193 protein-coding genes, 3 tRNA genes and 2 riboswitches (2 of these 198 only partly in view) are annotated in these 230,686 nt (G+C 70.6%); of the genes, 84 read left to right on the top strand and 112 right to left on the bottom strand.

Annotation, left to right across the window (positions count from 1 at the left end; all coding sequences use genetic code 11):
- On the top strand, nt 1-94 hold the 3' portion of the coding sequence (locus ACWA15_RS01245) for an NADP-dependent oxidoreductase (protein ID WP_464057492.1). 812 nt of this gene lie to the left of the window's left edge; only the last 94 of its 906 coding nucleotides appear in the window; its start codon lies beyond the left edge, outside the window; it ends in the stop codon at nt 92-94.
- A 67-nt stretch (nt 95-161) separates the two neighbouring features.
- Here the strand turns inward: ACWA15_RS01245 and ACWA15_RS01240 are convergent, their stop codons facing one another.
- A complete protein-coding gene (locus ACWA15_RS01240; RefSeq protein WP_464057490.1) occupies nt 162-701 on the bottom strand; it encodes an HdeD family acid-resistance protein in 540 nt (179 codons plus the stop codon).
- Nucleotides 702-791: 90 nt separating this feature from the next.
- On the opposite strand from ACWA15_RS01240, the gene ACWA15_RS01235 reads away from it, so the two are divergent.
- Nucleotides 792-1,124 (top strand): alpha/beta fold hydrolase, encoded by a 333-nt coding sequence (locus ACWA15_RS01235; protein WP_464057488.1) that lies wholly within the window; start codon nt 792-794, stop codon nt 1,122-1,124.
- Between the two features lie 9 nt (nt 1,125-1,133).
- On the opposite strand, the gene ACWA15_RS01230 is transcribed toward ACWA15_RS01235, so the two are convergent.
- Nucleotides 1,134-1,664, bottom strand: a complete 531-nt coding sequence (locus ACWA15_RS01230) for a hypothetical protein (RefSeq protein WP_464057487.1) — start codon at nt 1,662-1,664, stop codon at nt 1,134-1,136.
- Nucleotides 1,665-1,815: 151 nt separating this feature from the next.
- On the opposite strand from ACWA15_RS01230, the gene ACWA15_RS01225 reads away from it, so the two are divergent.
- Nucleotides 1,816-2,025, top strand: a complete 210-nt coding sequence (locus ACWA15_RS01225; protein WP_464057485.1) for a hypothetical protein — start codon at nt 1,816-1,818, stop codon at nt 2,023-2,025.
- A gap of 34 nt (nt 2,026-2,059) precedes the next feature.
- Here ACWA15_RS01225 and ACWA15_RS01220 read toward each other — a convergent pair whose 3' ends face one another.
- Nucleotides 2,060-2,425, bottom strand: coding sequence for a hypothetical protein (locus ACWA15_RS01220; RefSeq protein ID WP_464057483.1), 366 nt, complete (start codon nt 2,423-2,425; stop codon nt 2,060-2,062).
- Nucleotides 2,426-2,512: 87 nt separating this feature from the next.
- Entirely contained in the window at nt 2,513-3,970 is a 1,458-nt protein-coding gene (locus ACWA15_RS01215) for a serine hydrolase domain-containing protein (RefSeq protein ID WP_464057481.1), read from the bottom strand.
- A gap of 120 nt (nt 3,971-4,090) precedes the next feature.
- Here ACWA15_RS01215 and ACWA15_RS01210 point away from each other — a divergent pair, with 120 nt between their 5' ends.
- Nucleotides 4,091-5,023 (top strand): nuclease-related domain-containing protein, encoded by a 933-nt coding sequence (locus ACWA15_RS01210; RefSeq protein ID WP_464057479.1) that lies wholly within the window; start codon nt 4,091-4,093, stop codon nt 5,021-5,023.
- Between the two features lie 73 nt (nt 5,024-5,096).
- On the opposite strand, the gene ACWA15_RS01205 is transcribed toward ACWA15_RS01210, so the two are convergent.
- The 7 genes from ACWA15_RS01205 to ACWA15_RS01175 all read right to left on the bottom strand — a co-directional run bounded on the left by ACWA15_RS01205 (nt 5,097) and on the right by ACWA15_RS01175 (nt 10,124).
- On the bottom strand, nt 5,097-5,672 hold the full coding sequence (locus ACWA15_RS01205) for a helix-turn-helix domain-containing protein (protein WP_464057477.1): 576 nt from the start codon (nt 5,670-5,672) through the stop codon (nt 5,097-5,099).
- A 90-nt stretch (nt 5,673-5,762) separates the two neighbouring features.
- Nucleotides 5,763-6,365, bottom strand: a complete 603-nt coding sequence (locus tag ACWA15_RS01200) for a DUF6308 family protein (protein WP_464057475.1) — start codon at nt 6,363-6,365, stop codon at nt 5,763-5,765.
- Nucleotides 6,366-6,547: 182 nt separating this feature from the next.
- Nucleotides 6,548-7,099: a PIN domain-containing protein gene (locus ACWA15_RS01195; protein WP_464057473.1), complete on the bottom strand. Its 552-nt coding sequence runs from the start codon at nt 7,097-7,099 to the stop codon at nt 6,548-6,550.
- 27 nt (nt 7,100-7,126) lie between these two features.
- Nucleotides 7,127-7,624, bottom strand: a complete 498-nt coding sequence (locus tag ACWA15_RS01190) for a helix-turn-helix domain-containing protein (RefSeq protein WP_464057471.1) — start codon at nt 7,622-7,624, stop codon at nt 7,127-7,129.
- Between the two features lie 49 nt (nt 7,625-7,673).
- A complete protein-coding gene (locus ACWA15_RS01185) occupies nt 7,674-8,549 on the bottom strand; it encodes a universal stress protein (RefSeq protein WP_464057469.1) in 876 nt (291 codons plus the stop codon).
- Between the two features lie 227 nt (nt 8,550-8,776).
- Entirely contained in the window at nt 8,777-9,631 is an 855-nt protein-coding gene (locus ACWA15_RS01180; RefSeq protein ID WP_464057467.1) for a PDDEXK nuclease domain-containing protein, read from the bottom strand.
- A 91-nt stretch (nt 9,632-9,722) separates the two neighbouring features.
- Entirely contained in the window at nt 9,723-10,124 is a 402-nt protein-coding gene (locus tag ACWA15_RS01175; protein ID WP_464057465.1) for a RidA family protein, read from the bottom strand.
- 186 nt (nt 10,125-10,310) lie between these two features.
- Here ACWA15_RS01175 and ACWA15_RS01170 point away from each other — a divergent pair, with 186 nt between their 5' ends.
- Complete coding sequence (locus ACWA15_RS01170) at nt 10,311-11,120, top strand: class I SAM-dependent methyltransferase (protein ID WP_464057463.1); 810 nt, start codon at nt 10,311-10,313, stop codon at nt 11,118-11,120.
- Here ACWA15_RS01170 and ACWA15_RS01165 read toward each other — a convergent pair.
- Both ACWA15_RS01165 and ACWA15_RS01160 read right to left on the bottom strand, forming a co-directional pair.
- On the bottom strand, nt 11,098-11,439 hold the full coding sequence (locus ACWA15_RS01165; RefSeq protein ID WP_464057461.1) for a YciI family protein: 342 nt from the start codon (nt 11,437-11,439) through the stop codon (nt 11,098-11,100). The genes ACWA15_RS01170 and ACWA15_RS01165 overlap by 23 nt on opposite strands.
- A gap of 31 nt (nt 11,440-11,470) precedes the next feature.
- Nucleotides 11,471-12,436: a helix-turn-helix transcriptional regulator gene (locus ACWA15_RS01160; RefSeq protein ID WP_464057459.1), complete on the bottom strand. Its 966-nt coding sequence runs from the start codon at nt 12,434-12,436 to the stop codon at nt 11,471-11,473.
- A 63-nt stretch (nt 12,437-12,499) separates the two neighbouring features.
- Between ACWA15_RS01160 and ACWA15_RS01155 the strand changes: the two genes are divergently transcribed.
- The 3 genes from ACWA15_RS01155 to ACWA15_RS01145 all read left to right on the top strand — a co-directional run bounded on the left by ACWA15_RS01155 (nt 12,500) and on the right by ACWA15_RS01145 (nt 15,251).
- The gene (locus tag ACWA15_RS01155; protein WP_464057457.1) at nt 12,500-13,459 is read left to right on the top strand and encodes an alpha/beta fold hydrolase; all 960 of its coding nucleotides are present in this window, start codon (nt 12,500-12,502) and stop codon (nt 13,457-13,459) included.
- 237 nt (nt 13,460-13,696) lie between these two features.
- Entirely contained in the window at nt 13,697-14,335 is a 639-nt protein-coding gene (locus ACWA15_RS01150) for a hypothetical protein (RefSeq protein ID WP_464057455.1), read from the top strand.
- A gap of 226 nt (nt 14,336-14,561) precedes the next feature.
- A complete protein-coding gene (locus tag ACWA15_RS01145; protein ID WP_464057453.1) occupies nt 14,562-15,251 on the top strand; it encodes a PDDEXK family nuclease in 690 nt (229 codons plus the stop codon).
- Here the strand turns inward: ACWA15_RS01145 and ACWA15_RS01140 are convergent.
- The 4 genes from ACWA15_RS01140 to uvrA all read right to left on the bottom strand — a co-directional run bounded on the left by ACWA15_RS01140 (nt 15,209) and on the right by uvrA (nt 22,132).
- Entirely contained in the window at nt 15,209-16,189 is a 981-nt protein-coding gene (locus ACWA15_RS01140) for a DNA cytosine methyltransferase (RefSeq protein WP_464057451.1), read from the bottom strand. The two genes, ACWA15_RS01145 and ACWA15_RS01140, sit on opposite strands and share 43 nt — an antisense overlap.
- Before the next feature lie 1,083 nt (nt 16,190-17,272).
- The gene (locus ACWA15_RS01135; RefSeq protein WP_464057449.1) at nt 17,273-17,866 is read right to left on the bottom strand and encodes a hypothetical protein; all 594 of its coding nucleotides are present in this window, start codon (nt 17,864-17,866) and stop codon (nt 17,273-17,275) included.
- A gap of 31 nt (nt 17,867-17,897) precedes the next feature.
- A complete protein-coding gene (locus tag ACWA15_RS01130; protein WP_464057447.1) occupies nt 17,898-19,118 on the bottom strand; it encodes a GmrSD restriction endonuclease domain-containing protein in 1,221 nt (406 codons plus the stop codon).
- A gap of 533 nt (nt 19,119-19,651) precedes the next feature.
- Nucleotides 19,652-22,132 carry an excinuclease ABC subunit UvrA gene (gene uvrA / locus ACWA15_RS01125; RefSeq protein ID WP_464057445.1) on the bottom strand — a complete coding sequence of 827 codons (2,481 nt, stop codon included), beginning with the start codon at nt 22,130-22,132 and terminating at the stop codon, nt 19,652-19,654.
- Nucleotides 22,133-22,265: 133 nt separating this feature from the next.
- Between uvrA and ACWA15_RS01120 the strand changes: the two genes are divergently transcribed.
- Nucleotides 22,266-23,597, top strand: a complete 1,332-nt coding sequence (locus ACWA15_RS01120; protein WP_464057443.1) for an APC family permease — start codon at nt 22,266-22,268, stop codon at nt 23,595-23,597.
- 48 nt (nt 23,598-23,645) lie between these two features.
- Complete coding sequence (gene thpR, locus ACWA15_RS01115) at nt 23,646-24,263, top strand: RNA 2',3'-cyclic phosphodiesterase (RefSeq protein ID WP_464057441.1); 618 nt, start codon at nt 23,646-23,648, stop codon at nt 24,261-24,263.
- A gap of 27 nt (nt 24,264-24,290) precedes the next feature.
- Here the strand turns inward: thpR and ACWA15_RS01110 are convergent, their stop codons facing one another.
- Nucleotides 24,291-25,430 (bottom strand): Fic family protein, encoded by a 1,140-nt coding sequence (locus tag ACWA15_RS01110; protein WP_464057439.1) that lies wholly within the window; start codon nt 25,428-25,430, stop codon nt 24,291-24,293.
- Nucleotides 25,431-25,630: 200 nt separating this feature from the next.
- Here ACWA15_RS01110 and ACWA15_RS01105 point away from each other — a divergent pair, with 200 nt between their 5' ends.
- From ACWA15_RS01105 to ACWA15_RS01085, 5 genes are all read left to right on the top strand, one after another.
- The gene (locus ACWA15_RS01105) at nt 25,631-26,350 is read left to right on the top strand and encodes a hypothetical protein (protein WP_464057437.1); all 720 of its coding nucleotides are present in this window, start codon (nt 25,631-25,633) and stop codon (nt 26,348-26,350) included.
- Nucleotides 26,351-26,456: 106 nt separating this feature from the next.
- Nucleotides 26,457-27,221, top strand: coding sequence for a succinate dehydrogenase cytochrome b subunit (locus tag ACWA15_RS01100; protein WP_464057435.1), 765 nt, complete (start codon nt 26,457-26,459; stop codon nt 27,219-27,221).
- Nucleotides 27,218-29,224 carry a fumarate reductase/succinate dehydrogenase flavoprotein subunit gene (locus ACWA15_RS01095; RefSeq protein ID WP_464057433.1) on the top strand — a complete coding sequence of 669 codons (2,007 nt, stop codon included), beginning with the start codon at nt 27,218-27,220 and terminating at the stop codon, nt 29,222-29,224. The genes ACWA15_RS01100 and ACWA15_RS01095 overlap by 4 nt, the downstream gene beginning before the upstream one ends.
- Entirely contained in the window at nt 29,221-29,970 is a 750-nt protein-coding gene (locus ACWA15_RS01090; RefSeq protein WP_464057431.1) for a succinate dehydrogenase/fumarate reductase iron-sulfur subunit, read from the top strand. Before ACWA15_RS01095 ends, ACWA15_RS01090 begins: the two co-directional genes overlap by 4 nt.
- A gap of 305 nt (nt 29,971-30,275) precedes the next feature.
- Nucleotides 30,276-31,124 (top strand): alpha/beta fold hydrolase, encoded by an 849-nt coding sequence (locus tag ACWA15_RS01085; protein ID WP_464057429.1) that lies wholly within the window; start codon nt 30,276-30,278, stop codon nt 31,122-31,124.
- Between the two features lie 124 nt (nt 31,125-31,248).
- On the opposite strand, the gene ACWA15_RS01080 is transcribed toward ACWA15_RS01085, so the two are convergent.
- From ACWA15_RS01080 to ACWA15_RS01040, 9 genes are all read right to left on the bottom strand, one after another.
- Nucleotides 31,249-31,467 (bottom strand): hypothetical protein, encoded by a 219-nt coding sequence (locus tag ACWA15_RS01080; protein ID WP_464057427.1) that lies wholly within the window; start codon nt 31,465-31,467, stop codon nt 31,249-31,251.
- A 68-nt stretch (nt 31,468-31,535) separates the two neighbouring features.
- Complete coding sequence (locus tag ACWA15_RS01075; RefSeq protein WP_464057425.1) at nt 31,536-33,596, bottom strand: glycoside hydrolase family 31 protein; 2,061 nt, start codon at nt 33,594-33,596, stop codon at nt 31,536-31,538.
- Nucleotides 33,589-34,329: a YesL family protein gene (locus ACWA15_RS01070; RefSeq protein ID WP_464057423.1), complete on the bottom strand. Its 741-nt coding sequence runs from the start codon at nt 34,327-34,329 to the stop codon at nt 33,589-33,591. The genes ACWA15_RS01075 and ACWA15_RS01070 overlap by 8 nt, the downstream gene beginning before the upstream one ends.
- On the bottom strand, nt 34,326-35,234 hold the full coding sequence (locus ACWA15_RS01065; RefSeq protein WP_464057421.1) for a carbohydrate ABC transporter permease: 909 nt from the start codon (nt 35,232-35,234) through the stop codon (nt 34,326-34,328). The genes ACWA15_RS01070 and ACWA15_RS01065 overlap by 4 nt, the downstream gene beginning before the upstream one ends.
- A gap of 5 nt (nt 35,235-35,239) precedes the next feature.
- Nucleotides 35,240-36,223: an ABC transporter permease gene (locus ACWA15_RS01060; protein ID WP_464057419.1), complete on the bottom strand. Its 984-nt coding sequence runs from the start codon at nt 36,221-36,223 to the stop codon at nt 35,240-35,242.
- 130 nt (nt 36,224-36,353) lie between these two features.
- Nucleotides 36,354-37,922 carry an extracellular solute-binding protein gene (locus ACWA15_RS01055; protein ID WP_464057417.1) on the bottom strand — a complete coding sequence of 523 codons (1,569 nt, stop codon included), beginning with the start codon at nt 37,920-37,922 and terminating at the stop codon, nt 36,354-36,356.
- Between the two features lie 168 nt (nt 37,923-38,090).
- Nucleotides 38,091-40,022: a glycoside hydrolase family 127 protein gene (locus ACWA15_RS01050; RefSeq protein WP_464057415.1), complete on the bottom strand. Its 1,932-nt coding sequence runs from the start codon at nt 40,020-40,022 to the stop codon at nt 38,091-38,093.
- A 153-nt stretch (nt 40,023-40,175) separates the two neighbouring features.
- Nucleotides 40,176-41,177 (bottom strand): LacI family DNA-binding transcriptional regulator, encoded by a 1,002-nt coding sequence (locus ACWA15_RS01045; RefSeq protein ID WP_464057413.1) that lies wholly within the window; start codon nt 41,175-41,177, stop codon nt 40,176-40,178.
- Nucleotides 41,174-42,160, bottom strand: a complete 987-nt coding sequence (locus tag ACWA15_RS01040) for a LacI family DNA-binding transcriptional regulator (RefSeq protein WP_464057412.1) — start codon at nt 42,158-42,160, stop codon at nt 41,174-41,176. Before ACWA15_RS01040 ends, ACWA15_RS01045 begins: the two co-directional genes overlap by 4 nt.
- 100 nt (nt 42,161-42,260) lie before the next feature.
- Between ACWA15_RS01040 and ACWA15_RS01035 the strand changes: the two genes are divergently transcribed.
- A complete protein-coding gene (locus ACWA15_RS01035; protein ID WP_464057410.1) occupies nt 42,261-43,574 on the top strand; it encodes a glycoside hydrolase family 27 protein in 1,314 nt (437 codons plus the stop codon).
- A gap of 324 nt (nt 43,575-43,898) precedes the next feature.
- On the opposite strand, the gene ACWA15_RS01030 is transcribed toward ACWA15_RS01035, so the two are convergent.
- Nucleotides 43,899-44,933, bottom strand: coding sequence for an LLM class flavin-dependent oxidoreductase (locus tag ACWA15_RS01030; protein ID WP_464057408.1), 1,035 nt, complete (start codon nt 44,931-44,933; stop codon nt 43,899-43,901).
- A gap of 191 nt (nt 44,934-45,124) precedes the next feature.
- Between ACWA15_RS01030 and ACWA15_RS01025 the strand changes: the two genes are divergently transcribed.
- Nucleotides 45,125-46,453, top strand: a complete 1,329-nt coding sequence (locus tag ACWA15_RS01025) for a GmrSD restriction endonuclease domain-containing protein (RefSeq protein WP_464057406.1) — start codon at nt 45,125-45,127, stop codon at nt 46,451-46,453.
- Between the two features lie 254 nt (nt 46,454-46,707).
- Here the strand turns inward: ACWA15_RS01025 and ACWA15_RS01020 are convergent, their stop codons facing one another.
- Nucleotides 46,708-47,388: a DUF2231 domain-containing protein gene (locus ACWA15_RS01020; protein ID WP_464057404.1), complete on the bottom strand. Its 681-nt coding sequence runs from the start codon at nt 47,386-47,388 to the stop codon at nt 46,708-46,710.
- Nucleotides 47,389-47,589: 201 nt separating this feature from the next.
- Between ACWA15_RS01020 and ACWA15_RS01015 the strand changes: the two genes are divergently transcribed.
- Entirely contained in the window at nt 47,590-48,582 is a 993-nt protein-coding gene (locus ACWA15_RS01015) for an NAD-dependent epimerase/dehydratase family protein (RefSeq protein ID WP_464057402.1), read from the top strand.
- Between the two features lie 211 nt (nt 48,583-48,793).
- On the opposite strand, the gene ACWA15_RS01010 is transcribed toward ACWA15_RS01015, so the two are convergent.
- Nucleotides 48,794-49,780, bottom strand: coding sequence for a hypothetical protein (locus ACWA15_RS01010; RefSeq protein WP_464057400.1), 987 nt, complete (start codon nt 49,778-49,780; stop codon nt 48,794-48,796).
- Nucleotides 49,780-50,838 (bottom strand): ATP-binding cassette domain-containing protein, encoded by a 1,059-nt coding sequence (locus tag ACWA15_RS01005; RefSeq protein WP_464057398.1) that lies wholly within the window; start codon nt 50,836-50,838, stop codon nt 49,780-49,782. Before ACWA15_RS01005 ends, ACWA15_RS01010 begins: the two co-directional genes overlap by 1 nt.
- Before the next feature lie 222 nt (nt 50,839-51,060).
- Between ACWA15_RS01005 and ACWA15_RS01000 the strand changes: the two genes are divergently transcribed.
- Together ACWA15_RS01000 and ACWA15_RS00995 are read left to right on the top strand one after the other, a co-directional pair.
- The gene (locus ACWA15_RS01000; RefSeq protein ID WP_464057396.1) at nt 51,061-52,113 is read left to right on the top strand and encodes a glycoside hydrolase family 43 protein; all 1,053 of its coding nucleotides are present in this window, start codon (nt 51,061-51,063) and stop codon (nt 52,111-52,113) included.
- 63 nt (nt 52,114-52,176) lie between these two features.
- Nucleotides 52,177-53,964, top strand: coding sequence for a PP2C family protein-serine/threonine phosphatase (locus ACWA15_RS00995; RefSeq protein ID WP_464057394.1), 1,788 nt, complete (start codon nt 52,177-52,179; stop codon nt 53,962-53,964).
- Here the strand turns inward: ACWA15_RS00995 and ACWA15_RS00990 are convergent.
- The 3 genes from ACWA15_RS00990 to ACWA15_RS00980 all read right to left on the bottom strand — a co-directional run bounded on the left by ACWA15_RS00990 (nt 53,944) and on the right by ACWA15_RS00980 (nt 57,335).
- Nucleotides 53,944-54,864: a metal ABC transporter substrate-binding protein gene (locus ACWA15_RS00990; protein WP_464057392.1), complete on the bottom strand. Its 921-nt coding sequence runs from the start codon at nt 54,862-54,864 to the stop codon at nt 53,944-53,946. The two genes, ACWA15_RS00995 and ACWA15_RS00990, sit on opposite strands and share 21 nt — an antisense overlap.
- Nucleotides 54,865-54,867: 3 nt before the next feature.
- The gene (gene aztD, locus ACWA15_RS00985) at nt 54,868-56,238 is read right to left on the bottom strand and encodes a zinc metallochaperone AztD (protein ID WP_464057390.1); all 1,371 of its coding nucleotides are present in this window, start codon (nt 56,236-56,238) and stop codon (nt 54,868-54,870) included.
- Between the two features lie 254 nt (nt 56,239-56,492).
- Nucleotides 56,493-57,335 (bottom strand): aldo/keto reductase, encoded by an 843-nt coding sequence (locus ACWA15_RS00980; RefSeq protein WP_464057388.1) that lies wholly within the window; start codon nt 57,333-57,335, stop codon nt 56,493-56,495.
- A 23-nt stretch (nt 57,336-57,358) separates the two neighbouring features.
- Here ACWA15_RS00980 and ACWA15_RS00975 point away from each other — a divergent pair, with 23 nt between their 5' ends.
- The 7 genes from ACWA15_RS00975 (at nt 57,359) to ACWA15_RS00945 (ending at nt 66,732) form a co-directional block, all read left to right on the top strand.
- A complete protein-coding gene (locus ACWA15_RS00975) occupies nt 57,359-58,060 on the top strand; it encodes a GNAT family N-acetyltransferase (protein ID WP_464057386.1) in 702 nt (233 codons plus the stop codon).
- Nucleotides 58,061-58,087: 27 nt separating this feature from the next.
- A complete protein-coding gene (locus ACWA15_RS00970; RefSeq protein WP_464057384.1) occupies nt 58,088-61,828 on the top strand; it encodes a TM0106 family RecB-like putative nuclease in 3,741 nt (1,246 codons plus the stop codon).
- A 186-nt stretch (nt 61,829-62,014) separates the two neighbouring features.
- On the top strand, nt 62,015-62,218 hold the full coding sequence (locus ACWA15_RS00965; RefSeq protein ID WP_042437666.1) for a cold-shock protein: 204 nt from the start codon (nt 62,015-62,017) through the stop codon (nt 62,216-62,218).
- A gap of 224 nt (nt 62,219-62,442) precedes the next feature.
- Nucleotides 62,443-63,531 carry a fatty acid desaturase family protein gene (locus ACWA15_RS00960; RefSeq protein WP_464057381.1) on the top strand — a complete coding sequence of 363 codons (1,089 nt, stop codon included), beginning with the start codon at nt 62,443-62,445 and terminating at the stop codon, nt 63,529-63,531.
- Nucleotides 63,532-63,622: 91 nt separating this feature from the next.
- A complete protein-coding gene (locus tag ACWA15_RS00955) occupies nt 63,623-65,206 on the top strand; it encodes a carboxylesterase/lipase family protein (RefSeq protein ID WP_464057379.1) in 1,584 nt (527 codons plus the stop codon).
- 522 nt (nt 65,207-65,728) lie between these two features.
- Entirely contained in the window at nt 65,729-65,932 is a 204-nt protein-coding gene (locus tag ACWA15_RS00950) for a cold-shock protein (protein ID WP_093180593.1), read from the top strand.
- Between the two features lie 194 nt (nt 65,933-66,126).
- Complete coding sequence (locus ACWA15_RS00945) at nt 66,127-66,732, top strand: M15 family metallopeptidase (protein ID WP_464057377.1); 606 nt, start codon at nt 66,127-66,129, stop codon at nt 66,730-66,732.
- 380 nt (nt 66,733-67,112) lie between these two features.
- Here ACWA15_RS00945 and ACWA15_RS00940 read toward each other — a convergent pair whose 3' ends face one another.
- The gene (locus ACWA15_RS00940; protein ID WP_464057375.1) at nt 67,113-67,832 is read right to left on the bottom strand and encodes a DUF4386 domain-containing protein; all 720 of its coding nucleotides are present in this window, start codon (nt 67,830-67,832) and stop codon (nt 67,113-67,115) included.
- 172 nt (nt 67,833-68,004) lie between these two features.
- Between ACWA15_RS00940 and ACWA15_RS00935 the strand changes: the two genes are divergently transcribed.
- From ACWA15_RS00935 to ACWA15_RS00920, 4 genes are all read left to right on the top strand, one after another.
- Nucleotides 68,005-70,188 (top strand): thioredoxin domain-containing protein, encoded by a 2,184-nt coding sequence (locus tag ACWA15_RS00935; protein ID WP_464057373.1) that lies wholly within the window; start codon nt 68,005-68,007, stop codon nt 70,186-70,188.
- A 13-nt stretch (nt 70,189-70,201) separates the two neighbouring features.
- A complete protein-coding gene (locus ACWA15_RS00930) occupies nt 70,202-71,866 on the top strand; it encodes an ABC-F family ATP-binding cassette domain-containing protein (RefSeq protein ID WP_464057371.1) in 1,665 nt (554 codons plus the stop codon).
- A gap of 35 nt (nt 71,867-71,901) precedes the next feature.
- Nucleotides 71,902-74,268: a beta strand repeat-containing protein gene (locus tag ACWA15_RS00925; protein WP_464057369.1), complete on the top strand. Its 2,367-nt coding sequence runs from the start codon at nt 71,902-71,904 to the stop codon at nt 74,266-74,268.
- A gap of 165 nt (nt 74,269-74,433) precedes the next feature.
- Nucleotides 74,434-75,705 carry an Nramp family divalent metal transporter gene (locus ACWA15_RS00920; RefSeq protein ID WP_464057367.1) on the top strand — a complete coding sequence of 424 codons (1,272 nt, stop codon included), beginning with the start codon at nt 74,434-74,436 and terminating at the stop codon, nt 75,703-75,705.
- A 158-nt stretch (nt 75,706-75,863) separates the two neighbouring features.
- Here the strand turns inward: ACWA15_RS00920 and ACWA15_RS00915 are convergent, their stop codons facing one another.
- The 7 genes from ACWA15_RS00915 to ACWA15_RS00885 all read right to left on the bottom strand — a co-directional run bounded on the left by ACWA15_RS00915 (nt 75,864) and on the right by ACWA15_RS00885 (nt 84,860).
- Nucleotides 75,864-76,241 carry an SHOCT domain-containing protein gene (locus ACWA15_RS00915; protein ID WP_464057366.1) on the bottom strand — a complete coding sequence of 126 codons (378 nt, stop codon included), beginning with the start codon at nt 76,239-76,241 and terminating at the stop codon, nt 75,864-75,866.
- A gap of 125 nt (nt 76,242-76,366) precedes the next feature.
- Nucleotides 76,367-77,941: a glycoside hydrolase family 43 protein gene (locus tag ACWA15_RS00910; RefSeq protein WP_464057364.1), complete on the bottom strand. Its 1,575-nt coding sequence runs from the start codon at nt 77,939-77,941 to the stop codon at nt 76,367-76,369.
- Nucleotides 77,934-78,614 (bottom strand): DUF624 domain-containing protein, encoded by a 681-nt coding sequence (locus ACWA15_RS00905; protein WP_464057362.1) that lies wholly within the window; start codon nt 78,612-78,614, stop codon nt 77,934-77,936. Before ACWA15_RS00905 ends, ACWA15_RS00910 begins: the two co-directional genes overlap by 8 nt.
- Nucleotides 78,611-80,974, bottom strand: a complete 2,364-nt coding sequence (locus ACWA15_RS00900; protein ID WP_464059359.1) for a beta-xylosidase/alpha-l-arabinosidase — start codon at nt 80,972-80,974, stop codon at nt 78,611-78,613. The genes ACWA15_RS00905 and ACWA15_RS00900 overlap by 4 nt, the downstream gene beginning before the upstream one ends.
- Nucleotides 80,975-81,118: 144 nt before the next feature.
- Nucleotides 81,119-82,054, bottom strand: coding sequence for a carbohydrate ABC transporter permease (locus ACWA15_RS00895; RefSeq protein ID WP_464057360.1), 936 nt, complete (start codon nt 82,052-82,054; stop codon nt 81,119-81,121).
- Complete coding sequence (locus ACWA15_RS00890) at nt 82,051-83,118, bottom strand: ABC transporter permease (RefSeq protein WP_464057358.1); 1,068 nt, start codon at nt 83,116-83,118, stop codon at nt 82,051-82,053. The genes ACWA15_RS00895 and ACWA15_RS00890 overlap by 4 nt, the downstream gene beginning before the upstream one ends.
- A gap of 65 nt (nt 83,119-83,183) precedes the next feature.
- Nucleotides 83,184-84,860, bottom strand: coding sequence for an ABC transporter substrate-binding protein (locus ACWA15_RS00885; protein ID WP_464057356.1), 1,677 nt, complete (start codon nt 84,858-84,860; stop codon nt 83,184-83,186).
- 332 nt (nt 84,861-85,192) lie between these two features.
- Here ACWA15_RS00885 and ACWA15_RS00880 point away from each other — a divergent pair, with 332 nt between their 5' ends.
- Nucleotides 85,193-86,209 carry a LacI family DNA-binding transcriptional regulator gene (locus tag ACWA15_RS00880; RefSeq protein WP_464057354.1) on the top strand — a complete coding sequence of 339 codons (1,017 nt, stop codon included), beginning with the start codon at nt 85,193-85,195 and terminating at the stop codon, nt 86,207-86,209.
- A 56-nt stretch (nt 86,210-86,265) separates the two neighbouring features.
- On the opposite strand, the gene ACWA15_RS00875 is transcribed toward ACWA15_RS00880, so the two are convergent.
- The 4 genes from ACWA15_RS00875 to ACWA15_RS00860 form a co-directional block, all read right to left on the bottom strand.
- Nucleotides 86,266-87,486, bottom strand: a complete 1,221-nt coding sequence (locus ACWA15_RS00875; RefSeq protein WP_464057352.1) for an endo-1,4-beta-xylanase — start codon at nt 87,484-87,486, stop codon at nt 86,266-86,268.
- Entirely contained in the window at nt 87,483-88,619 is a 1,137-nt protein-coding gene (locus ACWA15_RS00870; RefSeq protein WP_464057350.1) for a Gfo/Idh/MocA family protein, read from the bottom strand. Before ACWA15_RS00870 ends, ACWA15_RS00875 begins: the two co-directional genes overlap by 4 nt.
- Nucleotides 88,601-89,293: a ThuA domain-containing protein gene (locus ACWA15_RS00865; protein WP_464057349.1), complete on the bottom strand. Its 693-nt coding sequence runs from the start codon at nt 89,291-89,293 to the stop codon at nt 88,601-88,603. Before ACWA15_RS00865 ends, ACWA15_RS00870 begins: the two co-directional genes overlap by 19 nt.
- A 75-nt stretch (nt 89,294-89,368) precedes the next feature.
- A complete protein-coding gene (locus ACWA15_RS00860) occupies nt 89,369-90,319 on the bottom strand; it encodes a glycoside hydrolase family 43 protein (protein ID WP_464057347.1) in 951 nt (316 codons plus the stop codon).
- Between the two features lie 106 nt (nt 90,320-90,425).
- Here ACWA15_RS00860 and ACWA15_RS00855 point away from each other — a divergent pair, with 106 nt between their 5' ends.
- Nucleotides 90,426-91,421 (top strand): LacI family DNA-binding transcriptional regulator, encoded by a 996-nt coding sequence (locus tag ACWA15_RS00855; protein ID WP_464057345.1) that lies wholly within the window; start codon nt 90,426-90,428, stop codon nt 91,419-91,421.
- Nucleotides 91,422-91,502: 81 nt separating this feature from the next.
- Here ACWA15_RS00855 and ACWA15_RS00850 read toward each other — a convergent pair.
- From ACWA15_RS00850 to ACWA15_RS00805, 10 genes are all read right to left on the bottom strand, one after another.
- Nucleotides 91,503-91,578 (bottom strand) — tRNA-Arg (locus tag ACWA15_RS00850).
- A gap of 117 nt (nt 91,579-91,695) precedes the next feature.
- On the bottom strand, nt 91,696-92,835 hold the full coding sequence (locus tag ACWA15_RS00845; RefSeq protein ID WP_464057343.1) for a uroporphyrinogen-III synthase: 1,140 nt from the start codon (nt 92,833-92,835) through the stop codon (nt 91,696-91,698).
- A gap of 240 nt (nt 92,836-93,075) precedes the next feature.
- A tRNA-Ser gene (locus ACWA15_RS00840) sits at nt 93,076-93,164 on the bottom strand.
- A 114-nt stretch (nt 93,165-93,278) separates the two neighbouring features.
- Entirely contained in the window at nt 93,279-94,553 is a 1,275-nt protein-coding gene (locus tag ACWA15_RS00835) for a threonine/serine exporter family protein (RefSeq protein WP_464057341.1), read from the bottom strand.
- Between the two features lie 56 nt (nt 94,554-94,609).
- Nucleotides 94,610-95,428, bottom strand: a complete 819-nt coding sequence (locus ACWA15_RS00830) for a CAP domain-containing protein (RefSeq protein ID WP_464057339.1) — start codon at nt 95,426-95,428, stop codon at nt 94,610-94,612.
- 108 nt (nt 95,429-95,536) lie between these two features.
- A tRNA-Ser gene (locus ACWA15_RS00825) sits at nt 95,537-95,623 on the bottom strand.
- Between the two features lie 107 nt (nt 95,624-95,730).
- A complete protein-coding gene (locus tag ACWA15_RS00820) occupies nt 95,731-96,348 on the bottom strand; it encodes a GTP-binding protein (RefSeq protein WP_464057337.1) in 618 nt (205 codons plus the stop codon).
- Entirely contained in the window at nt 96,329-96,739 is a 411-nt protein-coding gene (locus ACWA15_RS00815) for a DUF742 domain-containing protein (protein ID WP_464057335.1), read from the bottom strand. The genes ACWA15_RS00820 and ACWA15_RS00815 overlap by 20 nt, the downstream gene beginning before the upstream one ends.
- Before the next feature lie 11 nt (nt 96,740-96,750).
- Nucleotides 96,751-97,200, bottom strand: a complete 450-nt coding sequence (locus ACWA15_RS00810; RefSeq protein ID WP_464057333.1) for a roadblock/LC7 domain-containing protein — start codon at nt 97,198-97,200, stop codon at nt 96,751-96,753.
- Nucleotides 97,201-97,240: 40 nt separating this feature from the next.
- Entirely contained in the window at nt 97,241-101,335 is a 4,095-nt protein-coding gene (locus tag ACWA15_RS00805) for a sensor histidine kinase (protein WP_464057331.1), read from the bottom strand.
- A gap of 201 nt (nt 101,336-101,536) precedes the next feature.
- Here ACWA15_RS00805 and ACWA15_RS00800 point away from each other — a divergent pair, with 201 nt between their 5' ends.
- Nucleotides 101,537-102,535, top strand: a complete 999-nt coding sequence (locus tag ACWA15_RS00800; RefSeq protein ID WP_464057329.1) for an NAD(P)H-quinone oxidoreductase — start codon at nt 101,537-101,539, stop codon at nt 102,533-102,535.
- Between the two features lie 215 nt (nt 102,536-102,750).
- Nucleotides 102,751-103,200, top strand: a complete 450-nt coding sequence (locus ACWA15_RS00795; RefSeq protein WP_464059357.1) for a proteasome activator — start codon at nt 102,751-102,753, stop codon at nt 103,198-103,200.
- A gap of 25 nt (nt 103,201-103,225) precedes the next feature.
- Here ACWA15_RS00795 and ACWA15_RS00790 read toward each other — a convergent pair whose 3' ends face one another.
- The 8 genes from ACWA15_RS00790 to ACWA15_RS00755 all read right to left on the bottom strand — a co-directional run bounded on the left by ACWA15_RS00790 (nt 103,226) and on the right by ACWA15_RS00755 (nt 112,196).
- On the bottom strand, nt 103,226-104,176 hold the full coding sequence (locus ACWA15_RS00790) for a carbohydrate ABC transporter permease (protein ID WP_464057326.1): 951 nt from the start codon (nt 104,174-104,176) through the stop codon (nt 103,226-103,228).
- Nucleotides 104,173-105,162: a carbohydrate ABC transporter permease gene (locus ACWA15_RS00785; protein WP_464057324.1), complete on the bottom strand. Its 990-nt coding sequence runs from the start codon at nt 105,160-105,162 to the stop codon at nt 104,173-104,175. Before ACWA15_RS00785 ends, ACWA15_RS00790 begins: the two co-directional genes overlap by 4 nt.
- Before the next feature lie 134 nt (nt 105,163-105,296).
- Complete coding sequence (locus tag ACWA15_RS00780; protein WP_464057322.1) at nt 105,297-106,673, bottom strand: ABC transporter substrate-binding protein; 1,377 nt, start codon at nt 106,671-106,673, stop codon at nt 105,297-105,299.
- Nucleotides 106,674-106,796: 123 nt separating this feature from the next.
- Nucleotides 106,797-107,819, bottom strand: coding sequence for a LacI family DNA-binding transcriptional regulator (locus ACWA15_RS00775; RefSeq protein ID WP_464057320.1), 1,023 nt, complete (start codon nt 107,817-107,819; stop codon nt 106,797-106,799).
- Nucleotides 107,816-108,760, bottom strand: coding sequence for an HAD family hydrolase (locus ACWA15_RS00770; RefSeq protein ID WP_464057318.1), 945 nt, complete (start codon nt 108,758-108,760; stop codon nt 107,816-107,818). The genes ACWA15_RS00775 and ACWA15_RS00770 overlap by 4 nt, the downstream gene beginning before the upstream one ends.
- Entirely contained in the window at nt 108,757-110,040 is a 1,284-nt protein-coding gene (serS, locus tag ACWA15_RS00765) for a serine--tRNA ligase (protein ID WP_464057316.1), read from the bottom strand. Before serS ends, ACWA15_RS00770 begins: the two co-directional genes overlap by 4 nt.
- A gap of 48 nt (nt 110,041-110,088) precedes the next feature.
- Nucleotides 110,089-111,546: a sensor histidine kinase gene (locus ACWA15_RS00760; RefSeq protein ID WP_464057314.1), complete on the bottom strand. Its 1,458-nt coding sequence runs from the start codon at nt 111,544-111,546 to the stop codon at nt 110,089-110,091.
- Entirely contained in the window at nt 111,543-112,196 is a 654-nt protein-coding gene (locus ACWA15_RS00755) for a response regulator transcription factor (RefSeq protein WP_464057312.1), read from the bottom strand. The genes ACWA15_RS00760 and ACWA15_RS00755 overlap by 4 nt, the downstream gene beginning before the upstream one ends.
- A 99-nt stretch (nt 112,197-112,295) precedes the next feature.
- Between ACWA15_RS00755 and ACWA15_RS00750 the strand changes: the two genes are divergently transcribed.
- From ACWA15_RS00750 to ACWA15_RS00730, 5 genes are all read left to right on the top strand, one after another.
- Nucleotides 112,296-113,555 carry a LolA family protein gene (locus ACWA15_RS00750; RefSeq protein ID WP_464057310.1) on the top strand — a complete coding sequence of 420 codons (1,260 nt, stop codon included), beginning with the start codon at nt 112,296-112,298 and terminating at the stop codon, nt 113,553-113,555.
- A complete protein-coding gene (locus ACWA15_RS00745) occupies nt 113,552-114,574 on the top strand; it encodes an ABC transporter ATP-binding protein (RefSeq protein ID WP_464057309.1) in 1,023 nt (340 codons plus the stop codon). Before ACWA15_RS00750 ends, ACWA15_RS00745 begins: the two co-directional genes overlap by 4 nt.
- A complete protein-coding gene (locus ACWA15_RS00740; RefSeq protein WP_464057307.1) occupies nt 114,561-115,442 on the top strand; it encodes an ABC transporter permease in 882 nt (293 codons plus the stop codon). The genes ACWA15_RS00745 and ACWA15_RS00740 overlap by 14 nt, the downstream gene beginning before the upstream one ends.
- Before the next feature lie 50 nt (nt 115,443-115,492).
- Nucleotides 115,493-116,647, top strand: coding sequence for a diacylglycerol/lipid kinase family protein (locus ACWA15_RS00735; RefSeq protein WP_464057305.1), 1,155 nt, complete (start codon nt 115,493-115,495; stop codon nt 116,645-116,647).
- Between the two features lie 93 nt (nt 116,648-116,740).
- Nucleotides 116,741-119,200, top strand: coding sequence for a hypothetical protein (locus ACWA15_RS00730; protein WP_464057304.1), 2,460 nt, complete (start codon nt 116,741-116,743; stop codon nt 119,198-119,200).
- 77 nt (nt 119,201-119,277) lie between these two features.
- On the opposite strand, the gene ACWA15_RS00725 is transcribed toward ACWA15_RS00730, so the two are convergent.
- Together ACWA15_RS00725 and ACWA15_RS00720 are read right to left on the bottom strand one after the other, a co-directional pair.
- On the bottom strand, nt 119,278-120,069 hold the full coding sequence (locus ACWA15_RS00725) for a glycosyltransferase family 2 protein (protein ID WP_464059356.1): 792 nt from the start codon (nt 120,067-120,069) through the stop codon (nt 119,278-119,280).
- A 274-nt stretch (nt 120,070-120,343) separates the two neighbouring features.
- Nucleotides 120,344-121,171 carry a DUF5926 family protein gene (locus ACWA15_RS00720; RefSeq protein ID WP_464057303.1) on the bottom strand — a complete coding sequence of 276 codons (828 nt, stop codon included), beginning with the start codon at nt 121,169-121,171 and terminating at the stop codon, nt 120,344-120,346.
- Between the two features lie 126 nt (nt 121,172-121,297).
- Here ACWA15_RS00720 and pgm point away from each other — a divergent pair, with 126 nt between their 5' ends.
- The 3 genes from pgm to ACWA15_RS00705 all read left to right on the top strand — a co-directional run bounded on the left by pgm (nt 121,298) and on the right by ACWA15_RS00705 (nt 125,993).
- A complete protein-coding gene (gene pgm, locus ACWA15_RS00715; RefSeq protein WP_464057302.1) occupies nt 121,298-122,968 on the top strand; it encodes a phosphoglucomutase (alpha-D-glucose-1,6-bisphosphate-dependent) in 1,671 nt (556 codons plus the stop codon).
- A gap of 261 nt (nt 122,969-123,229) precedes the next feature.
- Nucleotides 123,230-123,970 (top strand): hypothetical protein, encoded by a 741-nt coding sequence (locus tag ACWA15_RS00710; RefSeq protein WP_464057301.1) that lies wholly within the window; start codon nt 123,230-123,232, stop codon nt 123,968-123,970.
- Nucleotides 123,971-124,088: 118 nt separating this feature from the next.
- Nucleotides 124,089-125,993 (top strand): glycoside hydrolase family 3 protein, encoded by a 1,905-nt coding sequence (locus ACWA15_RS00705; protein ID WP_464057300.1) that lies wholly within the window; start codon nt 124,089-124,091, stop codon nt 125,991-125,993.
- 41 nt (nt 125,994-126,034) lie between these two features.
- On the opposite strand, the gene ACWA15_RS00700 is transcribed toward ACWA15_RS00705, so the two are convergent.
- The gene (locus ACWA15_RS00700) at nt 126,035-126,367 is read right to left on the bottom strand and encodes a GNAT family N-acetyltransferase (protein WP_464057299.1); all 333 of its coding nucleotides are present in this window, start codon (nt 126,365-126,367) and stop codon (nt 126,035-126,037) included.
- An 84-nt stretch (nt 126,368-126,451) separates the two neighbouring features.
- Here ACWA15_RS00700 and ACWA15_RS00695 point away from each other — a divergent pair, with 84 nt between their 5' ends.
- On the top strand, nt 126,452-127,714 hold the full coding sequence (locus tag ACWA15_RS00695) for an MFS transporter (RefSeq protein WP_464057298.1): 1,263 nt from the start codon (nt 126,452-126,454) through the stop codon (nt 127,712-127,714).
- Here the strand turns inward: ACWA15_RS00695 and ACWA15_RS00690 are convergent.
- From ACWA15_RS00690 to ACWA15_RS00680, 3 genes are read right to left on the bottom strand one after another with little or no spacing between them, the layout of a single operon-like run.
- Entirely contained in the window at nt 127,702-128,085 is a 384-nt protein-coding gene (locus tag ACWA15_RS00690; RefSeq protein WP_464057297.1) for a hypothetical protein, read from the bottom strand. The two genes, ACWA15_RS00695 and ACWA15_RS00690, sit on opposite strands and share 13 nt — an antisense overlap.
- Complete coding sequence (locus ACWA15_RS00685; protein ID WP_464057296.1) at nt 128,082-128,798, bottom strand: hypothetical protein; 717 nt, start codon at nt 128,796-128,798, stop codon at nt 128,082-128,084. The genes ACWA15_RS00690 and ACWA15_RS00685 overlap by 4 nt, the downstream gene beginning before the upstream one ends.
- Nucleotides 128,795-129,106, bottom strand: a complete 312-nt coding sequence (locus tag ACWA15_RS00680; protein ID WP_464057294.1) for a type VII secretion target — start codon at nt 129,104-129,106, stop codon at nt 128,795-128,797. Before ACWA15_RS00680 ends, ACWA15_RS00685 begins: the two co-directional genes overlap by 4 nt.
- A gap of 105 nt (nt 129,107-129,211) precedes the next feature.
- On the opposite strand from ACWA15_RS00680, the gene ACWA15_RS00675 reads away from it, so the two are divergent.
- From ACWA15_RS00675 to ACWA15_RS00660, 4 genes are all read left to right on the top strand, one after another.
- Entirely contained in the window at nt 129,212-129,826 is a 615-nt protein-coding gene (locus ACWA15_RS00675) for a hypothetical protein (RefSeq protein ID WP_464057293.1), read from the top strand.
- A gap of 147 nt (nt 129,827-129,973) precedes the next feature.
- On the top strand, nt 129,974-131,749 hold the full coding sequence (locus tag ACWA15_RS00670; protein ID WP_464057292.1) for a pyruvate dehydrogenase: 1,776 nt from the start codon (nt 129,974-129,976) through the stop codon (nt 131,747-131,749).
- Between the two features lie 118 nt (nt 131,750-131,867).
- On the top strand, nt 131,868-132,368 hold the full coding sequence (locus ACWA15_RS00665) for an NfeD family protein (protein ID WP_464057291.1): 501 nt from the start codon (nt 131,868-131,870) through the stop codon (nt 132,366-132,368).
- 69 nt (nt 132,369-132,437) lie between these two features.
- Nucleotides 132,438-133,892, top strand: a complete 1,455-nt coding sequence (locus ACWA15_RS00660) for a flotillin family protein (protein WP_464057289.1) — start codon at nt 132,438-132,440, stop codon at nt 133,890-133,892.
- 98 nt (nt 133,893-133,990) lie between these two features.
- Here the strand turns inward: ACWA15_RS00660 and ACWA15_RS00655 are convergent, their stop codons facing one another.
- Entirely contained in the window at nt 133,991-134,809 is an 819-nt protein-coding gene (locus tag ACWA15_RS00655) for a choice-of-anchor L domain-containing protein (protein WP_464057288.1), read from the bottom strand.
- A gap of 357 nt (nt 134,810-135,166) precedes the next feature.
- Between ACWA15_RS00655 and ACWA15_RS00650 the strand changes: the two genes are divergently transcribed.
- The 4 genes from ACWA15_RS00650 to ACWA15_RS00635 all read left to right on the top strand — a co-directional run bounded on the left by ACWA15_RS00650 (nt 135,167) and on the right by ACWA15_RS00635 (nt 140,333).
- Nucleotides 135,167-137,026: a glycoside hydrolase family 68 protein gene (locus ACWA15_RS00650; protein ID WP_464057287.1), complete on the top strand. Its 1,860-nt coding sequence runs from the start codon at nt 135,167-135,169 to the stop codon at nt 137,024-137,026.
- A gap of 88 nt (nt 137,027-137,114) precedes the next feature.
- Entirely contained in the window at nt 137,115-138,716 is a 1,602-nt protein-coding gene (locus tag ACWA15_RS00645) for a glycoside hydrolase family 32 protein (protein WP_464057286.1), read from the top strand.
- Between the two features lie 30 nt (nt 138,717-138,746).
- Complete coding sequence (locus ACWA15_RS00640; protein WP_464057284.1) at nt 138,747-139,766, top strand: phosphotransferase family protein; 1,020 nt, start codon at nt 138,747-138,749, stop codon at nt 139,764-139,766.
- 30 nt (nt 139,767-139,796) lie between these two features.
- On the top strand, nt 139,797-140,333 hold the full coding sequence (locus ACWA15_RS00635) for a gluconokinase (protein ID WP_464057283.1): 537 nt from the start codon (nt 139,797-139,799) through the stop codon (nt 140,331-140,333).
- Nucleotides 140,334-140,372: 39 nt separating this feature from the next.
- Here ACWA15_RS00635 and ACWA15_RS00630 read toward each other — a convergent pair whose 3' ends face one another.
- Together ACWA15_RS00630 and ACWA15_RS00625 are read right to left on the bottom strand one after the other, a co-directional pair.
- The gene (locus tag ACWA15_RS00630) at nt 140,373-141,395 is read right to left on the bottom strand and encodes a diguanylate cyclase domain-containing protein (RefSeq protein WP_464057282.1); all 1,023 of its coding nucleotides are present in this window, start codon (nt 141,393-141,395) and stop codon (nt 140,373-140,375) included.
- An 86-nt stretch (nt 141,396-141,481) separates the two neighbouring features.
- Nucleotides 141,482-142,579 (bottom strand): VIT1/CCC1 transporter family protein, encoded by a 1,098-nt coding sequence (locus ACWA15_RS00625; protein ID WP_464057281.1) that lies wholly within the window; start codon nt 142,577-142,579, stop codon nt 141,482-141,484.
- Between the two features lie 145 nt (nt 142,580-142,724).
- Between ACWA15_RS00625 and ACWA15_RS00620 the strand changes: the two genes are divergently transcribed.
- From ACWA15_RS00620 to ACWA15_RS00605, 4 genes are all read left to right on the top strand, one after another.
- Entirely contained in the window at nt 142,725-143,675 is a 951-nt protein-coding gene (locus ACWA15_RS00620; protein WP_464057280.1) for a M15 family metallopeptidase, read from the top strand.
- Between the two features lie 84 nt (nt 143,676-143,759).
- Nucleotides 143,760-144,362 (top strand): class I SAM-dependent methyltransferase, encoded by a 603-nt coding sequence (locus ACWA15_RS00615; protein WP_464057279.1) that lies wholly within the window; start codon nt 143,760-143,762, stop codon nt 144,360-144,362.
- Nucleotides 144,363-144,399: 37 nt separating this feature from the next.
- Nucleotides 144,400-144,756, top strand: coding sequence for a nucleotide pyrophosphohydrolase (locus ACWA15_RS00610; protein WP_464057278.1), 357 nt, complete (start codon nt 144,400-144,402; stop codon nt 144,754-144,756).
- Nucleotides 144,756-145,793, top strand: a complete 1,038-nt coding sequence (locus tag ACWA15_RS00605) for a DUF2804 domain-containing protein (RefSeq protein ID WP_464057277.1) — start codon at nt 144,756-144,758, stop codon at nt 145,791-145,793. Before ACWA15_RS00610 ends, ACWA15_RS00605 begins: the two co-directional genes overlap by 1 nt.
- 42 nt (nt 145,794-145,835) lie before the next feature.
- On the opposite strand, the gene ACWA15_RS00600 is transcribed toward ACWA15_RS00605, so the two are convergent.
- On the bottom strand, nt 145,836-146,819 hold the full coding sequence (locus ACWA15_RS00600) for a glutathione S-transferase family protein (RefSeq protein WP_464057276.1): 984 nt from the start codon (nt 146,817-146,819) through the stop codon (nt 145,836-145,838).
- 156 nt (nt 146,820-146,975) lie between these two features.
- Between ACWA15_RS00600 and ACWA15_RS00595 the strand changes: the two genes are divergently transcribed.
- Together ACWA15_RS00595 and ACWA15_RS00590 are read left to right on the top strand one after the other, a co-directional pair.
- Nucleotides 146,976-147,467 carry a DUF4234 domain-containing protein gene (locus tag ACWA15_RS00595; protein ID WP_464057275.1) on the top strand — a complete coding sequence of 164 codons (492 nt, stop codon included), beginning with the start codon at nt 146,976-146,978 and terminating at the stop codon, nt 147,465-147,467.
- Between the two features lie 157 nt (nt 147,468-147,624).
- A complete protein-coding gene (locus ACWA15_RS00590; protein WP_464057274.1) occupies nt 147,625-149,010 on the top strand; it encodes a multidrug effflux MFS transporter in 1,386 nt (461 codons plus the stop codon).
- On the opposite strand, the gene ACWA15_RS00585 is transcribed toward ACWA15_RS00590, so the two are convergent.
- The 3 genes from ACWA15_RS00585 to ACWA15_RS00575 are packed head-to-tail and all read right to left on the bottom strand — an operon-like array spanning nt 148,915 to nt 153,599.
- Nucleotides 148,915-151,992 (bottom strand): AAA family ATPase, encoded by a 3,078-nt coding sequence (locus ACWA15_RS00585; protein WP_464057273.1) that lies wholly within the window; start codon nt 151,990-151,992, stop codon nt 148,915-148,917. The genes ACWA15_RS00590 and ACWA15_RS00585 overlap by 96 nt on opposite strands.
- A gap of 14 nt (nt 151,993-152,006) precedes the next feature.
- Complete coding sequence (locus ACWA15_RS00580; protein ID WP_464057272.1) at nt 152,007-153,197, bottom strand: exonuclease SbcCD subunit D; 1,191 nt, start codon at nt 153,195-153,197, stop codon at nt 152,007-152,009.
- 30 nt (nt 153,198-153,227) lie between these two features.
- Nucleotides 153,228-153,599 (bottom strand): STAS domain-containing protein, encoded by a 372-nt coding sequence (locus tag ACWA15_RS00575; RefSeq protein ID WP_464057271.1) that lies wholly within the window; start codon nt 153,597-153,599, stop codon nt 153,228-153,230.
- A gap of 405 nt (nt 153,600-154,004) precedes the next feature.
- Between ACWA15_RS00575 and ACWA15_RS00570 the strand changes: the two genes are divergently transcribed.
- Nucleotides 154,005-154,469, top strand: a complete 465-nt coding sequence (locus ACWA15_RS00570) for a hypothetical protein (protein ID WP_464057270.1) — start codon at nt 154,005-154,007, stop codon at nt 154,467-154,469.
- Between the two features lie 150 nt (nt 154,470-154,619).
- Here ACWA15_RS00570 and ACWA15_RS00565 read toward each other — a convergent pair whose 3' ends face one another.
- Nucleotides 154,620-156,302 carry an ABC-F family ATP-binding cassette domain-containing protein gene (locus tag ACWA15_RS00565; RefSeq protein WP_464057269.1) on the bottom strand — a complete coding sequence of 561 codons (1,683 nt, stop codon included), beginning with the start codon at nt 156,300-156,302 and terminating at the stop codon, nt 154,620-154,622.
- A gap of 112 nt (nt 156,303-156,414) precedes the next feature.
- Here ACWA15_RS00565 and ACWA15_RS00560 point away from each other — a divergent pair, with 112 nt between their 5' ends.
- Nucleotides 156,415-156,924 (top strand): hypothetical protein, encoded by a 510-nt coding sequence (locus tag ACWA15_RS00560; RefSeq protein ID WP_464057268.1) that lies wholly within the window; start codon nt 156,415-156,417, stop codon nt 156,922-156,924.
- A gap of 21 nt (nt 156,925-156,945) precedes the next feature.
- Here ACWA15_RS00560 and ACWA15_RS00555 read toward each other — a convergent pair whose 3' ends face one another.
- Nucleotides 156,946-157,413 (bottom strand): aminoacyl-tRNA deacylase, encoded by a 468-nt coding sequence (locus ACWA15_RS00555; RefSeq protein WP_464057267.1) that lies wholly within the window; start codon nt 157,411-157,413, stop codon nt 156,946-156,948.
- Between the two features lie 58 nt (nt 157,414-157,471).
- Between ACWA15_RS00555 and ACWA15_RS00550 the strand changes: the two genes are divergently transcribed.
- The 6 genes from ACWA15_RS00550 to ACWA15_RS00525 all read left to right on the top strand — a co-directional run bounded on the left by ACWA15_RS00550 (nt 157,472) and on the right by ACWA15_RS00525 (nt 165,057).
- Nucleotides 157,472-157,846, top strand: a complete 375-nt coding sequence (locus ACWA15_RS00550; protein WP_464057266.1) for a DUF1304 domain-containing protein — start codon at nt 157,472-157,474, stop codon at nt 157,844-157,846.
- A gap of 46 nt (nt 157,847-157,892) precedes the next feature.
- Nucleotides 157,893-158,057: a hypothetical protein gene (locus tag ACWA15_RS00545; protein WP_464057265.1), complete on the top strand. Its 165-nt coding sequence runs from the start codon at nt 157,893-157,895 to the stop codon at nt 158,055-158,057.
- A 64-nt stretch (nt 158,058-158,121) separates the two neighbouring features.
- On the top strand, nt 158,122-162,738 hold the full coding sequence (hrpA, locus tag ACWA15_RS00540; protein ID WP_464057264.1) for an ATP-dependent RNA helicase HrpA: 4,617 nt from the start codon (nt 158,122-158,124) through the stop codon (nt 162,736-162,738).
- 163 nt (nt 162,739-162,901) lie between these two features.
- Nucleotides 162,902-163,615 carry a TetR/AcrR family transcriptional regulator gene (locus ACWA15_RS00535; protein ID WP_464057263.1) on the top strand — a complete coding sequence of 238 codons (714 nt, stop codon included), beginning with the start codon at nt 162,902-162,904 and terminating at the stop codon, nt 163,613-163,615.
- On the top strand, nt 163,612-164,070 hold the full coding sequence (locus ACWA15_RS00530; protein ID WP_464057262.1) for a hypothetical protein: 459 nt from the start codon (nt 163,612-163,614) through the stop codon (nt 164,068-164,070). The genes ACWA15_RS00535 and ACWA15_RS00530 overlap by 4 nt, the downstream gene beginning before the upstream one ends.
- A 36-nt stretch (nt 164,071-164,106) precedes the next feature.
- Entirely contained in the window at nt 164,107-165,057 is a 951-nt protein-coding gene (locus ACWA15_RS00525; RefSeq protein ID WP_464057261.1) for an NAD-dependent epimerase/dehydratase family protein, read from the top strand.
- A 142-nt stretch (nt 165,058-165,199) separates the two neighbouring features.
- Here the strand turns inward: ACWA15_RS00525 and ACWA15_RS00520 are convergent, their stop codons facing one another.
- The 3 genes from ACWA15_RS00520 to ACWA15_RS00510 all read right to left on the bottom strand — a co-directional run bounded on the left by ACWA15_RS00520 (nt 165,200) and on the right by ACWA15_RS00510 (nt 168,858).
- Complete coding sequence (locus ACWA15_RS00520; protein WP_464057260.1) at nt 165,200-166,717, bottom strand: amino acid permease; 1,518 nt, start codon at nt 166,715-166,717, stop codon at nt 165,200-165,202.
- A 117-nt stretch (nt 166,718-166,834) separates the two neighbouring features.
- Nucleotides 166,835-167,662, bottom strand: coding sequence for an aldo/keto reductase (locus tag ACWA15_RS00515; RefSeq protein WP_464057259.1), 828 nt, complete (start codon nt 167,660-167,662; stop codon nt 166,835-166,837).
- The gene (locus ACWA15_RS00510) at nt 167,659-168,858 is read right to left on the bottom strand and encodes an MFS transporter (protein ID WP_464057258.1); all 1,200 of its coding nucleotides are present in this window, start codon (nt 168,856-168,858) and stop codon (nt 167,659-167,661) included. The genes ACWA15_RS00515 and ACWA15_RS00510 overlap by 4 nt, the downstream gene beginning before the upstream one ends.
- Before the next feature lie 131 nt (nt 168,859-168,989).
- Here ACWA15_RS00510 and ACWA15_RS00505 point away from each other — a divergent pair, with 131 nt between their 5' ends.
- A complete protein-coding gene (locus tag ACWA15_RS00505) occupies nt 168,990-169,475 on the top strand; it encodes a MarR family winged helix-turn-helix transcriptional regulator (protein WP_464057257.1) in 486 nt (161 codons plus the stop codon).
- Nucleotides 169,476-169,483: 8 nt separating this feature from the next.
- Here the strand turns inward: ACWA15_RS00505 and ACWA15_RS00500 are convergent, their stop codons facing one another.
- From ACWA15_RS00500 to ACWA15_RS00485, 4 genes are all read right to left on the bottom strand, one after another.
- On the bottom strand, nt 169,484-170,281 hold the full coding sequence (locus ACWA15_RS00500; protein ID WP_464057256.1) for an AAC(3) family N-acetyltransferase: 798 nt from the start codon (nt 170,279-170,281) through the stop codon (nt 169,484-169,486).
- 69 nt (nt 170,282-170,350) lie between these two features.
- On the bottom strand, nt 170,351-171,280 hold the full coding sequence (locus ACWA15_RS00495; protein ID WP_464057255.1) for an ROK family protein: 930 nt from the start codon (nt 171,278-171,280) through the stop codon (nt 170,351-170,353).
- A complete protein-coding gene (nagB, locus tag ACWA15_RS00490) occupies nt 171,277-172,059 on the bottom strand; it encodes a glucosamine-6-phosphate deaminase (RefSeq protein ID WP_464057254.1) in 783 nt (260 codons plus the stop codon). Before nagB ends, ACWA15_RS00495 begins: the two co-directional genes overlap by 4 nt.
- A gap of 133 nt (nt 172,060-172,192) precedes the next feature.
- On the bottom strand, nt 172,193-173,350 hold the full coding sequence (locus tag ACWA15_RS00485; protein ID WP_464057253.1) for an ROK family protein: 1,158 nt from the start codon (nt 173,348-173,350) through the stop codon (nt 172,193-172,195).
- 87 nt (nt 173,351-173,437) lie between these two features.
- On the opposite strand from ACWA15_RS00485, the gene ACWA15_RS00480 reads away from it, so the two are divergent.
- On the top strand, nt 173,438-174,874 hold the full coding sequence (locus ACWA15_RS00480; RefSeq protein ID WP_464057252.1) for a family 20 glycosylhydrolase: 1,437 nt from the start codon (nt 173,438-173,440) through the stop codon (nt 174,872-174,874).
- Between the two features lie 80 nt (nt 174,875-174,954).
- On the opposite strand, the gene nagA is transcribed toward ACWA15_RS00480, so the two are convergent.
- Nucleotides 174,955-176,115 carry an N-acetylglucosamine-6-phosphate deacetylase gene (gene nagA / locus ACWA15_RS00475; protein WP_464057251.1) on the bottom strand — a complete coding sequence of 387 codons (1,161 nt, stop codon included), beginning with the start codon at nt 176,113-176,115 and terminating at the stop codon, nt 174,955-174,957.
- 319 nt (nt 176,116-176,434) lie between these two features.
- Between nagA and ACWA15_RS00470 the strand changes: the two genes are divergently transcribed.
- From ACWA15_RS00470 to ACWA15_RS00430, 9 genes are all read left to right on the top strand, one after another.
- Nucleotides 176,435-176,683 (top strand): hypothetical protein, encoded by a 249-nt coding sequence (locus ACWA15_RS00470; protein WP_464057250.1) that lies wholly within the window; start codon nt 176,435-176,437, stop codon nt 176,681-176,683.
- 34 nt (nt 176,684-176,717) lie between these two features.
- Entirely contained in the window at nt 176,718-177,614 is an 897-nt protein-coding gene (locus ACWA15_RS00465) for a hypothetical protein (protein WP_464057249.1), read from the top strand.
- Complete coding sequence (locus ACWA15_RS00460; protein WP_464057248.1) at nt 177,598-177,870, top strand: hypothetical protein; 273 nt, start codon at nt 177,598-177,600, stop codon at nt 177,868-177,870. The genes ACWA15_RS00465 and ACWA15_RS00460 overlap by 17 nt, the downstream gene beginning before the upstream one ends.
- Nucleotides 177,871-177,952: 82 nt before the next feature.
- Nucleotides 177,953-179,005 (top strand): helix-turn-helix transcriptional regulator, encoded by a 1,053-nt coding sequence (locus ACWA15_RS00455; protein WP_464057247.1) that lies wholly within the window; start codon nt 177,953-177,955, stop codon nt 179,003-179,005.
- Nucleotides 179,006-179,035: 30 nt separating this feature from the next.
- The gene (locus ACWA15_RS00450; protein WP_464057246.1) at nt 179,036-179,569 is read left to right on the top strand and encodes a PH domain-containing protein; all 534 of its coding nucleotides are present in this window, start codon (nt 179,036-179,038) and stop codon (nt 179,567-179,569) included.
- A gap of 69 nt (nt 179,570-179,638) precedes the next feature.
- Nucleotides 179,639-179,743, top strand: a riboswitch (SAM riboswitch).
- A gap of 5 nt (nt 179,744-179,748) precedes the next feature.
- On the top strand, nt 179,749-180,828 hold the full coding sequence (locus tag ACWA15_RS00445; RefSeq protein ID WP_464057245.1) for a methylenetetrahydrofolate reductase: 1,080 nt from the start codon (nt 179,749-179,751) through the stop codon (nt 180,826-180,828).
- 9 nt (nt 180,829-180,837) lie between these two features.
- Nucleotides 180,838-183,207, top strand: a complete 2,370-nt coding sequence (gene metE / locus ACWA15_RS00440) for a 5-methyltetrahydropteroyltriglutamate--homocysteine S-methyltransferase (RefSeq protein WP_464057244.1) — start codon at nt 180,838-180,840, stop codon at nt 183,205-183,207.
- A gap of 114 nt (nt 183,208-183,321) precedes the next feature.
- Nucleotides 183,322-184,212 carry a sugar phosphate isomerase/epimerase family protein gene (locus tag ACWA15_RS00435; protein WP_464057243.1) on the top strand — a complete coding sequence of 297 codons (891 nt, stop codon included), beginning with the start codon at nt 183,322-183,324 and terminating at the stop codon, nt 184,210-184,212.
- Nucleotides 184,213-184,333: 121 nt separating this feature from the next.
- On the top strand, nt 184,334-185,782 hold the full coding sequence (locus ACWA15_RS00430) for an SDR family NAD(P)-dependent oxidoreductase (protein ID WP_464057242.1): 1,449 nt from the start codon (nt 184,334-184,336) through the stop codon (nt 185,780-185,782).
- 44 nt (nt 185,783-185,826) lie between these two features.
- Here the strand turns inward: ACWA15_RS00430 and ACWA15_RS00425 are convergent, their stop codons facing one another.
- The 5 genes from ACWA15_RS00425 to gcvP all read right to left on the bottom strand — a co-directional run bounded on the left by ACWA15_RS00425 (nt 185,827) and on the right by gcvP (nt 191,378).
- The gene (locus ACWA15_RS00425) at nt 185,827-186,246 is read right to left on the bottom strand and encodes a (deoxy)nucleoside triphosphate pyrophosphohydrolase (RefSeq protein WP_464057241.1); all 420 of its coding nucleotides are present in this window, start codon (nt 186,244-186,246) and stop codon (nt 185,827-185,829) included.
- 53 nt (nt 186,247-186,299) lie between these two features.
- Nucleotides 186,300-186,545 (bottom strand): LuxR C-terminal-related transcriptional regulator, encoded by a 246-nt coding sequence (locus ACWA15_RS00420; protein ID WP_464057240.1) that lies wholly within the window; start codon nt 186,543-186,545, stop codon nt 186,300-186,302.
- Nucleotides 186,546-186,928: 383 nt separating this feature from the next.
- The gene (gene gcvH / locus ACWA15_RS00415; protein WP_464057239.1) at nt 186,929-187,300 is read right to left on the bottom strand and encodes a glycine cleavage system protein GcvH; all 372 of its coding nucleotides are present in this window, start codon (nt 187,298-187,300) and stop codon (nt 186,929-186,931) included.
- A 116-nt stretch (nt 187,301-187,416) separates the two neighbouring features.
- Nucleotides 187,417-188,562: a glycine cleavage system aminomethyltransferase GcvT gene (gene gcvT / locus ACWA15_RS00410; protein WP_464057238.1), complete on the bottom strand. Its 1,146-nt coding sequence runs from the start codon at nt 188,560-188,562 to the stop codon at nt 187,417-187,419.
- Nucleotides 188,559-191,378, bottom strand: a complete 2,820-nt coding sequence (gcvP, locus tag ACWA15_RS00405) for an aminomethyl-transferring glycine dehydrogenase (RefSeq protein WP_464059354.1) — start codon at nt 191,376-191,378, stop codon at nt 188,559-188,561. Before gcvP ends, gcvT begins: the two co-directional genes overlap by 4 nt.
- Before the next feature lie 104 nt (nt 191,379-191,482).
- On the opposite strand from gcvP, the gene ACWA15_RS00400 reads away from it, so the two are divergent.
- Nucleotides 191,483-191,677, top strand: coding sequence for a hypothetical protein (locus ACWA15_RS00400; RefSeq protein WP_464059559.1), 195 nt, complete (start codon nt 191,483-191,485; stop codon nt 191,675-191,677).
- A 148-nt stretch (nt 191,678-191,825) separates the two neighbouring features.
- Nucleotides 191,826-191,937: riboswitch (glycine riboswitch) on the bottom strand.
- A 48-nt stretch (nt 191,938-191,985) separates the two neighbouring features.
- Here ACWA15_RS00400 and ACWA15_RS00395 read toward each other — a convergent pair.
- Nucleotides 191,986-192,558: a hypothetical protein gene (locus tag ACWA15_RS00395; RefSeq protein WP_464057237.1), complete on the bottom strand. Its 573-nt coding sequence runs from the start codon at nt 192,556-192,558 to the stop codon at nt 191,986-191,988.
- Nucleotides 192,559-192,892: 334 nt separating this feature from the next.
- Here ACWA15_RS00395 and ACWA15_RS00390 point away from each other — a divergent pair, with 334 nt between their 5' ends.
- Nucleotides 192,893-193,588 (top strand): DUF4190 domain-containing protein, encoded by a 696-nt coding sequence (locus tag ACWA15_RS00390; RefSeq protein WP_464057236.1) that lies wholly within the window; start codon nt 192,893-192,895, stop codon nt 193,586-193,588.
- Between the two features lie 13 nt (nt 193,589-193,601).
- Here the strand turns inward: ACWA15_RS00390 and ACWA15_RS00385 are convergent, their stop codons facing one another.
- The 7 genes from ACWA15_RS00385 to ACWA15_RS00355 form a co-directional block, all read right to left on the bottom strand.
- Complete coding sequence (locus tag ACWA15_RS00385; RefSeq protein WP_464057235.1) at nt 193,602-194,792, bottom strand: aminotransferase class I/II-fold pyridoxal phosphate-dependent enzyme; 1,191 nt, start codon at nt 194,790-194,792, stop codon at nt 193,602-193,604.
- A gap of 143 nt (nt 194,793-194,935) precedes the next feature.
- The gene (locus ACWA15_RS00380) at nt 194,936-195,979 is read right to left on the bottom strand and encodes an App1 family protein (RefSeq protein WP_464057234.1); all 1,044 of its coding nucleotides are present in this window, start codon (nt 195,977-195,979) and stop codon (nt 194,936-194,938) included.
- A gap of 149 nt (nt 195,980-196,128) precedes the next feature.
- Nucleotides 196,129-197,364 (bottom strand): ROK family protein, encoded by a 1,236-nt coding sequence (locus ACWA15_RS00375; RefSeq protein WP_464057233.1) that lies wholly within the window; start codon nt 197,362-197,364, stop codon nt 196,129-196,131.
- Between the two features lie 2 nt (nt 197,365-197,366).
- Entirely contained in the window at nt 197,367-199,928 is a 2,562-nt protein-coding gene (locus ACWA15_RS00370; RefSeq protein WP_464057231.1) for a beta-galactosidase, read from the bottom strand.
- Nucleotides 199,929-199,948: 20 nt separating this feature from the next.
- Nucleotides 199,949-200,878 carry a carbohydrate ABC transporter permease gene (locus tag ACWA15_RS00365; RefSeq protein ID WP_464057229.1) on the bottom strand — a complete coding sequence of 310 codons (930 nt, stop codon included), beginning with the start codon at nt 200,876-200,878 and terminating at the stop codon, nt 199,949-199,951.
- Nucleotides 200,878-201,852 (bottom strand): carbohydrate ABC transporter permease, encoded by a 975-nt coding sequence (locus ACWA15_RS00360; protein WP_464057227.1) that lies wholly within the window; start codon nt 201,850-201,852, stop codon nt 200,878-200,880. Before ACWA15_RS00360 ends, ACWA15_RS00365 begins: the two co-directional genes overlap by 1 nt.
- The gene (locus ACWA15_RS00355; RefSeq protein ID WP_464057224.1) at nt 201,852-203,144 is read right to left on the bottom strand and encodes an ABC transporter substrate-binding protein; all 1,293 of its coding nucleotides are present in this window, start codon (nt 203,142-203,144) and stop codon (nt 201,852-201,854) included. Before ACWA15_RS00355 ends, ACWA15_RS00360 begins: the two co-directional genes overlap by 1 nt.
- 276 nt (nt 203,145-203,420) lie before the next feature.
- Between ACWA15_RS00355 and ACWA15_RS00350 the strand changes: the two genes are divergently transcribed.
- Nucleotides 203,421-205,202 carry an ABC transporter ATP-binding protein gene (locus ACWA15_RS00350; RefSeq protein ID WP_464057222.1) on the top strand — a complete coding sequence of 594 codons (1,782 nt, stop codon included), beginning with the start codon at nt 203,421-203,423 and terminating at the stop codon, nt 205,200-205,202.
- Nucleotides 205,203-205,256: 54 nt separating this feature from the next.
- On the opposite strand, the gene ACWA15_RS00345 is transcribed toward ACWA15_RS00350, so the two are convergent.
- Entirely contained in the window at nt 205,257-208,232 is a 2,976-nt protein-coding gene (locus ACWA15_RS00345) for a glycoside hydrolase family 2 TIM barrel-domain containing protein (RefSeq protein ID WP_464057221.1), read from the bottom strand.
- Nucleotides 208,233-208,419: 187 nt separating this feature from the next.
- Here ACWA15_RS00345 and ACWA15_RS00340 point away from each other — a divergent pair, with 187 nt between their 5' ends.
- The 3 genes from ACWA15_RS00340 to ACWA15_RS00330 all read left to right on the top strand — a co-directional run bounded on the left by ACWA15_RS00340 (nt 208,420) and on the right by ACWA15_RS00330 (nt 212,748).
- Complete coding sequence (locus tag ACWA15_RS00340) at nt 208,420-210,201, top strand: beta-galactosidase (RefSeq protein ID WP_464057220.1); 1,782 nt, start codon at nt 208,420-208,422, stop codon at nt 210,199-210,201.
- A gap of 57 nt (nt 210,202-210,258) precedes the next feature.
- Entirely contained in the window at nt 210,259-211,140 is an 882-nt protein-coding gene (locus tag ACWA15_RS00335) for a family 43 glycosylhydrolase (RefSeq protein ID WP_464057218.1), read from the top strand.
- Nucleotides 211,141-211,317: 177 nt separating this feature from the next.
- Nucleotides 211,318-212,748 (top strand): outer membrane protein assembly factor BamB family protein, encoded by a 1,431-nt coding sequence (locus tag ACWA15_RS00330; protein WP_464057216.1) that lies wholly within the window; start codon nt 211,318-211,320, stop codon nt 212,746-212,748.
- An 18-nt stretch (nt 212,749-212,766) separates the two neighbouring features.
- Here the strand turns inward: ACWA15_RS00330 and ACWA15_RS00325 are convergent, their stop codons facing one another.
- The 11 genes from ACWA15_RS00325 to ACWA15_RS00275 form a co-directional block, all read right to left on the bottom strand.
- Entirely contained in the window at nt 212,767-213,312 is a 546-nt protein-coding gene (locus ACWA15_RS00325; protein ID WP_464057215.1) for a low molecular weight protein-tyrosine-phosphatase, read from the bottom strand.
- Between the two features lie 251 nt (nt 213,313-213,563).
- Nucleotides 213,564-214,634, bottom strand: coding sequence for a LacI family DNA-binding transcriptional regulator (locus ACWA15_RS00320; protein WP_464057213.1), 1,071 nt, complete (start codon nt 214,632-214,634; stop codon nt 213,564-213,566).
- A 104-nt stretch (nt 214,635-214,738) separates the two neighbouring features.
- A complete protein-coding gene (locus ACWA15_RS00315; protein WP_464057211.1) occupies nt 214,739-218,080 on the bottom strand; it encodes a glycoside hydrolase family 9 protein in 3,342 nt (1,113 codons plus the stop codon).
- A gap of 310 nt (nt 218,081-218,390) precedes the next feature.
- Nucleotides 218,391-219,413, bottom strand: coding sequence for a hydroxyacid dehydrogenase (locus ACWA15_RS00310; protein WP_464057209.1), 1,023 nt, complete (start codon nt 219,411-219,413; stop codon nt 218,391-218,393).
- Entirely contained in the window at nt 219,406-221,652 is a 2,247-nt protein-coding gene (locus ACWA15_RS00305) for an FAD-dependent oxidoreductase (RefSeq protein ID WP_464057208.1), read from the bottom strand. The genes ACWA15_RS00310 and ACWA15_RS00305 overlap by 8 nt, the downstream gene beginning before the upstream one ends.
- Nucleotides 221,653-221,693: 41 nt before the next feature.
- Nucleotides 221,694-222,896 carry a glycoside hydrolase family 27 protein gene (locus ACWA15_RS00300; protein ID WP_464057205.1) on the bottom strand — a complete coding sequence of 401 codons (1,203 nt, stop codon included), beginning with the start codon at nt 222,894-222,896 and terminating at the stop codon, nt 221,694-221,696.
- A 107-nt stretch (nt 222,897-223,003) separates the two neighbouring features.
- Nucleotides 223,004-225,250: a hypothetical protein gene (locus tag ACWA15_RS00295; protein WP_464057204.1), complete on the bottom strand. Its 2,247-nt coding sequence runs from the start codon at nt 225,248-225,250 to the stop codon at nt 223,004-223,006.
- 59 nt (nt 225,251-225,309) lie between these two features.
- Nucleotides 225,310-226,239 (bottom strand): carbohydrate ABC transporter permease, encoded by a 930-nt coding sequence (locus ACWA15_RS00290; protein WP_464057203.1) that lies wholly within the window; start codon nt 226,237-226,239, stop codon nt 225,310-225,312.
- Complete coding sequence (locus tag ACWA15_RS00285; RefSeq protein ID WP_464057201.1) at nt 226,229-227,194, bottom strand: carbohydrate ABC transporter permease; 966 nt, start codon at nt 227,192-227,194, stop codon at nt 226,229-226,231. The genes ACWA15_RS00290 and ACWA15_RS00285 overlap by 11 nt, the downstream gene beginning before the upstream one ends.
- Nucleotides 227,195-227,196: 2 nt before the next feature.
- A complete protein-coding gene (locus ACWA15_RS00280; protein ID WP_464057199.1) occupies nt 227,197-228,504 on the bottom strand; it encodes an ABC transporter substrate-binding protein in 1,308 nt (435 codons plus the stop codon).
- Between the two features lie 308 nt (nt 228,505-228,812).
- On the bottom strand, nt 228,813-229,832 hold the full coding sequence (locus tag ACWA15_RS00275; RefSeq protein WP_464057198.1) for a LacI family DNA-binding transcriptional regulator: 1,020 nt from the start codon (nt 229,830-229,832) through the stop codon (nt 228,813-228,815).
- A 166-nt stretch (nt 229,833-229,998) separates the two neighbouring features.
- On the opposite strand from ACWA15_RS00275, the gene ACWA15_RS00270 reads away from it, so the two are divergent.
- On the top strand, nt 229,999-230,686 hold the beginning of the coding sequence (locus ACWA15_RS00270) for an FAD-dependent oxidoreductase (RefSeq protein WP_464057196.1). The gene runs 923 nt beyond the window's last position; the window shows 688 of its 1,611 coding nt (coding positions 1-688); its start codon is at nt 229,999-230,001; its stop codon lies beyond the right edge, outside the window.

The following is a 230,686-nucleotide window of genomic DNA, read 5'->3' as shown; positions in this document are numbered from 1 at the left end:
CGAGCAGACCTTCCCGCTCGAGCACGGGTCGAAGGCGCACGCCCACAGCGAGGGCGGGCACGTGCGCGGCAAGATCGTCGTCACGGTCGACTGAGGGACCGACTACCTGACCGCGCGCGGCAGCGGGTCGACAAGACCCGCTGCCGCGCGCGTAGCGCAGGTCATTCCGTCAGCACCTCGCCCATGCGCAGGCGGCCGAGCGTGATGAGGGTGAGGCCCTCGACGAGGATCTGCACCCCGAGCAGGATGCCGAGCAGCGACAGCGTCGCGGTGACCGGGTTGATGAGCACGAAGACGCCGAGCCCGATCGAGACCACGCCGCTGAGCGCGAGGATGACCTTGTGCCTCTCGGACTGGAAGGCGGTCACCACGCGCACGAGGCCGCCGGTGAGGAACAGCGCGCCGGCGAGCACCGTGAGCAGCGCCGCACCGACCACCAGGTTGCGCAGCATGAACAGGCCGAGCACGGTGAGCACCGCCCCGCCGAGGGCGACGGACCACGCGCCGCCGGACTTGATCCGGAACAGCGCACTGACGAGCATGACCACCCCCGAGATGAGGCTGATCCACCCGATGAGCATGACCGACACCACGGTCGCGAGCAGCACGTCGCCGAAGACCACGAAGGACCCGACGACGAGCAGGATTCCCAGGATGACGTCCCATCCGGTACGACGCCGTTCAATCACCGCAGTTGCCATCGCAGGTCACATCCATCCCACTGGTGCCGCGGTCGCGGTCGCGTCCGTCGGCTGTGCCGGTCCGCGGCAGGCACCGTAGACAGAACCAGCATGGCGCACTCGCAGGTGGGCCGCTATATCTGGGCGCCGCCCGGCACCCCCGCCAGCACCCCCGACACCACCGCCGCGACCACCGGCCGCAGCTCGACCTCCGGGTCCACCGTCATCCGGTGCAGCACCCCCACCCTGCTGCTCTTCGGCACCGGGGACCCGGCCTTTGACCGGAGCCTCGCCGAAGATCTGCTCGCCGACCGCCACCGCTACGCCGACGACGCGTGGCTCGACTTCATCGACGGCGCCGGGCACTACGTCCCCGACGAGCAGCCCGGGCGGGTGCTCGAGCAGGCGCTGAGGCACTTCTCCAGTCCGGGGTCTGCGACCTGAGGACTCCGCCTAGCTTCCCGCCCGGCGTGCCTTCCGCTCGCGCTTCACCTCGCGTTCCTCGAGGTTCACGGCCTTCTGGTCGACTGTCACCCACGGCCCGACCTCCACGAGGTGACCGGACGCGGCGAAGCCCGCCACCACTTTCTCCAGGTCGTCGGCAAGCACGATGGACACCCCGACGTCGGACATCCACCCCGGGCGCAGCCACACGACGCTGTGCGCGGGGTCGGCGCCGGGCTCGGCCACCACATCGACCCGTTCCCACATGACACCAAGATGCCCCACCGGCAGCCGGAACTTCTGCTGCGCGTAGCCGGCGAGGTCGCCGAAATCACCGAGCAGGGCGGCGACCGGGCTGCCGACGGCCAGGTGCGCCCGCGGTCCGTCGATGCTCTTGAGCCGGAAGTGTCGGCGGCTCACGAGCCCCGCGGCCATCTGCTGGCACGCCATGTCCGGGGGCAGCCGGAGCGTGACGGCGATCTGCCTCTCACCGCGGAAGAGCTTGTGCTTCTCGCGGGGGACACGCCGCTGGCTGGTCATGGGGGTGATTGAACCAAACAGCACCCCGCGCTCGCTACTCCCGACGGCGGCGGCGCTGAGCCGACGCCTGAGGCGCTCAACCTTGGCAGACGCTGGAGTTCCTCTCACGGCCGGACTCCAGTCCCCTGACATAGATGCCGATATCGACCATATGAGCATTCCGCCGCCCGGCTGGTCCAGCACGTACCTCGACGAGGAGGCCGCCCGGCGGGAGGCGCGCCTGGAGTCCTCCCGGGTCCGGAGATTCTTGGCCCGGGTGTTCCGGGTCGTGCTGATCGCCACGGCCGTCGCGATCCCGATCGGGTTCGCCGTCGGCGCGTTTCTGGGCTACACGACCCACCTGATCAACGGGCCGGAGTGAAGGTGTCCCCTTCCCACACCGTCTCCAGGAAGACCTAACCGCCAAGGTTGAGCTCGTCCTCGAACTCACGCGCCGATTCCATGAGTTCCGCTTCCGTGACGAAGTCGTCCCAGTCCCGCAGATATGGCCGCTGGGAGTCCGTGCCGTTCGTGCACAGGACGTCGTCGTGCCAGTCGTCATTGAGAGTCACGTCGTAACTGCACGACCACATGGCGACGGGGTCGGGGACAGCACTGTCGTCCGGCGCCACAGCAGGCGGGACCTCCGGCACCTCCGTCACCGGGACAGGGCTTTCGTCGCCGATCGCGTCACTGTAGCCCGAGGTGATCGCGCTGCACCCGCCGGCCAGCACCACGACGCCAGCAGCCACAACCGTTGCAAGAAGTCGAGAATTCACCATGATCGAGATCATATCCGGACTTGGCACTGCTTCGAGACACTATGTGCTGAAATGCCAGCCCCCACACCTGTTCACCTCGACCTACCGCTAAGCGACGTCGGGCCGGGTCATCAGCGGCGACCGCAGGTGCAGTGCCAGGTCGGGGCCGGTCAGGGGCACCGTGACCCACGTCGCGACCGCCGTGCCCGCGCCGGCGTCGACGACGAGGCGGACCCGGTGCGGGGTGGTGATGACGTAGAGGTCGGCGACGAAGGTGTCGGCCTGCCAGGCGCCGCTCGCCACGACCGGGCGACCGAGCGGGGAGCTCTCCCGCCACCCGCCGTGCCCGACCTCCACGGTGAGGGACCGCCCGAGCTGCAGGAGCCATCCGTCCGCGATGGGGTCGACGGTCACGCTAGTGCCGCCGGGCAGCGCCGAGTCCTGGGCGGATGCGTCGAGCCGTGCCGTGACGGAACGCTCCGGGACGGCTGTCCCTGGTACCGGTGCCAGGGAGAGTGTGCGCAGCCGCTTGGCGAGGACGTCGTCGTGGGCGTCGTCGTCGTGCGCGGTGCCGGCGCCGGCCCTCCCGGGGAGCAGGCACTCCCAGATCGCGTCGAGCACCGCCTGCGACTGGTGGTGGGCGCCGGTCACGACGACCACCAGGTCGTGCGACGGGACGACGACGCACTGCTGGCCGAAGGAGCCGTGGCCGTGGAACCCGTGGCGCGACACCCAGAACTGGTAACCGTAGCCGCAGAGGAAGTCGGCGTCCCCCGGCTGGTCTTCGAGCCGCTGGGTCTCGAACGGCTGGGTCGCGATGTGGCGGCTGGTCACGAGCTCGACCCAGGAACGCGGGACGAGCTGCCGGTCACCCCAGAGGCCGCCGCGCAGCAGCAGCTCACCGAAGGCGGCAACGGCCTCGGTCGTGAGGTGCAGCCCGTGGAACCCGAAGGTGGCACCGCTGGCCACCCGGTCCCACTCGGCACGGTCGACGCCCATCGGGGCGAAGAGGCGGTCGTCGAGCAGGTCGGGCAGGCTGCGGCCGGTGACCCGTTCCACCATCCGGGCCAGGACGAAGGTGGTCGAGTTGTCGTAGGCGTGCCGCGCCCCCTCGGAGTCGGGGAACGGCACGCGGAGGAATCCCTTGACGAGGTCGTCCGGTTCCAGCTGCCAGGCCTCGGCGAGGCTGTCCGTGGAGTGGCCGGTCGTCATGGACAGCAGGTGGTGGACGGTGAGGCGGCGTCCCTGCTCGGAGACGTCGGGCGGGACGTGGTCGGGCAGCACGTCCACCACGCGGTCGTCCAGCGAGAGGAGCCCGTCGGCGACCGCGAGCCCCACCGCGATCGCGGTGAACGACTTGGTCAGCGAGTAGAGAAGGTGCGGGCGCTGGGCCGAGTAGGGCGCCCACCAGCCTTCAGCGACGACCTGCCCGCGGTGCACGACCATGAGGGAGTGGCACTCAATGGATCCCGCCTCGAGCCGGTCCAGCAGAGCGGTCACCGCCCGGGACGACACGCCTGCGGAGGCCGGTGTCGCACGTGGCAGGAGCGCGGGTCGTGAAAGCACGCGCGCATCCTAACAACCTGGACATCGCCGGCCAGCTGTTAGCGCACGAAACGGGAGCAGGCGCCGCGACATCGGACATTCACCCTCCAGTTGCGTCACCGGCAGGCCGATACCCCTGGCGTGACCACTCCCCCTCCCGGCCAGCCCGGATTCGGCGCGGAAGAAATCGCCTCACGCGCATCCCGGCGGCTGGCGAAGCTCCGCCGCGAGCAAGAGCTCGCCACCGTGGCCGACGACGCCGTGCAGAAGCAGATCGACCGCGCCGCCCGCAGGCAGCGCACATACTCCCAAGGAGCCGAGGGCGAGCGGTTGGTCGCCCAGACCTTGGGCTTCGTCGAGCGATATGGCTGGACCGCGCTACATGACGTCCACTGGCCGGGGCGCCCGCAGGCGAACATCGACCACATCGCGATCGGACCCGGCGGGGTGGTCGTCATCGACGCCAAGAACTGGACCGGTGATGTCAAGATCACCGGGGGCACCCTCCGCCAGAACGGGTACTCCCGCGCGAAGGAGACCTCGGCCGCCTCCGACGCGGCCGCAGCGGTTGCCGCGCGACTGGCCCCCCAGCATCGGATGGCCACCCGGAGCGTCCTGTGCCTGGTCGCCCAGGACTTTGAGACGACCCGGATCGAGGCGACTGACGTCGTCGGGCGGGCGGCGTTGACGGACTACCTCGTGCACCTGCCGCAACGGCTCACCGCGTACGACGTCGCAGACGTCGCCCGCCACCTGCACGCCGAGCTCGCCGGGGCGAAGAGCCCCGAGACGATCACGAGCGCGTACCTGCATCGGACTGCCACGGTCGCGCGCACAGCAGGCGCGCGCGCACCGCGCCAGCGGGCAACGCAGCCAAGTCGCAACGCGCAGGAATGGCGCGGACCCTCCGGTTCCGCCGGAGAGCCGGCGGCGAGCACAGCAGCATTTGTCCGGAGGCTCTTCTCCTTCACGCTCCGCCTGCTGCTGATCGTCATGGTCACCGGGACAGCGATCGCAGGCATCTATGCGGCGGGCGAGGCCTTCGTGACTCACTTCTCTACCCTGGGGCCCTGACCGCCTCCGGCGATCGACGCGACCCAGGAGGTCCGCTGCCTGCTGCGTCGCGAACTGTTCGCTGACCATGCAATTAGACGCTCGCCAACGTCCCACGCTCGACAAGCAGGTTCCGTCGAGCAAACTGCTCAGGCACCTCCTCGATCCGCGGCGGCAGGTCGTACACACTCACCGCAAGAATCTGTTGAACGGGAAGCGCCCTCGCGGGATCGTCCAACCAGTCGGGCTTGGGGAGAGACCCCTCATCGAGCCAGTACTCGGCGACCGCGGCGAGCGCGGTGTCCCACACGGGCGACCCGCACGGATACGGTTCAGCCGCGGTCAGCAGGACACGCTCCACACCCAAGGTCGCCGCGAGTCCGTCGGAGTACTCGAGGAACCGGCGAAAGGCGGCCTGGACGTCGCTGGCTAGGAGGTCACGCGCGATCTGGGCGCAGATCTCCACTGCGTCCCGACGGCTCGTCTTCACGGCGATGAGCTTGTGCCCGGTGGCGTTGAGCAGCCTCTCGAAGGTGTCGACCGTATGACTCCGTCGCCCTTGCTCCACGTGCGAGACGTCGAGCTGGCTGATGCCCGCTCGGTCGGCAACCTCACGCTGGGCAACGCCGCTGCTCCGGCGCGCGGCGCGAAGCAATGCTGATGCACTCATCGGACCGCTCTCCTCGCCCAGGACATATCGCAATCGATATACCCGGCCCTCTCCTTCCGGCGCCTGACGAAGGCCACCGCGATCAGGCGCTCAACCCTTCCCTGACGCCCACGTCCACAACGCGGCATCCAGCAGCCGAAGGGGGTCTGTGTCCATCACGACATCCCGCGAGCCGCTCATTTCCGCTGCTTGTTCCACCACGAGGTCGATCGCATGCGTGATTCGGTCATCACGCATGAGCGCACGGAAGACCTGCCAATCGACCTGGTAGAACCCGGGCTTCTTGGGCCCAAGCAGCCCGAGAAATGTGCACACCAGGTTGTCCCGGACCGGGAACAGGGCTGGGCGCTTGCGGGCGCACAGTTTGCCGGCGGTCACCCATGCATTCGGATTCTTAACACGTGTCCCCGACAGCGATGACCGCACAGCGAGGTAGAAACGTTCCATCGCCACGAGGCCGTCAGCCGTCACCGAACTCAGGTCGCCAGAAGGCAGATTTCCTAGTGCGTCGAGCACCGCGTCGCGAGGTTCCGACGGGCCCAAGAGTCGGCGCATTGCGGAGGGGTTGATGGTGACCGACAGCAGGGTCGTGGCATGCAGGTCCGCGACCGTGATGTCGGCCGGCTCACGCGGATCCAGCGAAACGAACGATGCACCGGCGAAGCCGCTCTCGCGGTCATAGAAGTTCAACAATCGCGCACTTGCTGGTCTCGAGGAGTCTAGAGCCAGCGCCACGAGTGCTGCTTGGACAGCACCTTCCACCAACTCCTCTGACGCCGCCCTCCACGTCTCCGGCACAGGGAGCTCCAACTTCATTTGCGTGTTCACCTGTGCACTGTCCCACGCCGAGCCCGTCAACTCGCAAGGAACCCGCGCTATCTGGCGAGCCTTGACCTTGCCTTCTCAGCAAATCCAGGCGCTCCCGCCGCGGCGAGAGAATCCAGCACGTGGTTCGCGGTGACCGGCGGGCGGCGTTGGTCGGCAGCCTGCTCTGCGATGAGGGCGGCTGTCCCAGCGGGGTCCAGGTCGAACTGATCCAAGAGGAACTCATCGGGCGACAGGGCGTGCAGCCCCAATGGCTCCAGAACTTCATCGGGGAAGTCCTTGAGGTTCGCAGTGACGATCAGTTCGGCGCCACCGCGGAGCGCTGCGGCGACTACGTGCCTGTCATCCGGGTCGGGCAGAACTAGACCGGCCACCAGTGGTTCCCACCCTGTGACGCAGGAGTCGTCGAATGCCGCGTTCATCGAGCGGAGCCGGGCATCGATGCGAACAGGATCCATATCGGCATGCACGCGCAGAAGCGCCCGGCGCGCTTCCTCCAGGATTCTCTCGCTCCAGAGCGGTCGGTAGAAGTCACGCTCGGCGAGGCGGAGCAGGGTGTCGCTTAACGCGATCGGCACCATCACGCACGCGTCGAGCACCACCGCGAACCGGGCCACCGTGGTCGCCCGTCAGTTCTCGTGCCGGGCAGCCGCCAACGCTTCCGCGTACTGCTCGGCCGTGGCCTCGTACAGACCGTCCTCAGCCGCCTGTCGAGTCATGTCGGCCAACCGACTCCGGCGATCAACGCGACGACGCTCTCGGTACTCGAGCACATCCTCGAGCCGGAGCCGGCGGTGACGACCACCGGCTGGCCTCTCGAAGGAGATCTCGTGCTGGTCAAGAAGCTTGATCAACGTCGGACGGCTGATTCCCAGGAGGTCCGCTGCCTGCTGCGTCGTGAGCTGCTGGCTCAACGGTGCGACGGTGATCGCCTTGCCCTGCTCCATCGCATCAGCGACCTGCACCAGCACCTGATAGACCTCCATCGGCAGTGGAACCTGCTCGCCGTCCGGCCCGAGGAGAACCGCTGGGGCCGCGTGGCTGTTGAGGAACCGTGACAGCTGGAGCATCTCGGTCGGGTCGGCCGGAGGCAGGACTGGCTGGGCGTCGAGGGCCTTGCTGCTCATGTAGCCAGCGTCTCACAGAAACGCAATATTCGAAACACCCTGAGTCGATCTACGCCTCCCCCGCAGGCACCACGGCCACCGGATGCCCCGCATGCCGCAGCACCGCCTGGGACACCGACCCGAGCACCGGCCCGGCCACAGTCCCGTGCCCGCGCGAGCCCACCACGGTCAGCTGCGCTCCGCGCCCGGTGAGGGTGATCGCCCCGGCCGGGTCCTCCCCGACCACCAGGGTGTCGATCTGCAGGGACGCGTGCCGCTCCTCCCGCACGCGGGCCAGCAGCGCCGCGACGGACGACGCGGTGACGGCATGGCTGATCGGGTCGTAGGGCCCGTACACCGACGGGTCGCGCCGGATCGCCTGGGAGAAAGGGATCGAGTACGCCGCGACCAGCGTCAGCCGGCACTGCCTCCGCAGCGCCTCGTCGAGCGCAAACTTCAGCACCTGCGACGCGCCCGCCACCTCGGGCGCGATCCCGGCGACGACGTGCGCCGAGGTCGCCTCTGAGCTCACCGGGACGATGACCACCGGGCAGTGGGCGTGCACGGCCACGCGCAGGCTGACCGAGCCGAGGAAGATCGTCCCCAGCGTCCCGTGCCCGCTGCGCCCGACGACGACGAGCGCGGCCTCCTCGGCCGCCGCCAGCAGCGTCGTGGCCACCTGCCCGACGACGCCTTGCACGTCGATGTCGATGTCCGGCGCCTCGGACCGGGCGATCCGTGCGGCCTCCTCGAGCAGCTGGGCGGAGTAGCGCGCGGCGTCGTCGGCCTCCAGGAGCGGCCCGTCACCGAAGGGGATCCGGGACCGGCCGGGGGCGCGCACGTGGACGATCCACAGCGAGTCCTCCCGCACGCCCGCCTCGCGCGCCGCCCATCGCAGCGCGGCCGCGCTCACCACTGACCCGTCCACCCCGACCACGATCGACATCGCACTCACCCCGCATGTCTGGCCTCGAACGGCCCACCCGGACCGCCTCCCACCAGCATGCACTCGTGCAGGCCCGGGCGCTGTGTCAGCGAGGCGGGGGGCTGTCAGCCCGCACGGGACGCCCGGGCAACTGGTCCGGTCAGTGCTGCAGCACGGCGGCGATGGTCGCTGGCCGCGGCGAGCGCGGTCGTGACATTCTCGCCAACACTCGCGCGGCTCCCCATGCCTCAGTCGTCGTCAGGCAGCGGGTGACCCTGAAGCTCGGCATCGACGATGGCGTTCAGCTCGTCACTCGAGGGCAGAGCCGCCTGGGCGTCGGCCGGCAGCCCTGAGTAGTCGGCAACGGCGATCGGCGCGGACGTGGAGGGGAGCGAGTAGCGCACGGTGGACCCGTTCTTGCCCGTGCAGAGCAGTATGCCGACGATAGGGGCATAGATTCCAGCGCGGCGGAACTGGTCGTCGACGATCGCCACGTAGGTGCCGAGCTGACCCAGATGCGCGGGCTCGAAGCGGCCGACCTTGAGCTCAAGTAGGGCGTCCTGCAGACGGTCCATCAGGGCCTGCTCGATGTCCCGTTCGCTCTGCTGTTCCACGAGCCCCAGGTGTCCAAACACGTAGGGATCCTTGACCAGCTGCTGGGCCAGCTCGGAGTCGGGCGAGTCCAGTGCGGTGGCGAATTTCGTCGGGGCCGCGCCCAGGCTTGTCCGCAGCCCAGCCTTGATGTGGTGCTCAAGAACATTCCGGGTCCAGCCGCCCTCAGCGGCACGTTCGGCATACCAGTCCCGCTCGGCACGGGTGTCGAGACGGTTGAGCAAGATGGTCACGTGCCCCCACGGCAATCGTCCAACAGCCTGTTGGACGAACTCCGACTCCGTCGGCCACACCTCAGCGGCCTTGCGCATGTAGAGCAGGTTGGTGCGTGACCAACCGCGTTGATCAGGGAACTCATGACCCAGGTCCGCTGCCAGGCGGGTGACGACCTTGCTCCCCCAGCCAGCCGTCTCCTGCCGATCGAGGATGTCGCGGCCGACCGACCAGTAGAGCCGCAGCACTTCAGTGTTCGCCGCCCGCGCGGCGCGCACCTGCGTCGTCCGGACACGGGCTTTGAGGGAAGCCAGGAGAGCCGGATCGCATCACGAGCATGCCCTGCTGCACGGGGAGGAGCGGAGGTGGCTACACCAGCACGGCGGCGATCACGCTGATCTCGACGAGTGTGCCGGGCACGGCCAGCCCCGCGACCCGCGCCGCGGTGACGAGGCCCGGCTCGTCGGACGCGAGGTCTGCGGCGATCGCCCCGTATCCCGCCGCGAGGTCGGCTCCGTCGACGAAGAGCACCGTCCAGTGCACGACGTCGCCGATGGTCGCCCCGGCCGCGGCGAGCGCGGTCTTGACGTTCTCCAGCGCGCGGGCGGACTGCACGGCGACGTCGCCCGCGCCGACGAGCGATCCGTCGGCGTCGACGGAGTTCTGCCCGCCGACGTAGATGGTCGTCGCGCCGGGCGGCACGACGGCGACGTGGCTGAAGGCCGGGCTCGAGACGAGCCCGGGGGGACGGATGCGCTGGATCGAGGTCATTCCCCCATCGTCACACCGACCGCCAATGCCCGCCCGGCACCCCCGACACCGATCGCCTGTGGGGCTTCACTGTGGCGATCTTGAGCCGATGCCGTGTCGCCTCTGTCAAAGGACCGGGGATCACCCACCCCTGGTGGACGGCCTCGCTACTGTCGCTGACCTGGGAATTCTGACGAGGGGGACGCAATGAGTGCTGATGACTATGACCAGTTCGCGGACGACTACGAAGCAGAGAACGCAGGGAGTCTACTGAACGCCTACTACGAGCGGCCGGCGGTGCTGAGCCTGGCCGGCGACGTGAACGGTCGGCGGATCCTCGACGCCGGCTGCGGGTCCGGGCCCCTGGCGGCCGAGCTGGTCGCCCGGGGCGCTGACGTCACGGGCTTCGACGGCAGCCCCGCGATGATCGACCTCGCGCGCCGCCGGTTGGGCGTGGCGGTCCCGCTGAGCGTGCACGACCTGGCCGAGCCACTGCCGTACGACGACGGGACCTTCGACGACGTCGTCACCTCACTCGTGCTGCACTACCTCGAGGACTGGGATGCGCCGCTGGCCGAGATCCGCCGCGTCCTCAAGCCCGGCGGACGGCTCATCGCCTCCGTCAACCACCCGTTCGCGCGTCAGATCAACGCGCCCACGGAGGACTACTTCGCGACGCGGCAGTACTCCGAAGACGTCGAGCTCAACGGCCGAGCCACCGTCTTGACGTTCTGGCACCGGCCGCTGCGCGAGATGGTCAGGGCGGTCACCGACGCGGGCCTCGGCCTGCGCGTGCTCGACGAGCCGGCCCCCTCACCAGACACCCCGCCCGAGCTCATGCCGCCGCGGATTGCGAGCGGTGAGCGCAGCGCGTTCTTCTGCTTCGTGTTCCTGGTCGCCGAGAAGCCAGCGCGACCGGCGCCTGCCAGCGGCGCGACCGACGTGATGGGGACTGCTGCACGAACTGCCGCAGCGAGAACCAGCCCGACTCCCGTCAGCTGGCCGGGTCGTACATGAACTGCCGGACCTCCTGGGAGCAGCGGCAGGCGGCCGCGATCTTCGCCGCCCACTCGAGGGCTGCCTCCCGCGAGGGCACCTCAAGAACCGTGTAGCCGCCGTTGGGCACCGTGTGGCCCGGGTACGTGCCCTCGGTGACTGTGCCGTCACCGGCCACGAGCACCGGGGCGACGTCCTCGTCGATCCCACCACCGAAGACGTACACACCCGCGGCCTTCGCCTCCTCGATGACGGCGTGCGAGGCGTCGACCACCGCCTCGAAGTCCTCCTCGGGGACCACCATGGCCTCAGCGGGGAACGAGATCAGGTACTTCGTCATTCGAGCCCTCCTCACCTCCGGCGGCGTCTTGTCACCTCTTCATCGTTCCACCGTATCGCTGCGTGAGGGCGGTGCCGATGGCGGCGAGGTGGTCTCGCACACCTGGGGGGCTGGTGATGTCGAGCCATTCGACGAGTCCGGCGAGATGGCCGGCGAGCCCGTACTCGCTGGGGCCGCGGATCACGACGGCGATGCGTCCGTCGGCGGTGGCACCTGTGGTCTCGAGGTTGTCGCCGAGCGCGACTCGGAGCAGCCCGATCCCGTCGGGTGCGCAGGTCCCGTGGATCTCGACGGGTGGTGTGCGCTTGCGGTCGACGTCGTCGGCGATCTCCTGCCAGCTTTCGGCGAGGTCGAAGTCCTTGGGGACGTGGACGGGGTGCTCGGTCGGGGCGACGGACGAGACCCGGTCGATCCGGAAGGTTCGCCGCCCGCTCTCCGTGTGGGCGACGAGATACCAGGACGGACCTTTGGCGACGATGCCCAGCGGGTGGACCGTCCGCTCGGACTCGGTGCCTGAGCTGTCGACGTAGCCGAGCTGCACCTGGACGCCGCGGATCACGGCGTCCTGCAGGGCGTCGAGGAAGCGCGGGGGTGGCTGTGCGATGCGCGTCGAGTCCCAGTGTCGCGGGTCCACGACCAGCGAGGATGCCGCGGCCTCGGCTTGCGCTCGGAAGGGCTCGGGCAGGGCGCGCACGAGCTTGCGCAGCGCGGATCGCACGGCCGGGGTTGCGGTCGAGGCAGGGCCGGCGACGAGGAACAGGGCGCGGGCCTCGCTCGCGGTCAGCCCGGACAGGTCGGTCCGGGCGCCCCCGAGGAGCCGCCAGCCGCCTCGTCGCCCCTGGATTGAATAGACGGGGATGCCGCTCATGGCCAGTGCGTCGAGGTCGCGACGCGCGGTGCGCTCGGAGACCTCGAGCTCCTTGGCGACCTCGGCAGCCGTGACCTGCTCGCGCCGCTGCAGCATGAGGAGGATGGCCACCAGCCGGTCGGTTCGCATGCCGACAACACTCCCAGAAAAACCGGTCATGAGGTGACCGGTATAGGTCCTTAGGTTGGTGGCATGAACTCACTGACGAACCCCACCGACTTCCCCGAACCCACCCTGATCGCCGTCAACGGCGTGGAGCTGGAGGTCTTCGAAGCAGGCCGACAGAACGCCGGGAAGCCCCTCGTGCTCTGCCACGGCTGGCCAGATCTCGCCTTCACCTGGCGCCATCAGGTACCCGCCCTCGTCGCCGCGGGCTACCACGTCATCGCCCCCAACCAGCGCGGCTACGGCAACTCCTCCCGCCCGGTGGAGGTGACCTCTTACGACGTCGCGCACCTGGCCGGCGATCTCGTCGCGCTGCTCGACCACTATGGCTACGCGGACGCGACGTTCATCGGCCACGACTGGGGGGCGATGGTCGTGTGGAGCCTCACCTTGTTGCATCCGGCGCGCGTGAACAAGCTGATCTGCCTGAGCATGCCGTACCCCGTGCGCGGAGAGGTCCCCTGGCTGGAGTTCATGGAAGCGGTGCTCGGCAGCGACTACTACTTCGTCCATTTCAACCGCCAGCCCGGCGTCGCCGACGCTGTCTTCGACGAGAACCCGGCACAGTTCCTCGGCAACCTGTACCGCAAGAACGAGCCTCGCCAGGAGCCGCAGCCAGGGATGGCGATGATCGAACTCGCCCGAGCCGAGACTCCCGTGGGCGAGCCCCTGATGAGCGAGAGCGACCTGGCCGTCTACGTCTCCGCCTTCGAGAAGTCCGGGTTCACCGGCGGCATCAACTGGTACCGGAACCTCGACCGCGACTGGCACCTGCTCGCCGACGTCAACCCGATCATCGGCCAGCCCGCCCTCATGATCTACGGCGACCGCGACGCCGTGGCCCCGGCCGAGAACCTCGCCAAGTTCGTGCCCAACGTCGAGGAGGTCCGCCTCGACAGCGGCCACTGGATCCAGCAGGAGAAGCCCGACGAGGCGACCCGCACGATCCTGACATGGCTGGCGCGACACGACGCCACCCCGGACTGAGGTCCGGTGATCGGGTCCTACGCGCTTGCCCCCTCCAGAACTTCCTCTCCAGAAGCCCCCGCCCCACCCGACGCCCCGGCCGCGCCGGCAACCCGACCCCGAGCTCGGCGGTCATATCAGCTCAGGAAGCACCGAACTCCCCAATCCCGGTCAAGATGGGCCGGAAATGCCCCTTCGGCCGTTTTTTCACCCGCTCGCGGCTGGCCAATCGCAGCCTTCTGGCACGAAACTTGTCGCATGACATCCGGCTATGCACGATTCGTGCGCTCCACGACAACAGAGAGGGAGAGAACCGAGCTGGCGTCAGTTGACATACTCGCAGATCGACTCCAAGTATTTATTTCTGATAATTCACAGGATATCGACAGAGTCCACGTTCTCCACGCCTCGAGCTCTGGGGTCGAACACGTGATTGGAACATTCCTCGATGAGATCGATTTCTCACGCCAAGTCGTGCTAACCCCGCAAGACGGTTTTGTAACAAAGGCACGTCCAGACTTCTTTCACAGGCTTGGTCCCGAACGGGGAATCATTGCAGAGGTAGAAAGAGGAGGAACAACAGCGAACAACCATGACCTCAAGGATCTCTGGAAGGCTCACATAGCGATCGATGTTCAACATCTGTTTCTCATCGTACCCAGAGCAAACCTCAACCGAATTGGACAGGTTCGCGAAAGGCCGTACAATCGCGTACTGCATCGAGTAGCCGCCTTCTACGGAGACCGACGTCGAGAGATAGATGTGCTGAGCACCCATGTATTCGGCTACGGTTCGCCGGATGCAGGATTCACGATGCGCGTGACGAGCGACGCGAGTACCTTCGGCAGCCCCGCGGTCATAACGCCCTATGCAAGCAATCCCGTCGACGCGCAGTAGACGACTCTCATACACGCCCGAAGGGGACGGGAATCCTCTGGAAGTTCACTGTCCCGGTCGCTCGCACAGGTCCCCGTGGCGTTAGGCGCTCAGTTGAGGCACCGCTTCGACGAACCTTGACATCGTCCAGTCACTGCGGAAGCAGGATGGAGTCCTGGGCACAAGTTCACCCGATGACGAAGACTTCAGCGCAACCAGGACCCTGTCGATCTGACATACTCGGCGCATGCCAGTTCAAGACGACGCGCGCGAGCTAGAGATGATCCAGATCTTCAATCTCACAGTCCCGGGAGATCGAAGCCGCTCTGACATCGATGCCCATCTCAACATCGATGGACACATCATCAACTTTGAGTTGAAGTCGAGCACAAGCAATTCAGTTTCGACGGTTCGCGATTTCGGCCCAGAACACATCAGGAAATGGCGCGACAATCTCCACTGGATATTTGCCTTTTACAACAAAGCAGGCACCAAATTGGAGTATTGCATCTATGCGTCTCCCGCTGACATGGAGCCCTGGATTGCTGAGCGGGAAGAGTACATTTGGCCGGACCTCTTGTTGGCCAACTCGCTCCCCGCAAGTGCATCCAAGGAAATACTCACGTCAATGCTTGGCGACAAGGATACATACACAAGAGATGATGCCAGATGGATTATGAAGAAGCAGTGGAACTCACAGCAGTATGCTGAGCAAGAGGATGCCCCGGACGGCTACTCACAACTGCGCATGGTGGAGATTCTTCAACTTCGGGCCAAATATGTGATCCTCCGAGGCGCAACGCTCAACAATCCACACATTAGCAAGGCTTTCTTCGAAGGGTTCGAGCAGATCAGGATAGAACACGCCGCACAGCTAAGGGAGTCCGTGCGAGGCTACTTGACGAACGCTGTCGCTACCGAAGTCGCTACCGCGTAGCCTACTGGTGGAGAAACCGAGTTCCCAATCTGTCCTAGCTGCATATATTTCGCGCCCGAAAACTTCCAGGACTCAGGGAACCCCTGAAGAAGAGCAACGTCCGCGACGGAGAGCCTGAAGTGGCCGTTTTTGGCGACAAAGGCACGAGCCGCTTCTCTCGTATCGGCTACTCCATTGGGCCAGACTTCTAGAGCTTCAAACTTCTTCTGAGCAGAGACGCTACTGAGGATAGATGTTGTATGCCTCGGCCCTGTTAGTGCACTCCGAATCGTCGGCGAAACGTCGTCGAATCCGATATCCGATAGGCCCAATGCGGCTCGAACTCCGGGCGTTTCAAGCAAGCTCTCGCCTCCAGGGCGTCCTGTGCGTCGGTGCGACGGCTGAGGACGTGTCCAGTTTTTTTCGAGATTCTTGTTCCTAAATCCGAAGAACACGACACGTCGACGCACCTGGGGTACGCCGTACTCAAACGCTTGCATTGTGACTCGATGCATTCTGTAGCTCCCGGCAAGCGGAGCAAGTATTGTGGAAGCGACATACTCAGAGAAAGTTGCCGATGCCAGGGCAGCGACGTTCTCCGCAACGAAAACTTCTGGACGAGCCTGCAATACAGCGCGCACAAATTCCGGCCACATGTCGCGAGGATCTTTTGCCCCGCGCTGCTTCCCGGCATTACTGAAAGGCTGGCAAGGGGGACCGCCGTGCATTACAGCCAGGTTTCCCTTGTATGTCCGCCAGTCCACGCCTCGAACGTCGCCGTCAGCCCCTCCATGTACGCTCCATGCTGGCCGCGCCAATGTCAGCGTCTTGGCTGCTTCTTCCATAATTTCCCACGAGCCACCGTGTTCGAACCCTGCGAGATCGAAGCCTAGGTCGAGCCCTCCACCGCCGCTAAATAGCGATAGCGTGGAAAGGCCATTTGGCTCGATTGCTGGCATAAGGCTCAGCGGATCGAAAGTGGGTATGTTTATTTCATGGAGCGGGGGCGCCCCCAGTCCTGCCAACGAGGCCTGACGGGCCTCGCGTGACTCGCGCGAACGGGTACGGAAGACCTCTCTTTGGGCTTCTGTGAGGTTGCGAGGCTCGTGAAGCGGGTCTGATGACGAGATTCTGCTGGGTACGGTACGGGCGGCTTGGCTCACGCGCTTACGTTACCCGCTGCGGCTGACATTGTCAGCTGGCAGCGTAAACTGTGGAAAACCCGACAAGGCACGCAAGGTGTGGCGTCGGTGCGCTCTCCGGCCATCGCAGATCGCGACGGCCTCCGGGAGTTGATCCCCGCCTGTCGCCCAAACACCCGTGACCCGCCCGGCCGCCATCAACTTGCCGGCACGGGTGGTGCGTCAAACCCGACAGAGTCCCGCTCAGATCGCCCTGCTGCACCTGTGCAGCGACCACCGCACCATAGAGAACATGCAAGGCACGCCTGCGGGCAGGCGAGAAGGCCAAGCGGGACGTCCTGCGACGCATCGACGCGCGACAGCCCGCACGCCTCCAAACCTCCAAACCCTACCCACCCGCCCTCGTCGCAACCCGCCGAACTGCGAGGCCGCTGCCACCAGCGAGGAACCATGCTCGCGTAGGCCGCGGCGATCCTGGGCGCCGAACCCAGCCAGTTCGGTAAGCTCGAATGCGGAACATGCATGGACATCTACCCCCACCGCCTACTGGCTAACCGCCGGCTGACACGCTGTGGTGGATCGTTCACCGGGTCGAAATAGCTCGTAGCGCTTCCCGCTGGTGAACATGAATCGAACCACGTTCTCACAATCGACACACACGGACACGTCACTTCAAGACATGGTCCGCGCCCGCAATTTGGCTACAGGGCAGCACGCACCGGCAACGAAGAGTCTCCGATATAGAACTCTCGCCGCCTTGTCTTAGAGGCTCCCAGGTCGCGCGCTCGTCGCCGAGTTCGATCTGATTTGGCGATCAAGGATCAGCAACCTGCGCCCACGTCACCTCGTCCCATGCGTGCGGACCGGGCACCCATCCGACTAGCGCAGATTGACATCAGTCTACGGAAGACCGCTTATGTTGACGTCAAGCTCCTTAAATCCGACTAAGAGATTCTTGACCTTCGCATACTCGCGAGCGGGATCCAATTTTAACTGCACCTTACCAGATGATTGATGGGCAAGATCTCCGCGTTCGCTAGCCCAGGCATCGAGTTCCGCCAACCAAATTGTGTCAATTGTACTGGCACTCATTCCGATGGGAAGGACTAGACTCAGGACATTTGTTTCCCGAACTCCGTGGTTAAACACTCGAACTCTCTGATTGAACCGGGCGGCAGCGTCGGCAAGCCGATCATCGAAGAGGCGCGCCTGTTTCTGTGGCGGACGCAGTAGAGATGTCGGAGGTTTTCCGCTCACTTCGTCATAGGCAAGCAATGCCGCAATCGTGATCGAAGGCCGGCCGTTTGAGGTCCAGTCGTCGACCTTCGAATCGAGATGGGCAGAAACTGCATCCTCTAGGTAAGACTCGAACTCAGCATGCACAAGAAGGCGAAATGCTGCGGTTCGCTGATGTGCGCGGTCGGGATAGAGGCCGGTCGCGGAGAACTTCGCAGGCAGCATGAACCTGCGTAGCGTCGTCACACGCTTCTGCATGTACGTATAGCGCACTGTTGTCATCGTGCAACTACCGCAACCTCAAGACGCGGCCTGCGTCAAGGACGGGCACTGCTATGTCAAGGCCAGTGACATCTCTCAGCCCCTCTCCCCATACGGAAAGCCGAGCATGCAGCGCCTCGATAGTCTTTGTCGACGTTTGCATGGCTTCCACGAACGTTGGATGGCCATCTGAGAGCTTCCGGAAGAGCGCCTCCACCTCTGCTGCGCGTTCCAGTGCGAGGAATCTAGTTTCACGGTCGCTGAAGTAGAATACCATAATGTCGAATACCGCACGATTAAAGCGTCGTTCATAAATGGACCTGTCCGGGTTCCACCTACAGAACGCATTCTTCTGAAATATCGTGAGCGCCGCCGCCACTGCCTCATCAAACTCCGAAGCCAAGCCTCTGATCCGATCTTCCTCCGCGTCCCATTGTGCATTGAGTTTGTCGCTGGCGTCGTCGAGGAACTTCTTCAGGCTTCCTCGATATGTCTCAAGCGACGTTTTCAGCGCAAAGAATCGTAGAAGAATCTCCACATCCCGCATCCGAAAGTCCGGTCGGTCAATGTTTAGCGCATGCTGGAGCTCAGTGCTTTCCGAAGCGTGATCGTCGAGGAAATCTGTAAACGGCCCTGGATGGAGTGCCTGCCTCAGTTCTTGCGGCGACAAAGCGACGCTCCCGGTGTTAAGTCGCAGGAATACAAGATTCAGAAATCCCTCGTCAGGCCAGTTCCTAACTACGACAGTACGGATAGTCTGGTTGAGAAAACTGTTCAAGTCATCCTGAAGCCCAAGTTGATTTTCGAAATCCTGCAAACTGAACCGTTGAAGATCTGGTCGAACTTCGAGCGCGCCCAATCGGAGAGGCATCAGACTACCTTCAGGATCACTGTCGAGCGATGAACCTTTGGCAAATTGTGACAAGGTAAGCAGGCGTTGCTTGCCGTCGAGGACTATAAAGGAGCCCTTGCGTCGCTTATCTTCGGCGAGGACTATTTGCGGGATGGGCAACCCGAGGATCAAGCTCTCGATGAATCTGCTTTTTCGCGCACGATCCCATGCGTCGCGTCGCTGAAATCGCGGATTTAGTTGGATGTTGCCCCTGCGCATCTGACTAAGAATCGTCTCGCTAGTCCAGTCCGTGTCTGTCACGAACGCAGACGTTACGTCCCGTAGTTCAACCGGCTCTTCATCGTCGTCGTCATCTACGAGGTCGACCTCTGACGGTTTCGAAAGTTCATTGTCCATGCCTGCAATAGTTCCACAGAGTGCGTCGTTTGGTGCTCAACCTGGCCCAGCCGATCGGATTTCGGCGGTTCTCTGCGTCAGTTCTTCGTCAGGCTCGATCCTCCATCTGGGTACTGGCGCGAGGCGTACCAACCTGGGCGCACCTGCTGACAGCATGCTGCCATGTGCACCTCTCAGGTTCAACGCAAAGCTTCAGGCGCCAAGGTGTGGCGACAACGTCCGGGCCCGCACCTTTGGCAAGCTGGTACTCCTCCCACCGTCGAGTGCACCCAGAGCACCGGGTTGCAGTGCAGCTTGACCAGCAACGTGCCGCCCTCGGCGTTCTCCATCCGGAAGGTGTGCACCCGGATCCATCGACGGTCCGGAAGGACGCCGGGATGACGTTGGCGACCAGGTCGTAGGTGGCTTCCTCAGTGGAGAACTCCATCGGGAAGTCCCGCACATCCGGCAGGACGCCCATCTCGTCGTCGAGGGATGTGCTGCCGCAGATCCTCCGTGCCCTAGCCCCCCACCACCGGTTCCGCGACCCGCCCCTACCGTTCCTTCCTATGCGCCACCAACCGCGTCGCCAAATACGGCGCCGTAGCACTCCCCTCCACCCGAGCGATCTCCTCCGGCGTCCCCGTAGCCACCACGCGCCCCCCGTGGTCCCCACCCCCAGGCCCCAAGTCGATGACCCAGTCCGCACTCACAATCGTGTCGAGGTCATGCTCAACCAGCACCACCGTGTTCCCAGCGTCCACCAACCGGTGTAGCTGCCTGAGCAGCAGCGCGATGTCCGCCGGGTGCAGCCCCGCCGTCGGCTCGTCGAGCAGGTACAGTGCGTGCCCGCGGCGGGCGCGCTGCAGCTCGGTCGCCAGCTTGATCCGCTGGGCCTCCCCGCCGCTGAGCTCGGTGGCGGGCTGGCCCAGGCGCAGGTACCCCAGTCCCACCTCGCGCAGCGTCGTCAGGCTGCGCGCGGCGGCGGGCAGGTCGGCGAGGAAGTCGGCGGCCTCGTCGACGGAGAGTCCGAGCACGTCGGCGATGGTCTTGCCGCGGTAGACGATCTCGAGGGTCTCGGCGTTGTAGCGGGCTCCGTGGCAGCTGGGGCACGGGGCGTACGTGCCGGGCAGGAAGAGCAGCTCGACCGAGACCGAGCCCTCCCCCTGGCAGGTCTCGCAGCGTCCGTCGGCGACGTTGAAGGAGAACCGGCCGGCGCCGTAGCCCCGCTCGCGGGCCTCGGGGGTCGCGGCGTAGAGCTTGCGCACCGCGTCGAAGAGGCCCGTGTAGGTCGCGAGATTGGAGCGCGGCGTGCGGCCGATCGGGCGCTGGTCGACGCGCACGAGCCGGTCGAAGGCCTCCAGGCCGGTCGCGTCGTCGACGTCGATCTCGAGCTCGGCGCTGTCCTCGTCGTCGGGCGCCTGGCCGAGGTGGCGGCGCACCAGCTCGGCGAGGACCTGGGTGACCAGCGTCGACTTGCCCGACCCGGACACTCCGGTGACCGCGGTCAGCACGCCCAGCGGCACCTCGACCGAGACACCGGAGAGGTTGTGCCGGCTGATCCCGTGCAGGTGCAGCCACCCGTGAGGGGTGCGCTGGTGTCGCTCGAGCGGTTCCGCGCGGCCGAAGAGGTACTTGCCGGTGACCGACGCCTCGACGTCGGCAAGACCGGCGACCGGCCCGGAGTAGAGCACCTGTCCCCCGTGCTCACCGGCTCCGGGGCCGATGTCGACGACCCAGTCGGCCCGGCGCACGATGTCCAGGTCGTGCTCGACGACGAACAGCGAGTTGCCCGCGCCCTTGAGCGAGTCGAGCACGTCGAGCAGCGGCTTGGCGTCGGCCGGGTGCAGCCCCGCGGACGGCTCGTCGAGCACGTAGACGACCCCGAAGAGCCCCGAGCGCAGCTGGGTGGCGATCCGCAGGCGCTGGGCCTCCCCGGGCGAGAGGCTCGTGGAGGTGCGCCCCAACGAGAGGTACCCCAGCCCCAGGTCGAGCAGCACCTGGATCCGCTCCACGAGGTCGGCGCACAGGCGCACCGCCACCTCTGTCCCCTCCCCGGAGTCGGCCGACGACGTCGCCGCACCCGCCCCGGTGAGCTCGGCCACCGGACGCAGCAGCGCCACCAGCTCGACGAAGGAGAGCGCGTTCGTCTCGGCGATGTTCAGCCCCCGGAAGGTGACCAGCAGGGCGCCGGACTGCAGCCCGGTGCCGTGGCAGAGGGTGCACGCGGCGCTGCGGACGAAGCGCATCGCCTTGTCTCGCATCATCTGGCTCTTGGAGGTGGCCAGGACGTGGTGGACGTGCGCGCGGGCGCTCCAGAACAGCCCGTAGTACCCGTGGTCGATGCGGTCCCGCTCGGGCTTGATGAGCACCTTGGGCTGCTCCTCGGTGAACAGCAGCCAGTCCCGGTCCTTCGCCGTCAGCGCCCGCCACGGGAGGTCGACGTCGATCCCCAGCCCGGACACGATGCTCCGCAGGTTGGCGCCCTGCCAGGCCCCCGGCCACGCGGCGATCGCGCCCTCGCGGATGCTCAGCGACGTGTCCGGCACGAGGAGCTCCTCGCTGACGTCGTGCTCCTCGCCGAGCCCCTGGCAGCGCGGGCAGGCCCCGGCCGCGGTGTTCGGGGAGAACGCCTCCGCCCCGAGCCGCGACGCACCGGGCGGGTAGGTGCCGGCGCGGGAGTAGAGCATCCGGACAAGGTTGGACAGGGTGGTCAGGGTGCCCACGGTCGAGCGGGAGGTCGCGGCGCCGCGGCGTTGCTGCAGCGCCACCGCCGGCGGCAGCCCGGTGATCTCCTGCACGTGGGGAGCGCCGACTTGCTGCAGCAGCCGGCGGGCGTAGGGGGCCACCGACTCGAAGTAGCGGCGCTGCGCCTCGGCGTAGAGCGTCCCGAAGGCCAGCGAGGACTTGCCCGATCCGGAGACTCCGGTGAAGGCGACCATCGCGTCCCGGGGCAGGTCGACGTCGATGTTCTTGAGGTTGTGCTCGCTGGCTCCGCGGACATGGACGAAGGAGTCGTTCGGATCGTGGGGCACGCCTTCCAACCTAGGCGCCGCCCGTCGGCTCCGCAGCGTGGGGAGCGCTCGAGCACCACCGGGTCCCTGACCAGCCACGACCCTGAACGGGGCTCACCAGGCGAAGCCGGGGAACTCCTGGCACGGTATTCCTATGACCACCCCCCAACCCACCCTTTCTCGCGCCATCAGCGGCCGCCTGCTCTACGTCTTCATCCTCGGCGACGTGCTCGGCGCGGGCGTGTACGCCCTGGTCGGCATCATGGCCGGGGAGGTCGGGGGTGCGGTGTGGCTCCCCCTCCTCGTCGCGCTCGGGCTCGCACTGCTCACCGCCGGGTCCTACGCCGAGCTGGTGACCAAGTACCCCAAGGCCGGCGGTGCGGCGGTGTTCGCCGAGCGGGCGTTCAAGAAGCCCGCCCTGTCCTTCCTCGTCGGGTTCTCCATGCTGGCCGCCGGGGTGACGAGCGCGGCGGGGCTGTCCATCGCCTTCGCCGGGGAGTACTTCACCACCTTCATCGACGCGCCCACCAAGCTCGTCGCCGTGGTCTTCCTTATCCTCGTCGCGCTGCTCAACGCGCGCGGGATCCGGGAGTCGCTGCGGGCCAACGTCGTCATGACCGCGATCGAGCTCTCCGGCCTGCTGCTCATCATCATCCTGGCCGCGATCGTGCTGGGACGCGGCGACGGCGACCTGTCCCGCGCCCTGGACTTCAAGGAGGACACCACCCCGGCCCTCGCGGTGCTCGGGGCGTCGCTGCTCGCCTTCTACTCCTACGTCGGCTTCGAGACCTCCGCCAACCTCGCCGAGGAGGTCAAGGACGTCCGCCGGGTGTACCCGCGGGCGCTCTTCGCCTCGCTGCTCACCGCCGGCGTCGTCTACGTCGGCGTCGGCGTCGCGGCGGTCGCCGTCGTCTCCCCCGACACCCTCGCCGGCTCGACCGGACCGCTCCTGGAGGTGGTGAGCGTGGCCGACGTCGTGCCCGAGCGGGTGTTCGCCGCGATCGCGTTGGTCGCCGTCGCCAACGGGGCGCTGCTGACGATGATCATGGCCAGCCGCCTCACCTACGGCATGGCGGCCCAGGGCCTGCTGCCCCCCGTGCTCGCCCGCGTCCTGCCAGGCCGGCGCACCCCGTGGGTGGCCATCGTCGTCACGACCCTCGCCGCGATCATCCTCGTCTTCACCGGCGGCCTCCAGGTGCTCGCCGAGACCGTCGTGCTGCTCCTGCTCATCGTCTTCATCAGCACGAACGTCTCCGTGCTCGTGCTGCGCAAGGACCACGTCGAGGAGGACCACTTCCGGGTGGCGACCATCGTGCCGGTCCTCGGCGTGGCGAGCTGCCTGGGCCTGCTCACCCAGCAGAGCGCCGGAACCTGGCTGCGTGCCGGGATCCTGCTGGCGGTGGGGGCGGTCCTGCACCTGCTGACCCGGTCGGCGTCCGCCGCGGGCAAGCCTGTTGAGCCGACCGAGCCCGCTGAGGCCCACTGAGACCCGCTGAGCCCACCGGCGCCGCGGACCGCGCCATAGAGTGAGGGCGTGCGACTCTTCGCGGCGATCACCCCGCCGGCCGAGGTGCTCGACCATCTCGAGACCGCCCTGAGCATGCTCGGCCCGCTCCCTCCCCCGGCCGTCCGCGCCGGGCGGGCCCCGCGCGGCCACCGCCGCCACGTCGCGGCGAGATCCCCGTGGACCCCGCGTTCCACCTGGCACCTCACCTTGGCCTTCTTCGGCGACCTGCCCGACGGCGCAGCGCCGGACCTGGCGGCCGCCGTCGGGCAGGTCGCCGGGGAGATCGAGCCGTTCACGATCTACCTGGCCGGCGCCGGGGCGTTCCGCAGCACCGTCATGTGGGTGGGAGTCGGCGGCGAGACGGACCCGCTCGGGGCGGCCATGCGCGAGCTGGCCGGCGTCCGCGACGACCACACCACGACGCGCGACGCCCGCGAGCGCAACCGCGCGCACCTGACGATCTCCCGCGCGGGGTCGATGGTCGACTCCGCGCACGTGGCCCACGCGCTGGCGGTCTACCGCGGCCCGGAGTGGACCGTCGAGGCGCTCGAGCTCATCGAGTCACGCCCCGGCCAGGGAGCCCTGGGCCGCCCGGTGCACACGGTCCTGGCGTCGTTTCCGCTGGGGGGTGGGGGGTCGTTCTGACGCGGCGGTCGCGCGATACCCGGTGGCCTACGCGTACAGCGCGCTGCGGAACCCCGGGTAGGGCTCCACCAGATCGTCGCCCTCGCGACGCACCGCGACGATCTCGTCCAGCCCCTCGCCCGCCACGTAGTACCTGCCCTTGGTCTCCCCCACCGCCCGGAGCAGCCCGGCGTCGGCTAGGCGTTTGAAGTCCCGCGTCGCGGACCGCTCGTCGATCTGGGCCGTGCGCACGTACGTCGACCTGCGCACGCGGAACCCGACGACCGCGGAGAACAGCAGGTCCAGGGTTCGCTCGGGGAGCCCGTGGAGGCGGGCGGCGTCGTCGAGCATGTCCCACACGACGGCCGCGCGCGCCATGCGGACCTGGACGGTCTGCGCCTGGAAATGGTGGGCGCGCAAGCAGAACTTGAGCCAGAGGTGCGCGTCCTGCTCGGGGCTCCACACCCCCGCGCTGGACTTCGCCAGCACCTGGTAGTAGTCGTCGGTGTTGCGTCCGAGCCATTCCTCGATGCTCGACAGCTCGGGGGCGCTCAGCCCGGCGCGGGTGAGGACCAAGGTGTGCAGCGCGCGGGCCATCCGGCCGTTGCCGTCGCGGAAGGGGTGGATCATCACGAGGTTGAGGTGGGCCATCGCGGCCTGGACGAACGGGTCCTCCCCGGTCCGGTCCGCGAGCGCCGAGATGAGTTCCTCGACCAGCGCGGGGACATCCTCGGCCGCCGGCCCCTCGTAGACGTTGCGGTTCACCTTGTCATCGTGGACAAAGATCTCTCCGCGTCGGTACTGCCCCGGGCTCTTGTCGGGTGCGTGAGAGAGCAGCATGAAGTGCATGCTGCGCAGCACCGAGGAGTCCAGGGTGAAGTGCTCGTCGGCCGCGGTGGCCAAGACAAATCCGAGCGCCTGCCGGTAGCCCCGGATCTCGGCGAAGGTGCGCGCGTCGGCGCTGATCGGCTCCTCGCCGTCGATCGCGGCGTCGGCCTCGTCGAGCTCGACGTCGTATCCCTCGATGCTGTTGGATCCGCGGATGGCGCGGGCGACGGCGGTCCGGCGCAGGCGGCCGACCCAGCGCCGGGGCGTGCGGAGGGAGTCGGACAACGTGGTCCGCATCGCCTCGAGCTCGGTGAGGACGCGGGTGTCGTCGAGGTCGAGGACTGGGGTCGCGTAGATCATCGGTGTCTCAATGTCTCTATTCTTAGGACAGGAACCCGATCGTACGCCCCCTGTCTCAAGAATAGAGACATTGACACAGGGCCGCTGGCTTGTGCGACGACGAACGGGCCCCCGGCCCCGCCCGGGCACCTCTCCCCATGGCGCCCCACCTCCTGAAGGACCAAGATCAGGGCAGTCCCCCACCAGTTCGGAGCCCCATCATGTCCACGTCCGCCCGTCTCCCCCTCGCGTCCGCACGACGCCGCGCCACCGCAGCCGCGGCGCTCGCCCTCGCCGCCCTCCTCACGGTGACCGCCTGCTCGAGCAGTGCATCCGACGAGACGACGGCCCCGGACAGCACGAAGAGCACCGAGGAGTCGAGCACCGACAACGAGTCGCAGGACTCCGAGTCCTCAACCACCGGCATCCCCGCGTCCTGGGCGGCGTCCATCGACGACGGCAAGGAGCGCTACCCGGGAATCGGCTCGACCGGCCAGGGTGACTTCGAGTGGGCGTGCCCGCTCATGGACACCGTCGAGGTGGACGGCGAGACGATCGACGGCTCGATGACGACCTTCTGGAAGCTCGACGAGGGGGTCTACGAGGTCGAGTGCAGCTTCTACGAGGACACCCCCGCGGGCGTCGGCTTCGCCCAGGCCGAGGACGAGGCCGCGTACGCGGCTCTGGAGGAGGCCACGGACGCCTTCACGCAGGACGGCAACGAGCAGGTCCAGGAGGCCGTCACCATCGGCGAGCGCGACTACGTCCTCGTCACCTGGACCTTCCCCACCAACCCGGACGCCGGCCCCAAGGCCGTCGCCTGCTACCTCGACGAGGCCACACTCTCGCGAGCCTGCCTCACGGTGGACAACTCCGACGCGCGCAGCAAGGACTACGACGTCCACCAGGCCGCCGAGGAGCTCTCGGCGATCCTCGGCTGATCTGACACCACCCGGGATGGAAGTCCTACTCCATCCCGGTTCAGCGCCCCTACGCTCCGAGTGACGCGCAACACACCGCGTCACCAGCAGCTACCCAGGGACGCCCATGCCTTCCCCCACCACCCTCCCCGGAGCCGAGCCCGCGGCCCTGGCCACCGGCCGGATCACCGACGCCCGTGTCCGCAAGGCCCCGCTCATCCCGTCCTGGGTACTCAAGCTGGTCATGGCCGTCTCCGGCTCGATCTTCGCGCTGTTCCTGCTCGTGCACATGTTCGGCAACCTCAAGGTGTTCACCGGCGCCGAGCACTTCAACGAGTACGCGCACTGGCTGCACACGATCCTCGAGCCGTTCCTGCCGTGGAACGGGGTGCTGTGGATCCTGCGGATCGTGCTCATGGTTGGGCTCATCGGCCACGTCGCCGGTGCCTTCATGCTCAAGTCGCGCGCCCGCAAGTCCCGCGGCAAGGTCGTCCGCAAGCGCCTGCCGCTGAAGACCTTCGCCGGGCGGAACATGCTCGTCACCGGCATCGTGCTCTTCGCCTTCATCGTCTTCCACATCATGGACCTCACCCTGGGCACCACCGGCGTCGCCCCGGAGAGCTACACGGCGGGCACCACCGAGGCGTCCTTCGCCTACCAGAACCTCGTCGCCAGCTTCGAGCGCCCGGCCGCGTCGGCGTTCTACATCCTCGCGCTGCTCACGCTGTTCCTGCACCTGGGTCACGGGCTATACACCGTGGTCCACGACCTGGGTATGACCGGCAAGCGCACCCGCGCGATCGCGTTCGCGATCGGCGGCCTGATCACCCTGGCGATCCTGCTCGGCAACATCCTCATCCCCATCGCGGTGCTCACCGGAGTCGTGAAATGACCACCACCGAGATCCCGGCCGAGATCCCCACAGAGCTCCCCACCCAGCTCCCGACCACCCCCGAGTCCAAGGTCCCCGGCGTCACCCGCGGCGAGGCCCTCGACGGCCACGTCCCTGACGGCCCGCCGGCCACCGCCTGGGCCCGGCGCAAGCTCGCCTACAAGCTCGTCAACCCCGCCAACCGTCCGAAGTTCAAGGTCATCGTCGTCGGCACCGGCCTGGCCGGGGCGGGCGCGGCGTCGGCCCTGGGTGAGCTCGGCTACGACGTCCACTCCTTCACCTATCACGACGCCCCGCGGCGGGCGCACTCGGTCGCCGCGCAGGGTGGCATCAACGCCGCCCGGGCCCGCAAGGTCGACAACGACTCGATCGAGCGGTTCGTCACCGACACCGTCAAGGGCGGGGACTTCCGCGGCCGCGAGGCCGACGCCTTCCGCCTCGGTGAGGAGTCCGTCCGCGTCATCGACCACCTCAACGCGATCGGGGCGCCCTTCGCCCGCGAGTACGGCGGCGCCCTGGCCACCCGCTCCTTCGGCGGCGTGCAGGTCTCCCGCACGTACTACACCCGCGGCCAGACCGGCCAGCAGCTCCAGGTCGCCAGCGCCCAGGCCCTGCTGCGCCAGGTCGACGCCGGCTCCGTCACCCTGCGCACCCGCCACGAGATGCTCGACCTCGTCGTCGAGGACGGCCGCGCCCGCGGCGTCATCATGCGCAACCTGCTCACCGGCGAGATCACCGCCCACACGGCCGACGCCGTCGTGCTCGCCACCGGCGGGTACGGGAACGTCTTCTACTTCTCCACCCTGGCCAAGAACTCCAACGCCTCCGCCGCCTGGCGCGCGGCCCAGCGCGGCGCGCACTTCGCCTCGCCGTCCTTCATCCAGTTCCACCCCACCGCCCTGCCGGTGAGCTCGCGGTGGCAGTCCAAGACCATCCTCATGAGCGAGTCGCTGCGCAACGACGGGCGGATCTGGGTGCCGGTCACCCCCGGCGACATGCGCGCCCCGGGCGACATCCCCGACGCCGAGCGCGACTACTACCTCGAGCGCCGCTACCCGACGTTCGGCAACCTCACCCCGCGCGACGTCGCCTCGCGCAACGCCTTCGAACAGATCACGGCGGGCCGCGGCGTCGGGCCCTTGAACAACAGCGTGTACCTCGACTTCCGCGACGCGATCGCCCGCCTGGGCCAGGCGAAGATCGCCGAGCGCTACGGGAACCTCTTCGAGATGTACACCCACGCGACGGGTGAGGACCCGTACACGGTGCCGATGCGCATCGCGCCCGGGGCGCACTTCACGATGGGCGGGCTGTGGTCCGACTACGACCAGATGACCTCCATCCCGGGGCTGTTCGTGGGCGGGGAGGCCGGCTGGGGCTACCACGGCGCCAACCGCCTCGGCGCGAACTCGCTGCTCTCGGCGTGCGTGGACGGCTGGTTCACCCTGCCCTACTCCATCCCCAACTACCTCGCCCCGCTGCTCGGCACACCCCGCCTGCCCGACGACGCGCCAGCCGTCCGTGAGGCGCTCGAGCGCGCACAGACCCGCGTCGATGCGCTGCTCGGTGCCGACGGTGCGCACGGGCCCACGTACTTCCACCGCCTGCTCGGGGACATCCTCTACGCCGGCTGCGGGGTGCACCGCACGGCCGAGACGCTCACGACGGCGATCGCGGAGATCCGGGAGCTGCGCGGGCGGTTCTGGGCCGAGCTGCGTGTCGCCGGGACCGGGGACCACCTCAACCAGGAGCTCGAGAAGGCCGGTCGGGTGGCCGACTACCTCGAGCTCGCCGAGCTCATGTGCGTCGACGCCCTCGACCGGGAAGAGTCCTGCGGGGCGCACTTCCGCGGCGAGCACTCCGTCGACGGGGAGGCGGCGCGCGACGACGACCTGTGGGCCTTCGTCTCCGCGTGGGAGGTGCCCGGCAACGGGGCCTTCGTGCGCCACCACGAGCCGCTGACCTTCGACGCCGTCCCGCTGCAGAAGAGGAACTACAAGTGAAGCTCACCCTGGATGTGTGGCGGCAGGACACCCCGGCCGGGCCGGGGCGGTTCGAGACGTACGTCGTGGACGACGCGACCCCGGAGATGAGCGTCGTCGAGCTGCTCGACCGGCTCAACGAGCAGCTCGTGGAGACCGGCGGCTCTCCGGTGGCCTTCGAGTCCGACTGCCGCGAGGGCATCTGCGGGGCGTGCGGGGTCACGGTCGACGACCGCCCGCACGGGGCGCAGCCCAACACTCCCTCCTGCCACCAGCGGTTGGCTCGGTACGCCAACGGGGACCGGGTGCGGATCGAGCCGTTGCGGTCGGGGGCCTACCCGGTGATCCGGGACCTCGTCGTGGACCGCTCCGCCCTGGACCGCGTGATCACCGCCGGCGGGCACGTCGCCATCAACGCCGGCACCGCGCCCGACGCCGACTCCGTCGCCCTGGACTTCGCGGCGGCGGAGATGGCCCTCGACTTCGCGGCCTGCATCGGCTGCGGCGCCTGCGTGGCGGCCTGCCCCAACGGCGCCGCGCACCTGTTCGTCGGCTCCAAGCTCGCCCACCTCGCCGCGCTGCCCACGACCAAGGCCGAACGCGGCAAGCGCGCCCGGGCGATGATCGCGGAGATGGAGCTCGACTTCGGGCCGTGCTCGTCCTACGGGGAGTGCGCGTCGGTGTGCCCCGCCGGGATCCCGCTGAGCGCGATCGCGGTGGTGAACAAGGAGAGGTTGAGGGCTGTGCTGCGCGGGCGGAACACCTGAGCGGTCCCGGCAGCCGACATCTGACCGCGGAGTCGTCTATTCCGCGTCAGGTCGTCTATCTGGATAGACGACTCAGCGCGAAACAGACGACCCCGCAGACGGGTCCGTGCTGGGCGATGTTTCACGTGCAACACGGGTCGGCGACGCGGCCCCTCGCTGCGCGCGAGGCGACGGGATCTCCCAGAATCACCGGTCTCAACTCCTGGTACGAATCGACGAGCGGTTGCGGCGGGCCCGATCGGCCTCTTGGGTAGGTCTAGCCGGGAAGACGTCCGTCCTCCCCGTCGACTGGACAGGAGACCACCATGCCGTTCGTCACCGCCGGGACCGAGAACTCCGCGAGCATCGAGATCTACTACGAGGACCACGGCCCCGCCGACGCCGCCCCCGTCGTCCTCATCCACGGCTACCCCCTCGACGGGAGGTCCTGGGAGCGCCAGACCCGCGTGCTGCTCGATGCCGGCAACCGCGTCATCGCCTACGACCGCCGCGGCTTCGGCCGCTCCAGCCACCCCGCGACCGGGTACGACTACGACACCTACGCCGCCGACCTGAACGCCCTGATGGAAGCCCTCGACCTGCGCGACGTCGCGCTCGTCGGCTTCTCCATGGGCACCGGCGAGGTGGCACGGTACCTCGCCACCTTTGGCACCGACCGGCTCAGCCGCCTCGGCTTCCTCGCATCCCTCGAACCCTTCCTCCTGGAGACCGACGACAACCCGACCGGGGTCCCGCAGTCCGTCTTCGACGGCATCGCCAAGATCTCCCGCGCCGACCGCTTCGCATGGTTCACCAAGTCTTTCGACGACTTCTACAACCTCGACGAAAACCTCGGCTCCCGGATCAGCGAGGATGCCGTCCACGCGAGCTGGGCCACCGCAGCCGCGAGCGCGCCCGACGCCGCATACTCCGTCGTCCCGACCTGGCTCACCGACTTCCGGGCCGACGTCGCAGCGGTCCGGGCTGCCGGCCTGCCGACGCTCATCCTGCACGGCTCCGCCGACCGGATCCTGCCGATCGACTCGACCGGACGCGTCTTCCACGAGACCTTCCCCGAGGCCACCTACGTCGAGATCGAGGGCGCCCCGCACGGCCTCCTGTGGACCCACGCCGACGAGGTCAACGCCGCCCTGGCGGACCTCCTCGCCCGCTGACCCGCTGACCGGCCGGGCCCGCCGGGCCCGCAGCGACGGGGTCGTCCATTTCGCGCGGAGTCGTCTGTCTGGACAGACGACCTGGAGCGAAACAGACGACCCCGTCGGGTGTGGTCAGCTGGCGTCAGTCCTGCGTCCCGCGCAGGTGCCTGATCGCCTCGTCGACCTCAGGATCGGAGAGGTGGGCGACCACCTCCGCCTCCTCCTCGATCTCCTCGTGCGAGGCCTCCTCGGCCGACCCGTCCTCGGCCCGCTCCCCGTCCACCCGGTCGTCGTCCCCGATGCCCGGGACGAAGGTCGGGACCACCACGGGTCCTTCTCCGGCAAATCCACCTGTCGTCATGATGAGCTCCTTCAGCGTCGTTGCTGGGTGTCGTTGGATCACCCCATCCTTGCCCAGCCGCAGGGAAATCACCCCCCGAGGTTCCCGGCGAGCTTCCCCACCAGCTCCCCCAACGCACCGTCGCGCGCGAAGACCGGGATGACGCCCAGGGGCGCCGCCTCCTCGACCCACGCACCGCCGTCGTGCACGGTGCCGGTGGACAGCGAGGTCCAGGACGACCCGGCCGGCAGGTACACCTGACGCGAGCGCACCCCGGCAGCCAGCACCGGGGCCACGAGCAGCGAAGGGCCGTAGAGGAACTGGTCGGCCACGTCCCACGCGCCCGGGTCGCCGGGGAAGTCGTGGAAGAGCCCGCGCATGATCGGCTGGCCGTCGGTGTGCGCAGAGGCCATGAGGGCCCGGGTGTACTCGCGCAGGTCTTCGCGGAGGAAGGCGTAGCGGGACAGGATCTCGTAGACCTCCTCGCCGTAGCTCCACAGCTCGTTGTCGGCGCCGGTCGCGCAGCGCCGGGAGCCGTCGGCCGCGCGCACCTCACGCGCCGGGCCGCGGTCCCCGTGCAGACGCATGACCGGCATGAACGTGCCCATCTGGAACCAACGCACGAGCAGCTCGTGGAAGGCCGGGTCCTCGACGTGACCGCCGCCGAACCCGCCGATGTCGGTCGTGAACCACGGGATGCCGGCCACGCCCATGTGGATGCCGGCGGTGACCTGGCGGCGCATGGAGGCGAAGGAGGAATGGATGTCACCGCTCCACACGAGCGCGCCGTAGCGCTGGGACCCGGCCCACGCGCACCGCACGAGGTTGACCGAGTCGACCTGGCCGCTCGCCACCTGGCCGTCGTAGACGGCCCGGGAGAACAGCTGGGGGTAGATGTTGCCGACCTCGAGCGCCTGGCCCGCGAAGTAGCTGTACGCGCCGAACTCGAAGAAGGCGTACTCCGGCTCCGCCTCGTCCAGCCAGAAGAGCTTGACCCCGGGGTAGTTCGCGGACAGCTTCGCCCACAGCCACTCCCGTGCGGCGGGGTTGGTCACGTCGAGGAACCGGCTGGGCCCTTCGAAGGACATCTGGATGTCGACCCCGCGGTTGGACCGCACGAGGTAGCCGAGACGGTCCAGCTCGGCGAAGTTCTCCGACGCGAGGGAGACCTGCGGCCACACCGAGACCATGAGCTCGATGCCCAGCTCGGTGAGCTCGGCGACCATGGCGGCCGGGTCCGGCCAGAACTCCTCCTCGAAGCGGAAGTCGCCCATCTTCGGCCAGTGGAAGAAGTCCGCGACGATGACGTCGATCGGCAGGCCGCGGCGGGTGTGCTCGCGCGCGACGGCCAGCAGCTCCTCCTGGGAGGTGTAGCGCAGCTTGCACTGCCAGAACCCCAGCCCGTGCTCGGGCATCATCGGCACGTGCCCGGTCGCCTCGGCGTAGCTGCGCGCGATGTCCGACGGCGTCGCGCCGACCGTAACCCAGTAGTCGAGCTGGGCGGTGGACTCCGCGAACCACTCGGTGCGGTTGGTCGCGAACGTCGCCCGCCCCACGGCCGGGTTGTGCCAGAGGAAGCCGTAGCCCACGCTCGACATCACGAAGGGCACGCTGACCTGGGAGTTGCGGTGCGCGAGCTCGACCGTGGTGCCCTTGAGGTCGAGGATGTCCTGCTGGTACTGGCCCATCCCGTAGAGCTTCTCGTCGCGGGCGGCGACGAAGCTCGTGCGGGCGCGGTAGGTGCCCCCGGGCAGCGCGTCGAAGTCGCGGGCGCGCAGCTTGAGCGCCCCGCCGTGCTCTTCCTCGGCGAACAGGAGTGTGCCGGCCGCGTCGAAGAACTCCAGCCGGCAGCGCGAGCGGGTGTAGCCGGCCTGCCAGTCCAAGAACTCCTCCGCGGTCGCCACGACCCGGATCGCCCCGTTGGTCAGCGTCGCGACCTCGGTGTTCCCGGTCTCACCGGCTCCGATGACGACGACGCTCGTCGCGGCAGCCGGGTCCGGGGGCAGCAGCGCCCAGTCGGTGTCGAGGATCGGTCCGCCGAGCACGGCGCGCACGCGCACCGAGTCAGCTCCCCAGGGTTCGACGACGAGGGTCTCGCCGCTGCCGCGCCAGAGCAGGCGGTGGCCGTCAAGCAGGAAGGCGTCAGACACGGGAGGGCTCCTTGGTGAGATGAGGTGCGGTGGGACTCGGTGCGGCAGAGCTCAGTGCAGTAGAACTCGGTGCGGTGGGATGGACAACAGGGACAGCCGACGCCGCGGACGCCCGGGGCAGCACCCCGGACTGCCACACGTACGCCATGATCGCGTAGGCCGGGGCTCCCACGCCGAACACCACGGCCAGGCCGGGCAGCACGTAGTACAGCCCGAGGGCGACCGCGAGGATCCCGGCGCTCATGAGTGCCAGGACCGGGCGCGCGATCGTCAGCACGGCGCTGCGCCGCAGGATCCGCGCGGGGCTCTCCGCGAAGTGCGCGTGCAGCACGAACACCGTGGCGCTCACCACGAGCAGCGCCACCGTGAGGATCCACAGCAGCCCGGTGAGGGCGGGCCCGGCCGCCATGTCGACGGCCCGCAGCAGGCGGTGGTCGTAGACGACCACCGCCCACCCCGCCGTGAGCACCAGCCCGATGACGTTGGCGCTGACCAGCTCGCTGCGCCAGACGTCGTGGAACTCGCGCCACAGCGAGGGACGGTGGCGCCCGCCCTCCCAGTCGGCGGCCTCCATGTGGTCGCGGCGCAGCACCGCGAAGACGGCCGCGGTGGCCGGGTAGACCCCGAGCACGACGCCGCCCAGCAGGACGTGCGCGATCCACAGCAGCTGCAGGTGTGCGAGCCGGAACCCGGCGTCGCCGATCCGGGTGTGCCAGCCCACGACGCGGTTCATCCCTTCACCGACCCGATCATGACGCCCTTCTCGAAGTACTTCTGCAGGAAGGGGTACAAGATGATGACCGGGAGGGTGGAGACCACGATGACGCCGTACTTGATCTGGTCGGCGAACTGCTGGCCGTAGCCGCCCCCGGTGCCACCCGCCCCGCCCGCCCCGCCGGCGAAGGCGGAGTTGGAGATGAGGATGTCACGCAGGACGATCTGCAGCGGCTGCTTGTCGTAGTCGCGGACGAAGATGAGGCCGGTGAAGAAGTCGTTCCAGTGCTGGACGATGTAGTACAGCATGATGACCGACAAGATGGCCTTGGACAGCGGGATGGCCATCTTGAAGAAGAACTGGAAGTCGTTGGCGCCGTCGAGCGTGGCCGCCTCGTGAAGCTCCTGGGGCAGGGAGTGCTCGTAGAAGGCCCGCGCGATGATGAGGTTGTAGACGTTGAGGGCCCCGGGCAGGATGAACACCCACATGTTGTTGAGCAGCCCGATGTCGCGGTAGAGCATGTACGTAGGGATGAGCCCGCCGCTGAAGAACATCGTGAAGGCGAAGAACAGCATGAGAGGGCGACGCGGGGCGAAGTCGCGGCGCGAGAGCGCGTAGGCGGCCGGGATGGTGACGACCATGTTCACGGCCGTCCCCAGGACCGTGTAGACGACCGTGTTCCGGTACCCGTTCCAGATCCGCTCGTCGGCGAAGATCTGCTCGTACCCGAACCAGTTCACCCCTCGGGGGATGAACGAGACGTCCCCGGCCTGCACCAGCTGTGGTGAGCTGATCGAGGCGATCATGACGAAGTAGATCGGGTAGAGCGTCACGAAGACGATGACGACGAGCGCGACGGACACCATGAAGGTGAAGAGGATGTCGCCCGGCGTGGCGTGCTTGAGCTTCTTGAACATGGTCATTCCCTTCACCACAAGCTCGTGTTGGAGACGCGTTTCGCGATCTGGTTGGTGATGACGAGGAAGGTGAAGTTGATCGCGGTGTTGAACAGCCCGATCGCCGTCGAGTAGCTGAACTGGGAGCCGAGGATGCCGATCTTGTAGACGTAGGTCGAGATGACCTCCGAGACCGGCAGGTTCAGCGTGTTCTGCATGAGGAAGATCTTCTCGAAGCCGGCGTTGAGCACCCCACCCATGTTGAGGATGAGCAGGATGACCATGGTCGGGATGAGGGCCGGGAAGTCGATGTGGCGGATCACCTGGAAACGGTTGGCGCCGTCGATCTTCGCCGCCTCGTAGAGCTGGGTGTCCACGCTGGCCAGGGCCGCGAGGTAGATGATCGAGTTCCACCCGCAGTGCTGCCACACCTCGGAGATGACGTACACCGGCACGAAGGTGCTCGTGTCACCGAGGAAGTTGACCCCGGTGATCCCGAAGTTCTCCAGGAAGCGGGTGATCAGGCCGGTGCTCGGGGACAGGAACACCTGGAGCATGCCGACGATCACGACGATCGAGATGAAGTGCGGCAGGTAGGTCGCCGTCTGGGTGAACCGCTTGCGACGGCGGCTGAGCACCTGGTTGATGAGGATCGCCAGCCCGATGGGGGCGAAGAACCCGAAGACCAGGGTGGCCAGGCTGATGGTCAGCGTGTTGCCCATGAGGGTCCAGAACTGGGGGGACTCGAAGAACTTGACGAAGTACTTCAGGCCCACCCATTCACCCCCGGTGAGGCCCTTGGCGAAGTCGAACTCGCGGAAGGCGAGCTGGATGCCGTACATCGGGCCGTAGGCGAAGACCGCGGTGAAGCCGATGGCCGGCAGCAGCATGATCCACAGCTGCCACTGCCGGGCGAAGTGACGCATGAGGCGCGGTCCGGGCTTGGTCGGCCGGCCGGCGATGGTGGTGGGAGTCTTCTTGGCCTTGGGTGGCTGTCGGTCGATCGCTACTGCCATGACGCGCCCCTCTGCTCGTGCGGTGGCTGGCCGCAGGATGAACGATCGGCGTCAGTGCCGATCGACTCGGTGTCCGGGCCGCCCGCTGGCGGGCGGCCCGGACGGTGGTCGCAGGTGCGACCGCGGAGCGCTACTTCGAGGCGATGTACTCGTCGTAGTACTTCTGGTGGATCTCGTCGTTCTGGGTGACTCCGAGGGTCCCGAGCTGGGAGACGTACTCGTCCCACTCCTCCTCGACGCCGCCCGCGGTGACCCACTGGGCGAACTTCGGCATGGCCACGCCCATGATCGCGGTGTTGTTCAGCGCGACCGTGGACAGGTCCTCGGCCGAGAACTTGACGAAGGGTCCAGGCCAGACGTTCTTGTCGACGTCGAGAGCGTCGAAGGCCCCCTGGAGCGGAACCGCGTCCTCGACGGCCTCGGCGAGGTCGCTCGGGAGCTCGACGGTGAGGTCCTCACGGATGAAGAACGCGCCGTTGTCCGCGAGCGAGGACGTCCACTTCCACGTCGAGGGGTCGAGGTTGGCGTCCGCGGGCGCGAGCACCTTGAAGTCCGTCTCGGAGACCTTCTCCACGTTCGTGGGGATGTCACCGAAGAGCACCTGCAGGGAGGTCTCGGGGCTGTAGAACTCGTTGATGACCCGCAGCGCGGCGTCCTTGTTCTTCGCAGTGGCGGACATGGTCACGTGGTTGCGGGTGAGGTTCTCGTAGTCGTAGGACCACGACGCGGGAGCGCTCTGACCGGCCTCGGCGAGCAGCGGGGCCATCGGTGCGTACTGCTCGTAGACGCCGGGACCGAAGCGGTCCGAGCCGGACCAGCCCCAGGAGAAGCCGACCCGGGCCTCGTCGCCGGTGCCGCGGGCCACCGACTGGTAGGTGGAGTAGTCCTGGGTGAAGGCCTCTTCGCTGATCAACCCGGCCTCCCAGCACCGGTTGAGGAAGGACACCATGTCCTTGTACCGCTCGTCGGCGAAGAGGTTCTTGACGGTTCCGTCCTCGACGATGATGCCGGAGCCACCACCACCGGAGGTGGTCATGCCCGTGCTGCCCAGCAGTGCGGAGGGGTTGAAGTAGCCGAAGCCACCGGTCCCCACGGGGGCGAAGTCGAAGGGGATCTCGTCCGCCTGGCCGTTGCCGTTGGGGTCGCCGTCCTTGAAGGCGACCATGACGTCGAAGAGCTCGTCCCAGGTGGTCGGGGTGGCCAGACCCAGGGTGTCGAGCCACTGCTGGTTGATGTACTGGTGGGTGATCGCCTGCGGCCAGAACTTCTTGTACGAGGGGATCGAGTTGATCTTGCCCTCGAGGGAGGTGGCCATGAGCTCGGCCCCGTCGACGTCCGTGAACATCTCCTGGACGTTGGGGAGCGCCTCGAGGTCGTCGCTGAGGTCTTCGAAGAGGGAGCCGAAGGTCGCCAGGTCGGAGTCGGTGATCGCGTTCGGGCCGATGATGAGGTCGGGCACGTCACCGGCCGCGAGCATCGGGTTCTTCTTCTGGTCCCAGTCGGCCGAGACCTCTTCCCACTTGATGGTGACGTCGGCGTTCTTCTCGAGCTCGGCGACCCATGCCATGTCGGTCATCTTCTTGGTCAGCGGGTGCTTGAGGACGAGGATCGAGACCGTCCGCCCGTCGCCGGGCTCCGCCTCGGATCCGCCGCCGCAGGCGGTGAGCACCAGGGACGTGCTGAGAACGAAGGCAACCACGCCGGCGCTCTTCGTCAAGCGACCGCTTCGGGTGTGCTGGGTCATCTGTCTCCTCCTTGAGACGTGCGCCAAGGGCGCGGGGGGTGTGGGACTTTTGGGTACAGCTCAGGCAGCCGTCGCGGTCGGGGCCGCGGCAGCGAGAGGTGGGGGGGACGAGTCAGGGTCGGTTCAGCGACGGACGGGGATCCACACGCGCATCGCCCCGGGGCCGGCGTTGCCCCAGGTCGAGAACGGGATGGCGGGGACGGTGAAGGACGGGACGTCGTCGGCGGCCGTGCCCGACGGCGGGTAGAGGCCTCCCGAGGCAACCGCGCCCGGGGTGGCGGGCAGGGGGGCAACCGAGGACACGGTCACGGCCAGCTCGCGCGGGCCCACCTCGTGGGGGGCGCCGGGGACGAGGACGAGGTCGTCGATGATCGCGCCGTCGGGCATGCTCGCCTGCTCGATGCAGAACACGACCGGGCCGCGCTCGAGGGCGAGGCAGCCGCGGACCGCGTCGACGCGGTGGTGGCCGGTCGTCCAGCGCGGGGTGAGGTCCAGGTCGAGGCGGTAGGTGGCGCCGTCGACGAGGTCGATGTGGGCGTAGCCGTCGTCGCCGGCCGTGGCTGCGGCGTCGGGCCCGCCGGGAACGGCCAGCGCGCTGGCCGACGACCAGCTGGGGATGCGGACCGCGAGGCGCGCCCCGGGCGCGACGCGCCCGTGCACGGTGATCTCGACGGCGCCGTCGGCCGGGTAGGTCGTCGCCACCCGGAGCGTACCCTCGCCCAGGTGGGCGGGCAGGTCGATCTCGGCGGCGGCGAACTGGTGCAGCCAGAGCGTGTCGTCGGTCGAGGTGGCCACGTAGGCCGACATCTGCGCGACGGTCCGGGCGATGTTCGGGGGGCAGCACGCGCAGGCGTACCAGGAGGTGCGCTCGCGCGGGGCGTTCTCCTCGGAGTACCGGTCCGGGCGCTGCTGGAGGGGGTTGGAGTAGAAGAACTTGGTGCCGCTGGCGTCGATCGAGGCGGCGAGGGCGTTGTGCACCTCGCGCTCGATCGTCTCGGCGTAGCGGGCGGCGCCGGCCGTGCCGCCGGCGAGCAGCATCCGCCAGGTCCAGTGCAGGTCGGCGATCGTGGCGCAGGTCTCGGCGTAGGCGCGCTCGCTGGGGAGCTCGTAGTCGTCGCCGAAGGCCTCGTCGCGGTGCCGCGAGCCGAACGCCCCGGACAGGTACATCTTGCGCTCGTGGGCGCTGGCCCACTGGCTGTCCATCGCGGACAGCAGCGTCGGGTCGCCGTTCTCGAGGTAGGCGTCGGTCACCCCGGCGTTGAGGTAGAGCTGGCGGACCGCGTGCCCGACGGCGTCGCGCGCCTCGCGCACCGGCGCCTGGTCCTGGAAGTAGCGGGCTCCCAGGCCCCCCACCTTGAGCAGCCCGGTGCCGCGCAGGTCGATCATCCGCTCGGCGAGGGTGAGGTAGCGGTGCTCGCCGGTGTGGCGGTAGAGCTCGACGAGGGCGGTCTCGATCTCGGGGTGACCGCAGATGCCGGCGTCGCGGCCGGGGCCGAAGCGCCGGTCGAGGAGGTCGGCGAACGCGCGGGCGATGGTGAGCAGGTCCGAGCGGCCGGCGCGGTCCAGGGCGACGGCGGCCTGGATGAGGTGGCCCAGCACGTACATCTCGTGGGTCCAGTCGAGCTCGGCGAACTTCTTCTCCGGGTGCACGCCCTGGATCCAGCTCATGACGTAGCCGGAGGGTTCCTGGACGCGGGCGACGAGGGCGATGACGGCGTCGAGCCAGGCGTCGAACTCGGTCGTGGCGGTCCGGGCGATCTCCCAGGCGACGGCCTCGATGACCTTGTAGAGGTCGGAGTCGGCGAAGTAGAAGCCGCGGTAGTCGGCCCCGGACTCCCCGATCACGCGGCGGAAGTTGTCGATCACGCCGGAGGCCTCGAGCTGGTCGATGCAGTGCGGGATGGTCGCGGAGGCGTTGAGCCCCTGCCAGTCGGCGAGCGTGCCGGTGGTGAGGCGGATGGACCGCAGGTCGAACGGGCGGTGGGCGGCGGTGTCGCCGACCGGCAGAGCCGGGGTGGCGCACACGCTGCGGGCTTCCAGAGCTGTCACGGTCATGTCCCTCGTCGTTGAAGTGGCTGAATGGAGTCTGGACCCGTGATTCAGCGTTGTCAATAGCGAGACAAGTCGGAGGTCGCACCGTGATGTGAGCGTTATCAAGATGGAAGCGTGGCCAGGGGGTGGTGACCTGGGGAGCGGTGCCGGCGGGCGTCAGCCCGCGGAGGAGGCGCGGACGATGAGGTCCGCTCCCGTGCGCACGTGGCGCCCCTCGCCCGTGTACCCGCCGAGGCGCTCGACGAGCATCGCGACGGCACGCTCGACCATCTCGGGCTTGCGGGGGCTCACCGAGGTGAGCTGCGGGGTCGTGTACTCCCCCTCGTCCGTGGCGTCGAAGCCCGTCACGGCGACGTCACCGGGGACGCTGCGGCCGTGGCTGCGCAGTGCACGCAGCGCACCGACCGCGATCGCGTCGTTGACGCACAGCGCGGCGTCGAACCGCGCCCCCGAGCGCAGCAGTCCGACCATCGCCTCGTAGCCCGAGACCCGCCGGTCCCAGTCCGACCCGGACGCAAACAGCGCCGGGTCCACCTCGATCCCGAACTCGCTGATGGCCTGGCGGTACCCGGCGTAGCGGTCCCCGGAGGGCTCCACGCCGTCGGGGGAGTTCCACACCAGCGCGATGCGGCGCCGGCCCGTCTCCAGCAGGTGCCGGGCGGTCGCGTAGGCACCCTCGTGCTCCCCCATCACCACGCAGTCGAGCCCGGCGATCGGGGCGCCGCCGAGCACCACGACCGGACGCGTGAGCTCGAATCCGGCGATCATCGAGGACAGGGACGAGTGGGGGCAGATGATCACGCCGTCCACGTCGGGGGTGGTCACCCCGAGCACCGCGTCCCGCTCGGCGGCCGGGTCCGGGGCGATCCGCAGAGTCGTGGTCAGCCCCTCCGCCTCGAGGGCGAGGATCATGCGCTCGGCCATCTCGGCGAAGTAGGGCTGATAGAGCATCGGGACGACGATGGCGATCCGCCCGGTCCGCCCCGAGACGAGCCCGCGGCCCGCGGGGTTGACGGCGTAGCCGACCTGCGCGACGGCGGCGAGCACCCGCTCCCGGGTGGCCGCGGACACCCCCGGGCGCTCGAGCAGCACGTTGGAGACGCTCTTGGCCGAGACCCCGGCGACGGCCGCGACGTCGGCGAGGGTGGGACGCCTCATCGGAGCCCCGACCCGAGCGTCGACTCGCGCCGCACGAGCTCGACCGGGGAGAGGATCCGCCGTGCCGTGCCGCCGCCGGTCCCGGCGAGACGGTCGGCCAGCAGGTCGACAGCTGACCGGGCCAGGCGTGGCGCACCCGGGTCGACCGTGGTCAAGGACGGTGTCGAGAAGGACGCGTCGTCGAGGTTGTCCGCGCCGACGATCGCGACGGCGTCGGGCACGGCGACGCCGGAGCGCACGAGCTCCGCGAGCGCGCCCAGGGCGAGCTCGTCGCTGCCGAAGAGCAGGGCGTCGGTGTCCGGGGCCTGGGCGAGGATCTCGCGGGCCGCGCGCGCGCCGTCGGCCCGGCCGGCGACGTGGTCGATGCGCGGGACGGCGGGGGCGATGCCCGCGGCGGCAAGGGCGGCCGTCATGGCGTGGTTGCCGTGCGGGGTGCGGTCCATCCCGATCAACGCGGGTCGCGAGCGGCCCATGACGACGAGGTGGCGCGCCACGAGCGAGGCCGCCTCGACGGCGTCGGAGTCCACGGAGTCGGCGTGGTCGGTCGGGGGGTGCAGGAGCAGCACCACGGCGTCGGTCGGGCGCAGCGCGTCGATGAGGTGGTCGGGGGCGTCGCCGATGAGAACCACCCCGTCGAAGAGCCGGCCGCGGGCGCCGAGCAGCGCGCCGATGCGTTCCTCGCGGTGGTGGGTGGGCTCGACGGCGGCCTGGAACCCGCGGCGGTAGAGCTCGGAGACGACGGCCTCGACGAGCATGGACAGGTACGGGCGGCGCAGCTCGGGGACCCCCACGCCGACCACCCCGGTGCGACCGGTGCGCAGGGTCCGCGCGCTCCCGTTGGGGACCCAGTCCAGCTCAGCGATCGCCGAGCGGACGCGTCGGACCACCTCGGGACGGGTGTGCGGCTCATGGTTCACCACGCGGGAGACGGTCTTGAGGGACACCCCTGCCAGCGCAGCGACATCGCGCATCGTGGCTGCCATGGGTCCATGGTAGAGCCGCTGGCCAGGGTGGACGGCGTGACAGAAGGCTCGTGCGTTGTTAACGTTCACAGACCGCACCCATTCTCAAGGAGCTCATCGCATGGCAAAGACGCCGTCACCCCGGCCACCCCTCGGCTGGAACAGCTGGGACTGCTACGGCACCACCGTGACCGAGGCCGAGGTGCTCGCCAACGCCGAGTTCATGGCCGCCCACCTGCTGCCCTTCGGCTGGGACACCGTGGTCGTCGACATCGACTGGTCGGACCCGACCGCGCGGTCCCACGGCTACAACGAGGGCGCGCCGCTGAACATGGACGACGCCGGGCGGCTGCAGCCCGACCCGGAACGCTTCCCCAGCTCGGCCGGCGGCGCGGGGTTCGCCCCGCTCGCGGCCGCCGTCCACCGCCTCGGCCTGAAGTTCGGCATCCACATCATGCGCGGGATCCCGCGGCTGGCCACCGCCGCGGCGGCGCCGATCCTCGGCACCGCGTACACCGCAGCCGACGTCGCCGACACGACGAACCGCTGCGAGTGGAACCCGCACATGGACGGGGTGACACCCACCCACCCGGGCGCGCAGGCGTACTACGACTCGATCGTGGCCCTGTACGCGGGGTGGGGCGTCGACTTCATCAAGGCCGACGACCTGCTCTGGCCCTACCAGGGGGCCGACATCGAGGCGTTGTCCTTGGCCATCGAGCGGTCCGGGCGCCCGATCGGACTGTCCCTGTCCCCCGGGCGGGACCTGTCCCTGACCCGCCTGGACCACCTGCGCGAGCACGCCACGATGTGGCGCATCTGCGACGACCTCTGGGACACGTGGCCCGACGTCGAGGCGAACTTCGCCCGCTTCGCCCGCTGGGCGCCGGTCGCCTCCGAGCACGGCTGGCCCGACGGCGACATGCTCCCCCTGGGCCACATCGGCATCCGCGCCGAGCGCGGCGAACCGCGCGACTCCCGCCTCACCCCGGCCGAGCGGATCACCCTCATGACGCTCTGGGTGATCGCCCGGTCGCCGCTGATGATCGGCGGGGACCTGCCGACGTCGACCCCGGAGACGATCGCGCTGTTCACGAACGCCGACGTTCTCGCGGCGCTCGACTCCCGCGGGTCCCGCGAGGTGTTCCGGGAGGGCAACCTCGTGCTGTGGACCGCGGACGTCTCCGAGCGCGAGGGGTACGTCGCGGCGTTCAACCTGGGAACCGCGCCGCTGACGGTGGTGCTGGACTCGGCGAACGTCGGGATGCCCGGGGTGTTCGCCGGGACAGTCCGCGAGCTGTGGACCGGGGAGTCCGTGACGACGTGGCCGGTCACGGTCCAGAACGACGACGCCCGCGGGGTCGCCCCGGGCAGCACCGCGGTCCCCGTGACCCTCAAGGGCCACGGCACCCAGCTCCTCCGCTGGGAAAGCTGACCGCGGGGCCGGCGCCGAGCGCCGCCGCCGGCCGCGCCGGTCCGCCGGTCGCGCCGGTCCGCCGGTCGCGCCGGTCCGCCGGTCGCGCCGGTCCGCCGAACTCGTGAATGCGCTGACGAACTCGTGAGCGACGGCGGTTTCGCCGTCTGGAATCCCGCTCGCTCACGAGCTCGGCGCGGGGCTCACGAGTTCGGCGCCCGGCGTCGGCCCCTCCCGCCGAACTCGTGAATGCGCTGCCGAACTCGTGAGCGACGGGGCGTGGCTCCGGAGAGACCGGCCTGATTCACGAGTTCGGCGGGCGGTTCACGAGTTCGGCGACGGCGGTCAGTCGGCGAGCATCTCGCGGACCAGCGGGACGACCTTCGTCCCGTACAGCTCGATGCTCGACATGAGCTTGGAGTGCGCCATCGGGCCGTTCGCGTACTTGAAGTCGAAGCGGTCCAGCTCGAGGGACTTGACCACCCGAACGATCTTTTTCGCCACGGTCTCCGGCGAGCCGATGAAGTACGCGCCCTCCGGCCCGACCTGCGCCCGGAACTGCCCCTCGCCCATCGCCCGACCGCCTCGCTCGAGGGCGATCTTGGAGAAGTATTTGCCGATCAGCGGCCAGGAGTCGGCCATGGCCTGCTCGTCGGTCTCGGCGACGTAGCCGGGCGCGTGCACCCCGACGGGCTGGGCGGGCTTGCCGAACTCGGTCAGCGCACGCCGGTACAGGTCGGTGAACTGCTTGAAGGCGACCGGGTCGCCGCCGATGATCGCGAGCATGAGCGGGAGCCCATAGCCGGCCGCGCGGATGACGCTCTCCGGGCTGCCGCCCACCGCGATCCACGTCGTGAGCAGCCCGGACTCCAGGTGCGGGTAGACGTCCAGGCCCTTCAGCGGCGCCCGGACGGTCCCCGACCAGGAGACGGGCTGCTGCTCGCGGATCTTCATGAAGAGGTCAAGCTTCTCCTCGAAGAGCTCGTTGTACTGGTCAAGGTCGTACCCGAACAGCGGGAAGGACTCGATGAACGAGCCCCGCCCGAGGATCACCTCGGCGCGCCCGCTGGAGATCGCGTCGATCGTGGAGAAGCGCTGGAACACCCGGATCGGGTCGTCCGAGCTGAGCACGGTCACGGCCGACCCGACGTGGATCCGCTCGGTCTGCGCGGCGATCGCGGTGAGCACGACGTCGGGCGTGGAGATCGCGTAGTCGGGGCGGTGGTGCTCCCCGATCCCGATGAAGTCGAGCCCGACCTGGTCGGCGAGCACGCCCTCGGCGACGACGTTGCGGATCACCTGGGCGTGGGAGTGCGGGGTCCCGTCGTCGGCCAGCGTGACGTCGCCGAAGGTGTCGATGCCGAACTCGAGTGCGCTCATCAGGGTCTCCTGTTCATCCAGCCATTTAATTGATGCTTCAACTAACACTACCGTAGCGGGATGTGTTCCGGACCGCACCTCACCCCCGGACCCGCTCGAGATTCGTCCCAGGACAGCCGACACCTACAGTGGACCCGCTCCGCCCGACCCGACAAGGCCGTTCGCCGCCGTCGCCACTCACGAAGGACACCATGACGCAGTCACGCCCCCGCACCGGCCGAGGCCCCGTCTTCTGGATCGGCGTCGGCGGGCTCGCCCTAGTGACGATCGCCGGTGCGATCACGGGCTCCGTCGGCGGCGCCCTCCTGTGCGCCGCGCTCTACCTGCTTCTCACCTTCTCCGTCGCGGCCATCCGCGGGCACTCCTGGCTCGGGCGGACCACCCGCCGCGCCTCGAGCATGGCGATCGCCGCGTGCACGGTCGTCGCCCTCGCCGGGGCGAGCACGGCCGCCCCGGCCGACCCCGCGCCGTCGGCCAGCCCGACGACGTCGGTCTCCGCGAGCGCCACCCCCGAGCCGACGCCGGACGCGGAGGTCCTCGAGGTGGCCGACGGCGACCAGCCGGTCACCGGGGTCGAGGACCTCCCCGCCCCCGAGCTGCCCGACGCTGTCGACGTCGCAGCTGCCGCGCAGCAGGCCACCCCCCAGACGGCGCTGGCCACCTCGCTGCTGCTCACGGTCAAGGGACGCGCACCCAAGACCGGCTACGACCGGGCCAACTTCGGTGCGCGCTGGGCCGACACCGACCACAACGGCTGCGACACCCGCAACGACATCCTCACCCGGGACCTGACGGCCATCACCTACAAGTCGGGGACCCGGGACTGCGTCGTGCTCACCGGGACCTTCGCGGACCCGTACTCGGGCACGACGATCGCCTTCGAGCGCGGGGAGACGACGTCGAGCGCGGTGCAGATCGACCACGTCATCGCGTTGTCCGACGCCTGGCAGAAGGGCGCTCAGCAGTGGGACGCCGCCACCCGGGAGAAGTTCGCGAACGACCCGCTCAACCTGCTCGCCTCCGACGGCCCGCTCAACTCCCAGAAGGGCGACGGCGACACCGCCACCTGGCTTCCGCCGAACAAGGCGTACCGGTGCGCGTACGTCGCCCGCCAGGTCGGGGTGAAGTTCACCTACGGCCTGTGGGTCACCGAGGCCGAGCAGAACGCGATGGTCGCGGTGCTCTCCACCTGCCCGGCCGAGCCGCTGCCTGCCGGATCGACCGTTCCCGAGGCCCCGGTTGTCGTCCCGGAGCCGGCCCCGGTCGTCACGACGCCCGCACCTGCGCCTGCGCCGGTCGCACCGGCTCCGGCTCCTGCACCCGTCGTCCCGGCACCAGCGCCGGAGCCGGCCCCCGTCGTCGAGGCGCCTCCCGCTCCGGCGCCAGCAGCGCCGTCCGACGTCTACTACAAGAACTGCACCGCCGCTCGCGAGGCCGGAGCCGCGCCGGTCCGCCGCGGCGACCCCGGCTACGCCAAGCACCTCGACGGCGACGGAGACGGCGTCGGCTGCGAGAACTGAGCACCTCGCGAGACCCTTCGAGCTCGCAAACGGCCCCCGAACTCGTGAGCGATCCGTCGAGCTCGTGACTGGCTCGCCGAACTCGTGAGCGATCCGCCGAGCTCGTGAGCGAGGGCCGTTTCCCGGTTGGGACAGCCGGTGACTCACGAGCTCGGCGAACGGTTCACGAGTTCGGCGAGGGGGCGAGGGGCGAGGGGGGCGCCCCTCGGGGCGCCGGGCAACTTGGCCGGCGCCGGGTCGCCCCTGCTGTGGCCCTACTCTCCGGGCTTCGCCATGTGTCCGCCGAGGAACGCGCCCACACCCAGCGCAGTGGCCGCGACGAGACCGAGGGCGACGCCCGACGCCCGCCTCCCCCGACTCCGCTGGAGGAGGGACACCGCGTAGAGCGAGACGGCCCCGCCGTTGACGACAGCATGGACCACGCCCACCCGCTGGGTCCGCCGGGGTGCGGCGCCCCAGTCCGCCCATCCGGCGAGCGCGGTCGGGACCGCCGACAGGACACCGAGCGCAATGAGCGTGTCCGCTGACTCCGCCGACCTCTTGCCACGCAGGACGTCGAGCACCGTAGCGGAGGCCAAGAAGCCGATGGGCAGATCGGAGAGCACCGGGTGGAGTCTGTGGCCCAACCACGCACCTTGCAGCACCCCGCGCCGGAACGGCTCATCCGTGAGCCACTGCGACCACGGCCGGACGGCGTCGGCCACGCCGTCGAGCGCCTGCGCATCCTCGAGCCGGAGGGCCCCATGCGCGAGCAGCGAGGGGTCGTCGTCGTGGTGGTGATTGGCGTGGTGATCATGACCGTGGTCGCTGTGGTCGCTGTGGTCGCTGTGGTCGCCGTGATCGCCGTGATTGCGGCCACTGTGGTCGCTGTGATCGGAACGGTCACCATGACCGTCGTCGTGGCCGTCGTGCTCCTGCATCCGCTTGTCAGTCATGAGGGCTCCACTAGGTCAGGGCGAGCCCACAGGGGCACGTCGTCGTGACTCGTCGGGCCGCGCACTCGACCCGTCTTCGAGCATTGCACCAAGTTCCCGACCTGGCGCGAGCATCAGCAGTGAAAGCAGGACCAAGGCCCCATGGTCAACGATCTCGACCCGCGACCATTGACCCATCAGTTCGACCACTCGGAGGACACCATGACCAGGGCACTTGTCGTCGGGGGCACCGGGCTGCTCGGCTACCACACCACTCTCGAGCTGCTGTCGCGGGGCTACGAGGTGACGTCGCTGTCGCTGCCACCCCTGCCTGTGGACGACCTCTTCCCGCCCGAGGTGGAGAGCATCCTCGCTGACGTCACGGCACTCACCGACGACGAGCTCGGAGCGATCCTCACTGGCAAGCACGCGATCATCTACGCTGCCGGCGTCGACGAGCGGATCACCCCGCCGGCCCCGGCCGCGCGCTACTTCTACGACCAGAACGTCCGGCCGGTCCAGCGGATCGTGCGCCTGGCCCGCGCGGCCGGCGTCAAGAAGTTCGTCCTCTTCAACAGCTACACCGCGGAGTTCGCCGAGCTGTGGCCCGACCTCGGCTACCGCACCCGCAACGGCTACCCTCGCACCCGCCTGGCCCAGGAGGAGATCGCCTACCTCGAGGGCGACGGCGCCATGGACGTCACGTCGCTTCGCCTGCCCTACATCTTCGGCACCATGCCCGGACGCACCCCGCTGTGGCAGATGTTCGTCGACATGGTCCGAGGTCAGCGCGACATGGTCGCGGTGCAGCAGGGCGCGACGTCGTCGGTCACGGTCCGGCAGGTGGCCCAGGCCGCGGTCGGCGCGATGGAGCAGGGCGAGCACGGGGGGCGCTACCCGATCAACGGATACGACCTCAGCTATGCGGAGTTCTTTCGTCTGGTCTGCGAAGCCCTGGGCCGCGACCCTGGCGCGGTGACCTGCGTGCCCTTCGAGGCTCTCGCCACGTCCATGAAGAAGATGGACGCCGACACCGCGGCCGCCGGCCTCGAGCACGGCATCCACCTGTTCGACATCGCCCGCTTCAGCGAGCGCCAGGCCGTCTCCGACCCGGCCCCCACCATGGCCGCCCTCGGCTACCTGCCCGACGACGTCCCGGCCGCCATCCGCGCGACCCTCGCCTACTGCCTCGCCCGCGAGGCAACCACCAGCTGACAGGGAGTCCGCCATCGACCGGCAGGGCCGCTCCGGTCCGACGGGTCTGCTCCGACCGGCCCGATACGACCGGCCAACTCGTACGGTGCGTGCTTTCGTCGACGGTGCGCGTGCTTGAACACGCGCACCGTCGACGAATGCACGCACCGTATGTCAGCCACCCGCCGGAGGGGTCCGGCGGGTGGCTGATGGAGCAGCGTCGCGTGAGCGGCTAGCTGACGTCCCGCCGGCGGAAGACGAGCGCGGCGACGACGACCGTCACGACCAGAACCAGGCCGATCGTGGTCACCCCGTGGCTGAGCGACAAGGTCCTCTGGACCCACTCGCAGTTCTGGCCGGATGGACCGGCCTCGCAGACGGTGACCCCGTAGGTCGTCCCGTTGTCGAAGATCGCCTGCAGGTTGAGCTGGAGCAGCCACGGGCGCAGTCCCTCGAAGATGCTCCCCATGATCCCTTCGACGACGATGACGTAGCCGACGAGGATCCCGATGGCGGCGGCGGTGTGGCGGACGATCGTCCCGACCGCGACGCCGAGCATCGCGAAGCCGACTGTGAGAGCCAGCAGCCGAAGTCCGCCCTCCCCGACGTCCCCCCAGATCGTGCTGGTCATCGTCCCGAGGTTGTCGTTCAGGGAGTAGGCCAACCACGTCCCGCCGACCACGAGCGCGCTCGTGACCAGGGAGATCGGGATCACCGCGATGCCTGACGCACCAACCTTGGTCCCGTAGACCCGACCGCGGCGCGGCTCGAAGGTCAACCAGTTGCCGATCGCGCCGCTGGAGAACTCCGCGGCGATGAAGCTCACCCCCATCGCGAACGCCGCGAAGACGATCAGGAGTCCGAAGTCCGGGAGCACCCGATCCACGCTCTGAGCGAAGGACGGGGGACCGTACGTCCAGCTCTCGAGGTCGCCAGGGCCACCCTCCTCACACCCGTAGTCGGCACCAGGGTTGGCCTCCTGATCCGCCGCCTGCATCTCCAGGCACTCCGCGATTCTCTCGTCCTTGTGCTCTTCCCAGTCCAGGACGGCACTGTCGTAGTCCGCCTGGATCTGGGCCGTCTCGGCCTCGGACAACGGCACCGAGGTGCGCCAGGAAGCGTAGAGCATCACGAGGATGATTCCGAGGATCCCCAGCACCGCCAGCTGGTTGATCCGGCGGCTTCGGAACCGGGTCAGCTCGACCCTCAGCAGGCGCATCACTTTGTCTCTCCCTTGCGCGAGCGGCGGCTGGACGGCCCAGCGCCGGCGAGGACGGCGTCGTCCCCGGTGACGCCGGTGGTGGTGCCGTCTCCCAGGTCGATGTGCGTCCCGGGCCCCTGACCTGCGGTGAGCTCGAGGAACACCGACTCCAGGCCAGCGCGCACCGGCACCAGCTCGTTGACGTAGAGCTCGTGGTGGGCGAGGCGCCGGGTGATGTCGGCGGGGTCCACCGCGCCGTCGACCAGGAGCTGGCCGCCCTCGGTGCGGACGGCGAGGCCAGCTTCGAGGAGGACGAGCCGGGCGGTGGCCGGGTCGGCGACGCCGACCCGGACGGTCGTCGTCGCGCCGCCGATGAGGTCGGCGACGCGGCCGCTCGCCAGGAGCGTGCCGCGGCCGATGATCGAGACGGTGTCGGCCACCTGTTCCACCTCGGCGAGGATGTGGCTGCTGACCAGGACCGTCTTGCCACGCTCGGCGAGGGAGCGCATGGTCGTGCGGATCTCCCGGATGCCCGCGGGGTCCAGGCCGTTGGTCGGCTCGTCGAAGATCAGCAGGTCCGGGTCTTTGAGCAGGGTGCCGGCGATCGCCAGGCGCTGCTTCATGCCGAGGGAGTACGTGCGGAACTTGTCCTTCGCGCGGTCGGTCAGGCCGACCTCCTCGAGCACCTTGGAGACGTCGGCCGCGGAGACGCCGATCGCGCCGGCGAGCAGGTCGAGGTTCTTGCGGGCGGAGAAGTTCGGGAAGAACTTGGGCTGCTCGACGATCGCGCCGATCCGGGCGACGATGCCCGGCAGCGCCTGCGGGACCTCCTGACCGAAGATCGTCATGGTCCCGGAGTCGGCGCGGATGAGGCCGAGCAGCATCCGGATGGACGTCGTCTTGCCCGAGCCGTTGGGGCCGAGGAAGCCGTGCACGCCACCGAGCGGCACGTCGAGATCAAGGCCCTGGACGGCGACCTGGCGACCGTGCCGGGTGCGGTAGGTCTTGCGGAGCCCACGGGTGCAGACGGCCAGCGAGGCCGGGTCGACGTCGGGCGGAGCGAGTGCTGTAGTCATGCATATCCCCTGATCACGCGTGCGGTTGAAGCGTGCGCACGTCGCATCGACGCGCCGCGGTGAGCCTATCGGGAGGGTTCGGCCGTGTCTGTAGTTCTGTGGGTTGATTCTCCGGGTAGTCCCGACGAAGGAGGTCACCACCCAGGCGCGTCACCCAGGCGCCGCCCCGGGCGCATCCCCAGGGCACTCCATCACGCGTCGATTCTTGTTAACGTTCACACTGTGACTGACTCCCCGCCCCAGAGCACCCCCGCCTACGCCGGCTACCTCATGGTCGGCCACTCCGACGAGACGCACCAGATCCACGCGATGCTCTCCGAGGGCGCGGACCCGACCCGGTGGACGGCGCTCAACGGCGGCGCCGGGATCGTCACCTCGACGATGGGCGAGCAGGGGATCCGCGACCCGCACCTGACCCGCTCCCCCGAGGGCACGTTCTACCTGCTGGGGACGGACCTCGACATCCGCCGGACCGAGCGCCCCGGGGTGCAGGGCAACTTCTGGGACTGGGTGGGCCGCCACGGCAGCCGCAAGATCAACGTGTGGGAGTCGGTGGACCTCCTCACCTGGAGCCCGCAGCGCCAGGTCGAGATCTCCCCGCCCACGGCCGGCATGGCCTGGGCCCCCAAGACCGTGTGGGACGCAGCCGCCGACGCGTTCCTGCTCATCTGGTCCGCGCGGATCTACGCCTCCGACGACGTAGACCACGAGCGCGAGGGCACCCACCGCCTGCTCGCCTGCCACACCCGCGACTTCGTCACCTTCACCGAGCCGGTCGACTGGGGACACCCCACCCTCTCCACGATCGACGCCCTCGTGGTCGCGGTCGACGACGCCGGCGACGCCATCTCCCCCGGCACCGTCTCCCCCAGCGCCGTCTCCCCCGACGCACCCGCCGCACCCGCCGCACCTCCCGCCCACAGCCAGGCCCACTACGTCCGATTCATCAAGGACGAGGCCGCTGGAATCGTTTTCGCCGAGCGCTCGAGCGACCTGCACGCCACCGACTGGGAGCAGGTCTCGGCGTCGGTGACGGCAGGCACCGAGACCGGGATCGTCGAGGGTCCGCTGGCCTTCCAATCCTTCACCGACGGCGAGTGGTACCTCTGGGTCGACGAGTACACCGGAGCCGACCGCGGCTACGTGCCCTTCCACGCGTCCTCCCTCGAGGCCGAGCGTTGGACGCCGGTCGACGGACACTCCTTCCCGGGCAAGGTCAAGCACGGGACGGTCCTGGCCGTCACCGCGGAGGAGTACGCGCGGCTGCGCGGCTGACCAGCACCAGCCCCGGCGCAGCACCCGCGCAGACCCACCCGTCCCGACCAGTACTGTGAGCCCGTGGATTCCCGGTGGTTCGCTGCGGCGACGAAGAGCAGCGTCATGGGCACCGCTGTCATCCAGTTCCCCTGGGAGTCGACCCCGCTGGGTCCCATGAGCACCTGGCCTGCGTCGCTGCGCCAGGCCGTCAAGCTCTGCTACAGCACCCGCTTCCCGGTGATGATCGCCTGGGGACCGGAGCTGACGATGATCTACAACGACGCCTACCGCGACATGCTCGGCACCGAGAAGCGGCTCACCGCCCTCGGCGCGTCGGTCCGGCGGGTCCGAGAAGACGTCTGGGACGACCTCGAGCCGCACTTCGACTCCGTCCTCACCCACGGTCAGGCGACCTGGTCGGTCGACCAACCGCTGATCATGAACCGCTCCTCCTTCGAGGAGGAGACGACGTTCACGTTCTCCTACAGCCCGCTCTTCGACGACGCCGGCGACGTCGCGGGCGTGCTCGACATCGCCACCGAGACCACCCAGCACGTGCTCGACCGGCGCCGGCTCACGACGATCGACGCCCTGCACATGGCCATGGCGGACCACCGCGGCGACGCACGGTCGCTGGCTGCCCTCGTCGTCGACGTGCTGGACGAGAGCCCGGACATCACCCGGTGCGCCTTCTACCTCTCGACCGACTCCGGCCTGGTGCTCGCGGCGGTCAGCGACCCGACCCTCGTCGACGACGTCGACCCCGAGATGGTCTCCCGGGTGCAGTCCTCGCGGGAACCCCACGTGGTGAGCCCGATCCTCGTCGCCCCCCTCGCCCGCCCGCACGACGACTCCACCGCCGGGGTGCTGGTGCTCGAGGGCAACCTGCGCCGCCCCTTCGACGCCGCTCAGCGATCCTTCCTCATGGTGACCTCCTCGGCCGTGGGCGCCGCGCTCAGCGCGACCCTGACCCAGCAGTCCCGCGTCGACTACCTCCGCGCCCGCGCCGAGCTCTCCGACCTGCGCGCCCAGCGCGCGCGCGAGTCCTCGATCGCGCTGCAGAGCTCGATGCTCACCCCGCCGGTGGACCCCGCCAACCTCGAGGTCACCGTCCGGTACCAGCCGGCGGCCGAGGACCTGGAGATCGGCGGGGACTGGTACGACGCCTTCGAGACGCCCGACGGCGCGACGGTGCTCGTCATCGGCGACGTGACCGGCCACGACCTCCACGCCGCCGCGGCGATGGGTCAGCTGCGCGGGCTGATCCGCGCCATCGCCTTCGACTCCGGGCTGAGCCCGGCCCGCGTGCTGGAGCGCACCGACCGGGCGATCCACGGGCTCGGGCTGGGCCCGAGGGCGACGGCCACGGTGGTGGCCGTCCGCATCGCCCCCGCCACCGAGGACGGCAAGCACGCGGTCCAGTGGGCCAACGCCGGCCACCCCCCGCCCGTCGTGGTCCGCGGCGACGGACGGGTCGAGCCGCTCAAGACCGCCAACGACCTGCTCTTGGGTCTGTCCACCCCGGCCCGCGTCGACCACACCACCACCCTCGGCGTGGGAGACACCCTCTTCCTCTACACCGACGGCCTCATCGAACGGCGGGGGCAGTCGATGCCCGCGAGCTTCGACCGTCTCCTCGACGCCTTGGCCGGCGGGCACCGCCGCACCCTGGACGACCTCAGCGGGCATGTGCTGGCCCAGCTCGCACCGGGCGCCGCCGACGACGACGTCGCCCTCGTGCTGCTGCGCCCCACCCCGGTCGCCGCCGAGGCGGCCACCCCGGTCGCGGAGGAGCCCAGCTCCGCCGAGCAGTCTGCGGCTGAGCCGCACCCCGCCGAGCTGGTCCTGTCAGCCGCAGGCCAGGCCTGAGACCAGCGCCGCGAGGTTCGCCCGCATGACCGTGAAGTAGTCGGCCGATGTGTCCGCGTGGCCTTCGAGCGGGTCGAGCACCGCGGCTTGGACCCCCAGGTCCTCGGCGAGCACGGTGGTCACCTTGGGACTGACGAGCACCTCGAAGTACAGCGTGCGCACCCCGTCCTGCTCGACGACGGCGCGCACCTCGCGCAGCCGCGCGGGCGCCGGCTCGGCGTCGGGATTGATGCCCGAGATGCCGACCTGGACCAGGTCGTAGCGCTGCGCGAGGTAGCCGAAGGCCTCGTGCGAGGTGACCAGGGTGGCGCCCGCGCACTGCGCGAGCCCCTCGGCGAACTCGCCGTCCAGCACCCCGAGCCGGCGCTCGAGGTCATCAGCACGGCGTGCGTACTCCGCGGCGTTCGCTGGGTCGATGGCCCCCAGCTCGTCGGCGATCTCGTGACCGAGCGCCGCCAGCCGGGCGGGGTCGAGCCAGAAGTGCGGGTCGAGCCCGGTCTCCTCGAGGCCCCCGCCGTCGAGCTGGCCGACGGCGTCGACCACGTGCTCGGGCTGGATCTGGGCCACCGCGTCGTCGGTCGCGGCCTGCATGCCGGACAGGACCACGACGAGGTCGGCCTCCCCGATCGTGCGCACCGTCGCCGGTGAGAGCTCGAGGTCGTGCGGCTCGGCTCCGGGCGGGGTGAGGTTGGTGACCGCGACCCGGTCACCGCCGATCTCCTGCGCGGCGAACTGCAGCGGGTAGAACGAGGCGAGGACCTCGATCCGGTCGCCGTCCGGGGACGGCGACGCACCCGAGCAGGCGGTGAGGCCCGCGGTGAGCAGGGCGAGCGCTCCGGCGAGGGCGGCTGCCGGCCGGGATCGTCGGTGGGCGGTGAACGGGGCGCGGTGGTCGGACACGGGTCAGTCCGTGTGCGTCTCGTCGTCGGCGTGCTCGTCCGCGTGCTCGTCGTCGTGCTCGTCGTCGGCGTGGTCGTGGCCCTCGTGCGAGGCCTCGGCCTGCCCGGACACCCCGGTGAGCTCGTTGGGCGTGACGGTCAGCACGACGCTGTTCCACACCTCGCCGGACTCGATGTCCACGGCGTAGAGGGTGTTGGTGGACGGGTCGGTGATGTACGCCGAGCCGTCGAGGACGGTGAGCGTGGGCCGGGCGACCTGCCACTCCTCGGGCTCCTCCCACGCGGCCATGACCGGGATGGACCGGGTCAGCGTGCCGGTCTCGGGGTCGATGACGTGCAGCTGGCCGTCGGTGCCCAGGACGAGCGCCTCGCCGGCGTCGCCGCGCCCGAGGGAGCGGAAGGTGTAGCTCGAGGGCAGGTCGACGAGGGTGAGCCCGGCGGTGCGGGTGTCGATGAGCGAGATCCGGGTGGGACGCTCGAGGACGGCGTCGGCGTCGGTCTTGTAGTCGCCGAGCACGATCGGGGAGGCCTCGCTGCCGGCCTGGTTGCCGATCCGCCCGTAGGCGTCCGGGCTGGTCACCTTGGAGATGACGCCACCGGCGTAGACGAGCGCGCCGTCCTGGCAGCCGATGACCACGGCCTCGTCGGCGGCGACCGCTTCGCCGTGCACGCCGGGGCACTGGTCGCTGCTGGCGATCTCGGCGTCGTCGGAGTCGAGCACCCGGATGCCGGTGCGGGCGTCCTCGGTGCCCTCGGAGACGAGCAGGCTCCCGTCGGAGAGCTCGACGGCCACCCCGTGGTGCGCGGACGGCGTCGTGTACTCGCGCGCCTCGCGGTCGGTGTGGGCCACGTCGCCGGAGTCGACGACGACGACGTCGCCGGTCCCGTCGTCGAACAGGGCCGTGCGGCCCTCGTGCACGACGACGTGCCCCGGCTTCTCCGCGGCGAAGGTCACCTCGGTGAGGCTCGGGTCCGCCGTGTAGTAGTGGGCGTGGTCGCCGTGCGGCTCGGCCCACGTGCCGGCGTCGAGCACCTGGAAGCCGCCGGCGGTCGAGACCATGACGTTGCGGCCGTCGCCGGCGGCGTTGATCCGGTTGAAGCCGGCGAGGTCGATCGAGGACACGGTCTCGAGCGTGGTGGCGTCGAGGACCTGGAGGCCGCCGTCGTAGGTGAGGACCAGGCGCGGGGTGACGGTGGCGGCCTCGGTCGAGGTCGCGTCCGTCTCGCTCTCGGTGTCGTCGGGGGCGGTCGTGGCCGACGCCGGCGCCGCGGGGTCGGCGGAGGCCGAGCAGCCGGCGAGCAGGGCGAGCGGGAGGGCGAGGCCGAGCGCGACGGAGCGCAGCCCGGCAGGGCGGGTGAAGGTGGTGAGAGTCATTTCGAGGGACGGGTGACCGTGCGTGGGCGCAGCGGTCCCCTCTCCTTCCATCTAGGTCGACTGGGAGCTCAAGAGCTGTCGTCACCCTAACAGAGAGTGGTAACCATTCTCATTAAGTGGGATCGGAGGTCCCCCGGCGCTGCGATCCCTGGTCACAGGGGTTCCCCAGACACAGCCGTGCCCGGCCGAGGCATCACCTCGACCGGGCACGGAACCACCGATCAGCTCAGCGGCATCAGCTCAGCACCATCAGCTCAGCGGAACTGCGCGAACTCCGCAGTCGCCGGGTCGGCGCCCTGACGGTTCCCCGTCTCCAGGCCGTCGATCTGGGCGATCTCGTCCGCCGTCAGCTCGAAGCCGAAGACGTCGAGGTTCGCCGCGATCCGCTCGGGGTTGTTCGACTTCGGGATGACGATCGTGCCCTGCTGCAGGTGCCAGCGCAGGATCACCTGGGCGGGGGTCGCCCCGTGGGCGGCCGCGACGGTCGCCACGACGTCGGACTCGAGGTCGGCGCCCCGGCCCAGCGGGCTGTAGGCCTCGATGGCCAGGCCCGCAGCGCGCGAGGCGGCGGCGGTCGCGGAGTTCTGGAAGGTCGGGTGCACCTCGATCTGGTTGACCGCGGGGACCACCTCGGCGACCTCCAGCAGCTTCGCCAGGTGCTCCGGCAGGAAGTTCGAGACGCCGATGGCCCGCACGGCGCCGTCGGACAGGAGCTTCTCGAAGGCGCGCCACGTCTCCAGGTAGAGCCCCCGGGCCGGGGACGGCCAGTGGATGAGGTACATGTCGACGACGTCGAGGTCGAGGGCCGCGCGGCTCGCCTCGAAGGCGGCGAGCGTGGGCTCGAAGCCCTGGTCGCCGTTGCGGAGCTTGGTCGTGACGAACACGTCCTCGCGGGCCAGCCCGGAGGCCTTGATCGCCGCGCCGACGCCTGCTTCGTTGTAGTAGCCGGCCGCTGTGTCGATGTGGCGGTAGCCCGCCGCGAACGCCGACTCGACGACCCGCTGGGTCTCGTCCTCGGCGACCTGGAAGGTGCCGAACCCGAGCTGCGGGATCGACACGGCGTTGTTGAGGTTGATGAAGGGGATCTGGTGAGTCATGCATCCACAGTAGATTGCACTGTGTGACCACACCCCTTTCCGGCGTCGACCAGGCCGTCGACCAGGCCGCTGTCCAGACCCCCGTCCAGGCGCCGGCGCCGTTCACCATCCGCCCCGCGCGCACCGACGACGCCGCCGAGGTCGCCCGCCTCTACGAGATCTGCCTGCTCACCGGCAGCGACGGCGGTGACGCCTCGGCCCTGACCGCCGAGCCGCGCCTGCTCGGGGAGATCTACCTGGGCGCGTACCTGCGCTTCGCCCCCGAGCTTGCCTTCGTGCTGGTCGACCCGGACGTCCCGGCTACCGACCCCGCGAGCGTCGTCGGCTACGTCATCGGCACCGCCGACACCGCGGCCTTCGAGGCCACCCTCGACACCGAGTGGTGGCCCGCGCTCCGCGAGCGCTACCCGCTCGCCGCCTTCCCGGCCGGGTCCTACGACGCGGGCCTCGCCGCCACCGTGCACGGCGAGCACCACTCCGACCCCGAGGTCCTCGCGCGCTTCCCCGCGCACCTGCACATCGACCTGCTGCCCCGCGGTCAGGGCGGCGGCAACGGGCGCCGGATGCTCACGACCCTCTTCGACGCGCTGCGCGCTGCCGGCGCACCGGGCGTCCACCTGGGTGTGTCCCCCACGAACACCCAAGCCACCGGCTTCTACGCGCACATCGGGTTCCAGACCCTGACCGAGGACGGCTCCCTGCTCGGCCTCGTCCTGTCGGCCTGACCCACACCTGCTGGCCTGGGAGGCCCCGTGTTCCTGCTCGACGACGTCCTCATCTCCAGCGCGAGCGACCTCACCCTCGCCTCGACGTGCGAGTTCGCGCTGCTGCGCGCCCTCGACCGCCGGCTCGGCCGGGCGACCGGCGGCCCGGAGGGCGCCGAGTCCCCCGACGCCATGCTCGAGCGCACGTCCGCGCTCGGCCTGGCCCACGAGGCCCGGGTCCTCGCCGGCTACGTCGCCGAGTTCGGCCAGCACGTCCCGGACCTGTCCGACGACGGCGCGCCCGTCCCCGGCCCGGCCGGCGGCGTCGTGCACCTCGCCAGCTCCTGGGAGACGGCCGACGACCTGCGGGCCGCCCACGCCCGGACCATCGGCTACCTCCAGGCCGGGGTGGACGTCGTCGCGCAGGGCACGCTCTTCGACGGGCGTTTCCTCGGCCGCCCGGACTTCCTCGTCCGCACCGCGGCGGGCGGCTCCCCCACTGCCGAGACGGCACCCGCCCTCGTCACCGTCGTCGACGCCAAGCTCGCCCGCCGCGCCAAGGTCACCGCGCTGCTCCAGCTCGCCGCCTACGCCGACCAGCTGCTCGCCGCCGGGGTGCCTGTGGCCCCCCAGCTGCGCCTGGTCCTGGGGGACACGTCCTTCTCCGAGCACGCCCTGAGCGACATCCTCCCGGTCTACCGCGAGCGCCGCGCCCGCCTGGAGACGCTCCTGGACACCCACCGTGCCGGTGACGAGCCCGTGACCTGGGACGACGAGAGCTACCTGGCCTGCGGGTCCTGCGCGGACTGCCGGCACGAGGTCGCCGTCCGCCGCGACCCGCTGCTCGTCGCCGGTCTCACCGTCGCCCAGCGCACCCGCCTGCGCGACGCCGGTCTCACCACGATCGACGCCCTCGCCGCGAGCGCAGGTCCGGTTCCGGGGATCAACGCCCGCACCCTGGCGGTGCTGCGCGAGCAGGCCGCGCTGCAGGTCGCCCAGGACGCCCGGCCGCCGCTGCCCGACGGCCGACCGGACGTCAGCGCCGTCGTCTTCGCGACCGAGGCGCTGGCCGCGCTGCCCGTCCCGAGCCCCGGCGACCTGTTCTTCGACTTCGAGGGTGACCCGCTGTGGGCCGAGCCCGGCTCGCCCGACTGGGGCCTGGAGTATCTTTTCGGCCTGCACGACGCCGACTCCCCCGACGGCACCCCGGGCGCCTTCCGCGCGCTGTGGGCGCACGACCGCGCGGCCGAGCGCCAGGCCCTGCTGGACTTCTTCGCCCTGGTGGCACAGCGGCGTCGGGCACACCCCGGGATGCACGTCTTCCACTACGCCCCCTACGAGACGACGGCGCTGCGCCGGCTGGTGGGCCGCCACGGCGTCGGCGAGGAACAGCTCGACGACCTGCTGCGCGAGGGTGTGCTCGTCGACCTGTACGCGACCGTCCGCCAGAGTGTGCGGGTCTCCCAGCCGTCCTACTCGATCAAGAAGCTCGAGCCGCTGTACATGGACGCCCAGCGCGACGAGGCGCTGGACAACGCGGCGGACTCGATCACCGAGTACGCGCGGGCGAGCGCGCTGCGCGAGGCCGGCGACCCGGAGGCCGAGAAGGTCCTCGACCTCATCGCCGACTACAACCGCTACGACTGCCTGTCCACCCTGCGCCTGCGGGACTGGCTGCTGGCCCGCGGCGCCGAGCACGGCGTCGCGCCTCGCGCGGCCGGTGAGGTGGACCCCGAGGTCGAGGACGACCTCGACGCGGACGACCCGCTCCTCGACGCTCTTCTGACGCTCGCCGGGCCGGCCGCGACCGACGCCCCCGCCGACCGCTCCGACGACGACCAGGCGCTGCTCATGCTCGGCGCGGCGCTGGGCTACCACCGTCGCGAGGACAAGCCGTTCTGGTGGGAGCACTTCGACCGGCTGACCGCCCCGGCCGACGAGTGGGCCGCGACCCGCGACGTGCTCGTCGGGGACGAGGTGCGCCTCAAGCGCGACTGGTACAAGGAAGGGTCCCAGCGGTCGCTGCGCCGCGAGGTCGCCCTCATCGGGACGCTCGCGACCGGCAGCGCACTGACCGCCGGGTCGAGCGTGTGGTGCATCTACGACGCGCCGCTGCCGGCCGGTCTCGAGGCACCCGCCGGCGCGATCCGCCAGGTCAGCGGCAGCTCGACCGTGCTGTCGGTGGGTCTGGACGGCCAGGGCCGGGACCTCGTCGTCGTCGAGGAGGTCCTCAAGAAGGACCTCGAGCCCTACTCCGCGCTGCCGATGGCGGTGGGCCCGGGCCGCCCGGTGCCGACCGGCCTTGTCGAGGGCGCGGTCCGCGAGCTCACCCAGGTGGCGCTGCGGACCCTGCAGTCCCCGTCGGGCTCCTTCCCGGCCCAGTCCGCCCTCGACCTGCTCCGCCGGCTGCCCCCGCAGCTGCGCGCGCCGGAGGAGGTCCCGGTGGGCGACGCCGACGCCGGCTCGGACGCCGAGCACGCCACCGGCCCCGCCGGGCTGCCGCTCGTGGGGACCGGCAAGGGCGCCTACATCAGCGCGATCACCGAGGCCGTGCGCTCCCTCGACCGCTCCTACCTCGCCGTCCAGGGACCCCCCGGGACCGGCAAGACCTTCGTCGGCGCACGGGTCATCGAGCGCCTCGTGCGCAGCGGCTGGCACGTCGGCGTCGTCGCGCCCTCCCACGCCGTCGTGGAGCACCTGCTCGACACGATCGTCGAGGCCGGGGTGCCCGGCTACCGGGTGGGCAAGAAGCCGGTGGACGACCGCCCGCACGCATGGACGTCGATCCCGGACAAGAAGCAGGCCAAGTTCCTCGGTGAGCACCGCGAGCACGGCTGCGTCATCGGCGGGACGGCGTGGGACTTCACCAACGGCTCCAAGATCGGGCGGCGCTCCCTCGACCTCCTCGTCATCGACGAGGCCGGGCAGTTCTCCCTCGCCAACACCCTCGCGGTGTCCCTGGCCGCGCAGAGCCTGCTGCTGCTCGGCGACCCGCAGCAGCTCCCCCAGGTGACCCAGGGCACCCACCCCGAGCCGGTCGACACCTCCGCGCTCGGCTGGATCGCCCGCGGCCAGGACACCCTCCCGGCCGACCGCGGCTACTTCCTCGAGCGCAGCTGGCGGATGCACCCCGCGCTGTGCGCCCCGGTCTCCCGACTCGCCTACGAGGGCCGCCTGACCAGCGAGGAGACGACGTCGGCGCGGCACCTGGAGGGCCTCGCCCCCGGAGTGCACGTCGTCGAGGTCGACCACCGGGGCCGCTCGGTCGCCTCCCCGGAGGAGGCCGCCGAGGTGGTCCGCCAGGTCGGGTCGCTGCTCGGACGCGCCTGGACCCCCGCCGACGACGCCGCTCCCCGCCCGCTCGTGGCGAGCGACCTGCTCGTGGTCGCCGGGTACAACGCCCAGCGCGCGCTGATCACCGCCGAGCTGCGCGCAGCCGGCCTCGACGGCGTGCGGGTGGGGACGGTGGACAAGTTCCAGGGCCAGGAAGCCGCGGTCGTCATCGTCTCGATGGCTGCGTCCTCGGCCGGTGACGTTCCCCGCGGGATGGGCTTCCTGCTCTCGCGCAACCGGGTCAACGTCGCGGTCTCGCGGGGGCAGTGGGCCGCGATCGTGGTCCGGTCCCCGGCACTGACCGACTTCCTGCCGACCACCCCGGCCTCCCTCGCCGAGCTGGGCGCGTTCATCGGGCTGTGCGTCGGGGCAGATCCGTCTGGCGGGCAGGGTCCTGATCTGACCGCTCACCTGGGCCGCGACCTGCGCGCAGACCAGGCCGCGACACACCCCTGAGATCTGCCTCTGGTCAGGACGGCCAGAAGCCTGTACTGTGTTCCTTGAAGTTGCTGTGCATCTCATGTCTTTGCCGCTCAGGGTTCATCCCCGCGGATCTTGTTCTTTCAAGAGTTGACGACGGAACACCGTGACGAACGGCTTCGAATCGCGAAGTCGTCCGACGACTCTTGAAGGAGTATCGAAATGACTGTTGGAACTGTGAAGTGGTTCAACGCTGAAAAGGGCTTCGGCTTCATTGCACCCGAGGACGGCTCGGCTGACGTGTTCGCGCACTACTCCGCGATCGCCTCCTCCGGCTACCGCTCGCTCGACGAGAACCAGAAGGTTGAGTTCGACGTCACCCAGGGCCCCAAGGGTCCCCAGGCTGAGAACATCCGCCCCCTCTGATCTCTCTCCTCTCGATCACGGCCTTGAGCTGCTGATCAAGGATTGATGTCTTTCACGAATGCCCCGGGTCTTGTGCCCGGGGCATTCGTATATCTTCACCACGTCACCACCGGCCGCGTTCCTCTTCGCTGAGCACCGTCGCCTAGCCTGAAGCACGAGCGCAACTCATCTGGTGACGAAGCATCATGTGCGACCCTCGCTCACCACACTTCTTCGGAGGACCGATGAGCGCAACGCTCACCGCTGACAACTCGCGCCTGCCCGGCGACTCCCCCCGGCAGCGGCAGGTGACCGACTTCGCCGAGATCTCCAGCCAGATCCAGGCCGCCGGCCTCATGCGTCGCCGCTACGGGTACTACTGGGCCAAGCTCGTGGGCATGGTCGCGGTGTTCGCCGCCTTCGTCACCGCCTTCCTGTGGATCGGCGACTCCTGGTGGCAGATGCCCATGGCCGCGCTGCTCGCGGTCATCCTCACCCAGACCGCCTTCCTCGGCCACGACGCCGCCCACCGCCAGATGTTCCGCTCGGGACGCTGGAACGAGTGGATGAGCCTCATCGTCGCGAACCTCTTCGTCGGGCTCAGCTACGGCTGGTGGCAGAACAAGCACACCCGCCACCACGGCAACCCCAACAAGGACACCGTCGACCCGGACATCGACCTCCCGGTCCTCGCCTTCACCCCCGACCAGGCCGCAGCGCGCACCTCGCGGCTGGGACGCTGGTTCGCCACCCGCCAGGGCTGGTTCTTCTTCCCGCTGCTCCTGCTGGAAGGCATCGACCTGCACTACCAGGGCCTCAAGCGGGTCTTCGGCCGCGAGCGCATCGCCCGCCGCTGGGCGGAGATCACCTTCCTCAGCGTCCGACTCATCGGGTACTTCACCCTCGTGCTGCTCGTGCTCTCACCGGGCAAGGCCGCCGTCTTCCTCGCGATCCAGATGGGCCTGTTCGGCCTGTACATGGGCGGGTCCTTCGCCCCGAACCACAAGGGCATGCCGATCGTCCCCAAGGACGTGAAGATCGACTTCCTGCGCCGTCAGGTCCTCATGAGCCGCAACGTCACCAGCGGCCGGTTCATGGACACCGCGCTCGGCGGGCTCAACTACCAGATCGAGCACCACCTGTTCCCCAGCATGCCGCGCCCCCACCTGCGCCTGGCCCAGCCGATCATCGAGAAGTTCTGCGCGGAGAAGGGTGTCGCGTACACCCAGACCGGGCTGTTCGAGTCCTACGGGATCGTCATCCGCTACCTCAACCGGGTGGGCCTCGGCGACCGCGACAACTTCACCTGCCCGCTCGTGCGGTCCTACCGCTGATCAACTGGCGACGAACGGCTAGCCTCGTAGTGGGAGGACGCCTGCTGGCGGTCCTCAGCAGATTCCACGAGACAACAGCGGGAGCCGCAAAGTGACCAATGTCGTGAGCACCCAGGTCAAGACCGCGCAGGGAACCCTGCGCGGTGCGCTCACCCCGTCCGGCCTGCGCGCCTTCCGCGCCGTCCCGTACGCCGCCCCGCCCGTGGGCAACCTCCGCTTCCGCGCCCCCCAACCACCCGAGCACTGGTCCGGTATCCGCAACGCGATGCACCACGGACCCGTGGCCCCCCAGCGGATCAGCCAGTACTACTCCGGCGCCGGCGCCGAGACCGACCAGTCCGAGGACTGCCTCACGCTCAGCGTGCTCACCCCCGCGGCCGCGGCGCCGCCGGCGCCCGCCGCCGGATCGCAGCCCGCGCCCGACGCCGCCGCGCAGCCGGGAGCCGACGCCGGACCCTCCGCACCCCACCCGGTCATCGTGTGGTTCCACGGCGGTGCCTTCGTCCGCGGCGCCGGCTCGGCCCCCGCCTACGCCGGCGACGCCCTCGTCGAGCGCGGCGACGCGATCCTCGTCACGGTCAACTACCGGCTCGGTGCGCTCGGCTTCCTCGACTTCTCCCAGTACTCCACGCCGCAGCGGGCCTTCGAGTCCAACCTCGGCCTGCGGGACATGGTGGCTGCACTGGAGTGGGTGCAGCAGAACATCGGCGCCTTCGGCGGCGACCCGTCCAACGTGACGATCGCCGGGCAGTCGGCCGGCGCCACCGCGGTGACCACCCTCATGTGCGTGCCCTCCGCGGCAGGGCTGTTCCACCGCGCGATCGCGCAGAGCCCCGCCGTCGCCGCCGTCTACTCCGCCGACCGCGCGGCCGGATGGGCGCGGGACTTCATCAACTGGCTGCACACCACCGAGAGCCTCGCGGTCGACGCGCTGCTCAGCGCCCCGCCCACCGAGCTCGTCGCGGCGGCCACCCGCCTGATGAAGCTCACCCTCGTGGAGACCCCGGGCGCGATGTGCATGAGCCCGGTCGTCGACGGGGACTTCCTGCCCGAGCACCCGATCGACGTGCTCACCGCGGGCCGCGCGCACCCGGTCCCGCTGCTCATCGGCTCGACCAAGCACGAGGGTGCGCTCTTCGCCACGGCGCGGCCCGGTCTGCTGCCGGTCAGCGCCGAGTCGATCAACCTCATGTTCGAGATCACCGACCCGGGAGCCCAGCTCAAGGTCCTCTCTGCCTACCCGGGGTACCCGAGCCGGCGGGCGCGTGCCCAGCTGGTCGGCGACGCGGCCTTCTGGGTACCTGGCCTGCAGGCGGCCCAGGGCCACACGACCGTCGCCCCGACCTTCGTCTACCGCTACGACTTCACCATGCCGGCCCTCAACGTCAAGGGGCACGGCGCCTCCCACGGGACCGACCTGCTGCCGGTCTTCGGCAACCTCGACTCCTCCCGCGGCAAGGCGGCCACGATGCTCGGCGGCGCCGAGGCGCTGGCCGGGGTGAGCGAGCGGATGCAGGGCCACTGGCTGACCTTCGCCCGCACCGGCGAGGTCAGCTGGCCGGTCTACGACGACATCGACCGCCCGACGAAGATCTTCGCCACGACCGACCGCCTGATCAGCGACCCCGGCCGAGAGCGCCGCCGAGCCTGGGAAACCGTAGCCTCCTACCGCTGACCCACCCCTCCCACCTCGTCTCCCTCCGTCTCCCCATCTCCCCCCGCCCCTCCGTCTCCCCCCGTCCCCCCGTCTCCCCCCGCCCCTCCGTCTCCCCTGTCTCCCCTGCCTCCCCTCCTCCGCCCGCCTCCAGCCGTACGGGGCGTGCTGTTGACGACGAAACGTGCTGTTGAAGGCACGCCCTGTCGTCGAGAGCACGCCCCGTACGAGCAACGGGAGGGCTGAGGCCGGCGTCGGCGCAGGGTCTCGGCGGGGTGGGCGGTGCGGCCTCGGGGTGAGCCCGGGGTGAGTGAGGGGTGGTGTTGTGCGGAGGGGGCGTTCGGGATCTGAGATGTCAGGCTTATCCCTAGCGCGTATCCCCCAGACGTGATTAAAGTAGGCCGCGAAGTTGCTGTGCTTGCACGTCTTACCTGCACTGACGCGAGTCGGGGTAGTTCTTGGTCTTCAGGAGTGGACGACGAACACCGTGACGGGCGACCTCCACAAGGGAAGTCGTTTCACACCTCTTGAAGGAGTATCACGATGGCTGTTGGAACCGTGAAGTGGTTCAACGCAGAAAAGGGCTTCGGCTTCATCGCACCTGAGGACGGCAGCGCTGACGTGTTTGCCCACTACTCGGCGATCCAGAGCTCCGGCTACCGCTCGCTCGACGAGAACCAGAAGGTCGAGTTCGACATCACCCAGGGCCCCAAGGGCCCGCAGGCGGAGAACATCCGCCCGGTCTGATCGGGCCCCGGCCAGATCCTGCACCACCAGCTGGCCCCGGACGGCGACGTCCGGGGCCAGCTGCGTCGCCGAACTCCTCATGACCGCCGTCAGACCGCCGATGGGTGGTCGTGAGTGGAATCGAGGCAATCTCATCGCGCATCCTAGAGATCCAGACGACTGTCTCTTCTCTCGCCCGACGAGCCCAACCGGCCATGGGGGCCCTGCTCACCCAGGCCGCCTCCTCGTCGACGTCAGCACAGGCCTCAGCCAGGTCGATGCCGGCCACGGGATCCACTGCCACTGCCTTTGACCTCCTGCTCGCCCAGGCTCAAGCCGCGACCACACGCACGGTCACCACCGCGACGTCGGGAACACCGGGCACGTCGGGTACGTCGGGAACGTTCACCCTCAACGCCCAGGGGATCCCCACCGATCTGGCCGCCTACGGCAACGGACAGGTCCCCCCGGCCGCGCTCGCCTCGGTGGGCAGCACCGGGCACAAGCTGTGGACCCCCGCCGCGAGCGCCCTCGAGTCGCTCCTCGCCGCAGCGAAGGCCGACGGCGTCGACATCGGGATCACCGACTCCTACCGGACCTACGACAGTCAGGTCGACCTCGCCGAGCGCAAGGGCCTGTACTCCGAGGGCGGCCTGGCGGCCAAACCGGGCACGAGCGACCACGGGTGGGGGCTGAGCACCGACCTCAAGCTCGACACCACCGCACTGAGCTGGATGCGGGCCAACGGTGCGACCTACGGCTTCGTCGAGGACGTCCCTCGAGAGCCGTGGCACTGGACTTTCCAGCGCGCTACTGTGTAGCGCTGCAGCCACCCCGACAAAGGTCCCTGGTGGGAGCGTGGGCTTGAGCCGTAGGAGAAACTTCAGCCATGGGGAGTTCTCCCCATGCGATTCACCCCATCTGGCCTTGAACGGTTGGGACGGCCGGTCTTAGTGTCGCTAGGTGATCAGTCGAAAGCTCCAGACCTCAGCGGCGGCTCCCGCCACGCTCGTCTCCCTGGCGCGCGTCGGCATCGCTGGACTGTCCATGGCATGTCTCACCAGCACCGACGCTGTCGAGACCGCCCCTGCGCCACTCCTGGCGGCCACCGACGCACCGCTGCGAACCTCCACGCCTACCGCCACCCGGGTCAGCGCCTCAGCCTGGGCATGAACCGCCTCGTTTCAGCACTGCGCCGCACCTACGCGGCCGCGGTGACGAGGGGGCGGCCTGCAGGAGCCCTGAGGATGCTCACCGGGCGGAAGCCTCTGATGATGAGCCACCCCGCAAGAGCCAGCTCCCACGCGAACACCGGGAGCGCGACGACCAGGCCCGGAGTGGACATCTGCTCATAGGCGCCGAACATCACTGCGACCGCGGAGATGACGATCAGCGCCCCGCCGACCAGCCCGAGCACGGCGATGGCGCGGGGCACCAGGCCGGATGAGTACATCAGGTAGGCCAGGAGCAGCGAGGCGGCCCCGAGGGCGACGTTCGGCCCGACCAGGAACGCCCAGTCGTGCAGCGCCAGCAGCGAGGAGCCGACGACGGAAAGCGTCGCCTCGTCCACGTCCGCGGTTCCGGCGTACTGCCGGCGGAGCGTGACGATCGACACGACGCTGAGAATGCCCACGAGGATGGCCACCGCCTCGAGCACACGGGCCGCGACGAACGCCAGCGCGACCCCCGCGTGCTGCCGCTTCACGATCGGGTACAACGTCACGGCGGTGCCGACGGCGGCAACGACCAGGAGCAGCTCGAAGAGTGCGCCCAGAAGGATCCTGTCGTCCGCCCCGGCGCCGGTGATGTAGTCGGTGCCGTTCAGGAGCGGGCTGTAGAGGGCCGCTCCTGCGATCGCGCCCACCTCGGTGAGCAGGAAGAACACTCCGGCAGTGACAGCTGTTCGTCGAGACAGGCTCATGGCAGTTCCCTCGAAAAGGTGTACGGCGTACACTGGATTCCGAACGCTAAGGTGTACGCCGTATTCCTGTCAAGAGGGGGCAGAGATCAGGGGCGGCTCTGCGTCGTCCGTCACTCTCGTGTATCACTTGTTCCACACCGATCCGCGTGTCACTCGTGAGGAGCCCTCGGACATGTCCAACCGCCTCGCCTCGGCGTTGAGTCCCTATCTCCTTCAGCACGCAGAGAATCCGGTGGAGTGGTGGGAATGGGGCCCCGACGCCTTCGCCGACGCCAAGCGCCGCGACGCACCGATCCTGCTGTCGATCGGGTACGCGGCCTGCCACTGGTGCCACGTCATGGCCCACGAGTCCTTCGAGGACCCGGCCACGGCCGCCCTGATGAACGCGTCCTACGTGTGCATCAAGGTCGACCGCGAGGAACGCCCCGACATCGACTCCGTCTACATGGCCGCGCTCATGGCGATGACCGGGCAGGGCGGCTGGCCCATGACGGTGTTCCTCACCCCCGACGGCGCCCCGTTCTACGCCGGCACGTACTTCCCGCCCGTCCCCGCGCACGGCCTGGCATCCTTCCCCCAGGTGCTGCACGCCGTCACGGACGCCTGGCGCGACCGGCGCGCAGGGCTCGAGGACCAGGCCGCCGGGCTCGTCGCGCGCCTCCGCGAGCAGCCCGCTGCGCTCACCACCCTCACCACCGCCCCCACGGACCAGGACCTGGCCGACGCCGCGCAGCTGCTGGCCCGCCAGCACGACCGGGCCAACGGCGGCTTCGGCACCGCCCCGAAGTTCCCGCCGAGCATGAACCTCGAGCAGCTGCTGCGCCACCACGGGCGGACCGGTGACCCGACGGCGCTGCGGGTCGCGGCGCGCACCTGCGAGGCGATGGCCCGCGGCGGGATCTACGACCAGCTCGGCGGCGGCTTCGCCCGGTACTCCGTCGACGCGGAGTGGGTAGTCCCCCACTTCGAGAAGATGCTCTACGACAACGCCCAGCTGCTCGGGGTCTACGCCCACCTCTGGCGCGCCGCGACATCCCTGCCCGACGCCGCCCCGCCCGCCAGCGGCGAGCCTCCCGCCCCCGCCGTCGCCGGGACCGCCGTTCTCGCCGACCCCGCCGCCGTCGCCGCCCTCGCCCACCGCGTCACGACCGAGACCGCGGAGTTCCTGCTCACCGAGCTGCGCACGGCCGAGGGGGCCTTCGCCTGCTCCCTCGACGCGGACACCGACGGCCACGAGGGCACGTTCTACGTGTGGACCCCCGCGCAGCTGGTCGCCGCCCTCGGGCCCGACGACGGCGCGTGGGCGACCGAGCTGCTCGGCGTCACCACGAGCGGCACCTTCGAGGCCGGCACGAGCGTGCTGCAGGTGGCCCGACCGGACCTGCTCACCGCCCCCGGCGCGGGCCAGCGCTGGGCCACGGCCCGGGCCACCCTCGCCCAGGTCCGCGCCACCCGCACCCGACCCGGCCGCGACGACAAGGTCGTCGCAGGGTGGAACGGCCTGGCCATCGCCACCCTCACCGAGGCCGGCATGATCCTCGACCGTCCCGACTGGGTCGCCGCGGCCGAGCGGGCCGCCGAGCACGTCGTCGCCCAGCACTGGACCGGCGGACCCACCCCCACCGCGCCGGCCGCCGGACCCGAGCTGCTCCGGGTGTCCCTCGGCCCGGCCCGCTCGAAGGCGGCCGGGACCCTCGAGGACTACGCCCTGCTCGCCGACGGGCTGCTCGTGCTGTTCTCCGCGACCGGGACCACCCGCTGGTTCGACGTCGCCGGGGCGCTGCTCGACGTCGTGCTGGAGCGGTTCACCGAGCCCTCCGGTGACGCCGTCACGTTCTTCGACACCCCCGCCGAGCAGCCAGCCCAGCCAGCGCAGACCGAGCCCCCGCTCATCATCCGCCCCGCCGACCCCGGCGACAACGCGAGCCCGTCGGGCCGGTCGGCCGCCGCGGGGGCGCTGCTGCGCTACGCGGCACTGTCCGGGTCGCACCGGCACCGCGCCGCCGCCGAGGCCGCGCTGAGCGTCTACCCGGTGCTCGCCGCCCAGGCTCCCCGGTTCGCCGGGCACGCCCTCGCGGTGGCCGAGGCCCTGGTCGACGGCCCCCGGGAGGTCGCGATCGTGCTGCCCCGGGCCGCCGGCGCGCAGCCCGAGTCCGCAGCGTCAGCCCTGATCAGCGCCGCGTGGCGAGCCACCGCCCCGGGTGCGGTGATCGCCGTCGGGCAGGAGGGGGACGAGCATCCGCTGCTGGCGCACCGGCCCGCCCCGGTGCCCACGGCGTACGTCTGCCGGGGGTTCGTGTGCGAGCACCCGGTCACCGGCGCCGCCGAGCTCGCCCGGCTGCTGCGCGCCGACTGAGACAATGGGCGGCATGACCGCCACTCTCGTCGCCCGCGGCCTCGGCGCCGCACACGCCGACCGCACCGTCTTCTCCGGCCTCGACCTCGTGGTCGGCCCGGGCGACGTCGTCGGGCTGGTGGGCGCGAACGGCGCCGGCAAGTCCACCCTGCTCGCCCTCCTCGCCGCCGCCCACCTGCCCGACGCCGGCACCGTCACCCTGGCGCCGTCCGGCGCCCTGGTCGGATGGCTGCCCCAGGAGGTGGAGCGGGTGGCCGGGGAGAGCGTCCGGGAGCACCTGGCCCGCCGCACCGGCGTCGCCGCCGCGCAGGAGGCGTTCGACGCGAGCACCACAGCCCTGGGCGCGGGAGCCCCCGGCGCCGACGACGCCTACGCGCTGGCCTTCGACCGGTGGATGGCGATCGGGGCGGCGGACCTGGACGAGCGCCTCGGGGCGGTCCTGGCCGACCTCCGCCTCGACGTGGACCCCGAGCACCCCATGACGGGCCTGTCCGGCGGACAGGCCGCCCGGGTCGGGCTGGCCGCGCTGCTGCTCTCCCGCTTCGACCTGCTGCTGCTCGACGAGCCGACGAACGACCTCGACCTGGACGGCCTGTCCCGGCTGGAGACCTTCGTCACCGACCAGCGGGCCGGGATCGTCGTGGTCAGCCACGACCGGGAGTTCCTCGCCCGGTGCGTCACCCGGGTCGTCGAGCTCGACCTCGCCCAGCAGCAGGTGGCCGTGTACAACGGCGGCTACGAGGCGTACCTCGAGGAGCGGTCCACCGCCCGCCGGCACGCCCGCGAGTCCTACGACGAGTTCGCCGACAAGAAGTCCGGGCTCGAGGCCCGCGCCCGGATGCAGCGCGGCTGGATGGCCAAGGGCGTGCGGGACTCGGTCCGCAAGGGCGACCCCGACAAGCACATCCGGGCCGCCCACCGCGAGGGGTCGGAGAAGCAGGCGGCCAAGGCCCGCCAGACCGAGCGGATGATCGAGCGCCTCGACGAGGTCGTCGAGCCGCGCAAGGAGTGGGCGCTGCGCTACGAGATCGCCGCCGCCCCGCGCGGCTCGGCGGTCGTCGCGGTCCTGCGCGACGCCGTCGTCCAGCACGGCGGGTCGGCGGGCGGCTTCACCCTGGGCCCGGTCTCGCTGCAGGTGGACGCCGGCGACCGGGTGGCCATCACGGGGGCGAACGGGTCCGGCAAGACGACCCTGCTGGGGGCCCTGCTCGGGCGGATCCCGCTCACCTCCGGCACGTCCACGCTGGGGACCTCGGTGGCGATCGGGGAGGTGGACCAGGCCCGCAGCCAACTCGGGGGCACCCCCGGGACGGTCGCGGCACCGCTCTTCGAAGCGTTCTCGCGACAGGTCCCGGACTGGCCCGAGGCAGAGGTGCGGACCCTGCTCGCCAAGTTCGGGCTGAAGGCCGACCACGTGCTGCGCCCGGTCACCTCGCTGTCCCCGGGCGAGCGCACCCGCGCCGCCCTCGCGCTGCTGCAGGCCCGTGGAGTGAACCTGCTCGTCCTCGACGAGCCCACCAACCACCTCGACCTGCCGGCGATCGAACAGCTCGAGGAGGCGCTGGAGTCCTACACCGGGACGCTGCTGCTGGTCACCCACGACCGGAGGATGCTCGACGCGGTCCAGGTGAACCGGCGGTGGGTCGTGGCCGGCGGGCAGGTCGAGAGCCAGTCGTAGGCATAGTCAAAGTGCAAGGCGATCAGAGGTGACGAATGCATATCGATGCTGGTCACCGCTTCGGGTCGTGGGCGACGGCCCGTAATCTTCTTGTCGTGAACATGAAGATGCTCTGGAGCACACTTGCCGTCACCACTCTCATCACGGCGGGGTTGGCTGCGCCGGCCACTGCCGCGCCCCTCCCGCTGAACGACTGGCCGTCGCTGAGCGAGGAGGTGTCCGCAACCGGGACCTTGGAACCGGTGACCATCGAGGGTGACATCCTCGAACCTGCTGAGATTCTCGAGGTGGCGCGCACCCTCACCCTCGACCTCAACGGCCACGCGCTCACCGTCCAGAGCGTGAAGATCGCCTCCGGGAGCACCCTGACGGTCATGGACTCCAGCGCGGGAGAGGTCGGTCAGCTGACCGCCGACGCCTCGGCGGTCCCGCCACAGGCACCGCCGTTCACGTACCCACCGGGGATCGAGGTTCCCTCCGGCGCCGGTCTGGTCATCACCTCCGGGCGGATCACCGCCAGCGGTTCGACCATGACTCCGGGCATCGGTGGCGGTGATCTCCAGGTCTCGGGGCCGATCACCATCAACGGTGGCACCGTGGTGGCGAACGGAGGCGGGTTCGCCGCAGGCATCGGGGGCGGCAACGGGGGGAGCGCCAGTCTCGTGACGATCACCGGCGGCCGGGTCACAGCCTCCGGCACACGGAACGGCGCCGGGATCGGCGGCGGCTTCACCGGCAGCGGAGGCCGCATCGTCATCAGCGGTGGCGTCGTGTCGGCAACCGGGGGACCCAACGCCGCCGGGATCGGCGACGGCGGTAGCCTCAAGTCCAGCGATCACATCTCCACGATCGTCGGCGCCCAGGTCTCCATCTCCGGCGGCGAGGTCGAAGCGATCGGTGGCGACTACGCGGCCGGGATCGGCGGCGGGATCAACGGCCTCCACGTAGACGTCACCATCTCTGGCGGCACGACCAGCGCGACCGGCGGGCTGTACGGTCCAGGCATCGGTAGCGGGGTCACCAACCCCGCCGGGGCGACCCCGACGCCCTCCAGCACGATCACCTTCACCGGCGGAGACACCGACGCCACGCCCGGCACGTTCGCTGCCGCCGTGGGTGGTGGGCTCTACAGCCCCGGCGGACAGGTCGTCGTCGGCACCGGCGCCGTCGTGACCACGCACAGCGACGACAGCAGAGGCTCGACCGCCTTCGGCGCCGGGTACAGCTCGCCGCTGCTCCCCTTCGGCACCCTGAGTGTCGCGGGCACGGTGGAGATCGCCTCGGGCGGCGTCATCATGCCCAACTCCGTGGACGGCACCCCGGAGATCTCCGTGACGTCCACCGGCGTGATCCGTGGCGCGGGAGGTGCACCGACCGCGACGATCTGGTTCTCCGGTGGGGGCGACATCCACAACGACGGAGTCATCTCAGCAGTCATCGTGCCCAGGCCCTGCCTCGGTGCGCCGTGCACACCTGAGTCCGACGTCGTCGTGTCCTCAGGCTACGACGCCACCGTGACCTTCGATCCGGGCCAGGGCGCCACCGTCGTCACTGTCCGTCTTCTCGCACCGTCCTTCGCCGCAGCGGGCTGGGCCCTTCCGGGCGCGCCCTCGCTCACGCGGTGGACCTCAACCGTCGGGGACGTCGTGACCCCGTTCGACGCTGCGACGCTTGTGACGGGCGACCTCACGTTGCGACCGGTTGCGTCGGGAACGGCCACGATCGGCTCGGCCACCCTCTCGTCGATCGCGGGTCAGCCCACGAGCTTCGACGTCGTTGTCCACGACGCCGACGGTGTCGTCGTCGTCCCGGGCACCACCACGCTCACGAGCAGCGTGGCCTCTGATCTGATCGACGGGCTGACGGTGACCCCGACCACTGCCGGCACACGGACGATCACCGCGTCGGTCAACGACGGCCTGCTCTTCGCAACGACCAGCCTGCTAGTTGTCCCCGCACCTGCGGCAACGTTGACGATCACCCCGAGCGCAGTGACGGTCGCCCAAGGAGGGAGTCTGAACTTCACCATAGGAGCACAGGACGCCTTCGGCAACACAGCAGACTCGAGCGGCGTCGTCTTGACCAGCTCAGTGGCCACCGACGTCATCTCCGGTCAGACGGTCACGTTCCCGCACGCCAGCCCGCACACGATCACGGCCGCGCTGGGTGGAACGTCTGTCAGCGTCACGGTCGAGGTCACCCCGTCGGCGGTCGTTGCGCCATCCCCGCTGCCGTCCCTCCCGGCCGCACCGAACCGACCGGTGGTCACGTCGGTCACCCTCGCGACCACCGGCTCCGACACCCTCGCCCCTCTCGCGGGCGCCGGGCTCACGCTGTCTCTGGTGGGCGCCGCTCTCGTGCTGGCCCGGCGCCGCTTTGCGGGTGGCCGAGCCGCCGCCTGAGGACGCAGACTCTCGCCGGTCGGTCACCGCACCCACGGCCCGGCCTGGACGCGGTGCCGCAGGAGGACGGACAGGCCGGACGTCGGAGCGCCCCTCCACTCACCTTGCTCAAGTTCATATGGCCGGGCAGAATAAGTTCGTGCACCCGAACTTTATGGTTTGGCGATGACTCCTTCGCCCAGGTCAACGTCCATCGCCCCGATCCCGCAGGCCGAGGCCCGACCGCGGCGACGCACGCTGCTGCGCCTGCTCGGCCCGGCCTTCGTCGCGGCGATCGCCTACGTCGACCCGGGGAACGTCGCCGCGAACATCTCCGCCGGCGCGCAGTTCGGGTATCTGCTCGTGTGGGTGCTGGTCCTGGCCAACCTCATGGCCGTGATCGTCCAGTACCTCTCGGCCAAGCTCGGCCTGGTGACCGGGAAGTCCCTGCCGGAGGCCCAGGCCGAGCGCATGGGGCGACGCGCCCGGCTGGCGTACTGGGGGCAGGCCGAGATCGTGGCGGCGGCGACCGACCTGGCCGAGGTGATCGGGGGGGCCATCGCGCTCAACCTGCTCTTCGGCCTGCCGCTGGTGCTCGGCGGGGTGATCACCGGGGTCATCTCGGTGCTCATCCTCTCCATCCAGCAGCGCCGGGGCCAACGGACGTTCGAGACCGTCATCACCTCGATGCTGGCGATCCTCGCGGTCGGGTTCTGCGCCGGGCTGCTCGTGTCACCGCCGTCGGCCGCGGACACGCTCTCCGGGCTGGTGCCGCGGTTCGAGGGCACGCCGTCGGTGCTCATCGCCGCGTCGATGCTCGGTGCGACGGTCATGCCGCACGCGATCTACCTGCACTCCTCCCTGGCCCGTGACCGCCACGGCCGCACCCACACGCCGTCGGGCCTGCGCCGGCTGCTCGTGGCGACCCGGTGGGACGTGGGGCTGGCGCTGCTGCTGGCCGGCACGGTGAACATCGCGATGCTGCTGCTCGCGGCCTCGACGCTGCAGGGCCGCACCGGCGTGGACACGATCGAGGGGGCGCAGGCCGCGATCAGCGACGCCCTCGGGCCCCTCGTCGGTGCCGCGTTCGCGATCGCCCTGCTCGCCTCGGGCCTGGCCTCGACGTCCGTGGGCTCCTACGCCGGGTCCGAGATCATGCAGGGCCTGCTCCGGATCCGGGTCCCGCTGCTCACCCGGCGCCTGGTCACCCTCATCCCGGCGCTGCTGCTGCTCATGACCGGGGTGTCCCCGACGTGGCTGCTCGTGCTGAGCCAGGTGGTCCTGAGCTTCGGCATCCCCTTCGCTCTCATCCCGCTCGTGCGGATCACCAGCGACAGGGCCGTCATGGGCGAGCACCGGAACGGCCTGGCGATGAGAGTCGCAGCGTGGACGGTGGCGGGGGCCATCGTCGCCCTCAACGTCACGCTCATCACGCTGACGGTGGGCGGGGCGGGATAGCACGGCGGAGTCTTCTCGGCAGACCCGTGCGGCCGAGCCCGAACGGCAGCCCCCCGCGCGCCCGCCCCGCCCCACCGGCCCGGGTGGGCAGTGGGACGGGGCAGTGGGACGGGGCGGTGAGGGACTGCGGCGCCGGGGACCGGCGCCTCAGGTGACGGTCAGGCGAGCGCCTTCGCCTTGAGGGTCTGGAACTCCTCCGTCGAGATGGCCCCCGAGTCCAGGAGCGTCTTGGCGGTGCTGATCTGGTCGGCCGGGGACTGGGCGCCCGCGACCTCCCGGATGTAGGTGTCGGCCTGCGACTTGGCCTCGGACGCGGCGGCGACCTGGCGCTCGGCCATGCTGCGGCCGCGGGCGATGATGTAGACGAGCGCGGTGAGGAACGGGAGGACGATGAGTCCGACCACCCAGAGCGCCTTGCCCCAGCCGCCCAGCTCCCGGTCGCGGAACAAGTCACCGAGGATCTGGAAGAGCACCATGAGGTAGGCGATGAAGAAGAACCAGTACACGAGGAGCCAGAAGTAATCCCAGAAGTCCATGATTCGTCCGTTCGCTAGAACAGTGCGCGCGCGGTCCGCGGAGCGCTGAAACCAGCATATTCACCATGATCACGGACCGCGCGGGCAGGACCGGGCAGGCCAGGGCAGGCCCGGGCAACGTGGACCTACCGGGTCTCGAGCCCCCGAGCACGCACGACCCCCTCACCCTCGGCGACAACTCCGCAGACAATGCCCACAAAGCCCCCCGAGCGGACGGCGCCCATCGCGTCCAGCGGCAGGTCCGCGACCGTCACGACGCCTCCGCCGGCGGGCTCCCAGACCGCGGTCGCCGTCAGGCCGGCGATCGTGAACGATGCGCGTCCCCGGGGTGGTCCGGGGACGACGGACTCGGCCAGCACGCGCTCACCGCCCGCGTCGCACAGCCGGGCCTGCACGAGCGTGTCGCCGCCCTGCCCGGTGGCGGTGACCGCCACCCACGCCGCACTGCTGTAGCGCAGCGCCAGGCCGGCCGCGCTCCCCTGCGGGACCTCGTCGAGGGTCACCGACATGGTGGCCGGGACGGTCGTCAGGCGGCGGCCCACGAAGGCGGGGGTCGGAGAGGTCAGCCCGTCGCCTGCAGCCACCGTGAGCCGCCCGTCCGGTCCCTCGACGGCGATCTCGTGCGGGTGGCGCCGTACCGCAAGCAGCTGTCCAGGCAGGGTGGCCCGTGGAGACGGGGCGGCCGGGATGTCGGGGCGCGGCGGCTCGGCGACGAGCGATCCGACGGCGGGGGCGAAGACGGGCCACTCGCCCTGCCACTCCACGGGGACGAGGAAGGTCTCGCGCCCGAGGACGTCCACCCCCCCCACCGGTCGCGTCGCCAGGGCGACCGCCCAGGTCGTGCCGTCAGGGGCGGTCACCAGGTCGGCGTGCCCGACGTTGATGACGTCGGAGCCGTGGCCGAGATGGCGGTGAGTCAGCACGGGGTTGGCGGGGTTCCCCACGAAGGGACCCGTCGGTGAGTCGGAGCGTGCCACGGACACTGCGTGGTGGAAGGCGGTGCCGCCCTCGGACGCGAGGAGGTAGATCGCGCCGCCGCGGCGGTAGAGGTGCGGCCCCTCGGCCCACACCGCTCCGCGCACGGCCCCGCTCCACACGACGTGCTCGTCACCGACCAGCTTGAGGGTTGCCGGATCGAGCTCCCTGACCCAGACCTCGGTCTGCTGGTCCCACTCCGGGACACGGGCGAGCCGCGTCCCGTGAGCCCAGATCCGTCCCTCGTCGAGGAACACCGAGGGGTCCATCCCGTCGTTGCCCCACCAGACGGGCTCGGACCACGGTCCAGCCGGGTCGTCGGCGGTGATGATGAAGTTCCCGCTCTGCCCCACCGGGCCACCGACCTGGGTGCACACCAGGAGAAAGCGACGACCGTCGTGCCTGATGGTGGGCGCGAACATGCCGCCCGAGTCGCCCACGCCGGAGAGGTCGAAGTCCCCCGGACGGTGGATCGCGGAGCCGACGAGCTCCCAGGTGACCAGGTCCCGCGAGCGGTGCACCGGGATCCCCGGGAGGTACTCGAAGGTCGAGGTCACGAGGTAGAACCAGGTCCCGTCGGCGCCGTCCACGCGGCACACCGAGGGGTCGGGGTTGAAGCCGGGGAGGATGGGGTTCGTCGCTCCGCTCCACGGCAGGGTCGGCTGCGCGACCCGTTGGGTGGCGTGGGTGGCATGGGTGGCCTCGATGGCCTGGGTGTCAGTCATGGGCGATGAACCTCTCGGTGATGTCGTGGACGAGCGGTCGCGTCACGAGCTCGAGCATGACGACGAAGGCCCAGACCAGCAGGAGCAGGGCGAGCTCGGATCCGAGATAGACGACGGCGGCGGCGACGATGAGCAGCGAGACGAACGCGAGCGTCACCCGCCACTGGGAGACGAGCTCGATCGCTCCGAGCCGTGCGGCGTCCCGGGTCCGGAAGGAGAAGAAGGCGCTGACCACCAGGACGTGCCCGCACCACAGCAGGAGCACCGCGGCGAGGACGAGGCTCACGCTCCGTGCGTTCACGACCCCGGCGATCGTGGCCGAGTGCGTGATGTTGACGGCGAGGACTCCCCCGACCAGGAGCGCCGGGGTCCACCACGTCAGCACGTCCCGGAGGTTGACCCGGTAGCCCTTCCAGAACGGCGCGAAGGCACCCGCGTCGGGATCGCGTGGCCAGGTCCGCACCGTGTACAGACCTGCGGCCAGCGCCGGCGCGACCGGGAGCTGGGCCAGGACGAACCAGGCCGCAGAGCCGGCGTCCTGGGGGATCAGCGTGACCGCGATGAGCGTCGGCGAGCACGCCAAGGCCAGGCACAGCCCGAGCGCGAGGTGGCGGTAGACCGCCTCGGTGAACCGGGTGAGCGGCCCCTCCCGCAGGGTCGCGGGTCCGGTCATGACGCCGGCACCGCCGCGACGGCGTCGGCGACGACCATCTCGGAGGAGGCGAGCAGATGCCGCTCGATGCCGACCGTCCGCAGGTCCCCGACGAGCCTCGCCGGGACGACCGCGTGCACCAGCGCACTCGAGTGCGCGACGCGGAGCTCGACGTCCCCGGGCTCCACGACGCGCGCGCCGGCGAGCCCCGCGAAGGAGCACAGGTCCGCGTGCAGCGAGAAGGAGACCGACGCCCTCGTTCCCGGGGCAAGAGCGACCCGCTGGAAGGCCACCAGACGTTGGTCGGGACGCGTCACCTGGGCGACCGGGTCGTGCAGGTAGATCTGGACGACGTCGGAGACGTCCCGCTCGCTCGTGTTCTCCAGCTCGACGCTGATCACGAGCTCCCCGTCGGTGTCCCACTCCGCCGCGCTGGACGACACCTCTCCCCAGGTCAGGTCGGCGTAGGAGAGTCCGTGGCCGAAGGGGTACAGCGCCGTGGGGTCGATGTTGGAGACTCCGTTGCGCTGCCCGAGCTTCGGTGCGAGGTAGGTCGAGGGCTGTGAGCCTGCGTCGCGGGGCACTCCGACCGGCAGGTGCCCGGAGGGGTTGACCTGCCCGGTGAGGACCTCGGCGATCGCGAGCCCGCCCTGCTGGCCGGGGAAGAACGTCTGCACGATCGCCCCCGCACCGTCCGCGACCTGCCCGAGCGCATAGGGGCGCCCCGCGAGCAGCAGCACGACGGTCGGGGTCCCGGTCGCCTGCACGGCGCGGATGAGCGCCTCCTGCTCCCCCGGCAGCTGGAGGTCGGCCGCGTCGCACCCCTCGCCCGAGGTCCCACGCCCGAACAGGCCGGCCTGGTCACCGACGACGACGACGGCGACGTCCGCAGACGCGGCTGCCGCCACCGCCTCCGCGAAGCCCTCCTGGCCGGGGGCCGACACGGCGCAGCCGACCGCGTGGGTGACCGCTCCGTCGTGCAGCGCCGTGAGCTGGTCGAGCACCGACGGGATCGTGATGCCCATCCCGCGCTCGGGATGGTGGACGCCGACGTGCGCGGGGAAGGAGTAGCAGCCGAGCATGGCATGGGGTTCGGCGGCGAGCGGACCCACCACCGCGACCCTCGCGCCGGCGCGCAGCGGGAGCGTCCCGCCGTCATTGGCCACGAGGACGACGGCCTCGCGGGCGATCTCCAGGGCGAGGTCGCGCTGCTCGGCCGTGTCGAGCGCAGGGACTCCGGGCATCTCCGGCGCGTAGCCGACGTCCAGGAGCCCCAGGTCGACCTTCTGCGCGAGGACCCGGAGGACTGCCCGGTCGACGACGTGCTCACCGACCCCGCCGGACCGCACCGCCTCGAGCAGCGGCTCCCCGAAGGCGTGGACGGAGGGCAGCTCGACGTCGATGCCGGCCGTCAGGGCCAGGGCCGCGGCCTCACCATCTGTCCCGGCGACCCCCTGCAGCGAGCGCAGGAAGGCGACGGCGAAGTAGTCCGCGACCACCACGCCGTCGAATCCCCACTCCTCGCGCAGGAGACCCGTGAGCAGGCGCTCGTCCGCCGCTGCGGGAACGCCGTCGACCTCCGCGTAGGAGTTCATCACCGAGCGCGCGCCCCCGTGGCGCAGCGCCGTCTCGAACGGCGGGTAGAACACGTCGGTCATCTCGCGCGGTCCGGCCGAGACCGGGGCGTGGTTGCGCGCTGCGCGCGACCCGGAGTAGCCCGCGAAGTGCTTCAGGGTCGCCACGAGACCGGTGCTCTCCAACCCCCTGACGTAGGAGGCCGCGAGGGAGGAGACGAGGTAGGGATCCTCACCGATGGTCTCCTCGACGCGTCCCCACCGGTAGTCGCGGACGACGTCGAGCACCGGGGCCAGGCCCTGGTGGACGCCGACGGCGCGCATCGACACCCCGATCTGGCTCGCCATCTCCTCGACGAGCTCGGGGTGGAAGGTGGCGCCCCACGAGAGCGGCACCGGGTAGGCGGTGGCCCCCCAGGCGGCGAAGCCCGCCAAGCACTCCTCGTGCACCTGGGCGGGGATCCCGAAGCGGTTGGCCGCCATGACGGCCCGCTGTGCGCGAGCCAGGGAGCGTGCACCCAGCTCGGGGTCGACGGGGGCTGTGCCGAACGGCCTGGTCAGCTGACCCAGCCCGTTGACGATGACGGCGTCGAAGGACGGGGCGTCCCGGCTCATGTCGCTCTGGTAGGGAGCCACGTCCCCTCCGGAGGCGTCTGCTCCGACCCACAGGCCGACCAGCTGGCTGACCTTCTCCTCCAGCGTCATCTCCGCAAGCAGTGCCGCTGCACGCTGCGCGGATGACCGCGAGGGATCCTGCCACGGCTCGAGGGGGGTCGAGTCTTCGTCGAACGAGGTGTACATGGTCATGAGCTCCATTGCCTTGACTGTGTCGCCGCGCCCCCGTGGGGCGCGGCGAGAAGAACGCCGCAGTGCGATCGATGCGATCGATGCGATCGATGCCGTGCGGTACGGGCTCGTGCTGACCAGAGCGGCCAGCACGAGCCCGGGGTGTCAGCCCTTGACCGAGCCGAGCATCACACCCGAGACGAAGTACCGCTGGACGAACGGGTAGACGCACACGATCGGGATGATCGTGAGGATCATGGTCACCGACTGGATGTTTGCCGAGATCGCCAGGGTGGTCGAGCCCGTCGCAGCGGCCCCCTCCGACGCCGACGCCGAGGCCCCGGCGATGAGGTTCCGCAGGAACAGCGTCACGGGGAACAGCTCCTGCTTGTCGAGGTAGAGGAAGGCTGAGAACCAGTCGTTCCAGAACCCCACCGAGTAGAAGAGCGTCATCGTGGCGAGCACCGCCTTGGACAGCGGCAGGGTGATCCGGGTGAAGATGCCCCACCATCCGAGCCCGTCGATCTGCGCGGCCTCCTCGAGCTCGCGGGGCATGTTCTCGAAGAACGACTTCATGACGAGGAGGTTGAACACCGAGATGGCACCCGGGATGACGACCGCCCACATGGTGTTCTTCATGCCCAGCGTGGAGATGAGGATGTAGTTCGGGATGATGCCACCGTTGAAGAACATCGTGAAGATGGCGATCCCGATCAGCGCGCCCCGCCCACGCAGGTGAGTCTTGGAGACCACGAACGCGAACATCGTCGTCAGGGTCATCGCGATGACGGTCCCGACGACGGTGTAGACCACCGTGTTGCGGTAGTTGATCCAGAACATCTCGTTCTGGGCGACCGCCTTGTACGTGTCGAGGTTGAATCCGACCGGCACCACGTTGACGAGCCCGGCCTTGATCGCCCCCGAGCTGGAGAACGACTGGGCCAGCACCGTCACGAAGGGGTAGAGCGTCACGATGCAGACCACGAACAGCAGGCTCGCGTTCACGATGGAGAAGGCGCGGTACCCCTTGGTGTCACGCGGCCCCACGGACTTGGGGGCACGCTCGACCACGAGTGGGATGTCAGCACGGGTCTCGGTCACCACAGGGAAGCTCCTAGCGCTCGCCGCGAGATGAAGTTCGCGGACATGACCATCGCGAAGCCGATGCAGGCCTGGAAGAGGCCGATCGCCGCCGCATAACTGAGGTTGTTCGACACCAGACCGACTCGGTACAGGTACGTCGAGATGACATCGGCCGTGGAGTAGGTCAGCGGGTTGTAGAGGAGGAGGACCTTCTCGAAACCGACGTTGAGGAAGGAGCCGATGTTGAGGATGAGGAGCGTGACCATCGTGGGCCGGATGCCCGGGAGCGTCACGTGCCACGTCTGCCGCAAGCGGCTGGCGCCGTCGATCCTGGCCGCCTCGTAGAGCGAGCTGTCGACGGTCGTGAGGGCCGCGAGATAGAGGATCGTGCCCCATCCGACGGTCTGCCAGACCTCGGAGCCGACGTAGACCACCCTGAACCACTCAGGACGCTGGAGGAACGGGATGGCCTCACCTCCGAAGGCCGTGATGAGCTGGTTGGCCGTCCCCTGGAGCGAGAGGAGCTGCATCACCATGCCCGCCACGATCACGATCGACAGGAAGTGCGGCAGGTACGAGATCGACTGGACGGCGCGCTTGAAGGTTCGCTTGCGCACCTCGTTGAGCATCAGCGCGAGCAGGATGGGCAACGGGAAGCAGACGAGCAGCGTGAGCCCGCCGATGATCACGGTGTTCGAGAACACGTGCCAGAACGTCGGGTCGTTGATGAACATCTCGACGTACCGGAGGCCCACCCACTCCTCCCCGAACATGCTTCCGCCGGGCCGGAACTTCCGGAAGGCGATGACGTTCCCGATCATCGGCAGGTAGCGGAAGACCAGCAGGAAGATCAGCGGCAGCACCGCCATGAGGTAGAGCACCCAGTCGCGGCGCAGCGACGCACGCCACGAGGTCTTGGGGGCTTTCCTTCCCCGACCCGTGCCCTGCTTCGTGCCCCCACTGCGGTCAGGGGGTGTCCTGACCGGGCCGTCGAGGTCCGTCGTGCGGTCGGCTTCTGCGACGCCTACCGGGGAGTCCCCTCCCCGCTGCGGCGTGACCAGCCGCTTCGGTGTGACTGACATGTCTCACTCCTTCGTGAGGTGAGGTGGGCCGGCTGCCCGCGGGCAGCCGGCCCACCTGGTCGAGTTCAGCCGGCGTTGTTCTCTTCGAAGCGCGTGCGGGCTCCGTTGACGAGGTCGGTGTACCCCGAGAGGTTCTGACCTTCGAGGTCGGCCACGAAGGCGTCCCACTCGCTGAGGTCACGCTCACCGAGGATGAACCTCAGGGTGTTCGTGTCCACCGTGTCCTTCAACGGCGTCGCCATCAGTGCGGCTCGCTCGAGCTCGTCCTCGCTGAGAGGAGCGGGCGGGAACGGGTCGCGCGGGGTCCGCGAGGAGAGCACCGTGTCGAGGTACTCGACGAACTGCGGGCTGTTGTACGACTCCTTGAGCTGACGGGACTCCGTCGAGTCGGCGAGCACGCTGTTGGAGAACCCGAGGTCCTTCTGGATGTCCGTCGGTGCACCCGGGTTGACGTTGTACGCCGCGAGAGAGTACTCGGGGTTCAGGGTGATCGTGCCGTCAGCGGCCTTGGTGTAGGTCTCTCCCTCAACGCCCCACCGCAGCATCTCGCGTGCTTCCGGGCTGTAGTAGAGCCAGTCGAGGAACTGAAGGATGGCGAGGAAGTTCGGGTCGTCCTTCGCCTCCGTCGTGAGCATGAAGCCGTTCCAGAAGTTGCGCGGCTCGACGATCTGGCCCGCCTCCCCGCCCGGCGGGGCGATCTGGACGAGCTCGTAGTTGCCCGCTCCGACGGTCACGTCGAGCGCGGTGGCGAACTCCTGGACGGTGCCCGCCGCGCCAGAGGCTGCGACGACCTTCCCGGAGGCGAACTTCTCCACCACGGTTCCGCCGCCGTCGTTCGCTGCGGTGAACGACTCGGTGTCGAGCAGACCGTCCTCGGCGAGGCCGTGGAAGTACTCGACCATGGCCTTGTACCCCTCGGTCGTGGGCGCGTACTCGAACTCACCCGTGGCCTCGTCGGGGAACATGCCGTTGCCGAAGCCCCAGCCGCCCACCGTGCCGAAAGAGTGCGCGGCGTAGTTGATCATCGACTGCCCCTCGAACCCGTCCGCGAGCGGCAGGCTCTCCGGGTACTTCTCCTTGACCTTCTCCAGTCCCTCGCGCAGCTCCTCCCACGTCTCGGGGATCGGGGCGCCCACCTCGTCGAAGATGTCCTTGCGCAGGATGAGGGTGAAGACCGGGACCGAGACCTCCTGCAGGCCCGGCATCATGTAGTACTTACCGTCCTCCTGGCGCAGGTTGTCGAGCATGCCTCCCAGGTCCCACTCCTCCACGTACTTCTGGAAGTTGGGCATGTACTGCTCGTAGTCGCTCATCGGGAGCACCGCGCCAGAGGCGGCGTACTGCACCTCGTCGCCCTGGTAGACCAGGGGGATCACGTAGGGCGCGTCGCCGGCGCTGATGAGGAGGCTGCGCTTCTCGAGCGCATCGCTGAAGGGGATGTTCGTGAGCTCGAGCGAGACGTTCGTGCGCTCCTTGATCTCGTCGAAGACCATCCAGGAGTCCTTGATGCCCATCTCCGGCCAGTCGGTCCAGAGCAGCGAGACGTCCAGGGGTTCGGTCGCGGTGAACTGCTGGTCGGCGGCGTAGTTCTCCATCGCGCCGGCAGAGTTGATGTCGTCAGAGCCGTCGGACCCCGAGCTGTCGCCGCCACCGCAGGCCGTCATGCCCAGCACCGCGAATGTGACCGCGACGGCCGTCGCACGGGTCCTGCGACGCGTGAATGATGCTCCAGTGTGTGCCATGTCCTACGTTCCTCCCCATTGAGTCGGCGGGCCGAGTGCGGTGCGCATCGCCCGTCCGGTAGTCAAGCGCTCGTCCGCGTGTCAGCGGACCCCGATCGATCCCCGAGCTCCTTCGCTCCAGGTCCCACCAGATCGTGCTCTCGATCTGTATCGCTGCAGTTTCGATACTTTCAGGAGGCTAGGCTGCCGCGCGTGCCCTCGTCAAGTGGTCAAGGTCACTTTTGTCTAACGATCGACTAGCGAGTTGCGGGTGAACGATTCCGCACTCGGTGACCCGGCCTGCCATACTGGGTTCCGACACTTTCGACGCCACCACTCAAAAGGACTGCGCCATGACCACCCCCCGTGCGACCATCGCGGACATCGCGCTCGAGGTGGGGGTCTCCGTCCCCACCGTGAGCAAGGTTCTCAACGGTCGGACCGACGTCGCGGCGGCCACTCGCACGCGGGTCGAAGCGGCGCTCGCCAGCCACAACTACCGCAAGCCGACGTCAGGGCTGAACCGGACCGCACGCCTCCTGGAGCTCGTGATCCACCAGGCGGACAACGCCTGGGCCCAGGAGATCATCAAGGGGGTCGAACGCGTCTGCGGTCCGGCGCGGGTGGGGGTGGTCCTGTCAGAGCTGGGGGGGTCGCACCGCCCGACTCAGGAGTGGATCGACGATGTCATGGCGCGCCGGCCGATCGGGGTCCTGCTCGTCCTCTCGGGCCTCGACGAGATGCAGCAGCACCAGCTGAACTCCCGGTCGATCCCCTACGTCGTCGTCGACACCCAGGGCGAGCCCCCGCCCGGTGTCCCCACGGTCGGCTCGAACAACTGGAACGGTGGCCTCGCCGCGACGCGTCACCTCATCTCGCTGGGGCACACGAGGATCGCAGTCATCTCCGGTCCCAGCAACGTGCTGTGCAGCCGTGCGCGGGTCGACGGCTACCGCAGCGCCCACGACGAGGCCGGGCTCGTGCGAGACGTGACGCTCGTGAAGTGGGGCACCTTCGATGCCGAGGCCGGCTATGAGCACGGACTGACGCTCCTGGGCAGAACTGACCGCCCGACCGCCATCTTCGCCGGGTCCGACTACCAGGCGCTCGGCGTCCTGCGCGCCGCCCGTGAGCTCGGCCTCCGAGTCCCCCAGGACCTCTCCATCGTCGGCTACGACAACCTCCCCCTCACCCAGTGGATCGACCCGCCCATCACCACCGTGAACCAGCCGCTCGCCGAGATGGCCAGCCTGGCCGCCCGCATGCTCATCACCCTCGCCGACGGTGAGGAGCTCACGTCCTCCCGGGTGGAGCTCGTCACGGAGCTCGTGGTCAGGCAGTCGACCGCTCCGCCCCCGGCGAACCCCTAGGCACGAGACGGCGACGGCGCCCCCGGAGGGAGCGCCGTCGTCGCGGCTGGGCGCCGTCACCTCGCAATGGTGGCCACCTTCTGCGCCGGGCCCCGTGGCAGGTCCACGACCACGGTCCTCTCGCCCGACCGCAGCTCGTAGGCGCCCGCGAAGCCGGTGATCGGCAGGTGTCCGTCCCGGTCGGTGCGGAGCTGCGTCTCGGGCAGCCACCACTCGCCCCGGACGAGGTCTCGGAGCGCGTGGTAGCTCGGCTTCGCCGACCCGTCGGCGCGGACCAGTCCCGCTGGAGCGCCCAGCCAGGCACCTGCGTCGCCCATGCCCCAGTAGGTCACCGACTCCACAGCCGGATGCTCCACGAGCGTGCGGTAGTGCCGCACGATCTCGTCCGCCTGTCGCACCTCACCCTCGGGCGTCGACGGCCAGTGGGCGGGTTGGAAGTCGTTGAGGTCCTCGACATGCGCCGGCATGAGGTCGCCCGACACGAGCGTCGTCTCGGTCCAGTGCAGCGGCAGTCCGAACCGCGCGAAACGATCGCAGATCTCATGGATCTGCTCCTCCCCCCGGTATCCCTGGTGCATGTGCGACTGCAACCCGATCGCGTCGATGGCGATACCCGCGTCGAGGACCTGGGAGATCAGCGTCTCGTACTCGGGGCCGAGGTCGAAGTCGTTGAGGACCAGCGTCGGGCGGGTCCGCTGGCTCCGCGCCTCCTCCACAGCGAGCCGCACCATCTCGACGCGCCCCTTGTCCGCGCAGATCCGCGAGATGGCGTTGGGCACGCCGTCGGGGTCGTTGGTGAAGCGGGGCATGATGACGACCTCGTTGATGACGTCCCACGTGTCGACCAGGCCCGCGAAGTCCGCCACCTCACGGCGCACGCGATGGCGGAGGTGCTGCTCGGCGACCTCCACCGGGAGCCGGTCGACCCAGGGAGCGCTGACGGTGTGCCAGACCAGGGGATGCCCCTTGACCCGCACCCCACGACCCGCGTGCCAGCGCGCCTCGCGCTCGAGGCGCTCCCGAGCGGTGTGGCCCTGCTCGGGCTCGTACCGTCCCCAGTAGAAGGCCAGGGTCGCGGTGTCGAAGAGGTCCAGCCACAGACGCTTCACGTCCTCGGGCTCGCGCTCGAGGTCCATGCTCGCGCATCCGAACTCGAAGGCGTGCGCCACCTGGCGCACGGTGACGTCCACCTCCCGCAACGGCTCACCCTGGTCGTCGACGAGCTGGACCCGTGCATCCGTGCGCCTGTGCCCGTAGGGGTCGACGACCGCGCTCACGCGACTCCCCTCCACACCTTCGAGGCGGTGAGCGGCACGAGCGGCGGGATCACCGGGCGTGAGGCGACCGGGAGGCGGGTCCCGGCCTCGGCGGACTCGAGGAGCCTGGTCATGACCTCGAGCACGTGCAGGGCGACCGCCCCGCTCGCCCGGTTGGTGGCCTCCGGGAGTGCGGCACCCACCATGTCCAGCAGACCGACCCCGCGGGCGGCGTCGACATAGCCGGCCGTGGGGTCCAGGACACGCCACTCGGTGCTGCCGGTCCCCCAGTGCTCGACGTCACCGCTGAAGGCGTTGGGATCGGGGACGATCAGCGATCCCTCCTCGCCGTGGACCTCGATCGGGCGGGCGGCGGTCCGCATCCCGTCGAAGCTCACCGTGACCGTCGACAGCGCTCCGCTCTCGTGCTCGAGCACGCCGGCGACATGGGTGGCGACCTCGACCGGCACCGTCTCCCCGGACCGCGGGCCGGATCCGATGACCCGGGAGTCCCGTGAGCGGCTGGCCGCACCCGAGACCGCCACGACAGGTCCGAGGAGCTGGACCAGCGACGTGAGGTAGTAGGGCCCCATGTCCAGGAGGGGGCCGCCGCCGTCCCGGTAGTAGAAGTCCGGGTGGGGGTGCCAGCCTTCGTGGCCTGGTGAGATCCAGGTGGCGACGGCAGAGGTCGGTCGACCGATCATCCCCGCGTCCACCGCGGCGCGAGCCGTCTGGATCCCTGTGCCCAGCGCGGTGTCGGGGGCACACCCGAGCAGCACACCGGCCGAGCGAGCCGCGTCGAGCAGCCCCTGAGCCCCCGGGAGGGTCGCGGTCAGCGGCTTCTCCCCGTAGACGTTCTTGCCCTGGGCGACGGCCGCCATCGCGACCTCCTCGTGCGCCAGCGGCACCGTGAGGTTGAGGACGGTCTCGACTCCCTCGTGCGCCATGAGGGCGTCGACGTCGAGGACCGACGTCCCCGGGTGCGCGTCCGCGACGGCGCGGGCCCGGTCACGGTCGAGGTCCGCGACTCCGACCAGGTTGATCCGGGGGTGTCGTGCCAGCGTCTCCAGGTAGATCCCGGAGATCACCCCGACGCCGACGATGCCGATCCCGTGCCGGCCTTCCGAGGCCGAGCTCACGCGCGTGTCGCCCATAGCATTCCCCTCTCCACAACGGTTCGTACGTCATCGTGCTCGAGAACCTCCACGGAGTGGCCGGGTGTCACCACGACGATGCGGCCCCCTCCCCAGAGTCGGGTCCAGATCGCCGGCGACGTCACCGGCCGGTGCCAGGGGTGCCAGGGCTGCATGGGATGGGTGGTCGTGGCGAGCACGTCGATGAGGTCGTCGTGCAGCACCCAGTACTGCTCGGACTCGAGCTGGAAGTCCTCGATGCCGGCCGTGATCGGGTGCTCACGCCCCAGCTCGGTGATCTCCACCGTGTACGGGAGATAGTTGTCGGTCTCCTCGCCGTGGCGCAGGGACGGCTCCTTGCCGGGATGCGTGGCGAACTGACCTCCCACCAGCTGGAGGTAGTCCGAGCTGGCTCGATAGGAGTCGGCGATGCCGCCGTGCCATCCGACGAGCCCGGTCCCGGCCTCGACCGCGGCGCGCAGTCCGAGGAATGCCTCGTGGCTGATCTCCGACATCGTCACGGACTGGACGATCAGGTCGACCTGGGCCATGCGCTCGGGGTCGGCATAGACGTCGTTGGACTCGCTGATCTGGACGTCGTATCCCTGGTCACGCAGGTAGGGGATGAAGAGTTCGGTCGCTTCGACGGGATGGTGTCCTTCCCACCCACCGCGAACGACCAGTGCGTGCTTCATGGCTGCTCCTTCTCACTCTGTCTGGTTCGGGCCCGCGGTCGCGGGAGAGACGTGCGGTGCGGTACACAGTCGGGCTCAGAGCGCGTTCAGCCGCTCCCACTCGTCGCCCTGCAGGGGCAGCACGACGCCGTGCTTGGTGTTCTCCGGCATCTGGAAGTCGCTGTCCGGAACGGGTGCCCAGCTGCCCGAGGACAAGCTGGTCGTGGTCAGCGCGTGGTAGCCCTGAGGCATCTCACCGTACTGATCAACCCAGAGGTACCACCGTTCGCCGTCGTTGCTGGGGAAGACGAGCGGACCTTCGAGGCTGGCGCCGAAGTGCTGGCCGATCGTGCCGGCGAGCGTCACGAAGTCGTCGGCGAAGAACGACGAGCCCACCTGGTGGAAGACCTGCTGGGAGCCCGGAGCCGCGTCGTCCTGCTTGGCGAACCGGTGCACCCTGCCGTCCTCGGACGCCGTTCTCATGTCGATGACGCCCCCCGGCAGCTCGAGGTAGGTCTCCGCCGCACCGAACGTCCTGAAGTCCCGGGTCCTCGCAACCAGGAGGCGCGCCAGGACGTCCCCCTCGTGGAGCGGATCGTCGTGGTCGTAGAGGGCCGAGGCGAAGTGCACCAGGTAGTCACCGGAGTCCTCGTCGTAGACCGCCTCCGGCGCCCAGGCCATCCCGGCGTTCTCCGGGGCCACCGGCACCAGGCGCGGGGCCGACCAGGTCACGAGGTCCGGGGAGTCCCAGACCACGAGGGACCGGCTGCCGCGGCGCCGGAACTCCTCCCAGTCAGGCCCGTCGGCCCGCCACACCCGCAGATCGGTCGCGGTGAGGTGGAATCCCCCGTCATGGCGACGGACGAGGTGCGGATCTCTGACGCCGGTCGTGCCCAGGCGCGAGGACAGGATCGGCTCCCCCTGGTTGAGCCGGCGCCACCGCAGGGCATCGTCGCCGCGGCTCAGCGAGAAGAAGATCTGCTCTCCGTGCCCGACGTGGTCTTCCACGAAGTGCACCAGCAGGTAGCCAAATGGGGCGGCTCGCATCGGTGTGACTCCCTTGTCTAACGATAGACTGCATCTTGTCAGCAGTCCCATCCCGCGTCAAGGCGATCGCACCCACGGGTCTGCCACACTATGGACGGAGGTGGTCATGGTCACGATGACCGATGTCGCCCGCGCTGCGGGTGTCACCACGATGACGGTGTCGCACATCCTCAACGGGCGACCCCGCGCGTCGGCGGAGACCCAGGCTCGGGTGCACGCGGCCGTCGCCGAGCTCGGCTACGAGATCAACCTCCGCGCACGGCACCTACGCGCCGGCCGCACCGACACCGTGGCCCTGATCGTGCCGTCCTTCCACGACTACTACGGCGCCGTCGCCGACCGCATCGCCGTGCTGCTCGAGACGACAGGACGCCACCTCGTCCTCGAGCGCACCGGGGCCAGCATCGAGACCGAGCAGGCTGCACTCTCCCTGGCGCGCCTCCAGCTGTACGACGGCGTCCTGCTGTCTCCCCTCGACCTCACCCCGGCCGACCTCCTGCAGATCCAGCCGCGCGTCCCGCTCGTCCTGCTCGGTGAGCGCGAGATGCCCGCCGCGCTCGATCACATCAGCCTCGCCAACGAAGAAGGTGCACGGCTCGCGACCGCGCACATGATCGCGCGCGGCGCGCGGCAGGTGGCTGTGATCGGCGGGTCGCACGACTCCGAGCGGGAGATGGCCACGGCACGACGCCGAGGGTGGGAGACGGCGCACCGCGAGGCCGGCCTCTCCGCTGATCCCCGCCTGGTCGTCCCGCTCCAGACGTACAGCATGAGCGAAGCCCGAGCCGCCACGCACCTGCTCCTGGAGCACGGGCCTGACATCGACGCCATCTTCGCCGTGACCGACGCCGCAGCGCTGGGCGCGATGTCCGCGCTGCACGACGCCAACCTCCGCATCCCGGAGGACGTGCGGGTGGCGGGCTTCGACAACCTCGACGTGTCCAACTTCGTCTGTCCCGGCCTCACGACGGTGGACCCCAACCACGACGCGGTGGCCACGCATGCCGTCCGGCTCCTCGAGCGGCGCATGTCCGGAGAGAGCACCGAGGCCGAGCACATCGTCGTCCCCGTGACGCTCGTCGAGCGCGGGTCAACCCGCTGAGGGTCCCGGGCAGCCGGGTGCCCACGCATCCGCGAACGACGAACGGCTCCACCCCCATGGGGTGAAGCCGTCAGTCAAACATGGTGCGCCCGAAGGGATTCGAACCCCTAACCTTCTGATCCGTAGTCAGATGCTCTATCCGTTGAGCTACGGGCGCTTGTCGTGCTGTGAACCGTTCAGAACTCTACAGTGCACTTTCCGAGATCCCAAACCGGCGGTCCCGTGATCCGTGCCACGCCGCCCCGGCGGGCCCTGGGCGCCGCGCCGGCGCCGCTCACACGTCCAGCCGGTACCCCCGCTTGACGACCGTGGCGACCAGACCCGGGACGCCCAGGGCCTGGCGCAGCCGGCTGAGCGAGACCTCCATCGCGTGGTCGTCCTGCGGGCCGGCGAAGGACCGGCTGGTCAGCGCCCGGGTGAGCTCCTCCCGGGTGACGACCGCGCCCTTGGCCGCCACGAGGCAGCGCAGGATCGTCAGGGCGGATGGCGGCAGCTGGCGCCGCTCCCCGCCCACCTCCACGACCGACCCGCGCAGGGCGAGGGGCCCGTGCCGGGTCTCGATCCTCTCGACGCCGGCATCCTCGAGGTGCTCGCACACGAGCCGGATGAGCGCCCCCATCCGGAAGCGCTCCGGCTGGATCGGCTCGATGCCCACCGCGAGCAGCGGCGCGGCGGTCACCGGGCCCACGGCCGCCGCGCGGACGCCGGTCCGCAGGGCCGTCACGACCTGGGAGTAGAACCCCATGCCCTCGGCAGCGACGAAGAGCGCGTCGACGGCCGGGGCGCTGGTGAAGGTCACGCAGTCGAGCTGCTGCGTGCAGATGGCCTCGACGAGGCGCTGGACGCGCTCGTCGGTGTCGTCGATCGCGGTCCACCGGTAGGGAGCAACCGTGATCACCCGACGATGCACCGCCCGCATGCGGTCGAGCTGCGTCTCGTCGGTGTAGCCGTGCACCTGGATGCCGACGGTCAGCCCTGGCGGGTAGTCGGCGAGCAGCTTGTCGACGAGCGACGCGGTCGTCTCGGAGTCGCTCATGCCGCTGTCGTTGAGTCCGGCCGCCCGGATTCCCCCGCGGGCCTTGGGCCCGCGCACGAGGACGTCGGTGCTCGCGAGCGCATCGAGGAGGCCGGGGCCCAGCCCGGCGGCGTCGGCCACCTCGAACCAGCGACGGATCCCGTAGCCGGTCGTGGCGAGCAGCACGTCGGGGACCGCGGCGATCATCGCGCGGGTGTCCTCCAGCAGGGGCCCCTCCTGCTGGGCGTGGGAGATGCGCAAGGTCGGCGCGTGCATGACCTTCGCCCCGCGCCGCTCGAAGGCGTCGATCAGGTCGCTCGACCGGCGGTCGCTCGTGACCCCGATGCGGAAGCCTTCGAGCTGGTCGCCGCGGAACCCCGGCCCTGCGGTGTCCGTCATGGAAGTACTCCTGATGCTGGTGGGTCGGATGCGTGAACGATGCGCGCACCACCTCCAGGGGCAGCGTCCCTGCGAGCGTAGCGCCCACCGGTTGCTGCCGGATTTCTGCTGTGTGTCACAGGCAAGACAAGGATCTCACAGCCCTCCGGAGGCACCGTGAGGGGACGGAGCGCAGACCAGCCCGGGACGTCGCCGGGAATGACAGAAGGCCCCGGTCGCGGACCAGGGCCTTCTGTGAAGCGGAGACGGAGGGATTCGAACCCTCGGACAGGTTTCCCCGTCACCACCTTAGCAGGGTGGCGCACTAGACCGGGCTATGCGACGTCTCCTCACCGGGACGAACCCGGCGCTGCTCCCCGCGTCAGAAGTCATCGTCTGCGGGCTGTGCAAGGGTACCTGCAAGGCGCGGCGTGGAGCAAAACGTTCCGCCCGGCGGCGTGGCGTCAGCGCCCCACCGCCTTCCAGGTTCCGTCGGTCACCGTCCGGGCGATGGTCAGTCCGATCGCCAGGGCGATGACGACGAACGCCGCCTGGACGCCGTAGGCGAGCGCGTCCACGGTCTGGCCGTCGTTGAGGTAGTACACCGCCCGGTAGGCGGCCGCTCCCGGCACCATGATGACTACGGCCGGCACCGACAGCGTGATCCGCGGGGCCTTCATCCGCGGGGCGACGAGGTTGGCGAGGATGCCGACGACGAGGCCGGCTGCGCAGGCCGCGGCCTGCACCACGACCCCGGCGTCGATCATCTCGAGCCGGATGACGTTGGCGATCATCCCGATGCCCGCGGCGGCGAGGGCGACCCGCCAGCGGCTGTTGAACATGAGCGCAAAGCCCAGCACCCCGAAGGCGCTCGCCACGAGCCGCAGCACGAAGGCCAGGGCGGGCGAGAGGGCGAGCGGATCCGCCGGGTCCGGGGTGAGGCCCATGACGGCGGAGACCGCCCAGACGCTCATCGCCGCGGAGGTCATGATCATCAGGGCGTAGGTCAGCCGGGACACCCCGGCCGAGAAGTCGAGACGGGACAGGTCGAGCGCCGCGGTGAGCAGCGGGAACCCCGGTACCAGGAAGAGCACGGCCGAGATGTAGCCGCTCTCGTGAATGGAGTCGACCACGCCGACCTCGAAGAGGAGGTTGACGATCCCGAGGTAGACGACGCTCGCCACGGCCGCGGAGACCATGGTCACGCCGAGCTGGTTGAAGCCGCGGTGCATCATCACCCGGCGGCTCGCCTGGCCGAGGCCGGCGCCGAAGAACACGACGAGGACCTCGATCGGCCCGCCGTTGTTGAGGAAGGCGAAGGCTGCACACGCGACCGCGGCGAACACCGCGTTGGCCCAGGTCCGGTAGAGCAGCGGTTGGCGTTCGATCGCGTCGAGGCGTTCCCCGACCTCGCGCTGAGACACCCCGGGGGCGAGGGACCCGCACAGCGCCTCCAGGACGGCGATGCGGTGCGCGTTGACCCCGATGCTCCGGCTCTGCGCCACCTCGGTGCGGAAGGTCTCCCCGCGGCGCGCCGTCGCGGTGATCTCGTTGACCGTCACCTGCGCGTCGACCGAGTCGACCCCCAGCGCGTGCGCAACCTGCTCCATGGCGATCTTGACCCGATAGCTCCCGCTCCCGGCGCCGAGCAGCAGGATGCCCACCCGCAGGATGATGCCGGACTCCCGGACCAGGGTGACCGGTTCCAGGTCGTCGGGTCGGGACAAAGGTCGTGTCATCTGTTCATCATGGCCTCTGGATCGTCACGGGTGCAGGACAAGGGTCCCATCTCGGGTCAGTACCCGGCGAACACCTGGGTGGCCCAGGCGGTGCCGGCCCCGTCGACGACGTAGCCGATGCCGACCTGGGTGAAGCTCGACCGCAGGATGTTGTCTCGGTGGAGCGGACTGTTCATCCAGCTGGTGTGGATGGTCGCGGCGTTGTCCGGGTGACCGCCCGCGTAGGCGACATTCTCACCCCAGGTCGTCCAGCCGCCCGGGATCTGGCCCTCGACGCCCGGGTTGTGCGCCATGACGCCGGTGGCCGACATCGAGGCGCTCCAGGTCGTCGCGGTCGCCTCGAGGGCGGAGCTGTAGGCCAACGGGGTGAGTCCGGCCGAGGCGCGCGCGGAGTTGAGCGACGCAAACAGGGCCTGCGCTCCGCCGGTCGCCGGAGACGCCGACCCCTGGGCGGCAGGTGCGGCGGGAGCGGCGACGACGGGCTGGGGTGCGGGGATGGGAGGCGCTGCGGGCTGGGCCGGCGCCACCGCCTGAGGCGGGGCTGCCACGGGCTGGGCGACGGGGGCGGGCGCAGCCGCCGGCTCCAGCTCCGGCTCCGGAGCGGCTTCCGTCGCCTCGGGGCTGGGCGCGAGCGTCGCGGGCGGGGCAGCTTCTGAGCTGGGTACCGCCGTCGGGCTGGGCGAGGGGCGGGGGGACGCCGTGGAGGTGGCAGCCGCGTCAGGAGCCGCGTCGCCCTCCCCCGCGCAACCGGTCACCAGGAACAGGCCCACGGCCAGCAGCGCACCGACGGCGAGCGGACGCAACGCCGTCACCCGCACTGCCCTGCGCGGACCCGTGTGCTGCGATCTCGGTGCGGACGGTCGCTGCACGGTCATGGTGGTCCTCACTGCAGTCCTCTCGGTGGCCCTCGGGCGTGTCCGCAGGTTCCGAGCACAGAGATGGCCTGCGAACGGACCTCTTGCGTTCACAGGCCATTCTTGGAGCGGAGGCGGAGGGATTTGAACCCACGGTTGGCTCTCACCAACTCCAGTTTTCAAGACTGGTGCAATCGGCCGCTCTGCCACGCCTCCCCAGCAGATCACCGCGCCGCAACGTGATGATCGCCGTGCCTATCATTCCACGACCCCACACAGGACCGAACCACCCGGTTCCCCGGGTGGTCCGGTCCGCCCGGCGATCAGGCCGCGCGGAGCTGCTGCATGGCGTGCTGCACGAGCGCGATGAGCGACTGCTTCGTCGCAGCGCGGGACCGTGCGTCTGTGTAGAGCATCGGCACGTGAGCGGGGATCTGCAGTGCCTCACGCACGTCTTCGAGGCGGTGCTTGGCGACGCCGTCGAAGCAGTTGACACCCACGACGAAGGGGATGCCTCGAGACTCGAAGTAGTCGACCGCGGGGAAGCACTGCTCGAGGCGGTCGGTGTCCACGAGCACGACCGCGCCGATCGCGCCGCGCACGAGGTCGTCCCACATGAAGAGGAAGCGGTCCTGACCGGGGGTGCCGAACAGGTAGAGCCACAACGATCCGGGGAGCTCGATGCGACCGAAGTCCATCGCGACGGTCGTCGTCGTCTTGCGATCGGTCACGCCGCCGGCGTCGTCGACCCCGAGCGAGTGCTCGGTCATCGCGGCCTCGGTGTTCAGCGGCTCGATGTCGGAGATCGAGCCGATGAAGGTGGTCTTGCCGACGGCAAAGCCACCCGCGACGACGATCTTGACGACGGTAGGTGCCCCAGCGGGCTTGGTGGGGGCGGGGGCGGCAGCGGCTGCCGTTCCGCTAGAGGGCGGAAATACCATTGAGAACACTCTCCAACACACTCAGGGACAGGGCCGGGTTCTGGCCGTGGCCGGTGTGGACATTGACGGGCGTCGACGTGTGGATGGTGAGGTAGCCATCATCCGCGAGGTCGGCAATGAGGATGCGCACGACGCCGAGCGGCATCCGCAGGAGCGCGGAGACCTCGGCGATCGATACATAGTTCACGGCGGCGTGGGTGAGGATCGCCCGCTTCTCAGGTGGCAGACCGCGACTGTCCACAGCTCCGGGCATCCCCTCGATGAGGGTCTCCAACGGCAGGTTGGAGGTCGCCGAGCGGACACGACCACCGGTCACCGCATAGGGCCGCACCGTCGCGGCCTCGAAGTTCTCGCCATCCGCGGAATGCGAGGTGGACCTGGAGTTCATCATTGTGACCTACCTCATCCGATCGGCGTGCGGGTGGCCCCGTCAACTGGGAGCTGACCGCGCATCTCGGTGATGAGCTGGGGAGTCAACGTCGCCTCGGTGCGCGAGACGAGCATGGCCATCTCATAACCGATCAGGCCGACGTCGCAGGTGGAATCTGCGACCGCCGCGAGCACCGAACCGTTGGAGACGTTCATGAGGAAGAGGAACCCGTTGTCCATCTCGATGATGGCCTGGCGGACCGCACCCCCGTTGAGCTGGCGCGAAGCACCACGGGTCAGGCTGGACATGCCGGCCACGATCGCTGCGAGCTGGTCACCGCTCGTCCGGTCCAGCTGGTCGGACATGGCCATGAGCAGGCCGTCCGCAGACACGACGAGCGTGTGACGGGTGCCAGGGACTGTCCTGACGAAGTTGTCCAGCAACCAACCGAAGTTCGTCGCCTCAGTGCTGAGAGCGCTCACGCTTCCTCCTCTTTCCGGTGCCTCAGTGGCGATAGATCAATCAACGCGGCTGGGGCGCCGAGCCTGGAACGTTGTCGGCGAAGGTAGCCGAAGCCTCAGGGGCCTCGGTTCCTTCACCGGTCTGCCCGGTCCCGGGTACCTGGCGACCACGCGCGGTGGCCGACTGGAACGCCGAGAGACGGGACCGAAGCTCGGCCGCGTCGCGGCTGATCTTCTGTGAAGCGAGGTCGTCCGTGGATGCGGCGACCTCTCCCCTGGTGCGGCGGGTCAGCCCGCTGGCCTGGGACGTCTGGACCGCTGCTGGGCGGTAGGAGGAGAGCTGGCTGAGCTCGGCGAGCGCCTGCTCCTGGATGTTCGACCGCATGGCCAGCATCGAGGAGACGTCGCCATCGATCTGGCTCGGTGGCGACCAGCTGTCGCCGGCGTCGAGGCTCCTCGAGGCCGGGTTCGTCAGCGACGGCTCCGGATCGGGCGTCTCGGCCGCGGGTGACCACCCTCGGAAGCCCCCGAAGGCGCCGCCGTCGCCCGACTCGGTGACCGCGGCCACCGGCGTCCAGGACGACGCGGCCGGAGCGGTCGCCTCCCTGGGCTCGAAGGACTGCACCGGAGCGAACTGCTGCACCGGAGCAGGGTCCACCACGTCCGCCGGACGGTTCGCTGGGGGGACGAACTCGTCCCGGACCGGGACCAGGACCGTCGGCGCGATCCCCGCGGGCTCCGACCCGACCGGGGCGGTCGGGTTGAAGGTCGGGAATGCCGGCGGCGCGACGTTCGCCCCGGCGCGTCCGCGCTCGGCGTCGTCACGGTTCTTGCGCCGCAACCATCCGAACGCTCCGCGCTTGGCCGGCACTGCGCTCTCTCGGGACGACCGACGAGTCGGTGCGTCCGAGACCACGTCGGCGAAGGTCGGCATCGTCGGCTCGAACTGCGGCGTCGCCGCCACAGCGAGCGGGGCCACGGCGTCGGGGAACCGAGCCGCCGCGACGTCGGGCACGTGTGCGTCGGTGACCTCGTCCGGCTCGAGGCCGATCGGGGCGAAGGCCCCGCTCGGCTCCTCGGTCACCTGGTCGTCGCGGTGGGGCAACCCACCGGACCGCAACGGCTCGAAGGCCTGCACAGGCTCGAAGGCCTGCGCCGGCTCGAAGGTCAGCCCCTCGTAGGACTGCTCGACCGGGAGCATGTGGGACAGGTGCGCCCCGTGCGAGGCGCCCGGATCGACCTCGTCGTAGGTGTCCGACGGCCCGAACTGGTCGGCGTCGGCCAGGTGCGCGGGTGGGGCAGCGAGCTCGTCGAGCCCGTCGAAACGCGGTGCCCAGGTGTTCGGTGCGGTCTCCGGCTCGAAGGACGCAACCGGCCGGAAGTCCTCCTCCGGCTGGAAGGCCTCGACCGCGAAGTCCTGGACGGGCGCGAACGGCTCGTACGACTCGAGCGGCTGGAAGGCCTCGACGGGCTGGAACGACTCGACCGGCTCGACGGGCGGGGACCACTCAGGCTGGAAGGCCTCGACAGGCTGGAACGACTCAACCGGGTGGAACGCCTCCACCGGCTGGAACGACTCGGCCGGCTCGAAGGCGTAGGGCGACTCGAAGCTCTGCGCGGAGTCGTCGAAGGGGCCCGCACCGTAGGTTCCCTGCTCGACCTCGAGCACCGGGGCCTGCCACTGGGCATCCTCGTCCGGTTCCAGGCCGGGGATGACCAGCGGCGCGACGGTGCTGGCGTCCTCCTGTTCAGCGGCGTCGTGCTGTTCGACGGCGCTCTCGTCCCCGATCCGGTGGACGTTCAGACCGGCGGCGCTGCCCGTGGTCTCGAGGCTGTTCGCGGCCTCGGCCGAGGCACGGGTGCGGAAGTTCGAGAACATCACCCCGCGCCGTTCGCCATCGAGGGCAGGGGTGTCGTTGACCGGTTCGAAGAGGCTCGACGGGGTGAGTGTGGGCTCGGTGCGGGACCTGCTGGGCAGGCCGACCGGCAGCGTCTCGGCGAGCGTCTGGGCGGGCGCCCAGTCCTGGTCGGTCGGGCTCGCCAGGTTGACCGCGGGGTTCGCCGACTCGAGCGGCGGCAGGATCATGTCGGTGACCTCGGACGCCTCCGCGGCCGCTGCGGACGGTCCGGAGAGCGAAGCGCGCCGTCGCGGCATCCCGATGCTCGTCGCGCCGTCGGTCAGTGCGGCGATGTCGACCGGGATCGCATCCGGCTCGGGCGCGATCCAGTCCTGGGTGGCCTGCCGGGACGAGGCGCTCAGCGGGTCGGTCGGCTCCTCGAGCGGGACGTCCACCTCGTCGACGAACAACGCGTACGGGAACGAGACGGTGGCCGTTGTCCCCGCGCTGCCGTCCGCGGCCCGACTGAACACCACGTGGGCTCCCAGCCGGTCGGCCAGCCGGCCGACCACGAACAGGCCGAGGCGCTGCACGCCGATGACGTCAGTGGCGGAGCGGGAGGCGACCTTGAGGTTGGCCTCCGCGATGTCGCTGTCGCTCATGCCGAGGCCGTGGTCGCGCACCTCGACGGTCATGTACCGCGAGGACTGTCTCGTGGTCACCTCGACCGGGGTGTGCGGCTCCGAGAAGGTCGTCGCGTTCTCCAGGAGCTCGGCCAGCATGTGCGCGGCGTTGAGCGCGTTGTGGCCGAGCATGAACGGGTCGGCCTCGAGGTTGAGCCGGACCCGGTCGTAGAGCTCGATCTCGGAGGAGGCCGTCCGGACCACGTCGGACATCGGCATGGGCTGACGCACCCGACGACCGGAGTCGATGCCGGCGAGCACGAGCAGCGACTCGGAGTTGCGGCGCATGCGGGTGGCGAGGTGGTCGAGGCGGAAGAGGTTGGCGAGGGTGTTCGCGTCCTCCTCGGACCGCTCGAGCTCGTCGAGGAAGGCGAGCTGACGGTTGAGCAGCACGTGGTCACGACGGGCCACGTTGACGAACGTCTCGGCGATCGACCCACGCAGGGCGGCCTGCTCCTTGGCGACCTCGACGGTCGTGGTGTTCACCGCGTTGAACACCGCGGCGAGCTGACCCACCTCGTCGGTGGACTCCACCTTGATGGTGGTGAGGGTGATCTCGGGCCCCTGGCCCGGGACGGACACCTGCTCGACGAGCTTGGGCAGCTGCTCACGGACCTCCGCGGCGGCCTCGGTGAGGTGGCGCAGCGGGACGGTGATCCGTCGCGAGATGCTCAGTGCGACGACGACCGAGGCGAGGAGCGTCAGGACCACGGCGAGGACCGTGTAGATCGCTGTCAGGCGCGCACGGGAGGTCTCGTCGCTCGCAGCCGCCTCCGTCTGGGCCACGACCTGGGCCCGGAGCGGGGTGAGCCGCTCGAGCTCGCCGACCGCGTTATCGTTCCAGTTGTTCGCGAGCACCAGGTTGATGCCGTCGACCTGCCCGGACCCGAGGAGACGCCGGATGGAGGTGTACCCGTTGGACGGGGACGAGATGCTCAGATCACTGTCGAGCGCGACGAGGGCGTCGTTCGCGTCGGCGCGGGCGACGTTCGTCTCACCGAAGACGGACGAGAGCTCACGGACGCGGTCGGTGGTGTCCACTCCGGTGGCGGCACCGTCGAGCACGAACTGGACCAGGGGCACCTCGACGGAGGCCTTGTTGATGACGTCGTTGGCCGCCACGTAGGCGTCGAGCTTCACGGCGAGCTGACGGTCGTTGAGCGTCGCAGCCAGGGTCGCGGGAACGTTGAGGAGCCGGTCGATCATGGTGGAGTAGTTCGTCGAGGCCTGTGACGGCGTCCGGGCACCGCGGTCCACGTTGTCCCGGGCGATCGCGAGGTCGGTGACGTTCTGGCTCGCGGCAGTCGCCACGGCCCGGGCGACCAAGGGGTCGAGCCGGGAGATGTCGAGCTCGGTGTAGGCGGTCCGGAGCGTGGCGAGGACCTTGTCCGAGGCTGCCCGCGCAGCGGCGTACTCGTCCACCGCGCCGGGGACCTTGTAGAGCAGTCGCACCGATGCCACACGCTCGGCCTGCAGGGCGGCCACCACGTCCTGGCCCGCGGGGAGGACCGCGACGATCGCCTCGGCCTGGCGTGCCACGAGCGCGCTCTGGACGGCCTGGATCGAGAACACCGACGCAGCGATGCACAGCACAAGCACCGGCACGGCCAGAGCCGCGAGGATCTTGCCTCGCACACTCAGTCTCCGGAGCATGTGGACCCCTTCCAATCACTGTCTCACTGACGCATCGCACTCGGTCACGGCATTGTGCGAGCACCATCGTCCGCAAGGGTCCATCGGCCGATAATCTGCGATTCATTAGCCTGAACGAGGACTTTAACCCGCTGACTTCCGCTGACCCTGTCGCTGACCCCGGCGAGTCGTAGGCTCAAGGGCATGCGAGCAGTGATGATCGACCAGTTCGGCGGCCCGGAGGTTCTGACATACTCCCAGGTCACAGATGTGACGCCGGGGGCGGGCGAGGTGGTGGTCGCGGTCCGGGCGGCTGGTGTGAACCGCGCAGACATCCTCCAGCGGCAGGGGCTGTATCCGCCCCCTCCCGGCGCGCCGCCGGGGCCCGGGCTGGAGGTCTCCGGGGTGATCACCGCGCTCGGCGCCGGCGTCGCGGGCTGGCGGGTGGGTGAGCGCGTGGCCGCGCTCGTCGACGGCGGCGGCTACGCCGACCACGCCGCGGTGCCCGCCACCCAGCTGCTCCGGGTGCCCGACGCCGTGGCCCTGGTCGACGCGGCCGGCCTGCCCGAGGCGGTGTGCACCGTCTGGAGCAACCTCGTGGACACGGCCCACCTGCAGGTGGGTGAATGGGTTCTCGTGCACGGCGGCTCCGGTGGGGTGGGCACCGTGGCGATCCAGATCGCCGTGGCGCTCGGGGCGCGGGTCGCGGTGACCGCCGGCAGCCAGGAGCGGGTGGACCGCTGCCTCGCGCTGGGTGCCGAGGTGGGGTTCGTGCACCGCAGGAGCGACGGTTCCGACTTCGCCGCGGACCTGCCTGGACTGGTCCGCGAGGCGACCGGGGGGCGCGGCGCGGACGTCATCCTCGACGTCGTGGGCGCGTCGTACCTGGACGCGAACCTCCGTGCCCTCGCGACCGGTGGCCGCCTCGTGGTGATCGGCATGCAGGGCGGACGCCGGGCCGAGCTTGATCTGGGCCGGCTGCTGGCGCTGCGGGCGAGCGTCAGCGGGACGACCCTGCGGGCCCGCCCGGCTCACGAGAAGGCACACATCGTGGCGGCTGTCCGCTCGCACGTCTGGCCGATGCTCGACGACGGGCGGCTGCGTCCGGTGATCGACTCGGTCCTGCCCATGTCCCAGGCGGGCCAGGCCCATGCGCTGCTCGACTCCGGGGCGGTGTTCGGGAAGGTGCTGCTCGTACCCTGACCGTCATCGCCGACCAGCTCCGCCCATCTCCGCCGCGAGAAGGCATCGTGGGCGAGACTGGGACCATGGCACACGACCTCGATCCAGCCTCCCCGCCCTCCGCCCGGTCCGCTGCGCTCTCGCGCCAGGTGAACCAGCGCGAGGCCGAGCGTCAGCTCCGCGCCGCGCGTGAGATCGGCACCGTCTCCGCCGGCCCGCCCGTCGGCGACCCGGCCATGACCGTGATCGAGGAACCAGCCAAGATCATGCGGATCGGGGAGATGATCAAGCGGCTGCTCGACGAGGTGCGCAGCGCTCCCCTCGACGAGGCCGCCCGGGTGCGCCTCGCCCAGATCCACGAGCGGTCCCTGGCCGAGCTCGAGGACGGCCTGTCCGAGGATCTCGTCGCCGAGCTGCACCGCATCACCCTGCCGTTCGGGGACGACGTCGTCCCCTCCGAGTCCGAGCTGCGGATCGCCCAGGCCCAGCTCGTCGGCTGGCTCGAGGGCCTGTTCCACGGGCTGCAGACCGCGCTGGTGGCCCAGCAGATGGCCGCCCAGGCCCAGCTGCAGCAGATGCGCGGTGGTCAGCGCGCTCTCCCGCCGGGACTTCTGCGCGCCATGTCCGGGGACGAGGACGGGGGCCAGGCGCCCGACGGGCGCCCGACCCCCGGGCAGTACCTCTGATCCCGCCGCGGCGGGACCGGTCACCTCACCCCTTGACCGACCCGGCGAGCAGGCCTCGGACGAAGTAGCGCTGGAGCGCGAGGAAGACGACCAGGGGGACGATGATCGAGATGAAGGCCCCTGCCGAGAGCAGGTACCACGACGACCCCCGGGTGCCCGAGAGCTCCGCGATCCGCACGGTCAACGGTGCGACGTTGGGCGCACCACCGGCGAAGGTCAGGGCCACGAGCAGGTCGTTCCAGACCCAGAGGAACTGGAAGATCGCAAAGCTGGCGATCGCCGGGGTGAGCAACGGCATCAGCACGTTGAAGAAGATCTTCACGTGACCGGCACCGTCGACCCGCGCCGCCTCGATCAGTGACGACGGGATCTCCTTCATGAAGTTGTGCAGGAGGAAGATCGCCAGCGGTAGCGCGAAGATCGAGTGCGAGAGCCAGACCGTCCAGAACGACCCGTTGATCCCCCAGGTCACGTACTGGCTGAGCAGCGGGATGAGCGTCACCTGGATCGGGATGACCTGGAGCGCGAACACCGCGACGAAGAGCAGGTTCCGTCCCTTGAAGTCGATCCAGGCGAAGGCGTAGGCCGCGAGCAGCGCCAGAGAGATCGGGATGATCACCGCCGGCAGCGTGATGACGAGGGAGTTGATGAAGTACGTCGCGAACTTCGTCGAGCTGCCGAAGAGCACCTCCTCGTAGTTGTCGAGGGTCACCTCAGGGTTGGACAGGAACGTCCACCAGCCCGAGGACTGGATCTCCGACTGGGGACGGAAGGAGGTGACCAGGAGGCCGAGGGTCGGTACGGTCCACAGGAGCGCGACGATGATGGCGATGCCCGAGGCCCAGGGCGAGCTGAGCTTGCCCTTGACCGCGATCGCCCGCTTCTCCAGCCGGCTGAGCTTCTTGCTCGGCTTGCGGACCCCCTCCTCGGGGTTGACGTCGACCAGCTTGCCGACGGGGGTTGATGCCGCGCTCATCGGATCTCCTCGGTGAGACGGAGCTGGCGGACGTTGTAGACCACCAGCGGGATGACCAGGACGAAGAGGATGACGGCGAGCGCCGCACCGAGCCCCTGGTCCCGGATGGTGAAGCTCTGCTTGTAGAACTCGTTCGCCACGACCGAGGTGTCGAAGTTGCCACCTGTCATCGTCCGGACGATGTCGAAGACCTTGAGCGTGCCCATGGCGATCGTGGTCACGACGACGATCAGCGCGGGTCGGATGCTCGGTACGGTGATGTACCGGAACATCTTCAGGCCCTGCAGACCGTCCAGGCGCGCGGCCTCGACGATGTCGTCAGGAATGGCCTTGATCGCCGCTGACAGCACGGTCATCGCGAACCCGGCCTGGATCCAGATCATCACGACGATGAGGAAGAACGTGTTCGCCGGTGCGTTGAGCAAGAACTGCTGAGGTTCGAAGCCGAGCCAGACGAGTATCTGGTTGAGCAGCCCGGTCTGGTTGACTCCGGGCTGGTCAGGCTTGTACTCGTAGACGAACTTCCAGATGATCGACGCACCCACCATGGAGATCGCCATCGGCAGGAAGATGAGCGTCTTGGCGAAGGACTCGAATCGCGTGCGGTCGACCAGGACGGCGTAGACCAGGCCGATCAGCGTCGCCATGATCGGGACCGTCAGCACCCAGATCACGGTGTTGCGCAGGACGACCTGGAACTGTTCCTCGCTGAAGGCCGTGATGTAGTTGTCGAGACCGACATAGTTCTCACCCTGTCGGTCGAAGAGCGAGGACCAGATGGTCCGCAGGCCCGGGTAGACCAGCCCAAATCCCAGTCCGAGGACTGTCGGGGCGAGGAACCCTGCGGCCACGGCCCAGGTGGGAATCTTCTTGGGGCGGTCGACGGCGAACAGAATCGCGCCCATGACCACGATGAACAACAGGATCGCAACAACCATCAGCGCAAGCTTGTGGCCAGTCGTGTCCGCGTTGAGGAACCAATCCATGCTCTACCTCCGCGAGGTGAAAGGAGCTTGGGCAACGATGCCCAGGTGCCTTGCATAGTGGCAGGTCGTGCGGGACCCCGCGATTCGGGGCCCCGCACGACCTGGTGGAACAGGTGAAGACGGTGCCGGTCAGGTCAGCTGGTGGGCCAGGAGTCCTCGATGGCGGTGAGGGTTTCCTCGTCGGACTGGCCGGTCGCGATCCAGTCCGTCATCTCGGTCCAGAACGACCCAGCACCCACGGCGCCAGGCATCTGGTCGGAGCCGTCGAAGCGGAAGGTGTAGGTCTCGTCGGTCAGCAGCTCGTAGGAGAGGATGTCGATCGGGGACTGCAGCAGCTCCGGGTCGAGTCCGCTGTTGGCCGAGATCCAGCCCTGGCCGGTGACCTTGGCCTTCTCGTTGGCCCACTCGGGGCTGGAGAGGTAGGCCTGGAAGGCCGCGACCTCGGGCCGGTCGGAGAATGCCGTCACGAACTCGCCGCCGCCGAGCAGCGGCTTGTCCTCAGCCGTGACTCCCGGGAGGTAGAAGGCGAAGACGCCGTTCTCCACGGGCTCTTCCTGGACCTTGACGTCCTCAGCCCAGTTGGCCTGGTAGAAGTTCGCCGCGCGGTGCAGGGTGCAGTTGCCGTCGAGGATGGGGTTGCCGGACTCGTTCCACGGGGCGGTGGCGATCGAGCTCACGTCGCCGAGACCACCGTTGACGTATGCCGGGTTGCGCAGGATGTCACCGACCGTCGCAAGGGCTTCGACGATCTGGGGGTCGTTGAACGGGATCGTGTGGTTGACCCACTGGTCGTAGACGTCCGGACCGGCGGTGCGGAGCACCACGTCCTCGAGCCAGTCGGTGGCCGGCCAGCCGGTGGCGGTGCCGGACTCGATGCCGGCGCACCACGGGATGCTGCCGGAGTCGGCGATCGTCTGCGACAAGGTCATGAGCTCGTCCCAGGTGGTCGGGATCTCGTAGCCCTGGTCAGCGAACTCCTGGGGGGAGTACCAGACGAAGGACTTGACGTTGGCGCCGAGCGGCGTCGCGTAGAGCGTCCCGTCGACCGAGCCGTAGTCGACCCAGGCCTCGGTGTAGTACTGAGCGGCGTTGTCCATGACCGCCTGCGGCGCGGGGACGACATCGTCGGGGAAGTCCGCGACGAGGGACTTGAGGAAGCCCGGCTGGGGGATGTACGCGATGTCCGGTGCGCTCCCGGACTGGATGCGGACGGGCAGCTGCGACTCGAACTCGCGCGAGCCCTCGTAGGCGACGGTCGCGCCCGTGCAGGTCTCGAAGGGGATGTAGGAATCGGTCTGCTGCTTGGACTCGGGGTCGACGATCGAGGTGTAGACCGTGATGGTCGTTCCGGAGAGGTCGCCGTACTGCTCGAAGTTGGCGCAGTCGACGTCGCTCGCGGTGGTGGCATCGGTCGTGGTGTCGTCGTCGCCGTCGGAGCAGCCGGCGAGGATGAGGGCGAAGGCCGCCCCGGTTGCAGCAGCCGCGTAGGAGCGGCGAGTCATGTTTCTCATCGTTGAGATCCTCACGTGTCGTGAACGGTGGCATCGACCCCGTCAGGTGGCCGTGCCGTCACACCAATGCAAGCGCTTACATTCGGATTTCGCAACCGGAGGGGGCCGTTTCCGGGTAACAATTCAGTCACATATGTGCACGTCAGCCGTCGACTCGCGCTCCACGAGCCGAGTCGGGTGCACAAAAAGGCCGGCGTCCGTGGTCGCGCTCCCGCCGGAGATCAGGTCCAGCAGCAGTTCAGCCGCCTGCGCGCCCTGACCCGAGGCGTCCTGGGAGATCGTCGTCAGCCCGACGAGCTCACCGAGGTCATGACCGTCGATCCCGATCACCGACAGGTCCCGCGGAACGTCCAGACCGCGTTCCCGCGCGGCGAGGATCACCCCCATCGCCATCTCGTCCGAGGCCGCGAAGATCGCCGTCAGCTCAGGATGGGCGTCCAGCAGCGCGTGGGTCGAGGCCCGCCCGCCCTGGACGTCGAAGTTCCCGTTGATCTCCCAGCCCGGGTCCGGCTCGATCCCCGCGGCGCGCAGACCGTCCACCCAGCCGGCGTGACGGGCCACCGGCGGTGACCACGAGTGCTCCTCGTCGGGGGACCCGGTGACGTGACCGATCCGCCGGTGACCCCGGGAGATGAGGTGCGCCGTCGCGCTCAGTCCGGCGTCATGGTCGTCCAGACGCACCGTGAGGTGGTCGTCGCGACCGGTCCCCACGAAGGCCAGCGGGACGCCCAGCGCCTCCAGGGAGATGACCTCGGCGTTGCTGAGCGGGAGCCCGACGACGAGGATGCCGTCCACCCGCCGCAGCAGGACGCTCGGGTCGACAGCCCGCCGCGGCTGCTCCCGGGCGATGTCGAAGGTGTAGAGCAGGGCGTCGTAGCCCACCCTGCGCAGCGTGCGCTCGGCTCCTTCGATGACGTTGGCGAAGAACCAGCGGTTCACCCACGGGGTGAGCAGACCGATCGTCCGGGTCCGGCCCGAGGCCAGGCTCGCCGCCGACGGCGACGCGACGTAGCCGAGCTCGCGCGCGACCTCCTCGACCCGCTGACGGGTCCGCGCCGAGACGTTGGGCAGGCCTCGCAGCGCGCGCGAGACCGTCGCCGTCGACACCCCCGCCGCCTTGGCCACATCGCCGATTCCCTGGGTCACGAAGGACGATTGTTCTCCGGATCGGGGAGCCACGCGAACGCTCGGTCCCGCTCACCGTCCAGCAGGCTGCGCAGGACCGGGACGGCGCCGTCGTCGGTGATGGACAGGGTGACCTCGTCCGCGGCCGCGATGACGGCGGCGTCGGCGTGGCCCATGGCCACCCCGCGAGCCGCCCAGCCGAGCATCGCGACGTCGTTGCCGCCGTCGCCGATCGCGACCGTGCGGGTCGGGTCGACGCCCAGCAGGGCGCGCAGGCGCTCGAGGGCGTACGCCTTGGTCACGCCGGTGGGCGCGACATCCATCCAGCGCGTGCCGGCGATCATGAAGTAGGTGTCGATCAGGCCCAGCGAGCGGATCTGGTCCCCGAAGTCGGGGCCGGCGTGGTGGGCGTGGGCGACCACGACGCGCGCGGTCTGGCGCACGCACAGCTCCTCGAAGTCCACCACGGTGTTCAGCCCGTGCAGGTTGCGATCGGGGAAGACGTCGTCGACCCAGTACCCGACGCCGACCTCTTCGAGGGCGACCCGGGCGAGCGGCATGTGCTCACGCATGACCCGCAGCGCCTGCGAGGGGTCGAACATGACCACGTGCTCGAGGACGAACCCCTCCGCCGCACTCGGGTCGAGCCGCGCGGTGACCGACCCGTTCGAGCAGACCACCCAGCCCTCGTCGATGCCGAGGTCGCGAGCGACGGGCAGCACCGCGACGAGCGGGCGGCCGGTCGCCAGGACCACGTGGTGCCCGGCCGCGCGGACGTCGGCGACGACCTGACGGACCTCGTCGGAGAGGAACTCGTCGTAGGTCATCAGGGTGCCGTCGACGTCGAGGGCGACGAGCCGCTGGTCCGCGGTGCTCGTGGGGAGCAGCGGGGAGACACCCTGGTCGAGGCGCGCGCCGTCGCCGAGGGCGCGGCCCGACGCCCCGCCCAGGTCGATCGTCATGCGTCGACCGGTTCGAGCACCTCGAGCCCGCCGAGGTAGGGCCGCAGACCCTCGGGGACGCGCACGGATCCGTCGGCCTGCTGGTGGTTCTCCAGGATGGCAACGATCCAGCGGGTGGTGCCCAGGGTGCCGTTGAGGGTGGCGACCGGGCGGGTCTCCCCCGACTCGGTGCGCTCCCGGATGCCCAGGCGGCGAGCCTGGAAGGTGGTGCAGTTCGAGGTGGAGGTGAGCTCGAGGTAGCGGTTCTGGGTGGGCAGCCAGGCCTCGCAGTCGAACTTGCGCGCGGCGCTCGAGCCGAGGTCGCCGGCCGCGGTGTCGATGACCCGGTAGGGCAGCTCGACCTTGGCGAGCATCGCCTCCTCCCAGGCGAGCAGCCGCTCGTGCTCGGCCGCGGCCTCCTCGACCGGGACGTAGCTGAACATCTCGACCTTGTGGAACTGGTGCACCCGGATGATCCCGCGGGTGTCCTTGCCGTAGGACCCGGCCTCGCGGCGGTAGCACGCGCTCCACCCGGCGTAGCGCTTGGGGCCGCCGGACAGGTCGAGGATCTCGTTGGAGTGGTAGCCGGCCAGGGCCACCTCGGAAGTGCCGGTCAGGTAGAGGTCGTCGGCCGGCAGGTGGTAGATCTCGTCGGCGTGCTTGCCGAGGAACCCGGTGCCGGCCATGATCTCCGGCTTGACCAGGGTCGGGGTGATCATCGGTGTGAAGCCGGCCTGGAAGGCCTGGTCCATCGCGGCGTTGAGCAGCGCGAGCTCGAGGCGCGCCCCGATCCCGGTGAGGTAGTAGAAGCGCGCACCGGACACCTTGGCGCCGCGCTCGGTGTCGATCGCGCGCAGCCGCTCGCCGAGGTCGAGGTGGTCCCGCGGGACGAAGTCGGCACCGTACTCGGCGGCGAAGTCGCGCTGGTGACCTTCGGTGCGCAGCACGACGAAGTCGGCCTCGCCGCCGGCCGGAGCGCCGTCGACGATGTTGGCGATCTGCCGGGTGAGGTCGGCGAGCGCAGCCTCGGCCTCGTCGGCCTCGGCCTGGAGGCCCCGGACCGTCTCGGCGAGCTTCTTGGTGCGAACCAGCAGCGCCGTCCGCTCCTCGCCCTGGGCCTTGGCGACGTCCTTGCCGAGGGACTTCTGCTCGGCGCGCAGCTGCTCGAACTCCGTCAGGGCGCTCCGGCGCCGGGAGTCGGCGTCGAGCACGTGGTCCACGAGGGCCGGGTCGTCGCCTCGGGCGACCTGGCTTGCACGGACGAGGTCAGGGTTGTCGCGAACCACGCGGAGATCGATCACCCGGACAGCCTAGCGACCCTCGCGCGAGGATGCGGACGCAACGGCGGCTCACGGGGGCGTCCTTGGCGCCGGCCGGGCGACCTCGGGGAGGGTGACCGTGGCCCGCAGGCCCCCTGCCGCCGACTCCCCCAGGACCACGTCACCACCGTGCTCGCGGACCACCTCCCGGGCGATGGCCAGCCCCAGCCCGGTGCCGCCGGCGTCACGCTGGCGGCCGTCCTCGAGCCGGGTGAACCGCTCGAACACCCGCTCCCGGTCGCCCGGGTCGAGGCCGGGTCCGTCGTCCTCGACCACGAGGGACCCCGGCCCCACGGTGAGGACCACCGTGGTGGCCGCATGCCGCAGCGCGTTGTCGAGGAGGTTGCCGGTGACCCGGCCGAGGGCGACCTTGTCCACGTGCGCGCGCCCGGACCCGACGACCCTGACCTCGGGCACCGGACCCTCGCGCCCGGACGCTCGTGCGGCGGCGAGGCTCGTGGCGAGGACGTCGCCGACGAGGTCGCCCAGGTCGACGTCCTCCCGCTCCAGGGGTGAGGCCCCGACCCGCGCGAGGACAAGGAGGTCGTCGACGAGGTGGTGCAGGCGCAGCACCTCGTGCTCGAGGTCGGCGGCGAGCTCGGCCGAGGTGTAGGACCCCGGGTGGGCGCGGGCGATCTCGACGCTCGCGCGCAGCGCCGCGACGGGTGAGCGGAGCTCGTGGGCGGCGTCGGCCACGAAGGCCCGCTGCCGCTCCGCGGAGACCTCGAGACGGTCGAGCATGACGTTGAGGGTGCGGGCGAGCGCACCGAGCTCGTCGTCGGAGTCCGGGACCGGCAGGGAGCCCGGTCCGCCGCGCTCGGTCACCGCCTCCGCGCCCCGGCGCAGCTCCTCGACCGGCCTCAGGGCACGCCCCAGCACCGTCCAGACGAGCGCACCGAGCGCGAGGGTGAGCAGCGGGACGACGACGCCGAGGGAGACCTTGAGCGCACCGAGGACCCCCTCCACCTCCCGCAGCGGAAGGGCGCTGACCGCCCACGCGGGTTCACCACGCCAGGTGGTCCGGGCGACGGCGACACGGACCAGCCCGCCCGCGTAGGCGGACCGGTCGGTCGTGACGAGCACCGGGTCGCCCTGGGCGTCGGTACCGGGCTCGGCCGTGAGCTCGCCGGTCACCTCGCTCAGGAGGTCGGCCGGCAGCACCGCGAGGGTGCGGCTCCCGCTCGAGGACGTCGCCAGGACGAGCCCGGCGCCGTCGAGCACCTGGGCGACCTCCCCGGGCTCGGTGACCGGGAGGACGTCGGGAAGCTGGTCGCTCGTGGCGAGCCGCCCCACGGTCGCTGCGCTGGCCTCGAGCACCTCGTCCAGGACCACGATGCGGCTCGTCGAGACGACCGTCGACAAGATCGTCGCGCCGAGCGCGAGCGCGACGCCGAAGAGCACGGCCGACACGAGGGTCAGCCGCATCCGCAGCGACCACGAGGCCCAGGTGCGGCGGCGGCGGGGCGCCGCGGCGTCGGGCAGGGTCACCCGACCACCCGGTACCCGGCGCCGCGGACCGTCTCGATGGCGCCGCGCCCGAGCTTGCGCCGCAGGTACCCCACGTACACCTCGACGACGTTGAGGTCCTCGCCGTCCCCGTCCCACACGTGGTCGCGCAGCTCGACCTTGCCGACGACCTGCCCGGCCCGGCGCAGCAGGTACTCGAGCAGCGCGAACTCCCGCGCGGTCGTGGCCACCGGGACGCCCGCCTGCGTGACGACGTGGCTCGCGGGGTCCAGGACCAGGTCCCCGGCGGTGAGGACGACCGGGCGGGGCACGGCGCCGCGGCGCAGCAGCGCGCGCAGCCGGGCCACGAGCACGACGAAGGAGAAGGGCTTGGTGAGGTAGTCGTCGGCGCCGACGTCGAGGCCGTCGGCGACGTCGTGGTCGCCGTCCTTGGCGCTGAGCAGCAGCACCGGGGTCCACACCCCCTCCGCGCGCAGGGTCGTCACGACGTCGTAGCCCGAGCGGCCGGGCAGCATGACGTCGAGGACGATCGCGTCGTAGTCGCCCTCGCGGGCCAGGTCGAGGCCGGTGCGGCCGTCGTGGGCGACGTCGACCGCGAAGCCCTCGGCGGTCAGCCCCCGGCTCAGGGCGCGGGCCATCACGTGTTCGTCGTCAACCACCAGCAGGCGCATGATCACAGCATGGCAGCAGGCCGGCCGCCCAGCCCGACGCGTCGCGTCGCGTCGAGCTCTCTCAGTGTCCTCTCAGGTGGACGCGCGCACAGTGGAGTCATGACTCCTCGACGCTCGTCCTCAGACCGCGCACTCTCCCGCCGCGCCCGGTGGGCCGTTCCCGTCGTCACGGCGGGCGTGGTTGCCGGCGCCTTCATCCTCCCGTCGGCGCTCGCCTCGACCTCGACCCCCGACCTCGACGACCTCACCGCCGCCGAGCTCGTGGCGCGGATCGCCGGGGCTGAGCCCGTGCCGGTCTCCGGCACCGTCGTCATGACCACCCGGCTGGGCCTTCCCGACCTCTCCATCACCCAGATCCAGGGCGCCGGCCCGCTCGACCTGCTCGGCGGCAGCTCGACGATGCGCGTGTGGTCGGACGGCGCAGGCAGCTCACGCACCTCGCTCCTGGGCGACCTGTCCGAGTACACGGTCGTGACCGACGGCGCCTCGGCCTGGACCTACTCGAGCAGCGACGACGAGGCGGTGCACTACGTCGTCGACCCCGCCGACCAGGCCGCCTTCGACGAGCTCAAGACCGCGGTCGAGAACCAGGATCCCGCGGTCGTCGGCGAGCTGCCCACCCCGCAGTCGGTCGCGGACCAGCTCCTCGCCTACGCGGACGAGACCTCCGAGGTCACCGTGGGTCCCGCGACCGAGGTCGCCGGGCGCCAGGCGTACCAGATCGGCCTGTCCCCCTCGACCGACGGGTCCCTCGTCGACCGTGTGCTCGTGGCCGTTGACGCCGAGACCTCGGTCCCGCTGCGCGCCCAGGTGTGGAGCACCCAGGACACCGTCACCCCGGCCGTCGAGATCACCTTCACCGACGTCTCCTTCGACGCAGCCGACCCGGCGGTCTTCGACTTCACCCCGCCGCCCGGTGCCACGGTCCGCGAGGTCCCGGTGTCCCTGCCGGACATGCCCACCGCCGCCCCCACCGCCCCCGCACCCGGCACGACGCCGGCCGGAGTCGACGGCGTGACGGTCTCCGGGACGGGCTGGGAGACCGTGGTCGAGCTCAGCGACGTCGACGTGGCCGCCCTGCTCGCCGGGGAGGTCCCCGAGGAGGAGCTGCGCTCGGGACTGGAGGGCACCTTCGGCTCGGAGAGCACCGACGAGCTCATGACCGACCTGCTCGGTGAGAAGTCCGAGGCGCACTCCATGACCGAGCTCGACCCGCAGGCGCTCTTCGACCAGCTGACGACGGACGTCCCGGAGGGCAAGCTCATCACCTCCGCCCTCCTCACCGTCCTGGTGACCGACGACGGACGGGTCCTCGTCGGCGCCGTCCCCGCCGAGACCCTCCAGGCGCTCGCCCCGTGACCCACGCCCCAGCCGGCGCCACCGCACGCCCGACGACGTCGACGACCGCACCCGCGGCGTCGGCGTCGTCGGATGCGTCACACGGCGCCGCGATCCGCACGCACGGCCTGACGAAGACCTTCCAATCGGGCCAGGTGGCCGTGGACGGCATCGACATCATCGTCCCGCGCGGGGCCGTCTACGGGTTCCTCGGCCCCAACGGGTCGGGCAAGACGACGACCATCCGGATGCTGCTCGGCCTGGTGCGTCCCACCAGCGGCTACGCCGAGCTGCTCGGGGAACGCATGCCCGAGTCGAGCCTGCGGGTGCTGCCGCGGGTCGGTGCGCTCGTCGAGGGCCCGGCCTTCCATCCCTACCTCACCGGCCGCGCGAACCTCGAGCGGCTCGACACCGCCGACGGGACGACCGACCCCCGCACCCGGGGCACGCGCATCGACGACTCGCTCGCCCGGCTCGGCCTGGGCGCGGCCGCCGGCAAGAAGTACCGCCAGTACTCCCTCGGCATGAAGCAGCGGCTCGGCCTCGCCGCCGCGCTGCTGCGCCCCCGGGACCTGCTCGTCCTGGACGAACCGACGAACGGCCTCGACCCCCAGGGCACCCGCGAGGTGCGTCACCTCGTCCGCGAGCTCGCCGACGAGGGCACGACCGTCCTGGTCTCCTCCCACCTGCTCACCGAGATCGAGCAGGTGTGCACGCACATCGGGATCATGAGCCGCGGCCAGCTCGTCATGCAGGGCCCCCGTGAGACGGTGACCCAGGCGCACGAGACCGTCGTCGTGGTGACGACCTCCGAGCGGCACCGCGCCGGCGCGGCTCAGGTCCTCACCGGCCTGGGCCTCGCCGGGCTCGAGGTGAGCGGAGTGACCCTCACCGCTGCGCTCGGGGAAACCCCGCCCGAGCAGGTGTCCGTCGCGCTGGTCAGCGCGGGCGTGGACCTGCTCGGCCTGGAGGTCCAGCGCCCGAGCCTGGAGAGCGTGTTCGTCCGGTTGACCGGGGAGGGATTCGATGTCGCACGCTGACCTGACCCACGCTGACCGGACCCAGGGCGCTACAGACGCCCGACGCCGGGGCGCGACCACGCGGCTGCTGCGCAGCGAGCTGGCGCTGATCTTCGGCCGCAAGCGCAACCTCGTGCTGCTCGCCGGTCTGGCCCTGATCCCGATCCTCATCGGCGTCGTCGTCCTCATCACCCAGGACACCGCGGTCGCCGGGCAGGGACCGCCCTTCCTGCAGAAGATCACCGGCAACGGCCTCTTCCTCGTGCTCACCTCCCTCTTCAGCTGCCTGCCGCTGCTGCTCCCGCTCACGGTGGCGATCGTCTCGGGCGACGCGATCGCCGGAGAGGCGCAGGCCGGCACGCTGCGCTACCTGCTCGTCACCCCCGTCCCACGCACCCGGCTGCTGCTCGTCAAGGCGGTCGGCGGGCTCGTCTTCGCGGCCGCTGCCGTCCTGACGATCGCCCTCGTCGGTCTCGTGGTCGGCGGGGTCTTCTTCGGCTTCGGGGAGGTCACCCTGCTCTCGGGCGACCAGGTCCCGCTGGCCGACGGCGCGCTGCGCACCCTGGGCATCACGGCCTACGTCGTGGCCTCCCTCACCGGGCTGGTCGCGGTCGGGCTGTTCTTCTCCACGCTGACCGAGGTCCCGGTCGCGGCGATGGCCGCGACGATCGTCGTCCCGGTCGTGAGCACGGTGCTCAGCGCGCTCCCTCAGCTCGCCGCGATCCACGGCGGGCTGCTCACCTTCCACTGGCTCGACTTCGGGGAGTTCATGCGCCTGGAGGTCGACTACGGCACGCTCGGTCAGGGGCTCACGGTCCAGCTCGCCTGGGTCGCGATCTTCGGATCTCTCGCCTGGAGCCGCTTCACCACAGCTGACGTGTCGTCTTGATCACGGTCGTTGGGAGCGACGCACCACCGTCCAGGGCCTAGTTTGATCCCATGGAACTGGAAGCATGGCTGCTCGTCGTGGCAATCCTCGTCGCCCTCGTGGCGGTCGCTCTGGCACTCGTCGTCATCGGTCAGCAGCGCGCGCTGCGCGCGGCGGTGGGCCTGACGGCCGACGACGCGGCACCGGCCGAGCCCGCGGGCCCGGTCGGGCCGCTGCTGGCCTTCGTCGCGAACCCGTCGAAGAACGGCACGGGTCAGCTGCGCCCGGCGCTCGTCGCACGGTGCGCGGCGGAGAACCTGCCTGAGCCGTTGTGGCTGGAGACGACCGTCGAGGACCCGGGCGTGGGCCAGACCCGGGAGGCCCTCGAGCGCGGCGCGGACGTCGTCGTCGCGGTCGGTGGAGACGGCACGGTCCGGGCTGTCGCGGAGGCGATGGTCGGGACGGGCAAGCCGATGGGTCTGCTCCCGCTGGGTACCGGCAACCTGCTGGCCCGCAACCTCGACATCTCGGTGACCGACCGCGAAGACGCCTTCGACGTCGCGCTCAACGGGATGGACCGCGCGATCGACGTGGGCTGGCTCCGGGTCGACCGGCCGGCTCCGGCCAAGGACGGCTTGGGGAAGAAGCCCGACACGTCCGTGGCTCCCGCGGACACCAAGCAGCACATCTTCCTCGTCATCGCCGGTCTCGGGTTCGACGCCGCGATGGTCGCCGACACCGACGACACCCTCAAGTCCAAGGTCGGCTGGATGGCCTACTTCTTCGCCGGTGTCCGTCACCTGCACGGGCGCCGGCTCGAGATGGTCATCACCCTCGACGACAAACCGCCGGTCACCGCGAAGCTGCGCACCCTCATGGTGGGCAACTGCGGTCGCCTCCCCGGTGGGATCACCCTCATCCCGGACGCGGTGATCGACGACGGCATCCACGACATCGCCGCGATCGACACCCGTGGCGGCATCATGGGCTGGGCGCAGCTGCTCGGCGAGGTGATGATGCAGGGCTTCGGGATGAGCAACGACCTGCCGAACAAGATCGGGCGGATCGACCACACCCGGGCCAAGACGGTGAAGCTGCACGTGCGCGAGGGCGAGCAGGTCCAGGTCGACGGCGACGTGCTCGGTCGCGCGATCGATGTGAGCACCTGGGTGGACCCGGGAGCGCTCATCGTGCGGGCCCCGGTCCCGCGGCTCAGCTCGAAGTAGCCGGCGGCCACCTTCACCGAGGATTCACACGCCCCACCGCTTCCCTCGCGGCCAGGGCGACCGGGGGCGCGCCGCGGCATCTAGGCTGATCCGGTGCCCTCCGACCTGATCCTCCCCGCCCGACGACGCGCCCTCCTCCGGCTGAGCGCCGCCGCCTCGGGTCTGCTCGTGGTGTGCGCGCTGCTCCTCGGCCCGCTGGTCTCCCCGAGCGCCGCCGCCACGCCGGACGACGACCGCGTGGTGCTCATCGGCACCGGCGGCGTGATCTGGGACGACATCTCCCAGGACGACACGCCTGCGCTGTGGAGTCTGGCCCAGGACGGGTCGATCGGCAACCTCGTGACCCGCAGCGTGCAGAGCACCACCTGCCCCGCCGACGGCTGGCTCGCGCTCTCCGCCGGGAACCGCGCCGGCGACGCCTTCAACGCCAAGTCCACCCCGTGCCGGCTGCTGGAGAACCCGCAGGTGGGGACGGGGTCCCTGGTCCCGGCCTGGGAGGACTACCTCGAGCAGGTGGCCGACCAGTCCTTCAGCGCGGTGCCCGGCGCCTTCGGCGACGCAGTCGCCCACGCCGGGATCCCCGCCACGGCGATCGGGCCGGGCGCCGCGATCGCCCTGTCCACCACGGACGGGACGGTCGCCGGGGACTACCTCACGACCGCCCAGGGCACCACTCCCATCCCGGTCACCGCGACCCTCGCCGACTCGATGGCCAGCGCCCTCGAGTCCTCCCGGTTGATCGTCGTCGACGCCGGGTCGGTGCGGCGGCTGGGCTACGGCACCGAGCTCAAGGTGCCACCGGAGCTGGTCGACCCCGAGGCCACCGGCACACCCGAGGTGGAGGAGGTCGAGCCGGGGATCGAGGAGGAGCTCGAACCCACCTCGGACATGATCCACGCCCAGGACATCGCCACGATCGACGCCAACGTGGGGACGGTCCTGGCCGCGCTGCGGGCCGACGACCCCACCCTCGCCCGCACGACGGTCGTCCTGGCCTCGGTCTCCGACCCCGCCACCACCTCCCGGCTCAACGTCGCCGCGATGGTCGGCGGCGGCTCCCCGGTGGGCACCCTGACGTCCCGTTCCACGCACCAGCCAGGGTTCGTCCAGACCACGGACGTGCTGCCGACCCTCGCGCAGCTGCTCGACCTGACCGGCGACCTCCCGCGCAGCGCGCTGGTCGGGTCGCCGTTCACCTCCGATGCCTCCGGCGCACCCGCGCCCGCGCGGGTCGACGCCCTCGTCGACGCCGAGCGGCACGCCTTGGCGACCGCTCCGCTCATCGAGCGGTTCTTCCTCTTGTACTGCGCGGTCAACCTGCTGCTCTTCGCGGCCGTGTCGCTCGGTTTCAGCAGCCGGTTCGTCGACGCCATCGCCCGCAGCTCCAGCGTCCCTCCCGAGCCGGCCACCACGGCCCCGGGTGCCCGGACCGGGATCGCCGACCGCCTCGCCCCGGTGCTCAGCCGGGCCCCCGTCGTCGTGCTCACCGCCCTACGAGCGGCCGGGATCGCGATCGCGGCGATCCCCGTGGCGACCCTGCTGGCCAACCTCACGCCCTGGTGGCGCTCGTCGACGCCGTCGCTCACCCTGACCGTGATCATCCTCGCCTGGATCGCGACCATCACGGCCGTCGCGGTCCTGCCACCGTGGCGCACCTGGCTGTTCGGGCCCGTGGTCATCGTCGCCACGCTCACCGCGGCGGTGCTCGCAGTCGACGTCGCGACCGGCGCTCACCTGCAGGTCTCAGCGCTCATGGGGATCCAGCCGACCGTGGCGGGGCGCTTCTACGGCTTCAACAACACCGCCTTCGCGTTGTTCGCGACGACCACGCTGCTGCTCACCGCGGCGGTGAGCAACTGGCTCGTCTCCCACGGCCGGCGCAGGCTCGCGGCCGCCGCGGTGCTCGCCATGGGCGCCGTCGCCGTCCTGCTGGACGGTGCGCCCGCGATCGGCGCGGACTTCGGCGGGCCGCCCGCGCTCGTCCCCGCCTTCGCGATCCTCGCCCTGCTCGCCGCGGGCATCACGGTCACCTGGCGCCGTGTGCTGGGTGTGCTCGTGGCCGGAGCGGCCGTCGTCGTCACCTTCTCGGTGCTCGACTGGCTGCGCCCGCCCGCGGAACGCACCCACCTGGGCGGGTTCGTCGACACGGTCCTCGACGGCGGGCTGTGGGACGTGCTGGTGCGCAAGATCGAGTCCAACATCGCGACCTTCACCAACCCCCTCGCCCTCGTCGGCGTCGCGGGCCTGCTCGTCATCCTCTTCGTGCTGGGCCGTCCGCTGCGGGCGGCGAACAGGGCGCCCGACGCCGAGCCGTACGGGTGGCTCACCGAGGGTGCGCCGCTCAAGCAGATCACCACGGACGCTCCGATGTTCACCCCGGGCGTCATCAGCGTGGGCATCGCGCTGGGGATCGGCACGCTGGCCAACGACTCGGGCGTGGTGATCCTGGCGGTGGGGATGTCCGTGCTCGTGCCGCTCATCGCGGCGACCTATGCGGGCTGGATGCTCACCCTGCGCGCCAAGACCCGCCCCCACCCTGTGCCCACCCGCTGAGTGCTGACTCCTGACACGCCAGACGGCGCGCTCAGCGTGGAGGAGTCAGCACTCAGCGGCGGGTGGGGCGGGGTGGATCAGGGCTTCTTCTTCTTCGCGCTGCGGACAGCGCCGCCGATCGCGCGGACCTTGCGGGCGTTGACCGCGAGCAGCACGTCGCGGTACTGGCTGGCGCGGTGCATCTGGCCGCGGAAGTCGGTCCCGGAGGGGCGGTGGCGCAGGTCGCAGGGCACCTCGACGGCGACGTAGCCGAGGCGCAGCAGGTCGATCGTCAGTCCGGTCTCGACCCCCCAGCCCCGGGCCAGCGGGGTCCCGGCCTCGAAGGCCTCACGGGTCAGGCAGCGCATGCCGGACAGCGGCTGGGTCGGGGTCCACCCGGTCATCGAGGCGACCGCGCGGCGCGCGGCGCCCACGACGATCCCGCGTCCGCCGGCCCCGGGCTGGGGAGGCAGCAGCGCGATGGACATGTCGGCGTGGCCCTCGAGCACCGGGGTGACGAGCGGGGCGGTGTTGACGGCCGTCTCGGCGAGGTCACCGTCGATGAAGAGCAGCAGGCGCGGGGCGCGGCTGGGGGCGTCGCGCATGGCGACGACGGCGGCGCCGGTCTCCATCGCGGCGGCCTTGCCCCGGTTGTGGGAGTGCCGCACGACGACCGCACCGGCGTCGCGCGCGACGTCCTGGGTGTTGTCCTCGCTGCCGTCGTCCACGACGAGCACGAGGTCGACGTGGGGGATGGCTTTGGCGGCACGGACCGTGGCGGCGATGCGCCGGGCCTCGTCCTTGGCCGGGATGATCACGGCGACCCGCTGGCGGGTCCGTTCACGCTCCGAGAGGTGCGCGGACGCCGACTTCGCACGACGCACGTGCACGAGGACCTTGTCGGCACGGTCGTTCGCCGACGTCGCGTCCTTGGCCACTGGCTCACCTATCACGGAGCCAACCCTAGTCGCCCGGCGGATCCTTTACCGCATCGCCTCCGCCGCCCCGCCGCCCCCACCCCCCACCCCCCGCTGAGTGCGGCCAGATGGCTGCCGGATGTCCGGTTTGACCAGCCATTCGACCGCACTCAGCGGAGGGGGTGGGGCGTGCGGGGCGGGGTGGGGTGGGGTGGGGGCGGGCGGGGTGGGGCGGGGTGGGGTGGGGTCAGCGGAGGGTGACCTGGCGGGAGACGATGCCGGCGCGGGCGCGGCGCTCGTCGGCACCGAGCGGTGCGTCGTTGACGAGCTCGGCGTGCAGGGTCGGCCAGAAGGCCGCGACGGCCTCCTCGATGTCCTCGGCCTCGGAGCCCTTGGGCAGCTCCCAGACGGGGATGACGATGCCGGAGGAGCGGAAGGCGCCGAGGAACTTCGACCCGCCGAAGCCGGACTCACGCTTGGCGTGCAGCCGGGCGACCGCGCTGATGACGGTGTCCTCGTCGAAGGGCATGGCCCAGCGCAGGTACTCCCGCGCTCCCATCCGGCACCAGTAGGCACTCTCCACCGAGGACAGCTTGACCGTCTCGATGAGCGTCGAGTTGGCCTCGTCGAGAGACTCGCGCACGTCGGCGGCGAGCGGCTCGGCCGGGTCGAACCAGTAGTCGAACCCGTCCTGGACGGTGATCTCGAGCGGGATGGTCAGGTCGAGGATGTCCTGCAGGCGCGGACCCGGGCCGGGCAGGCCGGTGCTGGTCAGCGACTGACCGGGCTCGAGGGCGAAGGCGTCCAGGGCGGCCTGGGCGAGGTCGCGGCTCGCGTCGCCGGATCCGGCGTTCGTCTGCAGCGCGACGAAGATGGTCCCGTCGGCGCGGTGCAGGGCCGGCCAGCCACCGGGCAGCACGGTCGTGAACGTGATCTCGCGCGCGCCGTGCTCCTTGGTGGTGCGGGCGACCGCGGTCGCAGCGGGAACCACCTCACGCAGGGCGACGAGATCGGGCTCGCCGGCGATCCCCTCGAACGGACGCAGCACAAACTCAGGGGTCGTGTTCTTAGCCATGGCACGAGCGTACCGGCACCCGATCGCGGCGTCGCGCCCCTCACCGCCGGGGAACCACCCGCGAATGTGCCTCACGTCCGGGTGCGCCGCACTGCTCCAACCCTCCCACGATGGCAAGATCGGACCATGGACCCGCGCGCAGGCACCCTCGCCCTCCCCGAAGACCTCATCGACGTCGACGCCGTGGTCGGCGCCTACTACGACCTCTCCCCCGACGTCGACGACCCGACGCAGAAGGTCGTCTTCGGCACCTCCGGGCACCGCGGGTCGAGCCTCGACCACGCGTTCAACGAGGCGCACATCATCGCCACGACCGCGGCGATCGTGGAATACCGGAACAGCCAGGGCACGGACGGCCCGCTGTTCATCGGCCGGGACACCCACGCCCTGTCCCTGCCCGCCTGGCAGACGGCGCTCGAGGTGCTGGCCGCGGCCGGCGTGCAGACCTACATCGACGCCCGGGACTCCTTCACCCCGACGCCCGCCGTCTCGCACGCGATCCTGCTGCACAACGGCGTGAGCACGGCCGAGGGCGTGCAGACCACCGGACCCGGCCGGGCCGACGGCATCGTCGTCACCCCCTCGCACAACCCGCCGCGGGACGGCGGCTTCAAGTACAACCCGCCGCACGGCGGGCCTGCCGGCTCCGAGGCGACCAGCTGGATCGCCGATCGCGCCAACGAGATCCTGCGCAGCGGCGTCGGGCAGGTGCGCCGGGTGTCGCTGGAGACGGCCCTCGCGGCCGAGAGCACCCACCGCCACGACTACCTCGTCGCCTACATCGACGACCTCACCACGGTCCTGGACATCGACGCGATCCGGACCGCCGGCGTGCGGATCGGCGCCGACCCGCTCGGCGGGGCAGCCGTGGAGTACTGGAGCGCGATCGGGGAGCGCTACGGGCTCGACCTCACCGTGGTCAACCCGCAGGTCGACCCGCGGTGGGCGTTCATGACCCTCGACTGGGACGCGAAGATCCGGATGGACTGCTCCTCCCCGTACGCCATGGCCTCCCTGGTCCGGGCGATGGAGGAGGGCGCCCCCTACGACATCGCGACCGGGAACGACGCCGACGCCGACCGGCACGGGATCGTCACCCCCGACGCCGGGCTGATGAACCCCAACCACTACCTCGCGGTGGCCATCAGCTACCTCTACGGCGGCGCCCGTCCGGGGTGGCCGGACACCGCCGCGATCGGCAAGACGCTCGTGTCCTCGGCTCTCATCGACCGGGTCGCCGGCGGTCTCGGCCGTCGCCTGGACGAGGTCCCGGTCGGCTTCAAGTGGTTCGTCCCGGGCCTGCTCGACGGCTCGGTCGGGTTCGGCGGGGAAGAGTCCGCGGGCGCGTCCTTCCTGCGCAAGGACGGGTCCGTGTGGACCACCGACAAGGACGGCATCCTGCTCGCCCTGCTCGGTTCGGAGATCCTCGCGACCACCGGGAAGTCACCCTCGGAGCACCACGCGGCCCTCGTCGAGAAGTACGGGGAGTCCTGGTACGCCCGGGTCGACGCCCCCGCCACGCTCGAGCAGAAGGCGACCCTCGCCAAGCTCTCCCCCGACCAGGTCACCGCCCAGACACTGGCGGGCGAGCCGATCACGGCCAAGCTCACGACGGCCCCCAGCAACGGTGCGGCGATCGGCGGGCTCAAGGTGACGACCGAGAACGCCTGGTTCGCGGCCCGTCCGTCCGGCACCGAGAACGTGTACAAGATCTACGCCGAGTCCTTCGTCTCCCCCGCTCACCTCGCCGAGGTGCAGGAGGCCGCAAAGGCACTGGTCGGCGACGCCCTCGGGTAGTCCACCCCGGCTGGGACACCAGCGATCCGACGACGGCCGCTGGGGACTTCTCCCCCAGCGGCCGTCGTTCTGCCCGGCCGCAGCTGGACCACCGGGGCGCGCATGGGCGGGGGATCCGCCGATTCCCGGGGAACCTCGCGCTCTGACGCGAAAGAGCGGGTGAAACCGATGGGGAGACCTCACCATCGGTTCGCCGATAAGCATGTTCAAACTTCGTTACCGTCGAGTGCGAACCCCCCATCGACTGAAGCGAGCACCCCCATGCGCATCTCCCGTGGCATCGCCACCCTGTCCGTCGCCGCGATGACCGTCGTCGGCCTCGCCGCCTGCTCGAGCGACGACGACTCGAGCAAGACGGCGACGAGCATGTCGAAGGAGTCGGAGGAACCGACCGAAGAGGCCACCGAGGAGGCCACCGAGGAGCCGACCGAGGAAGCGACCGAGGAGACCCCCGAGGCATCCGGCGACGGCACGTCGCCGGCCTGGGCCCACCCGACCGCCACCCCGGGCACCCTGCTCACCTCTCTCGCCGGATCGAACTTCACCGTCGACATCTACCAGGTCGGCACGGCTGCCGCGTCCAAGACCGGTCAGTGGGTCGACCCGGAGACGAACCTCCCGCTCATCGCCGTCGGCGACCAGATCGTCTACGTCAACTACGTGTTCACCAACACCAGCGCCGAGGTCATCCCGCTGTCCTACTCCCTGGTGTCCATGTCCGCCCGCTACGCCGACTGGCCCTACATGCAGGGCATGGACTCGATCGTGGACAGCGCCCAGTTCGAGGAGATGGGCGTGACGGACACCTCGATCGCCCCGACCGGGGACTTCGAGGCACCGTTCGCGTGGGGCCCCGGGGAGACCTTCTCCAACGGTGGGAACTTCAAGCACCAGGCCGGCTCCCCGATCGACTTCACCGCCACGCTGACCCCGGCCGACGAGGCCGGTGACCTCGTCCACGACCTGAACCAGGAGGTCGAGGGATCCACGACGATCTCGTGACCTGCTGAGACTCGAGCACCCAGGAGGGGCCGCCCGCACGGGTGGCCCCTCCCTGCACATCTGGTCCTTTCCGCGGCGTCCGTTACCTATGTCCGGGGTCCTGTGCCACAGTTTCCTCATGGACGCGCTCCCATCTCCTGCCCGACCAGCCCGCACGCTGGCCCTCGCGCTGGCCCTCGCACTGGTGGTGCTCGCGGGCTGCATGCCCGACGCCGGCACACCCACCGACCCGGCCCCGCAGTCCGTGCCGGCGGACGCCCCCTACCGCGATGCGTCCCTCCCGGTGGCGGACCGGGTCGAGGACCTCATGGCGCGGATGGTGCTGGCCGACAAGGTGGGCCAGATGACCCAGGCCGACCGCGCCGACCTCCCGAGCGAGGCCGTGACGAAGCTGCGGCTGGGCTCGGTGCTCAGCGGCGGTGGGTCCAGCCCCGTGCCCAACACCCCGCAGGCCTGGGCGGACATGTACGACGACTTCCAGGCGGCCGCGGCTCAGACACCGCTGGGCATCCCGATCCTCTACGGCGTCGATGCCGTGCACGGGAACAACACCCTCGACGGGGCGACCGTCTTCCCCCACAACATCGGCCTGGGTGCCACCCGCGACCCGGAGCTGGCGCGCAGGATCGGGCAGGCCACCGCCGCGGAGGTCGCCGCGACCGGCGTCGACTGGACGTTCTCACCGTGCCTGTGCGTCGTCCGGGACGACCGCTGGGGCCGCAGCTACGAGTCCTTCGGCGAGGACCCGGCCCTGGTGACGTCCATGGTCCCGATCATCACCGGCTACCAGGGAGACACCCTGGGCGGCTCGCCCACCTCGATCCTGGCCACCGCCAAGCACTTCATCGCCGACGGCGGGACCACCGGCGGCACGGACCAGGGCGACGCCGTGCTGACCGACGCCGAGCTGCGCGCCATCCACCTGCCGCCCTACCAGGCCGCCGTCGAGGCCGGCGTCGGCTCGGTGATGGTCTCCTTCTCCAGCGTCAACGGCGAGAAGGCGCACGGCAGCACCGCGCTGCTCACCGACCTGCTCAAGGGCGAGCTCGGTTTCGACGGGATCGTCGTCTCCGACTGGGACGGGATCAACCAGATCGACGCGTACAGCGGGTTCGACCAGGCCGAGGTCACCCTCGCCGTCAACGCCGGGATCGACATGTTCATGGTGCCCACCGAGTACGCCGACTTCATCACCGACCTCACGGCGGCGGTCGAGGCCGGTGACGTCCCGCTGGAGCGCATCGACGACGCCGTCCGCCGCATCCTCACGAAGAAGTTCGAGCTGGGTCTCTTCGAGTCCCCGCTCGCCGACCGGTCACTGTTCGCGACCGTCGGCAGCGACGAGCACCGCGCACTGGCACGGGAGGCCGTCGCGAAGTCCCAGGTCGTGCTCACCAACGACGGCGCGCTGCCGATCTCGACGTCGTCGCGGGTGCTGGTCACCGGCTCCGGCTCCGACAATCTCGGGAATCAGGCCGGCGGGTGGACCATCACCTGGCAGGGCGACAGCGGCGACACCATCGAAGGCACCACGGTCGCCGAGGCCGCCCAGGAGGCCTTCACCGCGGCGGGTGCGGGTGGCACCGTGACCGCGCGGTCACGGATGACGCCGAGCACCGCCGCCGAGGTCGCCGGCGAGATCGACGTGGCGATCGCGGTCGTGGGCGAGCTCCCCTACGCGGAGTTCGAGGGCGACCGGCCCGACGGCGTCCGGCTCACCGGCGCGGACGTGGCGACCCTGGAGGCGCTGCGAGATGCGGGGATCCCGACCGTCGTGGTCGTCTACTCCGGTCGCCCGATCGACCTCGGTGGGGCTCAGGAGTGGGCGAGCGCGCTCGTGGCGGCCTGGCTGCCCGGGAGCGAGGGCGCCGGGGTGGTCGACGTGCTGCTCGGCACGGTGGCCCCCACCGGGACGCTGCCGGTGACGTGGCCGGTCACGGCCGACCAGCAGCCGATCAACGTGGGCGACGGTCAGGTACCGCTGTATCCCTTCGGCGCCGGGCTGGTCGGGCCGCTGGGCTAGTACAGCCAGGGCACTGGCTGGAGCACCAGGCAGGGCACCAGCTAGGGCACCAGGTCCTGGTACTCGGCGTGGCGCTCGATGAAGGCCCGGGTGAAGGGGCACTCGGCGATGACCGTGAGGTGCTGCGAGCGCGCGTGGTCCAGGGCCGCGCGGACGAGGAGGGACGCGACCCCGCGGTCACCCCAGGCGGGCTGGACGATCGTGTGGACCGCCACGAACATCCCGTGGCCGGCAGCGGCGTGGGAGGGGACCGGGTCGTAGGCGAGGTAGCCCACGACCTGCCCGTCGGGTGTCACCGCTTCGAAGCGGTGGACGTCGGGGTTGTTGCGGACGACCAGGTCGCCGTTTGCGATGCCGTTCGTGTCGCCGTTCATCGACCCATCATGCACACACGTCGCCTCCCGCGTCCTGGCGTCCCCATCCAGGGCGAGCAGCGCGGGCGGTGAGACAATGAGGCAGTGCCCGAGGACCCCATGCCACCCCAGACCGTCGTGAAGGCTTCCCGCAACCCGTACAAGGCGCTCCTCGCCATCCCCGGGGCCAAGAGCTTCTCCGGTGCGGGGGCCATCGCACGGCTCCCGATGTCCATGGTGGGCATCGGCATCGTCCTGATGATCCAGCAGATCTACGGGTCCTACGCGCTCGGCGGCCGGGTCAGCGCGGCGTACATCATCGCCCAGGCCATCTGCTCACCCCAGATCGCCAAGTTCGTCGACCGCAGGGGCCAGTCCCTCATCATGCGGCCGCTGTTCGTCATCACCTCCCTCTCCCTCGTCGGGCTCATCCTGAGCGCGGCCCTGCGCGCCCCGGAGCTCACGCTCTACCTCTTCGCGGTCCTCACCGGGTCGACCATCGGGTCGGTCGGGTCGATGGTCCGCGCCCGCTGGTCCCACCTGCTCGACGACCCTCGCCAGGTGCACAGCGCGTACTCCTTCGAGGCGGCCGTGGACGAGATGTGCTTCGTCATCGGCCCGATGCTCGCTACGATCCTGGCGACGAGCGTGACGCCGACCGCCGGGCTCGTCGTCCCGCTGCTCGCGGTGCTCATCGGCGGCTTCTGGTTCCTGTCCCTGCGGGCCACCGAGCCCCCGCCGTCGGTCCCGGTGCCCGGGCTCAAGCACCGCTCGGTGCTGCTCAACGCGGGCATGCTCGCGGTCATCGCCGTCTTCATCGGCATGGGCACCATCTTCGGGGCGACCGACGTCGCGACGATCGCCTTCGCCGAGGAAGCCGGCCACGAGCCGCTGGCCGGCGCCATCCTGGGCATCTTCGCCCTGGGCTCCCTCATCTCCGGGCTGCTCTACGGCGCCAAGCACTGGCTCTCCCCGCTGTGGAAGCGCTTCGCGATCGGCATGGTGGCGCTGGCGATCGGGGTGGCACTGTTCGTGTTCGTCACCTCGCTCCCCGTGCTGGCCGTCGTCATGTTCGTGACCGGCTTCGCGATCGCACCGACGCTCATCAACGGCAACAACCTCGTGCAGCTGCTCGTACCGCCGTCCCAGCTGACCGAGGGCCTCACCTGGGTGGGCACCGCGCTCGGCGTCGGGGTCTCCATCGGCACGTCGGTCGGCGGACAGCGCATCGACGCGGCCGGCGCGCACGCCGGCTTCGAGGTCGTGCTCGTCGCGGGGGCGCTGGCCGCGCTGGTCACCCTGGCCTCGCTGTGGACGCTGCGGGCCCGGACGAGCGGCGCCCACAGCGCCGCAGCTCAGGCCGGGTAGGTCGGGGAGCTCGGGCCTGTCCCGTCGTCGTCGGAGAGCATCGCCTCGCCCTCCGCGCGGGCCTGCTCGAGCTCCGCCTCCGAGAGCGTCTGCAGGTGGGCGTCGAAGGCACGCACGCCCTCGTCGGCGATGACCGTGAAGCCCGGCATCTCCAGCAGGTCCAGCGCACTGCGCCGGCCCTCGATGATGTCGGTCATCTGGTCGCGGGTCTGCCGGTCCGGGGCGAGCTCGCGCAGGGTCTTCAGAGACTCCCGGAGCAGGCGGTCCCCGGGCGAACCCACCGGGATCGAGGGCAGGGCCCGGGGGAGCTCGGAGCCGTGCGGGTCGGCGTGGTCAGCGTTGTCGTGGGGCAGGGCGGGTGGGGTCATCATGGCACCTGCGCGTTGTCGTAGGACTGGGGAAGTGCGGTCGACTCGAAGCCCTTGATGGCCCCGAGGGACCCGGCGATGACTCCCGTCGCCGTGTTGGCCATGGCGACGGCGGCGTCGTGGGCGTCCATCACCTTGCCCAGGATCTGGGCGGCGCGCCAGATCGACGCGAGGGTCGCACTGCCACCGATCACCGCCCCGATGCCGGTCCCTGCGGTCGCGGCCGTCGCGATCGCCGACGCGACCGCGATGATGAGCCAGTCCATCCCGGACTGGAGCAGGCCGTCGATGACCGATGCGCTCTGCTGCATCCCCGCGGAGACGGACAGGTACTGTCCGCCTGCGTTCTTCATCTCCGTGGCCTGGTCGTCCAACGCCGTGGCGAGGCTCGTGAAGTACACCGACGCGGAGTCCGCGGCGCCGCCGTCCCAGTCCGCCGATACCTGCGTGTTCGCCAGCCGGATCTCGGCCGCGAGCTCGGTGTGATAGGCGCCGAGGATCTCGAGCGAGCGCCCCGCCTGGGAGACCGCGTTCCAGTCTCCGGCGACCGCCCGGGCGACCGTCTCGGTGAGGTTGAACCCTGTGGCCTGGGTGATGCACCAGTTGAGCCAGTAGGCCGGGCTCACGTACTGACTGAACCCGAGCATGTTGTTGAGCAGGTCGGGGATGACCGGGGCGTCGGTGGGGGGGACGAGGATGTTCGTCGGATCGGTCATGCTGGGTAGGTCGCGTCAAGCTCGCCTGCGCGGGCGGCGTCGACCGTCTCATAGTGGCGCGCGGTGTCGGCAAGCTCGGCCGCCGATTCTCGTGTCAGGGTCTGCAGGTGGGTCAGGGCCGCCTGCACCCCCGACTGGATACCCTGGGCCGCGCTCGCGAAGTTGAAGAAGATCCAGCCGTCCTCGCCTCCGCTCACCGACGCCCACGTCGACACGTAGGACTTGGCGGTGCTCACGCCGTCGCTGAGCGCGGAGATCCCCGTGCTGAAGGTTCGAATCTGCTGTGGGTCTGCGTAGAACGCGGTCATCCGGCCACCTCTTTCCTCGTTGGAAGACTAGCCACAGGCACGAGCGCAGCCAATGGGGCAAGGTCCCCATGCAGCCGCCTCCAGCGTGCGTGCCACCATAGGGCGGTGCCGACCACCGACCAGCCCACGACGCTCCCCCGCTCGCGCCGGGACAGCGTGTGGGCGGCTGTCACCGTCGCGACCCTCCCGGTGGCCCTGCTCGTCACCATCGTCCTGGCGCGGACCGGGGGCCGGGGGATCCTTGACGCGCTGCTGCCCGGCGACCTCTCGTCCGGTGCGGCGACCATCCTGAGTGCCGCGTTCTACGCGCTCCCCGTCATCGTCGCCGTCGGGCTGGCCGTCACCGCGCAGGCGGGGGGGTGGCGGTGGTGGGCCCGGGCCACGGCGCCGGTCCTCGTCTGCTGGCTGGCCACCGCGCCCTTCCTGGCCATGGGCGGACCGGGTTCGCAGAGCCGGCAGATCGAGAGGACCTACGGCGACCTCGCACCGACGGTCACCTCCCTGGGCACCGGTCTGCTGCTCGTCGTCGGATCCGCGGTCGTCGCCGCCCTCGTCGCGGGGGTCGCGGTGAGCCTGGCCTTCCGGGCGCCGGCCGACCTGGCGACGTGGTCGCCGGAGGCGACGCGCGCACGGGGCCGCCGGTACCTGCGGATCCTGGGGTCGGTGTTCCTCGTGCTCTTCGTCGTCACCGTGGTCGTCGCGGTCGCCGTAGCCGCCTGACACGCGGCTGTGTCACGCGAGACACCCGACATGTCCGGTTGCCCTGGGCGCCGGGATGCCTCCGGGCAGAGGATGGACGCAGCGGACGCACCCGCGCACCCACGCTGCGCGGGAGCCGCCCGGTCAACCAGCGAGAGGTACCCCCACATGGCCAAGCAGAAGCAGCGCAACCAGTCCGTCGCCGATCTCCTCGTCTCCCAGATCATCGAGGCCGGTGCCACCCGCATCTACGGCATCGTCGGGGACAGCCTCAACCCCGTGGTCGACGCCGTGCGCCGGGCCGCCAAGGCCGGCGCCGACATCGCGTGGGTCCAGGTCCGCCACGAAGAGGCCGCCGCCTTCGCGGCCGCCGCCGAGGCGGAGGTCACCGGCAACCTCGCGGTGTGCGCCGGGTCCTGCGGACCCGGGAACCTCCACCTCATCAACGGCCTCTACGACGCGAACCGGTCCAAGGTCCCCGTCCTGGCCATCGCCAGCCACATCCCGAGCAAGCACATCGGCACGAGCTTCTTCCAGGAGACCCACCCGGACCGGCTGTTCACCGAGTGCTCGGTGTACTCCGAGATGATCTCCAGCGCCGAGCAGGCCCCCCGGGTCATCACCTCCGCGATCCACCACGCCTACGGCGCCCCGGGCGTCGCCGTGCTCACCATCCCCGGCGACGTCGCCGACCTGGACGCCCCCGACTCCCCGGTCGCCGACGTGTCCACCCGTCCGGCCCGCCCCCGCCTGGTCCCCGACACCGGCGCCGTGCGTGAGCTCGCGGGCGCGATCAACGCCGCGAAGAAGGTCACCTTCTTCGCCGGGGTCGGGGTCCGCGGCGCGCACGACGACGTCATCGCGCTCGCGGACAAGGTCGCGGCCCCGATCGGCCACTCCCTGCGCGGCAAGGAGTGGATCCAGTACGACAACCCCTTCGACGTCGGCATGTCCGGGCTGCTCGGCTACGGCTCCTGCTACGAGGCGACGCAGGAGGCGGACCTGCTCGTGCTGCTGGGGACCGACTTCCCCTACGACCAGTTCCTGCCCGAGAAGGTCCGCACCGTCCAGGTCGACAGCGACCCCACGCACCTGGGCCGGCGCACCCGCCTCGACCTCGCCGTGGTGGCCGACGTCGGCGAGACCGTCCGCGCGCTGCTCCCCCTCATTGAGGGCGGCCGCTCACGCAGGTTCCTCGACTCGATGGTGAGCAAGCACGAGAAGGCGATGTCCGGCGTCGTCGGCGCCTACTCCGGGGGCAAGGCCGAGACCATGGAGCCGATCCACCCCGAGCTCGTCGCCGACCTTCTGGACCAGGAGGCCGCCGACGACGCGATCTTCACGGTCGACACCGGCATGTGCAACGTGTGGGCCGCCCGGTACATCCGCCCGAACGGGCGCCGGCGGGTGATCGGCTCGTTCCTGCACGGGTCGATGGCCAACGCCGTGCCGCACGCCATCGGCGCCGCAGCGTCCCAGCCGGGACGGCAAGTCATCGCCATGTCGGGGGACGGCGGGCTGGCGATGCTGCTCGGGGAGCTCATCACGATCCGCCAGTACGACCTGCCGGTGACGATCGTCCTCTTCGACAACGCGACCCTGGGGATGGTGCGCCTGGAGATGCTCGTCGAGGGGCTGCCGTCCTACGGGACCGACTCGCCCTCGATCGACTACGCCGCGGTCGCCACCGCGATCGGCATCCCGGCCGTGCGGGTCACCCGCCCCCAGGACCTGCGCGCAGCGATCCGCGGCGCCCTGGACCGGCCCGGCCCGGCGCTCGTCGACGTCGTCACCGACCCCCACGCGCTGTCCATCCCACCGACCATCACCGCAGGTCAGGTGCGCGGTTTCGCGACGGCACTGAGCAAGGAGGTGCTCGGCGGCGGCCTCGGCGAGGTCGTCTCGATGGCCCGGTCGAACCTGCGCAACATGCCGCGGCCCTGACCCGGTCGCCGGACCGGCCGACCGGGGGAGTTCTCCCCTCCACAGTTCCCCACGAGATCGTCGAACTCCGATATGGTTCGGGTAAAGACGTTCATCGACGAGCAGGTGGGAGGCCACGATGGCGACGTTCATCATCATCGGCTCGATCGGGCTGTGCCTGGTTCTCGTCTCGATGCTCCTGGGGGAGCTCATCGACTTCGGCGACGGCATGCTCTCGGGCACCTCGCTCGGGGTCGGCGCCGTCGTCTTCGGAGCACTAGGCGCCATCGCCCTGGCCAACGACCTGCCCACCTGGACCGCCTACGCCGGCTCGGCCGTCGCCGCCGTCGGTGTCGCGGTCCTCGTCCAGCGGCTGGTCAAGGGCCTCGCTGACTCCGAGGACGGCACCTCGCGACCCCTGGCCGGCCTCGAAGGAGTGGCGACCGCGCGGATCACGACCACGACCGGAGAGGTGTCCCTCGACGGCGAGCTCGAACGCCGTCTCGCCTGGGCCAACCAGGTGATCACCGAGGGCACCCGGATCGTCGTCGTCGAGGAGACACCCGGCCGCGTCCTGGTCGCACCCCGCTGGCCCGGGGCGACCTCGACCGCACCGCGGCCCTGGCCCCAATCCACCTGATCGCCCTGTTCGACCGTCGCGCCGCCATCCACCCCTCCCGGAAGGAGCCGCCCTCCGGGGCGACCACCCATGACTGACACCACGATCACCACCCTGGCCATCGCGGCCCTCGTCATCGCGCTCTTCGCGGTGATCATCTTCGTCGCCAACCGGATCCGGCGGGTGCCCCCCAACGAGGCGCTCATCATCGTGGGGCGCGGCGCCGGCAAGAAGGCGTCCGAGGACGGTGGCCAGCGGGTCGTCGTCGGTGGGCGGGTGTTCGTCTGGCCGATCCTCCAGCAGGGCTTCTCCATCTCGCTCGAGCAGCGCCAGATCGGCATCACCGTCGAGGGCGTGGACAAGAACCGCATCAAGATCGCGATCAAGGCGTCCATCAACTTCAAGGTCCGCGGTGACGAGGAGGGTGTGCGCCGGGCCGGGCAGCGCTTCCTCTCCCAGCAGGGCACGCTGACCGAGATCATCAAGGAGTCCCTCGAGGGGTCGCTGCGATCCATCGTCGGCGACATGACGATCGAGCAGATCATCTCCGACCGCAAGGGCCTCTCCGACCGGGTCGTCGACTCAACCAAGACCGACCTGTCCGAGCAGGGCCTGCAGGTCGACCTGCTCAACATCTCCGACATCTCCACCCCCGGCTCGGACTACCTCGCCAACCTGGGCCGTGCCGAGAACGCCCGTGCCCGTCAGGTGGCCGAGGTCTCCGAGGCCGAGGCCCAGCGGGCCTCGGAGTTCGCCGCCATCGAGGCTCAGGAGCAGGTCGCCGAGCGTCGCAAGGCCTTCGAGCTCAAGCAGGCCACGATCAAGGCCCAGACCGACCGCGCCAACGCCGAGGCGAACGCGGCCGGCCAGCTGGCACGCGCCGAGCAGGACCGTCTCGTGGCGACCCAGCAGCGCGAGGCCCTGTCCGAGCAGGCCAAGGTGACCGAGGAGGAGCTCGACATCTCCATCCGCAAGCCCGCCGAGGCGGACGCCTACGCCTCGGTGCAGCGCGCCAATGCCGAGCGCGACGCCGCCAACGCCGCGACCGAGGCCGACGCCTACAAGCGCACGACCATCGCCCAGGCCAACAAGACCGCGGCGATCCAAGACGCCGAGGCCAACGCCGAGGCGGTGCGCCGCACCGGTGAGGCCGAGCGTGACCGTCAGGTCGCCCTCGCCGTCGGTATCCGCGCCGAGGGCGAGGCCCGTGGTGCGGCGATCGAGGCCGAGGGACGTGCCGAGGCGATCGCCATGGACGCCAAGGCCGAGGCGCTCAAGAAGTACGGCGAGGCCGCCCTGGTGCAGGAGCTCATCGAGCGCCTCCCCGAGATCGTGCGGGCCGCTGCCGAGCCGATCGGCAAGATCCAGGGCATGACCGTGATCTCGACCGACGGTGCGTCCGCCATCACCAAGAACGTCGCCTCCGTGCTCAGCGAGGGCCAGGGCGTCATCAAGCAGCTCACCGGCGTCGACATCAACCAGCTCATCGCCGGGTTGGCTACCAAGAACCTCGGGACGCCCGGGGGCCCCACCACCACCCCGTAGGGCTCCTCGCCGTCAGGACCGCTCCTCACGCCGCGCAGACCAAGGCCGGGGCGGGCGCATCTCGCGCCCGTCCCGGCCTTCTTGGTGCGCTGTGTCGGTCAGCCGCGACCGCCCCTCTCGGACGTCAGTCCGCCGCGGGGGATCAGCACCGTGCTGTCGAGCTGCCCGTCGCGAGTGTCGGCGACCGCGATGGTGACCGTCGCGGTCCTCCACGGCCGCACGGAGGCCTCGCAGGTGAGCACCTGGGTGAACCCGTTGAGCTCGGTGTCGTACTGGCCCGCGGTCGGGTCGTTCGGGGCGAAGTTCGACCGGAACTGGTCGGGGTTGGTCGACTCGTTGACGGTGCTCGTCGAGACGAGGTCGGTGGTTCCGGGCACGTACGAGCAGGGCTCGCCGTTGACCATGATGGCGAAGGCGTCGGTGAAGTCCTGGCTGGACCACCCCGCGTACTCCTCACTGCCGTAGACGAACTGCAGCTTGAGCTGCGAGTGGCGTGGGACGACCTGCATCGTGAGGACGGCCGCGTCGTAGGTGGTGACGCCGAACAGTGTCTCGAGCTCCGGGGAGCCCGCACCGCCCAGGTCACCCGTGGTGGTGAGACTCTCGTTCGGCCCGAGGACGGAGGACCGGGTGAAGTCGACGTCCTCCGCTGACGCGGGGTCCGCCGGGATGAGCGATCCCGTGGTCAGGGCGACGCCGCGGTGGATGCCGGTGTCCCCCAGTCGGTTGAACCGACCGGCCTGGACGTCGAGACCGGTGAAGGTCACGTCCCGGACGTGGACGCTGCGTCCGGAGATGGTCCGGGCGAGCGCCGAGGCGTCGGTCTCACGCAGGGAGACGACGGACTGACCGGGAGAGGCGGACGCTGCTGCGACGCCCCCCGCGGCGATGACTGCGGCGGCGAGGACGGCAGCCACGGTGCGCTGTGTCCTTCTGTGACGACCTTCGCCGGCGATGCTGGGTTGGGTTGGGTGCTTCATGATGCTCCATGTGTTGTCGGGATGCGCCGGAGGCGCTGCCACGCCGAAGCGTGGCCCTGTGTTCCATGGAGGGGGAATCTCACCGTGCGACCGAAGTCCGTGCATGGCCGGCATCGTTGCCGGTCACCAGGGGTGGACATAAGTTCACCCGTTTATCACCCCCTCATCACGTTGACTTCGCGTCCATCGTCGGGTTGACAGACGTGACCCACGTCACACTACTCTCGAAGGTGTTGGGGGAAAACCCGTCGTACCGAAGACAGCCCATCCAGTCGAGAGAAAGCCTTGAACGTGATGTCTTCGACACGTACACGTACACGACCACTCACCGGAAGGCTGGCGAGCGCGCTGCTCGCCACAGTCCTCCTCACCGGGACCGCAGCAGTCGGTTCCCTCCCGGCGTCCGCAGAGGTACCGGCCTCCGCGGCGACCGTCATTCCCGACCCGACGGTCGATCCGACCACCGAGCCACCCGCCGTCCCCGCAGCGCCCGTCGAGCCCGAGGCGCCCGTCCCACCGGAGACCTCAGACGTCCCGGCGGTCCCGCCTGTTCCGGAAGCACCGGAAGCACCGGAAGCACCGGAAGCGGTCGCTCCCGAGGCCGTCGCACCAGCTCTGGTTCCGGGGTTCCCGGCCCCGTCCACCCACACCCAGCAGTCCTACGACATCGAGTCGGACTTCACGGCCCGGTGGACGCGCGCGGATGCTCTCCAGATCCGCGCATCCTCTGACCCGGCCGCCCCGGCCGGTGCCAACTCGATGCCGACCGACCTCACGATGCCGGAGATCCCGGGCGACTTCCCCGTCCTCCTGGACCAGAACGGTGAGCAGATCTGGGTGTGGGACACCTGGACGCTCGCTGACGGCGCAGCCGACCAGGTCAGCTTCAAGGGCTGGGAGGTCATCTTCGCGCTGACGGCCGACCCGAACGCCGGGTACACCTTCGACGACCGGCACACCCACGCGCGGCTGGGATTCTTCTACCGCAAGGCGGATGTCGCCGCGGCGGACCGCCCCGAGAACGGGGGCTGGATCTACGGCGGCTACGTCTTCCCTGACGGAGCCGCGGGATCCATCTTCGAGGACCAGTCCTTCTCGACAGTCACGGAGTGGTCCGGGTCGACCCGGATCATGGACGGCAACAAGCTGCGGATCTTCTACACCGCGGTGGCCTTCTACCGGGACGCCAACGATCAGGAGCTCAAGCCCGCGGACCCGCGGATCGTCCAGACCGAAGCCCGGCTCTTCGCCGACGACGACGGCGTATGGCTCACCGGCGCACGCGACCAGCACGAGCTGCTCGTCCCGGACGGGACGTACTACCAGACGAAGGAGCAGAACCCGGCCGTCAACTTCCGCGACCCGTTCACCTTCGAGGACCCCGCCCACCCGGGCAAGACGTTCATGGTCTTCGAGGGCAACACCGCCGGTGACCGTGGCGCGGTCGCCTGCTCGGCGGAGGACCTGGGGTACCAGCCGGGCGAGCCGCTCGCCGAGGACCCTGCAACGGTGACAGCGACCGGCGCCAACTTCCAGATGGCCAACGTGGGTCTGGCGGTGGCGGAGAACGCGGCGCTGACCGAATGGCGCTTCCTCCCGCCGATCCTCTCGGCGAACTGCGTCAACGACCAGACCGAGCGACCGCAGATCTACCTGCACGACGGCAAGTACTACCTGTTCACCATCAGTCACCGGCACACCTTCTCCCGAGGGCCCGGGGTGGACGCCGCAGATCCGCGGTTCTGGTACATGGACGGACCCGACGGCGTCTACGGCTTCGTGGGCGACGGCATCCGGTCCGACTTCCAGCCGCTCAACGAGAGCAGCGGGCTTGCCCTGGGCAACCCGACCAATCTCAACTTCCCCATCGGCACACCTGCCGCCCCGGCCCCCGGCCAGACGGCGAACACGTTCCAGTCGTACTCACACTTCGTGATGCCCGGCGGGCTCGTCGAGTCGTTCATCGACGCGATCGGCAACCCGGACGTGCGACGTGGTGGGACGCTGGCACCCACGGTGAAGATGGACATCACCGGCTCCACCACGGCCGTCGACCGGACCTACGGTGACGGTGGCCTCGGCGGGTACGGCGACATCCCGACGAACCGGGCACAGGACGTCCCGCAGACGCCCAACCCACGCCCGATCCCCTAGGAGGACGAACCTCATCACACACACCGGCTGGGTGGCCCGTCCCTGACGGGCTACCCAGCCGGCGCGCCACCGGAAGGAGCTGAGGCACGTGCCGGACCCATCCCGCCGTCGGTCCCGCTGGAGCATGTGGGCGGTGACCACGCTGCTGCTCGCCGCCTGCCTCACCGCCTGCACCGATCCGGCACCGCGCCCCTCAGACCCGTCGAGCCCGGCCGAGGCCCCCACCGCCGACGCGCCGTACTCCGAGCCGTGGCGCCCCCAGTTCCACTACAGCCCCGCCGCCGGGCAGATGGCCGACCCCAACGGCCTCGTGTGGTTCGAGGGTGAGTGGCACCTGTTCCACCAGCAGGGCGGGACGTGGGCGCACGCCGTCAGCACGGACCTGGTCCACTGGGAACCCCTCCCGGTCGCACTCGAGCACGACCGGCTGGGACAGGCCCTGTCCGGCAGCGCCGTCGTGGACGGCGCGAACACGAGCGGCTTCTTCGACGGGGTCGACGGCGGAGGGCTGGTCGCGGTCTACACCTCGACCGAGGGCGGGGAGGCGCAGAGCCTCGCGTACAGCTCAGACCGGGGCCGCACCTGGCAGCGGTACGACGCCAACCCGGTCCTGCCCAACGACGGCCGCACGGACTTCCGTGACCCCAAGGTCTTCTGGCACGAGCCCACGCGCGCGTGGGTGATGGTGGTCGCGGTGGGCGGCGGCGTCGACCTCTACTCCTCCCCGAACCTGCGCGAGTGGCGCTACCTGAGCACCTTCGGTGAGGGCCAGGGGCTGCACGCCGCCGTCTGGGAGTGTCCCGACCTCTTCCCCCTCGACCTGGACGGCGACCCCGCGGAGCAGCGCTGGGTGCTCACGGTGAGCGTTGGCGACAACGCGGAGACGAACGGGTCGACCGCCCAGTACTTCGTGGGCACCTTCGACGGGACGACGTACACCCGCGATCCGGACACTCCCCCGGAGACCGTGCAGGTCACCGACGTCGGGCAGGACTTCTACGCGGCGCAGTCCTTCGAGCACAGCCCGGACGGACGCCGGATCTGGATCGGGTGGATGGGGAACTGGCGCTACCCGTACTCCGCACCGACCCAGGCCTGGCAGAACGCCATGAGCGTGCCGCGCGAGCTGTCGCTGCGGACCGTGGACGGCCGCCCGGTCCTCACCCAGGCCCCGGTCGCCGAGCTCGCCGGCCTGCGCGAGGAGCCCGTGACCGTGGAGGACCTGACCCTCGACGGCGACACCCCGCTCCCGGTCACGAGCACGACCTTCGAGTTCACCGCGGAGATCGAGGTCGGTGACGCGGACGAGGTGGGACTCCGGGTGCGCGAGTCGCGCGCCGACGACGGGTCAGTGACCGAGGCGACGGCCGTCGGGGTGGACTCGCGGGCCGGGACGTTCTTCCTGGACCGTACGCAGGGGGGCCTGGCCACGATATCGACCCGCGACGGCACGCCCTTCGACTTCGCCCTGCGCCGCACGGCCCCCTACTCACCCCCGGACGGTGTGGTCCGCCTGCACGGGTTCGTGGACGAGTCCTCGGTCGAGGTGTTCGTCGACGACGGCACGCTCACCGGCACCCTGCTGACCTTCCCGTCTACCGACGCGGCCGGCCTGTCGCTCTACACCAGGGGCGGCACCGCCGTGCTGAGCACCTTGACGGTCTACCCGCTGCGTTCCATCTGGCGGTGAACCAGCCACCGACTCTGCCAGGATGGTCACGTGACCACCACGCAGGCCCCCGCCGACCTCCACGCGATGACCGCCCGCCTCACCCGAGTCGCCGCCCCCTTGGCTGCTGACCTCGGCGCGCTCGAGGGCATCGAGCGGCTGGAGGGCGGCATGTTCGCCACGACCTACCGGCTGACCTTCACCGGTGGCCGCGCGGTCGCGAAGATGGCACCGACCGCATCGGGTCGTCTCATGCGCTATGAGCACGGGATCCTGGGCACCGAGGAGCTCGTCTACCGGCTCGCCCACGGGCGCCCGGAGCTGCTCATGCCCACCGTGCTGCTCTCGGACTTCAGCCGCGAGCACTTCGACACCGACGTCCTTGTCGTCACCCACCTCGACGGCGTGCCATGGCAGAGCCTGCCCACCCAGACCCCCGAGCAGCAGGCCACCATCCGGACCGGCCTGGGCACGTTCATGGCCGCTCTGCACACGGTGACCGGCACCCGGTTCGGCTATCCCGCGTCCCCCGCCCTCCAGGGTGACACCTGGCCTGCGGCCTTCACCGCGATGATCGGTGCCCTGCTCGATGACGCCACCACCTGGGGAGCCACCCTCCCCGCCGGACGGATCGCCGCCGCCGTCGCCCACCACCGGCCAGCCCTCGCACTCGTGGAGACACCGCGCCTGATCCACACCGACCTGTGGGAGGGCAACGTCTTCGTCGACCCCGACACCCTGGCGATCACCGGGATCATCGACACCGAGCGCGCGTTCTGGGGGGACCCGCTCTTCGAGTTCGCCGGCGCCGACCAGGTCGGCACCGGACCCGTGCCGGCGCCCCTCGCGGACGCCTATCGGGCTGCTGGGGGCGACCTCGACGTGACCGAGCCGCCCGTCCCGGGAGCGCTCAGCCCGGCCGACGCCCGCCTGCTGCTCTACCGCGCCTACATGTACTGCGTCCTGCTCGTCGAGCCGGGTCCGCGCGCCTACGAGGGCGACTGGGTCGCCGCACAGCACGTGGACCTGACCGCCAAGCTCGGCGCGACGCTCGACGTGCTGCTCGCCTGAGCGGGCCCCCTGCCCGCGTACGCTGCTGCCATGTCGACGAAGCCCCGCCCCCGCCCCACCGCACCGACGCACCTCGTGGTCATGGGTGTCTCCGGGTGCGGCAAGTCGACCATCGGCATGCTGCTCGCAGACCGGACCGGCGCCCTGTTCATCGACGCCGACGACCTGCACCCCGAGGCCAACGTCGAGAAGATGCGCGCGGGTTCCCCGCTCGACGACGACGACCGCGCACCCTGGCTCGCCGAGGCCCGCGACACCATGTCCGCGATCGCCGACGCCGGCGGATCGAGCGTGATCGCCTGCTCGGCCCTGCGCCGGCCCTACCGGGAGGTGCTCGCCGCGGCCGCCGGTCGGGTGCGGTTCGTGCACCTCGACGTCGCGCCCGAGGTCCTCGCCGGTCGCGTGGCCGACCGCGCCGACCACTTCATGCCGGCCTCCCTCGTCGCCTCCCAGCTCGCGACCCTCGAGGCGCTTGCCGACGACGAGGACGGCGTCGTGGTCCCCGTGGCGGGCGATCCCGACGACGTCGTGACCGCCGCGCTCACCGCCCTGGCCGGGCGGCCCTGAGCCGTCCGGCGCCCAGGCGGTCCTCCACCGCACCGCACCTCACACCTGCAGCGAATCGCCCCGCACCTGACGCACCTCGCTGCGTACCTCGCTGCGCGTCTCACTGCGCGTCCCGCCGCTGCCGAGACGGGCGAGCGCGCGGGCGATCAACGCGTCCCCGGACGCCCCGCGGGGGGCCAGCGCGAAGCCGGTCCGGGCGCGGACGAGACCAGGGGGGACCACTGCGTCGTTGACGAGGCGGCGGAGGGCGGTCTCGGCGGCCGTGCGCAGGCGGTCGGCCAGCACCTGCGCCCGGGCGATCGCGTCGGGCAGCCCGTCCGCGGCGGTGATCGGCGCGGCCAGCGCCATCTGGGTGCCGCTCAGCCGGCCGAGCGCGGACCGTTCGACGTACTCCGCACGCAGCAGGTCCGCGACGCCGGCGAGCACCAGGTCCCCCGTCACCGAGCCGTGGGCCGCGTTCACAGCGGCGATGCCGTCGAGGGCGACGACCACCACGGCCACGTGCTGGCTGGGGTCGGGGTGCGCCGACGCCTGGGCCGCGAGCGCCGCGAGCCAGGCCTGGCGGTCCCGCATGCCGGTGAGGGCGTCGTGGTCGGCGCGGGCGCCCAGCTCGCCGGAGAGGTGCTCGACGAGGGAGGTCACCGTGACGCACCCCCACACCTGGGACCGGACGAGGAGATCGTCGTAGCGACGGCGCCGTGGCCGCGACATGGCCAGGCGCAGAGTGTCCGGCACGCTCACCCACGGGTCGACGAAGGTCGGGGTCCAGTCGGTCAGGTCGCTGACCGGCTTGCGGGAGAGCAGCGCCCTGCCGTAGCCGAGCTCCCCGGCCATGGCCGCCAGGCACCTCTCCCGGGTGATGAGGCCCACCCGGGTGTGGTCACCGACGTCGCGCACTCCGACGCTCTCGACCGTCTCGGGACGGAAGAGCTCCTCGAGGGATCGGCAGCTCAGGGTCGACGCGACCACCTCGATGGGCTGCGACACGTCGGAGACGACGGGGACGCGCGCGGTGCGGTCCCGGACAGCGCGGTTCGTCGCGAAGGTCTGCGAAGGGGGCATAGAGGTATCTTCGCTGGCGGTCGCGGCCCAGTTCACCGGGAGTTGGCGTAGTTCACCGGGTGTTGTCCCAGGTCATCAAGTGTTCATCAGGCGACGGTCGCACCGAAGGCCAGCCCGAGCAGGTAGGTGGCACCGGCTGCTCCGAACCCGATCCCCAGCTGGCGCAGCGCGCGTCTGACCGGAGAGGCCCCCGAGAGCACACCGACCGTCGCCCCGGTGACGCACAGCGCGACGCCGACCAGGACCGACCCGATGATGACGGCCGTGGGGCCGTCTGCACCGAAGAGGTACGGCAGCACCGGGACGAGCGCACCGGAGGCGAAGAAGCAGAAGCTCGACGCCGCGGCTCCCCACGCGGTGCCGAGCGCCTCGTGCTCGTCGTCGGCCCCGTCCGGGGCGATCACGGTCTGGGCGGAGTGCGTCGCGATCACGTCGTCGGCGTGCGCCTGTGCGTCGGCGGCGCTCTCGCCCCGGGCGCGGTAGACGAGGGCGAGCTCGTTGGCGTCGACGTCGAGGTGCGCGATCGCGGCCGAGGCGGCCGGGCTCGGGTTGGCAGCCTCGAGGAGCTCGCGCTGGGACCGGACGGACACGTACTCCCCGGCGCCCATGGACAGCGCCCCGGCGAGCAGGCCGGCGAGGCCGGTCAGCAGCACGGTGGCCTGGGACGCCCCCGAGGCCCCGATCCCGAGGATGAGTGCGAGGTTGGACACGAGCCCGTCGTTGGCTCCGAAGACCGCCGCGCGGAACGTCCCCGAGATCCGCATCCGTCCCCGGGTGGCCAGCCCGCGGACCACCTCGCCGTGGATGCGTTCGTCGGCGGCCATCCTCGCGGTCGCATCGGCGTCGACGTCGTAGGTCGACCGGGTCTCGGCCTGCTGGGCGAGCGCGAGGACGAAGACCCCCCCGAAGCGCCGGGCGAGCATCCCCAGCCCCCGGGTGCGCCAGTGGCCGCGGAGCGGGCGCCCCGCCTGCGGTCCCAGCAGCTCGACCCAGTGCGCCTCGTGGCGCCCCTCGGCCTCGGCGAGGGCGAGCAGGATCTCCCGCTCCTCTCCCGAACGACGGGATGCGAGGTCGCGGTAGACGGCGGCCTCGGCGCGCTCGTCGGCGAGGTTGTGGCGCCACCGGCGGATCTGGCGCGAGGTGGGCTCGTGAAGCTCAGGGGCGGCCTGCGGTGGCGTGGTCACGGCTCAAGTGTGGCAACTCCTGGCTCGATCGCAGTTCGGACGTCCGCACACCCCGGGCAGGGGTGACCCAAGTCAGGGGTTCGCCGTCGGGCGTGCGCGCCGTAGGGTGTGAGGACCCCCGACCGTCCGCTCCCGAGGAGATGACATGCCCCGTGCCATGAGGCTGCGCCTGTGCGCCCTGCTCGGGACGCTCACCCTCGTGGGCGCCCTCGCCACCACCAGCGCACTCGCCAGCACGCCCGAGATCGCCGCCCAGCGGGCCGAGGTCAGGGCCGACGTCGCAGACCACCGCGCCGCCCAGGACCTCGCGCTGCGCGCCGAGACCGCCGACCGCGTGGCGGCCCGCGGAGCCGCCGAGGCCGGCGTCGCCCAGCAGCTGACCGACCAGCTCGTGGCGGACCGTGCCGCGGCCGAGCAGGTGGCAGCAGACCTGGCCGCGGCCGAGCTGGCGGCGGCCACGCAGGCCGCCGCGGACCTCGCCGCCGCGGAACTGGCTGCTGCGGAGCAGGCCGCCGCGGACGCCGCCGCGCAGGCGGCCGACGACGCGGCAGACCGCGCCTCCCGGCCCGCCCCGGCCCCCGCGCCGTCGGCCACCACGCCACCGGCAGCCGTCCCGGCGTGCGTCAACGACTCCACCTACGCCGGTCCGCCGTTCTACACCTCCGCGCCGTCGGCGGAGGGCGATGGGTCCAACGGCAACCTCCCGGCCTCCGCGATGACCCGGATGACCTGGGGCTTCGACACGGTCGGCACGCCCCAGTACCTCACCCACCGGGCTGCGGCGTCCCTCGACAAGCTCAACGCCTCCTTCCGCGGGGCCTTCGGCGAGGACCTCCACCTGGACCTCACCTACCGCTCCTACTCCGAGCAGGTGAGGATCCGCGAGGTGCTGGGCACCATCGCCGCCACCCCGGGCACCTCGACCCACGGCACCGGCCGGGCCTTCGACCTGCAGGAGTGGTCGTGCTACGGGTTCGGCTCCGCGCGCTACCAGTGGCTCGTGAAGAACGGACCGACCTTCGGGTGGACCGCCCCGACCTGGGCGCGCCAGAAGGGCGCCAACCCCGAGTACTGGCACTTCGAATACACCGGCTGAGGCCGGGGAGGCCGGTCGAAGGTCCCGAGCACCCCGGTGTCCCCGACCTACAGTGAGATCACCCTCTCGACGAAAGGCCCCACCATGCGCACGCCGTCCCTCTGGGAGCAGAACGTAGAGCGCAACCCCAACCACTCGATCTGGTACCTCGAGCGGATGCGCGCGCTGGCAGCCGGAGGCAACGACCTGGCCGGTGAGGCCCGGATGATCGACGCGATGGTCCCGCGCGGATCCTGCGTGCTCGACGCCGGGTGCGGGCCGGGCCGGGTGGGTGCGGCCCTGGCAGCGCTCGGGCACACGGTCGTCGGCATCGACGTGGACCCGGTCCTCATCGAGGCCGCGGTCGAGGACCACGCGGGCGTCCGGTGGCTCGTGGGCGACCTGGCCGAGATGAACCTCGCCGACCACCACGTCACCGAGACCTTCGACGCCGTGGTCTGCGCCGGGAACGTCATGACCTTCCTCGCCCCGGGGACCCACGTCGCCGCCCTGGAGAACATGGCGCGCCACCTCGCGCCGTCGGGCCGGATCGTCATCGGCTTCGGCGCCGGGCGCGGCTACCTGACCAGCGCGTTCCTGGCCGACGTCGCCACCGCCGGGCTGAGCGTGGACGCCCTGTTCTCGACCTGGGACCTGCGCCCGCACCGTGAGGACTCCGACTTCCTCGTCGCGGTGCTCAGCGCCTGACCTCCCACGGTCGGACCCGGTTCAGTAGGGTCAGAGGATGACCGACCTCACGACCTTCGCCGCTGCCGTCCGCGCCTTCTCGACCGAGCGTGACTGGGGGCAGTTCCAGGACCCCAAGTCCCTCGTCCTGGCCCTGATGGGCGAGGTCGGTGAGGTCGCCGAGCTGTTGCAGTGGGTCCCCGCGGACCAGGCCGTCGCGGCCTTCGAGGCCCCTGAGCGCCGCGCGCGGATCGGCGACGAGCTCGCCGACGTGCTCATCTACCTCGTCCGCCTGGCGGACGTGCTCGGGGTGGACCTGGGCGCCGCCGGTGAGGCCAAGCTCGCCCGCAACCAGGAGCGGTTCCCCGTCGAAGGTCGCGCGAGCGTCGTCGGCGTCGCGCCGCACAAGGCCTGATGATGACCGGGTCGCCGAGCGCCGAGGCCTACGAGCTGGAGATCACCCGCCCGGTCGTGCTGTGCCGGCCCGACGGGCGTCTCGACCCGCTCGCCGTGGGCTGGTCCCGCACGCCGCTGCACCGCACGAACCTGCCCGGCGGCGCCGGGCGGGCGGGGGCGTGGGGACGGAACAAGCGCTGGGAGTACTGGGGCGTGATCACCCCGACCCACGTCGTCGGGCTGACCGTCTCGAGCCTGGACTACGCCGGGGTGCACCAGCTCTGGGTCCTCGACCGCACGACCGGGGAGGTCGTGGACCACTCGGTCATCGCCCCCTTCGCCGCCGGGACCCTGCTCCCGCACTCCCTGAGCACCGGCACCGTCTCCGCCCGGCTGCCCGGCTTCGCCGCGAACATCACCCCCGGTCCGGAGTCGGTCCGGTTGCGGGCCGCGACCGACCGGGTCCGTCTGGACCTCACCGTGGAGATGCCACCGGGCCAGGAGTCGATGTGCGTCGTCGTGCCGTGGAGCGCGCGGCGCTTCCAGTACACGGTCAAGGCCCCGGCGCTGCGGGTGAGCGGGCGCCTGCGGGTGGACGGGGTGGACGTCGAGGTCTCCGCGCAGGACAGCTGGGCGGTCCTGGACCACGGCCGGGGACGGTGGCCGTACTCGATGCTGTGGAACTGGGGCGCGGGGTCGGGGGTGGTGGACGGGCGGACCCTCGGCCTGACCATCGGCGGACAGTGGACCGTGGGGACCGGGTCCACCGAGAACGCGCTCGTCGTGGACGGCCGGGTGCACAAGCTCCACGACGAGCTGATGTGGAGCTACGACCGCACGGACTGGCTGGCACCGTGGCGGGTCACCGGGCCACGGGTGGACCTCACCTTCACCCCGTTCCACGAGCGGGTCGCGATCACCCGGCTCGTGGTGCTCGCGGGTGAGACGCACCAGTGCTTCGGGTACTGGTCGGGGCACGTGGTCGACGACGCCGGCGAGCCGGTGCGGGTGGACGGGCTGGTCGGGTGGGCCGAGGAGGCTCGGAACCGCTGGTGACGACGCCGCTCGGTGACGACGCCGCTGGTGATGACGCCGGGCTCAGGCGAGCGGGGTCGGCGGCGTCCCTGAGCCGAAGGGACGTCCGCCGAGCGTCTCGCGCCCGTGCGGCGTCGTCCAGCCCGCGAGGTCGGGGCCGGCCGGGATGATCCCGGACGGGTTGAGGTCGCGGTGCACGACGTAGTAGTGGGCCTTGATCTGGTCGAAGTCCACGGTCTCACCGAACCCGGGGGTCTGGAACAGGTCGCGGGCGTAGGCCCACAGGACCGGCATCTCGGTGAGCTTGGAGCGGTTGCACTTGAAGTGCCCGTGGTAGACCGCGTCGAAGCGGACCAGGGTGGTGAACAGGCGGACGTCGGCCTCGGTGATCGTCTCCCCCATGAGGAAGCGCTGGGCGGCGAGGCGGTCGCCGAGCCAGTCCAGCGCCGTCCAGAGCCGGTCGTAGGCGGCGTCGTACGCCTCCTGGGTACCGGCGAAACCGCAGCGGTACACGCCGTTGTTGACCTCGGTGTAGATCCGCCGCATGACGGGGGCCATCTCGGCACGCAGGTGCTCGGGGTAGAGGTCCGGGGCGCCCGCGCGGTGGAAGGCGGTCCACTCGGTCGAGAAGTCCAGGGTGATCTGGGCGTAGTCGTTGGTGACGACCTTGCCGGTGGTCACGTCGACGATCGCCGGGACCGTGATGCCCCGGGGATAGTCGGGGTCGTAGGCGAGGTAGGCCTGCTGGATCCGCTCGATGCCCAGCACCGGGTCGACGCCGCCCGGGTCGAGGTCGAAGGTCCAGCTGGACTTGTCGTGCGTGGGCCCGGGCATCCCCAGGGAGATCGCGTCCTCGAGCCCGAGCAGACGGCGGACGATGATCGTCCGGTTGGCCCAGGGGCACGCCTTGGCGGCGACGAGGCGGTAGCGGCCCGCCTCCGCGGGGAAGCCGTCCCGCCCGTCTGCGGTGATCCGCGTCTGGATGTAGTTGGTGTCGCGGGTGAACTCGGTACCAGGGACGGAGTAGACGCCTTGTTCGTTGCTCATTCAACCAGTCTGCCGCAGAGCACCGCTGCGCACCGACCACGGCCGGGTCGGTGCGGGGTCGGTGCGGGGTGAATCGGACACAACTCCCCATGGCGATCCGCGCAAAACGCGTGAACGGCTCTACCCAGGCGGTCCGCCGGACACTACTGTGAGCCCGTGACCACTCCAAACAACTTCACGCCGCCGCCCTCGGGCCCCGGCGCTGACCACGCATCCGCCGGCTACGGCGCGGACCCCGCCTCCGTCTACGGCGCCTACCCGGTCGCCACCGTCCCGCAGCCCGGCGCCTACCAGAACGGACCCTCCGGACTGACCCGGTCGCCGATCAGCGTCCTCCTGCTCTCGATCATCACCTTCGGGATCTACGGGATCGTCTGGTACTACAAGATCAACGTCGAGCTGAAGAACTTCAACTCCTCGATCCAGGTCAACCCGACGAACATGATCCTGCTCTGCATCTTCGTGCCGTACTTCATGATCTTCTCGATCTACTCCACGGGTCAGCGCATCCAGCAGGCCCAGGCCGCAGCCGGCCTCCCGACGGCCACGTCCCCCGGTATCGGTGTCCTCCTCGCCTTCGTCGTCAGCGGGCACACCTTCTACTACCAGGACGCCCTGAACTCGCTCTGGCAGTACCGCCAGGCCTGAGCCTGCGCCTCGACGGGCCGCGCAACCCACCTGGGTGCGCGGCCCGTTCGTGTCTACCGGCCATCTGCCCGGCCATCTGCCCTGGCACCTGCCCGGTCGCCGTTCCAGTCCGTGGACGCCCGGGAACATTACGGGCAGGCCGCGCCGTTGGCCGAGCATGACCACGACGCGTGAGACGACCCTGACGCCGATCACCGCCGGTTTTGTGCTGCTGCTCTCAGCACTGGTGGCCATCGGCCCGCTGACCATCGACCTCTACCTCGCGGCCTTCCCGCAGATCATCACGGACCTGGCCACGACCGAGCCCCGGGTCCAGCTCACGCTCACCGCGACGCTCGCCGGGCTGGCCCTGGGCCAGCTGCTCATCGGCTCCCTCTCCGACGCCGTCGGACGACGCCGGCCGCTGCTGGCCGCCATGGCGGCCTACGTCGTCGTCTCCGCCGCGATCGTCGCCGCGCACAGCATCGAGCTGCTCACCGCGCTCCGGTTCGTCCAAGGGCTGAGCGCCGCGGCCGGTATGGTCCTGTCGATCGCGATCGTGCGGGACAACTTCTCGGGCTTCCAGGTCGGCAAGGTCATCGCGCGGCTCATGCTCGTGGTGGGAGTGGCCCCGATCCTCGCCCCGACCATCGGCTCACAGCTGCTGCGCCTGGGGTCGTGGCGGCTGATGTTCGCCCTGCTCGCCGTGGTCGGAGCGATCCTGCTGGTGATCGCGTACTTCCGGCTGCAGGAGACGCTGCCGCGTGCGCGACGCCGCACGGGTGGGGCGGGCGCCGCGCTCCGCTCCTACGGTGAGCTGTTCCGCGACTGGCAGTTCCTCGGGCTGGCCCTGCTCAACGGGTTCTACCTGGCGGCCATGTTCGCCTACGTGTCCTCGTCCTCCTTCGTGTTCCAGGACGGCTTCGGTCTCTCCGAGCAGCAGTTCGGGCTGATCTTCGGGGCCGGTGCGATCGCCGTCACCGCCGGCAGCCAGGTGAACGGGTTCCTCATCGGTCGGGTGTCCCCCGAACGGATCCTCGTGGTCGCGATGGCTGCCGGGTTCGTGCTGTCGGGCGTGCTGTTCGCCACGACGCTGATCAGCGCGTCCAGCCCAGGATCGGGGATGTGGACGCTGGTGGTGCTGCTCGTCCTCACCCTCTCGACCGCCGGGTTCGTCATGCCCTCCGCCCCGGCGATCGCCCTGGAGCACAACGCGCACAGGGCCGGCTCGGCCGCCGCGCTGCTCGGTGCGCTCCAGTTCGGGATCGGCGCCGCGATCGCGCCGGTGACCGGGCTCATCGGGGGAGACCCGGCCACGACCATGACCGCGGTGATGTTCGCTGTCATCACCATCGCGGGCGTCCTTCTCGTCGCAGTGCGCAGCCGGGCGCCGCGCCCGACGACGGCGGCGGCCTCGTCCGCGCAGCCAGCGCCAGCTGCGGTGTCAGCTGCGGTGTCAGCTGCGGTGTCAGCCGGCGCGCACCGTGAGGGTGCTCGACCCGTCCGGGAGGCGACGGACGGAGATGCCGTCGGCGATGGTCTGCTTGAGCGCCTCGACGTGTGAGACCACCCCGACCACCCGGCCGCCGGCACGGAGCCGGCCGAGGATCGCCAGCACCGAGTCGAGCGTCTCGGGGTCGAGGGAGCCGAAGCCCTCGTCGACGAAGAGGGTCCCCAGGTCCACGCCGCCGGCCTCGGCCGTGACGACGTCGGCCATGCCCAGCGCGAGGCACAGCGACACGTAGAAGGTCTCGCCCCCGGACAGCGAGCTGGGCAGCCGCGGGACGCCGGTCTGGTGGTCGAGGACTCGCAGCGCAAGACCGACCTTCGTGTTGCCCTTGACCTCCTTGACGTCGGAGCGGACAAGCTCGTAGCGACCGTCCGACATCGTCGAGATCCGGGAGTTCGCCGCCGCGACGACGTCCTCGAAGCGGCGCATGAGCACAAACGTCGCCAGGGTGAGCCGGGTGGTGTTGTCCGGGGACGTGCCACCAGCCAGGTCCGCCATCCGCACGACCGGCTCGGTGGACACCTCGACGGCCTCCAGCTGAGCGCTCGTTCGCGTGATCACCGCCGCGTCCCGCCCCGCATCCTGGACCGTGCGCGCCGCCAGCGCCGAGGCGACCTGGGCCGCGTGGACGGCGGCCTCCGCCGCAGCCTCCTCGGCGCGGACCTCGTCGAGGTCGACGTCCACGGTCTCCGGGAGGGCGAGGATCCTGTCCTCGACCAGGCCCGACTCGACCCGGGCGCGGGCTGCCCGGTAGGCGGCCACGGCTTGCTCGTGCGCGGCGACCCGGTCCGGGGCCAGGACGGCCGCGCGGGCCGCCTCGACGGTCTCGAAACCGTTGGCCGCCAGGCTGCGGTCGAGCTCGTCGGAGCGCTGGCGGTGCGCCGACCGCGCCGCGACCGCCTTGTCCTGCGAGGCGAGCAGCGCGTCGACGGCACCGACCCGTGCCTTGAGGTCAGCGACGACGTCGGCGACGGTGCGGGCTCCGGCTGCACCGGAGATCTCCGTCTCGTCAGCGGTGATCCGCGCGCGGTCGTGGTCGAGGCGGACCCGGTCGGTCGCGGCCTGCTCCACGCGTCGGGCGTGGTCGGTGCGCAGCGCCGTGGTCTCCAGGTCGAAGACCTCGATCTCGCGGACGGCTACGGCGGCCTGGTCGTGGGCGGCCTCCGCAACCGCGACCGCGGCCTCCGTGGCCCCGAGCTCGGCGGTCGCCGCCGTGAGGTCGGTGCCCGCGGTGGACTCCTGGAGCGTGGCCAGCCGGTCCCCGCACCGCACGACGAGCTGCTCGGCGCCCGCCAGCGCAGCCTCACGCGCCTGCCGGGCGGCTTCCGCGGCGTCCACAGCCGCCTGGTCCACATGGTCGGCGCCGAGGCGAGCCGGCGCGGGGTGCTCGGCGGAGCCGCAGACCGGGCACGGGGTCCCTGCGCCGAGGTCGGCCGCGATCTCCCCGGCGATCCCCGCGATCCGAGCTCGGCGCACCTCCGCCTCGGCGTCGACCGCCTGCTGGGCGAGGACGCCCGCAACCGACCGGGCACCCTGGGCCGCGGTGTGCTCGGCCATGAGCACCTCCAGGCGGGTGAACCTCTCCACGAGCTCCCGGGCCGCCGCGCGCCGTGCGGTGCGCAACGGCAGGTCGGCCGCGAGCGCGCGAGCCCCGTCGCGGGTGGTCTCGAGCGCGAGACGGCCCGCGGGGCGGTCAGCGAGAGCGGTCTCCAGCCCCTCGACCACCTCGCGCTGCGTGGCCAGGGTGGCCGTCCCCGCGGCCAGATCGCTCCGCCGTCCCGCCAGTCCTGCCTCGACCGGGAGCAGCCGGTTGAGCAGGGCGATCTGTCCGGAGTCATGGTCCCGTCCCAGCCGCAGGCCCTCCCGGGCGTCCTGACGCGCCCGCTCGTGCGCGCCGGGTTCCGGTTCCGTGGCGGGGTCGGACCCGTCCTGGCCGGCGACGAGCGCGGCCGGGACGTCGAGGACCGATCTCGCCCGGTCGAGGTCGGTGCGCAGGGTCACCGTGGCCCCCTCCGCGCCGCTCCGGGCGATCGCCTCGGCCGTGATCGCGGGCTCGACCATGGCCCCACGACGGGCCGCCAGGAGCGCTGCCTCCTGGACGTCGATCTCGGGCGCCCGCTCGTCGAGGGCTCGGTGCTCGGCGAGCAGCGAGTCCCGGCGCCCCGCGTCGTCCGCGCGCTGCTTGGCGCTCTCGAGGGCCAGCCGCGCGGCGCTCAGCCGGGTCCGCGCCGCGCCGGCGACGACCGTCTGCTCCTGGGCCGCGGACGCCAGCCCGGCGACGTGCTCGTCGGCGAGCTTGGGCACGTCGTGGGCTGGGGCCGACCGCAGGATCTCTTCCTCCTGAGGGTCCAACGACGCACCGGTGATGAAGGTCTCCACCGCCGTCGTCGCCTGGGCCCGGGCCGCGGTGAGCTGGTGCTGGGCGCTCGCGCGCATGGCGGCGAGCTGGGTCTGGGCCTTCTCGTAGATCTCAGTGCCGAACACCTTCTGCAGCAGCCCGCGCCGGTCCTCGGGGTTGGCCCGCAAGAAGTTCGCGAACTCCCCCTGGGGCAGCACGATGGTCTGCACGAACTGGCTGCGGTCCAACCCGATGATCCTCGTCAGCTCGGCCCCGGCCTCGTCGAGGCGATTGGCGAGGAGGTCCCCGCTGTCCCCGGGATCCCCGAGGCCCGCCGCGAGCTCGTCGCCGGTGAGCCGCCAGAGCTTGATGCCGGCCTGCTGCTTGGTGGTTCCCTCACCCTTCTTCTTCCGGCGCATCCGCTCCGGCGTCCGGTACACCCGGAACACCCCGGCCCCGGTCTCGAAGGTGAGGTCGACGAAGGACTCGGTCTCGTCACCGGCGTAGGCGGAGCGCAACCGGTCGTCGCTCGCGGCCGCCGAGGCGACCCTGCCGTAGAGCGCGAAGACGACGGCGTCGATGAGCGTCGACTTCCCTGCACCGGTGGGCCCCTCGAGCAGGAAGATCCCGGAGTCGGCCAGGGCCGCGAAGTCGACCGTGTGCCGGCCCGCGAAGGGTCCGATCGCCTGCAGGGTCATGGAGTGGAGGTACATCATGCGCTCCGGTCGGTGGCGTTGGCGGTCTCGAAGGCGGTCCGCAGGACGTCGGCCTCGGCGGGGCTGGGCTCCACGCCGCTGACGTGGGCGATGAAGTCGGCGGCCACCGCGACCGGGTCGCTCGCGGCCGTGACCGAGAGGGTGAGCGACTCCCGTGGTCGGTCCCCGGCCGGGCGGTGCATCATGACGAGCGCGTGCGGGAAGCGTTCCTTGAGCCGGGCGTTCATCTCCGGGGGGCGCAGCAGGTCGGTGACGATCAGTCGGACCCAGTCCTCGTGGTGGCCCTCACCGGCCGCGCCGAGGAGCTCGTCGATCGTCCCGGTCACCTCCGCGAGGCGCCGAGGGACGGGTGCGACCACCAGCTCGGGCTCACCCGAGACCCCATCGGCGCCGAGGTCGACCAGCACGGTCGACTTGGCGTGACGCATCTCGGAGAAGGAGTAGGCGAGCGGGGATCCCGAGTAGCGGGCGACCGTCGGCCCCGGGCAGGCGACCCGCTGGGGACCGTGCAGGTGGCCCAGGGCGACGTAGTCGAGCCCCTGGAAGGTCCCGGCCGGCACCGAGTCGACGCCACCGACCCGGATGTCACGCTCGGACTCTGAGGCGTTCCCGCCGATGACGAAGGCGTGCGCCATGACGAGCGAGCGGACCCGCGCTGCCGGGTGGCCGGCCTGCTGGCGCACCAGGTCACCGCGCACGCGGCGCATGGCCGCCGCCATGACCGCCTCGTGCGAACGACCGAGCGGCTCTCCGCCGTCCTCGCGCAGGGCGGTGCGGGCCGCGTCGGGGTCGAGGTAGGGCAGGGCGTAGACCAGGACGGGACCACCGCCGGCCGGATCGGCCAGCGTGACCGGCCGCCCGACGTCGGCCACCCGCGTGCGCAGGTGCACGTCGTCGCGCAGGAGCTGGGCGGCGAAGCCCAGCCGGATCGCGGAGTCGTGGTTGCCCGGGGTCAGGACCACCTGGGCGTGCTCGGCGAGCCGGGCCAGCGTCTGGGACAGCAGGGTGACAGCCTCGACGGGCGGGATCGCGCGGTCATAGACGTCGCCCGAGACGACCACGGCGGCGACCTTCTCGGCCCGGACCACCTCGACCAGGTGGTCGAAGTACTCGGCCTGATGGCCGAGCAGGTCGACCCCGTGCAGCGTTCTGCCGAGGTGCCAGTCCGAGGTGTGCAAGATCCGCATGCCCAGACGGTATCTCGGACCACCGACAGCTCAGGTGGTCGTGGCCCCCGCGCCGAGGATCTCGCGCTCTGCGGTGCGCTGGACGGCGAACTGCCCGCCCATGCCCAGGACCTCGAGAAGCTCGAGGAGCTTGTGCGACGGGTTGCGCAGGTCCAGGCCGAGGCCGCTCTCGGCGCACAGCCGGTGCAGCTGGACGAGGAAGGCCAACCCGGAGGAGTCGATGAACGTGACGTCGGCGACGTCGGCGACGACGGGGTTGTCCTGGGTGACGACGAACACCATCGCCTCGCTGGCCTGGTCGCGCAGCGCGGCGTCGATCTCGCCGCGCAGCGTGACGAGGGTGGTCCCCTCGTCGTCGCGGGTCGTGATCGCGTATGCGTCGTCCGGTTCGCTGCTGGTCATGGTGTTCCTGTGGTCATGGTGTTCCTGCCTTGTCCTACGACGTCCTGCGACGTTCTACCAAGTCTGCGGAGTCCTGCGAGATCGAGCGACGGCGAGCGACGTGGTGCGCTGTCGGGCTGCACCTGTGGACCGACGAGGTGATCGACCTCGGTGTCGCTCTGCGCGTCGGTACGACCGTGCACGTGTGTCACACGACGCTAACGCTGCTGAGCCATGGACGCCAGACGGATGACCATACAGTCACAATTCCCCCCCATGGACTTCGCGGCACGGGCAGTGCCCCTCCCGCGCGCGGTGCGGTGCTGGTGGGGTTCCACCCGGTCGAGAATGAGGAGATCCCCGACGCGCGGGTGAATCTTCGGTGGAATCCAGGTTCTTCCCAGGATCTCGTTGCAGAATCGTTACATGACGTCAAAGACGACTCGACTAGCGACAGCGAGCCTCCTCGCGATCACGCTTCCCCTGGCGAGCGGCTCGATCGCCTTCGCCGACACGGCTGCCCGCCAGCACACCCTCGTGCAGGTGCGCACCCAGACGGATGTCGTCTCCCGGGACATCACGCTCGCAGCCACCCACACCTCCGCGCTGCCCGAGGCCCTGCGCGCACAGACCCGCGACGCGATCGCCTCCACGCAGGCGGCCACGGCCACAGCGAAGCGCGCCCTGCGCGCCGTCGACGAGGCGGACTCCTTCACCCTGTGGTCCGCCGAGGACAGCCTCAACGACGCCCGCACCGCGCTCGACGCCGCCTCGGCCGAGCTGCGCCACGTGACCGCGACCGTCGAGGGCATCGACGCCGGGGTCTCGGCGGCCCTGCACGCCCTCCAGCACGACCTCGACATCCTCCGCGGCACCGCCGCCGACGCCTGAGCCCCAGCCTCCATCCACACCCCCACCCCGCTGAGTGCGGCCGAACGGCTGCCTCGCGGGCGATATGTCCAGCCATCCGCCCGCACTCAGCGGGGGCGGTGGGGGGCGGCGCGGGGCGGCGGTGGTCAGTGCGGGGCGGCGCGGGGGGCGTCAGCGGGTGGGGAGGGCGAGGGTCTTGCCCCTCCAGCGGCGCCGGAGCCAGCGGTCGTGGGAGGCCACGACGATCGTCCCGAGGGCCACGCCGATCGCCTCGCCGAGCTCGTCGGCCAGGGTGAGCGAGATGTGGTTGGTCGGCTCGTCGAGCAGCAGCACCTCGGGCGCCTGGGCCACGAGCATCCCGAGCACGACCCGCCGCCGCTGCCCCACGCTCAGCTCCCGCAGCGGCCGGCCGAGGTCCGCGGGACCCACCAGGCCGAAGCCCGCCAGCTGGTCACCGGCCCCGATGAGGTCGAAGAGCTCGCGCGGCGACCGGACGTCGTCCTGGAGGTAGACGTCCTGCTCGAGCATCCCGACCTGGACGCCCTCACCCCAGGTCACCGAGCCTCGCGCCGGGACGACGTCCTTGGACATGACCTGCAGCAAGGTCGATTTGCCCGACCCGTTCGCCCCGGTGATCAGCAGCTTCGTCCCGGCCTTGAGCTTGAGGGTGGTCGTCTCCAGGCGCCCGGGCACGACGACGTCGCGCAGGGACAGCACCACCCCGGCGCCGCCCGCGGCGGCCAGCCCGTAGGACGAGGCCCGGAACGCGAGCGGTCGCGGGGGCCGGCGGACCTGCGCCTCTTCCAGGGCGTCCAGGCGCTGCTGGGCGTTGCGTACCCGGCGCGAGACCTGACCCTCCACCCGGTCGCCGCGGCGACCGTAGGCCATCTTGTTGTGGTCCTTGCTCTCGCGCCCGTGGGAGACGTTGCGAGCCGTGGTCGCGACAGAGTCCTTGAGCTCGACGAGCTCGGCCTGCTCGGCCTCGTACCGGCGCTCCCACGCGACCCGCTCCGCCTTCTTCGCGGCGCGGTAGTCGGCGTACGTCCCCGCATAGAGCGTCCCCGACAAGCCCGACGGCGTGGGGTCCAGGTCGAGGATGTCCGTGCACACTTCGTCGAGGAACACCCGGTCGTGGCTGGCCAGGACGACGACGCCGGGCATCGCCCGGACCGCCGCGGCGAGGAAGGTCGCGGCCTCGTCGTCGAGGTGGTTGGTGGGCTCGTCGAGCAGCAGTGCCCCGGGCTGGCGCACGAGCAGCGCCGCCAGGTGCAGCCGGGTCCGTTCCCCCCCGGACATCTCGTCGACCGTGCGGCCCATGACATGCTCGATCCCCAGGCCGGCCAGGGTCACCTCGGCGCGCCGGTCCGCGTCCCAGACCTGCGCAACCTCGGCCCGCTGCAGCGCCCGTTCGTAGGCCGAGTCGGCCTCGGCGAGATCCTCGGCAGAGGCCCCGGACGCCCCGAGCGCGTCGGCGGCGCGCTGCACGTCGGCCTCGAGGGCACGCACCTGGGCGAGGGCGTCGGCGATCACCTCAGCGACGGGGGTAGAGGGCGGGAACGGCATCTCCTGGTGGAGGAACCCGAGATCCTCGGGGCGCGAGATCCGCCCCGCGTCGGCCTCCTCGAGGCCGGCGAGCAGGCGCAGCAGCGTCGACTTCCCGACGCCGTTCTCCCCGACCAGGCCCATCCGGTGCCCGGGCGCGACCACGAGGTCGAGGCCGCTGAGGACCTTCTGGGCGCCGTAGAACTTGGTCAGCCCCTCCGCGGTCAGCGGACGCAGGGCCGGGGCGACCGGTGCGTCGGACTCGGGAGAGCCGGGACGCGGGGCGGGGACGACGGGGTTGAGCTGGGTCATGCGGACCATTGTCGTGCACCGCAGGCGGCTCTCGCGAGATGTTTGCGTCATCTTCACGCCGCGCTCGCCCAGCATGGGTGCTGTCCGGGAACGGTTCCGCCAGACTGGAGGCATGATCCGCTTCCGTCGCGACGACACCCCGCCCACCCGACGTGCACGCCTGTCCGTCAGAGCCGCCGGCGCCGCCGTCGTGCTCGGTGCGCTGACCCTGTCGGCGTGCTCAGACCTGCCCGAGGTCTCGATCTCGACCGAGCAGCTCAAGCAGCTGGCGACGGACGCGAAGTCCCAGGTCCAGACGATCGCCGCCGACGCCCAGGCACTCGGCGACCATCTCGGCACGCTGCCCGCGACGCTTCAGGACAAGGCGACCGAGGCGGCCGCCGCCGCGAAGTCCGCCGCCGCGGACGCCCAGTCGGCGCTCGAGGACGCGGAGCAGAAGCGTTCGGACGCCGACCAGAAGCTGGCCGCCGCCAAGACGGCGCTCGCCGACGCGTCGACGAAGCTTGAGGACCTCACCACCTCTGCCGGTGACGCCGTGGCCCCCGAGGTGCAGTCCGCGATCGACGCGCTGACCACGCAGATCGACGCGCTCAAGAAGTCGGTCGACGAAGCGTCCTCCTGATCCCCCGGGGGACGGGGCGGTTCACCCCGCGGTCTCGGTGACGTCCGCCACCTGCGCGCCCGTCACCCGGACGAGCTCGGTGCCGTCGACCGTGGCGCCCACCCCGTGCGCGCCGGCGCCGATCGACACCGCCCGTCCCAGGACCCGTTCGTCGGCGATCACCGGCCAGGGGCGCAGCGACCCGAAGGGCGTGATCGTCCCGCGCGCGTAGCCGGTGACCTCCTGGGCGACTGCGGCGTCGGGCATGGACAGGCGCTGCACGCCGAGCAGGCCGCGCAGCTTGGGCCAGGAGATCGTCCGGTCGCCGGGGACCAGCACGAAGAGGTAGTCGTCGGCACCGCGGCGCACGACGAGCGTCTTGACGATGCCCGCGGGGTCGACCCCGCGGGCCGCAGCGGCCTCGGCGAGGGAGGACACCGGCCCGTGACGGTGGATCGTGTACTCGATCCCGGCGGCGTCCAGGGCCGCGGTGGCACGCGCTTCGCTCATCGGACCAGCCTAGCGAGGGATGGGCGACCAGGGGAGAATGGGACCTGGAGGTGGTGCCATGAATACCGTCGCCGTCATCTTCGCCCTCGGGGCCGGGCTGCTCCACGTCGCGGTGGGGCTCATGGAGTCGTTCTTCTTCGACCAGCGAGGGGTCCAGCGTTTCCTGCTCAAGAAGGACGCCTCCCCGCCGGAGGTGAGCCTCTGGGCGTTCTCTGTGGGCTTCTACAACATGTTCCTGGGGGCCGGGGCGATCCTCGGGGTGGTGCTCGCCGGGTCGGGCGACGAGGAGGTCGGGCGGGCCCTGGTCCTGTACGCCTGCTCGTTCATGTCGCTGTGCGGGATCGTCCTGTGGGTCAGCGACCACCGGCTGTGGGGCGGGGCAGTGAGCCAGTTCACGATCCCACTGGTCGCCGTCGTCGCCACGCTCGTGTGACGACGCTGATACCGTGGGCGCAGTCTTTGATACCGGAGGAACACCCATGCGTTTCATCTTCACCCTCGCGATGATCGCGCTGTTCGCGCTCGGCCTGTACGGCATGGCCATCGCCTTCGACTACCCCGGCTCCGAGGCCTACATCTTCAGTGGCGGGCTCCTCGCCGCGATCCTCGCCTTCGCGATCCCGTTGCAGTTCACGAAGGACTAGGTCCTTCGTTCCCCCACCCGGCCGGCCGTGAAATGACTTGCGGCCGCTGGGAGAATAGTGGCTTGTGAGCACGGCACCGCAGAACCCCGATACAGGCAGCACCCCCACGGGACCAGAAGGTTCCGCGGGACCCGAGGGTTCGGCGCGCCCTGAGCGTCCGGCGCGCTCGGCGGGGCGCCGCCGCGGCGGACGTGGTGGCCGCGGCGGCGAACGCACCGGGGACACCGCTGACACCGGCGCCACGACCGGTCGTGGCCGGACCGAGCGCAGCAGGCCCGCGCGCACCACGACGGACCGCCGTCCCGCTCGCGCCCAGCCCAACCCCGCACGCCTCGCGCGGGCCGCCGCCGCGCGGGCCGCGGTCGTCGTGCCGCCCATCAGCTACCCCGAGCAGCTGCCGGTCTCGGCGCGCCGGGAGGACATCGCCGCGGCGATCCGCGACAACCAGGTGGTCATCGTCGCCGGTGAGACCGGCTCGGGGAAGACGACGCAGATCCCCAAGATCCTGCTCGACCTGGGCCGCGGGCGCGCCGGGCAGATCGGCCACACCCAGCCCCGGCGGATCGCGGCCCGCACGGTCGCCGAGCGGATCGCCGAGGAGGTCGGCACCCCGCTCGGGGAGATCGTCGGCTACCAGGTGCGGTTCACCGACACGTCCTCGGCGGACACCCTCGTCAAGGTCATGACGGACGGGATCCTGCTCGCCCAGATCCAGCGCGACCCCCAGCTCCTCGCCTACGACACGCTGATCATCGACGAGGCGCACGAGCGCAGCCTGAACATCGACTTCATCCTCGGCTACCTCACCCGGCTGCTGCCCGAGCGCCCGGACCTCAAGGTGATCATCACCTCCGCGACGATCGACTCCGCGCGCTTCGCCCGGCACTTCGCCCCCGGCGGTCCCGTCGACGACCCGGGCGAGGGCCAGCCCGACGACCGCCCGGTCGCACCGGTCATCGAGGTCTCCGGGCGCACCTTCCCGGTGGAGGTCCGCTACCGCCCCCTCACTCCCGAGGACGCCTCGGCGAAGAAGGGCGGCGAGCGGGACCTGATGACCGGGATCTGCGACGCGGTCGACGAGCTGTGCGCCGTCGGGCACGGGGACATCCTCGTGTTCCTCTCCGGCGAGCGGGAGATCCTCGACGCCGCCGACGCCCTGTCCGGGCACTTCGGCGCCCGGACCACGGACGCCCGCCGCCCCGACCACATCGAGATCATGCCGCTGTACGCGCGGCTGTCCGCCGCCGAGCAGCACCGCGTGTTCCAGTCCCACCCGGGCCGGCGGGTGGTGCTGGCGACCAACGTCGCCGAGACCTCGCTCACCGTGCCGGGCATCCGCTACGTCGTCGACCCCGGCACCGCGCGCATCTCGCGCTACTCCAAGGCGACCAAGGTGCAGCGCCTGCCGATCGAGCCGATCGCCCAGGCGAGCGCCAACCAGCGCTCCGGGCGGTGCGGGCGCGTGGCCGACGGCGTCGCGATCCGCCTGTACTCCGAGGACGACTTCCTCTCCCGGCCGGAGTTCACCGAGCCGGAGATCTTGCGCACCTCCCTCGCCTCGGTCCTGCTGCAGATGATCTCGGTCGGGGTGGTGAGCTCCCCCGGCGACATGGGCCGCTTCCCCTTTGTCGAGGCCCCCGACACCCGCGCCGTCCGCGACGGCGTCCAGCTGCTCACCGAGCTCGGCGCGCTGGAGCCCGCGAAGGCGCGGGCCGGCGAGCCCGACGGCGGTGGCACCCGGCTGACCGAGACCGGCCGGGCCCTGGCCCAGCTGCCGATGGACCCGCGCCTGGCCCGGATGATCGTCGAGGGCGGCAAACGCCACGCCGCCCGCGAGGTGATGATCATCGCCGCGGCCCTGTCCATCCAGGACCCGCGCGAGCGGCCCACCGAGTTCCGCGCGCAAGCCGACCAGCAGCATGCGCGCTTCACCGACCCGACGTCGGACTTCCTCAGCTACCTCAACCTCTGGGAGTACGCCCGCGCCCAGCAGCGGGACCTGTCCTCCTCGGCGTTCCGGCGGCTGTGCCGGTCGGAGTACCTGAACTTCCTGCGGATCCGGGAGTGGCAGGACGTCGTCGGGCAGCTGCGGGAGATGGCCAAGCCGCTGGGCATCGTCATGAACGCGCCCGCCCCGCGGACGGCGGGGGACTCCGGGTCGGGGTCCGGGTCAGGCAACACGGTCGGCGCCGCCGCCGGCGTCGACTCCAGGGACGACCTCGACCTGCGCCAGACGTGGGACGGGGACACGATCCACCGGTCGCTGCTCGCCGGGCTGCTGTCCCAGATCGGCATGCAGGAGGCCACCGAGGTCAAGGCGTCGTCGGTCAAAGGCCGCGAGAGCGCGAGCGACCGCCGGGCGAAGAAGTTCGCCCGCAACGAGTACCTCGGGGCCCGCGGCGCGCGCTTCGCGATCTTCCCCGGCTCGGGCCTGGCCAAGAAGCCACCGGTGTGGATCATGGCCGGTGAGCTCGTGGAGACGAGCCGGCTGTGGGGCCGCGACGTCGCCAGGATCCAGCCGGAGTGGGCCGAGGAGCTCGCCGAGCACCTGGTCAAGCGCACGTACTCCGAGCCGCACTGGTCCACCAAGCAGGGCGCCGCGCAGGCGATCGAGAAGGTGCTGCTCTACGGCGTGCCGATCGTGACCGACCGCACGGTCCTCTACTCCAAGGTCAACCCCGAGGAGGCCCGCGAGCTGTTCATCCGCCACGCCCTCGTCCAGGGCGAGTGGACCACCCACCACCACTTCTTCGCCGAGAACCGCCGCCTGCTCGCCGAGGCCGCCGAGCTTGAGGCCCGGTCGCGTCAGCGTGGCCTGGTCATCGACGACGACGCGCTCTTCGCCTTCTACGACGAGCGGGTGCCCGCCTCGGTGGTCTCCGCCCGGCACTTCGACCAGTGGTGGAAGACCGCCCACCGCGACCAGCCCGAGCTGCTCACCTTCACCGCCGAGCTGCTCGTCCCCGAAGGCGTGGACGTCTCGGCCGAGGACTTCCCCCAGGAGTGGGTGCAGGGCGACCTCACGCTCCCGCTCACCTACCAGTTCCAGCCGGGCACCGACGCGGACGGCGTGACCGTCCACGTGCCCATCTCGGTGCTCAACCGCCTCGTCCCGGACGGCTTCGACTGGATGGTCCCGGGCCTGCTCGAGGAGCTGACCACGGCGAGCATCCGGTCCCTGCCCAAGCCGGTGCGGGTCCAGCTCGTGCCGGCCCCGGACGTGGCCCGCGGCGTCGTCGCCTGGCTCCGGGAGAACACCCCCGACTGGCAGGACATCACCCGCGCCGGTGACATGGCCGAGTCCTTCGAGTCCGCCTTCAGCCAGGCGGTCCGCGCGCTGCGCGGGGTGGACATCCCCCCCGAGGCGTGGGACCGCGAGAAGCTGCCCGCCCACCTGCGGATGACCTTCCGGGTCTTCGAGGAGCGTGGGGGCCGGGCCGGGTCCGGGCCCCGCGGGGAGGTCGTGCTCGACGAGTCCAAGGACCTCGTCGCGCTCCAGCGCCGCCTGGCGACCCAGTCCCAGGCCGCCGTGCGCTCGGCGGTCAAGAGCGCCGTCGGCACCGCGCTGCGCGAGGCCCAGGCCGCTGCGGCGGCGTCCGCCACGGCTGCGGGCTCCTCCGGCGGCCCCACCGGCACCGGCAGCTCCGCGGGCGGCGGGGTCGTCCATTCTGCTCCAGGTCGTCCATCTGGACAGACGACCTCGCACCAAACAGACGACCTCGGCGCCCAGGGTGGACCGGCGGGCTCGGGCGGGCCCGCCACCACCGGCGTCACCCTGGCCGAGACCGGTCCGCTGACCACCTGGCCCAGCCCGCCGGCCACCCTGCCCGACGGCGTGCTGCCCGCCCAGGTCGACTCCCCCGGCCCGGGGGGCATGGTCGTGCGCGGCTACCCGGCGCTGGTCGAGGAACGGGCCGGGGCGCAGATCACCGTCGCGCTGCGGATCCTCGCCGACGCCGCGCGGCAGGAACCCGAGCACACCCGGGGCGTGCGCCGGCTGCTGCTCACCGAGACCGCCATGCAGGCCTCCCGGGTCACCTCCCGGTGGTCCGGCACCCAGTCGCTCACGCTCGCGGCCAGCCCGTACAAGAACACCGCGGCGCTGGTCGCCGACCTTCAGCTGGCAGCTGTCATCAGCCTCACCCCCGGTGCCGCGGCGATCCGGGACCTGGCTGCGTACGTCGCGGCCCGGACGGCCGTGAAGGGGAGGCTCGAGGACCAGGTGCATGCCGTCGTCGGGCACGTGGTCGCCGCGCTCACCGCGGCGCGCACCCTGGACGGGGAGATCCGGTCGGCGAACTCGCTCGCGCTGCTCAACACCCTGGCCGACATCCGCGACCACGTGAGCGGGCTCGTCTACGACGGGTTTATCTCGGCGACCCCGCCCGCCCAGCTGCCGCACCTCGTGCGGTACCTGCGCGCGGCGTCGTACCGGCTGGAGAAGGCGGCGGGCAGCCCGAACCGGGACGCCGAGCTGGCCTGGCGGGTGCACGACGTCGAAGAGGTCTACGACAAGGCCCGCGCGGCGTACGCGGCCGGCCGGCCGGATCCCGCACGGGCGACCGCTCTGGCCGAGGCGCGCTGGATGATCGAGGAGCTCCGGGTGAGCCTCTTCGCCCAGCAGCTCGGCACGAACGGCCCGGTCAGCGAGAAGCGGATCCGCAAGCTCCTCGAGCCCTGACCCCTCCCCTGCCTCCCCTGAGTGCGGCCGTCTGGCTGGACATACCGGACGTCGGGCAGCCATCTGCCCGCACTCAGCGGGGTGGGGTGGGCGACGAGCGCTCTTGAACATGTTCGAGAGCGAGGCTACGGTTCAGTTGAACACGTTCAACTGAGGAGTCGGCATGGCGGAGCGAGGCACCGAGACACGCGAGCGGCTCGTCGAGACGGCCCTGCGCCTCTTCCGCACGGAGGGCTTCCACGCCACGACCATGCGCCGGATCGCGAGCGAGGCCGGCGTCTCCCTGGGCAACGCGTACTACTACTTCGACAGCAAGGACGACCTCGTCCACGAGCTCTATCTCAGCGTGCAGCGCGAGCACCGTTCGCGGGCCCTGCCGTTGTTGCGCGAGGGCGCCCCGCTGGCGGCGAACCTGCGCGTCGTCCTGCACACCGGTCTCGACGCGATGGACGGCTACCACGACTTCGGATCGACCTTCGTCCAGATCGCCCTCCCGACCTCATCCCGGACCAGCCCGTTCTCCCAGGAGTCGAGCGAGGCAAGGGACTTGGCGACGAGCCTTCTGGCCCACGCAGTCCTGCTCTCCCAGGGGCGCCCACCCCAAGCCCTCGCGGACCGCCTGCCCATGCTGCTGTGGTTCTCCTACCTCGGTGTCACCCTCCATTGGGTCACCGACTCCTCCCCTCGTCAGGTACGCACGCGCCGCCTCGTCGACGGCCTCGCACCGATCATCGGCAAGGCGGTGGGACTCGCCCGGCTCCCCGTGGCACGCGGCCTGGTCGACGACGTCCTTCGGCTCATGACCACGGTCGGCGCCCCGACCGGCGGGGACGACAAGGACGCGGATGGTCCCGACGGGAATCGGCCACCACGGTGACGCAGTTCTTCGCACTACCGCTCGTCCTGCGGTGGAGCCTGGTCTGCGCGTTCCTGCCCAGCGCCTTGTGGGCGGTGCTCATCGCCGTCGGGGTGTTCGCGGCCGGACTGGAGGCGGCGGTCCAGGCGATCGGCTACCTCTTCTTGATGATCGTCGTCATGGGAGTGCCGGGCGCCGTCCTCGGGCTGGCCGTGGGCTGCGGCGACCTGACCCTCGGGCGGTACGTCGAGCGGAACCGGCGCCGGCGGCGAGCGGTAGCTGTCGCCACGGGTGCGATGAGCGCTGCTCTGACGCTGGTGTCCTTCCTGCTCCAGCTGTTTCTCTCCTCAGGCCTGTCAGCCCTGGCATGGTTCGTCACGAGCGCAGCCTTCGCGGCCGTGCCGGCAGCGATCTGCTGGCGCAGGTACGTGAGATTCGCGGCTTCGGCTGCGTCGGACGAGATCGCCGGGGCGTAAAGTCTGCGCTCGGAGCCGGGCAAGAAGCTGGAGGGGATGCGCGTGCGGGCGGTGCTGCTGGGCGGGACCGGGGCGATCGGTGGGGCGACGGCCGCACGGCTGGTCGCCGCCGGATGGAGCGTCGACGTGACCGGGCGCGACCCGTCCTCGATGCCCGCCAAGCTGACCGCCGCCGGTGTGCGCTTCCACCGGGCCGAGCGCAGCGACACCTCGGCGGTGGCCACGCTCGTGGCTGACGGCGCGGACCTGCTCGTGGACCTGCTCGCCTACCGAGCCTCCGACGTCCGCGCGCTGCTGCCGGTGATGGCTTCCGTGGCGAGCACCGTGCTCATCTCGAGCAGAGCCGTCTATCTCGACCCCTTCGGTCACCACATCAACAGCGAGACACCACCGCGGTTCACCGTCCCGATCGGCGAGGGCACATCGACGCTCCCGCCGGCGGGGGACGACGTCGACCCGTTCAGCCGGGAGGGTTACGCGCCGTCGAAGGTCGCTGCGGAGCGCGCCGCACTGGACAGCGGGCTCCCCGTCACGGTCATCCGCCCGTCCAAGGTCCACGGACGCTGGGCCCGCAACGCGCGCACGCGGCCGATCGTGGAGGCGATGCTCCGTGGCGACGCCCGGATCGAGCTCGCCGGGCGCGGTGCGTCGATCGACCACCTCACCGCGGCCGCCAACACCGCCGCGCTCATCGAGACCGTCGCCGCGCACCCCGGCCGGCGCATCCTCAACACGGCCGATCCGGACGCGCCCACCGCGGAGCACATCGTCCGGGCGATCGGGGAGCGGCTGGGCTGGACCGGCACCCTCGACCTGCTCGACGACGCCGGCGACCCCGAGCGGGGCGCGCACCCCTGGCAGTCCGCGCACCCGATCGTGCTCGACACGAGCGCCGCCGCGCGTCTCGGGTACGTCCCGGAGGGCAGCGCCCTCGAGCTGCTCGCAGAGGAGGTCGACTGGCTGGCCGGGCATGGCCGACCCCGGTAGCAGCCCACCGCGCGTCTCGATCCTGGGTCCACCGGGCGAGCGACCGGCGCCGCGAACGCTGAGTGCGGCCAGATGGCTGCCCAAACCGGACATCCGGCAGCCGTTTGACCGCACTCAGCGTCGGGATCGCTCGGCTTGGCGGTCAGGGGGCGGGGGTCGGAGGGGTCTGCGCGTCCGGGACGGTGGCGCGGCCGGTGTGGAGCTGGCTGGCGCGGTAGGAGTAGGAGAGGTAGATGGCCGTGCCGAGGACCAGCCAGGCACCGAACCGCAGCCAGGTGAGGGTGGTGAGGTTGGTCATGAGCCACAGGCAGGCGACCCCGGCCACGATCGGCAGCACCGGGGACCACGGCACCCGGAAGCCGCGCGGCAGGTCCGGGCGGCTGCGGCGCAGGATCGGGATGCCGAAGCTCACGAGCACGAAGGCCGACAGCGTCCCGATGTTGATCATCTCCTCGAGCAGCTCGACCTGAGCGAGGCCGGCGATGAGCGCGACGACCACGCCGGCGCCGATCTGCAGCCGGGCCGGGGTGTGGAAGCGGGGCGACGTCTTGGACAACCCGCGAGGGAGCAGTCCGTCCCGGCTCATCGCGAAGACGATCCGGGTGAGGCCGAGCAGCAGCACCATGATCACCGAGGTCAGACCGAGCAGGATGCCGATCGAGATGACCTTCCCGGCCCAGTCCGCTCCGACGAGCACGAAGGCCGTGGTGAGCGACGGGCTGTCGGAGGCCGCGAGCTCCCGGAAGGAGACCATCCCGGTGACAACGACGGTGACGAGGATGTAGAGGACGGTGACGACCGCGAGCCCGCCGAGGATCCCGCGCGGCAGCGCCTTCTGGGGGTTCTTGGTCTCCTCGGCCGTGGTCGCCACGACGTCGAAGCCGATGAAGGCAAAGAAGACCAGCGCCGCGCCGGAGAGCACCCCGACCATGCCGTAGGCGGTCGGTTCCATCCCGGACAGGAACGCGAAGAGCGGCTGGTGCAGGCCGGAGGCGCTCTCCGCCGGTTCGGCCGGCGGGATGAACGGGGTGAAGTTCTCGGCCTTGACGTAGAAGAAGCCGACGACGATGACGAAGAGCGTGATGCTCACCTTGAGGATCGTCAGCACCGCGTTGACCCGCGAGCTGAGCTTCGTCCCGATCACCAGCAGGACCGTGAACACCCCGACGATGAACACCGGGCCCCAGTCGATCGCGACCGGGCCGACCTGGATCGTGGAGGGGACGTCGATGCCGAACAGGCCGAAGGCGTCCGAGAGGTACACGCCCCAGAACTTCGCGATCACCGCCGAGGCCAGCAGCATCTCCAGGATGAGGTCCCAGCCGATGATCCAGGCCACGAACTCCCCCATCGTGGCGTAGGAGAAGGTGTAGGCGGACCCGGCGATGGGCAGCGTCGAGGCGAACTCGGCGTAGCACATGATCGCCAGCGCACACACGACCGAGGCGATGATGAACGACAGGATGACACCGGGCCCGGCATAGTTGGCGGCCGCTGTCGCACCGACCGAGAAGATCCCCGCACCGACCGCGACGGCGACCCCCATCACCGCCAGGTCCAACGCGGTGAGGTCGCGTTTGAGGGACCGCTCTGGGTCCGTCGTCGAGGCCAGCGCCTCTTCGACGCTCTTGCGGCGGAAGATGCTCTTGCCGTTGGTCATGCCACATCATCGTCGACGCCGTCGGTGGCAGTCAACGAGCGACCACCGGGTTTAGTTCCCGCGAGACCTGTCGGCCACCGCCGGCGGGGCGCTCCGTCGAGGCGCCCAGCGCCATGGTCAGCCGTTGAACGTGTCCGGGTCCGGCCCGATGCGCCCGCCCGCGTCGAGCCCGTCGATCTGGGCCATCTCGGCGGTGGTCAGCTCGAAGTCGAAGACCTCGGCGTTCGCCGCGATCCGGGCCGGGGTGGCGGACTTCGGGATGACGACGGTGCCGTGCTGCAGGTGCCAGCGCAGCACGGCCTGGGCCGGGCTCACGTCGTGCGCCTCGGCGACCGCCTCCACGACCGGGTCCGTCAGGACGGTGCCCTGACCGAGCGGGCTCCACGCCTGCGTGACGATCCCACGCTCGGTGTGCCAGGCCCGAAGGTCGCGCTGCTGGAAGGCGGGGTGCAGCTCGACCTGGTTGATCGCCGGCATCACACCGGTCTCTGCGAGCCGGGCGAGGTGCGCGGGCTGGAAGTTGGAGACACCCACCTCACGGACGAGTCCGGCGTCGCGCAGCGCGACGAGCTCCTCCCACGCCTCGACGTACCGGCCGAGGCCGGGCGCCGGCCAGTGGATGAGGAAGAGGTCGAGCCGGTCGAGCCCGAGCCGGTCCAGGCTCGCTTCGAGGGCCGGGCGCACCGCGGCACGCTCGAGGCTGTCGATCCACAGCTTGCTCGTGACGAACACGTCGTCGCGGGAGAGGCTGGACTCGGCCAGCGCGCGTCCGACACCGGCCTCGTTCCCGTAGGCGGAGGCCGTGTCGACGGCGCGGTACCCGGCGTCGAGGGCGAGGCCGACGGCCTCGGTGGTCTCGGCGTCGGGCACCTGGTAGACGCCGAACCCCAGCTGAGGGATGGCCGTGGTGGCAGAGAGGGCGACGGTGGGGACGGTGAGGGTCATGAGATTCCTTGCGTGGTGAGGACGGGGGTCAGGGACGGTGCGGTGGCACGGCGGTCGAGGACCGACGCGACGGTCAGGGTGAGGAGGGCGGCGACGGTCATCGCGGCCCCGGCCCAGAGCGGTGAGACGTAGCCCAGGCCCGCGCCGATCGTCAGGCCGCCGATCCAGGCGCCGAGGGCGTTGCCGATGTTGAAGGCGCCGATGTTCGCGGCCGAGGCCATGGTCGGGGCCTGGGCGGCGTGGCTCATGATGCGGAGCTGGAGGCCGGGGACCGTCGCGAAGCCGAAGGCCCCCATGAGGAACAGCGACACGACGGTCATGACCTGGCTGCCCGCGGTGAGGGCGAAGACGCCCAGCACGACAGTCAGCGCGACGAAGATGACCGACAGCGCAGGGATGAGCGCCCGATCGGCGGCCTTGCCACCGAGCAGGTTGCCCACGAACAGCCCGGCGCCGAAGACGACCAGCAGCCACGGGACGGAGGCCGAGGTGAAACCGCTCACCTCGGTGAGCGTGTAGGCGATGTAGGTGAAGGCACCGAACATGCCGCCGAAGCCGAGGATGGTGACGAGGATGGACCACCACACCTGCGGCGATCGGAACGCGCCGAGCTCGGTGCGCAGGCGCGGGGGCGCCTCGCCCGCGGCGCGGGTGGTCGCCGGGACGAGCGCGACGATCCCGGCGAGGGCGATCACGCCGATGACGGTGATCGCCCAGAAGGTCGAGCGCCAGCCCAGGTGCTGTCCGAGGAAGGTCCCGAACGGCACGCCCAGGACGTTGGCGGTGGTGAGGCCGGCGAACATCATGGCGATCGCCGCCGCCCGGCGCTCCGGGGCCACCATGTCCGCCGCGACGACCGCGCCGATGCCGAAGAAGGCGCCGTGGCACAGGGCCGCGAGGACCCGCCCGGCGAGCAGCAGCTCATAGGTCCCGGCGAGCGCGGAGAGCAGGTTGCCCGCGATGAACAGCACCATGAGGCCGACGAGCACCCGTTTGCGGTCGAAGCGCAGGACGGCGGCGGTCAGGCCGATCGCGCCGACCGCGACGGCGAGGGCGTAGCCGGAGATGAGGTAGCCGGCGACCGGCTCGGAGACGCCGAACTCGGCGGCGATCTCGGGTAGGAGACCCATGATGACGAACTCGGTGAGCCCGATGCCGAAGCCCCCGGCGGCGAGGGCGAGCAGTCCAAGAGGCATGCGGGGACCCCATTCTGTGCGTGTGCAACTATCGGCGCGCACACTAGTTGCGCGCGCTTGCTAAATAGTTGCACACGCGGGTAGTTGCTGCAAGCCCTATACTGGAGGGACCACGCACCAAGGAGAGACACATGGGAATCGCCGACGACGCCGTCGAGATCCGGGCTCAGGGCTGGCGCACGCTCGCCGCCCTGCACGGGATCATCGACACGACGCTCGAACGCGCGCTGCAGGGCCAGCACGACCTGTCCGTGGTCGAGTACACGGTCCTCGACGCGCTGTCCCGCCAGCACGGCTGGCACATGCGCATGCAGCAGCTCGCCCGCACCGCCGCGCTCAGCGCGAGCGCCACGACCCGCCTGGTCACCCGGCTCGAGCAGCGTGGGCTGCTCACCCGCATCCTGTGCCAGGACGACCGCCGCGGCATCTACACCGAGCTCACCCCGGCGGGTGAGGCGCTGCTGCGTGCGGCGCGCCCCACGCACGACGCGGCCCTCGCCGAGGCGCTCAGCCACGCCGGTCAGATCCCCGAGGTGGCCCCGCTCGTCGACGCGCTGCACGACCTCCCGTCCGCCGCACTCCAAGACGCCGCGCTCCAGGACGTCACCGCCGGCTGAGCGGCCACCTACCGGCGGTGGGCGGCCATCCACTCCCCAGCGAAGTCCACGAGCTCGCGCACCGGGACGAGCACGGCGTCGGCGTCGCCGACCCGGCCGCGGGCGGCCGGCAGACCGGAGGCCAGGTACGCCTCGCCGAGCGCGACGAAGTCGTGGTCGAGCAGGTCGAGCTCCTCCCACTCGAGCCACACGCGAGCGCCGTCGCGCAGGACCGGGCCGCCGCCCGCGACCCGTCGCCGACCGGGGTACTCGGTCCGCTCCTCCGCGAGGTGCAGCGCGGTGCACTTGTCGAAGCCCACCCCGAGCAGCAGCACCTGCGCGCCGAGGTCGTGGAGCGCCCGCATGGGCGACCGCTCCCCCGACGCGCTGTCGACCTCGTGCACGGCGGTGACCTGCGTGGCCCTCGGGCCGAGGGCGGCGATCGACCGCTGGGGGTGGTCGCTGCGCAGGGCTCCGGGCAGGGTCCGGAAGAGCTCGGCGACCGCGCCCATCGTCCGGGTCGGTGTGCGCGCCGGGTCGTAGGCCGGGAGGTTCTCGCGGATCGTCGGGTACCAGGCGAGCGGTACGCCCGGATCGGCCAGGACTGCTGGGTCGCACAGCTGCCACGACTGCGCCGGCATGACGAGCGTCCCCGCCGGGCCGACGGCGTCGCGCAGCGCGTCGATCACGGTGACCTCACCGCCGACCACCCAGCCCAGACGGGACAGCGCCGTGTGCACCATGACGGTGCTCCCGGCCTCGACGCCGAGGGCAGTGAGGTCGGCGAGCAGGTCCGGGCGGGTGACGGGGCGCGCGGGTGCGGTCATGGCCGAACGCTATCGGCCCTGGGCGCGCGCCACCAGGGGGCGCCGAGACTGGCGCCACCCGCGGAACCGTCAGGCGACCCGGGTCTCGAGCTCCCGGAAGGTCGCCAGCGCGCACCCGAGCACACCGGCCCGCTGGCCCAGCTGCGCGGTGACGATCTCGGGGACCGACGCCACCCGGGCCAGCACCTCGAGGCGTGCGCGCAGCGGGACGACGAGCGCGTCGCCGGCCGCAGAGAGACCGCCGCCGAGGACGAGACGCGTCGGCGACAGCAGCGTGACGACGCCCAGCAGGCCGTGCGCGAGCCAGCCGATCGCGTCGGACCAGACCTGGTCGGCGCGCGGGTCGGCGCCCAGCGCGGTCACGACGTCGAGGGAGGTCGCCCCGGGTCGCCCGACGGCGCGGGCATAGGCAGCGCCGATCGCGCGGGCCGAGCAGTACATCTCCAGGCAGCCCACCTGGCCGCACGGGCAGGGCAGCCCGCCGGCGACGACCGGCACGTGCCCGAGCTCCCCGGCCTGGTGCAGCCCGCCCTGGATCGCGACGCCGCCGCAGACGAGGGTCGCAGCGATCCCGGTCCCGATGAACACGGCCACCAGGTCGTCGGTCCCTCGGCCGGCGCCGAGGCGGTGCTCGGCGAGCCCGGCGACGGTGACGTCGTGGTGGAGGTGGACCGGCAGGCCGACCGTGGCGCTCAGCCGCTCCCCGACCGGTGTGTCGATCCAGCCGAGGTTGCTGGCCAGTCGCACGACCCCGGTCCCCCGCTCGACGATCCCGGGAACCCCCAGCCCCACCGCACGGACCCGGACCCGGTCGCTCGGGTCGAGGCCGGCCAGGAGCTGACCGCAGAGCCGCTCGATCGTCGTGAGCGTGGCCTCGCCGTCGCCGTAGGGCGTGGGCAGGCTCGCGCTGGCCAGCGGGCGGCCCAGACGCTCGTCGAGCACCTCGCCGCGGGCGTTCGTGCCGCCGATGTCGAGGGCGAGGATGAGGGTGTCGTTCACAACCCCTGCCAGGCGGGCTTGTGCTCGTAGGCGTAGCGGTAGTAGGCGTCGAACGTGAGGGCGGAGGCCGCCGCCTCGTCGAGCAGCACGGTGGCGTGCGGGTGCAGCTGCAGGACCGAGCCGGGGCACGATGCGCTGACCGGCCCCTCGACCATGGCCGCCACGACGTCCGCCTTGTTCGCCCCCGTGGCCACGAGCACGAGGTGCCGGGCCTCGAGGATGGTTCCCAGCCCTTGTGTGATCACGTGGTAGGGCACGTCCTCGACGCTGTCGAAGAACCGCGCGTTGTCGTCCCGGGTCTGCTCCGTCAGCGTCTTGAGGCGGGTGCGAGAAGCGAGCGAGGAGCCGGGCTCGTTGAACGCGATGTGCCCGTCGGTCCCGATCCCGAGCAGCTGGAGGTCGACCCCGCCCGCCGCCGCGATGGCGGCGTCGTACCGGGTCCCTGCGGTCGCGACGTCGGCAGCTGACCCGTCGGGGCTCAGCACGTGGTCGTCGGAGATGTCGACGAGGCCGGTGAACTCACGGCGGATGACCTCGCGGTAGGACTCCGGGTGGCCCGGGGGCAGGCCGACGTACTCGTCCAGCAGGAACGCCCGGACATGGGCGAAGCTCAGGCCGTCCTCGGTGTGGCGGCGCACCAGCTCGCGGTAGACCGGGAGCGGCGAGGACCCGGTGGCGAGCCCGAGGATCGGGGCGTCGCTCGAGCGGAGGAGCCGCTCGACCGATTCCGCGACCGCCGCCGCGATGTCCTCTGCGGTCTGCAGGATCACGATCTCCATGGGGACTCCTTCTGGTGAGCACGCGCGGCGCGCTCGGCGTCGATCCGACCGCACGGTCGGGATCACTGGTCTGAGGTGGGTGCTCGGCGGGCGCGTGGTCCCGCTCGTCGTCAGCCGCTCGATGTCACCGCGGTCATGACAGCCCGAGCTCCTGGTCGAGGACGTGGGCGGCCGCCCCGGCGAGGACGCCGTCGTGCCCGAGGGCGGACATCCGCAACCGGACGTGCTCGTCACCGAACGGTCGGGTCAGGGCCAGCACGGTCGACTCGGCGGCCTGCAGCAACGGACCGTTGAGCAGCTCGTCGGGTCCGGACAGCACGACGTCGCGCAGGCCCAGCGCCTGGGTGATCGGGGCGAGGATCGTGCCCAGCTGCCGGCCGGCGGTGGCGAGGACCCCCGCGGCCTCGGCCTCGTTCAGGCCCTGGATCTTGGCGCGCAGGCGCGGCACCGCGAGCAGCGACTCAAGGCAGCCGCGCCGTCCGCAGGAACACTCAGGCCCGTCGGCCAGCACGTTCACGTGCCCGATCTCCCCCGCCGTGCCGTCCGGACCGCGCAGCAGCGAGCCGTCGAGGAGGATGCCCGCGCCCACACCGTGGCCGATCTCCACGAGGAGCAGGCCCGAGCCGGACCCCTCCCCGAAGGTGTCCTCGGCGAGCGCGGCGGTGTCGGCGTCGTTGGCGACATGGGTGGGGTGGCCCAGCGCCTCCTCGAGCTCGCTGCGCAGGTCGACGTTGGTCCAGCCGAGGTTGGGTGCGCGGCGCACCACGCCGTCGACCGTGACGACCCCGGGGGTGCCCACGCCGATCCCCAGGACCCGCCCGGGCGACGTCTTGACCAGGTGCTTCGCCAGAGCGATCGTCTTGTCGATGGCGGCCTGCCCGGTCGCACCGTCGCGGTCGACCTGGGTGGTCTTGACCCGGGACCCGGCGAGGTCGACGAGCGCGCCCCGCAGGACGACGTCGTCGGAGAGGTCGAGGCACACGACGAAGCCGCCGCTGACGTTGACGCCGACGAGCGTGGCGGGCTTGCCCATGTGAGTTCCGGGGCGGACCCCGAGCTCGATGATGAGCCCGCTCTCCAGGAGGTCGGCGACGACGTCGGACACCGTGACGCGGGCGAGGCCGGTGAGGCGCGCGAGGTCGGCACGGCTGACCGGGCCGCCGTCGAACAGGTACTGCAGGACGAGGGCACGATGGTGGATCCGTGCGTCCGACGGTAGGATCTTGCCCGCTGTCGAGCCGGTGCGTGCCGAGGAGCGACGCACATCTGCAGGGGCTACGTTGCGTGCCATATAATAAGTACACCTTACATACTTAGTCGCTGTCAATCGTTCCGTGCGCACCCCGTGCCTGTCGACAGGCGCTCAAAGGAGAGCATAATGTCCATCCCCCTGCTGCCCGCCCCTCAGACCATCACCCGTTCCTCCGGGGTCGTGTCCCCGCTCCGAGCTACGGACGTCGAGGCGCTCGTCACCTCGCTCCGGCCCTGGGCCCCGCGTGCCGCCGACCTCGCGGCCCGCATCACCGTGCCAGCGACACCGGTGGCGCAGGTGGCGCCGGTGGCGCCGACCACTCCCCCGCAGGTCAGCGCCCTGCTCGACGAGACGCTCCCGCGTGAGGGCTACACCCTCACCCTGTCGCCGCAGCGGTGGACGCTGCACGCCAGCGACGAGGACGGAGCATTCTGGGCCGTGCAGACCCTGACTCAGCTGGTCCGCGACGGCGAGGTGCCCGTCGTCGAGATCGCCGACCACCCGGCCTACCCGGTGCGTGGGGTCATGCTCGACATCAGCCGGTTCTTCTTCGGTCCCCGCGACCTCAGGACGGTCGTCGACCTCGCCTCTGCCTACAAGATGAACGTGCTGCACCTGCACCTCTCCGACGATCAGGGCTGGCGCCTGGAGATCGAGAACCGCCCGCTGCTCACCGAGCTGGCCTCTGGGAACGACGTCGGCGGCGGCACCGGTGGGTTCCTCACCATCGCCGAGTACGAGGACCTCCAGGACTACGCACAGTCCCGCCACGTGACGGTCGTCCCGGAGATCGACCTGCCCGGGCACAGCCATGCGGCACAGGTCGCCTACCCGGAGATCAGCCCGGACGGCGAGACCCGTGAGCCCTACCTGGGCACCGAGGTCGGCTTCAGCGCGCTGCACCTGACCTCCGCCGCCGCGTGGGACTTCGTGGACGACGTCGTGGCCTCGGTCTCCAAGCACACCCGCGGGGAGTACATCCACCTCGGTGGTGACGAGTCCCTGACCCTGAGCGACGAGGAGTACCGGGCGTACATGCAGCGCCTCGCCAAGGTTGGAGCGAAGCACGGCAAGAAGCTGACCTTCTGGCAGGAGGCCTCCGTCGCCGACCTCCCCGCCGGCACCCGCCTGCAGTTCTGGAACCCGGTGATCGAGACCGAGCACCTGGCAGCGGTGGCCCGGGACCAGGACGTGACGTTCATCGCCTCCCCCGCCACCCGCGCCTACCTCGACCAGAAGTACACGGCCGACTTCCCCCTCGGCCTGGACTGGGCTCGCCTCATCGACATCGAGGACGCCTACGACTGGGACCCCGTCGCCGAGCTCCCCGGCATCCCGGCGGAGTCGATCGTCGGCGTCGAGGCATGCCTGTGGGCCGAGACCCTCAGGTCCTTCGACGACATCACGATGCTCATGCTGCCGCGTCTGCCCGCGCTCGCCTCGGTCGCCTGGGGGTCCGCGAAGGACTTCCCCACCTTCGCGGCGGCCCTGGCGCAGCACGGCCGGTGGTGGGCCTCGGAGGGGCTGTCCTTCTACCGGTCGGAAGCCATCACCTGGGCCTGACCGACGAGCGCCGGACGGACGAAGGGCCCGGAAGCCGCACGGCTTCCGGGCCCCTCGTCGCTGCTGGCCCGCCTGGTCGCTCAGACCAGGCGTTCACCCGAACGGAACACGCCCTGGACCGTCACCGACTCGTCGAGCAGCACGACGTCGGCGCGCGCTCCAGGTTCGAGGTTGCCCACGTCGGTGCGCCTCAGCACCGCGGCCGGGGTGGTGGTGACCGCCGCGAGCGCGTCCTCGAAGGGGACTCCGGCGACGGTGGTGGCGTACCGCAGCGCCACGTCGAGGGTGAGCGTGCTGCCCGCGATCGCGCCACCCTCGCGGAGCCGGGCCACCCCGGCGACCACGTCGACGAGGAGCCCGCCGAGCAGGTACTCGCCATCCTCGGCCCCCGCTGCCGCCATGGCGTCGGTCACCAGCACGGTCCGCCCCACGCCCGCCGAGCGAGCCGCATGCTCGACCGTCAGGGGGTGCAGGTGCGCTCCGTCGGCGACGAGCTCGACCACCACGCGCGGGTCCTCGAGCAGGGCCAGGACCGGACCGGGCTGACGGTGATGGATCGGCAGCATCGCGTTGAACAGGTGCGTGGCCAGGGTGACCCCGGCGTCGACCGAGGCGGTGGCGGTGGCCGCGTCGGCGTCGGTGTGCCCGATCGCCGCGATCGCGCCGTGGCCGACGATGCGCCGCACGGCGTCGAGCCCGCCGGTCAGCTCGGGCGCGATGGTGACGACCTTGACCGCGCCGGGGCGTGCGCCGAGCAGGTGGTCGATGTCCTCGATGGTGGGTTCGCGCAGCAGGTCCGGGTCGTGGGCGCCGCGGTGCGCGGGGCTCAGCCAGGGGCCCTCGAGGTGGATGCCCGCGAGGTCTCCCGCCTCGACGAGATCGGCCAGCCCCTCCACGGCCACCCGCAGCGTGTCCATCGTCCCCGTGACCAGGCTGGCGATCATCGTCGTCGTCCCATGGGCGCGGTGGGTGGCGATCACCCGGTAGGCGTCGTCCACGAGCGAGGAGGGCGCGCCGAAGGCCGCGCCGCCGCCGCCGTGGGAGTGGATGTCGACAAACCCGGGAACCACCCGGTGGCCGGTTGCGTCCACGCGGGGGAGGTCGCTCCAGCCCGGACCCACCTCGCCCTCGCCGACTCCGGCGACCAGCCCGGACTCGACGGCCACCCAGCCCTCTCGCAGGACCCGCTGGCCGGTGTGCACGGTTCCACCGGTGATGACATACGCCTCTGTGTTGGTCACGCGATCACTCTAGCGATGCGTCCGCCCTTGGCGCATCGCGCCGTCCGAGCGGGTGCACACACCGGTCGCGCTGCACGTCACGGCACTGCACCGTCCCGCAACGACGGGGAAGAACAGGACGTGGCAGGAAGATGCCACGCGCCGTCCGGGGGCGCCGGCGGCTCTGCTGGGCGCGCCGTGCGGCCAGTTCCGAACCTCAGTCGGACACGTCACTTGATGCCACCGGCAAACGCTGTCCAGCGTCGCCCGGCGCCCCGGATCATTGACCTCAGCAGGGGAGACGCCCCGGCAGCAGAACCACCAGCGCTAGGAGATTCTGATGAACACGATCCTCCGATCTGCAGCTGCACGAACGGCAGGTATCGCCTCTGCAGCGATGCTCGCCACCGGTCTGGTCCTGACTGCTGGGACCGCCGCCTCGGCCCAGGCACCCGCTCCGCGCGTGGTGGCGACCCCGGTCGTCACCCCTGCGGGGACCGTCCTCATCGGGACGAGCCCAGTGAAGAAGCCCATCGGGACACAGCCCGGAATGGCCCACCCGCTGAACGGGAGTGCATGGCAGGACTGACCGGCACGTCCGCTCGACCTGAAAGGTGCAGATCATGGGCACAGTCAGCACGATGCGGCCGCGTCAGACGTCCGACGTTGACTGGTGGTTCGGGCGGCTGGGGACCGGGGGGTCACAGCCGCGCGACACCGTCATCACCGATGTGATCGGGCCTCTTGTGCAAGAGGCCCGGTCACAGGGGCTCCTCCGGTGGAGGTTCACCTGGCACCAGACCTCGACGACGACCTCGCTGATGCTGGCGCTGCTCGGCACCGCACGTGTGGGTCAGCTGCTCCCCACGAGCTGGACCACGGCAGAGGACCGATCGGACACCCTTGTGTCCTGGCCGCAGGGGGGCCAGGAGACAGGGGCGTCCTCCTCGGACCTCGCCGCATCCTTCGAAGAGCTGGGCTGCGACCTCGCGGTCTGGGCCTCCCGGACGCTCTCCCGGGAGACGACCCGTGCCGCCCTCGGCGCACTGCTCCTGCACGACGCCGCCCACGCGCTGATGAGCTGGCCGGCCGGGCTCGCCGACACCGACCACCGGACCAGCAGCTGGAGAGAGTACTGGGACCGCCACGAGGCCACCTGGGGGCACCGCGACGACGCGGTCGCCCCGACGCTCCTGGCCCTCGACCTCCGCGCCCCAGAGATCTACTCCCTCGAGCCGCTCGTCGCCACCCTGAGCGCGGACCCGGTGTCGACCGGGTGGCGCACCCGGTGGTCTCGCGGTCTGGAGCACCTCCTCACCCGATCGCAGGAGCTCGACCTCCCCAGCTCCCCGACCCGGCTCGCCCTCATCCACTCCCACCTCCTCCTCAACCGCCTCGGCTTTCTGCCGCACGAGGAGTCCCGGCTCGGCGAGGTCGCCCGGTCGTTCCACCCCGGAGGCAGCCTCTGCCTGGGGGCGCTCTCACCGACAGGAGGTGAAATCCATGAACACTCTCACTGACGAGATCCTCGACCTGGCCGAACAGCTCGAGGCCGCGGTCAGCCTGGACGGGGTCCTCAACGAGTCCGCCATCGCGAGCGCGCTCGACGTGCCGCGCGCGGCGGCCTTGTCCCAGATCCGGCGTCTCGTCGCCGACGGGGCGATCCGCCCCTTCGAGCAGACGTGTTCCTACGTGCTGACCACGGAGGCCTGCGAGGGGCTGCGTAACAGGTGGGCCCGTTCCTGGGCGCTAGCCGTGTGGCCTGCGGATTCGTAGGTTCCCTCGGCCTCCACGACGTTCCGGCGACCGGGCGATGAGCTAGGCTCGATCGCACCGTCGTACAGCCGAAGGGGACGCCATGTCAGCAGCTGACGACCCGCGCGACCGGGTGTCGGGTGAGACTGCGATGCACCTCGGGCTCAGCGCCACCGCCCGCGAGGTCTATCTGTACACCGCCTCGAACCCGGGCCTCGATCGAGAGGCCGCCCGCGAGCGCCTGGGCCTGCCCTTCGACGAGGTCGACAGCGCGCTGGCCGCCCTCGAGGCAGCGCGGCTCATCCGGAGGACGTCCGGCGACCTGTCCTCCACCCACCCCTCCTGGGTCGCCGTGGCCCCCGAGCTGGCTGCCACGAGCCTGCTGGCCGAGCACGAGGAGCAGGTCGCCCGGCTGAGCCTGGGCATCGCCGAGAGCAGGGCTCAATACCTGGCCCTGCTCCCCGGCTACCTCGACTCCCGCGCGGGCAGCTACTCCGACGCCGGCATCGAGGTGATCGAGACCGGTGAGGAGGTCAACACCGCCCTGTCCCGGATCATCCGCGAGACCCAGCGGCAGTGCTGGTGCGCGCACCCGGGCAACGGGCTCAACCCCGAGAACGTGCGCACGTCCTGGAAGAACGACCAGGAGATGATGGCGCGCGGGGTCGAGCTGAGGTCGATCCTCCAGCACAGCACACGGACCCAGCTCGGCGCCCAGCGGTACGCCGCCCTCGCCATCCCGGCCGGCGCCAAGATCCGCACCATCCCGCTCGTCCCTGCACGCACGCTGATCTACGACGGGGAGCTCGCCTTCCTCAGCCGTTTCGTCGAGGGCCGGCCCAAGGGCGCTCTGCTGATCCGTGACCCCGACCTCGTGGGGTACCTCATCCAGATCTACGAGGCGACCTGGTCGCTCGCGCAGGACTTCCCCATCGACGTCGAACCGGCCGGGTCGGACGCGGTCCTCGACGACACCTCCCGGGCTGTCCTGGCACTGCTCGCCGCAGGGCACAAGGACGAGGTCATCGCCCGGCGGCTGGGGTGCAGCGTGCGCACCGCCCGGCGGCACGTCTCGGCGATCATGGAGACCCTCGAGGCGGAGAGCCGTTTCCAGGCGGGTGTGCGCGCCGCGCAGGCCGGCTGGTTGGGCACCTAGCTCCCGAGGCCGTGTGGCAGGATGCTGGCCATGGGAATCCAGAGCACGCTCGGCGAGGGCGAGTACGTCGTCCTCAGCCTCCGCACGCACGTCAAGGCCCTCTTCGTGGCCATCCTCGTGCTCGTGGTGACCGTCGTCGCCGGCGCGATCCTGGCGCTCCTGGCGCCGGAGGGCTCCGCCCAGCCGTGGCTGCGCTGGGCGATCCTCGGTGTGGCCCTCGTGGTCATCACGCTGTGGGGCTTCATGCCGTTCCTGCGCTGGGTCACCTCCAGCTACACGGTGACGAACCGCCGCCTCATCACCCGCAGCGGGATCATCACGCGCACCGGCCGCGACATCCCGCTCTACCGGATCAACGACGTGACCTACGAGAAGGACCTGCTCGACCGGATCCTCGGCTGCGGCACGATCATCATCTCCGACGCGACCGAGAAGGCCGGCGTGGTGCTGCACGACGTCCCGCGCGTGGAGAAGGTCCAGGTCCAGCTGCACGAGCTGCTCTTCAACGCCGACGACGGCTCCGACGACGGCGAGTTTCCCCCCACCGAGCCCCGCCGCCGCTGACCCGCGGGCAGATCCATCTCATTCCTCGAGAACGTCTAGACCGCCTGCTGGATGCCCTCTAGGGTGGAACAACCATCCAGAGCGGTTGAGAGTCCTGGCTCGTCGACACCGCAGCAACCCCCCACAATGGAAGCCTCCTGAGGGTGCGGGTGCTAACGCCAGGTCCGATGGAGAGACCCATGACGGCTTCCGACGTACCGACGACCCCGGCGCTTCCCCCAGCGCCCCCGGCCGAGCAGGCTGGCGCGCCCACGCACATCCGCTCACCCTCGAACCAACGACCGACGATCTCCTTCGAGCTCATGCCCCCGCGCAACCCCGCGGCGGCGCCGAAGTTCTGGGGCACGGTCGACCGCCTCATCGCCGCACGCCCCGACTTCGTCTCGGTGACCTACGGGGCGGCCGGCGGTGACCGGGACACCGCCCGCACGGTGATCAGCCGGATCCTCGAGCACACACCCGTGCTCCCGATCGCCCATCTGACCTGCGTCGGCGCCTCCCGGGAGAACGTCGCCGAGGTCATCGACGAGTTCCTCGCCGAGGGGGTCCGCAGCTTTCTCGCACTGCGCGGGGACCCCCCCAAGGACCAGCCGGACTGGGCACCGCCTCCCGGCGGCGTGCACTCCAGCGACGAGCTCGTCGCCCTGCTCCGCGAGGTGGAAGCCACCCGGTGCGCCGCCAGCCCCTCGACCGCGCTGCGCTCGGCGGCCCGTCCGCTGACCATCGCCGTCGCGACCTTCCCGAGCGGAAACCTGGCCGCTGGGACCACCCGCGCCCAGGAGGTCCAGCGCCTGCTGGAGAAGCAGCAGGCCGGCGCGGACTTCGCGATCACCCAGATCTTCTACGAGCCCGAGACCTACATCGACTTCGTCGCCGACGCCCGACGCGCCGGCGTGACGCTCCCCATCCTCGCGGGCCTGCTCCCGATGACCGACCCGGCCCGCCTCGCGCGGGTCGAGGCGCTCACCGGGGTCCCCGCGCCGTCCGCCCTCGTCCGCGACCTCGAGTCGATCACGGACCCGGCCGCACGCCACACGCTCGGCATCGCCGCCTCGGTCGACCTTGCCGCCGCCGTCCTCGCAGCCGGAGCCCCGGGCCTGCACATCTCCACCTTCAACAAGCACGAAGCCGCACTTGACCTGCTCGAGGGCGTACACCTCGGCGGCGGACCAGCTCACCCGGACACCTCCGGAGCTGGTTCGGACCTGGCCAGCGGGCCGTGGGTCGGCGCATCCCAACCAACCATCGCACTGACCTAAGGGATGACCATGACGACACCTCACGAGCGCAGCTCTACCCTCACCCAGCAGACCTTCCCGGCATTTCCGGCCGGATCGATCCTCGGCTACCCCCGGATCGGCCCCCGCCGCGAGCTGAAGAAGGCCGTGGAGTCCTTCTGGGCCGGGCGCATCGACGCCACCGAGCTCGAGGCCACGGCCGCGACCCTGCGCAAGACGACCCGCGACCACCTCGTCGCCCTTGGCCTCTCGGCCACCGACGCCGCCATCCCGGGCTCGTTCTCCTTCTACGACCAGGTGCTCGACGCCGCAGCGACCGTCGGCGCGGTCCCCACCCGCTTCGCCGGGCTCACCGACGCCGACGGAGCCCTCGACCTCCCCGGCTACTTCACCCTCGCCCGCGGCGCGGGCGAGGACGCCCCGCTCGAGATGACGAAGTGGTTCGACACCAACTACCACTACCTCGTCCCCGAGATCGGCCCGGACACGGCGTTCCGCTTCGCGAGCGACCGCCTCGTCCGCGAGTTCACCGAGGCTCTGGCCGACGGCGTCACCACCCGCCCCGTGCTCGTCGGCCCGGTCACCTTCCTGCTGCTGAGCAAGGCGGCCGACGACGCGCCGGCCGGCTTCCAGCCCCTCTCCCGCCTCGCGGACCTGCTGCCCGTCTACGCCGAGGTGCTCACCGCCCTCGCCGCCGCCGGTGCCACCTGGGTCCAGCTCGACGAGCCGGCCCTGGTCACCGACACCATCGACGTGCCGATCGCGGACGTCCTCACCGCGGTGGCTGCCGCCTACCGTGCGCTCGCCACCGACCTCGCCCGCCCCGCCCGCCCGGCGATCCTGCTCGCCGCGCCGTTCGGCGACCTGCAGGAGGCTTTCGCCGTCGTGGCGGCCACCGACGTCGAGGCGATCGCGATCGACCTCGTCAAGGGTGGCGCCCCGACCGGTCCGATCGCCGGCCTGGAGACCAAGACCCTCGTCGGTGGCGTCATCGACGGTCACAACATCTGGCGCGCCGACCTCTCCGCCAAGCTCGAGATCCTCGAGCGTCTTGAGGTGCTCGGCGCCGGCGCGGTGACCGTGGGAACCTCCACGTCCCTCCAACACGTCCCGCACACCACCTCCGACGAGCCCGGCCTCGACGACACCCTGAAGAGCTGGTTGGCCTTCGCCGACGAGAAGGTCACCGAGGTGGTTACCCTGGCCGAGGGCATCACCGAGGGCCGTGAGGCGATCCACGCCCAGCTGCTCGCCGCGAGCGCGGCCGTCGCCTCCCGCGCGAGCGCGGCGGGCGTCGTCGTGCAGGCGGTCCGGGAGCGCACGGCGACGCTGTCCGACGGCGACTTCCACCGCGGCCCGGCCGCCGAGCGCCGTGCGGCGCAGGCCGCGCGGCTCAACCTGCCGCTGCTGCCCACGACCACCATCGGGTCGTTCCCGCAGACCCTGGAGATCCGCAAGGCCCGCGCCGCGCACGCCAAGGGTGACCTCTCCCTCGAGGCCTACGAGGCGGAGATGCGCGCGGAGATCAAGCGCGTCGTCGACCTGCAGGAGGAGATCGGCATCGACGTGCTCGTGCACGGGGAGGCCGAGCGCAACGACATGGTCCAGTACTTCGCCGAGCTGCTCGACGGCTTCGCGGTGACCCAGAACGGGTGGGTGCAGTCCTACGGCTCGCGCTGCACGCGTCCCTCGATCCTGTGGGGCGACGTGTCCCGCCCGGCGCCGATGACCGTGCGGTGGACCGAGTACACGCAGTCGCTGTCGACCAAGCCGGTCAAGGGCATGCTCACCGGTCCGGTGACGATCATGGCCTGGTCCTTCGTCCGGGACGACATCGCGCTCGGGGAGACCGCGAACCAGATCGGCCTCGCGCTGCGCGACGAGATCGGGGACCTCGAAGCCGCTGGCATCGCCATCATCCAGGTGGACGAGCCCGCGCTGCGCGAGCTGCTGCCGCTGCGCAGGGCGGACCAGGGCGCCTACCTCGACTGGTCGGTCGGCTCGTTCACGCTCTCCACCGCGGGGGTGCGCCCGGACACCCAGATCCACACGCACCTGTGCTACTCCGAGTTCGGCGAGGTCATCGGCGCGATCGACGCCCTCGACGCGGACGTCACCTCGATCGAGGCGGCCCGCTCGCGCATGGAGATCCTGCCCGACCTGCGCGGGTCCGGCTTCTCCCGCGGGGTCGGTCCGGGCGTCTATGACATCCACTCCCCCCGGGTCCCCTCCCAGGCGGAGGTCACCGAGCTCCTCGAGCTCGCGGTGAAGTCCGTGGACCCCGAGCTGCTCTGGGTCAACCCCGACTGCGGTCTCAAGACCCGGGGCTACCCGGAGACGAGGCCGTCGCTCGAGCACCTGGTCGGCGCCGCCCGCGCGGTCCGCGCCCAGCTCGCCTGACCCCCGCCCGACGGCGTGACGCACCCACCGCGTCACGCCGTCGTGCCGGCGCGCGCGGCCTCGGTCCGGCTCCCGCCCGGCCGGTGACCGCCTCGCGGCACTAGGGTGGACGGTATGCCAGACACCGCACCGATCGCACAGCCCACCTCGAGCGAGGCGGGCATCAAGGTGACCCTGTCGAGCGCGTCGGTGTACCCGCGCAAGGTCGCCTACGCCTTCGAGCTCGCCGCCGAGCTCGGCTACGACGGCGTGGAGGTCATGGTGTGGTCGGACCCGACCACCCAGGACGACAACGCCCTGTCCCACCTGGCCCAGCAGCACGGCGTCGAGATCCGGTCGATCCATGCCCCCACCCTGCTGGTCAGTCAGAACGTCTGGGGCGGCAAGCCCGGTCCCAAGCTCGCCAAGGCGGTGGACATGGCGCAGTCGCTCGGGGCGAGCACCGTCGTCGTGCATCCTCCGTTCGCGTGGCAGCGCAAGTACGCCCGCCAGTTCATCGAGCAGGTCCACGAGCTCACCGCGGCGTCCGGGCTCACCGTCGCGGTCGAGAACATGTACCCGTGGCGGCCCCGCAAGCGCGACTACGGCGCCTACCTGCCCGGCTGGGACCCCACCGAGCACGACTACGACGCGGTGACGCTGGACCTCTCCCACGCCGCCACCGCGCGCCAGGACGCGCTCGTCATGGCCAAGGCCTTCGGCGCCCGCCTGCGCCACGTCCACCTGACCGACGGCACCGACTCCGGCATGGACGAGCACCTCGTGCCAGGCCGCGGCAGCCAGCCGGCCGCGGCGCTGCTGCAGCACCTGAGCAGCACCGGGTGGGGCGGCGACGTCGTCATCGAGATCGGCACCCGCAAGGCCCGCACCGCCGCCGAGCGCCACGAGGACGTCGCGCAGTCCCTGGCCTTCGCCCGCACCTACCTCACCACCGGCCCCCACGCCGACTTCGTCCCCACCCCCGCCCACCACCGACCCGACAACGCCTGGGAACTAGCCCCGTAACTCACCCCCCTCGCTGAGTGCGGGGTCCTCCACGCGACACGCCGGTGCTGAGCGTGTACGACCCAGCACTCAGCGAGGGGGTGGGGCGGGAGCATCGGGGAGCCGGGGGATAATCGGGGGTATGCCTATCGATCCTGTTGAGCTTGCTGCTGCCGTCCGTGTGCTTGAGGCGGCGAACCTCCTCGACCCCGAGCACCCGGACAAGGTCGCGCTGCAGCGCGCCACGGCCAAGCTCTACAAGACCGTCAAGAAGCAGCGCCGCGACGCGGCCAAGGATGCGGTCCGCACCGCGGACCACGCCATCATCGCCGCGACGGCGACCGGGGCGCCGAGCCGCATCGACGACGAGACCCAGGGGCTGGAGCTGCTGCCCGCCGCGACCGGGCACTCCGCCGGCACCCTGCTCAAGTCTCAGGCCTGCTACGTCTGCAAACAGCAGTACAACGACGTCGACGTGTTCTACCACCAGCTGTGCCCCGAGTGCGCAGCCCTCAACCGGGACCGTCGCGAGGCCCGCACGGACCTCACCGGCAAGCGCGCCCTGCTCACCGGCGGGCGGGCGAAGATCGGCATGTACATCGCCCTGCGGCTGCTGCGCGACGGCGCGCACACGACGATCACGACCCGCTTCCCCAACGACGCCATCCGCCGGTTCAAAGCCATGGACGACGCCGAGGACTGGATCCACCGCCTGCGGATCATCGGCATCGACCTGCGGGACCCGGCCCAGGTCGTGGCCCTCGCCGACGACGTCGCCGCGCAGGGTCCCCTCGACATCCTCATCAACAACGCCGCCCAGACGGTGCGCCGCTCCCCCGGCGCCTACGCCCCGCTGGCCGCCGCCGAGGACGCCGAGCTGCCGCTCGGCTACCTGCCCGAGACGCTGACCTTCGGGCGCAGCCACGACACCCACCCTGCCTCCCTCGAAGGAACCGTCCCGGCCGAGGCGACCGCTGTGGCCCACCCGAGCGTGACGACGGCGGACCTGCTCACCAAGCTGGCCCTCACCGCCGGCTCCGCCTCCCTGGACCGCGTCGCGAACGCGACCGCGATCGACGCCGCGGGCCTGGTCCCCGACCTCGTCTCGTCCAACTCCTGGGTGCAGAACGTCGAGGACGTGGACCCCCTCGAGCTGCTCGAGGTCCAGCTGTGCAACTCCACGGCGCCGTTCATCCTCATCGGCCGGCTGCGGGAGTCCATGCGTGCCGCCGCGGCCGAGCGGACCTACATCGTCAACGTCTCGGCGATGGAGGGGCAGTTCTCCCGCGGCTACAAGGGCCCGGGTCACCCGCACACGAACATGGCCAAGGCCGCGGTCAACATGCTCACCCGGACCAGCGCCCGCGAGATGTTCGAGACCGACAACATCCTCATGACCAGCGTCGACACCGGCTGGATCACCGACGAGCGGCCGCACACCACAAAGGTCCGCCTGGCCGAGGAAGGCTTCCACGCACCCCTCGACCTGGTCGACGGCGCGGCGCGGGTCTACGACCCGATCGTGCGGGGGGAGCTGGGCGAGGACGTGTTCGGCTGCTTCCTCAAGGACTACAAGCCGTCCGCCTGGTAGGTGTACCGGGCTCACGGCCCGGCTCAGAGCCGGGCGCCGCCCGGTCAGGGGAAGTGCACATCCAGCGCCTCGACGATGCGGACGTCGCCGTCGAGCCACGGCACGTCGAAGAAGTCGGCCGGTCGCAGCCAGCGGAGCTCGTCGTGCTCGATGAGCGGCATCAGCTCGCCGCTGGTGACGCGGGCGAACCAGAGCCGCATGACGTGGCGGTCGGTGATGACCCAGGCGCCGTCGTCGGGTCCGAGGATCTCGTGCCCGAGGTCGACGCTCACCCCGAGCTCTTCGCTGAGCTCGCGGTGCAGACCCTCGATCGGCGTCTCCCCGGGATCGACCTTGCCGCCCGGGAACTCCCAGCGGCCGGCGAGGTGCGCGGGGCGTGACCTCCGCGCAGCCAACAGGGCTGTCGGGCGAGAGAGGTCGTCCACGATGATCGCGGCCACGACGAGAACGGGCTTGACTGGCATACCTGGAATTCTCTCAGGCGCATATGTCAGTCGTGTGACGTGAGCGGCGTCGGTCAGCCTTCGGCCTGGTACAGACCGGCTGCGCGCGCCCACTCCACGGCCTCGGACCGGGTCGAGACACCCAGCTTCCGGTAGACGCTGCGCACCTGGGACTTCACGGTGTTCCGGGTCACGAACAGCTTGGACGCGATCTGCTCCAGGGTCACCTCTTCGGTGAGGTTGGACAGCACCACACGCTCCCGCCGGGTGAGCGCGCCGCTCGATGTCGTGACCGATCCTGACAACTCTGTCGTGGTCATGCTTCCTCCAGCCAGTACCGGCGTCCCAGCGACTCTGGATCAGTACCCGGTTGCTTCTGTCACCTGGAGAGACGCCCCGGTCGTCGAACTATGACGCGAATTTCACCCCCAGTTGTGGAAAGTTCCCCCACTGGTGGTGGTGACAGCGTCCGTTCAGCGACATCTCTCCAGGTCACACCGGATATTCGGCGGTCAGGGAGGCCCCTGCACGGCGTGGATCTCTCCACAATCCCGCGAATACCTCTCCGATCCAACCATCTTTTCGACGATGCGCACTCCGGGAGAAACCGTCAGATGTCCCGATCCTAGGACAACTGAGCAGTGGCGGCCTCGCGTGGACTGAGGTAACGCGGACGATCCTCGCCTCGCTTGTTATCAGACCGTTAGAAACCCACTTTGGCCTCGTACTCCGCCGCAGACAGGACGGGTCCCACCTCGGTCACGTCGACCTTGATCAGCCATCCGGCGCCGTAGGGGTCGGAGTTGAGCAGCTCGGGGCTGTCCACCGCGGCCGCGTTGACCTCCACGACGGTTCCGGTCACCGGGGAGAAGAGCTCCGAGACGGACTTGGTGGACTCGACCTCGCCGATCACCGAACCGGCAGTGACCTGGGCACCCACAGCGGGAAGCTCGAGGTACACGATGTCCCCCAGCGCGTCCTGCGCGGTCCAGGTGATGCCGATGGTGGCGGGTGAGTCACCGGTGAGCCACTCGTGCTCGGCGGTGTAGGTCAGACCGGCGGGGAAGTTCGTCATGGTGTTCTCCTGGAGCGGGTGTGGACGGGACGACAGCTGGGGACGCACGGTACCGCAGACCTCATCGTTGCTCACCGAGGCCTGTGCGCACGCGGGGAAACGCAGGTCTGCTCCGGTCAGGAACGAGACCGCCGGTAGAACGGGAGCGCGACGACCTCGGCGGCCTCGCCGCGGCCCCGCACGTCGACCGCCAGCCGGGTGCCCACGGCCGAGACCTCGGGGGAGACGTAGGCGAGCGCGATCGGGTAGCCGAGGGTGGGGGACGGCGCCCCGGAGGTCACGAGCCCGATGGCGAGGTCGAGCTTGGTCACGTCGAAGGTCACCGGACACCCTGCCCGGGCCGGACGCCGACCGTCGAGCTTGAGGCCGACGAGGACCCGCGCGGGCTGAGAACCCTTGCGTGAGGCGAGTGCGGCGCGGCCCACGAACGGCAGCGGCTCACCGTCCGGCCCGGTCTTGTCCAGGCGGACCACCCGGCCCAGACCGGCCTCGTACGGCGTGGTGGTGAGGTCGAGCTCGTGCCCGTAGAGGGGCATGCCCGCCTCCAGGCGCAGGCTGTCGCGGCAGGACAGCCCCGCCGGGACCAGGCCTGCCGGGGCGCCCTGGGCGAGCAGCGCCCGCCACAGCGCCACGGCCTGGCCGCCGGGAACGAACAGCTCGAAGCCGTCCTCACCGGTGTACCCGGTGCGGGCGACGAGCACGTCGATGCCGGCCACGACCGCCGTCGTGATCGCGTAGTACCTGAGCCCGGCGATGACGCCGGCATCCTCGGGGCCGGCCAGGGCGGTGACGATTCCCTCGGCGCGGGGGCCCTGGACGGCGATGAGCGCCGTCTCGGGTGAGGTGAAGGTGACCTCGGCGTCGAAGCCGCGGGCCCGCTCGAGGAGCTCACCGAGGACGACGTCGGCGTTGCCGGCGTTGGCCACGACGAGGAACGCGGTCGCACCGGTGCGGTAGACGACGAGGTCGTCGATCACCGCGCCGTCCTCCTGCGCGATCATCGTGTACCGGGCCCGGCCCACCTCGAGGGTGCTCAGCCACCCCACGAGGGCGTAGTCGAGCGCGGCACCTGCGCCGGGTCCGGTCACCGTGATCTCGCCCATGTGGGACAGGTCGAACAGGCCCGCGGCGGTGCGCACCGCGGTGTGCTCGGCGAGGTCGGAGCCGTAGCGCAGCGGCATCTGCCAGCCGCCGAACTCCGTCATGGAGGCACCCAGTGCGGTGTGCTCCTCGTGCAGCGGGGTGAACCGGTCGATGCTCATGCGGTGTCCTTGGTCGCGGCGGAGGATGACGGAACGGCAGGCGAGGCGGGTACGTCGTCGGCGTAGGCCTCGAGGGGCGGGCAGGAGCACACGAGGTTGCGGTCCCCGCGCGCCCCGTCGATGCGGCGCACCGGCGGCCAGTACTTGCCCGCGCGCAGCGAGGGCAGCGGGTAGGCGGCCCGCTCGCGGGCGTAGGGCTTGTCCCAGGCGTCGGAGACGACGGACGCCGCGGTGTGCGGGGCCTGGCGCAGCGGCGAGGTGGCCAGCTCCCAGGTGCCGGCGGCAACCTCGTCGATCTCGGCGCGGATGGCGAGCATCGCGTCGATGAACCGGTGGATCTCGGCGAGGTCCTCGCTCTCGGTCGGCTCGACCATGAGCGTGCCGGGGACCGGGAAGGACAGCGTGGGGGCGTGGAAGCCGTAGTCCATGAGCCGCTTGGCGACGTCCTCAGCGGTCACCCCGGTCGCCGCGGTGAGCGGGCGCAGGTCGAGGATGCACTCGTGCGCGACGAGCCCGCCCGGGCCGGTGTAGAGCACCGGGAAGGCCTCGTTCAGGCGCGAGGCGAGGTAGTTCGCGGACACGACGGCGATCTCCGTCGCCCGGCGCAGCCCGTCCGGTCCCATGAGGGAGACGTAGGCGTAGGGAATAGGCAGGATGCCCGCGGAGCCGAAGGGCGCCGCCGAGACGGGCGCCACCCCACCGGCAGCGAGCGGGTCGCCGGGCAGGAAGGGGACGAGGTGCGCCGCGACGCCGACCGGGCCGACGCCGGGGCCGCCGCCGCCGTGCGGGATGCAGAACGTCTTGTGCAGGTTGAGGTGGGACACGTCCCCCCCGAACTGGCCGGGCTTGGCGAGGCCGACGAGCGCATTGAGGTTCGCCCCGTCGATGTAGACCTGACCGCCGACGCCGTGCACGAGGTCGCAGACCTCACGCACACCCTCCTCGTAGACGCCGTGCGTGGAGGGGTAGGTGATCATGATCGCGGCGACCTGCGGGCCGTGCGCCTCGAGCTTGGCGCGCAGGTCCTCGAGCAGGATCTCCCCGTCGCCCGCAGTGGCGACGACGACGACGCGCATGCCGGCCATCGCTGCCGAGGCCGCGTTGGTGCCGTGCGCGGAGGCGGGGATGAGGCAGATGTCGCGGCCGGTCTCCCCGCGCGAGCGGTGGTACCCGGCGATCGCGAGCAGGCCGGCGAACTCACCCTGCGACCCGGCGTTCGGCTGGACCGAGACGGCGGCGTATCCGGTGATCTCGGCGAGGTTCGCCTCGAGGGTGGAGATGAGCTCGGCGTAGCCCTGCGCCTGCTTGGCGGGGGCAAATGGGTGCAGGCCGGCGAACTCGGGCCAGGAGATGGGTTCCATCTGCACGGCGGCGTTGAGCTTCATGGTGCACGAGCCGAGCGGGATCATCGTCCGGTCGAGGGCGAGGTCCTTGTCGGAGAGGGTGCGCAGGTAGCGCAGCATCTGGGTCTCGGAGTGGTGGGTGTGGAAGATGGGGTGTGTCAGGTACTCGCTTGTTCTGCGGTACTGGTGGGGCAGGGATTGGGGGGAGCCCGGCCCGCCCGCGGCTCCTTCGTCGCCGATGCCCGAGCCGAGCCCTGCCGGGCTCCCCCCAATCCCTGCTGCTGCTGAGAAGACTGCAGCGAGTTGTTCCACGTGGAACGGCGTGGTGGTCTCGTCGCAGGCGATCTGGAGGTGGTCGGGGTCGGGGGCGTGGAGGTTGATGCCTGCGGCGTCCGCGGCGGCGAGGAGCTCAGCGGCGCGGCCGGGGACGACGAGGCGGACGGTGTCGAAGTAGGTGGCGTGCTCGACGGTGAGGTTGGCGGTGCGGGCGGCGGCGGCGACGGCGTCCGCGTGGGCGTGGACGCGCTCGGCGATCGCCTTGAGGCCCGCAGGGCCGTGGTAGACGGCGTACATGGAGGCGACGATGGCGAGCAGGGCCTGCGCGGTGCAGATGTTGCTCGTCGCCTTCTCGCGACGGATGTGCTGCTCCCGGGTCTGCAGGGCGAGGCGGTAGGCGACGTCGCCGTCGGCGTCGACGCTCACCCCGACGAGGCGGCCGGGCAGCATCCGCTCGATGCCCTTGCGCACCGCCATGAACGCGGCGTGCGGGCCTCCGTAGAACAGCGGGACGCCGAAGCGCTGGGCGGAGCCGACGGCGACGTCCGCGCCCACGTCCCCGGGGGCGGTGAGCAGGGTCAGGGCGAGCAGGTCGGCTGCGACCGTGACGAGCGCGCCGGCGGCCTTGGCCTCGGCCACGATCGGCGCGAGGTCGCGGGCCTGCCCGCTCGCACCGAGCTGGGCCACCACGAGCCCGACGACGTCGGCACCGGCGTGCCCGGCGGCCGTCAGCGCGGCGCTCACCTGGGCGGACAAGCCCCCGGCCGCGTCACCGGCGAAGCCGCCGGACAGGTCGGCGACCACGACCGGGAGGCCGATGGCGTCGGCGCGGCCCCGGGTGACCGAAAGGGACTGGGGGAAGAGGTCGGCGTCGAGCACGACGACGCCGGGGCCGGCTGTGGCCGGGCGCTTGGCCGCACGCCACATGAGGGCGACGGCCTCGGCCACCGCGGTGGCCTCGTCGAGCAGCGACGCGTTGGCGACGTCGAGGCCGGTGAGGTCGCAGACGACGGTCTGGAAGTTGAGCAGCGCCTCGAGGCGCCCCTGGGAGATCTCCGGCTGGTAGGGCGTGTACGCGGTGTACCAGGCGGGGTTCTCGAGCACGCCGCGGCGGATGACGGCCGGGGTGATGGTGTCGTAGTAGCCGAGGCCGATCATCTGCGTGCGGGTCTGGTTCTTCGCGGCGATGGCGCGCAGGTCCGCGAGGACCTCGGCCTCGGTGCGCGCCGCGGGCAGGTCGAGGGGTCCGTCGAGGCGGGGACGGCGGCGTCGATGAGGGCGTCGACGCTCGGGTAGCCGAGGTGGTCCAGCATGACCGCGACGTCGTCGTGGGAGCCGGCGGACCCGTCCCGGGGGCCGATGTGGCGATCGACGAAGACGTCGCCCTCGTGGGCCTGGGTGTGGTCTGGTGCGGTGGTGGTCACGACAAGCTCCTGGAGGTCGGGTGCGGCGCGGCTCGGCGCCGCGTGCGTGGACCCTCCCCATCTGTCATCTGACCGTGTGGACGCCTGTGGGACGTCCGGTCGACCTGAGAGTTTGGCCCGCGCAGGGTGTGCGGGCTTGCCCCTTCGGTGAGGCGCGCGCCAGCCGACGTCGGCCATGACGGCCGGGTGCTTGACACGCGCGCCTGCTGTCCAGAGTTGCCTCACCTCGGCGGTACGGGTGCCTGAGAGTTTCCCGGGGAGGGTTTGCTCCTTCGGCGCCTGACGTCGTGTGGTCGGCGAGCTGCCCGTCAGGGCTCTCCCACCAAGGTTCGAGCGGCGCTGTATGTGGTTGTGGGACCAAGCCTACCGGGCAGAGCCGGTCACTCCGCCCCCGACGTGCTCACGACCGCGGTGCCCACGGCGGGTCGCTCGGGCTCGAGGAAGAGGTCCACGACCGCCGTCGAAGCGACCGCCACCACCAGGCCGCCGATCACCACGACCGAGTCGCGGATGTCAGCCCTCCGGTCCACGTCCCGTTCCGGGGTGCTGCTCCCCCACCAGAGCGAGACGCGAGCCGCGACCCCCAGGATCGCGACCATCACCGCGAAGGCGACGACCAGCGCGGCCAGCGTGAGCCTCGTGACCTGCCATGCGTAGTAGGGCGCAGGCGACGGGGCCACGGCGATGACACGCGGCTGACCGGCGTCGGGCTGGTCGCCCGGGTCGCCGGCCCGCTCCTGCTCGAGGGCGAGCTCCTGCGCGAGCTCCTGCACCGCATGCGTCTCGCCGACGGCCTGCCGCGCGTGCTCGGCGCGGGCGACCGTCCACCCCCCGAGCAGCAGCCCGACGACGAGGGCGCAGCCTGCGGTGACCGCGATTGCCCTGAGGCGCGACGTGGGCGCTGCCGCAAGCAGCTCCGCCCGGCTGAGCGGGGCGGAGCGCCCCGCCCTCACGCGATGCCCGCGTCATCGTGGCGATCTGCCTGCGGGAGGTGGGACGCGGACACGCAAGGCTCCTCTGCTGTCGGGGTCGCAACGAGACCTCGTGGTCGCGGATCCTCACCGCTCTGCATCGGACCGATGAGCCGGAATTGCGCCCATGGCCAGCCGGTGACCATTCACCCGACAGGACCTGAATAGTTCCTTGACGCGGGTATGTGCTTCTGCAATTCTACTCGTGCGCGCATCGATTCGTGGTCGAGCAGGCCGACTTGATGTGCTCGCTCAGGTGACCTGAGGAAAGCACAGATGACGCCCCCCCCCCCCCAACCATGACGGAGCGCCGGCGATGATCAGCGAGACAGCATCACCACCCGTGCTTGCACATTCACGGCGCACGGCGCGCTCGATGGCATGGTTTGGGTCACTGGCCCTCGTGGCCGTCCTGTGGTTCATCCTCCCGGTTATCGGCAACATCCTCACCCCGTTCGGCAGTGGCACCCTCATCGTCACGCTGGCCGCCGGGGGCTGGATGACGTTGCGCAGTAGAGAACGTCTGACCTACCTGGCCTTGCTGGCAGCCCCGGTGTCCTACATCGCGATGGTCCTCATCCTCGACAAGGTCCTGCACCTCCCAGGGGCGTACCTCATCGCTGTGCCCCTGGCCATCGTTGCGGTGGTCTGGGTCGCTGCTATTCCTGCGCTGAACCGGGCAGCTAGAGCTCGGCGCACCACCATCCTCGACCACCGCGAACTGAGCCGTCAGCAGGCCATCGCCGCGGGTCAGACCATGCCGCCCGGACAGCCGGTCCTCCATCCGACCGCAGAGACGAACCCCATGGCCATTGCTTCCATGGTCCTCGGCATCGTCGGCATGAGCGTTCTTGCTGTCGTCTTCGGCCACATCGCGCGCAGCCAGATTCGCCGCACCCGTCAGCAGGGCAACGGGATGGCGATGGCCGGACTCATCCTCGGCTACATCGAGATCGGCCTGATGATCGCCTTCTCCATCTGGTTCTTCGTCGTCCTTGAGATGGCTCGTTGATCCGGACGTCGGCCTAGCCCAGTGTCCTCTGCCACGCCACGATCCGGTCGACCGCCTCGGCGACGACGGCGGGCGCGGCCGCGAACGACAACCGGACCCAGTCCCTGCCGCGCACGGCGTCGAAGTCGGTGCCCGGCGTGAGCGCCACACCCGTCTCGGCGAGCAGCCGCGCGCACCAGGTGATCGAGTCGAGGCCGGAGCGGGAGATGTCGGCGTAGACGTAGAACGCGCCGTCGGCCGGGGCGACCGGTCCCCAGCCGAGCTCGTCCAGGCGGTCGAGGACGAGCCGCCGGGAGGTGGCGTACTCCTCGACGTTCGCCCGTGCGGCACCGTAGCCCTCCGCGCTGAACGCGGCGATGCCGGCGTGCTGGGCGAGGGCCGGCGGGCACAGTGCGACGTTGCCGGCGAGCGCGTCGACCGGGGCCACGAGGTCGTCGGGGAGCAGCAACCAGCCCAGGCGCCAGCCGGTCATCGCCCAGTACTTGGAGAAGGAGTTGACCACGACGGCCCCGCTGCCCAGGTACGCCGCGGCGGTCGCGGCGCCCGCTCCCGGGGCGGGGGCGCCGTCGGCGTCGTAGCTGATGCCGTGGTAGATCTCGTCGCTGATGAGGCGGACGTCGAACTCCTCGCACCAGGCCGCGAGCGTCGCGAGCTCGTCGGCGGGGATCATCGTCCCGGTCGGGTTGGCGGGGCTCGCCACGATGAGACCGTCGAGGCCGCCCTCGTAGTAGGCCTGCTGCAGCTGGGAGACGGTCGGCTGGTACCGGGTCTCGGGGCCGCAGTCGAGCTCGACGACCTCGCACCCCAGGGCGGTGAGGATGTTGCGGTAGGCGGGGTAGCCCGGGCGAGCCAGCGCGACGCGGTCCCCCGCGTCGAAGGCGGCCAGGAAGGCGAGCATGAAGCCGCCCGAGGACCCGGTGGTCACCGCGACCTGGGCGGGTGAGATGTCGACGTCGTACCAGCGGGCGTAGTGGTCGGCGATCGCCTGGCGCAGCGCGGGGGCGCCCATCGCCTCGGTGTAGCCGAGGTCGCCACCGGTGAGCAGGTCGATCGCCCGACGGCGGACCGCCTCCGAGGCGCCCGTGGCCGGTTCGCCGGCGCACAGGTTGAGCACAGAACGGCCCGCGTCGCGCAGCGCGTTCGCGGCGGCGAGCACCTCCATGACCGCGAACGCCGGGACCTGGGACCGACCGGAGATCTTCATCCCTCCATCCTCCCCCATCCCCTCCACCCACCCCCGCTGAGTGCGGGCAAACGGCTGCCCACACCGGACATTGGGCAGCCGTTCGACCGCACTCAGCGGGGTGGGGGCGCTCGGCGAGGGCGCTCGGCGGAGGGGAAGGGCGCTCAGCGGGGTGGGGGGAGGACGGTGGCGGCGCGCAGGCGACGGGCGATCGTCTGCCCGTCGGGGCCGCGGACCTCCGGGACGGCTGTCCCGGCGACCGTCCCGCCGTCGGGCCGCGCGGCGTCGACGGGGGTCGGTGCACCGTGGGCGAGCACGTGCTCCCCCGGGGACAGCTCACGGATGACGACGGCGCGCACCGTGTCCGGGTGCTCCCGGGCGAAGTCGCGGTAGATCTGCGGGTCGTGCTGGCCGTCGTCGCCCACCAGGAGCCACCGCACGTGCGGGAGCTCGGTCGAGAGGCGCTCGAGGGCCCGGCGCTTGTGCTCGGGGCCGCTGCGGAACCATCCCGTGTTCGTCGGTCCCCAGTCGGTGAGCAGCAGCGGCCCGGCCGGGAAGCGGTGATGGGCGAGGAACCGGCGCAGCGCGGGCGCGACGTTCCAGGCGTTGGTGGACAGGTAGACCACCGGCATCGCGGTGTCCAGACCCCCCAGCTCCGCGTACAGCTCCGCCATCCCCGGGACCGGGCGCCGGGCGTCCTCGTTGAGCACGAGAAGGTTCCAGATCGCCGTCAACGGACGCGGCAGCATGGTCACCATCGCGGTGTCGTCGACGTCGCTCACGAGACCGGTGCTCGGGTGGGTGGAGATCACCCGGACCGGGGCCTGCACCCCCGGCCCGCCGTCCGGGACGATCTCGACGTCGTGCCACCCCTCCCCCAGGCTCGAGGGGAGGGTCACGTCGATGTAGCCGCCGCGGTCGCCGCGGACCTCGTGCACCGTGCCGTCCACGACCACCTGGGCGGTCGGCCACGGCAGCTGTGCGGTGAGGAAGCTGCGCCACCCGCGCACGGCGTGCATCGCCTCGGGCGTCTTCGTGCGGGACCGGCGCCGCCGGGGCTGGGGCGCGGAGTCCTCCTCGAGGGCGGTGGGGTCCCCGGCCTGCGCTCCGGCGTCGGGCGTGTCGGGGGCGAGCATCACCCGGGCCAGCACCCGGACCCATCCAGGCTCCGCGCCGGACGCGAGCCCGTACCCCGTGTACGGCTCCACGCGCGGGCTCCACCCGCGACCTCGTAGCGCTCGGGCGAGCCCGCGGTCGAAGCGGGACTCCCACCGCGCGGCCCAGTGTGGTCTGCTCGACGACGTACTCATGGTCACGCAGTCTTCCAGCCTGGCGCCCGATGCGCCCGGTGGACAGGTCAGAACGCGACCGGTGCCCGGGTCACCAGCCCCACGTCACCGAGGAACCGCTCGAAGGCCATCGTGGCCATCCCGATGGCGACCGAGTTGCCGCGGACCGTCGAGATGCCGACCGTGAGACCGGCTGCGGCGTCGACCGGCGCCTGCGACGTCAGCTGCGCCGTCGTGCCGGGCAGCAGGTGGTCCCCGAGCGCCCAGGCGGTCCACCCGGTGAGCATGACCACCTCCGGATTGATGATCGCCACCAGGTCCGCGAGCGCGGACCCGAGGTACCGACAGGTCCGGTCCACGGTCTCCCGGACCGCCGGGTCGGGCTCAGGCTGGGACGCCGCGCTTGCCAGCGCCGAGATGAAGTCACGCTGCCGCTCGATGGTCACCAGGGGGTGTGTGGGGTCGACCTCGCGCAGCGTCTCCTGGATGCCCGGCACCCCGACGTAGGCCTCGACGCACCCGCGACGGCCGCAGCGGCACCCGCGTCCCTCGTAGACGAGGAGCGAGTGGCCCCACTCCCCCGCGTTGTTGGTGGCCCCGCGCAGGACCCGCCCGTCGAGCACGATGCCCGCCCCGACACCGGTGCCCAGGTTGATGGTCACCAGGCTGGCGGCGTTGCGCACCGGGCCCATCCACAGCTCGGCGGTCGCGATCGCCTTGAGCGGGTTGTCCACGACCAGGGGCAGCCCGATCCGCTCGCGCACGAGGGCGAGCAGATCGGGTCTGTTCCAGGAGCCGCGGGCCGCCGGCGAGCCGGCCACACCCGCCCGGGCGTGGACCAGCCCGGGCAGCGCGAGGCCCACTCCCAGCAGGCTCGCCAGCTCGACGCCGGCTTCCTCGGTCGCCGCGGTGAGCGACTCCACGATGCCGTCGACGACGTACTCGCTCGAGATCCGGCGCTCGTCCAGCGCCACGTCCACCGAGCTCACCTGCGCCAGGCTGGCGTCGAAGAGTCGGCTGCTGACGTAGGTCTCCGCGACGTCGATCCCCGCGATGCGCCCACGCGACCGGTTGATCCGCAGCGTGGTCGTCGGCCGCCCGGTCGTGCCGAGCAGCTGCCCGGCCTCCTCCACGAGCCCTTCCGCGATGAGCTCGGTCGCGACCGTGGCGACGGTCGCCGGGCTCAGCCCGGTCGTCCGGGCCAGCTCGTTACGGTTCGACTGCCCGAGGGACAGCAGGGCGTGGAGCACGTCCAACCGCGACTCGCTCCGGATGTCGCGGGACGTCCTCCTCCGCTCGGCCATCTCTACTCCTGACTCGGCAGCACCAGCACGGCGGCGAGGGAAGGGGTGCCGTTCCCTGCCGTTGCGTGCACATGGAGTCGTATTGTCCCATCATTCCAGTCAGCAGGCAGCCAGACACGGGACGGGTCGCCGCCCGTGAAACGGGGCCGGGACGGGTCGTCGAGCCAGACCCGTCCGAGCAGCTCACCGTGGGCGAAGGCACTCACCCGGAGCTGGGTTCCCTCGAAGCGGACGGAGCACCCGCCGTCGGGCACGGCGACCTCGAGCCAGGCCTCCTCACCGGGGGCGAGCACGAGCGGGAAGGTCGTCGCGGTGGCGGTCGCCGGCTGGTCAGCGAGCGCGAGGATCTCGCGGTCGGACTGCGCCTGGACGGTCCAGTCCCGGACCGCCTCGAGGTGCAGCAGCCAGGCGCCGCCCAGCACACCCGACTCGTACGGCACGGTCACCGCGACCTCGCGTCCCTCGCCCGGGGCCAGGTGCAGCCACGGGTCCTGCGGGGTGACAAGGTGCACGACGCCGTCGACGGACACGTCCACCGGACGGGACAGTCCCTCGAGGTGCAGCACGCGGTCGTGGCCGCCGTCGGGCGCGAAGGCCTGACGGTAGGTGATCGGCCGCCCCACGCGGGTGCTGCTCCACCCGCCCAGGGATCGCAGCGGTGCCGGGTCGCCGGCCCACTGGGTGCCCCCGTCGACGGTCCACAGGGCGGAGACGTCCCGCCGGGCGGTCACCGACCACACGTGGCCCAGGCCGCGCAGCGACCCGATGCGCAGGCCGGGCAGGCGCACGTCGTCGAAGTTGGCGTGCCCCCAGGTCTCCACGGTCGCGTCCAGGAGGGTGGTGCCGGCCACGGGGACGACCTGCGTCGCGCCGAACCGTGCGAAGGTCGCCAGCGCCCGCCCGTCCAGGCTGAGGTCCACGATGTCGCCGGCGCCCTCGATGAGGAGCTCGGCGACGCCGGACGCGTCGGCCGTGTAGTGCGTGCGGCCGCGGTACACCCCCACCGCCTCCGAGGCCGGTGCGAGGCCGTGCACGGAGATCGGTCCGCTGCGCAGCGGCAGGTCGATCCGGTCCAGGCGGGCCAGGCGGGCCGGTTCGACCGGCACGGCGCGGGGGTCCGGTACCGGGCCGACGGCAAGGTCGTCCGGGTGGCGCACGCGGACGGTCCACGACGTCGCCCCGGCTGAGACGACGTGGTGGACGGGCTCCCCGGGTGCGGGCGCGGCCAGCTCGACGAGCGTGACCTCCGATCCCGGCGCGCGGAACGCCACGACACCGGCGCCCGCTGCGACGAGCTCGATGCCGTCGGTACCCGCGGCGACGAGGTCGCCGGTGGCCAGGAGCAGGGTGCCGGGCAGACCGAAGCCGTCCAGCGGCAGGTCGCGGAGCACGAAGGTGCACGACCGCGGCGGGAGCGGCACGGTGACCCCACCCAGCGCGCCCGCGGCCGACAGCGTCGCCTCCGACCACACCTCACCCAGGTTGGTGACGCCGGTCAGCGAGCCGCCACCGGCCAGCTCCAGCCGGGACGGTGAGTCGCTCGTGGGCGCCGTCGTGCGGTACTCGCCGTCGGCCGCCCCGGTGACGGAGTGGGCCAGGCGGGTGCCGAGCGTCCGCACGACCGCGGTCAGCGCCCGGGCCTGGGCCATCTCCGGCCGGGGTTCGCCGGTGGGTGACAGGTAGCCACCGAAGTCGTAGTCGTGGCTCATGAAGCCACCCGGGTCGCCCCAGTTCCCCGTCGACGGGACGTACCCGAAGTTGTACCCGGAGGCCTGGAGATAGGGGGCGAGCACCCGGGCCCCGCTGACCAGCAGGCGGCGCAGCGTCACGTGGGCCCGGTTGGTCTCGGTCACCAGCAGCGGCAGCCCCTGGGCGGCCAGCAGCTCGGTGTAGCGGCGGACCTCCGGCTCGACGAAGGCGGAGGTGTCATCGGGATAGAAGTTGAACGCCGGCACCACCCCGGCCACGCCGCCGGTGGCGCCGACCAGGTCTCCCTGGCCGGCGCACGCGACGAGCGGAACCGTGATCCCGTGCCCGACCACCATGTCCCGCAGCGCCGTGATGTACCCGGTGCGGTCCACGGTGTCGAAGAAGTCCAGCTCGTTCTCGAGCTGGACGGCGATGACCGCCCCGCCCCGCCCGTACTGGCGCTGTGCGAGCAGCGGCAGCACCTGGTCAAACCACCGACCCACCTCGGCGAGGTACCGGGGCTCCCCCTGACGCACCTCGAGCCCGTCGGTGAGCGTCAGCCAGGCCGGCAGCGCGCCGCCGTCCCACTCGGAGCAGATGTACGGGCCCGGCCGAGCGATGACAGCCAGCCCCGCCTCATGGGCGAGGTCGAGGAAAACGCCGACGTCGCGCCGGCCGGAGAAGTCCCACTCCCCCGGCGCCAGCTCGTGGAAGTTCCACGGCAGGTAGACGTCGATGACCTGGTACCCGGACTCACGGATGCGGGCCAGGCGAGACGCCCAGACCTCGCGCGGCATGCGGAAGTAGAACAACGAGGCGCACAGCAGCACCTGCTCCTCGCCGTCGAGCACGATGCCCGCGGGGGTGAGCCGCACGCTGTCAACCACCTGGGTCGTCACTTCACACCTGCACTTCCGCCGGAGACGTTCATTTCATAGAGGTACTTCTGGCCGATGTAGTAGATGGTGATCATCGGCACCGTGAGGATGATCGAGCCGACCATGACGAGGTTCCATGGCGGCAGCTGCAGCGCGTTGCTCGTCGAGGTCATGTACTGCAGGCCCAGGGCCAGCGGCATCATGTCTTCCTGGTTGAGGTAGATGAGCGGACCCATGAAGTCGCCCCAGGAGGCGGTCAGCGTGAAGATCGCGATCGCCGTGAGGATCGGCCACATCATCGGCAGGATGATCCGGCGGTAGATGCCGAAGTACCCGAGCCCGTCCACCTGCGCGGCCTCGTCGAGCTCACCGTTGATCCTCGAGACGAACTGACGCACGAGGAAGACGTTGAAGGCGTTGGAGAAGAAGTTCGGGATGATCAGCGGCAGGAAGGTGTTCACCCAGCCGAGCTCCTTGAACAGCAGGAACTGCGGGATCATGGTGATCTGCGCGGGGATCATCATCGTGGCGAGCACGACGATGAACATGAAGCTCTTCCCCGGCGCCCGCAGCCGGGCGAAGGCGTAGCCGACGAGGGACGACGAGAGCACCTGACCGACCGCGGACAGCGTGGCGATGATCACCGAGTTGAGCAGGAACCGGTCCACCGGGAGCCCGGTGGCGGTGAACACCTGGGAGAAGTTCGACCACTTGAACTCGGTCGGGATGATCGTGAACTGGTTCGAGGCGCTCGTCTGGTCGCTCGCCAGGGCGATCGAGAACATGAGGATGAACGGGACGAAGAAGATCGCCGACACGATGATCAGCACGGTGTAGCTGGAGAAGGTGGGGCGGTGCGCCTTGAGCGTGCGCGCGATGGTGAGTCCCCGGGTGGGCTTCTCGGTGTCCGTCTCGGTGCTCAGGGGCACCTTCGTCGTGACACTCATCAGCGCACCTCCGTCTCGTAGAACACCCAGCTGCGCGACGTCCGGAAGGCGATCGCGGTGAATCCGATGATCACGACGAAGAGCAGCCAGGCGATCGCTGACGCGTATCCGAAGTGGTAGAAGGAGAACGCCTCACGGAAGAGCAGCGGCACCATGGTCATGCTGGCGTTGTCGGGACCGCCGGCGGTGAGGATGTAGACCTGACTGAAGATCTGGAACGCGCCGATCAGGCCCATGATGAGGTTGAAGAAGATGATCGGCGTGATCTGCGGGAAGGTGATCGCCCAGAACTGGCGCACCGGTCCGGCGCCGTCGATCTCTGCCGCCTCGTAGAACTCCCGCGGGATGCCGTTCATCGCGGACAGCAGCAGCACGGTCGCGCCACCGGCACCCCAGGCGGAGAGCACCACGAGCGCAGGCTTGACCCAGTTCGGGTCGAGGAGCCAGTCCGGACCCTGGACGCCGAGGATGCCGAGCAGGTCGTTGAGCGGGCCGGACGGTGCGAGCACCATCTTGAAGACCATCGCCGTGGCGACCAGCGGCACGAGCGTGGGCAGGTAGATCATCGTCCGGAAGAACTTGCGGCCGCGGATCTTCTTGTTCAGCAGGTTCGCCAGCCACACGCCGATGATCATGCCCAGGGGGACGGAGACGAGGGCGTAGAAGAAGGTGTTGCCGAGGGCCTTCCAGAAGATCGGGTCGTCGGTCAGCGCCTTGACGTAGTTGTCCAGCCCGACGAACTCGGCCGGGGTGAAGGAGTCCCACTCGGTCAGGGAGATGTAGATGGAGGCGATCATCGGGCCGAGCAGGAATCCGACGAACCCGATGACCCAGGGGGAGATGAACAACCAGAAGGCCCGAGCCTCGCTCCGACCCCGCTTGGTCAGCTTGGGGCGAGGGGTGCCGCGCCGCCAGGCGCGGCGCGGGCTCGTGGCCCGCGCCGCGCCGAGCGCTTCTCCGACGATCGCAGCCATCAGTTCGTCGGCTCGATGATGGACTCGAGCTGCTTCTGGATGAGGGTCAGCTGAGCCTGTGCGTCACCGCCCTGGTTCCAGAAGGTTCCGAGGTTGTCGGTGAAGGCAGCCTGCATCTCGTTCCACTCCGGGATGAGCGGTGCGGTGAAGATGAACTCGGCCGACTCCCCGAAGGCTGCCATGTTGACCTCGCGGGTCGCCCACGACGGCTTGAGGAACGCGTCGGACTGCTGCACCGCGAGGTTGGCGGGCACGTCCTGGGCCTTGTCGATGATGACCTTCTGGGCCTCGGCGTCGGTGAGGAAGTCGATGGCCTCGAAGGCCTGCTCGGACTTGTCGCTGTCACGCGAGATGGCCAGCCCGGACCCGAAGGCCGAGACTGCCTGCTCCGCGCCCTGCCACATCGGGGCGATGTCCCAGTTGAAGTCGGCCTCGAGGAGCGTGGCGACGCCCCAGAAACCGGTCGTGTTCATGGCGACCGTCTGCGCGGCGAACGCCGGGTCGCCGCCCATGTCCGGGCCCATGTCGGCGTACTCGGCCGTCGTCGGGCTGACGTGGTACTTGTACGTGAGGTCGTTCGCCCACTGCAGGGCCTCGACCACCTCGGGTGAGTCCACCGTGGGGACACCCTCGGCGCTGATCATCTCGCCACCGTTCTGGTAGGCGAAGCTCCACCACTGGGCCCACCATCCGGCGCCGCCGTAGCCCCACTGCTTGTCGGCGGGGATGGTGAGCTTCTCCATCGCGGCCTGCGCGTCCTCGGTGGTCCACTCGGCGGTCGGGTACTCCACCCCGGCAGCGTCGAAGAGGTCCTTGTTGTAGTAGAGGATCATCGCGCCGGAGCGGTCCGGGATCGCATAGACGCTCTCCTCGTAGGAGTACAGCTCCCCGACCGGGCCGAAACGCTCGGTGAGGTCGAGGCCGGAGGACTCGATGAGGTCGTCGAGCGGGATGATCTGGTTCTTGGACGAGTAGATGTTCACGCCCTCAGCCACCTGCATGATGTCCGGACCGTCGCCGCTGGCGATCATGGTCTGGACCTTCTGCTCGTACTGCTCGCTCGGGATGAGCTGCAGCTTGACGGTCACCTTGTCCTGCGACGCCTCGAACATGTCGATGCGCGCCTGGTAGGCGGCCTTGTCGGTGTCGCCGCCCCACACGACCATGTCGAGCTGGGTCGTGCCGTCGGCGCTCTCCGCGCCGTCCGAGCTGCACGCTGCGAGCGACAGCACGCTCAGTGCCGCGACTCCTGCGATCCAAGCCTGTGCCCCACGGGTTCTGGTCGAGCTCATCTTCGTCTCCGCCTCTCTGCGGTCAAAGTTGCGCCGTCACGGCATCGTGAGCGGCAGTCTCAAGCTGGTACGAGGGAAAGCCTAACCCTTAGAAGAAGTACTGGGAACCCCTCGAGGTCACATTTTGTTCACGGTCTTCACGCAGCCTGACCTCCGGTCATACGCGTTCGTCCAATGGTTAGACTTACACCCACGACCGGACGGGGCCGCTCACCGAGGCCCGAGCGACGTCCGCACACCGCAGAGAGGCGGTCCGTGAAACCCTCCGGAGCACGCATGCCCCACCCCCCGACAACCGGCGAACCACGCCCCCGCTACGCCGAGATCGACGGCCTCCATCCCTTCCGCACCGTGCTCCGACTGCTCTCCCGGCACCGCCGGCGCGTGCTGGGCGCGCTGGCGCTGTTCCCGATCAAGGACTCCCCGCAGTGGCTGATGCCGGTCATGACAGCCCATGTCATCGACATCGTCGTGGCCGGCGGACCGACGCGTGACCTGGGGCTGTGGGCCGCGGTCGCGTGCGTCGCACTCCTGCAGAACTACCCGACGCACGTCCTCTACACCAAGCTCTACCTGGGAGCCGTCCGCCAGGTGGGCGCCGACCTCCGCAACGCCCTGACGGACCGCCTGCAGAGCCTGTCGATCGGGTATCACACCCGGACGTCCTCCTCACTCGTGCAGACGAAGGTCGTGCGCGACGTCGAGAACATCGAGCTCATGCTGGCGCAGGTGACCCATCCGGTGATGGCGCAGACGATGGTGGTCATCGGTGCGATCGTCATGACCGCGGTGTCGGTGCCGCAGTTCCTGCCGGTGTACGCACTGACCATCCCGCTCGCGGTGCTCCTGCGGTCGACGCTCGCCCGCCGGTCGCGGGTGCGGAACGAGGTGTTCCGGCACGACGTCGAGAGCTTCGCCACCCGGGTCGGTGAGATGGCCACCCTGCTGCCGATCACCCGCGCCCACGGCCTCGAGGCGACGGCACGGGCACGGATCGCGGAGGGCGCAGAGGGCGTCCGCACCTCCGGCTACGAGCTCGACCTGCTCAACGGACGGTTCCAGTCGTTGTCCTGGGTCGTGCTCCAGATCCTCAGCGTGGGGTGCCTGGTCGCCGCGGCGTGGGCCTCCGTCACCGGGCGCGTCGAGATCTCCCCCGGCGAGGTGGTGCAGATGTCGGCGTACTTCGGCCTGATGACCGGTGGCATCACCCAGGTGCTCATGGTCCTGCCGATCGCGTACAAGGGCCTGGAGTCGGTGCGGTCGGTCGCCGAGGTCCTCACCGAGCCCGACCTGGAGGAGAACGAGGGCAAGGACCCCGTCACCTCGGTGACCGGCGTCCTCACCTTCGACGACGTGGGCTACTGCTACCCAGGGTCCGCCGTCCGGGCGCTGGACGGGGTGGGCCTGACGATCGCGGCGGGAGAGACGGTCGCCTTCGTGGGGTCGTCCGGGTCGGGCAAGTCCACCATGCTCAACCTCACCCTCGGCTTCGTGCGGCCGACCAGCGGACGGATGCTCATCGACGGGGTGGACGCGGCGACCCTCGACCTCCGTACGTTCCGCCAGTACGTCTCCGTCGTCCCCCAGGAGTCCGTGCTCTTCGAAGGCTCGATCCGGGACAACGTGACCTACGGGCTCACCGACGTCTCCGACGCGCGCGTGCGGCAGGCGCTCCAGGACGCGAACGCGGCCGACATGGTCGACTCCCTGCCCGAGGGCTGGGACACCGTCGTCGGTGAGCGGGGCGCCCGCCTCTCGGGCGGCCAGCGACAGCGGATCGCGATCGCCCGCGCACTGGTCCGCGACCCGCGGGTGCTCCTGCTCGACGAGGCGACCTCCGCGCTGGACTCCGAGTCGGAGGCCCTCGTGCAGAGCGCCCTCGACCGGCTCATGCAGGGACGCACGACGCTCGTCGTGGCGCACCGCCTCTCGACCATCCGGGACGCGGACCGGATCGTCGTGCTCGAGGGTGGTCGCATCGTCGAGGTCGGACCGCACGAGGAGCTGCTGCAGGCCGGCGGCAGGTACGCCCGCCTGCAGGCCGCCCAGCGCAGGTGAGGGCCCCGGTGGGAGGGTCGGCGCCGCTCGGCGCCGACCCTCCCACTCAGGCGCTCAGGCGCTGAAGCGGATCTGCAGGGTCACCGGCGCGGGGTGCAGCGCGGCGTTGGCGAGCACACCCGGACCGCAGGCGGCCGAGCCGAGCCCGTGCCCCTTGGCGTCGAGGTGCAGCCAGAGCGCGCCGTCGGGCGTGAGCTCGTGAGGGTGGGCGGCTGCGTCCAGGACGGCATCAGACCAGGGCCGTGCGGTCAGCTCGAACCCGTGCACCGCCCGGCCGCCGACCGCGACCTCACCTGCCGTCAGCGTGAGAGGCCCGGAGGCGAGCCCGAGGGTCGCCCGCGTGACACCACGGCGCGCGCCGTTCTCCTGCGGGTGCGTGTACCGCGTCCCCAGCTCGTCGACCGTGTGCTGCCACCGGCCGGCGAGGGCGGCGAGGGTCGAGTCGGCGTAGGACTCCAGCGGGCCCAGACCCGACCAGTCCACGCCCACCGCGCCGGCGTCCGGCTGCTCGAGAGCCAGCAGCCAGCCCAGGCGCGCGACGCTCCCCGGCCACCGGCCCTCCGGCTCCATCCGGATGACCAGGTCGGTCGTCGAGGCGTCGACGGCCCGCCACTCGTAGCGCACCGCGAAGCCGCAGTCGGAGGCTGCCCCGGCGGCGCGGGCGGTGACCACGAGGGCGTCGTCGACCCAGGCGACCGTGTCGACCCGCTCGTGCAGCCGGCCCAGGCCGGCCTTGGCCCAGGCCTCACCGTCGCCGATCGGGTCGTACCAGGAGCGCAGCGCGTCGTTGTCGGTCGGTGCGCGCCAGGCGTCCACCCGGGCGAGGCGCACGGGAGCGCCGCCGACGCTGAGCAGGCGGCCGGCGTCGTCCAGGACCACCGCACCGATCACGTGGTGTCCCTCGGGGGTGCGCGTGGGCGACCCGGTCGGCGCCGGCAGCGCAGCGGCCGGGCGCACGAGCACCTGCCCGGCTCCCAGGGTGAAGGTCTCGGGCGCCCAGGCCGGGTTCTCCCGACCGGTCGCGCGGAGCACGCACCAGACGGCGTCGGTCGTGGTCAGCCGGTCGAGCGCGTCCCCCACCAGGTCGGCGACGGCGAGCACCCGGGACTCCCCCGGTGCGAGCACGACGTCCGCCACGGCGCCGGTCGCGACGACGTCGCCGCCTGCGACCAGGTCCCACCGGATCCCGACGTGCGCGGTCGAGGTGAAGGCGTACCGGTTGCGGACCCGGATCTCGCCCGGGCGCTGCGCAGCGGCCGTGATCTGCACCGGGGCGTAGGCCGCGGCGAGCTCGACGAGTCCCGGCGAGGGGGTGCGGTCGGGCAGCAGCAGCCCGTCGGCGATGAACCGGCCGTCGTGCAGCTCCTCGCCGAAGTCGCCGCCGTAGCCGTGGTAGAGCGTCCCGTCGGCGTCGCGGGTCTCGATGCCGTGGTCGATCCACTCCCAGATGAACCCGCCCATGAGGCGCGGGTGCTCGTCGACGAGGTCGAGGTAGTCGGTGAGGCCGCCCGGTCCGTTCCCCATGGCGTGCGCGTACTCGCACAGCACGAACGGCAGGCCGCGACGGCGGCTGTCCACGGCGCCGTCGGGGAGCGCGTCCTCCTCGGCCCGCCCGATGAGCGCGACCTCCTGGCTCGTGGGGTACATCCGTGAGTACATGTCGACGTGCTCGCTGGACCAGTCGCCCTCGTAGTGCAGGGGGCGCGAGGGGTCGAGCGCGCGGATGGCACGGGCCATCGCCTCGACGTTGCGACCGGTTCCCGCCTCGTTGCCGAGGGACCAGATGACGACGCTGGCGTGGTGGGCGTCGCGGCGGACCATGCGGGTCACCCGGTCGACGAGCGGGAGCTCCCACGCCGGGTCGTCGGTGGGGTTCTGGCGCCATCCCAGCGGCTCGAAGCCGTGGGTCTCCAGGTCGTTCTCGTCCATGACGTAGAGCCCGTGCTCGTCGCACAGGTCGAGGAAGTGCGGGTGCGGGGGGTAGTGGCTGGTCCGTACCGCATTGATGTGGTGCGTCTTCATGAGCAGCACGTCGGCCAGCATCGTCTCGGGGGTGACGGCGCGGCCTCGGGTCGGTGAGAACTCGTGACGGTTGACGCCGTAGAGCTTCACCGGGCGGCCGTTGACCGCGAACACTCCGCCGTCGGTGGAGACGGTGCGGAAGCCCACCCGGAGCGTCACGGTCTCTGCCGGGGTGGACACGCTGACGTCGTACAACCGCGGACTCTCGGCGCTCCACGGCTCGACCGGCACCCGGACGCTCTCGCCGGCGCGGAGGTCGAGGCCGAGCTCGGGCACGCGCACGCGCACCTCGCCCGCGTGCGGCGCGCCGGGGGCGACGTCGACCTCGACACGCAGCTCACCCTCACCCGTGGTGTGGTCGTAGCCGGCGCTCACGTCCACGTGCTCGACGCCGCCGGCGGGCCGGTGCTCCAGGCTCACGCCGCGGTAGATGCCGGACAACCACCACTGGTCCTGGTCCTCGACGAAGGTCTGCGCCGACCACTGGGTGACCCGCACCGCGAGCAGGTTCTCCCCGTCGGTGAGGGCGTCGGTGACGTCGACCTCGGTGGGCAGCCGGGAGCCGTGGGACTGCGCGAGCACCACGCCGTTCACGGCGACCTCGAACCAGGAGTCGACCCCCTCGAACCGCAGGACGACGCGCCCGCCGGCGCGCCAGGTCGCGGGGACCTGGACGGTCCGTCGGTACTCCCCGGTGGGGTTGTCCCGCGGGACGCGCGGCGGGTCGACCGGGATCGGGAACAGCACGTTCGTGTACGCGGGGGTGCCGTAGGGCCACGCGTCGGGCGCCTCGGCCAGCTGCCAGTGCCCGGGCACGGTGAGCGTGTCCCAGTCCTCACCCGGGTCAGCCGGGTCGGCTCCGGTCTGGGCCTGGGGGAACAGGCGGAAACGCCACGGGCCGTCGAGGCTCGTCGTGGCGGCGTCGGAGCCGGTGATGGGGGGGCGGAAGCGCGGGGCGCGCACGCCCTGCGGTGGGACGACGGACTCGTGGGTCGGACGCACGGCCATGTGCACTCCAGAAGCTCAAAGGATCGGGGACGAGCAGACGCCCAGGTCAACCCTGGCGCAGCACATCCGCGCAGCGGGGGTTGACCGGCGTTCTACTGACCCTCAGAATAAGGGATAGCATCGGTAAAGGGAAGCGTTGCACCCTGCTGTCCTGCCTACTTCAACGACGAAAGGTGGCGGTAGCGCCATGACCACGTTCAGCATCGGGGACGAGGACTTCCTCGTCGACGGGAAGCCCATCCAGATCCTGTCAGGGGCCCTGCACTACTTCCGGATCCATCCCGACCAGTGGGCCGACCGGATCCGCAGCGCCCGGGAGCTGGGGCTGAACACGATCGAGACCTACGTCCCGTGGAACGCCCACTCCCCACGACGCGGTGAGTTCAGGACCGAGGGCATCCTCGACCTGGGCCGGTTCCTCGACGAGGTGGCAGCCCAGGGCATGTGGGCCATCGTCCGACCAGGGCCCTACATCTGCGCGGAGTGGGCCGGCGGGGGCCTGCCCGGCTGGCTGTTCAGCGAGGGCGCCGGCGTGCGGCGTGCGGAGCCCACCTACCTGGCAGCCATCAAGGAGTACTACGCCGACGTCGCGCAGATCGTCGTCCCGCGTCAGGTCGACCGCGGCGGCCCCGTCGCCCTGGTCCAGGTGGAGAACGAGTACGGCGCGTACGGCGACGACCACGGGTACCTGCGCACCCTCGTGGCGCTGCTGCGCGAGACGGGCATCACCACCCCCTTGACCACGATCGACCAGCCCGAGCCGTGGATGCTCGAGAACGGCGGGCTGCCCGAGCTCCACAAGACGGGCTCCTTCGGCTCTCGCTCCCTCGACCGGCTGGCCACCCTGCGCGAGCACCAGCCGACCGGCCCGCTCATGTGCGCCGAGTTCTGGGACGGCTGGTTCGACTCCTGGGGGCGCCACCACCACACCACCCGCGCCGAGGACTCCGCACGCGAGCTCGACGCCATCCTTGCCGCCGGCGCCTCGGTCAACCTCTACATGCTGTGCGGCGGCACGAACTTCGGCCTGACCAACGGCGCGAACGACAAGGGCACGTACGTCCCCATCGCCACGAGCTACGACTACGACGCCCCGCTCGACGAGGCCGGTCGGCCCACCGAGAAGTACTGGGCGTTCCGCGAGGTCTTCGCCCGCTACACCGAGGTCCCGGAGCTCGCTCCGGGCACTGCAGGACCAAGCGCCGGGGTCACCGGGCGGGTGCCGGCGCCCGTGCTCACCGCACCGTTCACGACGTCGGTCCCGCTCTGGGACGTGCTCGACGCGCTCGGCGAGGAGCGGGTCCACGACCACCTGCCCACCGTCGACGAGCTCGCCCACTACGAGGGCTTCACGGTGTACCGGGCGCTGGACCCGGTCGAGGCCGGGGTGCTCGAGCTGGACGAGGTCCGTGACCGGGCGCAGCTCTTCCTCGACCGGGAGGCCGTCGGCGTCCTGAGCCGCGACCACGGCGAGCGGCGCGCGGCGCTGCCCCGGGCCGGCAGGCTCGAGGTGCTCGTCGAAGACCTCGGCCGAGTCAACTACGGTCCGCGGATCGGCGAGCCGAAGGGCCTCATCGGGCCGGCGCGGCTCAACGGCTCCGGGCTCACCCGCTGGGCCGTGCGCCCGCTCCTGCTCGACGACGTCGCGGCGCTCACCGCGCGGGTGCGCGCCGGCGCGCCGGTCGGTGACCACCCGGTGGGCGGTCCTGCGTTCGCCGTCGCGGACTTCGACACCCCACGGCCCGACGCCGACCACTTCCTCGACACGAGCGGCTGGGGCAAGGGTGTCGCGTGGGTCAACGGCTTCTGCCTGGGCCGGTTCTGGTCCCGCGGACCCCAGCGCACGCTGTACGTCCCGGCACCCGTGCTGCGCGCCGAGGGCAACGAGGTGCTCGTCCTCGTCCTCGACGCCGCGGAGCCGCAGGTGCGGTTCGTCGGCGACCTCGACCTCGGTCACACGGAGGAATGAGCAGGCCCACTGCTCACGTCCTGCTCGATCCCGACCTCTGAGAAAGGCTGGTCCACCATGGCCAACCCCGCCCTGCCCGGCTTCCACGCCGATCCCAACATCGTCCGGTTCGGTGACACCTACTACCTCTATGCCACCTCCGACGGCCACCCCGGCTGGAGCGCCACGTCGTTCACGGTGTGGTCCTCACCGGACCTCGTCTCCTGGACCGATCACGGCGTCATCCTCGACCTGGCCGACGTGGCCTGGGCGCAGGGACACGCCTGGGCGCCCAGCGCCGGGGAGCGGGACGGGCAGTTCTACTTCTACTTCACCGCGGACCAGTCCATCGGGGTGGCCGTCTCGGACTCCCCGACCGGGCCGTTCACCGACGCGCTCGGTCACCCGCTGGTCGACAAGGCCGACTACGGCGGCGAGCAGCAGATCGACCCCGCGATCTTTGTGGACGTCGACAGCACGTCCTACCTGTACTGGGGCAACATGGTCCCCCGGGTCGTCCCCCTCGCCGAGGACATGGTGAGCTTCGACCCCGCGCAGGTCCGGGTCCTCGAGGGCCTGACGGACTTCCGCGAGGCGCCCTGGGTGGTCCGAGACGGGGACGTCTACCACCTGACCTGGTCCATCGACGACACCCGCAGCGCCGACTACCGGGTCGGGTACGCGAGTGGTCCCGGTCCCCACGGACCCTGGGAGGACCACGGCCTGCTGCTCGAGAAGGATCCGGACCAGGGCATCCTCGGCACCGGGCACCACTCGATCCTCCGGGCGCACACCGGCGACTGGTACATCGCCTACCACCGCCACGCGATCCCGGGCGGAGACGGCACGCACCGTGAGGTGGCGCTCGACCGTATCGTCGTCACCGACGGGGTGCTCCGGCCCGTCGCACCGACCCTGCACGGCGTCGCCCCGCTCCCCGCCCTCCCGACGGCGCCCTAGGCGCCACCGGGCGCGCCGCGGCCCCAAGGCGGCCGCCGGCGGGCCGCGCGTCGACGGGCGTCCGCCCGTCGACCGCAGGACAATGGGTGTATGTCTACCCCGACGCCCGACCCTGTTCCACCACCCCCTCCCCCGCCGGGTCCGGCGGGGGAGGTATCCGCTCGGCGCGGACCCGCGGTGGCGGTCGCGATCGCGATCGGAGGCGTGGTCGCGGCGGTCGCGATCGCTCTGGGCGCGTTCGCCGTCTGGGGCGGGGGGGACTCCTCGGGGGCCAAGACCGCCACCGTCCTGTCGCCCGTCGCCACCCCGTCGCCGGATCCCACCGGGTCGGCAGATCCCACCGAGACGCCGTCCCCCAGCGCCACCCCGGACCCGACGGACCCGGTCGACCCTGGTGTGGACTACACCGTCACACCGACCCAGCTCTGGCGGGTCTCCGCCGTCGACCTCATGTCCGGGGACCCGACAGCCTTCGTGTCGCTCGCCACCTCCGACCCCTTGGACCGTCCCGCCCGCCAGGAGAGGGTCGTCGTCACCGCAGGGACAGCCGCCGGGTCCTCGATCATCGGCCTGGACCGTACGACCGGGGCGCAGGCGTGGCGGATCGACCTCGAGCCGACGACGACGGCCACCTGCCACACCCTCGGGACCGGCACCTCGACCGTGTGCGTGGTCACCGGCGGCGCCTCGGCCGACGACACGTACCGTGTGCTCACGCTCGACACCAGCAGCGGAGGTGTCCTCGGTGAGGACACGGCCGGCTTCCTCCCGTTCACGGTCACCGAGGTCGAAGGCGACCTCGTCCTGGCGGGGAGCACGATCAGCAGCGGTGCGCTGCACGCGACCCGCGGGACCCCGACCGACCTCGACGCCCGGTGGCACGCGACCTCCCCCGAGGGATACGTCCCGGCGACCGAGTACTACGGCGGTTTCGTCGTGAGCGAGGGCAGGGCGTGGTCCTACGTCTCGGGTGCCACCATGGCCGTCGACCTGGGCACCGGGGAGGCGGAGAGCACGTCGTCCACGAGCGGCACCGAGAGCGGCCCGTGGCCGGGTGGGACCCTGTGGGAGGCAAGCGACCTGGGGACCGACACCCCGCGCGTCACCGTGACCGCCCGCGGAGGTGTCCCCTTCACGGTCGACGGACGCGTCTGGGTGCGCATGGGGAGCAGCGACGCGATGGCGTCCGTCGTGGGGGTCGGGGACATCGCCTACGACCCACGGACGGGTGACGCGCTGTGGTCGGCCACGGCCGACCCGGGCGCCCTGTGGACCAACTACACGGCCGTGGACGACCTGGTGCTGCACGGCACCTGGTGGGAGGAGTCGGTCACGCTGACGGCCTACGACCTGCAGACCGGCGAACAACGCTGGCAGAGTTCGACGCGCAGCTCCTGGCACCAGGACCGTGCGGGCGACGCCCTGCTCTCCGACACGTCCTACGGGATCGAGGCCCTGCAGCTGGCCACCGGCGAGCGGGTGTGGCACCTGGACTACACCGACCTGGTGACCGAGGAGTCATACACCTACGCCGCCGCGCACTCGATCGCCGGTGAGTCCCTCGTGACGACCTTTGCCGATCTGGTCACCGGGTACACCTTCGACTGAGTCTCGGCAGGCTCGGGACTAGGCAGGCTCGGGAGCGGGGTCACCCAGACGGACCCGCGCCCACCCCACGATCCCGTCCGCCGCGGCCTCGATCTGCCTCAGGCACTCCTGGAAGTCGGCGAGGTCCCCGTACCAGGGGTCCTCGACGTCGAGGAGTCGCTCCTGGGATGCGTCGCGCGTGCGGGGCGCACCGGGGTCGAAGGTGCGGAACATGATGATGTCCGCCGCGGCGTCGGGCAGGCCGTGGTCGAGAGCGAGGCGACGCAGCTCGACCGCGTGGGCGGCGGTCATCGGGAGCACGAGGTCCCGTCGGCCGAGATCCTCGGGGCGCACGCGGCGGGCACCGTGCTCCTCGAGGGCAGCGTCGGTGTACCCGGCGGCCAGGAGCACCTCCCGGGCCCGGGGGTCGATCGGGTTGCCCCGTTCCTCAGAGCTGATCCCGGTCGAGTCGACGACGACCCGGCTGCCCAGGCCCGCGGCCCCGAGCCGATCCCGCAGGACGACCTCGGCGATGGGCGAGCGGCAGATGTTGCCCGTGCAGACCGTCATGATGCGCAGCGTCATGCACCCATGATGCCCGAGACGCCGCGCCGGGAGAAAAACACTTGAGCCTCCCGCGCGTCAGGCGTAGCGTCGCTGACACAGACGAAAGGAGGTGGTCCACAACATGATTTCTCCTAGGACACATGAGGTGGCGTCCCGCTAGTCGCCGTCCGGCGAGGGACGCTGCCGGAGCCCGTGGGAGCCGCGATCTCGTCCGCCGCGGCAGGTGGGGAACCCCACCAGCCCACGGGCTTTCTCATGCCCGCCCTGGCTCACTCAGGCGCGGACCCGCGCACCACCAGACGCGTGGGCAGGATGATCGGGCTCGGATCCTCACCGTCCATCAGCCGGATCAGCATCGTCGCCATCTCCTGACCGAGAGCCCGGATCGGCTGGCTCATCGTCGTCAGCGGTGGCTCCGTCTGCTGAGCGATCGCGAGGTCGTCGAAACCGACGACCGCCACGTCGCCGGGGATGCTGCGTCCGTGGGCCTTCAGTGCACGCAGTGCACCTGCCGCCATGTTGTCCGAGCCGACGAAGACGGCGTCGAGATCGGGGTGGGCCGCCAGGAGCCTGGACATCGCCTGAGCGCCACCGTCGGGGGTGAAGTCCGCCTGCTCGACCCGGTCCGCGCTCAGCCCGGCCATCGCCATGGCGTCAGCGAACCCCTGATACCTTGCGACCGACGCTTCCAGGTCCATCGGTCCGGTGATCGTCGCGACCCGTCTGCGTCCACTGCTCAGCAGGTGCTCGGTCGCACGGCGTGCCCCTCCTCGGTTGTCCGCGTCGACGTACCAGCGCGCGTCCTCGGTCAGCGGGCGTCCGCAGATCACCAGCGGGAGGTCCGTCGTCTCCGCGACCCGGTTGAGCGGGTCGTCGCCGCGCAACGCCATGAGCATCACCCCGTCCGAGCGCCGAGACCTCAGCAGGCGCTCCAACCGCGCCCGGCCGTTGGCCGACGAGGCGAGCATGAGGGTCAGGTCGATCTCCGCCTTCTCCAGCGCGGTGGCGACACCGACGATGACCTGGGAGAAGAACGGATCACCGAAGAAGGCCGGGTCCTCCTCCGAGACGGCCAGGACCACGGACCCGGCTTTGCTCGTGGCGAGCGCTCGGGCCGTCGCGTTGGGGACGTAGCCCAGCTCCCGGGCGGCCCGCTCGACGGCCTCGCGCTTGGTCGGGCTGACATGGCGGGCGTTGTTCATGGCGCGCGAGGCTGCCGACCGGGACACGCCGGCGCGGTGCGCGACCTCATCGAGCGTCGGCTGCCTGAGCGGAGTGCTCTTGGTCAGGCGAAGGGCGCGCTGCGGTTGGTCTGGACCACCGGTCGTGGGATCTGGCATGTCTGGAAGCCTACTGTCACGGTTCGACCGCCGGACGTCGTCGCCAGACGCACCTCGCCCCGGTGACGGGGGTCACCGGGGCGAGGAGGCACGGAGGGCCGCTCCTATGATCTGCGGCGAGCCACTACTACGGCGCCTCCGCCCAGCACGAGCAAGGCCGCGGCCATCAGCATCCAGGTCACCTCGACGCCCGTGACGGCCAGCCCACGACCACCCTCCACCGAAGCCGGCGGGGCCGGTGTGGCCTGCGACGGGGTGGTCGGCAGCGCGATGGCCGGGTTGGTGACCACGGCCTCCGCAGCAGCCGTCGCCGTCAGGGTCGCCGGATCGGTGAACCAGCCGCCGAACGCGTTGGCGAAGTAGGCCCGGAACTGCCCACCGTCGTCGGACATCCGCGCGGTGAACGTCAGCGTCGAGGCCGTGGCTCCGGAGATGTCGGTCCACACGCCCCCGACCAGTCGCTGCCACTGCACCGCAGGAGCCGGGTTCGCCGTCGCCGCGGCCGTGAAGGTGGCCACCGACCCGTCCACCACAGCAGCGTCCTCGGGGTGGGTGACAACCTCGACGATGTCGCCCGCCGCCGACGCGTCCCCGTCCGCCTGGTCAGCGGCGAAGGACGCCACCCAGGACATCGCGGAATTCCAGTTGACCGTGATCTCGTTCGTCGACCACGACTGGATGTCGTCGACGTAGCAGAGCTGCGGTGCGCACATGTGGGTCTCGTCGTACATCGTCTGGATGACGGGGTCCCAGGTCGCGGACATCGAGTTCGGACCACCGGACACCGACCCGCGAGGCGGGTTCGGCAGCGAGGGCTCGAGGGAGTGCGAGAACCAACGGCTGTGCTGGTTCTGGGAGTACACGGTGCCATAGCCGGTGACGTAGGAGAGGTTGAGAGCGTTGCGGCCGAGCAGGTAGTCCATCGCCTCCAGCACGCCGTCGGCGAACCGCTGGTCGCTCGTCAGGTCGAAGGCGGTGCCCAGGACGACCTGGTTGTTGAGGATCGCGCTGTTGGAACCCCAGTCGTACTGCCCGTCCACACCGGGGTACGCCGTGCCGAACGGCTGGCTCTGCTGCCAGGCCAGGTACTTCTCGGCAGCCGCGATGACCGACTGGCGGTTCTCAGCCCGCCCGGGGAGGTCCGACTCGACCGTCGCGAGGTCGAGGCGCGCGAGTGCGGCCGTCTCGAACCAGTTGAAGCCGCCGGCGGTCCAGATGTCTGCGGTGTTGTACTCGCTGGCGAGCACGTAGTCCTCGAACTCCTGGGCGCCGGTGGTGAGGAACAGCTCTGCGGCTGCCCAGTAGAACTCGTCCAGGACGTTGTCGTCGTTGTACGGACCGCCGCCGGGGCTGGGGTCGGCGTTCGGTGCCGGCGCATACAGCTCCGGGGTCGCGAGGGCAGCGTCCCAGGCAACCTGGCCGGCGGTCAGCAGCTCCTGCGCGAACGCCGGGTCGTAGGCGTCCCACAGACGTGCGCCATGCGCGGCGACGGCTGCGAAGTTCAGGGTCGCGGCCGTCGACGGGCGGTGCACGTAGCGCTCCTGCGGGTCGTCGGAGGGCAGAAGCGGGAGACCGGTCCAGTTGGAGTCGGTGACCTTGTGGTGCACCATGCCTGCGTACATGGAGGCATCCGCGGGAACCTGCATCTTCATCATCCACTCGAGCTCCCAGCGGGCCTCGTCCAGCGGATCCGGCACGCCGTTGCTGCTCTCGTCCAACGGGATGTTGAGGCTCCCGTCACCCAGGTCCGCGGTGGCGCCGGTCGGGCTGGTGAGCGTGCGCTCGTAGGTGGAGAGCAGCTGCGCGACGGCGATGCCGCCGTTGACGACGTACTTGCCGTGGTCGCCTGCGTCGTACCAGCCGCCGACGACGTCGGAGGTGTAGTTGCAGGTCCAGTCCCCGTACATCCAGAACTCACCCTCGGTGGCTGGCGTCAGGCACGCGACGTCGTGGTCGCCGAGGTTGGCGCTTCCCGCCAGCAGGGAGCTGTCTGGGTTCTCCACGTGACCTGCCGGTCGGGTGTACTCGTCGGCGTCCGGCTGGCCGTCCATGACCGACCCGTCGATCGCGATGCCGCTGCGCACCGGGTAGAAGTAGTTCATCGCGTCGTACCGGAGCTGCTGGTAGATGTCGGCGTCGATGGCGAACGCGTAGCTCGCCTCGCCGTCGGCGACCAGCGTGTAGCGACCACTGGTGGTGTAGGCGCTGAAGTCCAGCTCGTGCACGTTCAAGCCGGCCGTCACGTCAACCCCGGCGGGCACCGTCTGCCCGGAGGCCACGACTGCGCCGGCGCCGTCCTGGAGCTGCCACGTGACCGGCTCGGTCTTGTCGGTGACGAGGGTCGCCTGCTTCGGGCCTTCAGGGAGGTAGCCGACCTGGTTCACGCGGACTCGGGGGCCCGTCTCGGGCACGAACGGCGCCGCCTCGGTCCCGCTCATCAGGGAGACGTTGTCGAGGCAGAACGTCCACGCCTCGGGTGAGCCACCCACCTGGAAAGCCACCTGACCGGTGGTCGGCTCTCCACCGGGCGCCGGCGGGAAGGTTGCCGATGCGGTGAACGTATAGGTGTAGTGCTCCATGGACGTCGTCAGTGTCGGGTTCTGCTCGACGAGGACGCCGTAGGGGGGGTCGTCGTCGCCGATGATCGCCCGGACGGGTCGGCCGTTGGAGGAGCTGGCGTCGAAGGAGAGGGTGTAGGTGGTGCCCGGCACGATCACGATGCCGTTGATGCCGACGCTCTGGTCCCACCTGGCCGAGGTGCCACCGTCGAGGTTCACGCAGAGGACGCCGCCGTCGACGGCACTGGTCCCACCGGTCCCGGCCGCGTAGAACGGGTCGAGCGTGCCGTCCTCGAAGTCACCGCCGACGATCTGCTCTGCTGTCGGGGTCGGGGTCGGGGGCGGGGTCGACTCGGTCGGCTCACTCGTGAGGGAGAAGTTGTCGAAGCAGAGCGTGTACTCCGCTGCCTGCTTGCCCAGCTGGAAGGAGATGTTGCCGGTGGTCGTCGTCCAGTTGTCGGCGAGGGGTGAGCCTGTGCCCACGGGCCAGGTCGCCGGCTCGAACGTGAACTCCACGTGCTGCGGCGTCGCCGTGCCGTCCAGGACGACCGAGTGGCCGAAGGCCGCCGGATACGCCGGCCCGCCCTGCATCGGAATCGTCACGGCAGCACTCGCATGGGCGTCGAACGAGACCGTGTACGTCTGGTCCCTGTCGTAGGTGATGTCGTCATGCTGGGCGGCGATGTCCCAGGGGTTCTGCCCCCCGGTCACGACGGCGCAGAACTCTTCGCCGGCGGTGGACGAGGAGACGGTCCCGTCGTTGGCGTAGGCCTGCCAGCCCTGGGTTTCACCCCCGGCAAAGTCGTGCAGCTCCGCCTGGGGCGATGCGAACGCGCCAGGCACCACCGCCGTGGCGAGCAGGAGGGCTGCGGACGTCAGGCCAGCCATCCGGGCGGCGTGCGAACGTAGGGCCCGAGAGGGGGAAACCACAATGTCTCCAAACTGAGAGGGAGCGCTCCCACGCTGTGCGGGTCTCGCTTACCACCTCGACGATTTTGACTGAAAGTAGCATCACGAGCAGGCCCTGACAAGCCGGGAGCGCTTCCAGATCCAGCGCCCAGACTGTCGTGGCCGTGGAGAGGGTTGTTGACACGATCAGATCGATCACTGGAAACTAGCCGATCTGCCGCCCTGGTCGCCTTGATCGGAGACTGGTAGCGCTCCCGGTTTTCTGGGTTTCAGACCGCGTGCCCGCGCATCACGCCGTGTGGTCGAGATCGGCGAGGAGGACCGGGTTCCCCGGCCCCTCACCGGCCGCGAACCTCTCGATCTCGTGCACGGCCAGGTCGCCGAGGCGCGAGATCTCGTTCCCCTGGGACCCCGCGAGGTGCGGCGTGAGCACGACGTTCGTCAGTTCGTAGAGCGGGTCCCCGAGAGGGAGCGGTTCGGGGTCGGTGACGTCGAGCACCGCGGACAGCCGCCCGCTGGTCAGGTGATCGCGGAGGGCGGCGTGGTCCACCAGCCCACCTCGGGCGGTGTTGATGAGGGTCGTCCCGTCCCGCAGGGCCTCGATCTGCGCCCGCCCGATCATCGCCCGGGTCGCTGGCAGGAGCGGAGCGTGCAGGGTGACCACGTCGCTGCGCCGCAGCAGCTCGTCCAGCGTGACCAGCTCTGCCCCGAGGCTGCTCGCCTCCACACGCGAGATGAACGGGTCGACCAGGAGGACCGTGTGCTCGAAGGGGCGGAGCAGCTCGAGCACGAGGCGTCCGATGCGTGACGCACCGACGATCCCCACGGTGCTCCCGCGGTTGCCCGCACCGGCGGTCAGGATCTCCTTCGCGCTCAGGACCTGGCGGCGGGAGTACAGCTCTGCACAGGGCAGCACCCGCTTGGCGGCCAGCAGGATGAAGGCCAGCGTGTACTCGGCTACCGGACGCGCATTCGCCTGGGCGGCGCTCGTCACGGTGACGCCGCGTCGCCACACCTCGGGCAGGACGTGCCCCCGGACGGTGCCGGCTGCGTGGGCTATCAACCGCAGGTGGGGTGCCGCGTCGAGGGCCGCCTGGTCGATCGGCGGGCACCCCCACGTGGTCAGGAGCACCTCGGTCCGCCCCAGCAGCCGCAGCGCGCGCTCACTGGAGAACTCCGTGATCACCTCCTCGGAGAGTACGTCCGCGGACCGCGCCAACCGTTCTCGTGCCTCGGGGGCCACCACCCGGTCCATGAGGTCCTGGGAGTGCGTCGCGTAGGTGACCGCCGGGCGGCGCCGCCGTTCAGGCACCGGACCGCGTGTCGGCATAGGTCCGCAGCGACACCAGGTGCGCACGCGGCGCGCCGTGGGTGGCCTGGGCCACCACCCGCAGCCGCTGGGTCGTGACTGGTGCCTCGAGCGGATGCACGCGGTGCCGGCGCCGGTTCGCCTCGACGCTGACGACGGTCCGCCACCCGGTGTCGTCATGGACCTGGATCTCGTAGTCGCGCAGCAGCGTCGGTACGACGGCCTCCGGCGTCCGGTGGTGATGGAGGTTGATGAGGTCCTCCTCGACGTCGTCGTCCAGCACGAGGGCCACCTCGGCGATCGTCACGGGCTCCGGCCATCGCAGCTCGACCCACGGCTGCGGGTCGTCCACGAGCGGGCCCGACACCCACATCTGCGGGCCGCCCCAGGGCCGGGCGTACCCCCCGCTCACCTGCTGGGCTGCATAGGCCTCGGTCGGGTCCTGCAGGCGGAAGCACAAGCCCTGACGGTCGTCGAGGTGCTTCCACGCCCGCCACTGCTCGACGTGCGGCTCGTCAGCGGGTGGTTCCCGGTGCCGGAAGGCCAGGACCCCTGGCGCGTTGCGCACCGATCCGTGCACGTCGAGCAGAGGTTGCCGGCGCAGGACGAGGAACGCGTTCTGCGCCTGACCGGGCGACCAGGTGGTGGGGACGGTGACCCACTGTCGCAGGCCTGCGGCGACGGGGACACCCGCTGTGTGGACGAGGTCGGCGGGAAGGTAGTTCTGCGGCTTGCGGGTCCCGTAGACGTCGACGACGAGCTCGGTGTCCTGGGCCGCGTCGACGAGGAACTCGACCGCACCGAGGGACGGGTCGACGGGGACGACCATCCCGAGGTCGCTGTCCAGGTGCTCGACTCCTCGACCGGGCTCCGTGCGCAGGTCCGCCAGGATGGAGGAGGACGTGACGCTCGCGCGGAGAGCGAGGTCGGCCGGGTCGGTGGCACGCACCCCGAGGAGCGGTCCGTCCGAGCGGACCATCGCGTGGTGCACCGCGTCGAGGCTCGTCGTCGCGAGCTCTCGGGGGGCGAGTCCTCGCTGGACGGCCAGGGCCGCTGCCGTCCCGGCCGCCTCCCCGCCGACGGCGCAGGTCGCCATCACCCGGGTGGAGCCGAAGGCCACGTGGCTCGCCGAGATCGTCCGGCCGGCCATCCACATGTTCGAGACGTTCTGCGAGTACAGGCTGCGCAACGGGATGTGATAGGTGCCGTCGGGGTAACGGTGGCGTGATCCGGGCTCGTCGGCGTACATGCCGCCCCGCGGGTGGAGGTCGATCGACCATCCCCCGAACGCGACCCGGTCGGCGAACTCCGGCTGGTCGAGGACGTCGTGCTGGGTGAGCACGTGGTCGCCCACGAAGCGGCGGTACTCGCGCTTGCCGGGGATGGCGCCGATCCACTCCAGGGTCAGGTTCGCCGCGTCGTGCTCGCCCGAGTTCTTGATGTGGTCCCAGATCCCGTAGACCGCTGCCTGCAGCTCGTCGCGGATCTCCTCGTTGTCGTGGACGACGTCGCGCTCCCCGCCCCACTCGATCCACCAGAAGTCGCACCCGTTGTGGTCGGCCCGGATCCGGCGTCGCTGCGGGATCCCGGTCGCGGCGATGTCCTTGGCGAAGGACGGCGCCACGAACGGCACCGGGTGACCGGTGTCCTTGGAGTAGAAGAGGATCGTGCTCCCCAGCAGCACGTCGTCGGCCTCCGCCGGCGCCCAGTCCTCCCCGTGCTCGGCGAACGACTCCCGACCCGTCCGGGCGCGTGCGCCCGCCAGGTGCCCGACGAGGCCGTCGCCGCTGCAGTCGATGAACGCCGGGCTGGTGAACCGGATGAGGCGCTCCGACCCCATCATCCAGCCCGTGACCGCGTCGATGCGCCGGTCGGACTCCGGACCCGAGGCCTCGACCTCGCGGACGTCGGTGTTGAGGAAGAGCGCGATGTTCGGCTCGGCGCGGACCGCCTCGAGCACCACCAGGTCCCAGTAGTAGGGGTTGCCGTCCGGGTTGGTGAACTGGTTCTCGACGAACAGCTCACCCATGATCCCGGTCTCGCGGGCGTAGTGCTGCGTGCCGTGGGAGGTGGCGCCGCACACCCACACCCGGATCTCGCTCGAGGAGTTGCCTCCGAGCACCGGGCGGTTCTGGACGAGAGCCACCCGGGCACCTTGTCGTGCCGCGGCGATCGCAGCGCAGCACCCGGCCAGCCCGCCTCCCACGATCGTGACGTCTGACTGCACCTCCTCAGAGCGCACGGTCTGCTCCTTCCACTCGTCGTGTCGTCCGGACATCCACGTCAGACCACCGCCCGAGGCAGCCGGAAGCGGCCAGGTGACGTGACGCGGAACAGGGCACTCTCCCGCGGTGCGAGCGTGGCTTCGATCGAGGTGACGGCGCGGGCGACCGCGCCGGTCCACAGGTCCCGGGTCTCGACCGTCCCCGGGATCCCGAAGACGGACGTCGCCACGGCGGCCCGGGTCGGGGTGGCCCCCCGGTTGAGCAGCAGCACGGCGAGGTCGCCGCCGTCGAGCTCGCGCGCCCAGGCCTCGGTGCCTCCGCGCCGCTGGATCCGCCGGCCCTGTCGCCCCAGACGGTCCTGGTCGACGGCGATGACCTCACGGTTGGTGAGGATCTCGAGGGTCGCCGGCGTCATGTCGCGCAGGTCGTTGCCGGCGATGAGCGGCGCGGCCAGCATCGCCCAGAGACTGAAGTGCGAGCGGGACTCGACGTCGGACATTCCCGCCACCCCCACCTCGAGCATGTCGGGGTCGTTCCATCTGCCGGGGCGGGCGAACCTCTCCAGGCCGCCCTGCTCGTCGAGGATCGTCATCACCGAGTTCTCCGCGATGGTCCCGTCCTCGTCCCAGCTGGGCCAGATGTCGTTGGACGTGCGCCAGCAGTCCACCACGTCGAGCGCCCACGGGTAGTCCGCACCCCAGGACCACGGGTCGTCACGGCTCGCGGCACCGCCGTTGACGGAGTAGACGATGGGCCGCCCGGTCCGCGCGAGCGCGTCCCCCATCCGCATGAGGACCTCCTGCGCGTTGCCCTTGGTGTAGCACCAGTCGTACTTGAGGAAGTCGACCTCCCAGGAGGCGAACAGCCGCGCGTCCTGGTCCTCGTGGCCACCGCTCCCGGGATAGCCCGCGCACGTCTTCTCTCCCGGGCTCGAGTAGATGCCCAGGAGCAGGCCGCGCTCGTGCACGTAGTCGGCGAGATCGGCGATGCCCCGCGGGAAGCGCTCGGGGTCGGGGACGAGGTCACCGTCGGCGTCGCGTTCGCGCGCCATCCAGCAGTCGTCGATGACGACGTAGGTGTACCCGGCGTCGCGCATCCCCGACCTGACGAGGGCGTCAGCGGTCTCACGGATGAGGGCGTCGTTCACCTCACGCTTGAAGACGTTCCAGCTGTTCCAGCCCATCGGGGGTGTTGGTGCCAGGTGCCCGGCCCACGAGGGGCGCGGCGACGACTGAACAGTCGTCACGTCGATCGTGCTCATCGGATCGTTCCTTCCGTGCTGTGTGGCCGCGGTCTGTGCGCGGCTGGGTGTGGTGGCCGGTGGAGCCTGCGGCGCCGCGGCACCGCTCCAGGGTCCTCGTCCGGGGCTCATACGGTGATGCGAGTGGTCGTCACGCGGGGGCCGCCGGTGCCCGGAGCGCGCACCTGCACGACCACCTGGCGTCTGGTGCCGCTCTGGAGCGGGATGAGGTCGTAGACACCCTGACCCGGCTCGACCCGGCCGTAGTCTCGTCGACCGCCCAGGCCCATCACCGACACGTCGACAGCGACGGGTTCGAGGTTGACGGCGTGGAACGCAACCTGCGAGCCCGTGCGGACCGCCGTGCGCGCCACCTGCACGCCGTCCCCGGTGAGGGTCGCCAGGTCGATCGCGGTCACGCCGAGCTGGAGGGCGCCGTCGTGGTGGACCTCGAGCACGTGGTGCGTGCGACTCTTGTCCGAGAACGTCGTGCGTCCGGTGGGCTTGAGGACGACGGTCCGCTCACCGTCCCAGCTGATCTGGAACCGGTGCCCGCCACGCACGAGGGCGAGGCTCGACGCGGTCGTCTGCGTCGTGCTGCCTGGCGCCGCGGTCGTGCCATCGGAGAAGGTCAGCGAGTCCTGTGCCTGGAGCACGAGCGGGAGCTGCTCGCGGGCCGCACCGCTCGTCGCCACAGCACGGACGACGCCGTCGTGCCAGTAGGTGACGTCGCTGACGATCGCGCCAAGACCCGCGGTGTAGCGGGTGGTGAACACGCCAGTCTGGCCGGTGACGTCCGCCGGGGCGATCTGCTGTCCGGAGGTGTCCGCGCCGGCATGGTGCGTGGCGACCACGGCCGTCCAGGCGGAGTCCACCCCCGAGGCGGTGACCGTGCTCCAGGCCGGGTCCGCCGGCCCGTTCACCGCAAGAACGACCATCCCTTCGACAGGGTGCCAGAACATGCCGGGCCCGAAGCGCTGGAGGTTGGAGGGGCGCACGCCGTACAGCGCGCCGAGGTAGTAGTAGGGGCGCCGCACGAACAGGAACTGCTGGTCGACGGTCCCCAGCCGCATCTCGGTGAACGTGTCCGCGCGGACGTAGGGCAGCTGCGCGAGCTGGGCGTCCCGCTCGGCGCGCGAGACCCCGTCCGGCGCTCGAGGGACGTGCATGTAGAGGCGCGGCGAGCTGTCCATCTTCTTCCGGGGCGGGACCGGCGCGGAGGACGTCGCCCACGCCGCACGAGCAGCCTGCTTGTCCTCGGCCGGGGCGTAGAACGCCCCCAGCGCCGGCACCTCGGCGAGGAACGCCCGCCCGAGCGCGACCCTGTCGCCCGCGTCGTCGACGGCCGGGACGAACGCCGCCTGGGCGTTGCGCCCGCTGATGGCGCCGTAGTGGAAGCCCCACGGCTTTCCCGGCTCCATGACGACGGCGTAGCCGAACCACTCGGCCCAGCGCCGCACCATCTCCACCACGGAGAGGTTCCCCGTCGCCGCGTAGATGTCCCCCAGGTCCGGGAGCATGACCTCGAAGTTGTACCCGGCGTCGTAGGTGAGCGGGTCGTTGAAGAACCCGGCCTGCGGCTGCCCGTGCTCGAGGAGGTAGGCGCAGCCGTCGTCGAGCGCAGCACCGATCGCCGGGTCGCCGAGCACGTGGGACGTCTGGGCGACGCCCGCGAGACCGGCCACGACCTGGTTGGTGACGTTGATCGGCGCGGCCCAGTGGGGCTTGCTCATGTCGGTCAGCCACTGTGCCCCGAGGCGCAGGGCCTGCTCGATCTGAGTCCGTCGCGCAGGCAGGGCGTCGATCCGCTGGAGGTCGCTCAGGACGGCCGAGAGCGCGACCGTCCCGAATCCGGTCGGAGCGAGCCCGTGCTCGTCGAGGTTGCGCTCGGGCCACGCGCCGTCGCTGTGCTGCAGCCCCAGGTAGTGCCCGAGCGCCGCGTCGAGCCGACCCGCCAGGGCAGTGTCCCCGAAGTACGGGTTCCACGGCCGCTCCGTGGCCAGGAAGAAGCTCAACGTCGCGACGTGTTCCATGACCCGGGCGTTGAACGGCTCGTTCGGGGTGCGCTGCCAGCCGTCGGCCAGCCACCCGTAGGTGTCCGGGTCGTCGTCGACGACGCTGTTGGCCAGCGGCGCGAGGATGAGCAGGTAGCTCGCGTAGATCTGCTCGTTCGGCGCGAACGACCCGCGGTCAGGAGCACCCGCCGGGAGCTCCGCGACCAGAGGGAGGACCGTCCCCGCGGAGACGGCCGCCGCGGTGGGCGCACCGCTCGCGGCGTGGGCCGCGAAGGCCAGTGAGGTCGCTGCCAGCCCTGCCAGGAAGCCTCGTCGGCTCAGGGGCGGGAGCCCGCCCGTGCTGCCATGGTTCGTTTCCATCACACACCGTCCGTTCGCTCGTCGTTGAGCTTGTTGGTCGTCTTGGGGTTCATCACTGCTCATCCCTTCATCCCGGTGCGGGTGAGGCCCTCGACGAACTGCTTCTGGGCCACCAGGAAGACGATGAGGATCGGGATGACAGTCAGGGCTGTGGCGCCCATCTGGGTGTTGTAGAGCGGTTCGCCGTACCCGTCGTGGAACCGGGTGAGCCCGAGTCCGGCGGTGAACAGGTGCTCGCTGCGCAGGAAGATCAGCGGCTCGAAGTACATGTTGAAGGAGGACAGGAACTTCATGATCGCCACGGCGGCGATCGCGGGCTTGGCGAGCGGGAACGCGATGCGCCAGAAGAGGCCCAGGCGTCCGAGCCCGTCCAGGCGGCCCGCTTCCTCCAGCTCCGCCGGGAGACTGAGGAAGAACTGCCGGAAGATGAAGACGCCGACAATGCTCCCCGGTCCCACGATCGGCAGGATGATCAGGGGCACGTGCGTGTCCATGAGACCGGCCTGGGCGACCCACCGGAAGATCGGGATGATCGTCACCTCGGAAGGGATCATCATCCCGGTCATGAGCAGCAGGAACACCTTGTTGGCCAGCGGGAAGCGGATGCGGGCGAAGGCGTATCCCGCGAACGCGCACACGAAGACCGAGCCGACCGTGACGATGGTCGCGATGTAGAGCGAGTTCAGGTACTGCCGTGCGAACGGCGTGACCGTGAAGATCTTCCGCACACCGTCCGTCGTCCACTCCCGAGGGAGCAGGGTCGGGGGCTGGGAGAAGATCTCGCTCACCGGCTTGAAGGCGGAGAAGACCATCCACAGCGTGGGGTAGAGGAAGGGCACCGACAAGAGCACGAGGACTGCGTAGAGCAGCACCCTCTTGCGGAGCTTGGTCCGCCGGGCGGCGGCCGAGTCCTTCGGCCGCCTCCCGCCGGACCGCGGGAGCTTCGTCGCCACCGGCGACGGAGCGTGCACTGCTGTCTCAGACCTCATCGTGCACCCATTTCTTCCGCATGCCCCAGACCAGCGCGGTCAGCGCGAGAACCACCAGAAAGAGCAGCACGCCGATCGTGCTGGCGTACCCGAAGTCCTGCTGCTCGAACGCCGTCTGGTAGAGCAGGTAGGAGATGACGGTGGTCGAGCGCCCCGGGCCACCCTCGGTCATGATCTGGATCGGCACGAACACGTCGAGGGCGCTGATCATCGTGACCATCGTGACGAGCAGGATGGTCGGGGTCATGAGCGGGAGCGTGATGGACCGGAAGACCCGCCCGGGGCGCGCCCCGTCGATCCGTGCGGCGTCCTTGAGGTCCGTCGGCACGTTCTGCAGAGCGGCGATGAACAGGATCATGTTCATCCCGACACCTTTGAAGACCTGGATGACCACGACGGTCACCAGCGCATAGGCGGGGTCGCGCAACCAGTTGGGACCGTCGATGCCGATCATCGCCAGCGCCCCGTTGATCCCGCCGTTGGAGGCGACGAGGAAGTTCCAGATGAGCACCCACGCCACGGCCGAGACGATGACCGGTGAGAAGAAGAACGTCCGGAACACCGTGGTCCCGGGCACCTTCTGGTTGAGCAGCAGCGCCAGGCCCATCGCGAGCGTGATGTTGAGGACCATGAGCAGGCCTGCGTACTTGAACGTCGTGCCGAAGGATCCCCACACCGTCTCGTCCGCCATCAGCCGCCGGACGTTGTCCAGGCCGGTGAAGCTGAACTTCGCGATAAGCGGGCTCCAGTCGTGCAGGCTGTACCAGATCACGAACCCGAAGGGCACGAGACCGAAGGCGATCGTGCCGAGCACGGCAGGCCCGACGAACAACGCACCGAGGATGCTGTCGTGACGCTTCAGGCGCCGGGAGCCGGCCCGTGTCCGGGCTGACGCGGGCGGCTCATCCGGCCCTGCCTCGGGCGCCCGTGGCTCGCGGGCGGTGGCCAGGCTCACGGTCAGCTCCCCGCGAGCTTCGGCTCCAGCTTGGCGCACACCTCACCGAGCACGGCAGGCACGTCTGCGTCAGCGGTCCACAGCGCGTCCAGGTCGGCGCGCACCGAGTCGGCGAAGCTGCTCATCTTGACGTGGCCCGGCTTGGTCTGGGCATCCATGGCCGCGTCGATGATCGTGGCCTGGATCTGCTCCTCGTTGAGCGCAGGGGCTGCCCGCTGGATGGTCTCCAGCGTGAGCAGGGACTGACGCGGCGGCGGGAAGTACTGAGCGAGCTTCTCGCCGTTGGCCGCGTTGGTGAAGAAGGCCAGGAAGTCCGCTGCAACCTCGGGGTTCTCGCTCTGCGAGGTCACACCGATGCCGGCCTGGCCCACGACGTCGACCTGACCCGCGGGACCGGTCGGCATCGGCAGGAAGTCCCACCTGAACGTCCCGTCAAGTCCGGTCGACGCGCTGAGCTGCGACAGCTGCATCGCGGCCGTGCCGGCACGGAAGTTGAACTCCTCGCCGGGCTGGGGTGTCGAGTGGTCCACGTACACCTCGTTGTGGAACCACTCGAAGAACGAGATCATCTCCGGGGAGTCGAAGGTGCACGTGGCACCGTCCTCGCTCCACGGCCTCCCGCCCCAGGACATCCACATGGCGCCGAGCGCGTCGTTCCACGCTGTGTACGGGTTGGCCGAGGGGATGAATCCGCCGGTGCCCTGGCTCTCGGCGACCGCCTGCGACAGGTCCATCACCGCGTCCCAGGTCCACTCGCCCGAGGCCAGCAGCTCACGCGGGTTGGTCTGGCCGGCGGCCTCGAGCAGGTCGAGGTTCACGTACACGCCGAACGGGCTGTTGGAGAAGGGATAGCCGTAGAGCCCGTCCGGTGTGGACCACGGCGCGGCTGCGCCTTCGAGGAGGTCGTCCAGGGCGTAGCCCTCGGTCGCCTCGAAGGTCGGGGTGAGGTCGTGCAGAACCCCGGCCTCGACGAACTCGACCGCGTTCGCCTCGGAGACCCAGGCAAGGTCGGGTGCGTCGCCGCCCGCGATCTGGGTCGTCAGGGCGTTGACGTAGTTCGCGCCGGGCAAGGAATCGAAGGTGATGCTGGCAACCGTGTCCGGGTTCGCTGCGAGGTACTCGGCGGCGATCTCGTTGAACAGTGCGTGGTGGCCCTCGTTGGCGCTCCACGTGACCATGCGCAGGTCGACGGGCCCGGGGGCCGCCTCCGTCGTGCCGTCCGCGGTCCCGCAGGCCGCCAGCGCCAGTGCTGCCGAGACTGCGGTGCATGCGGCGATCAGCCGCGTGGGTCGTCCGTTGATGTGACTCATGCCATCTCCCGTGGGGTGTTCACTTCTTCGTGGACATCCGCGTGAACGACCCCGTCGAGCTCGCCGAGGGTCCGGCGGTCCTGACGTGAGCGTGTGGCGGATTGGAGCAGGCGGGGAGCCCAGGTCGTCGACCGTGTCGCCTCGACAACCTCAACGTCTGTGGTGAGGCCGGGATCCCTGCGTGCACCACCCACCCTAGGCACAACTATCGGTAATGTCGAGAGATTCTGGCGTAGAACTTTCGACCAAATTCTCGGGAACGTGTTTTCTGCGGACCGTGATGTCCGATCGCCCCCGAACTGTCGGCGCTACGTCGACCGGGGCGGCCCGCTCGACTCACGGACCATCAGGTGCGTGGCGAGCTCGGTGTGCAGCGGGCGCGTCGTCGATCCGCTCATGAGCTCAGCCACCTGCTCGACCGCCTCGGCACCCATCTGATCGAAGGGCTGGCGGATCGTCGTCAGCAGCGGCGCGGACGAGCGGGCGATCACCAGGTCGCCGTAGCCCACCACGGTGAGGTCCTCCGGGACGCGGATCCCGGCGCGCCGGGCCGCTTCGAGCACGCCGAGCGCCTGGACGTCGCTCGCGGCGAAGATGGCGGTGGGCGGCCGGGGCTCGCTGAGCAGCTGGATGCCGCTCTCCAGGCCCGACGCGTAGGTGAAGTCCCCACCGAGCACCCGCGCACCGTCCGGGTCCAGCGACGCACCGGCGCGGCCCGCGACGTGCCCCGAGACGCGTGCGCGGCTCGCCTTGGTGTCCAGCCGCCCACCGAGCATGACGATGTCGCGGTGTCCCAGGCCCACCAGGTACTCGGTGGCCTCGAGCCCGCCGGCCCAGTCCGTCGAACCGACGCTGTACGTTCCTGGGTCGGGCGCGCTCAACGGGTCGATGACCACGAGGGGCATGCGGTTCGACCGGAACCTGGCCCGCTGCACCTCACCGAAGCTCGAGGTGATGACGACGGCTCCCTTGCGGCCCTCTGCGCGCAGCTCGTCGATCCAGCGGGGGTCCTCAAGGTCCTGAGGGAACGTTGCCAGGCTCAGGTCGACTCCGGTCTCCCCGGCAGCGCGGACCGCTCCGCGCACCACGTCGAGGGTGTCCGGGGACGTCATGTCGTGCGCCATGAGCGTCACCGGGACCAGTGACCGCCGTCGGTTCCGGGTCGCGACGTAGCCGCGCTCCTTGAGAATCTTCTCGACGTGGACCCGTGTGCGGTCCGCGACGTCGGCGCTCCCGTTGGCCACCTTGGAGACCGTGGAGATCGACACCCCCGCCGCCTCCGCGACCTCGGCCAAGGAGGCTCGCTTGGATGGGACGGAACCGCTCACGACGACCTACTCCCTCGAGGACCGCCCGACGCGGTCCTGCGTTCACCGCTTCACACGCGGAAAATTTTCGGATACTGTCGCAGCGATCGCAGGAGTCGCGGCGCTGCGCCTTACCTGCGAAGGATGCCACACTCGACGGGCACCGCGAGCGGGAGAAGAGTTCATCGTGGAACTACATGTAGACATTGCAGTTATCGGCGGAGGTGTCGGCGGTGTCTCAGCGGCCCTCGCCGCGCTGCGCGCCGGCCGCCGCGTCGTCCTCACGGACCCGACCCGCTGGCTCGGGGGGCAGCTGACCAGCCAGATGGTGCCGAGCGACGAGCACCGTTACATCGAGTCGGACGGGGCGAACGCGTCGTACCGCGAGCTTCGTGACGGCGTGCGCGCCTACTACCGCACACACTTCCCGCTCTCCGAGCGTGCCCTCGCCGACCCCCACTTCAATCCCGGTGCCGCGTGGGTGAGCCCGATCAGCGCGGACCCACGGGTCGTCGTCGCGGTCATCGACTCCCTCCTGCTGCCCTATGTGAGCTCCGACCGGCTGGTCGTGCTCATGGAGACCGCCCCCGTCTCCGTCACGAGCGACGGAGACCTCGTGACGGGGGTTCGGCTGGAAGGGCCGGGCGGACACGTGACCGACGTCGTCGCGGACTACGTCATCGACGCCACCGAGCTCGGCGACCTGCTCCCGCTGGGCGACGTCGAGCACGTCTCGGGCCGGGAGTCCCGGGAGCAGACGGGTGAGCCGGGGGCCTGGCACAGCGCCGACCCGACGGACATGCAAGGCGTGTCATGGTGTTTCGCGATCGACCACCTCGCTGGGGAGGACCACACGATCGACCGGCCCGAGGACT

This window comes from Sanguibacter sp. TS_SC_8 (assembly GCF_055361235.1).
The sequence above is the reverse complement of the archived record's forward strand: the minus strand, read 5'-3'. Positions and strand labels throughout refer to the sequence as shown.

Excerpts from the sequence above, each read along its gene's own strand:
- ACWA15_RS00830 (WP_464057339.1), bottom strand. The coding sequence starts at position 95,428 with ATGACCGTGCAGCGACCGTCCGCACCGAGATCGCAGCACACGGGTCCG.
- ACWA15_RS00455 (WP_464057247.1), top strand. The coding sequence starts at position 177,953 with ATGTCAGCAGCTGACGACCCGCGCGACCGGGTGTCGGGTGAGACTGCG.
- ACWA15_RS00865 (WP_464057349.1), bottom strand. The coding sequence starts at position 89,293 with ATGAAGCACGCACTGGTCGTTCGCGGTGGGTGGGAAGGACACCATCCC.
- ACWA15_RS01110 (WP_464057439.1), bottom strand. The coding sequence starts at position 25,430 with ATGATCTACGCGACCCCAGTCCTCGACCTCGACGACACCCGCGTCCTC.
- ACWA15_RS00770 (WP_464057318.1), bottom strand. The coding sequence starts at position 108,760 with ATGACGATCGACCTGGGCGGGGCGTCGGGCCGCGCCCTCGGCGACGGC.
- ACWA15_RS00505 (WP_464057257.1), top strand. The coding sequence starts at position 168,990 with ATGGGAATCGCCGACGACGCCGTCGAGATCCGGGCTCAGGGCTGGCGC.
- ACWA15_RS00365 (WP_464057229.1), bottom strand. The coding sequence starts at position 200,878 with ATGAGTGTCACGACGAAGGTGCCCCTGAGCACCGAGACGGACACCGAG.
- ACWA15_RS00735 (WP_464057305.1), top strand. The coding sequence starts at position 115,493 with ATGGAACTGGAAGCATGGCTGCTCGTCGTGGCAATCCTCGTCGCCCTC.
- ACWA15_RS00390 (WP_464057236.1), top strand. The coding sequence starts at position 192,893 with ATGATCAGCGAGACAGCATCACCACCCGTGCTTGCACATTCACGGCGC.
- ACWA15_RS00820 (WP_464057337.1), bottom strand. The coding sequence starts at position 96,348 with ATGGTATTTCCGCCCTCTAGCGGAACGGCAGCCGCTGCCGCCCCCGCC.
- ACWA15_RS00755 (WP_464057312.1), bottom strand. The coding sequence starts at position 112,196 with ATGCGCCTGCTGGTGGTTGACGACGAACACGTGATGGCCCGCGCCCTG.
- ACWA15_RS00925 (WP_464057369.1), top strand. The coding sequence starts at position 71,902 with ATGCATATCGATGCTGGTCACCGCTTCGGGTCGTGGGCGACGGCCCGT.
- ACWA15_RS00690 (WP_464057297.1), bottom strand. The coding sequence starts at position 128,085 with ATGATGACCCCACCCGCCCTGCCCCACGACAACGCTGACCACGCCGAC.
- ACWA15_RS01230 (WP_464057487.1), bottom strand. The coding sequence starts at position 1,664 with ATGACCAGCCAGCGGCGTGTCCCCCGCGAGAAGCACAAGCTCTTCCGC.
- ACWA15_RS01170 (WP_464057463.1), top strand. The coding sequence starts at position 10,311 with ATGAGTGCTGATGACTATGACCAGTTCGCGGACGACTACGAAGCAGAG.
- ACWA15_RS00615 (WP_464057279.1), top strand. The coding sequence starts at position 143,760 with ATGCGCACGCCGTCCCTCTGGGAGCAGAACGTAGAGCGCAACCCCAAC.
- ACWA15_RS00885 (WP_464057356.1), bottom strand. The coding sequence starts at position 84,860 with ATGGCACACACTGGAGCATCATTCACGCGTCGCAGGACCCGTGCGACG.
- ACWA15_RS00485 (WP_464057253.1), bottom strand. The coding sequence starts at position 173,350 with ATGGCACGCAACGTAGCCCCTGCAGATGTGCGTCGCTCCTCGGCACGC.
- ACWA15_RS01205 (WP_464057477.1), bottom strand. The coding sequence starts at position 5,672 with ATGAGTGCATCAGCATTGCTTCGCGCCGCGCGCCGGAGCAGCGGCGTT.
- ACWA15_RS00535 (WP_464057263.1), top strand. The coding sequence starts at position 162,902 with ATGGCGGAGCGAGGCACCGAGACACGCGAGCGGCTCGTCGAGACGGCC.
- ACWA15_RS01100 (WP_464057435.1), top strand. The coding sequence starts at position 26,457 with ATGCCTTCCCCCACCACCCTCCCCGGAGCCGAGCCCGCGGCCCTGGCC.
- gcvH (WP_464057239.1), bottom strand. The coding sequence starts at position 187,300 with ATGACGAACTTCCCCGCCGGTCTGACCTACACCGCCGAGCACGAGTGG.
- ACWA15_RS01160 (WP_464057459.1), bottom strand. The coding sequence starts at position 12,436 with ATGCGAACCGACCGGCTGGTGGCCATCCTCCTCATGCTGCAGCGGCGC.
- ACWA15_RS00550 (WP_464057266.1), top strand. The coding sequence starts at position 157,472 with ATGAATACCGTCGCCGTCATCTTCGCCCTCGGGGCCGGGCTGCTCCAC.
- ACWA15_RS00425 (WP_464057241.1), bottom strand. The coding sequence starts at position 186,246 with ATGCCAGTCAAGCCCGTTCTCGTCGTGGCCGCGATCATCGTGGACGAC.
- ACWA15_RS00790 (WP_464057326.1), bottom strand. The coding sequence starts at position 104,176 with ATGAGCGCGGCATCAACCCCCGTCGGCAAGCTGGTCGACGTCAACCCC.
- ACWA15_RS00980 (WP_464057388.1), bottom strand. The coding sequence starts at position 57,335 with ATGACTCACCAGATCCCCTTCATCAACCTCAACAACGCCGTGTCGATC.
- ACWA15_RS01135 (WP_464057449.1), bottom strand. The coding sequence starts at position 17,866 with ATGCAGAAGCGTGTGACGACGCTACGCAGGTTCATGCTGCCTGCGAAG.
- ACWA15_RS00335 (WP_464057218.1), top strand. The coding sequence starts at position 210,259 with ATGGCCAACCCCGCCCTGCCCGGCTTCCACGCCGATCCCAACATCGTC.
- ACWA15_RS01070 (WP_464057423.1), bottom strand. The coding sequence starts at position 34,329 with ATGAACCGCGTCGTGGGCTGGCACACCCGGATCGGCGACGCCGGGTTC.
- ACWA15_RS00900 (WP_464059359.1), bottom strand. The coding sequence starts at position 80,974 with ATGACCATGTACACCTCGTTCGACGAAGACTCGACCCCCCTCGAGCCG.
- nagB (WP_464057254.1), bottom strand. The coding sequence starts at position 172,059 with ATGGAGATCGTGATCCTGCAGACCGCAGAGGACATCGCGGCGGCGGTC.
- ACWA15_RS01050 (WP_464057415.1), bottom strand. The coding sequence starts at position 40,022 with ATGACCGTGACAGCTCTGGAAGCCCGCAGCGTGTGCGCCACCCCGGCT.
- ACWA15_RS01175 (WP_464057465.1), bottom strand. The coding sequence starts at position 10,124 with ATGACCTCGATCCAGCGCATCCGTCCCCCCGGGCTCGTCTCGAGCCCG.
- ACWA15_RS00845 (WP_464057343.1), bottom strand. The coding sequence starts at position 92,835 with ATGACGGACACCGCAGGGCCGGGGTTCCGCGGCGACCAGCTCGAAGGC.
- ACWA15_RS01130 (WP_464057447.1), bottom strand. The coding sequence starts at position 19,118 with ATGGACAATGAACTTTCGAAACCGTCAGAGGTCGACCTCGTAGATGAC.
- ACWA15_RS00855 (WP_464057345.1), top strand. The coding sequence starts at position 90,426 with ATGGTCACGATGACCGATGTCGCCCGCGCTGCGGGTGTCACCACGATG.
- ACWA15_RS00445 (WP_464057245.1), top strand. The coding sequence starts at position 179,749 with ATGACGGCTTCCGACGTACCGACGACCCCGGCGCTTCCCCCAGCGCCC.
- ACWA15_RS00430 (WP_464057242.1), top strand. The coding sequence starts at position 184,334 with ATGCCTATCGATCCTGTTGAGCTTGCTGCTGCCGTCCGTGTGCTTGAG.
- ACWA15_RS00720 (WP_464057303.1), bottom strand. The coding sequence starts at position 121,171 with ATGGCTAAGAACACGACCCCTGAGTTTGTGCTGCGTCCGTTCGAGGGG.
- ACWA15_RS01225 (WP_464057485.1), top strand. The coding sequence starts at position 1,816 with ATGAGCATTCCGCCGCCCGGCTGGTCCAGCACGTACCTCGACGAGGAG.
- ACWA15_RS00355 (WP_464057224.1), bottom strand. The coding sequence starts at position 203,144 with ATGAGCTCGACCAGAACCCGTGGGGCACAGGCTTGGATCGCAGGAGTC.
- ACWA15_RS00965 (WP_042437666.1), top strand. The coding sequence starts at position 62,015 with ATGACTGTTGGAACTGTGAAGTGGTTCAACGCTGAAAAGGGCTTCGGC.
- ACWA15_RS01235 (WP_464057488.1), top strand. The coding sequence starts at position 792 with ATGGCGCACTCGCAGGTGGGCCGCTATATCTGGGCGCCGCCCGGCACC.
- ACWA15_RS00465 (WP_464057249.1), top strand. The coding sequence starts at position 176,718 with ATGGGCACAGTCAGCACGATGCGGCCGCGTCAGACGTCCGACGTTGAC.
- ACWA15_RS01190 (WP_464057471.1), bottom strand. The coding sequence starts at position 7,624 with ATGAGCAGCAAGGCCCTCGACGCCCAGCCAGTCCTGCCTCCGGCCGAC.
- ACWA15_RS00785 (WP_464057324.1), bottom strand. The coding sequence starts at position 105,162 with ATGGATTGGTTCCTCAACGCGGACACGACTGGCCACAAGCTTGCGCTG.
- ACWA15_RS00480 (WP_464057252.1), top strand. The coding sequence starts at position 173,438 with ATGTCCATCCCCCTGCTGCCCGCCCCTCAGACCATCACCCGTTCCTCC.
- ACWA15_RS00580 (WP_464057272.1), bottom strand. The coding sequence starts at position 153,197 with ATGCGGATCTTGCACACCTCGGACTGGCACCTCGGCAGAACGCTGCAC.
- ACWA15_RS00570 (WP_464057270.1), top strand. The coding sequence starts at position 154,005 with ATGACGTCAAAGACGACTCGACTAGCGACAGCGAGCCTCCTCGCGATC.
- ACWA15_RS00350 (WP_464057222.1), top strand. The coding sequence starts at position 203,421 with ATGCCCCACCCCCCGACAACCGGCGAACCACGCCCCCGCTACGCCGAG.
- ACWA15_RS01025 (WP_464057406.1), top strand. The coding sequence starts at position 45,125 with ATGACGCAGTCACGCCCCCGCACCGGCCGAGGCCCCGTCTTCTGGATC.
- ACWA15_RS00295 (WP_464057204.1), bottom strand. The coding sequence starts at position 225,250 with ATGGAAACGAACCATGGCAGCACGGGCGGGCTCCCGCCCCTGAGCCGA.
- ACWA15_RS01035 (WP_464057410.1), top strand. The coding sequence starts at position 42,261 with ATGGCAAAGACGCCGTCACCCCGGCCACCCCTCGGCTGGAACAGCTGG.
- ACWA15_RS00500 (WP_464057256.1), bottom strand. The coding sequence starts at position 170,281 with ATGACCGCACCCGCGCGCCCCGTCACCCGCCCGGACCTGCTCGCCGAC.
- ACWA15_RS00325 (WP_464057215.1), bottom strand. The coding sequence starts at position 213,312 with ATGACGCTGCGCATCATGACGGTCTGCACGGGCAACATCTGCCGCTCG.
- ACWA15_RS00635 (WP_464057283.1), top strand. The coding sequence starts at position 139,797 with ATGTCGACGAAGCCCCGCCCCCGCCCCACCGCACCGACGCACCTCGTG.
- ACWA15_RS00470 (WP_464057250.1), top strand. The coding sequence starts at position 176,435 with ATGAACACGATCCTCCGATCTGCAGCTGCACGAACGGCAGGTATCGCC.
- ACWA15_RS00685 (WP_464057296.1), bottom strand. The coding sequence starts at position 128,798 with ATGACCGATCCGACGAACATCCTCGTCCCCCCCACCGACGCCCCGGTC.
- ACWA15_RS00560 (WP_464057268.1), top strand. The coding sequence starts at position 156,415 with ATGATCCGCTTCCGTCGCGACGACACCCCGCCCACCCGACGTGCACGC.
- ACWA15_RS01095 (WP_464057433.1), top strand. The coding sequence starts at position 27,218 with ATGACCACCACCGAGATCCCGGCCGAGATCCCCACAGAGCTCCCCACC.
- aztD (WP_464057390.1), bottom strand. The coding sequence starts at position 56,238 with ATGACTCTCACCACCTTCACCCGCCCTGCCGGGCTGCGCTCCGTCGCG.
- ACWA15_RS01155 (WP_464057457.1), top strand. The coding sequence starts at position 12,500 with ATGAACTCACTGACGAACCCCACCGACTTCCCCGAACCCACCCTGATC.
- ACWA15_RS01105 (WP_464057437.1), top strand. The coding sequence starts at position 25,631 with ATGTCCACGTCCGCCCGTCTCCCCCTCGCGTCCGCACGACGCCGCGCC.
- ACWA15_RS00665 (WP_464057291.1), top strand. The coding sequence starts at position 131,868 with ATGGCGACGTTCATCATCATCGGCTCGATCGGGCTGTGCCTGGTTCTC.
- ACWA15_RS00520 (WP_464057260.1), bottom strand. The coding sequence starts at position 166,717 with ATGACCAACGGCAAGAGCATCTTCCGCCGCAAGAGCGTCGAAGAGGCG.
- ACWA15_RS00660 (WP_464057289.1), top strand. The coding sequence starts at position 132,438 with ATGACTGACACCACGATCACCACCCTGGCCATCGCGGCCCTCGTCATC.
- ACWA15_RS00435 (WP_464057243.1), top strand. The coding sequence starts at position 183,322 with ATGCCAGACACCGCACCGATCGCACAGCCCACCTCGAGCGAGGCGGGC.
- ACWA15_RS00780 (WP_464057322.1), bottom strand. The coding sequence starts at position 106,673 with ATGAGAAACATGACTCGCCGCTCCTACGCGGCTGCTGCAACCGGGGCG.
- pgm (WP_464057302.1), top strand. The coding sequence starts at position 121,298 with ATGGACCCGCGCGCAGGCACCCTCGCCCTCCCCGAAGACCTCATCGAC.
- ACWA15_RS00545 (WP_464057265.1), top strand. The coding sequence starts at position 157,893 with ATGCGTTTCATCTTCACCCTCGCGATGATCGCGCTGTTCGCGCTCGGC.
- ACWA15_RS00740 (WP_464057307.1), top strand. The coding sequence starts at position 114,561 with ATGTCGCACGCTGACCTGACCCACGCTGACCGGACCCAGGGCGCTACA.
- ACWA15_RS00630 (WP_464057282.1), bottom strand. The coding sequence starts at position 141,395 with ATGCCCCCTTCGCAGACCTTCGCGACGAACCGCGCTGTCCGGGACCGC.
- ACWA15_RS00700 (WP_464057299.1), bottom strand. The coding sequence starts at position 126,367 with ATGAACGGCGACACGAACGGCATCGCAAACGGCGACCTGGTCGTCCGC.
- ACWA15_RS00320 (WP_464057213.1), bottom strand. The coding sequence starts at position 214,634 with ATGCCAGATCCCACGACCGGTGGTCCAGACCAACCGCAGCGCGCCCTT.
- ACWA15_RS01220 (WP_464057483.1), bottom strand. The coding sequence starts at position 2,425 with ATGGTGAATTCTCGACTTCTTGCAACGGTTGTGGCTGCTGGCGTCGTG.
- ACWA15_RS00935 (WP_464057373.1), top strand. The coding sequence starts at position 68,005 with ATGTCCAACCGCCTCGCCTCGGCGTTGAGTCCCTATCTCCTTCAGCAC.
- ACWA15_RS00890 (WP_464057358.1), bottom strand. The coding sequence starts at position 83,118 with ATGTCAGTCACACCGAAGCGGCTGGTCACGCCGCAGCGGGGAGGGGAC.
- ACWA15_RS01060 (WP_464057419.1), bottom strand. The coding sequence starts at position 36,223 with ATGGCAGTAGCGATCGACCGACAGCCACCCAAGGCCAAGAAGACTCCC.
- ACWA15_RS00880 (WP_464057354.1), top strand. The coding sequence starts at position 85,193 with ATGACCACCCCCCGTGCGACCATCGCGGACATCGCGCTCGAGGTGGGG.
- ACWA15_RS01045 (WP_464057413.1), bottom strand. The coding sequence starts at position 41,177 with ATGAGGCGTCCCACCCTCGCCGACGTCGCGGCCGTCGCCGGGGTCTCG.
- ACWA15_RS00620 (WP_464057280.1), top strand. The coding sequence starts at position 142,725 with ATGCCCCGTGCCATGAGGCTGCGCCTGTGCGCCCTGCTCGGGACGCTC.
- ACWA15_RS01185 (WP_464057469.1), bottom strand. The coding sequence starts at position 8,549 with ATGTCGATCGTGGTCGGGGTGGACGGGTCAGTGGTGAGCGCGGCCGCG.
- ACWA15_RS00300 (WP_464057205.1), bottom strand. The coding sequence starts at position 222,896 with ATGAGCACGATCGACGTGACGACTGTTCAGTCGTCGCCGCGCCCCTCG.
- ACWA15_RS01015 (WP_464057402.1), top strand. The coding sequence starts at position 47,590 with ATGACCAGGGCACTTGTCGTCGGGGGCACCGGGCTGCTCGGCTACCAC.
- ACWA15_RS00905 (WP_464057362.1), bottom strand. The coding sequence starts at position 78,614 with ATGACCGGACCCGCGACCCTGCGGGAGGGGCCGCTCACCCGGTTCACC.
- ACWA15_RS00800 (WP_464057329.1), top strand. The coding sequence starts at position 101,537 with ATGCGAGCAGTGATGATCGACCAGTTCGGCGGCCCGGAGGTTCTGACA.
- ACWA15_RS01020 (WP_464057404.1), bottom strand. The coding sequence starts at position 47,388 with ATGACTGACAAGCGGATGCAGGAGCACGACGGCCACGACGACGGTCAT.
- ACWA15_RS01030 (WP_464057408.1), bottom strand. The coding sequence starts at position 44,933 with ATGAGCGCACTCGAGTTCGGCATCGACACCTTCGGCGACGTCACGCTG.
- metE (WP_464057244.1), top strand. The coding sequence starts at position 180,838 with ATGACGACACCTCACGAGCGCAGCTCTACCCTCACCCAGCAGACCTTC.
- ACWA15_RS00670 (WP_464057292.1), top strand. The coding sequence starts at position 129,974 with ATGGCCAAGCAGAAGCAGCGCAACCAGTCCGTCGCCGATCTCCTCGTC.
- ACWA15_RS00605 (WP_464057277.1), top strand. The coding sequence starts at position 144,756 with ATGATGACCGGGTCGCCGAGCGCCGAGGCCTACGAGCTGGAGATCACC.
- ACWA15_RS00420 (WP_464057240.1), bottom strand. The coding sequence starts at position 186,545 with ATGACCACGACAGAGTTGTCAGGATCGGTCACGACATCGAGCGGCGCG.
- ACWA15_RS00815 (WP_464057335.1), bottom strand. The coding sequence starts at position 96,739 with ATGATGAACTCCAGGTCCACCTCGCATTCCGCGGATGGCGAGAACTTC.
- ACWA15_RS00290 (WP_464057203.1), bottom strand. The coding sequence starts at position 226,239 with ATGAGGTCTGAGACAGCAGTGCACGCTCCGTCGCCGGTGGCGACGAAG.
- ACWA15_RS00340 (WP_464057220.1), top strand. The coding sequence starts at position 208,420 with ATGACCACGTTCAGCATCGGGGACGAGGACTTCCTCGTCGACGGGAAG.
- ACWA15_RS00930 (WP_464057371.1), top strand. The coding sequence starts at position 70,202 with ATGACCGCCACTCTCGTCGCCCGCGGCCTCGGCGCCGCACACGCCGAC.
- ACWA15_RS00460 (WP_464057248.1), top strand. The coding sequence starts at position 177,598 with ATGAACACTCTCACTGACGAGATCCTCGACCTGGCCGAACAGCTCGAG.
- gcvT (WP_464057238.1), bottom strand. The coding sequence starts at position 188,562 with ATGAGCATCGACCGGTTCACCCCGCTGCACGAGGAGCACACCGCACTG.
- ACWA15_RS00515 (WP_464057259.1), bottom strand. The coding sequence starts at position 167,662 with ATGACCCTCACCGTCCCCACCGTCGCCCTCTCTGCCACCACGGCCATC.
- ACWA15_RS00585 (WP_464057273.1), bottom strand. The coding sequence starts at position 151,992 with ATGACCCTGCAGGCGATCGGACCCTTCGCGGGCCGGCACACGGTCGAC.
- ACWA15_RS00510 (WP_464057258.1), bottom strand. The coding sequence starts at position 168,858 with ATGCCTCTTGGACTGCTCGCCCTCGCCGCCGGGGGCTTCGGCATCGGG.
- ACWA15_RS00960 (WP_464057381.1), top strand. The coding sequence starts at position 62,443 with ATGAGCGCAACGCTCACCGCTGACAACTCGCGCCTGCCCGGCGACTCC.
- ACWA15_RS00610 (WP_464057278.1), top strand. The coding sequence starts at position 144,400 with ATGACCGACCTCACGACCTTCGCCGCTGCCGTCCGCGCCTTCTCGACC.
- ACWA15_RS00525 (WP_464057261.1), top strand. The coding sequence starts at position 164,107 with ATGCGCGTGCGGGCGGTGCTGCTGGGCGGGACCGGGGCGATCGGTGGG.
- ACWA15_RS00795 (WP_464059357.1), top strand. The coding sequence starts at position 102,751 with ATGACCGTGATCGAGGAACCAGCCAAGATCATGCGGATCGGGGAGATG.
- ACWA15_RS00920 (WP_464057367.1), top strand. The coding sequence starts at position 74,434 with ATGACTCCTTCGCCCAGGTCAACGTCCATCGCCCCGATCCCGCAGGCC.
- ACWA15_RS00750 (WP_464057310.1), top strand. The coding sequence starts at position 112,296 with ATGACTCCTCGACGCTCGTCCTCAGACCGCGCACTCTCCCGCCGCGCC.
- ACWA15_RS00945 (WP_464057377.1), top strand. The coding sequence starts at position 66,127 with ATGGGGGCCCTGCTCACCCAGGCCGCCTCCTCGTCGACGTCAGCACAG.
- ACWA15_RS00950 (WP_093180593.1), top strand. The coding sequence starts at position 65,729 with ATGGCTGTTGGAACCGTGAAGTGGTTCAACGCAGAAAAGGGCTTCGGC.
- ACWA15_RS01010 (WP_464057400.1), bottom strand. The coding sequence starts at position 49,780 with ATGCGCCTGCTGAGGGTCGAGCTGACCCGGTTCCGAAGCCGCCGGATC.
- ACWA15_RS00650 (WP_464057287.1), top strand. The coding sequence starts at position 135,167 with ATGTCTTCGACACGTACACGTACACGACCACTCACCGGAAGGCTGGCG.
- ACWA15_RS00280 (WP_464057199.1), bottom strand. The coding sequence starts at position 228,504 with ATGAGTCACATCAACGGACGACCCACGCGGCTGATCGCCGCATGCACC.
- ACWA15_RS00710 (WP_464057301.1), top strand. The coding sequence starts at position 123,230 with ATGCGCATCTCCCGTGGCATCGCCACCCTGTCCGTCGCCGCGATGACC.
- ACWA15_RS00565 (WP_464057269.1), bottom strand. The coding sequence starts at position 156,302 with ATGACCCAGCTCAACCCCGTCGTCCCCGCCCCGCGTCCCGGCTCTCCC.
- ACWA15_RS00385 (WP_464057235.1), bottom strand. The coding sequence starts at position 194,792 with ATGAAGATCTCCGGTCGGTCCCAGGTCCCGGCGTTCGCGGTCATGGAG.
- ACWA15_RS00315 (WP_464057211.1), bottom strand. The coding sequence starts at position 218,080 with ATGGCTGGCCTGACGTCCGCAGCCCTCCTGCTCGCCACGGCGGTGGTG.
- ACWA15_RS00940 (WP_464057375.1), bottom strand. The coding sequence starts at position 67,832 with ATGAGCCTGTCTCGACGAACAGCTGTCACTGCCGGAGTGTTCTTCCTG.
- ACWA15_RS00680 (WP_464057294.1), bottom strand. The coding sequence starts at position 129,106 with ATGACCGCGTTCTACGCAGACCCACAGCAGATTCGAACCTTCAGCACG.
- ACWA15_RS01040 (WP_464057412.1), bottom strand. The coding sequence starts at position 42,160 with ATGGCAGCCACGATGCGCGATGTCGCTGCGCTGGCAGGGGTGTCCCTC.
- ACWA15_RS00915 (WP_464057366.1), bottom strand. The coding sequence starts at position 76,241 with ATGGACTTCTGGGATTACTTCTGGCTCCTCGTGTACTGGTTCTTCTTC.
- ACWA15_RS01080 (WP_464057427.1), bottom strand. The coding sequence starts at position 31,467 with ATGACGACAGGTGGATTTGCCGGAGAAGGACCCGTGGTGGTCCCGACC.
- ACWA15_RS01140 (WP_464057451.1), bottom strand. The coding sequence starts at position 16,189 with ATGCCAGCAATCGAGCCAAATGGCCTTTCCACGCTATCGCTATTTAGC.
- ACWA15_RS00590 (WP_464057274.1), top strand. The coding sequence starts at position 147,625 with ATGACCACGACGCGTGAGACGACCCTGACGCCGATCACCGCCGGTTTT.
- ACWA15_RS00555 (WP_464057267.1), bottom strand. The coding sequence starts at position 157,413 with ATGAGCGAAGCGCGTGCCACCGCGGCCCTGGACGCCGCCGGGATCGAG.
- ACWA15_RS00375 (WP_464057233.1), bottom strand. The coding sequence starts at position 197,364 with ATGGCCGAGCGGAGGAGGACGTCCCGCGACATCCGGAGCGAGTCGCGG.
- ACWA15_RS00835 (WP_464057341.1), bottom strand. The coding sequence starts at position 94,553 with ATGACACGACCTTTGTCCCGACCCGACGACCTGGAACCGGTCACCCTG.
- ACWA15_RS01085 (WP_464057429.1), top strand. The coding sequence starts at position 30,276 with ATGCCGTTCGTCACCGCCGGGACCGAGAACTCCGCGAGCATCGAGATC.
- ACWA15_RS00360 (WP_464057227.1), bottom strand. The coding sequence starts at position 201,852 with ATGGCTGCGATCGTCGGAGAAGCGCTCGGCGCGGCGCGGGCCACGAGC.
- ACWA15_RS00575 (WP_464057271.1), bottom strand. The coding sequence starts at position 153,599 with ATGACCAGCAGCGAACCGGACGACGCATACGCGATCACGACCCGCGAC.
- ACWA15_RS00870 (WP_464057350.1), bottom strand. The coding sequence starts at position 88,619 with ATGGGCGACACGCGCGTGAGCTCGGCCTCGGAAGGCCGGCACGGGATC.
- ACWA15_RS01120 (WP_464057443.1), top strand. The coding sequence starts at position 22,266 with ATGACCACCCCCCAACCCACCCTTTCTCGCGCCATCAGCGGCCGCCTG.
- ACWA15_RS00600 (WP_464057276.1), bottom strand. The coding sequence starts at position 146,819 with ATGAGCAACGAACAAGGCGTCTACTCCGTCCCTGGTACCGAGTTCACC.
- ACWA15_RS00860 (WP_464057347.1), bottom strand. The coding sequence starts at position 90,319 with ATGCGAGCCGCCCCATTTGGCTACCTGCTGGTGCACTTCGTGGAAGAC.
- ACWA15_RS01240 (WP_464057490.1), bottom strand. The coding sequence starts at position 701 with ATGGCAACTGCGGTGATTGAACGGCGTCGTACCGGATGGGACGTCATC.
- ACWA15_RS00705 (WP_464057300.1), top strand. The coding sequence starts at position 124,089 with ATGGACGCGCTCCCATCTCCTGCCCGACCAGCCCGCACGCTGGCCCTC.
- ACWA15_RS01065 (WP_464057421.1), bottom strand. The coding sequence starts at position 35,234 with ATGACCATGTTCAAGAAGCTCAAGCACGCCACGCCGGGCGACATCCTC.
- ACWA15_RS01145 (WP_464057453.1), top strand. The coding sequence starts at position 14,562 with ATGCCAGTTCAAGACGACGCGCGCGAGCTAGAGATGATCCAGATCTTC.
- ACWA15_RS00450 (WP_464057246.1), top strand. The coding sequence starts at position 179,036 with ATGGGAATCCAGAGCACGCTCGGCGAGGGCGAGTACGTCGTCCTCAGC.
- ACWA15_RS00910 (WP_464057364.1), bottom strand. The coding sequence starts at position 77,941 with ATGACTGACACCCAGGCCATCGAGGCCACCCATGCCACCCACGCCACC.
- ACWA15_RS00345 (WP_464057221.1), bottom strand. The coding sequence starts at position 208,232 with ATGGCCGTGCGTCCGACCCACGAGTCCGTCGTCCCACCGCAGGGCGTG.
- ACWA15_RS01165 (WP_464057461.1), bottom strand. The coding sequence starts at position 11,439 with ATGACGAAGTACCTGATCTCGTTCCCCGCTGAGGCCATGGTGGTCCCC.
- ACWA15_RS01150 (WP_464057455.1), top strand. The coding sequence starts at position 13,697 with ATGACATCCGGCTATGCACGATTCGTGCGCTCCACGACAACAGAGAGG.
- ACWA15_RS01005 (WP_464057398.1), bottom strand. The coding sequence starts at position 50,838 with ATGACTACAGCACTCGCTCCGCCCGACGTCGACCCGGCCTCGCTGGCC.